The 190444-nt window shown below is 58.6% G+C and carries 193 protein-coding genes, 1 other RNA gene and 1 riboswitch; of the genes, 119 read left to right on the top strand and 75 right to left on the bottom strand.

From position 1 onward, the window contains the following. Positions 1-323: 323 nt before the first annotated feature. From AB1A64_RS17860 to AB1A64_RS17850, 3 genes are all read left to right on the top strand, one after another. Positions 324-1478, top strand: a complete 1155-nt coding sequence (locus AB1A64_RS17860) for a phosphoserine transaminase (protein WP_366552791.1) — start codon at positions 324-326, stop codon at positions 1476-1478. Between the two features lie 58 nt (positions 1479-1536). After that, positions 1537-3132 carry a phosphoglycerate dehydrogenase gene (gene serA, locus AB1A64_RS17855; protein WP_366552789.1) on the top strand — a complete coding sequence of 532 codons (1596 nt, stop codon included), beginning with the start codon at positions 1537-1539 and terminating at the stop codon, positions 3130-3132. 115 nt (positions 3133-3247) lie between these two features. After that, positions 3248-3976: a metallophosphoesterase family protein gene (locus tag AB1A64_RS17850; protein WP_366552787.1), complete on the top strand. Its 729-nt coding sequence runs from the start codon at positions 3248-3250 to the stop codon at positions 3974-3976. Here the strand turns inward: AB1A64_RS17850 and AB1A64_RS17845 are convergent. The 3 genes from AB1A64_RS17845 to AB1A64_RS17835 all read right to left on the bottom strand — a co-directional run bounded on the left by AB1A64_RS17845 (position 3973) and on the right by AB1A64_RS17835 (position 7646). After that, the gene (locus tag AB1A64_RS17845) at positions 3973-5490 is read right to left on the bottom strand and encodes a malonyl-CoA synthase (RefSeq protein ID WP_366552785.1); all 1518 of its coding nucleotides are present in this window, start codon (positions 5488-5490) and stop codon (positions 3973-3975) included. The genes AB1A64_RS17850 and AB1A64_RS17845 overlap by 4 nt on opposite strands. A gap of 82 nt (positions 5491-5572) precedes the next feature. Further along, the gene (locus tag AB1A64_RS17840; protein WP_366552783.1) at positions 5573-6277 is read right to left on the bottom strand and encodes a GntR family transcriptional regulator; all 705 of its coding nucleotides are present in this window, start codon (positions 6275-6277) and stop codon (positions 5573-5575) included. Positions 6278-6290: 13 nt separating this feature from the next. Then, complete coding sequence (locus AB1A64_RS17835) at positions 6291-7646, bottom strand: formimidoylglutamate deiminase (RefSeq protein WP_366552781.1); 1356 nt, start codon at positions 7644-7646, stop codon at positions 6291-6293. Positions 7647-7728: 82 nt separating this feature from the next. Here AB1A64_RS17835 and hutI point away from each other — a divergent pair, with 82 nt between their 5' ends. The 8 genes from hutI to AB1A64_RS17795 all read left to right on the top strand — a co-directional run bounded on the left by hutI (position 7729) and on the right by AB1A64_RS17795 (position 15025). Next, entirely contained in the window at positions 7729-8937 is a 1209-nt protein-coding gene (hutI, locus tag AB1A64_RS17830) for an imidazolonepropionase (RefSeq protein WP_366552779.1), read from the top strand. After that, entirely contained in the window at positions 8934-10463 is a 1530-nt protein-coding gene (gene hutH, locus AB1A64_RS17825; protein ID WP_366552777.1) for a histidine ammonia-lyase, read from the top strand. Before hutI ends, hutH begins: the two co-directional genes overlap by 4 nt. Beyond that, complete coding sequence (gene hutG, locus AB1A64_RS17820) at positions 10463-11260, top strand: N-formylglutamate deformylase (protein ID WP_366552775.1); 798 nt, start codon at positions 10463-10465, stop codon at positions 11258-11260. Before hutH ends, hutG begins: the two co-directional genes overlap by 1 nt. After that, complete coding sequence (hutU, locus tag AB1A64_RS17815) at positions 11257-12942, top strand: urocanate hydratase (RefSeq protein WP_366552774.1); 1686 nt, start codon at positions 11257-11259, stop codon at positions 12940-12942. The genes hutG and hutU overlap by 4 nt, the downstream gene beginning before the upstream one ends. 70 nt (positions 12943-13012) lie before the next feature. After that, positions 13013-13891 (top strand): phosphoserine phosphatase SerB, encoded by an 879-nt coding sequence (gene serB / locus AB1A64_RS17810; protein WP_366552772.1) that lies wholly within the window; start codon positions 13013-13015, stop codon positions 13889-13891. Between the two features lie 46 nt (positions 13892-13937). Beyond that, positions 13938-14267, top strand: coding sequence for a metalloregulator ArsR/SmtB family transcription factor (locus AB1A64_RS17805; RefSeq protein ID WP_366552770.1), 330 nt, complete (start codon positions 13938-13940; stop codon positions 14265-14267). Further along, positions 14255-14680 carry an SRPBCC domain-containing protein gene (locus AB1A64_RS17800; RefSeq protein WP_366552768.1) on the top strand — a complete coding sequence of 142 codons (426 nt, stop codon included), beginning with the start codon at positions 14255-14257 and terminating at the stop codon, positions 14678-14680. The genes AB1A64_RS17805 and AB1A64_RS17800 overlap by 13 nt, the downstream gene beginning before the upstream one ends. A 24-nt stretch (positions 14681-14704) precedes the next feature. Then, entirely contained in the window at positions 14705-15025 is a 321-nt protein-coding gene (locus AB1A64_RS17795; RefSeq protein ID WP_366552766.1) for a hypothetical protein, read from the top strand. A 4-nt stretch (positions 15026-15029) separates the two neighbouring features. Here AB1A64_RS17795 and AB1A64_RS17790 read toward each other — a convergent pair whose 3' ends face one another. Continuing rightward, positions 15030-16028: an asparaginase gene (locus AB1A64_RS17790; protein ID WP_366552764.1), complete on the bottom strand. Its 999-nt coding sequence runs from the start codon at positions 16026-16028 to the stop codon at positions 15030-15032. Positions 16029-16206: 178 nt separating this feature from the next. Between AB1A64_RS17790 and AB1A64_RS17785 the strand changes: the two genes are divergently transcribed. The 5 genes from AB1A64_RS17785 to AB1A64_RS17765 all read left to right on the top strand — a co-directional run bounded on the left by AB1A64_RS17785 (position 16207) and on the right by AB1A64_RS17765 (position 19700). After that, positions 16207-16740: an invasion associated locus B family protein gene (locus AB1A64_RS17785; RefSeq protein ID WP_366552762.1), complete on the top strand. Its 534-nt coding sequence runs from the start codon at positions 16207-16209 to the stop codon at positions 16738-16740. A gap of 162 nt (positions 16741-16902) precedes the next feature. Next, positions 16903-17070, top strand: a complete 168-nt coding sequence (locus AB1A64_RS17780) for a hypothetical protein (protein WP_366552760.1) — start codon at positions 16903-16905, stop codon at positions 17068-17070. Between the two features lie 124 nt (positions 17071-17194). Further along, positions 17195-17572: a lysozyme inhibitor LprI family protein gene (locus AB1A64_RS17775; RefSeq protein WP_366552758.1), complete on the top strand. Its 378-nt coding sequence runs from the start codon at positions 17195-17197 to the stop codon at positions 17570-17572. 79 nt (positions 17573-17651) lie between these two features. Then, a complete protein-coding gene (rlmN, locus tag AB1A64_RS17770; RefSeq protein WP_366552756.1) occupies positions 17652-18839 on the top strand; it encodes a 23S rRNA (adenine(2503)-C(2))-methyltransferase RlmN in 1188 nt (395 codons plus the stop codon). A gap of 234 nt (positions 18840-19073) precedes the next feature. Next, positions 19074-19700: a cytochrome P460 family protein gene (locus tag AB1A64_RS17765; protein WP_366552754.1), complete on the top strand. Its 627-nt coding sequence runs from the start codon at positions 19074-19076 to the stop codon at positions 19698-19700. On the opposite strand, the gene AB1A64_RS17760 is transcribed toward AB1A64_RS17765, so the two are convergent. After that, the gene (locus AB1A64_RS17760) at positions 19701-20045 is read right to left on the bottom strand and encodes a hypothetical protein (RefSeq protein ID WP_366552752.1); all 345 of its coding nucleotides are present in this window, start codon (positions 20043-20045) and stop codon (positions 19701-19703) included. After that, the gene (locus tag AB1A64_RS17755; protein WP_366552750.1) at positions 20042-20959 is read right to left on the bottom strand and encodes a J domain-containing protein; all 918 of its coding nucleotides are present in this window, start codon (positions 20957-20959) and stop codon (positions 20042-20044) included. Before AB1A64_RS17755 ends, AB1A64_RS17760 begins: the two co-directional genes overlap by 4 nt. A gap of 148 nt (positions 20960-21107) precedes the next feature. On the opposite strand from AB1A64_RS17755, the gene AB1A64_RS17750 reads away from it, so the two are divergent. Then, positions 21108-21497, top strand: coding sequence for a hypothetical protein (locus tag AB1A64_RS17750; RefSeq protein ID WP_170378199.1), 390 nt, complete (start codon positions 21108-21110; stop codon positions 21495-21497). Here the strand turns inward: AB1A64_RS17750 and AB1A64_RS17745 are convergent. Next, positions 21492-22589 (bottom strand): cystathionine gamma-lyase, encoded by a 1098-nt coding sequence (locus AB1A64_RS17745; protein ID WP_366552748.1) that lies wholly within the window; start codon positions 22587-22589, stop codon positions 21492-21494. The two genes, AB1A64_RS17750 and AB1A64_RS17745, sit on opposite strands and share 6 nt — an antisense overlap. Positions 22590-22592: 3 nt before the next feature. Then, the gene (locus AB1A64_RS17740) at positions 22593-23435 is read right to left on the bottom strand and encodes a TIGR00730 family Rossman fold protein (RefSeq protein ID WP_170351106.1); all 843 of its coding nucleotides are present in this window, start codon (positions 23433-23435) and stop codon (positions 22593-22595) included. Positions 23436-23514: 79 nt separating this feature from the next. Here AB1A64_RS17740 and AB1A64_RS17735 point away from each other — a divergent pair, with 79 nt between their 5' ends. Both AB1A64_RS17735 and dapD read left to right on the top strand, forming a co-directional pair. Next, entirely contained in the window at positions 23515-24432 is a 918-nt protein-coding gene (locus AB1A64_RS17735) for a serine/threonine dehydratase (RefSeq protein ID WP_366552746.1), read from the top strand. 108 nt (positions 24433-24540) lie between these two features. After that, positions 24541-25368: a 2,3,4,5-tetrahydropyridine-2,6-dicarboxylate N-succinyltransferase gene (gene dapD, locus AB1A64_RS17730; protein ID WP_366552744.1), complete on the top strand. Its 828-nt coding sequence runs from the start codon at positions 24541-24543 to the stop codon at positions 25366-25368. A 133-nt stretch (positions 25369-25501) separates the two neighbouring features. Here dapD and AB1A64_RS17725 read toward each other — a convergent pair whose 3' ends face one another. Then, positions 25502-26200: a hypothetical protein gene (locus AB1A64_RS17725; RefSeq protein ID WP_366552742.1), complete on the bottom strand. Its 699-nt coding sequence runs from the start codon at positions 26198-26200 to the stop codon at positions 25502-25504. 350 nt (positions 26201-26550) lie between these two features. Between AB1A64_RS17725 and AB1A64_RS17720 the strand changes: the two genes are divergently transcribed. Next, the gene (locus AB1A64_RS17720) at positions 26551-26895 is read left to right on the top strand and encodes a hypothetical protein (protein WP_366552794.1); all 345 of its coding nucleotides are present in this window, start codon (positions 26551-26553) and stop codon (positions 26893-26895) included. Here the strand turns inward: AB1A64_RS17720 and AB1A64_RS17715 are convergent. Then, positions 26892-27950, bottom strand: a complete 1059-nt coding sequence (locus AB1A64_RS17715) for a transporter substrate-binding domain-containing protein (RefSeq protein WP_170398116.1) — start codon at positions 27948-27950, stop codon at positions 26892-26894. The genes AB1A64_RS17720 and AB1A64_RS17715 overlap by 4 nt on opposite strands. A 209-nt stretch (positions 27951-28159) precedes the next feature. On the opposite strand from AB1A64_RS17715, the gene dapE reads away from it, so the two are divergent. From dapE to rnr, 3 genes are read left to right on the top strand one after another with little or no spacing between them, the layout of a single operon-like run. Further along, positions 28160-29299 carry a succinyl-diaminopimelate desuccinylase gene (gene dapE, locus AB1A64_RS17710; RefSeq protein ID WP_366552740.1) on the top strand — a complete coding sequence of 380 codons (1140 nt, stop codon included), beginning with the start codon at positions 28160-28162 and terminating at the stop codon, positions 29297-29299. A 3-nt stretch (positions 29300-29302) separates the two neighbouring features. Further along, on the top strand, positions 29303-29878 hold the full coding sequence (locus AB1A64_RS17705; protein WP_366552738.1) for a TIGR04282 family arsenosugar biosynthesis glycosyltransferase: 576 nt from the start codon (positions 29303-29305) through the stop codon (positions 29876-29878). A gap of 46 nt (positions 29879-29924) precedes the next feature. After that, positions 29925-32183, top strand: a complete 2259-nt coding sequence (gene rnr, locus AB1A64_RS17700; protein WP_366552736.1) for a ribonuclease R — start codon at positions 29925-29927, stop codon at positions 32181-32183. Here the strand turns inward: rnr and AB1A64_RS17695 are convergent. Further along, positions 32174-32560 carry a DUF1801 domain-containing protein gene (locus tag AB1A64_RS17695; protein ID WP_366552734.1) on the bottom strand — a complete coding sequence of 129 codons (387 nt, stop codon included), beginning with the start codon at positions 32558-32560 and terminating at the stop codon, positions 32174-32176. The genes rnr and AB1A64_RS17695 overlap by 10 nt on opposite strands. A gap of 111 nt (positions 32561-32671) precedes the next feature. Here AB1A64_RS17695 and AB1A64_RS17690 point away from each other — a divergent pair, with 111 nt between their 5' ends. Together AB1A64_RS17690 and AB1A64_RS17685 are read left to right on the top strand one after the other, a co-directional pair. Next, positions 32672-33970, top strand: coding sequence for a lytic murein transglycosylase (locus tag AB1A64_RS17690; protein ID WP_366552732.1), 1299 nt, complete (start codon positions 32672-32674; stop codon positions 33968-33970). Positions 33971-34546: 576 nt separating this feature from the next. Beyond that, entirely contained in the window at positions 34547-34810 is a 264-nt protein-coding gene (locus tag AB1A64_RS17685; protein ID WP_366552730.1) for a hypothetical protein, read from the top strand. A 109-nt stretch (positions 34811-34919) separates the two neighbouring features. On the opposite strand, the gene AB1A64_RS17680 is transcribed toward AB1A64_RS17685, so the two are convergent. Further along, entirely contained in the window at positions 34920-36317 is a 1398-nt protein-coding gene (locus tag AB1A64_RS17680) for an aspartate aminotransferase family protein (protein ID WP_366552728.1), read from the bottom strand. Positions 36318-36392: 75 nt separating this feature from the next. Then, positions 36393-37076, bottom strand: coding sequence for a GntR family transcriptional regulator (locus AB1A64_RS17675; protein ID WP_366552726.1), 684 nt, complete (start codon positions 37074-37076; stop codon positions 36393-36395). A gap of 140 nt (positions 37077-37216) precedes the next feature. Between AB1A64_RS17675 and AB1A64_RS17670 the strand changes: the two genes are divergently transcribed. The 5 genes from AB1A64_RS17670 (at position 37217) to AB1A64_RS17650 (ending at position 42501) form a co-directional block, all read left to right on the top strand. Further along, positions 37217-38302 carry a polyamine ABC transporter substrate-binding protein gene (locus AB1A64_RS17670; RefSeq protein WP_366552724.1) on the top strand — a complete coding sequence of 362 codons (1086 nt, stop codon included), beginning with the start codon at positions 37217-37219 and terminating at the stop codon, positions 38300-38302. A 68-nt stretch (positions 38303-38370) separates the two neighbouring features. Then, positions 38371-39498: an ABC transporter ATP-binding protein gene (locus AB1A64_RS17665; protein ID WP_366552722.1), complete on the top strand. Its 1128-nt coding sequence runs from the start codon at positions 38371-38373 to the stop codon at positions 39496-39498. After that, positions 39498-40388 (top strand): ABC transporter permease subunit, encoded by an 891-nt coding sequence (locus tag AB1A64_RS17660; protein WP_366552720.1) that lies wholly within the window; start codon positions 39498-39500, stop codon positions 40386-40388. The genes AB1A64_RS17665 and AB1A64_RS17660 overlap by 1 nt, the downstream gene beginning before the upstream one ends. Further along, a complete protein-coding gene (locus AB1A64_RS17655) occupies positions 40385-41203 on the top strand; it encodes an ABC transporter permease (protein WP_366552718.1) in 819 nt (272 codons plus the stop codon). Before AB1A64_RS17660 ends, AB1A64_RS17655 begins: the two co-directional genes overlap by 4 nt. Next, a complete protein-coding gene (locus AB1A64_RS17650) occupies positions 41200-42501 on the top strand; it encodes an FAD-binding oxidoreductase (protein ID WP_366552716.1) in 1302 nt (433 codons plus the stop codon). Before AB1A64_RS17655 ends, AB1A64_RS17650 begins: the two co-directional genes overlap by 4 nt. Here AB1A64_RS17650 and AB1A64_RS17645 read toward each other — a convergent pair. The 3 genes from AB1A64_RS17645 to AB1A64_RS17635 form a co-directional block, all read right to left on the bottom strand. Continuing rightward, entirely contained in the window at positions 42496-43338 is an 843-nt protein-coding gene (locus AB1A64_RS17645) for an aminoglycoside phosphotransferase family protein (protein ID WP_366552714.1), read from the bottom strand. The genes AB1A64_RS17650 and AB1A64_RS17645 overlap by 6 nt on opposite strands. An 85-nt stretch (positions 43339-43423) precedes the next feature. After that, positions 43424-44089 (bottom strand): flagellar hook capping FlgD N-terminal domain-containing protein, encoded by a 666-nt coding sequence (locus tag AB1A64_RS17640; protein ID WP_366552712.1) that lies wholly within the window; start codon positions 44087-44089, stop codon positions 43424-43426. Positions 44090-44091: 2 nt separating this feature from the next. After that, entirely contained in the window at positions 44092-45321 is a 1230-nt protein-coding gene (locus AB1A64_RS17635; protein WP_366552710.1) for a flagellar hook-length control protein FliK, read from the bottom strand. 111 nt (positions 45322-45432) lie between these two features. On the opposite strand from AB1A64_RS17635, the gene AB1A64_RS17630 reads away from it, so the two are divergent. From AB1A64_RS17630 to AB1A64_RS17605, 6 genes are all read left to right on the top strand, one after another. Continuing rightward, positions 45433-45714 carry a rod-binding protein gene (locus AB1A64_RS17630; protein WP_366552708.1) on the top strand — a complete coding sequence of 94 codons (282 nt, stop codon included), beginning with the start codon at positions 45433-45435 and terminating at the stop codon, positions 45712-45714. Then, positions 45698-46057 (top strand): flagellar biosynthesis protein FlgN, encoded by a 360-nt coding sequence (locus AB1A64_RS17625; RefSeq protein ID WP_366552706.1) that lies wholly within the window; start codon positions 45698-45700, stop codon positions 46055-46057. The genes AB1A64_RS17630 and AB1A64_RS17625 overlap by 17 nt, the downstream gene beginning before the upstream one ends. Positions 46058-46265: 208 nt before the next feature. Further along, positions 46266-47507 (top strand): flagellin, encoded by a 1242-nt coding sequence (locus AB1A64_RS17620; protein ID WP_366552704.1) that lies wholly within the window; start codon positions 46266-46268, stop codon positions 47505-47507. Positions 47508-47584: 77 nt separating this feature from the next. Then, on the top strand, positions 47585-47959 hold the full coding sequence (gene flaF / locus AB1A64_RS17615) for a flagellar biosynthesis regulator FlaF (RefSeq protein ID WP_366552702.1): 375 nt from the start codon (positions 47585-47587) through the stop codon (positions 47957-47959). Continuing rightward, positions 47959-48360 carry a flagellar biosynthesis repressor FlbT gene (flbT, locus tag AB1A64_RS17610; protein WP_170362374.1) on the top strand — a complete coding sequence of 134 codons (402 nt, stop codon included), beginning with the start codon at positions 47959-47961 and terminating at the stop codon, positions 48358-48360. Before flaF ends, flbT begins: the two co-directional genes overlap by 1 nt. Next, on the top strand, positions 48357-49148 hold the full coding sequence (locus tag AB1A64_RS17605) for a DUF1217 domain-containing protein (protein ID WP_366552700.1): 792 nt from the start codon (positions 48357-48359) through the stop codon (positions 49146-49148). The genes flbT and AB1A64_RS17605 overlap by 4 nt, the downstream gene beginning before the upstream one ends. Before the next feature lie 32 nt (positions 49149-49180). Here the strand turns inward: AB1A64_RS17605 and AB1A64_RS17600 are convergent, their stop codons facing one another. The 3 genes from AB1A64_RS17600 to AB1A64_RS17590 form a co-directional block, all read right to left on the bottom strand. Further along, complete coding sequence (locus AB1A64_RS17600; protein WP_366552698.1) at positions 49181-50752, bottom strand: DUF427 domain-containing protein; 1572 nt, start codon at positions 50750-50752, stop codon at positions 49181-49183. Positions 50753-50857: 105 nt separating this feature from the next. Continuing rightward, positions 50858-51559, bottom strand: a complete 702-nt coding sequence (locus AB1A64_RS17595; protein WP_170398171.1) for a helix-turn-helix domain-containing protein — start codon at positions 51557-51559, stop codon at positions 50858-50860. After that, positions 51531-51818: a hypothetical protein gene (locus AB1A64_RS17590; protein ID WP_366552696.1), complete on the bottom strand. Its 288-nt coding sequence runs from the start codon at positions 51816-51818 to the stop codon at positions 51531-51533. The genes AB1A64_RS17595 and AB1A64_RS17590 overlap by 29 nt, the downstream gene beginning before the upstream one ends. 176 nt (positions 51819-51994) lie before the next feature. Between AB1A64_RS17590 and AB1A64_RS17585 the strand changes: the two genes are divergently transcribed. The 4 genes from AB1A64_RS17585 (at position 51995) to AB1A64_RS17570 (ending at position 55953) form a co-directional block, all read left to right on the top strand. Beyond that, entirely contained in the window at positions 51995-52483 is a 489-nt protein-coding gene (locus tag AB1A64_RS17585; protein WP_366552695.1) for a hypothetical protein, read from the top strand. A 111-nt stretch (positions 52484-52594) separates the two neighbouring features. Then, positions 52595-53212: a ribonuclease HII gene (locus tag AB1A64_RS17580; RefSeq protein ID WP_366552693.1), complete on the top strand. Its 618-nt coding sequence runs from the start codon at positions 52595-52597 to the stop codon at positions 53210-53212. Between the two features lie 108 nt (positions 53213-53320). Next, positions 53321-54421, top strand: a complete 1101-nt coding sequence (locus AB1A64_RS17575) for a site-specific DNA-methyltransferase (RefSeq protein WP_366552691.1) — start codon at positions 53321-53323, stop codon at positions 54419-54421. 143 nt (positions 54422-54564) lie between these two features. Further along, positions 54565-55953, top strand: coding sequence for an adenylate/guanylate cyclase domain-containing protein (locus tag AB1A64_RS17570; protein WP_366552689.1), 1389 nt, complete (start codon positions 54565-54567; stop codon positions 55951-55953). A gap of 78 nt (positions 55954-56031) precedes the next feature. Here the strand turns inward: AB1A64_RS17570 and AB1A64_RS17565 are convergent, their stop codons facing one another. Together AB1A64_RS17565 and mutY are read right to left on the bottom strand one after the other, a co-directional pair. Beyond that, positions 56032-57168 (bottom strand): alkane 1-monooxygenase, encoded by a 1137-nt coding sequence (locus tag AB1A64_RS17565; protein WP_366552687.1) that lies wholly within the window; start codon positions 57166-57168, stop codon positions 56032-56034. 59 nt (positions 57169-57227) lie between these two features. After that, a complete protein-coding gene (gene mutY / locus AB1A64_RS17560; protein ID WP_366552685.1) occupies positions 57228-58283 on the bottom strand; it encodes an A/G-specific adenine glycosylase in 1056 nt (351 codons plus the stop codon). Between the two features lie 81 nt (positions 58284-58364). Here mutY and AB1A64_RS17555 point away from each other — a divergent pair, with 81 nt between their 5' ends. Beyond that, positions 58365-58871 (top strand): DciA family protein, encoded by a 507-nt coding sequence (locus AB1A64_RS17555; RefSeq protein WP_170351071.1) that lies wholly within the window; start codon positions 58365-58367, stop codon positions 58869-58871. 14 nt (positions 58872-58885) lie between these two features. After that, positions 58886-59542 (top strand): DsbA family protein, encoded by a 657-nt coding sequence (locus AB1A64_RS17550; RefSeq protein ID WP_170378256.1) that lies wholly within the window; start codon positions 58886-58888, stop codon positions 59540-59542. Between the two features lie 39 nt (positions 59543-59581). Here the strand turns inward: AB1A64_RS17550 and lpxK are convergent, their stop codons facing one another. The 5 genes from lpxK to AB1A64_RS17525 all read right to left on the bottom strand — a co-directional run bounded on the left by lpxK (position 59582) and on the right by AB1A64_RS17525 (position 64466). Continuing rightward, complete coding sequence (lpxK, locus tag AB1A64_RS17545) at positions 59582-60580, bottom strand: tetraacyldisaccharide 4'-kinase (RefSeq protein WP_366552682.1); 999 nt, start codon at positions 60578-60580, stop codon at positions 59582-59584. Beyond that, complete coding sequence (locus AB1A64_RS17540) at positions 60580-61803, bottom strand: glycosyltransferase N-terminal domain-containing protein (RefSeq protein ID WP_366552680.1); 1224 nt, start codon at positions 61801-61803, stop codon at positions 60580-60582. Before AB1A64_RS17540 ends, lpxK begins: the two co-directional genes overlap by 1 nt. Then, positions 61800-62600: a 3'(2'),5'-bisphosphate nucleotidase CysQ gene (locus AB1A64_RS17535; RefSeq protein WP_366552678.1), complete on the bottom strand. Its 801-nt coding sequence runs from the start codon at positions 62598-62600 to the stop codon at positions 61800-61802. The genes AB1A64_RS17540 and AB1A64_RS17535 overlap by 4 nt, the downstream gene beginning before the upstream one ends. Next, complete coding sequence (locus tag AB1A64_RS17530) at positions 62587-63933, bottom strand: TldD/PmbA family protein (protein WP_366552676.1); 1347 nt, start codon at positions 63931-63933, stop codon at positions 62587-62589. The genes AB1A64_RS17535 and AB1A64_RS17530 overlap by 14 nt, the downstream gene beginning before the upstream one ends. A gap of 125 nt (positions 63934-64058) precedes the next feature. Next, positions 64059-64466: a hypothetical protein gene (locus AB1A64_RS17525; protein WP_366552674.1), complete on the bottom strand. Its 408-nt coding sequence runs from the start codon at positions 64464-64466 to the stop codon at positions 64059-64061. Between the two features lie 60 nt (positions 64467-64526). Between AB1A64_RS17525 and AB1A64_RS17520 the strand changes: the two genes are divergently transcribed. Beyond that, positions 64527-65099: a hypothetical protein gene (locus AB1A64_RS17520; RefSeq protein WP_366552672.1), complete on the top strand. Its 573-nt coding sequence runs from the start codon at positions 64527-64529 to the stop codon at positions 65097-65099. A gap of 50 nt (positions 65100-65149) precedes the next feature. On the opposite strand, the gene AB1A64_RS17515 is transcribed toward AB1A64_RS17520, so the two are convergent. Then, a complete protein-coding gene (locus tag AB1A64_RS17515) occupies positions 65150-66673 on the bottom strand; it encodes a DUF2125 domain-containing protein (RefSeq protein ID WP_366552671.1) in 1524 nt (507 codons plus the stop codon). Between the two features lie 139 nt (positions 66674-66812). Here AB1A64_RS17515 and AB1A64_RS17510 point away from each other — a divergent pair, with 139 nt between their 5' ends. The 3 genes from AB1A64_RS17510 to AB1A64_RS17500 are packed head-to-tail and all read left to right on the top strand — an operon-like array spanning position 66813 to position 68895. After that, positions 66813-67556 carry an SDR family oxidoreductase gene (locus tag AB1A64_RS17510; RefSeq protein WP_366552669.1) on the top strand — a complete coding sequence of 248 codons (744 nt, stop codon included), beginning with the start codon at positions 66813-66815 and terminating at the stop codon, positions 67554-67556. Beyond that, on the top strand, positions 67553-68161 hold the full coding sequence (locus AB1A64_RS17505; protein WP_366552667.1) for an enoyl-CoA hydratase/isomerase family protein: 609 nt from the start codon (positions 67553-67555) through the stop codon (positions 68159-68161). Before AB1A64_RS17510 ends, AB1A64_RS17505 begins: the two co-directional genes overlap by 4 nt. Then, entirely contained in the window at positions 68158-68895 is a 738-nt protein-coding gene (locus AB1A64_RS17500) for a VOC family protein (protein WP_366552665.1), read from the top strand. The genes AB1A64_RS17505 and AB1A64_RS17500 overlap by 4 nt, the downstream gene beginning before the upstream one ends. Here AB1A64_RS17500 and AB1A64_RS17495 read toward each other — a convergent pair whose 3' ends face one another. After that, positions 68896-69192, bottom strand: a complete 297-nt coding sequence (locus AB1A64_RS17495; RefSeq protein WP_366552663.1) for an HNH endonuclease — start codon at positions 69190-69192, stop codon at positions 68896-68898. It lies immediately after the preceding gene. 48 nt (positions 69193-69240) lie between these two features. Between AB1A64_RS17495 and AB1A64_RS17490 the strand changes: the two genes are divergently transcribed. Continuing rightward, entirely contained in the window at positions 69241-70422 is a 1182-nt protein-coding gene (locus tag AB1A64_RS17490) for a TIGR03862 family flavoprotein (protein WP_366552661.1), read from the top strand. On the opposite strand, the gene holA is transcribed toward AB1A64_RS17490, so the two are convergent. The 4 genes from holA to AB1A64_RS17470 form a co-directional block, all read right to left on the bottom strand. Continuing rightward, complete coding sequence (gene holA / locus AB1A64_RS17485; RefSeq protein WP_366552659.1) at positions 70419-71447, bottom strand: DNA polymerase III subunit delta; 1029 nt, start codon at positions 71445-71447, stop codon at positions 70419-70421. The two genes, AB1A64_RS17490 and holA, sit on opposite strands and share 4 nt — an antisense overlap. Then, entirely contained in the window at positions 71444-71935 is a 492-nt protein-coding gene (gene lptE, locus AB1A64_RS17480) for an LPS assembly lipoprotein LptE (protein ID WP_366552657.1), read from the bottom strand. The genes holA and lptE overlap by 4 nt, the downstream gene beginning before the upstream one ends. After that, positions 71922-74456, bottom strand: a complete 2535-nt coding sequence (gene leuS / locus AB1A64_RS17475) for a leucine--tRNA ligase (RefSeq protein ID WP_366552655.1) — start codon at positions 74454-74456, stop codon at positions 71922-71924. Before leuS ends, lptE begins: the two co-directional genes overlap by 14 nt. Positions 74457-74528: 72 nt before the next feature. Continuing rightward, on the bottom strand, positions 74529-75014 hold the full coding sequence (locus AB1A64_RS17470) for a DUF3576 domain-containing protein (protein WP_366552653.1): 486 nt from the start codon (positions 75012-75014) through the stop codon (positions 74529-74531). Positions 75015-75297: 283 nt separating this feature from the next. Between AB1A64_RS17470 and AB1A64_RS17465 the strand changes: the two genes are divergently transcribed. After that, positions 75298-76374 (top strand): porin, encoded by a 1077-nt coding sequence (locus AB1A64_RS17465; protein ID WP_366552651.1) that lies wholly within the window; start codon positions 75298-75300, stop codon positions 76372-76374. 102 nt (positions 76375-76476) lie between these two features. Further along, positions 76477-77136: a YggS family pyridoxal phosphate-dependent enzyme gene (locus AB1A64_RS17460; protein ID WP_366552649.1), complete on the top strand. Its 660-nt coding sequence runs from the start codon at positions 76477-76479 to the stop codon at positions 77134-77136. Here the strand turns inward: AB1A64_RS17460 and AB1A64_RS17455 are convergent. Together AB1A64_RS17455 and ribA are read right to left on the bottom strand one after the other, a co-directional pair. Then, complete coding sequence (locus AB1A64_RS17455; RefSeq protein ID WP_366552647.1) at positions 77120-77620, bottom strand: L,D-transpeptidase family protein; 501 nt, start codon at positions 77618-77620, stop codon at positions 77120-77122. The genes AB1A64_RS17460 and AB1A64_RS17455 overlap by 17 nt on opposite strands. Then, positions 77617-78711 (bottom strand): GTP cyclohydrolase II, encoded by a 1095-nt coding sequence (gene ribA / locus AB1A64_RS17450; protein ID WP_366552645.1) that lies wholly within the window; start codon positions 78709-78711, stop codon positions 77617-77619. Before ribA ends, AB1A64_RS17455 begins: the two co-directional genes overlap by 4 nt. 161 nt (positions 78712-78872) lie before the next feature. Between ribA and AB1A64_RS17445 the strand changes: the two genes are divergently transcribed. Then, on the top strand, positions 78873-79559 hold the full coding sequence (locus AB1A64_RS17445; protein ID WP_058283107.1) for a response regulator transcription factor: 687 nt from the start codon (positions 78873-78875) through the stop codon (positions 79557-79559). Positions 79560-79749: 190 nt separating this feature from the next. Here AB1A64_RS17445 and AB1A64_RS17440 read toward each other — a convergent pair whose 3' ends face one another. Then, positions 79750-80205: a hypothetical protein gene (locus AB1A64_RS17440; RefSeq protein ID WP_366552643.1), complete on the bottom strand. Its 456-nt coding sequence runs from the start codon at positions 80203-80205 to the stop codon at positions 79750-79752. A 224-nt stretch (positions 80206-80429) separates the two neighbouring features. Here AB1A64_RS17440 and AB1A64_RS17435 point away from each other — a divergent pair, with 224 nt between their 5' ends. The 4 genes from AB1A64_RS17435 (at position 80430) to AB1A64_RS17420 (ending at position 83063) form a co-directional block, all read left to right on the top strand. Beyond that, positions 80430-81218 (top strand): exodeoxyribonuclease III, encoded by a 789-nt coding sequence (locus AB1A64_RS17435; RefSeq protein WP_366552641.1) that lies wholly within the window; start codon positions 80430-80432, stop codon positions 81216-81218. A 76-nt stretch (positions 81219-81294) separates the two neighbouring features. Continuing rightward, entirely contained in the window at positions 81295-82212 is a 918-nt protein-coding gene (gene trxA, locus AB1A64_RS17430; protein WP_366552639.1) for a thioredoxin, read from the top strand. A gap of 27 nt (positions 82213-82239) precedes the next feature. Beyond that, entirely contained in the window at positions 82240-82881 is a 642-nt protein-coding gene (locus AB1A64_RS17425) for an LON peptidase substrate-binding domain-containing protein (protein WP_366552637.1), read from the top strand. Further along, positions 82878-83063, top strand: a complete 186-nt coding sequence (locus AB1A64_RS17420) for a Trm112 family protein (RefSeq protein ID WP_366552635.1) — start codon at positions 82878-82880, stop codon at positions 83061-83063. Before AB1A64_RS17425 ends, AB1A64_RS17420 begins: the two co-directional genes overlap by 4 nt. On the opposite strand, the gene AB1A64_RS17415 is transcribed toward AB1A64_RS17420, so the two are convergent. After that, positions 83060-84322: an FAD-dependent monooxygenase gene (locus AB1A64_RS17415; protein WP_366552633.1), complete on the bottom strand. Its 1263-nt coding sequence runs from the start codon at positions 84320-84322 to the stop codon at positions 83060-83062. The two genes, AB1A64_RS17420 and AB1A64_RS17415, sit on opposite strands and share 4 nt — an antisense overlap. Before the next feature lie 54 nt (positions 84323-84376). On the opposite strand from AB1A64_RS17415, the gene AB1A64_RS17410 reads away from it, so the two are divergent. From AB1A64_RS17410 to AB1A64_RS17395, 4 genes are all read left to right on the top strand, one after another. Then, positions 84377-85705, top strand: coding sequence for an amidase family protein (locus AB1A64_RS17410; RefSeq protein WP_366552631.1), 1329 nt, complete (start codon positions 84377-84379; stop codon positions 85703-85705). Positions 85706-85814: 109 nt separating this feature from the next. Further along, entirely contained in the window at positions 85815-86996 is a 1182-nt protein-coding gene (locus AB1A64_RS17405; RefSeq protein WP_366552629.1) for an aminotransferase class I/II-fold pyridoxal phosphate-dependent enzyme, read from the top strand. Between the two features lie 14 nt (positions 86997-87010). Next, a complete protein-coding gene (locus AB1A64_RS17400) occupies positions 87011-89914 on the top strand; it encodes a DNA translocase FtsK (RefSeq protein WP_366552627.1) in 2904 nt (967 codons plus the stop codon). A gap of 39 nt (positions 89915-89953) precedes the next feature. Next, complete coding sequence (locus AB1A64_RS17395) at positions 89954-90550, top strand: outer membrane lipoprotein carrier protein LolA (protein ID WP_366552625.1); 597 nt, start codon at positions 89954-89956, stop codon at positions 90548-90550. 12 nt (positions 90551-90562) lie between these two features. On the opposite strand, the gene AB1A64_RS17390 is transcribed toward AB1A64_RS17395, so the two are convergent. After that, positions 90563-91144, bottom strand: coding sequence for a lytic transglycosylase (locus tag AB1A64_RS17390; RefSeq protein WP_366552623.1), 582 nt, complete (start codon positions 91142-91144; stop codon positions 90563-90565). Positions 91145-91204: 60 nt separating this feature from the next. Continuing rightward, complete coding sequence (locus tag AB1A64_RS17385; protein ID WP_366552621.1) at positions 91205-92086, bottom strand: AEC family transporter; 882 nt, start codon at positions 92084-92086, stop codon at positions 91205-91207. 80 nt (positions 92087-92166) lie between these two features. Here AB1A64_RS17385 and hspQ point away from each other — a divergent pair, with 80 nt between their 5' ends. Next, positions 92167-92493 carry a heat shock protein HspQ gene (gene hspQ / locus AB1A64_RS17380; protein ID WP_170398253.1) on the top strand — a complete coding sequence of 109 codons (327 nt, stop codon included), beginning with the start codon at positions 92167-92169 and terminating at the stop codon, positions 92491-92493. A gap of 25 nt (positions 92494-92518) precedes the next feature. On the opposite strand, the gene AB1A64_RS17375 is transcribed toward hspQ, so the two are convergent. The 3 genes from AB1A64_RS17375 to AB1A64_RS17365 all read right to left on the bottom strand — a co-directional run bounded on the left by AB1A64_RS17375 (position 92519) and on the right by AB1A64_RS17365 (position 95119). Next, the gene (locus AB1A64_RS17375; protein WP_366552619.1) at positions 92519-94096 is read right to left on the bottom strand and encodes a gamma-glutamyltransferase family protein; all 1578 of its coding nucleotides are present in this window, start codon (positions 94094-94096) and stop codon (positions 92519-92521) included. A 211-nt stretch (positions 94097-94307) separates the two neighbouring features. Continuing rightward, on the bottom strand, positions 94308-94748 hold the full coding sequence (locus AB1A64_RS17370) for an ATP-binding protein (protein WP_366552617.1): 441 nt from the start codon (positions 94746-94748) through the stop codon (positions 94308-94310). A 32-nt stretch (positions 94749-94780) separates the two neighbouring features. Then, positions 94781-95119, bottom strand: a complete 339-nt coding sequence (locus tag AB1A64_RS17365) for an STAS domain-containing protein (protein WP_170362337.1) — start codon at positions 95117-95119, stop codon at positions 94781-94783. A 101-nt stretch (positions 95120-95220) separates the two neighbouring features. Here AB1A64_RS17365 and AB1A64_RS17360 point away from each other — a divergent pair, with 101 nt between their 5' ends. After that, complete coding sequence (locus AB1A64_RS17360; protein WP_366552615.1) at positions 95221-96393, top strand: acetyl-CoA C-acyltransferase; 1173 nt, start codon at positions 95221-95223, stop codon at positions 96391-96393. Between the two features lie 54 nt (positions 96394-96447). Continuing rightward, positions 96448-96900, top strand: a complete 453-nt coding sequence (locus tag AB1A64_RS17355) for a GAF domain-containing protein (protein ID WP_366552613.1) — start codon at positions 96448-96450, stop codon at positions 96898-96900. 53 nt (positions 96901-96953) lie between these two features. Here AB1A64_RS17355 and AB1A64_RS17350 read toward each other — a convergent pair whose 3' ends face one another. Together AB1A64_RS17350 and AB1A64_RS17345 are read right to left on the bottom strand one after the other, a co-directional pair. After that, positions 96954-97343 (bottom strand): SHOCT domain-containing protein, encoded by a 390-nt coding sequence (locus AB1A64_RS17350; protein ID WP_366552611.1) that lies wholly within the window; start codon positions 97341-97343, stop codon positions 96954-96956. Positions 97344-97457: 114 nt separating this feature from the next. Then, a complete protein-coding gene (locus tag AB1A64_RS17345; RefSeq protein WP_366552609.1) occupies positions 97458-97727 on the bottom strand; it encodes a DUF1294 domain-containing protein in 270 nt (89 codons plus the stop codon). Between the two features lie 129 nt (positions 97728-97856). On the opposite strand from AB1A64_RS17345, the gene AB1A64_RS17340 reads away from it, so the two are divergent. The 10 genes from AB1A64_RS17340 (at position 97857) to rarD (ending at position 108953) form a co-directional block, all read left to right on the top strand. Continuing rightward, a complete protein-coding gene (locus tag AB1A64_RS17340; protein ID WP_366552607.1) occupies positions 97857-98426 on the top strand; it encodes an XRE family transcriptional regulator in 570 nt (189 codons plus the stop codon). Beyond that, positions 98426-99049 (top strand): LysE family transporter, encoded by a 624-nt coding sequence (locus AB1A64_RS17335; RefSeq protein ID WP_366552605.1) that lies wholly within the window; start codon positions 98426-98428, stop codon positions 99047-99049. The genes AB1A64_RS17340 and AB1A64_RS17335 overlap by 1 nt, the downstream gene beginning before the upstream one ends. A 4-nt stretch (positions 99050-99053) precedes the next feature. After that, the gene (locus tag AB1A64_RS17330; protein WP_366552603.1) at positions 99054-99434 is read left to right on the top strand and encodes a GFA family protein; all 381 of its coding nucleotides are present in this window, start codon (positions 99054-99056) and stop codon (positions 99432-99434) included. Positions 99435-99449: 15 nt separating this feature from the next. Then, entirely contained in the window at positions 99450-101897 is a 2448-nt protein-coding gene (locus AB1A64_RS17325) for an FAD-dependent oxidoreductase (RefSeq protein WP_170398273.1), read from the top strand. Positions 101898-101914: 17 nt separating this feature from the next. Further along, positions 101915-102391 carry a cupin domain-containing protein gene (locus tag AB1A64_RS17320; protein ID WP_366552601.1) on the top strand — a complete coding sequence of 159 codons (477 nt, stop codon included), beginning with the start codon at positions 101915-101917 and terminating at the stop codon, positions 102389-102391. Between the two features lie 12 nt (positions 102392-102403). After that, positions 102404-103456 (top strand): zinc-binding dehydrogenase, encoded by a 1053-nt coding sequence (locus AB1A64_RS17315; RefSeq protein WP_366552599.1) that lies wholly within the window; start codon positions 102404-102406, stop codon positions 103454-103456. A gap of 12 nt (positions 103457-103468) precedes the next feature. Beyond that, positions 103469-104362, top strand: a complete 894-nt coding sequence (locus AB1A64_RS17310; RefSeq protein WP_366552597.1) for a homocysteine S-methyltransferase family protein — start codon at positions 103469-103471, stop codon at positions 104360-104362. Positions 104363-104372: 10 nt separating this feature from the next. After that, positions 104373-105344: a helix-turn-helix domain-containing protein gene (locus AB1A64_RS17305; protein WP_366552595.1), complete on the top strand. Its 972-nt coding sequence runs from the start codon at positions 104373-104375 to the stop codon at positions 105342-105344. A gap of 90 nt (positions 105345-105434) precedes the next feature. Beyond that, complete coding sequence (locus AB1A64_RS17300) at positions 105435-107888, top strand: FAD-dependent oxidoreductase (protein ID WP_366552593.1); 2454 nt, start codon at positions 105435-105437, stop codon at positions 107886-107888. A 159-nt stretch (positions 107889-108047) separates the two neighbouring features. After that, the gene (rarD, locus tag AB1A64_RS17295) at positions 108048-108953 is read left to right on the top strand and encodes an EamA family transporter RarD (RefSeq protein WP_366552591.1); all 906 of its coding nucleotides are present in this window, start codon (positions 108048-108050) and stop codon (positions 108951-108953) included. Here rarD and AB1A64_RS17290 read toward each other — a convergent pair. Together AB1A64_RS17290 and AB1A64_RS17285 are read right to left on the bottom strand one after the other, a co-directional pair. Beyond that, positions 108944-109648, bottom strand: a complete 705-nt coding sequence (locus AB1A64_RS17290; protein ID WP_366552589.1) for an SGNH/GDSL hydrolase family protein — start codon at positions 109646-109648, stop codon at positions 108944-108946. The two genes, rarD and AB1A64_RS17290, sit on opposite strands and share 10 nt — an antisense overlap. Before the next feature lie 2 nt (positions 109649-109650). Further along, positions 109651-110061: a nuclear transport factor 2 family protein gene (locus AB1A64_RS17285; RefSeq protein WP_366552587.1), complete on the bottom strand. Its 411-nt coding sequence runs from the start codon at positions 110059-110061 to the stop codon at positions 109651-109653. Between the two features lie 97 nt (positions 110062-110158). On the opposite strand from AB1A64_RS17285, the gene AB1A64_RS17280 reads away from it, so the two are divergent. Further along, complete coding sequence (locus AB1A64_RS17280; RefSeq protein WP_366552585.1) at positions 110159-110806, top strand: RluA family pseudouridine synthase; 648 nt, start codon at positions 110159-110161, stop codon at positions 110804-110806. 2 nt (positions 110807-110808) lie between these two features. Here the strand turns inward: AB1A64_RS17280 and AB1A64_RS17275 are convergent, their stop codons facing one another. Continuing rightward, positions 110809-110994: a hypothetical protein gene (locus AB1A64_RS17275; RefSeq protein WP_058283078.1), complete on the bottom strand. Its 186-nt coding sequence runs from the start codon at positions 110992-110994 to the stop codon at positions 110809-110811. A 102-nt stretch (positions 110995-111096) separates the two neighbouring features. Between AB1A64_RS17275 and AB1A64_RS17270 the strand changes: the two genes are divergently transcribed. The 4 genes from AB1A64_RS17270 (at position 111097) to AB1A64_RS17255 (ending at position 114072) form a co-directional block, all read left to right on the top strand. Further along, a complete protein-coding gene (locus AB1A64_RS17270) occupies positions 111097-111789 on the top strand; it encodes a YafY family protein (RefSeq protein WP_366552583.1) in 693 nt (230 codons plus the stop codon). 118 nt (positions 111790-111907) lie between these two features. Next, positions 111908-112579, top strand: coding sequence for an OmpA family protein (locus AB1A64_RS17265; RefSeq protein WP_366552581.1), 672 nt, complete (start codon positions 111908-111910; stop codon positions 112577-112579). Positions 112580-112693: 114 nt separating this feature from the next. Next, entirely contained in the window at positions 112694-113236 is a 543-nt protein-coding gene (locus AB1A64_RS17260) for an NAD(P)H-dependent oxidoreductase (RefSeq protein ID WP_366552579.1), read from the top strand. 38 nt (positions 113237-113274) lie between these two features. Beyond that, positions 113275-114072 (top strand): acyl dehydratase, encoded by a 798-nt coding sequence (locus AB1A64_RS17255; RefSeq protein ID WP_366552578.1) that lies wholly within the window; start codon positions 113275-113277, stop codon positions 114070-114072. Here the strand turns inward: AB1A64_RS17255 and AB1A64_RS17250 are convergent. Then, the gene (locus tag AB1A64_RS17250; protein WP_366552576.1) at positions 114064-115104 is read right to left on the bottom strand and encodes an FAD-dependent oxidoreductase; all 1041 of its coding nucleotides are present in this window, start codon (positions 115102-115104) and stop codon (positions 114064-114066) included. The genes AB1A64_RS17255 and AB1A64_RS17250 overlap by 9 nt on opposite strands. 49 nt (positions 115105-115153) lie before the next feature. On the opposite strand from AB1A64_RS17250, the gene mnmD reads away from it, so the two are divergent. Together mnmD and AB1A64_RS17240 are read left to right on the top strand one after the other, a co-directional pair. Further along, on the top strand, positions 115154-115819 hold the full coding sequence (mnmD, locus tag AB1A64_RS17245) for a tRNA (5-methylaminomethyl-2-thiouridine)(34)-methyltransferase MnmD (protein WP_366552574.1): 666 nt from the start codon (positions 115154-115156) through the stop codon (positions 115817-115819). Further along, the gene (locus tag AB1A64_RS17240) at positions 115816-116685 is read left to right on the top strand and encodes a DMT family transporter (RefSeq protein ID WP_366552572.1); all 870 of its coding nucleotides are present in this window, start codon (positions 115816-115818) and stop codon (positions 116683-116685) included. The genes mnmD and AB1A64_RS17240 overlap by 4 nt, the downstream gene beginning before the upstream one ends. Here AB1A64_RS17240 and AB1A64_RS17235 read toward each other — a convergent pair. Next, positions 116659-118623, bottom strand: a complete 1965-nt coding sequence (locus tag AB1A64_RS17235) for a lytic transglycosylase domain-containing protein (protein ID WP_366552570.1) — start codon at positions 118621-118623, stop codon at positions 116659-116661. The two genes, AB1A64_RS17240 and AB1A64_RS17235, sit on opposite strands and share 27 nt — an antisense overlap. Before the next feature lie 134 nt (positions 118624-118757). Here AB1A64_RS17235 and dapA point away from each other — a divergent pair, with 134 nt between their 5' ends. Beyond that, positions 118758-119630 carry a 4-hydroxy-tetrahydrodipicolinate synthase gene (gene dapA / locus AB1A64_RS17230; protein WP_366552568.1) on the top strand — a complete coding sequence of 291 codons (873 nt, stop codon included), beginning with the start codon at positions 118758-118760 and terminating at the stop codon, positions 119628-119630. A gap of 100 nt (positions 119631-119730) precedes the next feature. Here the strand turns inward: dapA and AB1A64_RS17225 are convergent, their stop codons facing one another. The 7 genes from AB1A64_RS17225 to AB1A64_RS17195 all read right to left on the bottom strand — a co-directional run bounded on the left by AB1A64_RS17225 (position 119731) and on the right by AB1A64_RS17195 (position 129684). After that, the gene (locus AB1A64_RS17225) at positions 119731-120603 is read right to left on the bottom strand and encodes a DmsC/YnfH family molybdoenzyme membrane anchor subunit (protein ID WP_366552567.1); all 873 of its coding nucleotides are present in this window, start codon (positions 120601-120603) and stop codon (positions 119731-119733) included. Next, entirely contained in the window at positions 120603-121352 is a 750-nt protein-coding gene (locus AB1A64_RS17220) for a 4Fe-4S dicluster domain-containing protein (RefSeq protein ID WP_366552565.1), read from the bottom strand. The genes AB1A64_RS17225 and AB1A64_RS17220 overlap by 1 nt, the downstream gene beginning before the upstream one ends. Continuing rightward, entirely contained in the window at positions 121349-124168 is a 2820-nt protein-coding gene (locus AB1A64_RS17215; RefSeq protein ID WP_366552563.1) for a molybdopterin oxidoreductase family protein, read from the bottom strand. The genes AB1A64_RS17220 and AB1A64_RS17215 overlap by 4 nt, the downstream gene beginning before the upstream one ends. Positions 124169-124192: 24 nt before the next feature. Then, entirely contained in the window at positions 124193-125215 is a 1023-nt protein-coding gene (locus AB1A64_RS17210) for a putative sulfate exporter family transporter (RefSeq protein ID WP_366552561.1), read from the bottom strand. 80 nt (positions 125216-125295) lie between these two features. Beyond that, positions 125296-126318 (bottom strand): phosphate acetyltransferase, encoded by a 1023-nt coding sequence (gene pta, locus AB1A64_RS17205; protein ID WP_366552560.1) that lies wholly within the window; start codon positions 126316-126318, stop codon positions 125296-125298. 4 nt (positions 126319-126322) lie between these two features. Then, positions 126323-128098: a sulfoacetaldehyde acetyltransferase gene (gene xsc, locus AB1A64_RS17200; protein ID WP_366552558.1), complete on the bottom strand. Its 1776-nt coding sequence runs from the start codon at positions 128096-128098 to the stop codon at positions 126323-126325. 125 nt (positions 128099-128223) lie between these two features. Continuing rightward, positions 128224-129684: a PLP-dependent aminotransferase family protein gene (locus tag AB1A64_RS17195; RefSeq protein ID WP_366552556.1), complete on the bottom strand. Its 1461-nt coding sequence runs from the start codon at positions 129682-129684 to the stop codon at positions 128224-128226. Positions 129685-129820: 136 nt separating this feature from the next. Here AB1A64_RS17195 and AB1A64_RS17190 point away from each other — a divergent pair, with 136 nt between their 5' ends. Both AB1A64_RS17190 and AB1A64_RS17185 read left to right on the top strand, forming a co-directional pair. Then, positions 129821-130129, top strand: a complete 309-nt coding sequence (locus AB1A64_RS17190) for a metalloregulator ArsR/SmtB family transcription factor (protein ID WP_366552554.1) — start codon at positions 129821-129823, stop codon at positions 130127-130129. Continuing rightward, entirely contained in the window at positions 130122-131153 is a 1032-nt protein-coding gene (locus AB1A64_RS17185) for a permease (RefSeq protein WP_366552552.1), read from the top strand. Before AB1A64_RS17190 ends, AB1A64_RS17185 begins: the two co-directional genes overlap by 8 nt. A gap of 38 nt (positions 131154-131191) precedes the next feature. Here AB1A64_RS17185 and AB1A64_RS17180 read toward each other — a convergent pair whose 3' ends face one another. Both AB1A64_RS17180 and AB1A64_RS17175 read right to left on the bottom strand, forming a co-directional pair. Continuing rightward, entirely contained in the window at positions 131192-131584 is a 393-nt protein-coding gene (locus tag AB1A64_RS17180) for a hypothetical protein (RefSeq protein ID WP_366552550.1), read from the bottom strand. Positions 131585-131638: 54 nt separating this feature from the next. Beyond that, positions 131639-132400, bottom strand: a complete 762-nt coding sequence (locus AB1A64_RS17175) for a cell cycle transcriptional regulator TrcR (protein ID WP_366552548.1) — start codon at positions 132398-132400, stop codon at positions 131639-131641. A 130-nt stretch (positions 132401-132530) separates the two neighbouring features. Between AB1A64_RS17175 and AB1A64_RS17170 the strand changes: the two genes are divergently transcribed. Then, a complete protein-coding gene (locus AB1A64_RS17170; protein ID WP_366552546.1) occupies positions 132531-133160 on the top strand; it encodes a ribonuclease T2 in 630 nt (209 codons plus the stop codon). Here the strand turns inward: AB1A64_RS17170 and AB1A64_RS17165 are convergent. Beyond that, positions 133157-133645, bottom strand: a complete 489-nt coding sequence (locus AB1A64_RS17165) for a hypothetical protein (RefSeq protein ID WP_366552544.1) — start codon at positions 133643-133645, stop codon at positions 133157-133159. The two genes, AB1A64_RS17170 and AB1A64_RS17165, sit on opposite strands and share 4 nt — an antisense overlap. A 214-nt stretch (positions 133646-133859) precedes the next feature. Here AB1A64_RS17165 and AB1A64_RS17160 point away from each other — a divergent pair, with 214 nt between their 5' ends. Further along, entirely contained in the window at positions 133860-134297 is a 438-nt protein-coding gene (locus tag AB1A64_RS17160) for a hypothetical protein (protein WP_366552542.1), read from the top strand. Positions 134298-134372: 75 nt separating this feature from the next. Here AB1A64_RS17160 and recR read toward each other — a convergent pair whose 3' ends face one another. From recR to AB1A64_RS17145, 3 genes are all read right to left on the bottom strand, one after another. Next, positions 134373-134966 carry a recombination mediator RecR gene (gene recR, locus AB1A64_RS17155; protein ID WP_366552540.1) on the bottom strand — a complete coding sequence of 198 codons (594 nt, stop codon included), beginning with the start codon at positions 134964-134966 and terminating at the stop codon, positions 134373-134375. Between the two features lie 64 nt (positions 134967-135030). Next, the gene (locus AB1A64_RS17150; protein WP_366552538.1) at positions 135031-135375 is read right to left on the bottom strand and encodes a YbaB/EbfC family nucleoid-associated protein; all 345 of its coding nucleotides are present in this window, start codon (positions 135373-135375) and stop codon (positions 135031-135033) included. 148 nt (positions 135376-135523) lie between these two features. Further along, complete coding sequence (locus tag AB1A64_RS17145; RefSeq protein WP_366552536.1) at positions 135524-137344, bottom strand: DNA polymerase III subunit gamma/tau; 1821 nt, start codon at positions 137342-137344, stop codon at positions 135524-135526. 73 nt (positions 137345-137417) lie between these two features. On the opposite strand from AB1A64_RS17145, the gene AB1A64_RS17140 reads away from it, so the two are divergent. Beyond that, positions 137418-137912: a dual specificity protein phosphatase family protein gene (locus tag AB1A64_RS17140; protein WP_366552534.1), complete on the top strand. Its 495-nt coding sequence runs from the start codon at positions 137418-137420 to the stop codon at positions 137910-137912. Between the two features lies 1 nt (position 137913). On the opposite strand, the gene AB1A64_RS17135 is transcribed toward AB1A64_RS17140, so the two are convergent. Beyond that, the gene (locus AB1A64_RS17135) at positions 137914-138321 is read right to left on the bottom strand and encodes a hypothetical protein (RefSeq protein ID WP_366552532.1); all 408 of its coding nucleotides are present in this window, start codon (positions 138319-138321) and stop codon (positions 137914-137916) included. Positions 138322-138403: 82 nt separating this feature from the next. Continuing rightward, positions 138404-138625: riboswitch (cobalamin riboswitch) on the bottom strand. A gap of 134 nt (positions 138626-138759) precedes the next feature. On the opposite strand from AB1A64_RS17135, the gene AB1A64_RS17130 reads away from it, so the two are divergent. Next, positions 138760-139617 (top strand): hypothetical protein, encoded by an 858-nt coding sequence (locus tag AB1A64_RS17130; RefSeq protein WP_366552530.1) that lies wholly within the window; start codon positions 138760-138762, stop codon positions 139615-139617. Positions 139618-139649: 32 nt separating this feature from the next. Here the strand turns inward: AB1A64_RS17130 and ffs are convergent. Then, an RNA gene (ffs, locus tag AB1A64_RS17125) (signal recognition particle sRNA small type) lies at positions 139650-139748 on the bottom strand. A 39-nt stretch (positions 139749-139787) separates the two neighbouring features. Beyond that, positions 139788-141668 (bottom strand): bifunctional 2',3'-cyclic-nucleotide 2'-phosphodiesterase/3'-nucleotidase, encoded by a 1881-nt coding sequence (locus AB1A64_RS17120; protein WP_366552528.1) that lies wholly within the window; start codon positions 141666-141668, stop codon positions 139788-139790. A gap of 189 nt (positions 141669-141857) precedes the next feature. Here AB1A64_RS17120 and nudC point away from each other — a divergent pair, with 189 nt between their 5' ends. From nudC to AB1A64_RS17100, 4 genes are read left to right on the top strand one after another with little or no spacing between them, the layout of a single operon-like run. Further along, positions 141858-142838 (top strand): NAD(+) diphosphatase, encoded by a 981-nt coding sequence (nudC, locus tag AB1A64_RS17115; RefSeq protein WP_366552526.1) that lies wholly within the window; start codon positions 141858-141860, stop codon positions 142836-142838. A 40-nt stretch (positions 142839-142878) separates the two neighbouring features. Then, positions 142879-143346, top strand: a complete 468-nt coding sequence (locus AB1A64_RS17110; RefSeq protein WP_366552524.1) for an SRPBCC family protein — start codon at positions 142879-142881, stop codon at positions 143344-143346. Between the two features lie 10 nt (positions 143347-143356). Further along, positions 143357-143530 (top strand): hypothetical protein, encoded by a 174-nt coding sequence (locus AB1A64_RS17105; RefSeq protein WP_366552522.1) that lies wholly within the window; start codon positions 143357-143359, stop codon positions 143528-143530. Positions 143531-143554: 24 nt separating this feature from the next. Continuing rightward, on the top strand, positions 143555-143824 hold the full coding sequence (locus AB1A64_RS17100; protein WP_366552520.1) for a GNAT family N-acetyltransferase: 270 nt from the start codon (positions 143555-143557) through the stop codon (positions 143822-143824). 10 nt (positions 143825-143834) lie between these two features. On the opposite strand, the gene AB1A64_RS17095 is transcribed toward AB1A64_RS17100, so the two are convergent. Next, a complete protein-coding gene (locus AB1A64_RS17095) occupies positions 143835-144668 on the bottom strand; it encodes a prephenate dehydratase (protein WP_366552518.1) in 834 nt (277 codons plus the stop codon). A gap of 119 nt (positions 144669-144787) precedes the next feature. On the opposite strand from AB1A64_RS17095, the gene AB1A64_RS17090 reads away from it, so the two are divergent. From AB1A64_RS17090 to AB1A64_RS17070, 5 genes are all read left to right on the top strand, one after another. After that, positions 144788-145297 (top strand): cytochrome c family protein, encoded by a 510-nt coding sequence (locus AB1A64_RS17090; RefSeq protein WP_366552792.1) that lies wholly within the window; start codon positions 144788-144790, stop codon positions 145295-145297. Positions 145298-145467: 170 nt separating this feature from the next. After that, positions 145468-147372, top strand: coding sequence for an extracellular solute-binding protein (locus AB1A64_RS17085; RefSeq protein WP_366552516.1), 1905 nt, complete (start codon positions 145468-145470; stop codon positions 147370-147372). A 9-nt stretch (positions 147373-147381) separates the two neighbouring features. Then, entirely contained in the window at positions 147382-148467 is a 1086-nt protein-coding gene (locus AB1A64_RS17080) for a microcin C ABC transporter permease YejB (RefSeq protein ID WP_366552514.1), read from the top strand. After that, entirely contained in the window at positions 148468-149574 is a 1107-nt protein-coding gene (locus AB1A64_RS17075; RefSeq protein ID WP_366552512.1) for an ABC transporter permease, read from the top strand. It begins immediately after the preceding gene. Next, positions 149571-151148: an ABC transporter ATP-binding protein gene (locus AB1A64_RS17070; protein ID WP_366552510.1), complete on the top strand. Its 1578-nt coding sequence runs from the start codon at positions 149571-149573 to the stop codon at positions 151146-151148. Before AB1A64_RS17075 ends, AB1A64_RS17070 begins: the two co-directional genes overlap by 4 nt. Before the next feature lie 28 nt (positions 151149-151176). Here the strand turns inward: AB1A64_RS17070 and AB1A64_RS17065 are convergent, their stop codons facing one another. The 3 genes from AB1A64_RS17065 to hemN form a co-directional block, all read right to left on the bottom strand. Further along, positions 151177-151656: a DUF995 domain-containing protein gene (locus tag AB1A64_RS17065; protein ID WP_366552509.1), complete on the bottom strand. Its 480-nt coding sequence runs from the start codon at positions 151654-151656 to the stop codon at positions 151177-151179. Between the two features lie 96 nt (positions 151657-151752). Beyond that, positions 151753-153684 (bottom strand): elongation factor G, encoded by a 1932-nt coding sequence (locus AB1A64_RS17060; protein WP_366552507.1) that lies wholly within the window; start codon positions 153682-153684, stop codon positions 151753-151755. Between the two features lie 175 nt (positions 153685-153859). Further along, positions 153860-155215, bottom strand: a complete 1356-nt coding sequence (hemN, locus tag AB1A64_RS17055; protein ID WP_366552505.1) for an oxygen-independent coproporphyrinogen III oxidase — start codon at positions 155213-155215, stop codon at positions 153860-153862. A 61-nt stretch (positions 155216-155276) separates the two neighbouring features. Here hemN and fnrL point away from each other — a divergent pair, with 61 nt between their 5' ends. Both fnrL and AB1A64_RS17045 read left to right on the top strand, forming a co-directional pair. Further along, positions 155277-156020, top strand: coding sequence for a transcriptional regulator FnrL (gene fnrL / locus AB1A64_RS17050; RefSeq protein ID WP_366552504.1), 744 nt, complete (start codon positions 155277-155279; stop codon positions 156018-156020). A 74-nt stretch (positions 156021-156094) separates the two neighbouring features. Continuing rightward, the gene (locus AB1A64_RS17045; RefSeq protein WP_058283041.1) at positions 156095-156346 is read left to right on the top strand and encodes a GlsB/YeaQ/YmgE family stress response membrane protein; all 252 of its coding nucleotides are present in this window, start codon (positions 156095-156097) and stop codon (positions 156344-156346) included. A gap of 39 nt (positions 156347-156385) precedes the next feature. On the opposite strand, the gene AB1A64_RS17040 is transcribed toward AB1A64_RS17045, so the two are convergent. Then, positions 156386-157225: a universal stress protein gene (locus AB1A64_RS17040; RefSeq protein ID WP_366552503.1), complete on the bottom strand. Its 840-nt coding sequence runs from the start codon at positions 157223-157225 to the stop codon at positions 156386-156388. Positions 157226-157420: 195 nt separating this feature from the next. On the opposite strand from AB1A64_RS17040, the gene ccoN reads away from it, so the two are divergent. The 11 genes from ccoN (at position 157421) to nusG (ending at position 167429) form a co-directional block, all read left to right on the top strand. Then, positions 157421-159028 carry a cytochrome-c oxidase, cbb3-type subunit I gene (gene ccoN / locus AB1A64_RS17035; protein WP_366552502.1) on the top strand — a complete coding sequence of 536 codons (1608 nt, stop codon included), beginning with the start codon at positions 157421-157423 and terminating at the stop codon, positions 159026-159028. Between the two features lie 16 nt (positions 159029-159044). Next, complete coding sequence (gene ccoO / locus AB1A64_RS17030) at positions 159045-159773, top strand: cytochrome-c oxidase, cbb3-type subunit II (RefSeq protein ID WP_366552501.1); 729 nt, start codon at positions 159045-159047, stop codon at positions 159771-159773. Between the two features lie 12 nt (positions 159774-159785). Beyond that, a complete protein-coding gene (locus tag AB1A64_RS17025; RefSeq protein WP_170350977.1) occupies positions 159786-159971 on the top strand; it encodes a cbb3-type cytochrome c oxidase subunit 3 in 186 nt (61 codons plus the stop codon). After that, the gene (gene ccoP / locus AB1A64_RS17020; protein WP_170517019.1) at positions 159968-160831 is read left to right on the top strand and encodes a cytochrome-c oxidase, cbb3-type subunit III; all 864 of its coding nucleotides are present in this window, start codon (positions 159968-159970) and stop codon (positions 160829-160831) included. The genes AB1A64_RS17025 and ccoP overlap by 4 nt, the downstream gene beginning before the upstream one ends. A gap of 374 nt (positions 160832-161205) precedes the next feature. Further along, positions 161206-162081 (top strand): LysR family transcriptional regulator, encoded by an 876-nt coding sequence (locus tag AB1A64_RS17015; RefSeq protein ID WP_366552500.1) that lies wholly within the window; start codon positions 161206-161208, stop codon positions 162079-162081. Positions 162082-162182: 101 nt separating this feature from the next. Continuing rightward, on the top strand, positions 162183-163610 hold the full coding sequence (ccoG, locus tag AB1A64_RS17010) for a cytochrome c oxidase accessory protein CcoG (RefSeq protein WP_366552499.1): 1428 nt from the start codon (positions 162183-162185) through the stop codon (positions 163608-163610). A gap of 1 nt (position 163611) precedes the next feature. Then, on the top strand, positions 163612-164070 hold the full coding sequence (locus AB1A64_RS17005; RefSeq protein WP_170517017.1) for a FixH family protein: 459 nt from the start codon (positions 163612-163614) through the stop codon (positions 164068-164070). Positions 164071-164074: 4 nt separating this feature from the next. Next, positions 164075-166252, top strand: coding sequence for a cation-translocating P-type ATPase (locus AB1A64_RS17000; protein WP_366552498.1), 2178 nt, complete (start codon positions 164075-164077; stop codon positions 166250-166252). Positions 166253-166257: 5 nt separating this feature from the next. Next, positions 166258-166416 carry a cbb3-type cytochrome oxidase assembly protein CcoS gene (gene ccoS, locus AB1A64_RS16995; RefSeq protein WP_170350970.1) on the top strand — a complete coding sequence of 53 codons (159 nt, stop codon included), beginning with the start codon at positions 166258-166260 and terminating at the stop codon, positions 166414-166416. Between the two features lie 82 nt (positions 166417-166498). Further along, the gene (gene secE / locus AB1A64_RS16990; protein ID WP_170350969.1) at positions 166499-166696 is read left to right on the top strand and encodes a preprotein translocase subunit SecE; all 198 of its coding nucleotides are present in this window, start codon (positions 166499-166501) and stop codon (positions 166694-166696) included. Positions 166697-166895: 199 nt separating this feature from the next. After that, positions 166896-167429 carry a transcription termination/antitermination protein NusG gene (gene nusG / locus AB1A64_RS16985; protein ID WP_010440977.1) on the top strand — a complete coding sequence of 178 codons (534 nt, stop codon included), beginning with the start codon at positions 166896-166898 and terminating at the stop codon, positions 167427-167429. Between the two features lie 123 nt (positions 167430-167552). On the opposite strand, the gene AB1A64_RS16980 is transcribed toward nusG, so the two are convergent. From AB1A64_RS16980 to AB1A64_RS16970, 3 genes are all read right to left on the bottom strand, one after another. After that, on the bottom strand, positions 167553-168317 hold the full coding sequence (locus AB1A64_RS16980; protein ID WP_366552497.1) for a hypothetical protein: 765 nt from the start codon (positions 168315-168317) through the stop codon (positions 167553-167555). Then, on the bottom strand, positions 168314-169165 hold the full coding sequence (locus AB1A64_RS16975) for a hypothetical protein (RefSeq protein ID WP_366552496.1): 852 nt from the start codon (positions 169163-169165) through the stop codon (positions 168314-168316). The genes AB1A64_RS16980 and AB1A64_RS16975 overlap by 4 nt, the downstream gene beginning before the upstream one ends. A 230-nt stretch (positions 169166-169395) precedes the next feature. Further along, positions 169396-170292 (bottom strand): sulfotransferase domain-containing protein, encoded by an 897-nt coding sequence (locus AB1A64_RS16970; RefSeq protein ID WP_366552495.1) that lies wholly within the window; start codon positions 170290-170292, stop codon positions 169396-169398. Between the two features lie 313 nt (positions 170293-170605). On the opposite strand from AB1A64_RS16970, the gene rplK reads away from it, so the two are divergent. Further along, positions 170606-171055, top strand: coding sequence for a 50S ribosomal protein L11 (rplK, locus tag AB1A64_RS16965; RefSeq protein WP_037314971.1), 450 nt, complete (start codon positions 170606-170608; stop codon positions 171053-171055). Between the two features lies 1 nt (position 171056). After that, positions 171057-171755, top strand: a complete 699-nt coding sequence (gene rplA / locus AB1A64_RS16960; protein WP_008758243.1) for a 50S ribosomal protein L1 — start codon at positions 171057-171059, stop codon at positions 171753-171755. Positions 171756-171831: 76 nt separating this feature from the next. On the opposite strand, the gene AB1A64_RS16955 is transcribed toward rplA, so the two are convergent. Both AB1A64_RS16955 and AB1A64_RS16950 read right to left on the bottom strand, forming a co-directional pair. Further along, complete coding sequence (locus AB1A64_RS16955; RefSeq protein WP_366552494.1) at positions 171832-172872, bottom strand: Hint domain-containing protein; 1041 nt, start codon at positions 172870-172872, stop codon at positions 171832-171834. Between the two features lie 167 nt (positions 172873-173039). Further along, on the bottom strand, positions 173040-174002 hold the full coding sequence (locus AB1A64_RS16950; protein WP_366552493.1) for a phosphotransferase: 963 nt from the start codon (positions 174000-174002) through the stop codon (positions 173040-173042). Between the two features lie 415 nt (positions 174003-174417). On the opposite strand from AB1A64_RS16950, the gene rplJ reads away from it, so the two are divergent. The 6 genes from rplJ (at position 174418) to AB1A64_RS16920 (ending at position 186069) form a co-directional block, all read left to right on the top strand. Then, a complete protein-coding gene (gene rplJ, locus AB1A64_RS16945; protein ID WP_058283024.1) occupies positions 174418-174936 on the top strand; it encodes a 50S ribosomal protein L10 in 519 nt (172 codons plus the stop codon). Positions 174937-175015: 79 nt separating this feature from the next. Then, on the top strand, positions 175016-175390 hold the full coding sequence (gene rplL, locus AB1A64_RS16940; protein ID WP_170350962.1) for a 50S ribosomal protein L7/L12: 375 nt from the start codon (positions 175016-175018) through the stop codon (positions 175388-175390). Positions 175391-175640: 250 nt separating this feature from the next. Then, positions 175641-179774 (top strand): DNA-directed RNA polymerase subunit beta, encoded by a 4134-nt coding sequence (gene rpoB / locus AB1A64_RS16935; RefSeq protein WP_366552492.1) that lies wholly within the window; start codon positions 175641-175643, stop codon positions 179772-179774. 49 nt (positions 179775-179823) lie between these two features. Next, positions 179824-184065, top strand: coding sequence for a DNA-directed RNA polymerase subunit beta' (gene rpoC / locus AB1A64_RS16930; protein ID WP_366552491.1), 4242 nt, complete (start codon positions 179824-179826; stop codon positions 184063-184065). Between the two features lie 230 nt (positions 184066-184295). Further along, positions 184296-185075 carry a hypothetical protein gene (locus AB1A64_RS16925; RefSeq protein ID WP_366552490.1) on the top strand — a complete coding sequence of 260 codons (780 nt, stop codon included), beginning with the start codon at positions 184296-184298 and terminating at the stop codon, positions 185073-185075. A 124-nt stretch (positions 185076-185199) separates the two neighbouring features. Next, a complete protein-coding gene (locus AB1A64_RS16920) occupies positions 185200-186069 on the top strand; it encodes a DMT family transporter (protein WP_366552489.1) in 870 nt (289 codons plus the stop codon). Here the strand turns inward: AB1A64_RS16920 and AB1A64_RS16915 are convergent. Continuing rightward, positions 186048-186869 carry a putative rhamnosyl transferase gene (locus AB1A64_RS16915; protein ID WP_366552488.1) on the bottom strand — a complete coding sequence of 274 codons (822 nt, stop codon included), beginning with the start codon at positions 186867-186869 and terminating at the stop codon, positions 186048-186050. The genes AB1A64_RS16920 and AB1A64_RS16915 overlap by 22 nt on opposite strands. Before the next feature lie 394 nt (positions 186870-187263). Between AB1A64_RS16915 and rpsL the strand changes: the two genes are divergently transcribed. The 4 genes from rpsL to AB1A64_RS16895 all read left to right on the top strand — a co-directional run. Beyond that, the gene (gene rpsL, locus AB1A64_RS16910; protein ID WP_005621086.1) at positions 187264-187635 is read left to right on the top strand and encodes a 30S ribosomal protein S12; all 372 of its coding nucleotides are present in this window, start codon (positions 187264-187266) and stop codon (positions 187633-187635) included. Positions 187636-187650: 15 nt separating this feature from the next. Then, positions 187651-188121, top strand: coding sequence for a 30S ribosomal protein S7 (gene rpsG, locus AB1A64_RS16905; RefSeq protein ID WP_058283017.1), 471 nt, complete (start codon positions 187651-187653; stop codon positions 188119-188121). An 18-nt stretch (positions 188122-188139) separates the two neighbouring features. Beyond that, positions 188140-190257: an elongation factor G gene (gene fusA / locus AB1A64_RS16900; protein ID WP_366552487.1), complete on the top strand. Its 2118-nt coding sequence runs from the start codon at positions 188140-188142 to the stop codon at positions 190255-190257. Between the two features lie 60 nt (positions 190258-190317). Further along, on the top strand, positions 190318-190444 hold a 127-nt coding region (locus AB1A64_RS16895; RefSeq protein ID WP_231739787.1), incomplete at its 3' end, for a GTP-binding protein.

Here is a 190444-nt window from a genome sequence, read left to right as displayed (position 1 = left end):
CCGCCGGGATCGATGGGCGTCGACAAATACTGGTCCCCCGTCAACCGCGTCGACAACGCATACGGCGACCGAAACCTCGTCTGCACATGCCCCCCAATGGACGCATACGCAGACGCAGCCGAGTAAATCTCCAAAACCTCGCCGAAGATTTTGGCGGGGTTTTTCGCCAATAGGAAACCTGTGTTCCAAATTGCGCACCCTTCCTGTGTCGTTTTCTACGGATGAACGGTCTTTTTTGCTTGCTGCATCTGCGAAGGCCTCATACCCCTGTCCGTGGGACACCCCTCCCCAACGAGGGGCGTGTATCTGGAAGGGTAATACACATGACTATAGAACAACCGGTCACGCGGCCGGCGAATCCGCGTTTTTCCTCGGGCCCCTGCGCCAAACCTCCTACATTTGATCTGTCCAAACTGGCCGATGCCGCGCTGGGTCGGTCGCACCGTGCCGCCGTTGGCAAGGACAAGCTGAAGGCGGCCATTGAAGGCACGCGTGAAGTGCTGGGCATTCCGGCGGATTACAAGATCGGCATTGTTCCCGCCTCGGACACCGGCGCGGTTGAGATGGCACTGTGGTCATTGCTGGGCGAACGCAAGGTCGAAATGCTGGCGTGGGAAAGCTTTGGGTCCGGCTGGGTGACCGACGTGGTCAAACAGCTGAAGATTGATGCCGAAGTGATAACCGCCGACTACGGAAAGATCGTTGATCTGGCTTCGATCGATTTTGCCAATGACGTTGTGTTTACGTGGAATGGCACCACGTCGGGCGTGCGGGTTCCCAATGGCGACTGGATCGCGGATGACCGTCAGGGCTTGACGATCTGTGACGCAACCAGCGCAGCTTTTGCGATGGACCTGCCCTGGGACAAGCTGGATGTCACCACCTTCAGCTGGCAGAAGGTGCTGGGCGGTGAAGCGGCCCATGGGATGCTGATCCTGTCGCCCCGAGCGGTTGAGCGGTTGGAGAGTTACACCCCCGCATGGCCGCTGCCGAAGATCTTCCGCCTGACCAAAGGCGGTAAACTGATCGACGGGATCTTTACCGGCGCCACGATCAACACGCCTTCGATGCTGGCGGTCGAAGATTACCTTTTCGCGCTGGATTGGGCGCGCTCGGTTGGTGGTCTGCAGGGTTTGATTGCCCGAGCTGATGCCAATGCCGGTGCGGTGCATGCATTCTGTGACCAGAACGACTGGATCGCCAATCTGGCCGAGGATGCCGCGACGCAGTCGAACACTTCGGTTTGCTTGAAGTTCACCGATGACCGCATTCAAGATGGTGCTCTCTTTGCCAAGGCTGTGGCGAAACGGCTGGAGGCCGAGAATATCGCATTGGATATCGGCGCCTATCGCGACGCGCCTGCGGGCCTGCGCATCTGGTGCGGCGGCACGGTCGAAACCTCGGATATCGAGGCGATGCTGCCCTGGCTGGTCTGGGCTTTTGAGGCCGAGATCGCGGCGCAAACCGAAGCCGCCTGACCTTTTTCACCGGGCCCCATCAGGCCCGGACCTTCCCTACAATTCAAGGACCAGAGATATGGCCCCCAAAGTACTCGTATCTGACAAGCTCAGCGAAACCGCCGTTCAGATTTTCCGAGATCGCGGCATCGATGTGGATTTCATGCCCGATCTGGGTAAGGACAAAGACAAGCTGGCCGAGGTGATCGGCCAATATGACGGACTCGCCATCCGTTCGGCCACCAAAGTGACACCCACCCTGCTGGAGAACGCCGAGAACCTGAAAGTGATCGGTCGCGCCGGCATCGGCACCGACAATGTCGATAAGGAAGCGGCCTCGAAAAAAGGTGTGATCGTGATGAACACGCCTTTTGGCAACATGATCACCACGGCCGAACACGCGATTGCGATGATGTTCGCCGTTGCGCGGCAAATCCCCGAGGCCAGCACCTCGACCCATGCGGGCAAGTGGGAAAAGTCCAAGTTCATGGGGATTGAGCTGACCAACAAGACCCTTGGTGTCATCGGCGCGGGTAATATCGGCGGTATCGTCTGTGAACGTGCCCTGGGCCTGAAGATGAAGGTCATCGCCTATGATCCCTATCTGGGCGAAGAGAAAGCCGCCAAGATGGGCGTGGAAAAGGTCGAACTGGACGAACTGCTGTCGCGGGCCGATTTCATCACCCTGCACGTGCCGCTGACCGACCAGACCCGTAACATCCTGAGCCGCGAAAACCTGGCCAAGACCAAGCCGGGCGTGCGCATCGTCAACTGTGCCCGTGGTGGTCTGGTCGACGAAGAGGCGCTGGCCGAACTGCTGCAATCCGGTCACATTGCTGGCGCCGCCTTTGATGTGTTCAGCGAAGAGCCCGCCAAGGAAAACGCCCTGTTCAACCTGCCCAACGTCGTCTGCACGCCGCACCTGGGTGCGGCCACGACCGAAGCGCAGGAAAACGTGGCGCTGCAGGTGGCCGAGCAGATCTCGAACTATCTGCTGACAGGAGCGGTGGAAAACGCGCTGAACATGCCCAGTGTCACTGCCGAAGAAGCCAAGATCATGGGACCGTGGATCAAGCTGGCCGGCCATCTGGGCAGCTTCATCGGCCAGATGACGGATGAGCCGATCAAGGCGATCAACATCCTCTATGACGGTGTTGCGTCCGAGATGAACCTGGCGGCTCTGAACTGCTCGGTCGTGGCGGGGATCATGAAAAAGTTCAACCCCGAGGTGAACATGGTCTCGGCCCCGGTCGTCGCCAAAGAGCGCGGCATTCAGATTTCGACCACCAATCAGGACAAGTCCGGTGCGTTCGAAGGCTATATCAAAGTGACCGTGGTGACCGAAAAGCGCGAACGCTCGATCGGGGGCACGGTCTTCAGCGACGGCAAGCCGCGTTTCATCCAGATCAAGGGTATCAATATCGAGGCCGAGGTGGGTGCGCACATGCTCTACACCACCAACGAGGACGTGCCGGGCATCATTGGTGCGCTGGGTCAGACCATGGGTGAGAATGATGTCAACATCGCCAACTTTACCCTTGGCCGGGCCGAAGCGGGCGGCGAAGCCATCGCGTTGCTTTACGTGGACGAGCCGGTTCCGGCCGAGGCCCGTGCGAAGTTGGCGGAAACCGGTCTGTTCACCCAGATCAAACCGCTGGAGTTCGACGTCGCCTAAGCAGTGTTGAATTTCTGGAACAATTCTTGCCCGCGCCTGCCAAGGCGCGGGTATTTTCTTTTCCTGACCCGCATTCCGCGCCAAAAGCCAAGTAAACGTTTACCTGAGAGTTTTTATGACATCCCCCATCTATGCCATTGGTGATATCCACGGTCAGTTAGTGATGTTGGAAAATGCGCTGCGCCTTGTCGAACGAGACGGCGGGCGGGATGCGCGGGTCGTGTTCCTGGGCGATTATGTGGATCGCGGGCCGGATAGCCGCGGGGTTCTGGACCTTTTGATCGCGGGGCAAAAGGCCGGGCGGAACTGGATATTTCTGTTGGGCAATCACGACCGGATGTTCGCCAGATTCATGCACGATGGTTCCACCGCTGAGGCCAAATTGCGGATCGGAGAACACTGGCTCCATGCGCGATTGGGCGGGACCGAGACGTTGGCGTCATACGGGGTGACGTACACCGAAGAGGAACGCGTTTACAAAATTCTCGACCGCGCAAGGGCAGCGGTACCGTTGGACCATGTCGACTTTCTGAATCGACTGGTGACGTATCATCAACAAGATGAGGTTCTGCTCGTCCATGCCGGGATTCGCCCTGGAGTGACGCTGAGCGATCAAACCGAAGAAGACCTGATTTGGATACGGCGCGAGTTTCTGGATGATCCGCGACCGCACCCGTGGCTAGTAGTCCATGGGCACACACCTGCGGAACAGGCTGAGCATCGCGGCAACCGGATCAATCTGGACGGAGGCGCCGGGATGGGTCGACCGTTGGTTCCGGCGGTGTTCGAGGGCCGGGATTGCTGGCTGCTCACCAACGATGGCCGTGTGCCGCTGATCCCTTAACCTTTGGTGAACAGGTCCTTGTAGTCTTCACGCAGGATATTCTTTTGCACCTTGCCCATCGTGTTGCGGGGCAACTCGTCCAGCACGATCAGTTTACGTGGATTTTTGAACCGGGCCAGTGAGTTCTGCACATTGGACAGTATGCCGTCGGGGTCCAGCGTCTGCCCCGGCTCGGGTACCAAAATGCCCACGGGTGTTTCGCCGAAATCCGGGTGCGGCACGCCGATCACGGCGCTTTCCAACACGCCCGGCTGGTCATCCAGAACCAGCTCGACCTCTTTGGGGTAAATGTTGTACCCGCCCGAGATGATCAAGTCCTTGCCACGCCCGACGATGTGGACATAACCATCCTCATCCAATCGCCCCAGATCGCCGGTGATGAAAAACCCGTCTTCTCGCAGCTCGGCGGCGGTTTTCTCGGGCATTTGCCAATAGCCTTGAAACACATTGGGGCCGCGCACCTCAAGCATGCCGATCTCACCCTGCGGCAGGTCTGCACCGGTTTCAGGGTCGGTCACCTTCAGTTCGACACCGGGCAAGGGAAAGCCCACCGTGCCCGGGCGACGTTCACCTCCATGGGGGTTCGAAGTGCTCATGTTGGTTTCGGTCATACCGTACCGCTCAAGGATACGGTGGCCAGTGCGCGCCTCGAACCGCTCATGGGTTTCCGCCAGCAACGGCGCCGAACCAGAGATGAATAAACGCATGTGTCGGGTCAGATCGCCCGTGAACCGCTCATCGCCCAGCAAGCGGGTGTAAAAGGTTGGAACCCCCATCATCGTCGTGGCCTGCGGCATCAGCCGCAACATGTCCTCAAGATCGAATTTAGGCAAAAAGATCATCGACCCGCCCGAGGACAGCACCACATTCGTCGCCACGAAAAGCCCGTGCGTATGAAAGATCGGCAGCGCATGCAGCAGCACGTCATCTGCCGTGAAACGCCACTCCTGCACCAGCGTTTCAGCGTTTGACAGCAGATTGGCCTGTGTCAGCATCGCGCCCTTCGATCGCCCTGTTGTGCCCGAGGTATAAAGGAATGCTGCCAGATCATCCTCGGACCGCTGGACCGGCTCAAACGCGGGCAACATCCCCAGCGCCCGTCGCATAAGGCTGCCCGAACCATCGGCGTTGAGCGTCTCTAACCGGGCATCTTGGGCGGCGGCGATGGGAGCCAGCCCCTGTTCTTTTGCGGCGTCACAGACAACCAGTTTCGCACCGCTGTTTTCGATGAAATATTGCAACTCAGCCGTGGTGTATCCGGTGTTCAGCGGCAGAAAGATCAATCCGGTCTGCACGCAGGCAGCATAGAGCGCCAGCGCCTGGGGCGATTTTTCCACCTGCACGGCCACGCGTTCACCGGGCTCAAGTTCGTATCCGCTCAGGGCATTGGCGATCTGCGCGGCCATGTCCAAGAAATCGGCGTGGGTCAGGATCTGACCATCAGGAAGATGAAGGAATGGTGTGTGTTTGCCCGCGTGAATGCCAAACAGCTGGTCGTACAGCGGGTTACCCATTTTGTCTTTCCTTTGCGCCTGCTCAATCTTGGGTGAATCTGTATCGGATTGAGCAGAGGGTAAAGAGAAATCCGGGTGCGGCTTAGAATTGCGTGGTCATGCGATACCCGGCGGCAAAGAACATCTTGGCAAAGGTGACGGGCTGACCCTGCAACCAGGTGATGCGCTCTCCGGTAAAGACCGGTTCCCCTTCGGGGACGTCCAGAAACCCGGCGATTGTTGCATCGGCACGGCTGGCCAGAAAACTCAGTTCGACATTGGTGAAGGGCAGGGTATGGATCAGCCACTCATTCGGTCCGATCTGCGAGAAATCTGCCTGCTCCACCTGCGGGACCGAGGCCGTGACAATCCAGCGATCCTCAAACTGAAACGGCGTGTTGCCGTTGAAATGCATGCAGCGCACATGCATCACGCTTTGCCCCGCAGACAGAGCCAATCGGGCGCTTAGCCATTCCGGAGCAGTCTCTAACTTGGACGATACCAGCGCATAGCGATACGTGCCGCCCATTGCCTCAACCTCGTCCCGGACCATGGGAATGGTGAACCGGGCCTGTCGCTGCGGTGCGCTCAGCACCCGGGTACCAGCCTTGCGCCGGCGTTCCAGATAGCCCTCATCCGCTAACTCCCGCAGGGCGCGGTTCACGGTTGTGCGGGTACAGGAAAACTCGACCGCAAGATCCTGTTCGTTGGGCAGCAGCGAGTCGGGCTGCCACTCGCCCGACCGAATGCGGGACAGAACGGTTTTCTTGATGTCTTTATAGCTGGTGGTGTCGCTGGATTGGGGCATGATGACCGTTCCTTTAGACCGAGGCCAACAGACCCGCAATCGCGGATCTATAGGCGGGAATGATCTGATCACGCGCAATGTGGCGGCCCTGTTTCACCGTATGGCGTCCGGCAGACCACAGATCGGTAACCAACCCATCAGGGGTGGCAAAACACAGCCCATCCAGCAATTGATCATCCGTCAATGCACAGAGCGTCGGGTGGGTCCGGTCGATTGCCATCAGATCAGCCAACTTGTCTTCGGCAATCTCGCCGGCGTCGCGTCCTAGTGCCTGCGCACCACCTTGCGCGGCACCGGTATAAAGCGCGTGCCCGACCGAGCCTTCGTCCGGTACTAGGATCGCACGTTGATGATCGCGCAGTCGTTGGGAGTATTCCAGGGTGCGCAGTTCCTCGGGCAGAGATATCCTAATATTAGAGTCTGATCCGATCCCAAATCGTCCGTTTTCTGCGACGTAGGTCGCGCCGTTGAAAATACCATCGCCCAGATTTGCCTCGGTGATCGGGCACAGCCCCGCCACAGCACCGGACTGGGCCAGCGCGCGGGTTTCGGCATCGGTCATATGGGTGGCATGGATCAGACACCACCGCGCGTTCACGTCTGCATTGTCCAACAGCCAGGCCACCGGACGCTGGCCCAACGCGGATTGTACGTCGGCGACTTCCTGAACCTGTTCGGCGATATGGATATGGACCGGACCTTTGGGTGTGTTTTGCAGCAGCTCGCGCAGGTCTGTCGGTGAAGTTGCGCGCAAGGAATGTGGCGCAACCCCCAATATAGAGTCTGTATGTGGCAGTTTATTGCGGCAATCATCCACCAATTTCAAAAACCGGTACACATCATTGCTAAACCGTAATTGCCCACCGGACAGCGGGTCCTGCGCAACGCCGCCATAGGTGTAGAGGACCGGTAAATGCGTCAAGCCGATCCCCGTCTGGTGCGCGGCATAGAAGATACGCTGGCTCAGTTCCGAGAGTTGATCATAGGGCGCACCGCCGGGTCGGTGATGGACATAATGGAATTCACCGACCGAGGCATACCCGGCCTCCTGCATCTCCATGAAAACCAGTGCGGCGATGGCTTCGATCTGGTCGGGCGTCAACCGATCCAGAAACCGATACATCAGGTTGCGCCATGTCCAGAAACTCTCGCGTCCGGCCATGCGGGTTTCCGTCATGCCCGCCATGGCTCGCTGAAAAGCGTGGCTGTGCAGGTTCGCCAAAGCGGGCAAAAGAACGTCAACGCGCGTATCATCGGGCAATGCCGACGCCTGATACTGCACCCGACTGATACGCCCATGGTCGATTTCTACTCGCACATCGTGAATCCAGTCAGAGCCTAATAAGGCTGTCTTGGCGTGAATCTGCATTTTGATTTCCGTAATGTGTAGACTTCATACTTTTACACATATACATAAAAATCAAACAAGAGGGGAGCCGAAAAGAATCGCCATGTCCAGAAAAGCGGTCTTACTCAGCGCCAGGATGGCCACGATGTCAGAAGGCGACACGCCCTATGGGCTATGTCAGGATGCAGCGATCGCCGTTGACGGGGCAAAGATTGTCTGGGTCGGCGAACATCAGGACCTGCCGCCGGAATATACCGATTGGCCGGTCGAGGATTTCGGTGAACGGCTGATCACTCCGGCGCTGATTGACGCGCATACCCATGTGGTGTTCGGCGGCAACCGCGCAGCCGAGTTCGAAATGCGGCTGAACGGCGCCTCATACGAGGACATCGCCCGTGCCGGGGGCGGTATCCTCTCCACGGTCAACGCCACGCGGTCCGCCAGCGCTAAGACGCTTTTGGCAGATGCTCTGACCCGCGTGGATGCCCTGATTGCCGAGGGTGTCAGCACCCTCGAGGTCAAGTCGGGCTACGGGCTGGATTCCGTGACCGAGTTGAAGATGCTGCGCGTTGCCCGCCGGATCGGCGAAACCCGCCCTATCCGCGTCAAAACCAGTTTTCTTGGCGCACATGCGGTGCCGCCGGATTATGCCGAATGTCCCGACGACTATATTCGCGATGTCTGCATCCCAACCCTGCGCGTCGCCTATGTCGAGGGTCTGGTGGACGCGGTGGATGGGTTCTGCGAAGGGATCGCCTTTAACCCTGCGCAAATCGCGCTGGTTTTTGATGTCGCGCAAGAGCTGGGCCTGCCGGTGAAACTGCATGCCGAGCAGTTGTCCAATCTGGGGGGCGCGCAATTGGCGGCTTCGTACGGGGCTTTGTCGGCGGATCACATCGAATACCTGGATGCCGGTGGTGTATCAGCCATGGCGAAGGCCGGAACCACGGCTGTGCTGTTGCCGGGCGCGTTCTACACCCTGCGGGAAACGCAGGTGCCGCCCGTTGATCTGCTGCGCCAGCATCATGTGCCAATGGCTTTGGCGACTGACTGCAATCCCGGCTCCTCGCCGCTGACCTCGCTGCTGCTGACCATGAACATGGGCTGCACACTGTTTCGTTTGACACCTGAAGAGGCGCTGGCTGGCACCACCCGCAACGCCGCGCGCGCGCTGGGGATCAAAGATGCGGGCAGCATCGCGCCGGGGCAGAGGGCGGATCTGGCGATCTGGAATGTCACTCACCCGGCCGAGTTGGCCTATCGCGTTGGCTTCAACCCACTGCACAAACGTCTTTTCGGAGGGATTGAATGACGTCTCTGATTTTGCAGCCCGGTCAGGTTTCTTTGGCGCAACTGGCCGAGATCTATTGGGATCAAACGGCTGTTTCGCTGGATTCTGACTGCAAGCCCGCTGTCGATGCGGCGGCGCAACGTATTCAGGCGGCGGCTCAGGGCGATGATCCCGTCTATGGCGTCAATACCGGTTTTGGGAAACTGGCCAGCCTCAAGATCGCGCCGCAGGACACCTCGACCCTGCAGCGCAACCTGATCCTCAGCCATTGTTGCGGTGTTGGTCCCGCCATACCGCGGCGGCTGACCCGGCTGATGATGACACTCAAGCTGTTGTCCTTCGGTCGCGGCGCGTCAGGCGTCCGGTGGGAGTTGATCGAGCTGTTGCAGCAGATGCTCGCCAAAGGGGTCACACCGGTGATCCCGGCACAGGGTTCGGTCGGGGCATCAGGCGACCTGGCGCCGCTGGCCCACATGACGGCGGTGATCATTGGCGCGGGAGAGGCGGAGGTGAACGGCACCGTTCTGCCGGGGGCTGAAGCACTGAAAATCGCCGGTTTAGAACCTATTCAACTGGGTCCCAAGGAAGGATTGGCCTTTATCAACGGCACGCAGTTTTCAACTGCCTTTGCCTTGGCTGGATTGTTCGAGGCTTGGCGCGCGGCGCAAAGCGCGTTGGTTGTTTCGGCCTTGTCGACCGATGCGATCATGGGGTCCACCGCACCCCTGCGGCCTGAAATTCACACTTTGCGCGGTCATCGGGGCCAGACCGAAGCCGCCAGCGCCATGCGCGCCGTGCTGGACGGGTCGGAAATTCGGGAAAGTCATCGTGAGGGCGACACCCGCGTTCAGGATCCTTATTGCATCCGCTGTCAGCCACAGGTCACGGGCGCGGCGATGGATGTTTTGCGTCAGGCCGCCGCCACGCTTGAGGTTGAGGCCAATGCAGCCACCGACAATCCGCTGGTTCTGGCCGACGGGATCGTCTCGGGCGGGAATTTCCATGCTGAACCTGTGGGGTTCGCCGCTGATATGATCGCGCTGGCCGTGTCCGAGATCGGTGCCATTGCGCAGCGTCGCATTGCCTTGATGGTGGACCCGACGCTCAGCTTTGATCTGCCGCCTTTCCTGACCCCTGATCCGGGGTTGAATTCTGGCCTGATGATTGCCGAGGTCACCACCGCCGCATTGATGAGCGAGAACAAGCACCTCGCTAATCCGTGCGTTACGGACAGCACCCCCACTTCGGCCAACCAGGAGGATCACGTGTCCATGGCGGCCCATGGTGCGCGGCGTCTGATCCGAATGGTCGAGAATTTGAACTACATTTTGGGCGTCGAACTGCTCTGCGCGGCTCAAGGGGTAGAATTTCGCGCACCACTGGTCACCAGCGGTCCTTTGCAGCGGGTCATCATTCGGCTGAGGGCTGACATTCCGGCCCTGACCGAGGATCGTTATCTGGCCCCTGAGTTGGAGGCCGCGAAACAATTGGTGGCCGGGGCGTCGATCCTACGGGCCGTTGGCACCCCAATGCCGGAGGTGGTGTGATGCAGGTGGTCAGCGTGCATCGCGGGGATGGCCCTATCGTATTGGGACAACCGCATGGCGGGACTTATGTGCCGGATGATATCGCGACTCGTTTCAATGACACCGGACGCGCGTTGGCGGACACAGATTGGCAAATAAACAGGCTCTATGAAAAGCTTTTGAGTGGCATGACGGTGGTTCAGTCGCATGTTCACCGCTATGTCATCGACGCCAATCGCGACCCAGAAGGTGTTTCGCTTTATCCGGGACAGAATACTACTACGCTGGTGCCATTGACTGATTTCGATGGGCAACCGATCTGGCGCGACGGGCAGGAACCATCAGAGGATGAGATCGGTCAGAGGCGCGAAACCTTCCATGCCCCCTATCATACCGAGCTTGCCGAAGAGTTGGAGCGCGTGCGGGCAAAGCACGGCGTGGCTGTTCTGTTCGATTGCCACTCGATCCGCAGCCGCATTCCATTTCTGTTTGATGGCATGTTGCCCGACATGAATATTGGGACGGATGGGGGTGTGACGTGTGCGCCAGAAGTAGAGTCTATTGCCTATGAGTTTGCCGCATCATCGCCCTACAGCACCGTTTTGAACGGGCGGTTCCGGGGGGGCTGGACGACCCGCCACTATGGCCGTCCGGCCGACGGTCTGCACGCCATACAGATGGAACTGGCGCAATCCACTTATCTGACGGCCGAGGCCGCCCCGTGGAGTTATGACGCAGCCAAGGCCGACCGCCTGCGTCGTTGGCTGCGCGATATTCTGGAAGCCATCCAAGACACTGCATTGGAGACGATCCCATGACCGACCCTCGCAAGAACACGCGCGATATCTATCCGCCGACGGGCACCGAGCTGAACGCCAAAAGCTGGCTGACTGAGGCTCCGCTGCGGATGCTGATGAACAACCTGCACCCGGATGTGGCTGAAAACCCGCATGAGCTCGTGGTCTATGGCGGTATCGGTCGTGCCGCGCGCACGTGGAAGGATTTCGACACTATCGTTGCCGGTTTGAAGGATTTAGAAGAGGATGAGACTCTGATCGTCCAATCCGGCAAGCCCGTGGCGATCGTCCGCACGCATAAGGATGCGCCGCGGGTGCTGATTGCCAATTCCAACCTCGTGCCCCATTGGGCGACCTGGGATCACTTCAACGAGCTCGATAAGAAGGGTCTGATGATGTACGGCCAGATGACGGCCGGTTCGTGGATCTATATCGGTACGCAGGGCATCGTTCAGGGCACGTACGAGACTTTTGCCGAGGCTGGACGTCAACATTATGGCGGCGATTTGACCGGCAAGTGGATTCTGACCGGCGGCCTGGGCGGTATGGGTGGCGCGCAACCGCTGGCTGCCGTTTTTGCCGGTGCCTGCTGCCTAGCGGTCGAGTGTAACCCGGACAGTATCGATTTCCGCCTGCGCACCAAATACCTAGATGAAAAAGCCGACACTCTGGACGAAGCGCTGGAGATGATCGATCGCTGGACCAAAGCGGGCGAGGCAAAATCCGTGGGCCTGTTGGGTAACGCGGCCGAGGTGTTCCCAGAAATCTTCAAAAGAGGGAACGAAGGCGTCCGCCCGTATCCCGATATCGTCACCGACCAGACCAGCGCCCATGATCCGATCAACGGCTACTTGCCAATTGGTTGGTCCATGGCGCAGTGGCGTGAAATGCGTGAAACAGACCCTAAAGCAGTTGAAAAGGCTGCGCGGGCGTCGATGAAACTACACGTTGCCGCGATGGTTGATTTCTGGAACGCGGGCGTGCCGACGCTGGATTACGGCAACAATATCCGACAAGTGGCGCAGGATGAGGGGTTGGAGAACGCCTTTGCCTTCCCCGGTTTCGTCCCCGCCTATATCCGCCCGCTGTTTTGCAAAGGGATTGGGCCATTCCGCTGGTGTGCGTTGTCAGGCGACCCCGAGGATATCTATAAAACCGACGCCAAGATGAAAGAGTTGTTCCCCGAGAACGAACATCTGCACCGCTGGCTCGACATGGCGCAAGAACGGATTGCGTTTCAGGGCCTGCCCGCGCGGATTTGCTGGATCGGGCTCGGCGACCGGCACCGCGCCGGGTTGGCGTTCAATGAGATGGTCGCCAATGGTGAGCTAAAAGCGCCGGTCGTGATCGGCCGAGATCACTTGGACAGTGGATCTGTCGCCAGTCCTAACCGCGAAACCGAAGCAATGTTGGACGGGTCTGACGCCGTAAGCGACTGGCCACTGCTGAATGCTCTGATCAACACCGCCAGCGGCGCGACCTGGGTCTCGCTGCATCACGGCGGCGGGGTCGGCATGGGGTTCTCTCAGCATGCAGGCGTGGTGATCTGTGCCGATGGTACTGAGGACGCTGCCAGACGGTTGGAGCGGGTGCTGTGGAACGATCCGGCCTCGGGCGTGTGGCGGCATGCGGATGCGGGGTATGACATTGCAAAGGACTGCGCCCGCGCCCATGGGCTGCGGTTGCCTGGCATTCTGGGGTAAACATATCAACTGTCTCTGGTGAATTGGCGGCCCCTGCGTTATGCGCGGGGGAGCCTGCAGGAGACCGATGATGTACGTAGCCACTTTGTTGACGAACCCGAATATGCCGAAGCTCGAGCAGGCTTTGGTCGAGTCGTTGTGCAACGCGTGGGGCGGGGGCGATCTGGTTTGGCTCAGCGAAGATGAGGCGGCACAATTCACGTTTCCCGAGCTGCCTGACAATCAGTGGGACGTTTGGGCAGAACTGCAGTTGTTAGAGGTCGACCTGATCGTGCAGCCGTTCGGGAACCGCCGCAAGCTGATGCTGCTGGCCGATATGGACAGCACCATGATCCAGCAGGAATGCATTGATGAACTGGCCGATGAGGCGGGCGTGGGCGATCGCGTCAAAGACATCACCGCACGGGCCATGAATGGTGAGCTTGATTTCGAAGGTGCGCTGATTGAACGTGTCGGCCTGCTGAAGGGCCTGGATGAGGCGGTGATCGACAAGGTTCTGAATGAACGCATTACATTGATGCCGGGCGGTAAGGAACTGGTTGCAACGATGCGTCTGAACGGGGGCTATGCGGCGCTGGTGTCGGGCGGGTTTACGGCCTTCACCGCGAGGGTGGCTGATCTGCTTGGCTTTGATGAAAACCGCGCCAATACATTGCTGGCCGAAAACGGCAAGCTGACCGGCGATGTACAGCGCCCGATTCTGGGCAAACAGGCCAAGGTGGATGCGCTGGCGCAGATTACCAAGCGGCTGGGCCTGTCTGAGTTTGACGTGATCGCCGTGGGAGATGGCGCCAATGATCTGGGTATGCTGAGCCGGGCCGGAACCGGGGTGGCGCTGCATGCCAAACCTTCCGTCGCCGCAAAATGCGATATTCGGATCAACTACGGGGATCTGACCGCGCTGCTGTACCTGCAGGGCTATTCCCGTGCCGCCTTTACCGAGGTCTGATCGCAAGGGGCTTCCCTTTATTTAACAAAAATGTTAAACAGAGGTCATGAACACGCTTCTGACCGCATTTTCGGCATTGTCCGATGCCACCCGATTCTCGATCGTCGAGCAGTTGATGCAGGACGGTGAACTGCCCGCTGGTGACCTGATCGAAGGGCGCGGCATATCCGGGGCCGCGATCTCGCGCCATCTAAAGGTGTTGCGCGCCGCCGGGCTGGTGCAGCAGCGGGTGCAGGGCAGTCAACGCATGTATTCCATCCAGCCCGAGGGGCTGCGGGCCATCGCGGAATGGACCATCTCAAAACGGCAATTCTGGGAAAGCAGCCTCGAGCGTTTGAACGATTTAATTGAAAGGGAGAATTCATGGCCGACCTGAAACTGGAACGCGCGTTTCCCACATCCCAGGAAAACCTGTTTGCCTGGATCAGCGATGGCGCAAAGCTGTTGCAGTGGTGGGGGCCCGAAGGGATGCATGTGCCCGAACATGATTTGGATTTCTCGCGGCTTGGGCCGTGGCACTCGGTCATGGTGAATGCCGAAGGGCAGCGATACAAAGTGTCCGGGCAGGTGACTCATGTCGACCCACCGAATTCAGTGGGCTTTACCTGGGCTTGGCATGACGACCAAGATCAGCGCGGTGCGGAAAGCCACGTGATGCTGACCGTTTCTGCGACAGAAAATGGTGCAAAGTTGGTTCTTGATCACCGCGAATTGGCGGATGCCGAGGTCGCGGCCAACCACAACCAGGGCTGGACCTCGTCACTGCGCAAGCTGGAAGCTCAGTTTTAAGAATTCCATTAGGGAGGAAGAAAAATGCCTCAGTTCTTGTTTGTCTATCACGGTGGTCACACCCCGTCCGACCCCGCCGAAATCGAAGCGACCATGGCCGCCTGGGGCGCATGGTTCCAGAATATGGGCGATGCGCTGGACATTCCCGGCAACCCGGTGGGCCAGTCCTATACCGTCAGCAACAGCGGCGTTGTCGACAATGGCGGTGCAAACCCGGCCTCGGGGTTCACAGTCGTCAGGGCCGACAGCATCGACGCCGCCAACGAGATGGCCAAGGGCTGCCCCATGGTCGTCAACGGATCAGGCTCGGTCGAAGTGGCAGAGATTCATCCGATCGAGATGTAATGTCTTAGCCGAGGAAACCCGACGCAGGCTTGATGATGCCGCATTCCAGCCCGCGGCGGCTGTATTGAATGGCGTTCATGAATGTGCGGGTGGCCGGGTGTTCGGCCTCCAGCACACCCAGATGGACCAGAATGGATGCGATGGCACATTCAGCGGCACGCGTGGTGCCGTCTGTGATCTTCAGTGCCACGCCCATGCGTTTTTCCGGAATGATGGCGATGAAAACGGCCTCGGCCCCAGTCTTGATTGCGGCCCGGCCCTCCATCGCGCGCATCAGTTCGGTACAGGCGCGGCTTTCTCCAGCGACCAGTTCGGGATGCTTGATCATCGCAGCGGTCAGTTGCTGCGCCGCATCGCTGGCCCGGTCCGACCGGTCGGCGGCCGAGGCAAACCACGCCATCGACCGCGCCAACCCCACCAGCGAGGTGGCAAAGTTCGGCGCTGAACAGCCGTCTATCCCATAGGCGGGGCTGGCCTCACCGGTTGTTTCTTCGATGGCTGACAGACACGCCTGCTGAACTGGGTGGTCGATTTCAAGATACTCCGGCCCGGCCCCCATATGCTGGGCCACGGTCAGGAACCCGCAATGCTTGCCCGAGCAGTTGTTGTGAATCTGGCAAGGCGTGTCATCAGCCAGAATCAACCCATCCCGCGCGGCCATATCCTGCGGCTCTTGCGGGCCGCAGCGCAGATCATGCTCGGACAGGTTCAGATGGTCCAACCAGGCGGTCACGCGGTCAGTGTGGATATGTGCGCCGCTGTGTGAAGCGCAGGCCAGTGCCAGATGCTCGCTGTTCAGCCCGTATTTCGCCGCGGCGCCTGAGGTTATCAGCGGCAGACCTTGGATCATCTTGGCCGAAGATCGTGGGTAGATAATCGCATTTGGATCACCCCAGCTTTGTACGATCTGGCCACTGTCATCGCAGATTACTGCATGGCCCAGATGCAGGCTTTCCAACAAGGGGCCGCGCCATAGTTCTGTCATTGGTACCGGCTGCGTCATCAGGCTTCTCCGTAATATGCGCAAAATTCTGCCAATCGCCCTTTCGCCTGTGGCGAAACCTGCGTTAGTGTGTGTATGTCGACAATCATCGGAATACGCAACTTACAGACGAACCGGCAGGGTGCGCAGGCTTTTCCGATGGGTATGAGGTAATAGGTCGAGCTAGGAGGCTGGACAGATGGGATCGAAACTCGTCCGTGTAATCGCGGGCCTGTGCATGGCAGGGATGGCCACAACGGCAACCGCTCAGCAGGCGTCAAGCACCAACCGCGTGGCAGCCAAAACCGATTGGAGCGTGTTCGTCGAAGACGATCCCACGGAATGCTGGAGCGTGTCTGCTCCCAAGGAAACCGTCAACACACGCGGTGGCCGTGTGGTCTCGGTCCGCCGCAGCGATATCCTGCTTTTCGTGTTCTATCGTCCCAACGCCGAGGTGAAGGGGCAGGTGACCTTTACCGGCGGCTATCCGTTCGCGGCAGGCTCGACAGTCAATCTTGAGATCGACGGAACCGAGTTCGAGCTGATCACCGAAGGCGAATGGGCCTGGCCCGCTACCGAAGGCGAAGACCTAAAGGTGGTCGCTGCGATGAAACGCGGCACCGAGGCTGTTCTGACCGCCCGGTCCGAACGTGGGACGCAGACCAAGGACACATTCTCGTTGCTGGGTTTCACGGCAGCGATCGAAGACGCCGAGAAACGCTGCACGAACTGATACGTATCTGAAGACACACGAAACCCCGTCATTTGGCGGGGTTTTCTTTTTGGTGCGTCTTGCATCTGGTTGACGCCACGTCTGCCTCCACATTTGATTCGCATCAATGCGAGTCTCTGAATTTTCTGAACTCATTAGTTCAGCTATAAAAGGAGCTTGCGAATGCTGAATAGGTCCATTGTCGCGTGTATGATGGCAGCCGCCATGTTGTTGAGCGCGTGTGAAAAAGACACCGAAACCTACCCTGTATCCGGTGAACAGTGCGGGCCAGAGGATCCGGTGAAAACTCTGGATGCGGCAGATTGTGATATCCTGCCTGCGGGCATCTGAAGAGGTTAATGAATAACATTGAATTCGGTCGCATCGGCATTGGCGGTGCGGCCCAACCGCATTTGGGGTGAGGTCCTGTGCGTGCTACTGTCGATCGGCAGGACGTCACTGACAGGAACAGAACATGCGTTACGTATTGATTACACTGTTGTTTTCCTCTGCGGCTCTGGCAGACCCCACGCTGGAATGTTCCGACGCCAGCTCTCAGGTGGAAATCGGGACCTGTGTGGGTGAGATGGAGGAGCGGGTCAACATGGCGGTCGAAGCGAGTTATGGGTTTGCCCTGCAAGCCGCCAAAGAGTTGGACGAAGTCACCGGGCGGGTTGTGGCGCAGCCCGCCTTGGAAGCTTCGCAATCAGCCTGGGCAAGCTACCGCGATGCGCAGTGCGAAGCGGTGGGCGCTTCATATGGCGGAGGGTCCGGTACTGGCATCGCCATCACCGCGTGCCGGGTCGATCTGGGGCGCGCGCGTGTGGACGAACTGCTGCGCTTTGCGAATTGATTGATACGATTCCTTTTGATCTTTGCCAGCGATCCTATATAGAGGCGCATCCCAAGCCAGAATCCGTTGAGATAGCCACATGTCGCCCAAAGCGCCGATAACTCAAGACGTCATGACCATCCCCCGCAAATTGCCCGAGGGGAAGATTAACCTTGTCGGCCTGACCCGCGACCAGTTGCGCGAGGTGCTAATCGAAAACGGCACGCCGGAAAAGCAGGCCAAGATGCGCACCGGTCAAATCTGGCAGTGGATTTATCAATGGGGTGTGCGCGACTTTGCCGAGATGACCAATCTGGCCAAAGCCTATCGCGCACAACTGGCCGAAAACTTCGTGATCGAAATCCCTGAGGTTGTAACGCGTCAGGTGTCCGAGGACGGCACCCGCAAGTACCTGTGCCGCATCGCTGGCGGGCATGAGGTTGAGGTGGTCTACATCCCCGAAGAGGATCGTGGCACGCTGTGTATTTCGTCTCAGGTCGGGTGCACGCTGACCTGTTCCTTCTGCCATACGGGCACGCAGAAACTGGTGCGTAACTTGACCGCGGCCGAGATTGTTGGTCAGGTGATGATGGCGCGCGACGATCTTGAGGAATGGCCGGTTCCAGGCGCGCCCAAGGACGAAACCCGTCTGCTGTCGAACATCGTTCTGATGGGCATGGGTGAGCCGCTGTATAATTTCGAAAACGTACGCGACGCGATGAAGATCGCCATGGACCCCGAGGGGATTTCCCTGTCGCGCCGTCGGATCACCCTGTCGACCTCGGGTGTGGTGCCTGAAATCGCGCGCACGGCTGAGGAAATCGGCTGTCTGCTGGCGATCTCGTTCCATGCCACCACCGATGAAACCCGTGACGTGTTGGTGCCGATCAACAAGCGCTGGAATATCGAGGAACTGCTGGGTGCGCTGGCCAGCTATCCGAACGTGTCGAATTCCGAACGGATCACCTTTGAATATGTGATGCTGGATGGCGTGAACGACAGAGACGAGGATGCGCATCGCCTGATCGACCATATCAAACGTCATAACATCCCGGCCAAGATCAACCTGATCCCGTTCAATGAATGGCCCGGCGCGCCGTACAAGCGCAGCTCGAACAATCGCATCCGGGCCTTTGCGAATATCATTTACCAGGCGGGATATGCCTCACCCATCCGCAAGACGCGGGGCGAGGATATAATGGCGGCCTGCGGCCAGTTGAAATCGGCCACGGAACGCGCCCGAAAATCGCGCAAACAGATCGAGGCCGAAGCCGGGGTTAAAAGCTGAGGCGTGTTATTGTCGCCAAGTGGTCGACAATAAATAAATTCTCGCCTTGCTGTTCTTTGCATGCGAAATTTGGTATGTTTTAAGCGTCGGGGCTGGATCGGCGCATGTCACTCTTGCGCACAAAGCGGTGAAAGCCGTGGTCTGGTCGTGGCGCGTTTGTTCAGGGCCGCTATCTTATTTCAAACATGATAGGCGGCGTTCAGGCGAACCTTAAAAAACAGGTAGGCCATCCATATGTTTTTACGATTTACACGTGTGTTTTCAATATTACTGACCGTGCTGTCAATTTCGGGGTTGTCCGCAACCGACGGGTTTGCGCAATCAACTGGTGAAGACGCGCATATTGCTATCGAGAATCCAGCGGATTTGTCCAAGGACGAAGCATTGCGCATCTATGAATCCCTGCAGCGGCGCATGGCGCGGGGTTATGGTGCCGCGCAGCTGGATTTGCTGCTGAACTATCAGAACTGGCCCTTGTTCAACGATGCGCCCTATATCTCGGCCACCCATGGCCAGCGGTATGTGAACAGCTATGCCAATCGTATGGCGCATAACTACGGAACGCTGGCCGAGGGGGAAAAGCTGCCCAAGGGCTCGGTTTTGGCCAAGGACAGCGTGACCGTCACGGATGAAGGCAATATCCATCCCGGCGCTTTGTTCGTAATGGAAAAGCTGGCCCAAGGCGAAAGCCCGGACACAGGTGACTGGCGTTATATCATGGTAATGCCGGACGGATCGCTGTTCGGGGACACCATGGGCGCGCGCGCAAACGCGGTCGTCTATTGCCATGATTGTCACGAGGCAGTCGCGGACCGGGACTACACCTTTTTCGTGCCCGAAGGATACATCGTCGGCAACTGATCAACTGTGTTTGAAACGGGCGGCTCCGATCACCTCGATCAGGGTCTGACGCACCGGTTCGGGCTGCGCCTCAACCGCGTTCAGCACCTCGCGCAGTTCCGCGCGCAGGCCGTGCATCTGGTCGATCAGCGAAATCATCATCGACAGCGCGTCGGGTTCCATCTCGTATTGTTCGTGCAATTCGCAGGCCAGTTCCAGACGGGCGACGTCGAGGCTGTGATAAACCAGCCCCTGATCTGTCTGTTCGGGGATGACGATCTCGGCGGCCAAGTATTCGGTCAACCGGGTCGAGGTCAGGCGGGTGACGGTTGCGATCAGCTGTTCTTCGGTCAGGGTGCGGGTCATGACGGCATTCCTTTGCGCGGATCATAGCTGTGGCTTTCGCGCCAAGTCTCCATGAATTGTTTTAGCTCGTCGTCGATCTGATCCGGCATCGAAACGGTCAGTTCGATCAACTGATCGCCACGCTCGGATGAGCCGCGTTTCTTGACCCCCTTGCCACGCAGGCGCAGGGTCTTGCCACTGCTGGTGCCCGCTGGGACACTGACATTGACACCGCCGTCGATGGTGGGTGCGGGGACCTTGCCGCCCAGAATGGCCTCATCAATTGTGATCGGCAGGGTGATGTGGATATCGTCACCCTGACGGTGGAATACCGGGTGTTTGGCCACCGAAACGGTCACAAGGGCGTCACCCGGCGGCCCCTCGCCAAAGCCCGGATCGCCCTTGCCACGCAGACGGATGGTTTGGCCGTCGGTGATGCCGGCGGGTATCTTGACCTCGATCCGGTCGCCATCGGGCAGGGTCAGTTTCTGGCTGGCCCCGAACACGGCATCCAGAAAACTGATCTGCAGGCTGTAGCCGCGATTGCGCCCCGGCGCGTGGAATTCTTGCGTACGCTGACCGTACCCACCGCGTCCGCGCATGAATTCGGCAAAAATGTCCGACATGTCATCCGGATCTGCGGCCTGTCCGCGATAGGGGTTCCCAGCGGCCTCGGCGTAGTCGCGATAGTATTGCTGTTGCGGGCGTTCCTGACCCGAGGCGTCAATCTCACCATTATCAAATTGCGCCCGCTTTTCGGGGTCTTTCAGCAAATCATAGGCGGCAGCAGCGGCCTTGAACTTGGCTTCGGCTTCGGTGTCACCGGGTTTCAGGTCCGGGTGGCATTCCTTGGCGATACGCCGATAGGCCTTTTTGATCTCGGCGGCGCTGGCGTCTTTGGCGACACCAAGGGCGGAATAGGGATCGTCGCTCATCTCACTTCTCGCGGGTCGGGCTGAACAGGATGGGTTTTATCATGCGTTTTCAACGACCCAAAAGGAAGAGGCTTTTGAAACCGCTCGCAAATCCCCGCAGGTCTGTTAACATATGCATGTTTCGAATTGTTTTCTGACGGAGACGCCCATGACGCGCAGAATCAAATCCGCCTTGGCCCTGTTGGCCGGCAATGCCATCGGCTTGCTACTGGCCACGCTGCTGCTGTCGGGATTTGCCATCAAGCCGATCTCGTTCATCGTTGTGGTGATCGTCTTTACCCTGGTGCAGGTGGTGGCCGAGCCGCTGATCCTGAAGCTGGGCGAGAAAAAAGCGCCCGCGCTGAAAGGCGGCATCGCGCTGATTGTGACCTTTGTGGGCCTGCTGATAACCGATCTGGTCACCGCCGGGCTTACGGTTGGGGGTATCTCGAACCTGTTGGCGGCCACGCTTCTGGTCTGGTTGGGGGCGTTGATCGCCAGCATTGTGCTGCCGATCTACGTGTTCACCGAACTGCGTGAGCCCAAGAAGAAATCATAGCGCGTTCAGGCTGGTTTCAATCGCCTGCCACAGTTCCTCGATCGGTTCACAGCCGACAGATAACCGAATGAAGGCGGGGTCGACATCGTCGCCCCAGCGCGCGCGGCGCTCGGCTGAACTGTGGACGCCACCGAAGGATGTCGCCGGGCGCAACATCGGGCAGGCGTTGATAAAGGTTTCGGCCTTTTCTTCCGAATCCAAAGTGATCGACAACAGGAACCCGAACCGTGCCGTCTGTGCCGTGGCCAGCGCATGCGATGGGTCGCTCGGCAGGCCGGGATAGCGGATTTGCCGGACCGCCGGGTGGACGGCCAACCGTTTGGCCAACACGTGAGCCGAGGAACACATACGGTCAAAGCGCACATCCAGCGTTTCCAGCCCTCGATGCAACAGCCACGCCTCATGCGGGCCGGGGATCGCACCAGAAACGCGGCGCCATTCTCCTACCCGTTCCATAATCTGCGCTTTGCGGCTAGCCACATGACCCATCAACAGGTCGGAATGCCCGCCCATGGCTTTCGTATCCGAGGCCACAACCACGTCGATGCCCATATCCAGCGGGCGCTGGCCCAGCGGGGTCAGGGTTGTGTTGTCGGCAATCGTGATCCCGTCCGCTGCACGTACAGCAGCGGCGATGGCAGGCAGGTCCAGCATGTCCAGCCCGGGGTTCGAGGGGCTCTCGACAAAGACCACATCGAAGGCGTCAAACCCGCCCTCTGTAAAGGTGGTCGTCGGGCGTTCGGTGACCGTTACACCCAGCCCGGACAGGAACCGGTCAGCCAGTACCCGCGTGACGTAATACCCATCGGATGGGATCAGCAGGTGCGACCCGGCCTTCAGGGTTGCAAACAATGCAGCTGAAATTGCCCCCATGCCAGACGGAAAAGTCAAGCAGGGCGCACCTTCAAGATGGGCCAGCACATGCTCCAGATGCGCCCAAGTGGGGTTGTCGACGCGGCCATAGGTGGGCAGGCCGTCCGTCACGCCCGGCAGGTGATACATACTGCTTTGGGTCAGCGGCAGGGTTACCGGGTCACCCGCGTTCAGCGCATTGCCGCGCAGGTGCAGCATCTCTCCGGTCTTCGGGGCCATGATTCAGCGCCCCGGAATTTCGTCACGGGGCGGGGCGGGTTCCCAATTCTCGATGATCTCGACCGCCTCTTGCGCGGTGTCGACGAAACGGAACAGGTCCAGATCTTCGTCCGAGATGGTACCCGCATCGGCCAGCGCCTCCCAGTTGATGACCTTTTCCCAGAATTCGCGGCCAAACAGCAGGAAGGGCACGCGTTCCATCCGGCCGGTCTGGATCAGGGTCAGGGATTCAAACAGCTCATCCATCGTTCCAAACCCACCGGGAAAGATGGTGATGGCGCGGGCGCGCATCAGGAAATGCATCTTGCGGATGGCGAAATAGTGGAAGTTGAAGCTGAGCTCGGGGGTCACGTATTCGTTCGGTGCCTGTTCATGCGGCAGCACGATGTTCAGGCCGATGGAACAGCCGCCCGCATCCTGTGCGCCACGGTTGCCGGCCTCCATCACGCCGGGGCCACCGCCGGTAACGATGACGTTCTCGCGGCAGCCGGTTTCATTGGATTTCTCGGTCATCAGCCGGGCAAATTCGCGGGCCTCGTCATAGTACTCTGACAGGTTGGCCAGCGTCTGAGTCCGGGCGGTGTGTTTCTGCGACGGCTCGGGAATACGCGCACCGCCGAACATGACGATGGTTGAGGTGATCTCGCGCTCGGTCATGAGCATCTCGGGCTTCAGCAGTTCCAGTTGCAGGCGCACCGGACGCAGTTCATCGCGGCACAGGAAATCGTCATCGGCAAAGGCAAGGCGATACGCGGGTGAGCGTGTTTGCGGCGTGTCCGGCACCTCGCTTGCGGTTGAGCGGTCGGTCTGCGCGTCGCGGAAAGGGCTGAGGCGGTCTTCTCTCATGGATTAATGTTCCCTGCTTGCGTGTTCATAAAACAGCTATAGGGTTCGCGGGCAGAGTGCCAGTCACGGAAGAACAAGAATGAATTGGAAGAGTGAAATATTGGCGGCCGCCGACCGGATCAACGGCTATGCGCAGGTGACGCCGGTGATGGAAAGCCGGGCCTTGGGGTTGGGTTACCCGGTTGAGATGAAGCTGGAACACCTGCAGCATACCGGCAGTTTCAAGGCGCGCGGGGCGTTCAATACATTGCTGAGCCAGGATGTGCCCAAGGCGGGTATCGTTGCAGCGTCTGGCGGCAATCATGGTGCGGCGGCGGCCTTTGCAGCGCGCGCATTGGGGTATCCGGCAAAGATTTTCGTGCCTGAAATGGCGGGGCCGTCCAAGATCGCGCTGATCGAACGAACCGGTGCGGATCTGAGCGTGGTGCCGGGCGAATATGCCAACGCGCTGACCGGGGCACAGGCGCATGAGGGCGCAACAGGCGCGATGCAGATCCATGCCTATGACGCGCCCGCAACCGTAGCCGGGCAGGGCACCTGTTTCGCCGAGTGGGCGGCGCAGGGCCTTCAGGCCGATACGGTTTTGATTGCCGTCGGCGGCGGTGGCTTGATCGCTGGGGCGTTGAGCTGGTTGCAGGGCGCGCGCAAGGTTGTGGCGGTCGAGCCCGAAACCTCATGCGCGTTGAACGCGGCCCTTCAGGCCGGAGAGCCTGTGGATGTTACCGTTTCGGGTATTGCCGCCAACGCGCTGGGCGCGCGGCGGATCGGGTCGATCTGTTTCGGGTTGGCGCAGGGGCTGACATCGGTTCTGGTCAATGACGAGGCCATCGCCGAAGCCCAGCAGATTCTGTGGCGCGCGCATCGGATTCTGGTGGAACCAGCGGGCGCGACCGCATTGGCTGCGCTGCTGTCTGGTGCCTATCAGCCGGAACCCAATGAGCGTGTGGCGGTGCTGGTTTGCGGTGGGAACCTCTCGCCAGATCCGCTGAACGGCTGAACCCGCAGCAATCAGCCGCAAAGCGCGCGTTCTGCGTCGCATTGCGGCCAGTCCCCTGCTTGCGTATAGGCAACACCAACGTGAACAGATTCTGCAGGGAGCCGCCAAATGTCCAACGCGCAACTGGAAGCCGCTATCGAAGCCGCCTGGGAGGCACGCGATACCATCACCCCCGCCACCTCTGGCGAACAACGCGAGGCGATCGAAGATACGCTGAACGCGCTGGACAGCGGTTCGCTGCGTGTTGCCGAAAAGCTGGACAGCGGCGACTGGCACGTAAACCAGTGGGCCAAAAAGGCGGTTCTGCTGGGCTTCCGTATCAAGGACATGGAGATTCAGTCGGGCGGTCCGCAGGCCGGTGGCTGGTGGGATAAGGTGGACAGCAAGTTCGCGGGTTGGGGTGAGGATCAGTGGCGCACCGCCGGATTCCGCGCCGTGCCGAACTGCGTGGTTCGCAAGTCCGCCTATGTCGCGCCGGGTGTGGTGCTGATGCCGTCTTTCGTGAACCTGGGCGCTTATGTCGACGAGGGCACCATGGTTGACACCTGGGCCACCGTGGGGTCCTGCGCACAGATCGGCAAGAACGTACACCTGTCGGGCGGCGTTGGCATCGGTGGCGTATTGGAACCGATGCAGGCCGGCCCCACCATCATCGAAGACAACTGCTTTATCGGCGCGCGCTCTGAGGTGGTCGAGGGCTGCATCGTGCGCGAAGGCTCGGTTCTGGGCATGGGTGTGTTCATCGGCAAATCGACTAAAATCGTCGACCGCGAAACCGGCGAGGTCACATATGGCGAAGTGCCGCCCTATTCGGTGGTTGTTGCCGGGTCAATGCCGTCGAAGAACAATATCAGCCTTTACTGCGCGGTGATCGTGAAACGAGTGGATGAAAAGACCCGCTCGAAAACCGGCATCAATGAATTGTTGCGGGACTGATAGGTCAGAATAATGGAAATGCCCGAACAACGTTCGGGCATTTCAACTGTTTTAAGTTCGGTCATTGAGCGATCTGAGTTTTGGGCTGCACAAGCTGTGATCTCGTTGCTTGGCCAACACCAGATAAGCTCAGTTAGCGATCTTCGCCCGGACGGTCGACTGCGCTGCCGCCTTCTTCGCCGCTAGAGTAGCTACCGCCGTCGGAACCACCGTCGTCTTCGCTGCCGTCGGAACCACCGTCGTCTTCGCCGCCACCGGAGCTGTCGCCTTCATCATCGCCACCGGAGCTGTCGCCTTCATCGCCGCCGCCGGAGCTGTCGCCTTCATCGCCGCCGCCGGAGCTGTCGCCTTCATCGCCGCCGCCGGAGCTGTCGCCTTCATCGCCGCCGCCGGAGCTGTCGCCTTCATCGCCGCCGCCGGAGCTGTCGCCTTCATCGCCGCCGCCGGAGCTGTCGCCTTCATCGCCGCCGCCGGAGCTGTCGCCTTCATCGCCGCCGCCGGAGCTGTCGCCTTCATCGCCGCCGCCGGAGCTGTCGCCTTCATCGCCGCCGCCGGAGCTGTCGCCTTCATCGCCGCCGCCGGAGCTATCGCCTTCGTCGCCGCCACCGGAGCTGTCGCCTTCGTCGCCACCACCGGAGTCGCCGCCTTCTTCACCGCCACCGGAATCGCCGCCCTCTTCACCGCCGCCGGAACCGCCGCCTTCTTCGCCACCGTCACTGGCTTCAGCTTGCACAGAGTTGGTGGAAGCGATTGTCACAACAAAAGCTGCAGGAGCGAGAGCCAGAACGGACACGCTTGCCGCGGTTGTTAGGAGTTTAGACAAAGTACTCATTGAACTTTCCTTTGTTAAAAAATTGCGATCAATAGTGTGGGGTATTCTAAATTTCGCGTGCCATACCTCGTATCGACCCAAAGGTGCGGTGCTGCCGTAAGCTAATTTCCGCGCAAATAAACTTAATTTATCGGCGAAATTGCACCGATTTCAACTATGCAGAATCTCAATAATTTTTCTGTCAATCCTGTGGAGAAATTTTTGCAGTCACTGTGTGTCAATTTTGCATGAAGGCGGAAGCCTGTTGGCTTTGATGTAAGGTCCTCTCTTCCCTGCAAGTCGAATCAGGCCCTGCTGCCGGATCGCTCTATGAGTTGACCATGTCTTGTTCCGCCCGTAAGGCAGGCGCTATGGAAAAGCAAAAGAAACCCTCGCGTCAGCAAGTCTATACCTTGCTTGTACAAATCGGTCGCAAGGATGGCGATGGCTTGCCCGAAGGCGCGACCGGTGCGGCGCTGATGTGTTTCGCCAGCGGCGTGGATGAGGCCGAAGCCGTGCGCGAGACCGTGGCGATCCTGAAACAGGCAGACACCGCGCCGCTGGACGTCACCGGCTATGGCACATTGGCCGAGCGAGAAGCACAGGGCCATGACATTGACGCCGACGAGCGCGCGCTGATGCAGCGGGCATTGGATGAAAACGCGGTCATAGTCGCGCAGATGACGCCGTTTTTCGGCGATGAGGAGCAGGGTTAGTTTCGAACCCCGAACCATTTCCGGTAAATCTCGTCATAGGTGCCGTCTTCACGCAGCGACAGCAGCGCCTGATTGACGTCCTCGACCAGGGGTGATCCCGTCGGGAAGGCAATCCCATAATTCTCTCGCAAGAACACCCCGCCGGTCACCGATGCGATCCGTCGCCCTTCGTGCGAGGCATAGTAAGACAGGATCGGCGCATCAAATACAACCGCGTCCAGCTCTTTGTCTTGGAAGGCGGTCAGCATCTCATCCAGACCGGAATATCCGGTAAACTCGATCTCGCGCCGGTTCAGGAAATTGGCGGCGGTTGAGTTCGAAATCGTGCCCACCTGTTTGCCATACAGATCGTTGACCGAATTCACGTTGCCGCTGATCGCATCCACCGTCATGACCGAGGTGATGCGCGCGGTAAAAACCGACACGATGAACAGGGATGACACCACGAGAACGACGCCCAGCACACGGCCAAACGGGGTGCGCGGCATGCGTTCTTCGAAACCGCCATTGACCACCAGGTTCAGTGCCCACCAGAAGGATGGGAACCAAGCCTCATTCAATTTGCGGTCGAAATAGGGCTGCGAGCGGCGCTCGAACCCCCACATCAGCATGCCGCCGCCCAACAGGATGGCAAAGGCCAGGCCAATGGCGATGAACAATTCGGTCGACAGCAAAGCATGCAGCAGCGATGGCCGGCGCGCGGCCTCGGACGGGACCATGATCTGCAAACCGGCCTCAAAGATCGGCTGACTGAAATCCATCTGTGTTTCGCGCGCCGCAGTGATCGAGATATTGGCGATGGCCAAATCGGCGGTGCCGTCCTGCACCGCGCCCAGCATGTCGCTGAACGCCTCGACCCGGTTGACCGAATAGTCCCAATCCAGCGACTGGGCCAGCGCCGCCAGCAGATCCATGGAAAAACCGGTCTGTGCCCCGTCTTCGACATAGGAAAACGGAGGGCGGGTCACGGTGGTGACGTCCAGAGTCTGCGCCTGGGCTTGTTGTGCAAGCGTGGCGAAGGTCAGGCAGATCAGTGCGAATAGGGCGCGTATCATTGTCAGTTTACCTGTTTGGCGCGGCTCTAACGCAATTTTGAAGGGCGCAGCAAGGTGGTCGCGGGGTCAAGGCCCGTGTTTTATTGGGGTATCGGCGCGATACAAACAGAAAAAAGCCCGTGGAAACGGGCGTGCGGGGGTTGGCAATTGGCCCAATTCGTTGAATCTGTGCGCGAACCAGCGCACGAATGAAGCAAAGAGGTCCCACCATGACAGATCCGGTAGAATTGACGGCGGACCTAATCCGTTGCCCATCGGTCACACCCGAAGAAGGCGGCGCGCTAGTGTTATTGGAAAAGCTTTTGTCGGATGCGGGATTCGATTGCACACGGGTTGATCGTGGTGGCGTCAGCAACCTGTTTGCCCGCTGGGGTGAAAAGGGCCATGCGCGCACTTTTGGATTCAACGGTCATACCGATGTTGTTCCGGTCGGGGACGAGGCCGCCTGGACCATGCCACCTTTCGGCGCGGAAATTCGCGATGGGGTGATGTACGGGCGGGGGACAACCGACATGAAATCCGGCGTGGCGGCCTTTGCGGCAGCGGCGGTGGATTTCGTGCAGGACACGCCACCGGACGGAGCCGTCATTCTGGCCATCACCGGGGATGAAGAAGGTGACGCCGTGGACGGCACGACCGCGTTGTTGGATCATATGGACCGCGCCGATGAATGGATGTCGGTCTGTCTGGTCGGCGAGCCGACCTGCCCGAACACGATGGGTGAGATGATGAAGATCGGGCGTCGCGGTTCGATGACGGCGTGGTTCACGGTGACCGGCGTGCAGGGACATTCCGCCTATCCGCATCGCGCCAAGAACCCGCTGCCTGCGATGGCGCGGCTGATGCACGATTTGGCCAGTCATGAGCTGGATCAGGGTACAGACCATTTTGATGCATCGACACTGGCGGTTGTGAATATCGACACCGGGAACACAGCGACAAACGTGATCCCGGCGCAATGCCGTGGGGCAGTGAATATCCGGTTCAACGATCTGCATTCGGGTACAAGCCTAAGCGACTGGTTGCAGGCCGAGGCGCAGCGTGTGGCTAAGGCCAATGACGTCGAGGTCGATATCAAGATCAAAATCTCAGGCGAAAGCTTTCTGACCCCGCCCGGCCCGCTCTCGGATCTGGTTGCGCAAGCGGTCGAGGCGGAAACGGGCGTGCGGCCTCAGATGTCGACAACGGGTGGCACTTCGGATGCGCGTTTTGTGAAAAACCACTGTCCGGTGGTCGAATTCGGTTTGGTCGGCCGTACGATGCATCAGGTGGATGAATGTGTCGAGGTGGCGCAGATCGACCAACTCAAGGCTATCTACACGCGCATCCTGCGGGATTATTTCGCCTGATCCATGCAGCGTACTTTGGTTATCATGGTCAAGGAACCACACCCGGGGCGGGTCAAGACCCGTCTGGGGCGCGATATCGGAATGGTCGGCGCGGCCTGGTGGTTTCGGCACCAGACCCGGTCGCTAATCCGGCGACTGCGCGATCCGCGCTGGCAGATCGTGTTGGCGGTCTCCCCAGACCGCGAGGGGCTGACCAGCCGTATCTGGCCGGTTGATCTGGCCCGCGCACCGCAAGCAGGAGGTGATCTTGGTCGCCGCATGGGGCGGATGCTGCGGGGAATGCCGAAAGGAGCTGTCTGTCTGATCGGCGCGGATATTCCCGGCATCACGCGGGGGCATATTGCGCGGGCGTTCAAGGCGCTGGGCTCGGCGCAAATGGTGTTCGGACCTGCACCGGATGGGGGGTATTGGCTGGTCGGTGCGCAACGCTATGGGGCTTTGCCCACGACCCTGTTTCGCGATGTCCGCTGGTCGACGGAACACGCGCTGGCCGACACGCTTGCTTCAATCCCCGGAACGCGGGTGGCCTTTCTGGATCATCTGCGTGACGTGGACACCGTTGCCGATCTGAAACCCTGATCTTTTTAGTCATGACGCCGTCGCATCCACGTGATACGCCGGACTTATGACTCGCATACCTACCAAGCAAGAGGTCCTCGACTGGATCTCGGCGAACCCCACCCTCACTTCGAAACGCGATATCGCCAAAGCCTTTGGCATCAAGGGTGCAGATCGGATTGATCTGAAGCGTATCCTCAAAGAGCTTGAGGCCGAAGGGCATCTGGAAAAGCGCAAGCGCAGCTATCGTGACCCGGACCGGTTGCCGCCGGTCAGCGTGTTGCAGGTAAAGGCTCCGAATGCCGATGGCGACCTGTTCGCGCGCCCGCTGGAATGGCATGGTGAAGGCGTTGAACCCATCGTTCTGATCGTTGCGCGTGCCAGTGATCCGGCGCTGGGCGAGGGTGACCGCATTCTGGCTCGCCTGACGGTGGTGCATGAAGAAGACCACAATTACGAAGCCCGCCTGATCCGGCGTATCGGAACCAATCCGCGCAGGATCGTCGGTATCTTCCGCAAAAGCGCCGAAGGTGGACGGATCGTGCCCATCGACAAGGCCGGCTCGACCGAATGGCTGGTGCATGACGGTGCGGTGCTGGGCGCCAAGGATGGCGAACTGGTCGAGGCCGAACAGGCAGGCCCGAAGAACCGCATGGGCTTGCCCCGCGCGCGTATCGTCGAACGGCTGGGTGACCCGTCGGCGCCCAAGGCCGTCTCGCTGATCGCGATCCACCAGCACGGTATCCCCGACGATTTCCCCGATAAGGTAATAGCCGAGGCTGACAAGGCCAAACCCGTCGGCCTAAAAGGGCGTGAAGACCTGCGGGACATGCCGCTGCTGACCATCGACCCCTCGGATGCGCGGGACCATGACGACGCCTGCTATGCGCATGCCGACGACGACCCGAAAAACCCCGGCGGCCACGTGATCTGGGTCGCCATCGCGGATGTCGCTACCTATGTGCAGCCAGGCACCGCGCTGGATCGCGAAGCGCGCAAGCGCGGCAATTCCAGCTATTTCCCGGATCGTGTGGTGCCGATGTTGCCGGATCGGTTGTCTGGTGATCTGTGTTCCTTGCACGAAGGCGTTCCGCGCGCCTGCATCGCCGTGCGGATGCAGATCGACGCTGACGGCAACAAGATCGGACACCAGTTTGTGCGGGGCCTGATGCGCTCTGCCGCCTCGCTGCATTATGCCGAGGTGCAGGAGGCCATCGACGGCAACCCGAATGACCGCACGGGGCCTTTGCTGGAACCTGTTCTGAAACCGCTCTACGCGGCATATGCGGCCCTGAAGAAGGCGCGCGCCGAACGGCAACCGCTGGAGCTGGACTTGCCGGAACGCAAGATCGTCCTCAGCGATGAGGGAGAAGTGACCAGCGTGGCGTTTCGCGACCGGTTGGATGCGCATAAGTTGATCGAGGAGTTCATGATCCTCGCCAATGTCGCCGCCGCCGAGACCCTGATTGCAAAGCGCCGCCCGCTGCTGTTCCGCGTGCATGAAGAGCCGGCACCGGAGAAACTGGAAAGCCTACGGGAAACGGCACAAGCGGCCGGCCTCAACTTGGCCAAGGGGCAGGTGTTGCAGACCCGACACCTGAATGCGCTTTTGAACGCCGCCGCTGGGACCGAGGATGCCGAGTTGATCAACCTCAGCACGCTGCGGTCTATGGCGCAGGCGTATTACAACCCCGAAAACTTCGGTCATTTTGGTCTGGCGCTGCGGAACTATGCGCATTTCACCTCGCCCATCCGGCGCTATGCCGACCTGATCGTGCATCGGGCACTGATCACGGCCCATGGCTGGGGTGACGACGGGCTGACCGAGGATGAAATTGCCCGGCTGGACGAGACCGCCACGCATATCTCGGACACCGAGCGACGTTCGATGATGGCCGAGCGCGACACGACAGACCGCTACCTGGCGGCTTATCTCAGCGAACGGGTGGGCAATGAATTCACCGGTCGCATCAGCGGTATTGCCCGGTTCGGGGCTTTTGTGAAGATGGACGAAACCGGCGCGGATGGTCTGGTGCCTGTCCGATCGCTGGGGCGCGAGTTTTTCCACTTTGATCGTGAGGCCGGGACGTTGATGGGATCAGACACCGGGCTGATCATCGCCATCGGGCAGCGTGTCACGGTACGCCTTGCAGCAGCGACGCCTGTGACCGGTGGTCTGGAACTGGAATTGCTGTCCATCGACGATCAGGCCCTGCCTCGTGGCCGTGGTCCGAAAGGGCGGCCAACCCGACGCAAAGCGGTCAGCGCCAAGCGCAAGAAAGACAAGATTAAACGCAAGGTCGAGCGCAAACGCCGTCAGAGGTGATAGGTCAGCGCCCGCGCAATCAGCCAGCCATGGCGCGTCGGGTCGATCTGCGCGGGATCGTCAAATAACACGGCCCTGTTGCCATCCAGCCGATCCTCGCTGGGAAAGGCTGAGGTAAAATCGCCCATCAACCGGCTTTGGCAATGCACAAACAGCGCAAATCGCGCGGCCTTATGCGTGCCGATCCGGATTGTTGAACCCTTCGGTGCCAGATAGGCGGGCTGACCCCAGCGCAGCGATTCCTGCAAAGGCTGCGCGCCGGGCAAGGACGCGGCGGTGTCAAAGATCAGGTCACGCAGGGCAAGCGCTCCGGCACGAGCATCACTTGGCAGCGCGTCAAACGCGGCGGCGATTTTGGGATCGTCAAATGGTGTCATCCCAGCAGCTTATTCGGTTTGGCCGAGCGCGTCAGGCATTTTGATCTGAGCGCTTTGTGAATTCCTCACTTTGCGCTATTCTGAGGGCGAGCAGTAATCAGGAATTTCGGAATGCGTAAATGCGTAAGTGGCATCATAGCCGCTGCATTATGGGCATCCATTGTGCAGGCGGAATCCAACAATTCAGCGGATGGGTCACAGACCTTTCAGCTGGCCTCGGCTGATATGACCGTGTCTCTCCGACCGGTCGTGCGGCCTTCAGCTAAGGAGTATCGGGTGTCAACCGAAGGAAACGCGCGGTTCCAGGCGTGGCTGGGGGCGTTCCGCGAACGGGCAGAACAACAGGGCATCTCAGCCGCGACACTGAACCGGGCGCTGGCGGGCCTGAGCTATGACAAGAAGATCATCGAACGGGATCGCAATCAGGCCGAGTTTTCAAAACCGATCTGGGAGTATCTGGATGCAGCCGTCTCGGACACGCGGATCAGCAACGGCCGCGCCGGGCTGGAACGCCATCACGCGACCCTGACCCGGATCGAGGCGCAATTTGGCGTCGAGAAAGAGGTTGTGACGGCGATCTGGGGGCTCGAGACCTCGTTCGGGACGTTTAGGGGCAGTGATCAGACCATCCGCTCTCTGGCAACTCTGGCTTTTGATGCGCGGCGGGCGCAGTTCTTTGAAACTCAATTGATTGCGGCCTTACGGATTGTTCAGGCCGGGGATGTCAGTGCCGGGAATATGGTCGGCAGTTGGGCGGGCGCGATGGGTCATACGCAGTTCATGCCGACCTCATACTTGGATCACGCGGTGGATTTCGACGGGGACGGGCGGCGCGATATCTGGTCCGAAGACCCGACCGATGCGCTGGCCTCTGCCGCCGCCTATCTGGCGCGGCATGGCTGGACAAAGGGTCAGCCTTGGGGTGTCGAAGTGCGCTTACCCGGAGGGTTCGACTATGCCTTGGCCAAGCGCGACCACACATTGATGCCCTCTGACTGGGCCGCGCGCGGGGTGGTTGGGCGCGATGGTAAACCGGTGCCGGACCACGGAGAGGCCGCCATTCTATTGCCGGCCGGAGGGCAGGGCGTGGCGCTGATGATCTTCGATAATTTCGGAGTGATCGAGAAATACAACGGTGCCGACGCCTATGTGATCGGGATAGGCCACCTGTCAGACCGTCTGGCCGGTCACGCACCGTTTCAAGCCAACTGGCCGCGCGGAGATCGGGTGCTGAGTTTCACCGAAAAAAAGGAACTGCAATCCCGCCTGACCGAAGCTGGCTTTGATACGCAGGGCATCGACGGGCGCACCGGACCAAACACGACCGACGCTGTCCGCGCGTATCAGTTGGCGCAGGGGCTGCTCCCGGATGGATATGCGAGTTTGAAGCTATTAGAACGGTTGCGGTGATACTGAACGGGTCCTGTATAGTGTTTATGTGCGTGGTGCGGACATTCTCTCAGTTTTCGGCTTTATGGCATGAGCAACCTCCCGACTACCGGCACTCACTACGATAGACGGGAGGTGGACCCAGCAGTTTAGCGGGTCGCGACGCCAGTAGAGGTAATAAAAAACCGGATCGCATTCATATATTTGAATCCAAGATGTATAAAATCAAGTTTTTTATCGCGAGACAATTTTTATATTCCCGCGCGATGCGGTTGCAATGCTCCTGTGCTGAGCTTTGCTTAGCGCTGAAAACTGCTAGCAAGCCTGACAGAGGCTGGGACTGATACACAGGGTACAGACACAGGCGAACCGAGCCAAACACGACCGGCGTCGTGCGAACGTACCAACTGTGCCGAAGTTTTTGCCGGATGGTTTCACCAGCTTGAATATGCAAGCGCGGCTTCAAACACTAACGTCGATGAGGTGCCTTAGTCTGAATCTTATGGTCTCGGCCGCCAGTTTGTTGTGACTACCCGCCACGTATATTGCCGGTAGCTTCATCAATCCCAAGTGTGCCTCAAATGATGAGGCCGCACTATGACCGAAGACACACCACAACCAGCGCAGTACTATGACAAACACGACATCTGGACGTTGGATCCAACGTCCACGGACAAAGAGGTCCATGATGTCTTTGCTGCAGAAGTCGCCAAACTTGTTCAGTTGCTGGATGAAAACGAGCCACTCATGTCGCGGGATTTTTACGCACGACTTTTTGTGTCACTATTGGGGTTGTCCCGAGTTTTGGGAGAGTACGATGATAGCTGGAGCCGGAGTGGCTTTTCTCCGGACGAAATTTAGCTCTGTCACATTTAACCTCATGAGGCAGAGCAACACTCGGATCTTCAAAACTAAGGGCGGTTGTTAAGCCAACCGCCCCTTGCGTTTCGTAGTTACTCTGAACGCCGACCTATGCCGCCACCTTCATCAGTCCCTGCGCGATGATTTCGGCATGTGCCTCATCCAGCGACTTGTAAATCCGCACGAACATCTCGTCGATATCCGCAGGGGTCAGGATCAGCGGCGGTGAGATGATCATCCGGTCGCCCACATGGCGCATGATCAGGTTGTTGGCAAAGCAGCAGTCGCGGCAAATATAGCCGACCGTGCCGGGGTCCGAAGCAAACTTGGCGCGGCTGGCCTTGTCCGGTGTCAGCGCGATCGAGGCCATCATGCCGACGATTTTGGCCTCACCGACCAGCGGGTGATCGGCCAGCGCCTCCCATTTCTTTTTCAGATAGGGCGCGGCCACGTCGCGGACGTGTTCGACGATCTTCTCCTCTTCGAGGATGCGCAGGTTTTCCAGCGCAACGGCCGCCGCGACCGGGTGACCGGAATAGGTGTACCCGTGGTTGAACTCGGTGCCGCCGATGACTTTGGCGATCTCATCACTGACGATCGACCCGCCGATAGGCGCATAGCCCGAACTGAGCCCCTTGGCGATGGTCATGATATCTGGCCGAATGCCCACAGTTTCCGAGCCGAACCAGTTTCCGGTGCGGCCGAACCCGCAAATCACCTCATCCGCGATCAGCAGGATATCGTATTTGTCGCAGATCCGCTGAACCTCGGGCCAGTAGCTGTCGGGCGCCACGATTACGCCGCCCGCACCCTGCACGGGTTCGGCGATAAAGGCGGCGACGCGATCTTCGCCCAGCTCCAGAATGGCGTCTTCAAGCTCGCGCGCACGGGCAAGCCCGAATTCCTCGGGAGCCATGGTGCCACCTTCGGCCCACCAATTCGGTTGGTTGATGTGATGGATGTTGGGGATCGGGATGCCGCCTTGCGCGTGCATCCCTGCCATGCCACCCAGCGATGCGGACCCTACGGATGACCCGTGATAGGCATTGTGGCGGCTGATGATGATATTTTTATCGGGTTGGCCTTTCTCGGCCCAATAGGTGCGCACCAGGCGGATGTTGGTGTCATTCGCCTCGGATCCGCCACCGGCAAAGAAGACGTGATTCAGATCGCCCGGCGCCAGTTCTGCCAGCTTCGCGGCAAGCGCGATGACAGGCACATGGGTCGTCTTGAAGAACGTGTTGTAATACGGCAGCTCACGCATCTGGCGGGCGGCGGCATCGGCCAGCTCATCGCGGCCATAGCCGATATTGACGCACCACAGACCGGCCATGGCGTCCAGAATCTCTTCGCCTTCACTGTCGGTCAGATAGACCCCATTGGCACGGGTAATAACGCGCGCACCTTCCTGACCTAGCGAACCATTGGCCGAGAACGGGTGCATGTGGTGGGCAGCATCCAGCGCCTGCAATTCAGCGGTGGGCATGTGATTGGTGATGGTGGACATCCGGACATCTCCTGCAAAAGCGGTTGGCATTTACAATATGATCAAATTTTTTCCTGTCAATCGAATCGCCGATTTCTAGCCGTCGGTCAGGGCGTCGGCCATCAGTTCCATCCCCTGTTCGATATCCTGAGCCGTGGCTTTTGCTGCCATTTTCGCATCTTTTGAGCGCAGCGCGGTGATAATGTCCTTATGCCGGTCCGGCAGGCTCTGCGTGCCGAAACGGCCACAGACCACACGCAGAGATGGCCCGAATCTCAGCCAGAGCCGCTCGGTCAGATCAAGCAGAATTGGGGCGTCAGCGTAGGAATAGAGGGTTTCGTGAAACGTGTGGTTCAGATGCAGATAACCGCTGACGTCGCCATCCGCGATTGTGCGGTCAAGCCGCTGATCGATCCGTTCAAGATTATCGATATCCGCGCTGTTCATATTCGCAGCTGCGCGGCTTGAAAGCTCTGATTCTATTGAAATTCTGGCAAATATCATCTGTTCAACATCTCCCGCCGACAACAGCGGTACGCTGACCCTGCGGTTGCCCTGAAACACCAGCGCGCCATCCGAGATCAAGCGGCGAATCGCCTCACGCACGGGGGTCATTCCCACCCCCAGCGAATCAGTCAGCCCCTGTATCGTGACGGGCTGTCCCGGCACCAAGTCACCGAACATGATCTGCGCTTTGAGGGTTTGATAGACCTGTTCGTGCGCGGGTCGTTTTTCGGTCTCTACCTTCGCGCTGGATGCCTTATTTTTGATCAAATCCAATTGGTTTGCCCCGTTTCCAGTGATGATGTCTTGCCAGGTTTCATGCCTCGTGAAACCATACGCGGGATCGGGGGAAAACGCAAAACTTGATCAAATCCAAAAAAACGGGATTATACCCGTACACTTTCAGGGAGAAGAAAATGACAATCAAAACGCTGACCATGACAGCGGTCATCGCGCTGGGGACTTCGGCGGCCTTTGCCGAAGAAGTGCGCGTATACAACTGGTCCGACTATATCGACGAGGAACTGCTGAAGAAATTCGAAGAAGAAACCGGCCTGACGCTGATCTATGATGTGTTCGACAGCAATGAGGTTCTGGAAACCAAGATGCTGGCCGGGGGGTCGGGGTATGACGTTGTGGTGCCGTCCGGAACATTCCTTCAACGCCAGATTCAGGCTGGTGCATTTCAGGAGTTGGATTCGTCCAAACTGTCTAACACTGGAAATCTGTGGGACGTGATTCAGGAACGCACTGCGGGTTATGATCCCAAAAATGCGTATTCGATAAACTACATGTGGGGCACCACTGGGATCGGCGTAAATGTCGACAAAGTCAAAGAAGCGCTGGGTGATGACGTTGCCCTCAATAGCATGGATCTGGTGCTGAAGCCTGAGAACATGGAAAAGCTGGCCTCATGTGGTGTGCACTTTCTGGACGCGCCGGCCGAGATGATACCAATGACTTTGCAGTACATAGGCGAAGATCCTGATAGCCACGATCCTGACGTTATCAAGAAAGTCGAAGAGGTTCTGACTAGCGTCCGCCCTCACATCCAAAAGTTCCATAGTTCGGAATACATCAACGCATTGGCCAATGGGGATATATGCGTAGCCGTCGGCTGGTCGGGCGATATTCTTCAGGCACGCGATCGCGCAGCAGAGGCGGACAATGGTGTCAACATTGAATACCACCCATTCGCCGAAGGCTCACTGATGTGGTTCGACCAGATGGCAATTCCGGCGGATGCTCCGAACCCGGAAGGTGCACACAAGTTCCTGGATTTCATTCTGGATGCAAATAACATGGCCGCTGCATCGAACTACGTTTACTATGCCAACGGCAACAAGGCGTCTCAGGAGTTTCTTGCTGAAGACGTGATTGGTGATCCGGCGATCTATCCTGATGATGCTACCATGCAGAATCTCTACATCACGACGCCATACCCTTCGAAAACACAACGGGTGGTGACCCGTCTGTGGACCAAGATCAAATCGGGCACCTGACCGTTTATCTGTACAGGGCGGATTGGTCCGCCCTGTGCCATTTCCCAGATTGATGCACGGGGGCCGTTTTGAACTCTGACGTCTTTGAGCCGTGGAATGATCCACAGGCGAAACCTTTGATCCAGTTCCGGAATGTCACCAAACGGTTTGGTGAATTCACGGCCATCGACAACCTGTCTCTGGATATCTTCGAGAAAGAATTCTTTGCCTTGCTGGGGCCTTCGGGCTGCGGCAAGACCACCATGATGCGGATGCTGGCGGGATTCGAAACCCCGACCGAAGGGCACATCATGCTGGGCGGGCAGGACATCGACCCGATCCCACCGAACAAGCGGGCGGTGAACATGATGTTCCAGTCCTATGCCCTGTTCCCGCATCTCAGTATCTGGGAAAATATTGCCTTCGGCCTGCGCCGGGACAACATGCCCAAGCATGACCTGGAAGAGCGCGTCGAGGAGATGCTGCGCCTGACCCGGTTGGAACAATTCGCCCGCCGCAAGCCGCATCAGATCTCGGGCGGGCAACGACAGCGCGTGGCGCTGGCGCGGTCGCTGGCCAAGGCGCCAAAGCTGTTGTTGTTGGACGAACCGCTGGGCGCGCTGGACAAGAAACTGCGGCAGGACACGCAGTTTGAACTGATGGATATTCAGGAAAAGACCGGCACCACCTTTGTGATCGTGACCCATGACCAAGAAGAGGCGATGACCGTCGCCAGCCGTGTCGCCGTGATGGATCAGGGCAGGCTGATGCAGGTGGAAACACCGGACCGCATCTATGAAAACCCGAACTCGGTCTATGTTGCGGATTTTATTGGGGATGTGAACATCATCGAGGGCCGGGCGTCGGCCAACGGCGAAGACACTTATCAGATCGATTGGGCCGACGGGCAGGGGCCGTTGACGGCAACTTCGGCCAATGGGTTTTCAAGCGGCCAGGCCTGCCATCTGGCGATCCGGCCCGAAAAAGTGACGATCTCGGCGGATCGCCCGGCAGATGCGATCAACGCAGTGCAGGGCAAGGTTCATGACATCGCCTATCTGGGCAACCTGTCCACCTATTATGTCGAGCTTGCAAACGGCACGATCATCAAGGCGCAGACGGCCAATACCCGCCGTATCTCGCGTCGGTCCTTCACTTGGGAAGACCCGGTCTGGCTGTCCTGGACAGCAACGGCCGCGGTTTTGCTGGCCAGCTGATGCGTCGCGCCTTTCTGATTGCCGTTCCCTATGTCTGGTTGCTGGCGCTGTTTCTGGTGCCGTTCTTCATCGTTCTGAAGATCTCGTTGTCGGACACCGAACTGGCCATTCCGCCCTACACGCCAACGCTGGACCTGTCGCAGGGCTGGGCCGGGATCAAAGAGTTCTTCAGCCAACTGGATTTCGAAAACTTCGTCTGGCTGACCGAGGATGACCTGTATTGGAAAGCCTACCTTTCCAGCGTCAAGATCGCGGTGATCTCGACCTTTCTGACGCTTTTGGTGGGCTACCCGATTGCTTATGGCATGGCTCGTGCGCCGGTCGAATGGCGGCCGACGCTGATGATGCTGGTGATCTTGCCGTTCTGGACCTCTTTCCTGATCCGCGTTTATGCGTGGATGGGGATTTTGTCGAACGAAGGCTATCTCAACCAACTGCTATTGTGGTTGGGTATCATCTCGACCCCGCTGACCATTCTGAACACGCAATGGGCGGTCTATATCGGCATCGTCTACACGTATCTGCCGTTCATGATCTTGCCGGTTTATTCGTCACTGGAGCGTATGGACGGGTCCCTGATCGAAGCGGCCGAGGATCTGGGCTGCTCGCGTCTACAGGCCTTTTGGCTGGTGACTGTTCCGCTGTCCCGGCCGGGCATCATCGCGGGGTGTTTCCTGGTGATGATCCCGGTGATTGGTGAGTTCGTCATCCCGTCACTGCTAGGCGGCTCGGGCACATTGATGATCGGCAAGGTGCTATGGGAAGAGTTCTTCTCGAACCGCGACTGGCCGGTGGCCAGCGCCGTGGCGGTGGTTCTGCTGCTGATCCTTGTGATCCCGATTGTGCTGTTCCAGCGCAACCAGCAAAAACAGACGGAGGCCGAGCAATGAACAGGCTAAGCTGGTTCAACGCGGTGTCCCTGACGCTGGGATTTGCGTTCCTCTATATCCCGATGATCATCCTGATCATCTTCAGCTTCAATGAAAGCAAGCTGGTGACGGTGTGGGCCGGGTTCTCGACCAAATGGTATGGCGAGGTTTTCCAGAACCAGCAGCTTCTGGATGCCGCCTGGGTGACAGTGCGCGTTGCCGTATTCTCGTCGACAATTGCAACCATTCTGGGCACTGCCGCGGCCTATGTTCTGGTGCGGGGTGGGCGGTTCTTTGGCCGCACCCTATTCTCTGGCATGATCTATGCGCCGCTGGTCATGCCTGAGGTCATCACAGGCCTGTCACTGTTGTTGCTGTTCATCGGTATCGGATTGGATCGAGGCATCCTGACCATCGTTCTGGCTCATACGACTTTTTCGATGTGCTTCGTTTCGGTTGTAGTCTCCTCGCGCCTTGTGACTTTCGATCAGTCGCTGGAAGAAGCTGCGCTGGATTTGGGCTGTTCACCGGCGCAAGCGTTTCGTTTGGTGACTCTGCCGATTATTGCACCTGCGGTGATTTCAGGTTGGTTGTTGGCCTTCACCCTGTCGCTGGATGATCTGGTGATCGCCTCATTTACCTCAGGACCGTCAGCGACGACCTTACCGATGCGGATATTCTCAGCCGTTCGATTGGGCGTCAGCCCCGAGATCAACGCCTTGTCGACAATCATGATCGCGATAGTGACGGTGGGTGTTATCACCGCATCGCTGGTCACAAAACGTGCGATGGTGCGGCAAAAGCGGGATGAAATGGCTGCTGCGCGGACCGAATGAAGCGGCTGTTTCCGGATTACACCTATGGGCCCGGCCCTCGGACCAACTGCTGGTGGGACGAAACGATTGCCAGCCCCGATTGGCCGGTCCTTAGCGGTGAACGGAAGGTGGACGTTGCCATTGTTGGTGGCGGGTTCACCGGGCTGTCAGCGGCGCTGCATCTGGCAAGCGCGGGTGTTTCGGTTGCGGTGCTTGAGGCCCGGACACCCGGTTGGGGCGCCTCGGGGCGCAATGGCGGCTTTTGCTGTCTGGGTGGATCAAAGCTGAGCCACAGTGCAATGGCCCGCCAATTCGGTGAGGCCGCCGCGCGCAGTTATGATCAAGCTGAAATAGACGCGGTTCACCTTGTTGCGGATCTGTTGAAAACCCACGCTATCGATGCGGATGTGCATTCACGGGGGGAAACCCAACTTGCCCACACCCCCCGGGCGATGGAAAAACTGCGCAAATGGGCCGATGAGGGGGGAACATTGCACACCCCTGATGATCTGCCCGGGCTTGGGTTTGGCGGTCGGTTTTATGGCGGGTACACCAACCCGGTCGGGTTTGCGTTGAACCCCAGAAAATACCTGTTCGGTTTAGCGCGTAAGGCCCAGACGTTGGGTGCCAAGCTGTTTCACAGTAGTACGGTGCGGACAATTCGGAAGACGCAATCTGGCTTTGACTTTGAGGCAGCCTCGGGTCGGATCAGCGCCGAAAATGTGCTGATCTGCACCAATGGTTACTCAAGCGAGGACGTGCCGCCCTGGCTGGCAGGCCGGTATATGCCCGTCCAATCCACGGTTCTGGTGACGCGCCCCTTGTCCGACGCTGACTTGCAAGCTCAGGGTTGGACTTCTGACCAGATGTCTTACGATACCCGCCATTTGCTGCATTACTTTCGCCTGATGCCCGACCGACGGTTTTTGTTCGGAATGCGCGGCGGGTTGCGCGCGTCTCCGCAGGCTGAGGCTTCCATTCGCCGGAAGGCCGTGAACGATTTCAGGCAGATGTTCCCGCAATGGGCGTCGGTCGATGTCACTCATATGTGGTCCGGTATGGTCTGCCTGTCGCGAGGGTTAACGCCGTTTGTGGGTCCCGTGACGGATCAACCGGGCATGTTCGCTGGGTTTGCCTATCACGGTAACGGGGTGGCGATGGGTACCTATTGCGGACGGGCGCTGGCCCGGATGGTTTTGCAGCAAGAGACCGGGCTACCTGAACCCATAACACGTGTCCCGGCGCGGTTTCCGCTGGGACGCTGGCGGCGCGCATTGATGCCGCCGGCCTATGCCATGATGGGGCTATTGGACTTATGACCGCTCTAGCACCGCGCGTTCCAGCTCCAACCCCGTGGCATAATCCGGTGACCCGTTTTCGATCCGCCACAAGCAATAAGCGGCCATTCGCCAGGCATACCAACGACGCAGCGATTTGAACCGGGTCACGATGTCTGCGCGTCTGTACGAGGACAGAAACTGATATTCTTCCACAGGTGTCAAAGCTGACCCCCGGTACAGGTGCTGCATGGCGGGCGACACAAACAGTGCAATGTCTTCGCACGGATCGCCCTGCGCCGGGCATTGCCAGTCGATCAGGGTCAGCCCGGATGGCGCAACCAGAATGTTCCCCGCGACCGGGTCGCCGTGAATCAGGCAAGTCTGTTGGGTCGGTTGTACCTGTTCGTCAGGTTTTAGCTGTTCCAATTGGTGCCGCATGGCCGAGGTGCACCCGTCAAGGATGCTCTGCCCGTGTCGCGCCAGATCCGCACTGCCATTGCATCCGCGAGGCGCAGGAACCGACACATCCAGCCCATGTAGTTGGCCGAGCAATAGAGCAACGTCGGTCGTGTCCTCACGCCAGGGCGTACCTGGCGCGTGATCGTAAAACACCCATCGACCGTATTGATGCTGACCCGCCGCGCGCAGGCGGGGGACAAATCCGGTCGGCTCCAACGCGGTCAGGCATTGCGCTTCCAACTCGGCATCGTTGCGAAACAACGGGTTGCGCAACCCCGTCCGGTACAGTTTCAAAACCTTGCCGCCGTTCTCTTCTAGCACTTTCCAGACCTGATTGGTCCGTCCGCCATACAGGGTCTGAAACTGTGCATCAGGTGCGATCAGCCCCCGGTGACGCAGGTCATCAACAAGATCCAAAGGGGGGAGTGTCGAGGCAGGCAGTGGGATCACCGATAAAAACGAGTCGCAGGTTGCACTGGTTTGGCCTGTCCCGCCCTGCAGATCAAGTTCCGGTTCGGACCCCGGTCACCATCCCTGCGGGAACCACCTGCCCGCTTTCCAGCGTCAGCACGACCGCATCCTCGCCAACCTGTGCCTCGACCACCTGACTGTAGGTTGAGACCGGCTGGACCGAAAGCAACTCTTCCCCGTCATAGCTTTCCAGCGTGGCTGAATAGCTGCCCGTTGGCAAAGGGCTGCCATCGCTTGCTGTCCCGGCCCAGTCAAACTCGGTCTGGGTCACCGGTACGGAAATTCTTTCGATCTCGGTGCCGTCGCTGTCCCGGATCACCATCACCGCACTGTCTGCCGCCGGTTCAGCCTGCGCGGACAGGGTCACAGGTTCGCCATCAAAGTGGAACGCCGCGGTGGTCTGGACATCCATACCGACCCAATTCGCAAGATCCTCTAACTTTATACCTCCCAGAGACAGTGCCAGTTCGGACAACAGCTCATTGCTCTGAACCTGTTGTTCGACCATCGAAAATTGCGCCAATTGCGAGGCGTACTCGGTCGAATCCATCGGTTCAAGCGGGTCCTGATTTTGTGCCTGGGTCGTCATCAGCAACAGGAAAGTGTCGAAATCCGACGCAATCGAGGTTGCCTGTGATTGTGACGCAGATTGGGCCTGGGTGTTGGCTTGTGTCGTCGATTGGGTTGGGGTGATCATGCTCAAAGCCTCATGTCGATCCGGCCGTCGGGGCCTAGTTTCGGAACGGTGGGGCCCGCCTCGGTGACAGGCTCGTCCTGCGTTTCCGCAAACCGGGTGCCGTCGCCCGAGTCAGGCCCATCCTGCTGTGCGTCTGCTGACGTGCCCAGATCAATGGACAGGTCGCCCAGCCCAAAGTTCTGGAATTCGGCCTCCAGCACCGAAAGATGACGGCGCATCATATCCAGAGTTTCCGGGCGTTCCGCCGAGATTGTCATGTGCAGGCCATCCTCGCGGCCATTCAAGACAATCGAAACGCGTCCCAGTTCTTCGGGGTTTAGCGCGACCTCAATTGTGCCGGGCTGTCCACGCGCGGAAACAACGGTTGCCATTTGATTGGCAACCGCGCGTGCCGTTTCAGCGCGCGCCGTTGTTGTCATGGTCTGTGTTATAGGTGCCGAATCGCGGGCAGAGGACAACGTCGGGGTTTCTCTAATGGTCGATATCTCTTCGATTTCGGGAAAGGTCTGAACCTCGGTCTGCGTGTTGGTTTGATCCGTGGCCAAAAGCTGCATTTGTACAAGTGTTGGCGCCCGATCAGGCACCACCGGTTGCGATTGCGCCACCTGTGGCGTCGCGGGGCCACTTGGCCCGCCCAGGTCGGGTCGGATGATGGGTGAATGATCTAACATCTCTTTCGGGAGCATGTTCGGTGTTACCAACCCGGCGGGAAAGCTTGGCGAACTGGTGGTGGCCTGGGGCGTTCTTCTTGGCGAAACTGTTCCGAAAAGCATGGCTTGAACGGCTGGGGATACCGCGCGCTCAGCAGGGCCCGTCGCGGGTTCCAACCTGTCGGCTTTTTGAGGGGGCAGGTGCGTCTCGTCTACCGTTTCAGTCTCCGCCTCAACAGTCGATGACGTCACGGTCGGATTTTCAACCAAGGTCTTGGCGACCAGAGCCTGAACAGCTTCCGGCACAGCCGCGCGCAGTTCGGCAGGCGGCTGATCCTCGGGCGCAACGGTGAAATCCTTGATTTCAACGTCTGCAGCGATGTCGTCCACCTCTGACGCCGTGTCTGGGTCCTGAACCAAAAGGTCGGTGAGATCGGGCTCGGCTGACTGGGGATCGGCCTCTTGATCCATGACTATTTGAAAGGACGCGGCCCCTTTGGACGCAAGAGGTTCTTGCGGTGTTGCATCGGGTTTCGCAGCGGTGCCCGACGAAGACAACAGTGCTGAAAGTGGGTTGGGCATTTTGCTCCGACTCCGTTTGTGTGAACGGAAATCTGCCCGCAGGAGGTTACGTTTATTTTAACCGCTTTCGCCTTTGATCAAGAAAGTTCGATGCAAATTTCGGAGAAAGTGATGAAGATTTCCACAACGCTTCCCACCGCGCAACCGTCCACCACGGCCGAGAAATTGCAGGCTGCGGCGGTCGAGTTGGAGGCCGCGTTTCTGGCTGAAATGCTCAAATCTTCTGGGTTGGGCAAGGCCAGCGAATCTTTTGGAGGCGGTGCGGGCGAAGATCAGTTTTCGTCCTTCCTCGTGCAACATCAGGCGCGTGCGTTGGCCGCATCCGGCGGCATTGGCCTGTCCGAAATTTTGTTCCAGTCCATGATGGAGAAAACCGATGCCGACCAAATCTGAAACCGACCTGATCCGATCCCTTGAGGAAGTGCTGGATCTTGAGCGAACCGCGCTTGTCGACGGGGATCTGGACCGGCTGAGCCATATGGCACCGGAAAAGGAAAAGCTGATCGGCGCGATCAATGAACTGCAGGTTTTTGACAGCGCCGAATTGATTCGCCTGCAGCAGAAAGTCGAGCGGAACCAGGCGCTGTTGAACAGTGCCGCCGAAGGGATTCGGGCCGTTGCCAGCCGCATGGCCGAATTGCGGCGCGTTCGGCAGGAGTTCAGCACTTACGGAGCGGACGGGCAGCGCAGCGGATACGCCGTGCGTCGCAATGCGAAACTGGAAAAACGGGCATAGGAGCGGGTTTGATTCAAATCCGAATTTTCTGAGTGAGGGGCTTTAGCATTCCGTTAGGGGATCAGGGGCAAAGGTGGCCGGGCATCTGAAAAACAGGTGGCGCGAACAGCCCGACGGCGGATCGCACTGATCAGAAAGACGTCAAAGCCCGTACGTGGTGCGGGGTAAGCATGGGCGCAAAGGGCCCGAACGGAAAAGGAAGAAAGCTATGTCCAGCATTCTGACAAACAATGGCGCAATGGTGGCGCTGCAAACCCTGAAATCGGTCAACAAGAACCTGGAAATGACCCAGAACGCGATCTCGACCGGTAAGGACGTCGCGACCGCCAAGGACAACTCGGCCGTCTGGGCAATCTCCAAAGTCATGGAGTCGGACGTACAGGGCTTCAACGCGATCAAAGACAGCCTGGCGCTGGGTGAATCGACGGTTGCGGTCGCGCGGAACGCATCGGAAACGGTGACTGATCTGCTGACCCAGATGAAAGAGAAGATCGTCGCCGCGCAGGAAGACAACGTTGACCGCGACAAAATCAATACGGATGTGTCCGCTTTGCGAGACCAGATCGCTTCGGTGGTTGGTGCGGCCCAGTTTAACGGGCTTAACCTTGTGGATGGTTCGGCAGGAACGGCTTCAATCCTGTCTTCGCTGGATCGCGATAGCACTGGTGCCGTCACGTCGTCGTCGATTTCGGTTGCCAGCCAGGACCTGTCAACTGGCGGCTACACTGCCAAAGCCGTACTTGCCGGTTCTGACAACACAGCCACCGACAACGACGCTGCCGGTTTCACTATGGACAAGGACAGTGGCACTGGAACGATTGTAATTGATAGCTCCACTGACAACTTTGCTGTGGGTGACAAAATCTCAATCAACGTGGGTGATCAATCTGTCTCTTACACGGTTCAGGATTCTGACCTTGATCCATCTGGAACCTATGACGCTGCGAACACCGATGCCAACGTCGCAATTGGCCTGAAAAACCAAATCGACGCTTTGGGTGTCCAAGGGTTGTCGATCGACTATGACCCAAGCGCAGAAGGCACTCTGTCTTTTGTGACTGGTACGGGCGCTGATGCTGCAGATCGGGACGTGTCCGTTTCGGCGCAGTTCACAAACGCAGGTTCCGGCGGGCTCGGTGCATTGAGCTCGATTGACGTTTCGACTGCTGGCGGTGCATCGGCTGCGTTGGGCACCATTGAGACGCTGATCGACACGTCGATTGACGCGGCGGCGGCCTTTGGTTCGGCGCAGGGTCGTATCGAAACACAGCAGGATTTCGTGTCCAAGCTGACCGACTCGTTCAAATCCGGCATCGGGTCGATGGTTGACGCCGATATGGAAGAGACCTCGGCCCGCCTGCAGGCCCTGCAGGTACAGCAGCAGCTGGCCACCCAATCGCTGTCGATCGCCAACCAGGCACCGCAGTCGATCCTGTCGCTGTTCCGTTAATTTCCAGAACCTGGTCGGGGCGCCCAGACGCGCCCCGTTTCTGACCGCCAAAAGACGGCCCATTGGAAGGATTTCAAGTGACACCGCAAACTCTTGCACAACGTGCCTACGCGCAGACCGCCGCCCCGACACGCACCCCGCGCGATACCGAGTACGAGGCGATTTCGAAGATCACGCATCGGCTCAAGGCCGCCGCAGCCCGACGCAAAACCGATTTCGGGGGCTTCGTTCACGCGCTGCACGAAAATCGTCGCTTGTGGACCGTTCTGGCAACCGGGGTGTCAGACTCCGACAACGCGCTGCCCAATGAACTGCGTGCGCGGATCTTCTACCTGGCAGAATTTACCGAGCAACACAGCAGTCAGGTTCTGGGCAACAAGGCGACCGTTGAGCCGCTGCTTGAGATCAATATGGCCGTCCTGCGTGGCCTGCGTCAGATGGGTGCTACCTGATGGGGGGGCTGGTTCTAAAATTGGCACCGAAAGAGAGGGTGCTGATCAATGGCGTGGTTGTCGAAAACGGAGATCGCCGCAGCCGCTTTTCAATCATGACGCCTGATGCAAATGTTCTGCGATTGCGCGATGCCATTCACCCGGATGAGGTGACTACCCCGGTGCGGCGAGTGTGTTATGCCGCCCAGCTTGTATTGTCCGGCGATATGGAACCCGAGCGAGCGCGGCAACAGCTTTTGCGGCGGGTTGAGGAGCTGAGCCAGGTCTTCACAGACGCCGACAGTCGTCGTGTACTGTCCGAAGCTACTGAGGCTTTGCTGGCCGAACAGTATTACAAATGCCTGAAATCCCTGCGGGCACTGCTGCCGCGTGAAGAACGGTTGATGGCGTATCAGCAATGACATTCCGGCCTGTCATCCCCTCTGACGGTATTGTCGGCTGGCGGTTTTTGCAGCGTACCTATGATACGCAGCTCGAGAGCTTTTCGGCCTCGCCAGTCAATGAACGAGAGACGGAGTACTTTCTGGACAATATCGGCAAGGTGCAGACGGCCGAGGATTTGGTTTCGGACCGGCGATTGCTGCAAGTGGCGCTGGGCGCCTTCCGGCTAGAGGATGACATCAACAATCGCTATTTCATCCAGAAAATCCTGTCCGATGGAACAAGCGCCGATGATGCATTGTCCAACCGTTTGGCCGACAAGCGGTATCGGGAATTTTCCGAAGCCTTCGGCCTGGGTCCGGGCGAGGTGCGCAAAACGGGTTTGACCACCTTTATGGAAGCAATCGCGCAGGACAACGTCTTGTCTCGGTTCGAAATCGCGGTCGGTGAGAGCGATGAGACGATGCGCATATCGCTTTATACACAACATACCTTGGCGGATCTGGCCGCGCAGGACAGCAGTTCGGACACAAAGTGGTTCGACCTGATGGGGCAACCGCCGTTGCGCAGCATGATGGAGACAGCGTTAGGGCTGCCATCAAGTTTCGCGCAGTTGGATATCGACAGGCAACTGGAGGTTTTCAAGGACAGGTTGTCGGGTCTCACTGGATCAGACGATCTGGCCCAGTTCACCAACGAGGCGTCGGTAGCCCGGCTGACGGACCAATATCTTGCACGCAGCCAGATCGCCCAGCTGCAAAACACGATTTCTCCTGCTCAAACGGCGCTGATATTGCTGGGGGCGTAGCCCAGACCCGGCACAGGTAACAAGGTGAATGCTCAGGCGTTCAACACGGCATCCGCCGATGTTCTAAGTGCAAAAGACGTCACTGGCTGGGACACATTGTGCAGTTTGACCTCGCCCAATGACAAAGCATCCGCGCATGCAGGTTGAATATCGGCCGAGACGACAATCCGCTGCCCGATCGTTTTGCTGTATTCCCCAAGCCGGGCCGCGATATTTGCGGCCTGTCCGATGACGGTGAAATCCAACCGTTCGCGTGATCCAACATTGCCATATGTGACGCGACCGTAGGCAACACCGATCGAACAGTCACAATGGATGTCAGAACCAGACTGGCGCAGCTCACCCAGTTTTTCGACGATTCTAACGGCCGAGTGCTGCGCGTTTCTACGCGCGACCATAGAATCTTCCCCCTCGGGAAAGACTGCCAGCACAGCGTCGCCGATGAACTTCAATACTTCGCCGCCATTGTCATGCACGATATCGGACACGGTTTCAAAAAAGTCGTTCAGCACGTTGATATAGGCGGTACGGCCAAGCTGCTCTTCCAGGCTGGTCGAATTGCGCAGGTCGCAGAACATGATCGCCGCATCAATCTCATCCCCGTCGCCTCGCCGGATTTCACCGCCCAGCACCCGCGCGCCCGAGCGTTTGCCGACATAAGTCTCAAGCAAGACCTGCGCGTTCTCGCGCTGCATGAAAACTTCGTAAAAGCGGGCAATGACTGACGAACACTCGAACACAAGCCCAAGGTTTTCCGTGGTGAACCCGTCAGGATGATCACAGGTCAGGGTCAGGACATTTGTCCGCCCGTCCGAAAACGGCAATGGCATGGCGACATAGTCGGTAGCGCCCTTCGCCCGCAGGTCCTCCATAATCGGGAAGCTGTTTTGAGGGTTTTCATCGTTCAACCGCTGGCGCACGCCGCCCAGACCGTTCGAAACGTGACGCAGGGGGCTGTTGATATAGGCCGGGTGATCGTGGATTTCATACGTCGGCACGTTGGTCGAAATCTCGGCCTCGCCCTTTTCCCAGATATAATGCTTGCCCGCGATCAGCGGATGCAAAGACCAGGCCAGAATGCTGAGCCGTTGAATGGCGATGCCGTGTTCCAGCATCTTTTCGGCCAATGCCTTGGTGAAGGCTTCCGGCGTGCTGAGGTTGGATGCACCACGCATCAGCCAATCAATCAGAGGGCCGCTGATGCTGCCATCCTCAGTTTCGCGCAGGTGGTTTTCGCCCAACTCGACCTGTGTGTAAGCCGAGGGCATAAAGCCGACATAGCCCTGAATGGCAGCACTTTCAGGTAGGGCTTCTTCATAGGCCCAGACAGAGTTGGTCAGCCGTTGCCCATCCAGAATGACGTCGTGATAGGTCGCGGTCCCTTTGAAGGGGCAAAACGTCTGCAATTCGGTTTCGGCGCCAAGATCCACACAGACATCCGCGCGCGGGACGTAAATTGTGGCCGGCAGCCGCGTTTCATACATGACTTTTGCGTCGGTGCTTTCGGCCAGCAGCGTGTCATCCCTATAGATCGCGATCCGACCCTTCAATGGTTCGACCGATATCCCATAGCCATTGGTCGACGGTGTGGTGTGGACGTTCATCATCAGCCTCCGTGACTCGCTAGGTAATAGGATGGGTCTTTGATCGAAGCATTCCAAGGGGTGTGACGGGCATTTATCACACACATTATGCGCGACTATGCGAGGTCAGACCATCTGAATCACATCTTTTTCGATCGACAGCATATAGCCTTTTTTGGCGATATTCTTGACTAACAACTCGCTGACCATCTGATTGCCCAGCGCATCACGCAGCCGTTTGATCCGTGTGGCGCCAGCGGCCTCGTCACAATCGGCGGTGTCTTTGCCCGAGATCATCGATTCGATCTGGACGCCGGACAGGACCTCATCGTCCAGCCGGGATTCGGCCAGAACTGACAAGGTTTCCATCGCCGCCGGAGTCAGTTTGAAATCCATATTGTTCAGATAGACGGTGTTTTCCTCGCGGCTGATCAGCAGCGAAGTGACCTGAATGCCGGTGCGTTCGATCTGTGCCATCCGCCGGTTTAACAGCACCAGCATCACCAGAAACACCAGCGCCGTGATCAACATGGCGGTGGCGAAAACCAACAACACGAAAATCACCATGCGATAGCTGGATAGGGTATCGGCAAAGGCGGTGCCTGATTGCGCCAATACCTCAAGCAGGCGAATCTCGGTTTGCGAGGTCAGATCGCTTTCGATGAACAACCGTTCGACCCGGGCGTTGAAGGCATTCGCATCGGGCAGGGTCCAGAATAAAAAGATGGCCGCTGTTACCAGAATCACCACGATCGCCGCGATGCCCGCGCCGACCAGTCTGACACCGGATCGGCGGGCCTCAGTAACGGAGATAGAATTTTCCGGCATTGGCCTTCCTTTTATCCAACCCTTCGGGCCCGAACACGGACATGACGTTCAGCAGGGTCCAGCCCGACCCCTTGAGGCGTTGGGCGACTTCTTTTTTAGCCTGCCCCTTGCCGCAGGCCGAAACCTGCATGACGCCATAGTGTAAGCGCAGCGGATTGTCCCGCTTGGCCTTGTAGTCGGCATAGCAATCGGCCGCTGAAGCGGTGGTGCCAAGCGATATCAGGGCCAACAGGACCAGAGAAGAGAGGATCTGTTTCATAGGCCGCATCCTGCGCATGTGTTGGCACGATATTCAATAACCTAAGGGGTTTCGCGGGCCTGATATCGGATAACGCCGGCCCGTTATTGCCTGTCTGAACGAGGCGCGTCCAGTGTCGGGTCATCAGCACACGGCCCGCCATCGGGTCACCTCAAGACTACTGAAGGACAAGCACCATGCATAAGAAATTTATTGCCCTGATCGTGGCCTCGGCAGTTGCCATCACTGGCATTTCGGCGTCTCAGGCGCGGGCTGCGGATGTTCAGGATATTCTTGGCGGGCTTGCAGCCATTGCGCTGATTGGCGCCGCTGTGAAGCATTTCGACGACAAGAGCAAAAAGAACAACGTGACGCACAACTACAATCACATATATAAGGCGCCCCAGAAACACGTACACACCCGGCCAAAGCACAGGCCGCATCACGTACGCCCGCTGCCTCCGCGTGTTGCGCGTTACAGCCTGCCGCAACGATGCTTGCGCACGTTCAAAGGGTATTCGCCCAATCAACGACTGTTGGGCCAGACCTGTCTGGGCAAGCATTACAAATACAGCAATAGCCTGCCCAACCAGTGCAAGGTCAGGTTCTGGAATGGCAAAAAGGTCAAGCGGGCCTATCACCCCGGTTGCCTGCACCAGAAAGGATACCGCGTAGGTTACAAGTAACGGTTTTCGAGCAGGAGCGGGGCCACAGAAGCACCGTGCGGGAGAGGGTGGCGCAAGCTGCTCTCTCCTTTTTTTCTTGCGGTGGGTGGCAAAACGCGATTTTCCGGGGGTATGACGACTCCGGATTATGAAATTGAGAAAGCAGCAACGGTGCGCGGATATCTGCGGATTGCGGGTGTCGACGAAGTAGGGCGCGGACCGCTGGCCGGACCGGTGGTTGCTGCGGCCGTGATTCTGAACCCCGATGATATTCCCGACGGGCTGAACGATTCCAAAAAGCTGACAGCGAAACGGCGTGCCGGGTTAGAGTCGGCGCTGCGCGAGCGGGCCGAGATCGCAATTGCCGAGGCATCGGTGGCCGAGATTGACGAACACAACATCTTGCGGGCCTCACATCTGGCGATGGAGCGCGCGGTGGCGGCGTTAGACCCGCCGCCCGACTATCTGCTGATCGACGGGAACATGATTCCTCGTGGCCTTACCATCCCATCGCAGGCGGTGATCAAAGGCGATGCCCATTCGGTGTCGATTGCGGCGGCTTCGATCGTCGCCAAAAACTGGCGCGATCAACTGATGGTGGATTTGGCGCAACAGCATCCGGGCTATGGATGGGAGACAAACGCCGGTTATCCGTCGAAACAACACAAGAACGCGCTGCAAAATCTTGGTGTGACCCCACACCATAGACGTTCGTTCAAGCCGGTACACAATATCTTGTATCAAGAGTAAATCGTAAGTCGCTGATTCAAAAAAGAAATTGACGGCGAATCGACTTTGACTCATCCTTGTCTCAACCAAATGAGCGCAAAAGCGCCGTGGATACTTGAGGCAGTACAAATGACAACAACCACTAAAAAGGGCGCAAAAGCGCTCCCTTTAAACACGATTCTATCCGGGGACTGCATCGACGTGATGAACAGTCTGCCCGAGGCGTCGGTTGACCTGATTTTCGCGGATCCGCCCTATAACCTGCAACTGAAAGGCCAGTTGCACCGCCCCGATAACAGCCAGGTAGATGCGGTTGACGATCACTGGGATCAGTTCTCCAGCTTTGCCGTTTATGACCAATTCACCCGCGAATGGCTGAAGGCGGCGCATCGCCTGCTTAAGCCAAATGGCGCGATTTGGGTGATCGGTTCTTACCACAACATCTTCCGTGTGGGCTCAGCCCTGCAGGACGCGGGCTATTGGATTTTGAACGATGTTGTGTGGCGTAAATCCAATCCGATGCCAAACTTCCGCGGCAAACGCTTTACCAACGCGCATGAGACGATGATCTGGGCGTCAAAACGCGAAGGGGCGAAATACACGTTCAACTACGAGGCCCTAAAGGCGCTTAACGAGGGCGTTCAGATGCGCAGTGACTGGGTGCTGCCGATCTGCACCGGGCATGAACGCTTGAAGGATGAAAACGGCGACAAGGCGCATCCGACGCAAAAACCGGAATCGCTGTTGCACCGTGTTCTGATCGGCTCGACCAATCCGGGCGACGTGATCCTTGATCCGTTCTTTGGTACAGGCACAACCGGCGCCGTTGCCAAGATGCTGGGTCGCGAATTCATCGGCATCGAGCGCGAGGAAAGCTATCGCAAGGTGGCTGAAAAGCGCATCTCCAAGGTCCGTAAGTTCGACCGTGAGGCGCTGGAGGTCAGCGCCAGCAAACGTGCCGAGCCGCGCGTGCCCTTCGGCCAACTGGTCGAACGTGGGATGCTGCGCCCGGGTGAAGAACTGTATTCCATGAACCAGCGTCACAAGGCCAAGGTCCGCGCCGATGGCACGCTGGTGGGTGACAACGTCAAGGGCTCGATCCATCAGGTGGGCGCGCATCTGGAGAATGCACCGTCCTGTAACGGCTGGACTTACTGGTGCTTTAAGCGTGACGGCAAGACCGTGCCGATTGACGTATTGCGTCAGCAGATCCGGGCCGAGATGAACTGATTTTACCAACACCGCCGGTGCCTGTGGCCTGACACTAGGCACTACGCCTTGCCCCGCCGATTTCGGCGGGGTCTTTTGTTTTTCAACATCTGGTTTCGAAACGGGCCTTCTGTATCCTGCGGTGCAGTGAAGGAGCTTGTGCAATGTCGGATACCACAGCCAGCGAGTCCCGCTTTGACCGGTTCTTTGTAACCCGCCCGGACAATTTCGATTTGGACAACAAATACACAGAAGCCGCGATGGAGCGGCATAAGCGCGAGGGACTGGAGCTTGCTGTTCGTGCCCGCTGGATCGCGATGGCGTTGACCGGTGTGCTGCTGATTTATCTGAACCCGCAATGGGAGGTGATGTGGTATCACTTCATCCTGCTGCTGATCTGCGCCAATGGCTGGTTTATCCGGCGCGCTGGGCGCGTGGGCCAATCGCGGACCGAGCTGCTTTTGATCTTTGTGGACCTGCTGATCATGACGCTGGGGATGATCGTGCCCAACCCGTTCAGCGACGATGTCCGACCGTTGGCGATGCAGTATCGGTTCGATAATTTCCAGTATTTCTTCATCATCCTGGCAGCTGGTACGTTGGCCTATTCCTGGCGTACGGTGATTGCGATCGGGTCATGGACGGCCGGGGTTTGGACGGCTGGATGGATCATCGCCTGGTGGGTCGCAACCCCGATGCCTGGTCTCAGTGAGCGCGTGGCTGAGGCATTGGCTGGCTATCCCGATGTGGCAGAATTGCTGGACGCCAACAGCTTTATGCCTGCGCAGCGTATTCAACAGGTGATCGTGTTCATGATGGTGGCAGTGACGTTGGGTGTGTCGATGCGGCGGCTCAATCGGTTGCTGATGACAAATGCGGGGCTAGAGCGCGAAAGGGCAAACCTGTCGCGGTATTTCTCACCGAACGTGGTGGATGAGCTGAGCCAGAATGATGAGCCGCTGAAGCAGGTGCGCAAAGAGGATATAGCCGTTCTGTTCATCGATATCGTTGGGTTCACCAGATATGCTGCCGGGCGCGATCCTTACGAAGTGATCGAGGTTCTGCGCGGCTTTCACGCCCGGATGGAGGCTGAGGTGTTCCGCCATCAAGGGACGTTGGATAAGTATCTGGGCGATGGGTTGATGGCTACGTTTGGGACGCCGGTGCCGACACCGCAGGATGCGAGTAATGCGGTGGCCTGCGCGCGCGGGATGATCGAGGTGATTGACCGTTGGAACGTGGAACGCCACCGTACGGGCGAGCCTGAGATACGGGTGGGGATCGGGGTCCATTTCGGGGCGGTCGTTCTGGGGGATATCGGCGCCAACCGGTTGGAATTTGCGGTGATAGGAGATGCGGTGAATGTGGCCGCCAAGCTTGAGGCGCAGACCCGCGAGTTTCAGGCAAATGTCATCCTTAGCGACGCAGTTCGGAGCCGTTTGGAGGAAGAAGGTCGCAACGCATCCGAATTGATGGCCGGGTTTGCGAAATATGAAAACCACGCGGTCCGGGGGGTAGAGGTCCCGATGGATGTATGGGTGATGACCGGGTGAGGGCTCCCGCCGATCAACCATGCATCGAAGATGCAAGGCGGATCGTTGGGCCGGGCAGCACGCTGACGCGTGCTGCGGTCAGGCACGTGGCAGCGGGTTTTGCGATTTGTTGTAGGGTGTCCAGTCTGTAACTTCGGGATAGTATTGGCGTCGCCAGGCACGGACGCGTGGGTTCATGATGCGACGCCACAGCGGGGGGATCATCGCTGCGACTGTCATCACTGGATAACCATAGGGCAATTGCGGGGCCGCGTCCTCGGGGTGGTGTTGCAACAGTGGAAAGCGGCGGTTGGGTTTGTAGTGGTGGTCCGAGTGGCGTTGCAGGTTGATGAGCAGCCAGTTCGACGCTTTTTGTGACGCATTCCATGAATGACGCGGTTGGACATGCTCATACTTGCCTGCGCCCAGATGTTTGCGCGTCAGGCCGTAATGTTCGACATAGTTGACCAATTCTAGCTGCCAGATGGCGACGCCCGCCTGGATCAGGAGCAGGGCGAGTCCCGAGAGACCCCCGATCACGAAGGCCAATACCAGCATTGCGCCTTGTAATGCCCAGTAGCGCCAGAACGGGTTGGCGTAATCAGTCCAGGGGCGGTCCTTGCGGGCCAGTTTTTCGCGTTCAGCACGGAAGGCCGAGAACAGGCATTGCTTCAGCACGCGCGGGTAGAAGCGGTGAAACCCTTCGTTATAACGAGCGGTCACCGGGTCGCGGGGCGTGCCGACATAGCGGTGATGCACCAGCAGATGTTCGGAGCGGAAATGCGAATAAAGCACCATCGCCAGAAGGATATCGCCTAGCCAGCGTTCAAACCGGCCTTTTTGGTGCATCAACTCGTGGCTGTAGTTGATGCCGATCGTGCCCGAGATTACTCCCATGCCGAAGAACAGCCCAACCTTAGCCAAGGTTGACAGGTGGTCGGTATGCGTGGCGTGCCAGATCAGCCCGTAAAGGGTCAGGAATTGTACCGGAACCCAAGCTTTTGTCAGCAGGATATACCAGTGCAACACCGAGTCGGGGGTATCGGGGTTGGCATTGGCCAGATCCAGCCCGGTGAGGCGGTCGAGCAACGCAAAGGCCCACCATGTGGAAAGTGGCACTAGCAGGACCCACCAGCCGCCGGCCATTGCGGTGAACCAGATCAGCGGGATCAGCAGGAATGAGATCCAGAACGGCAGGGCCGATTGCCAACGGGGCAAGATATCTGTTGCGGTCATTGGGTGGCTCCGGATGACTGCGCGCACATTAGCCACAGTCCGGCAGAACAGACAATGGGTTACCGGTTGCGCCAAAGGTCATGCGCTTTGCGCATCACGGTCGGCAGATCGCTGGGTCGGAATGCGTGTTTTTCCATCACAATCAGGTCGTCGAAGGTCGTTTCCGTCGGTAATGGGGCTGTCCAGATGCAAAGGATCAGGTAAAAATGGGTGAAGGTGTGGCGCACCTCTCCTGCTAAAGCTTGCCAGTCAGCGGAAAAGGGGGGTGAGTCTGTTGGCGCGTCTGACCAATCTGACCCCGGCCAGCCCAGCATTCCGCCAAGCAATCCTTTTTCAGGGCGCCGCTCAAGCAGCAGGGCGCCGTCAGTGCGTTGGGCGATATAGATATGGCCATACCGTGTGGGTTTTGGCTTTTTCGGTGTCTTGCGCGGCAGGTCGATATGGGTTCCGGCCGCACGGGCCTGACAAGGGTCGCGCAAGGGGCAGATGCCACAGGCCGGAGATTTCGGGGTACAGATCGTGGCCCCCAGATCCATCACGGCCTGCGCATAATCTCCGGGTCGGAGGCCGGGCGTCAGCGCAGCGGCTTTGTCTTTCAACAGGGGTTTGGAACCCGGCAGAGGGTCGTGAACGTCATACAGACGAGCCATGACCCGCTCGACATTACCATCCAGAACAGCCTCGGGCCGGTCAAAAGCGATGGCCGAGATGGCGGCGGCCGTATAGGGGCCGATGCCGGGCAGTTTCAGCAGGGCCTCATAGGTATTAGGAAAAACGCCGCCATGTTCCTCGGCAACCACGCGCGCGCATTTCAGCAGGTTGCGGGCACGGGCGTAATAGCCCAGCCCGGCCCATTCGCCCATGACCTGATCATCCGGTGCAGCGGCCAGCGCCTGAACCGTTGGCCAGCGTGTAGTGAATCGCGTGAAATAGTCTCGGACAGCGGCGACAGTGGTCTGTTGCAGCATCACTTCGGACAACCAAACTCGATAGGGGTCAGGTATCACGCCCGCCGCTCGGTCGGCCGGGCCTACACGCCAGGGCATCGTGCGCGCGTGGCGGTCGTACCAGGCCAGTAACGCACCGCTCAGGTCATGTTGAATAGTGTCACGCAAGTTTTATCTATCTCTCTGTCGGGTTTCGCTGGCGTCCGATATCATGCCCTTTACAATAGCGGCGCAGGAGTTGGAAACCAGATGCAGCGCAGACGTTCTTCGACCCGCGGGTTCAAACGCACCGCGACATTGCTGAACGGCCAGATCAGGCGCGCCGGTGAAAGCCGGGGCTTTGCCGTTTCACGCCTGCTGACTCATTGGGCCGAGATCGTGGGCCAGGATATGGCCGCCATCGCGCGACCGGTGAATGTGGGCTATGGCAAGGGCGGGATCGGCGCGACGCTGACGGTGCTGACCACAGGCCCGCAGGCCCCGATGCTTGAAATGCAAAAGGAACAACTGCGCGGCAAGGTGAACGCGGTCTACGGCTATAATGCCATCAGCCGGGTGCGCATTACCCAGACCGCGCCGACAGGATTTGCCGAGGGGCAGGCTAGCTTCGACCACAAACCGAAAGCGGCGAAACCCAAAATCGATCCCGAAATCGTAGCCGAGGCGGACCGGACCGCGCGCGACGTCAATGACGGTGATCTGCGCGCGGCCCTTGAACGTCTGGGCCGCAACGTATTATCCAAGCAAAAACGCTGAGAAAGGGCTGAGAAATGAGCCGTATTGCAACCGGAATCTGCGCGGCCGTCGCTATCGCCGCTGGCGGCTATTGGCTGTCGAATTCCTCTACTTCGTATCCGATGATTGGCAGTGCCGAGGCGCAAGAGGCCGATATTGACACCTCGACCATCGTCGAGATGGTACAAGGGGCCGAAGATGCGCCAGTCGAGATCATCGAATATGCGTCTTATACATGCCCGCATTGTGCGAACTTCCATACGGGTGCTTACAAGCAGCTGAAGAAGGATTTCATCGATACCGGCAAGGTCAAGTTCATCTATCGCGAGGTGTATTTTGACAAATATGGCCTGTGGGCTTCGATGGTCGCGCGCTGTGACGGCCCCGATAAGTTCTTTGGCATTTCCGACCTGATCTATGAAGGTCAGTCCGAATGGACCCGCGCAGGTGGTCCAGCTGAAATCGTGGACGAGCTGCGCAAGATCGGGCGTCTGGCTGGTATTGACAATGACCAGCTTGAAGCCTGCCTGCAGGATGGCACCCGCGCGCAGACACTGGTGGCCTGGTATCAGGAAAACGCCGAGCGCGACGGCGTTCAGTCCACGCCTTCGTTCGTTGTGAACGGCAAGAAGGTCGACAACCAGTCTTATGCTGATTTCAAGAAACTAATCGAAGAAGAATTGGGCAGCTGATTGCCTGTTGCGACCGGTTCTGAAAGGGCCGGTCGCACCTTACGGCGAAGGTGCGATTTGCATCAGCATCTGCCGGACCTTGTCGGCCTCATTCACTTTCAGACGCACAGGTAGGGTGATGACCTTGCTGCGAAACGCAGGTGGCAGGCGCACGGCGTCTTTTTCCGTTGTCACCATTTGCGCGCCCAGCAGGCGGGCCTCGTTTTCCAGCCGGGTCATAAGGGCAGGGGTCAGCGGTTGGTGATCGTCCAGTGCCTCTGACCGCAAGAGTGTCGCGCCCTGTTGGCGCAAGGTGGCAAAGAACTTTTCAGGATGGCCGATCCCTGCAAAGGCCAGAACCGGCGTGTCTGCCCAGTCCATACCGGTTTGCAGCGGCTCAACCGCGCCGGTGGCATGGGGCGCGGTCAGTTTTGCCCCCCAGAGATCGGCAAATTGGGATTGTGCGTCGGCGTCACCCAGCGAAAGTACCAGATCGGCGCGTTGCAATCCGGTTGTGACGGGCTCCCGCAAAGGCCCAGCGGGCAGACACAGCCCATTTCCGAACCCGCGCGCCGCATCGACCACGATGACCGAGAAATCCTTGACGACCGAGGGGTTCTGAAACCCGTCATCCAGTAGGATGACACTGGCCCCGGCTTCGGCCGCCGCGCGTGCACCGGCGGCGCGGTCCTTGGCCACCCAGACCTCGGCAAAGGCGGCCAACAACAAGGGTTCATCTCCGACCTGCGCGGCGGTGTGTTTGGATGGATCAACCTGCACGGGCCCTTCTAACGAGCCTCCATGGCCGCGCGTCACCACATGCGTTTCGTGCCAGGCGTCGCGCAATTGCTCGATCATCCAGATCACGGTTGGGGTCTTGCCGGTGCCACCCGCGTTCAGGTTGCCGATGCAGATGACCGGGACGCCAGTTTTAACCCCCGGTTCGGACGCAACCCGCCGGGCGGTTGCGGCGGCATAAATACGGCCAAGCGGTGCCAGCAATTTGGCACGAAAATCCAGCCGGTCGGGGGCGGTGTTCCAGAAATCAGGTGCTCGCATCAATCCGCACTCCGCTGATCCAGGCAATCCTGCACCATATCGATCAGTTGATCCGCTTGTGGTGCACCCTCGGATACGATCTGCCACCCGGCCAGCGCCATATCGGCAGCCCGGTCTGGCGATAGCAGCTCGACCACAGCGTCGCCCAGTTCGGTTGCGGATCTGACCATGCGGGCAGCCCCGGCCCGATCCAGTTGATCGTACATCTGCTGATGACGACGCACAAACGGGCCATGGATGACGGACGACCCAAGGGCAACGGCAACAAGCGGATCGCGCCCACCCGCGTCGCGCTCTAGCGAACTGCCCATGAATGTGACTGGCGAGACCCGGTGCCACAGGCCCAGATCTTCGGAGTGGGCGGACAGGATAACCTGCGTGTTGTCTTCGATCTGACCGCTGGTGTCCCAATTGGTACAACGCAGATCCATGGTTTCAAGGCGGTTTTGCAGCGGTTCGGCCTCGGCGGTGTCTGCCACATGCAGCACCAGTGTCAGCCGGGGCAGCATCCGCAATGCCTGGCGATGGGCGCTGAGAATCGAGATGAATTCTTTGTCCCGCACGCTTGCTGCCAACCAGACCGGACGCCCCGCCAGTGCGTGATTGGTTTCGATCAGTTCATCCTCGGGCCAGGGCCGCGGGTTCGGGCTGACATACAATGGTGGAGAGTCGGTGACTTTGCCCGAGGTGATGCCAAGGCGACGGATTGTCCGTGTGGTTTCCGAATTCGTAGTTAGGATGGTTTTGAAACAGTCCAACGTAAAACGAGTGATGTCCGGCAGCCACCGGGCACCGCGCGCGATCTTTATATCGACCTGCGCTTCGATCAGGATCAGGGGAATACCGCGTTCTTCGGCGCGCGTGATAACATTGGGCATCAGCCCGCCCCCGACCCACAGGCCGATTTCGGGGTGCCAATGGTCCAGAAACGCGCGTGCTGCCCCAGCTTGTTCCGAGGGCAGGTTCACCAGCGGGTAGTCTCCTGGCTCCCAAAGGCTCAGGTCGGCTTCGGCGGGCACTGTCAGCAGCACATGCAAAGTGGGTCGGACCTGCTGCAGCCTGTGACAGAAATCTACGACCGCGCGCTGACGATCCTGCGTGTTGATATGGACCCATAGCAACTCGCCCTCAGGGCGCTGGATCTCGGGCTGGCTGGTCGGGTTGGACACGCCCCAGGACAGAACCCGATAGGCTGCCAGGCTGAGGGATCGCGGTCGGCTCATGGGCGGATTCCGGTGCTGCCCGGGTCAAGCTGCGCGTGCAGGGTGTCATGAATGGGCGTGCCGGCCGCGATCACGCCGTTTAGGCGCGGATGGGCGTTGTTGAACCGCAGGGGTTGCGCCAACCGGTCAGAACAGCTGCCGCCAGCCTCGCGAATAAGTAGGTCGCCCGCGGCGATATCCCATTCCCAACTGGGCCGCAGCGTCAGCATCCCATCGAAACGCCCTTGCCCGACCAGCGCCATACGATAGGCCAGTGACGGGCGATAGACCCGTTCAAAGATAGGCACCTGACCCTGCCGCCAATGGTGTGGCTTCATATTGGGTTTGGCCGCCAGTATCTGCGCCGTGTCCAGCGCCGTGACGCCCGAGACATGGATCGCGGCCCCGTTTAGAAACGCGCCTTGTCCTTTGGCCGCAGTATACAGCAGATCGCGCAGAGGCAGGTAAATCACGGCCGCAATCACTTCGCCCTGTTCTGCAATGGCCAGGGAGTGTGCCCAGGTGCGCGACCCTTCGGCAAAGCTGCGGGTGCCGTCGATCGGGTCGATGATGAACACCCAGTCCTTCATCAGCCGGTCGGTGGAATCCTCGGTTTCTTCGCTCAGCCAGCCATAGCCTGGCCGGGCGGCAGGCAGGCGCTGTTCCAGCATGGCGTTGACGGCCAGATCGGCCTCGGTCACCGGTCCGGCGCCGTCGGGTTTGTCCCAGCGCTGCGCCGTTGTGCCCGAGTATCGGGTGGCGATCTTTCCGGCCTCTAATGCGGCGTCGATCAGAAGTTGCAGGTCAGCTGCCGGCAAGAGTCATTCCTTCGATCAGCACCGATGGTACCACGCGCGACAGGTAGGGGCGCGCATCGTTTGCCGGGATGATCCGTTGCAGCATATCGCGCAGGTTGCCTGCGATGGTGCATTCGTTGACCGGATGCGTGATCTCTCCGTTCTCGACCCAGAACCCAGAAGCACCGCGTGAATAGTCACCCGTGTTTGGGTTGATGGTCGAGCCGATCATCGATGTCACTAACAGCCCGGTGCCCATGTCACGCAGCAGGTCTTCGCGGCTGTGTGTGCCTTGAGTCAGGCTCAGGTTCCAGTTGCTGGGCGAGGGTGGCCCCGACACGCCGCGCGTGGCGTTCCCGGTCGAGGTCATGTCCAGTTTACGCGCACTGGACAGGTCAAGTGTCCAGCCCATCAGAATGCCGTTTTCGACAATGGCGCGCCGCCTCGTTGCCAGTCCTTCGGCATCGAAGGGGCGCGAGCCCGCGATGCGCGGGCGGTGCGGGTCTTCGATCAGCGACAGGTGGTCAGGTAACACCTGTTCGCCCAGACAGTCCTTAAGCCAGGATGCGCCCCGCGCGATGGCCGCACCATTGCTGGCCCCCAGCAGATGACCGATCAGCGAGGATGAGATGCGTTCGTCAAACAGCACAGGAAATGTACCGGTGGCGGGCTTCTGAGCCCCGACCAGCTCCACGGCACGTTCACCTGCGGTGCGACCGATTTCCTCGGGGCTGCGCAGGTCGCTTTGAAAGGTGCGGCTATCGCCGTCATAGTCGCGCTCCATCCCGGTGCCTGCGCCCGAGATCGCCACGCATGAGGTTGAGCGACTGCTGCGGGCATAACCACCGGAAAAACCGTTGGTTGCCGCCAGATGTACGCGGTGAGTGCCATAAGCCGCCGCCGCGTCGGAAACTTGCGATACGCCGTGAACCGCCAGCGCCGCAGCCTCGGCGGCCAGCGCGTCACGCAGCAGATCTTCGGCCGCTGGTTCCGGGGAGGGGTCGAACAATTCCAATGCGGGCAGATCCCAATCCGTAGCCAACTGGGCCGCATCGGCCAGCCCGGTGAACGGATCCTCAGGAGCTTCGCGGGCCATGGCCACGGCGCGCTCGGCCATCGCGGTCAAGGTTTCCGGGCGGCTGTCAGAGCTGGACACAATCGCCTGCCGCTGCCCCAGGAACACCCGCAGGCCAAGATCGGTACCTTCGGACCTTTCGGCATGTTCCAGCGCCCCGCTCCGCACTTCGACTGAAACCGAAGAGCCATCGATCACAATAGCATCCGCCGCGTCGGCCCCGGCATTGCGGGCCGCGTCCAGCAAGGATTGGCTGATGTCTTCTGGTGTAAGGGTCATGCGGCCTCCGGTTGTATTGCATTGGACCTAGCCTTGGACCGCCCGTCCCGCAAGACCTCTGGGCAGATAGATCACAGGTCAGACCCCTTAGTTTGGCCCAAATTCAGATGGGGCAGCCGAAGGGTTTACATTTCCGTATAAACTTTCATTAGTTGGGACGCATTACAGATTTCAGGGTGACGATCACAACAGATTGAAACTTTCACCCGGGCAAGTGAAGGCAAATAGGAGAGCTTGGTTTGGCTCAGTTTTTTGTTGTCGATTTTGACGAGCCGCATGTCGTTGCCGCGGGCAAAGGGTCGAGCAATATCATCAGCCATTTCACAAGGGTTCTTACCAAGCTGCAAGTCCCTGCTGAAGTTTTGCCTTTCCGGGAACTGATTGAGCGCGGCCCGACAACAGATCCGAAAAGCTATGTTTTGCTGCATTACAACGAGCTTTTCGTCGTTCAGCATCAAAAAGTAGACTGGCTGCGCGCGCGTGAGGCAGAGCTTGTGGCTCTGGGTCACAAAGTCCTGCATTCCGTTGAACATGGGCGTGTCATTGGCCACAAAGTCCGCCAGAACAAGGTTCTGACGGCCGCGGGCGTACCCATGCCCAGATTGATTGAAGCGGGTGACAGTTTCGACACTGTTTTTTCAAACGAAGTGTCAAACGCGCATGTTCCGGTCCAACTTGTCCGTGACAACAAGGATCTGGATTCCACACGGTACAATACCGACTATGTCAATTGCCGCCATGAGTACAAAGGTAAGCCCTGGCACATATCCATTCGTGCCATGGCGGTAGGCGAACAGGTCCTGTTTTCGTGGATAAGAGCCGGAGAAGGACTCAATGTCCGAACTCGGGGGACGCCGGTTGATGCTGAAATGCTAACACATTTTCACGACCTACTGATCAAACCCAATGTTGACCAAATCCGCGACATCGCGAAAAGCGTCAAGAATGCTGTGGGCGTCGGGCTTTACGCGCATGACATTCTTCCATGCGTACAAACCGGGCAATTTTTCCTGTGTGAGACCAACTTCAAATTTTATGAGGGGATGTACCGGTTCCACATGCAGAGCATTGCTAAGGATCTGCCGACGCCCGCGTATTTTAATGGTCGAGCCGCCGGGCGGCGTATCGCACGAGCTCTAGTCCGCGAGTTGGATTTGCAGACCTGAGTCAGTTAGCGGGCGAAGCTCTGGTAGTACTAAGCTTCGCCCGACCAACATCACTTGATGCGCTGACCATTGGCCAGGATCTGGCCATCTTTTGTGAACTCGATTTTCGAATTCAGCGTATCCGGCTCGTCACCGGGTACGGCCATCAGGCCCATCATCATACGCGCACCCATCGCGTCGCTTTCCCCGATCACGCCCATGGTGATCAGCGTGTCGATCAATGCATTGGCGCCCGCCAGCTGAAGGTTCGCCACACCCGCAGGGGCTGGCAGCCCGTCGAACTCTTCGGTGCTGGAATTGTCGAAAGTAAAGTCCGCGTCACCCGTCAGTTTCGCTCCGACCATTGAGACCAGCAATTCGTTGATCTTCAGCGAGTTCAGCTCACCTGGTGCTTCGCCAGATGTTTCCAGAGCCTCGATGGCGGCCGGATCGAAGAAGTTCGTCAGGATTTTTGCGGTTCCGGTGGCGTCCAGCGCGATGGTCGCCGGGTCGCGCGGCAGCGCGCCTGCGGGGTCGAAGATGCTCCACAACACGTCAGACATGGTGAAATCGGTTACGTTGACCGACAGCCCAAAGGGTTGCTCTTCTTCGGATTGCTGCACCGGGAACTCGAACCCCAACCCTGTCTTGGCCATTGCCATCTCGATTGGGAATGGCAGCTCGGCCGTTGTCACGGCAAGGTTTGCGCTGTTCTGTTCAACATCATAAGCCAGGCGCTGATCATCCAGGCTGGCGCCGAACCGGCCACCTTCGGATTGGGTGGCCATCGAAAATGCCTGACCTTCGCTCGTCCCTTCAATCGCGGCCTGACCCGAGGCATAGGTGAACAGACCCGAGAATGAGACCCCGCCGTTGAAGAAGGATTGCGGGTCGGTGCCGTCGAAATCTTCGGGGATCACGTTGGTGCCTTCGAAGGTCAATTGGTTCATCGACCCGTTGATCTTGCCATCATCTGATCCTTCGGGATCGGTGAATGCCAGATCATAGGTCAGCCCGGCTGCGGTCATTTTCTGGTCCACAGTGCGGGTTTCGCCGATTTTCATCCGCGAATCTCCGGACAAGTCGGTCAGTTTGAAATCCATGGCCAGCATGTCTTTGGGCAGGGTCTCATCCTCGACCTGAACGCCACCCAGTTTCATGCCAAGCGTGGGTGCGGAATAGTCATAGGTCATGTCGTCCGGCTGGCCCGAGACAACCATATCAAGCCCGGTGTGGTAATATTCAATATCGACAGAAAACGCCTCGCCCTCTTCCTCGCCGGATAGGGTCATGGGAAAGCTTTCGGGCAAGCCGATGCTGACGGTGCCATCGCCGTTTTCGGTCAGGGTCATCTGCGGAACGGTCATCTTGAACGATCCGTCCGTGTCCGGCGCGGACAACGCAACATTCATATCGGTGATCGTGGTCACCCCGCCCGAGATGGATTGTTCCGCCGAAACCGTATAGCCCATCTGGGACAGGTAGGCCTGCCAATCATCCCAGACCTGCTGGGCGGTGACATCTGCGAACGCGCCCTGAGTGACAACGGCATAGGCCAGAACTGCGCCGCTGCAGCGGCGGAGGAAAGCGGACATTTGAGAACCCTTCTTGATCAAATTTGGCGGCATCGTCGTGCCTGAGGCCCCGGGCGTCAAGGGGCAAGGGCTGGACCCTTTCCCCGTTGGCACGGTAAAGATTCACACAATCTAAAAACAACGGAGGTACAGGGTCCATATGCAGGGTAAAACCGTACTGATAACAGGGGCCAGTCGTGGCATCGGGGCCGAGGCGGGGCGCGTATTTGCCGCAGCGGGGGTAAATGTCGCGCTGGTGGCCCGTAACCACGACCAGATTGATGCGCTGGCTGCTGCATTGGGCGACAATGCCATCGCGCTGCAATGCGATGTCAGCGATTTTGCGCAGGTCGAACAGGCCGTCGCGGATTGTGTCGACCGATTTGGCGGGCTGGACGTTTTGATCGGCAACGCGGGTGTCATTGATCCGATCTTTCACTTGTCCAACGCCGATGTCGCCGCATGGAGTCAGGCAATCGACATCAACCTCAAAGGTGTCTTCTACGGAATGCGCGCCGCGTTGCCGGTTATGCGCGCGGCGGGCGGGGGCACGGTGATCACGGTCTCTTCGGGCGCGGCGACAAATCCGATCGAGGCGTGGAGCCACTATTGCGCCTCGAAAGCCGGGGCCAAGATGCTGACCGAATGCCTGCATCTTGAAAATTCGATGCACGGCATTCGCGCCATGGGCCTGTCACCGGGCACCGTGGCCACGGATATGCAGCGGGTTATAAAGGCCAGCGGCATTAATGCCGTTAGCCAGCTGGATTGGGATGATCACATTCCCGCCGACTGGCCCGCGCGGGCAATGTTGTGGATGTGTTCGACGGATGCGGATGAGTTTCTAGGCACTGAAATCTCGCTGCGACGCGAAGATATCCGGCAAAGGGTAGGGTTGACGTGATCAAACTGACCAAGGCGGACGGGTTGTGGACTGTCACGCTCAACAACCCGCAAAAGGCCAATGCGCTGACCAAGGCGATGCTGAGTGAGCTGGTTGAGATCGCCGAAGCTGCTAATGAGGCGCGAGCCCTGATCCTGACTGGCGCGGGCAAGGTGTTCAGCGCTGGGGCCGATCTGGATGAGGTCCGTGCGGGACTGGCGACCTCGGATATGTGGGAGAGGTTGTCAGGCGCCATCGCTGCCTTGCCGTGTCTGACGGTGGCTGCTTTGAACGGGACGCTGGCGGGCGGTGCCAACGGGATGGTGCTGGCCTGTGACCTTCGTATCGCGGTGCCGCAGGCCAAGTTCTTTTATCCGGTGATGAAGTTGGGGTTTCTGCCGCAACCCTCGGACCCGGTGCGCATGGCCGCCCTGATCGGGCCCTCACGCACCAAGATGATTCTGATGGCCGGTCAAAAAATCACGGCAGAGGAAGCGTACGGTTTCGGTCTGGTCGACCGGGTTGTCGACCCTGATCAACTGTTGCCAACGGCGCATGAGCTGGTGGCAGACAGCCTGGCTGCCGATCCTCGAATTGCCGCTGCAATCGCAAGGATGTGCCAATGAAATTGTCCGCCGTGCTGCTGCGTGTTGCCGACCCCAAGCAACTGACTGATTTCTATACGGATGTTCTGGGCATGACGGCGCGTGCGCAGGGGGCGAATTATCGTCTTGGCTATGGTGGGCAGGACGCGGACCTGCTGCTGATGCCGGGTGGGGGCGGATATGCCCATGATGGTGGTCAGCGGTATTGGAAGATCGGTATTACCGTGCCCGATGTTGACCTAGCCGTTTCTCATCTGCGTGAAAAAGACGTCGAGGTTTCGGAGCCGAAACAGTTCCTCGACATCGGCTATATGTGCCACCTGAAAGACCCCGAAGGGTTTGTGATCGAGCTGCTGCAACACGACTTTCAGGGCAACCGTCCTGACAACGCAGCCAACCCCGCCGCACCATTCGCCAAAGCCTGCATCGGCCAGATCACCTTGCGGACAGGGGACATAGCCGCCGAGGATGCGTTCTGTCGGGCGCAAGGCATGCAACTGCTTTCAGTGCAGGATGTGGCCCAATACGGGTTCGACCTGCATTTTTATGCCTTCACCGATGATGTGCCGCCTAATCCGGACCTTTGGTCCGTTGAGAACCGCGAATGGCTTTGGAAACGTCCTTATACCACGCTGGAATTCCAGCACGTCGCCGGGGCGCAGTTTGCGCCGGCGCCGGATTACAGGGGGTTAGAGGTTCAGGGGCTGTCGACGTCCCTGAGGGATGCTTTTGGTGACCCGGTGCGGCCTGGCTGATCAGCGCCCACGTCGCTTTCCCGGAACTTTCGACCGAAATCCGGGTGGGCGTTTGCGTACCCATCTCAGGAATTTCTCAAGACGCGGGTGGGTGCGCAGGGCCTCGATTGTATTAAACGCGCGGGCCAATTCGCCCTCGGTCAGGGTGGCGTGAATCTCTTTGTGACAAATCACGTGCAGCAAAACCGTGGGTCCGCCCTTGCCCCCTTTGAGTTTTGGGATCAGATGGTGCAGGCTGCCGCCCCCCTCCGGGATGGGGCGGTCACAGAGCGGGCAGATCGGATCGCTGTCTGACATGGCAGGTACAGATTTGCGCTGGATGGCGTGAAAGACAAGGGGACAGACATGGCGCAGGCAGTGGTGATCGGGGCCGGACCCGCAGGCCTGATGACGGCAGAGGAGTTGGCTGCAGCGGGCCATGATGTGCTGGTGGCCGAAGCCAAACCCTCGGTCGCGCGTAAATTCCTGATGGCGGGCAAGTCGGGTTTGAACCTTACCAAGGACGAACCTTTTGAAACCCTGCTGCAATCCTACGGAGAGGCGGCGGAGTGGCTGCGTCCGATGATTGCGGAATTTGATGCCGCCGGGGTGCAGGATTGGGCGCGGGGTTTGGGGCAGGAGCTTTTCACCGGCTCGACCGGGCGGGTGTTTCCGACCGCAATGAAAGCCTCGCCGCTGTTGCGCGCATGGCTGCGGCGGCTTGAGGGTGCGGGTGTTCAGATCAGAACCCGCTGGCGTTGGTTGGGATGGGACAGCGATGCGCTGATTTTCGACACGTCTGAGGGCACGCAGAGCTTGAAGCCGGATGTGACCATTCTGGCGCTGGGCGGGGCCAGTTGGGCGCGGTTGGGGTCAGACGGTCAATGGGCGGATATCTTGCAACAGAAAGGCGTCGCGCTTGCGCCCTTCGCCCCGGCGAATTCCGCCTTGTCCATTGACTGGAGCCCCCACATGACCCCGCATTTCGGCGCGGCGCTGAAATCGGTGCGTTGGATGGTCGGAGAGATGGACAGCCGCGGAGAAGCCACGATATCGGCAACGGGGCTTGAGGGCGGCGGGTTGTATTCTTTGACCTCGGCTTTGCGCGCCGGTGCGGACCTGTTCGTCGATCTAGTGCCCGATCTAGACGCAGCGGCGCTACAGTCGCGGTTGGCTGCAAAGAAATCCAAGACCACACTGTCACAATGGCTGAAGAAGTCATTAAAGCTGCCGCCGCAAAAAATTGCGTTGTTCCATGAGATGTCGAAACATTGTGGATTGCCGCAATCCTCTGGGGCCATGGCACTCAAACAACTTCCTGTTTTCAGGGCTGCCCTGCGCCCGATGGATGAAGCCATTTCAACGGCCGGAGGGGTCAATCGCACCGCACTGGATGATGGGCTTATGCTGACTGCTTTGCCCGGCGTGTTCTGCGCCGGAGAGATGTTGGATTGGGAAGCTCCGACCGGGGGCTATCTGCTGACCGCTTGCATGGCGACTGGGCGATGGGCCGGGCGTTCGGCTGTGGATTGGCTGCGCACCGGTTAGCGGGATCGGGCCAGCATCGCCAAACGGATCATTGCGCGTTCCACCAGTGCCATGGCAGGTGCAGTCTGCCCAGCTGAGCGCAGCGACAGGTCAGTGTCAGTCAGCACTGTCAGGGCTGTTTGCAACTTCGTTGCCCCCCAGCCCTGGGCTTGTCGCAAAATCCGGTCGCGGCGCTTGCCATAGACCGGTGGCCGCAGCTTGCCGATCCCTTGTGCCGCCCCGCCGGGGTCCGAGGCACAGGTATACAATGTGCGAAAATGCCGGGTTGCGCCGATACACAGGCTGACCGCATTGGTGCCCTGTGATTGCAGCCGTCGGATCAGCGGGCCGATCTCTCCGGCGCGGCCTTCAGCGACCACATTCAGAACGTCATCCAACGCGGCCTCGGTCGAGCGGGGTGCGCATGCTTCGATATCTTCGATGGCCAGTTCGGAGCTGTCGCCGCGTTTATAGAGCGACAGTTTTTCAATAGTTTGTGTGAAATCACCGGGGCTGATGCCGGTGGCCAGTTCAGCAAGGGCCGACATCGAATCGCGGGGGATGTTCTGCAATCCGGCCTGGGTCAGAATTCGTTCGATCTCGGCGCGCGAGGGTGGATCGTCATAGATGCCTACCGCATATGCAGACGGATGCGCCTCGAACGCTTTGCGGATTTTTGAGCTGGGTTTCAGCTGCCCGGCGGTGACGATGATCTGGGCATCACCGGGGGCCCAATCCTCGAACGCGGTAATGATCGCGGAGGCAGCAGTGTCGGTGGTGTCTTCGACGAATACGGCGCGGGGGCCGGGGAAGAACCCCACGGCCTTGACCGCATCCAATAGCAGAGCAGGGTCGCCGCGCAAATCAGTGCCGGGAATGCGGGTCAGGCGCATTTCCTCTTCGGCATTGGCGCCCAGAAGTGCCGCCAGAACCTGCTGGCGTTTCAGTGTCACCCTCATGGCATCCGCACCGTAAATCAAAAGCCCGGCCTTGTCGGCGTCGGGCCGTGCGAAATACCCCTCAGCCTCGCGCGGGCTGAGCTTCATGAACCAAGGCCCGGCGCAGCATAGAGTTCGCTTACGATCTGGTCCGATAGGATCGCCATCAGCCGCTTTCGGGCGTCGCGTTCATCTGCCAGCGTGGATACCGTCGATCCGGCGGCTGAATAACTGACGAAGTTCTCGACCGTTCCGGACGCAATGACCTGACCGGTCTGGTTTGACCTGAGCGCGTAGTTCGACTTGCCTTCGATGGTATATCGGTTGGTTTCGTTTGTCGTGGTGATCGCCGATGACCGGAAAGCGGTCGAGACGTTCACATTCAATTCGTATTCGTTGCCAGAAGTGGCACTGCGCCCCAGCCGCTGCTCCAGATTTTGAACCAGCATGTAGGTGTCGACCGAATTCGGCGCGGAAACGGCGACCTTGCCATTCAGGGCCGCGCCTGATCCACCGGGTGCATAGACCGGTTCAAAGCCGCAGGCAGCCAGCGCCAGCGGTATCATCAACAGAGTTCTACGACTAAACAACGACATTTACGATCCGGCCCGGAACAACGATTACCTTCTTCGGCGCATTGCCATCCAGCGCCTTTTGCACAGCTTCGGTGCTGAGCGCGATTTTTTCAACCTCGTCCTTTGCCATATCCTTGGCCACGCTGATTTCCGCGCGACGCTTGCCGTTGATCTGAATCGGCAGGGTCACCGTGTCGTCGACAAGCATTGTCTGATCGGCGACGGGCCAGGGGGCGGTGGCAACCAGCCCTTCACCACCCAACAGTTGCCACATCTCTTCCGACAGGTGCGGGGTCATGGGTGACATCAGTTGTGCCAGCGTTTTGGCCGCTTCGCGCTTGGCGGATGTGCCAGCCTTGGATTTGGCCAGCGTGTTGGTGAAAGCATAAAGCTTGGCGATTGAAGCATTGAAGCCGAAAGATTCCACACCGCCGGTTACATCATGGATGGCTTTGTGCATCTCGCGCAGCAGGGTTTCGTCGTCGCCATTTGCCGGATTGTCAGAGTCCGCGATCTCCGAAGCGATCCGGTGTACACGGCTGAGGTGCTTAAACGCGGCCTCGGCCCCCGATGCGGTCCATTCCACGTCGCGCTCGGGCGGCGAATCGGACAAAACGAACCAACGCGCTGTATCGGCACCAAAGGCCGAGATGATGCTGACCGGGTCGACCACGTTCTTCTTGGATTTTGACATCTTGGCCGAGGGGATGATCTCGACCACAGTGCCGTCAGCTAGTTTGCCGTCGGTCACGTCCTCGGGCAAGTGATAGACCGGGCGGCCATTGGCGTCTCGGGTCTGATAGATTTCGTGTGTCACCATGCCTTGGGTGAACAAGGCATCGAACGGTTCGATGGCCTTTTTCGGCAGGTGGCCGGTGATGTTCATCGCCCGCGCAAAGAAGCGGGAATAAAGCAGGTGAAGAATCGCATGCTCGATACCGCCGATATACTGGTCGACATTCATCCAGTATTCGGCCTCGGCCAGATCGGTGGGTGTTTCGGAGCGTGGGGCGGTGAAACGGGCGAAATACCACGACGAATCGACAAACGTATCCATCGTGTCGGTTTCGCGCTTGGCTGGTGCACCGCAGGACGGGCACGCGCAATCGCGCCAGGTCGGATGGCGGTCCAGCGGGTTGCCGGGTTTGTCGAAGGTTACATCGTCAGGCAGGCGGACCGGCAAGTTTTCTTTCTTCTCTGGCACGACGCCGCAGGATTCGCAATGCACCACGGGAATTGGACAACCCCAATAGCGTTGACGTGACAGGCCCCAATCGCGCAAGCGGTATTTGGTGACGCCTTCGCCCCAGCCGGCCTTTTCAGCGAAGTCGACGGTGGCGTTGATGGCCTCATCACCCGTGGCCTCGGTGAGGCCCGCGAAATGGTTCACCCAACGGACTTTCTCGGTCTTGGGCGGAACGAACGCGATCTTGTCGACCGGAGTATCGTCATCCAGCGCAAAGAACGTATCGACCACAGGCAGGCCGTATTTGCGGCAGAAATCCAAGTCGCGCTGGTCATGCGCGGGGCAAGCAAAGATCGCGCCCGTGCCATAATCCATCAGGATGAAGTTGGCGATCCAGACCGGCAGTTCCCAATTGGGGTCCAGCGGGTGTTTGACGCGGATACCGGTATCATAACCCAGCTTTTCGGCGGTTTCGATAGCCTCTTCCGTGGTGCCGCCCTTACGGCATTCCGCCACGAATTCAGTAACTTCGGGGTTTTCGGCCTCCAACTGCTTGGCAATCGGGTGGTCCGGCGAGATGCCCACGAAAGACGCACCCAGCAGTGTATCGGGGCGGGTCGTATAGACGGTGATCGGTTCGCCTCCGTCCGTGCGCTCGAACCCGAATTGCAGACCGCGCGACTTGCCGATCCAGTTTTCCTGCATCAAGCGGACCTTTGCGGGCCAATTGTCCAGCGTGTCGAGCGCATCGAGCAATTCTTCGGAATAGTCCGAGATCTTGAAGAACCATTGGGTCAACTCGCGGCGTTCAACCAACGCGCCCGAGCGCCAGCCGCGCCCTTGTTCCACCTGTTCATTGGCCAGAACGGTCATGTCGACCGGGTCCCAATTCACAACGGCGTTCTTGCGGTAGACCAACCCGGCGTCGAGCATATCCAGGAACAGCGCCTGTTGTTGGCCGTAATATTCCGGATCACAGGTGGCAAACTCACGCGACCAGTCGATCGACAGACCCAGAGGCTTCATTTGCCCGCGCATGTCGGCGATATTGCCATAGGTCCAGTCTTTGGGGTGGCCCCCAATGGCCATCGCGGCATTTTCCGCAGGCATTCCAAAGGCATCCCAACCCATTGGATGCAATACATTGTGGCCGGTCGCCAGCTTGTGGCGCGCGATCACGTCACCCATCGTATAATTGCGCACATGTCCCATATGGATTCGGCCCGACGGGTAGGGGAACATCTCAAGCACATAGTATTTCGGCTTGTCCGCCTTGTGGTTGGCGGTGAAGATTCCGGCCTTGTCCCAGGCCTCTTGCCATTTTGCTTCGATTTCGTTGGCCGAGTAGCGAGACATCGTACGGTCCTTCGTGAATGAAAACGCCGGGTAGGAACCCGGCGTGGTATTAGTGTGATTTTCGACGAGTTGCTAGAACTTGTTGTCCGCAATGCGCAACTGACGGGCGCGGGACAGGATTGCATCTTCGACCGCACGGGTCGTGGCCGCACTGACCGGGGCGCCACCGCTGGTCTGCAGCGAGACCGACAGAGACCGGGCCGCCAGGGCCGGATCGCTGATGTGAACCGTCGCGCGATATTGCCGCCCCCCACCCGGAGGTGTGCCGTACCCGGTCACGATTACCCCGGTGAAAGGATCAACTTCCTGAACCGGCAGGAAATTCAACACATCCAGCGATGCCGTCCAAAGATAGCGATTCACATTCGTGATCTGTTCGGCATTGGCCGTGTTGAACACATCCCAGATTGTCGAACGATTTGGATCGTTAAGCTGGCGCTCATCGGTTTTGCCCGCATCAAGATTCGGCGTGTACTCGGTTGGTGCAGCCCGATTCTGTCCGCAGGCGGACGCGGCAGCAGTCACTATGATCAAACCGATTATCGTCTGCAGGCGCATTATCAACTGGTCCTGTTTACTCTGATCTACGTTGTCAGTTGTTACTCCTAGACAAGGACCCGTTCAGCAACAACCCTATTATTGTCACATATCAGTGGACGTGGGGCTTCCCGATGCCCAAAAACAGACTGTGGCATCCTTGCACCAATTTTCCCTCAATGCAGCCGAGTCATTTATGCCAAGCTTGCGTGTTGGGGGCAAAAAGAGCGAAACGGTTCCCGTGCTGAGACATGTGCTGAGGCATGTGTCGAGTAGAAAAACTTTTGAAACCGAGGGAAACAAGATGAAAAAAGTTCTCTTCGCATCGACAGCTCTGATTGCAACCGCAGGTGTTGCAGCGGCTGATTCCGGTGTAAACTTGAGCGGTTACGGCCGTTTTGGTATTGGCTACGTTGAAGATCGCGCCAATGCGACCGGCGTAACTTCTGCCACTCTGACCACCGTGAACGGCGGAACCATAGCAGGTGTCATCCCGACCTTTGCTGATTCCGACGACGCGATCCTGGTATCGCGCTTCCGTCTGAACATCGACGGTTTCACTGAAACCGACGGTGGCGTTCGCTTTGAAGCTCGTGTTCGTCTGCAAGCCGACGAAAACTCGTCGACCGGCGAAGCAAACAACGCTCAGCTGAACGGCGCGCGTTTCTCGGTTATCTACGGTGGTCTGCGTGTTGACGCCGGCAACGTTGCCGGTTCGTTCGACAACCTGGCAAACTACTACGGTAACGAAGTTGGTCTGGAACTGTTCGCAGGTCAGTACTCGGGTGTTGACTATAGCTTCCTGAGCTATGTTTCGGGCAGCAACCCTGGCTCGAACGCTGTGTTCTTCCAGTACGCAGTTGGCGACTTCGCCTTTGGCGCGTCGTATGACCAGCGCACCATCTTCCTGAACGACGGCCTGGGCGGCACCATCGACGCCGACCGTTGGGACGTGAGCGCGACCTACACCTTCAACAACATCACCGCAGCTATTGCCTATGGTCAAACTGACGCTGGTGTTTCCGGTGTTTCCGACCCAGAACTGCTGGTTCTGACCCTGGGCGCCGAATTCGGCGACTTCTCGGGTACCCTGTTCCTGGCTGACGAAGACAATACAGCTCCTGCGCTGATCGGTACTCGTTTCTATGAAACCGATGGCACCGCTTGGGGTCTGTCGGCTGCCTATAACCTGGGCGCAGCAACCACCCTGCTGTTCACCTACGGTGACGGTAGCGCGGACGCCGACCTTCAGCAGATTGCTATCGGCGCAAGCTACGACCTGGGCGGCGGTGCGTCGCTGGTCGGTGGTATCGGTCGCAACGACTGTTCGGTTTGCGAAGATGCCATCCAGGCTGACTTCGGTGCGATCTTCAACTTCTAAGTTGGGTTGAACCGCAAGGTTTGAGGGCAGGTCTTCGGACCTGCCCTTTTCTTTTTTGCCGACATGGTGTTTTTCTGCGCTGATAGCAGATTGAGGAATCTTATGTCGCTGCAAGATATCACCGCCCGTATTGCCAAAGCCGAAACTGCCGCCGGGCGGCCTGCCGGTACTGTCAAACTGATCGCCGTATCAAAAGTGCAGCCGAACGAACGTGTGCAAGCTGTTCTTGAGCAGGGCCATCGGTGTTTTGGTGAAAATCGGGTTCAGGAAGCTGCAGGAAAATGGCCGGGTTTCATGGAGCAGTTCGCCGACATTGATCTGCATCTGATCGGCCCGCTGCAAACCAACAAGGCCCGTCAAGCGATTGAACTGGTCAACTCTATCCACTCGGTCGACCGGCCCAAGCTGGCCAAAACGCTGGCGCGGCTGGCACAAGAGGTCGGCACTTGCCCGGATTTGTTCATTCAGGTCAATACCGGGGAAGAGGATCAAAAGGCCGGTATCCTGCCTGCCGAGGCGGATGCGTTCATTGCAGAATGCCGGGGGCTGGACCTGCCGATCCAGGGATTGATGTGTATCCCACCCGTCAATGAGGAACCCTCACTGCATTTCGCACTGCTGGCGAAAATCGCCGAGCGCAACGGGCTGACTGGACTGTCGATGGGTATGAGCGGGGATTTCGAACAAGCCATTGCGCTGGGGGCAACCCATGTGCGCGTGGGCTCGGCCATTTTTGGTGCGCGGGTCAGGCCGCAGGAATAATAAGGCGCGTGCCCGGCGATATCTGGCGCGCAATCCAATGCAGGTGGTCCCGGCGGAAGGCTACGCAGCCCTCGGTCGGGTATCCGGGGCGGCGCCATTGGTGAACAAAGATCGCCGATCCGAGACCCGGTATCGCATTGGGCCAGTTCCAGTCGGTGATCAACACCAGATCATACAGTGGATCAGCGCGGCGCAGCTTTTCATGGCTAAAGGCATAGGGCGCGCTGACCAGATTATTGTACTGGTCGTCCCGCCCGTCATCCGACCAAAGATCGCGCGGACCGATGGGAATCGCCCAAGGGGCCGGTTTGGCCATGCGATCTGGCCGGTACAGCATCCCCACGATGTGATGTACGCCCGTGGGCGTGGCGCCATCCCCTTCGCGTTTTACGTCGCTCAGCCCGCCTTTGCCGATTGTGCAGGGAAAGACACGCCCGGCAAATCGTACCCCGCGCGGTGTCAGGACCAGATCATTCGGCATCACAGCAAGTGCCCGGACTTGGCCGCCTTGGTTGCAAGATATCCGCGGTTATGGGCGGTTTCGCCAACCTTCAACGGCACACGCTCGGTCACGGCTATCCCGGTTTTCTCCATCATCGCGATTTTCGCCGGGTTGTTGGTCAGCAATCGGACCGAGTTGAACCCCAGAGACTTCAAAATGTCCGAACCTAGCCGAAAATCCCGCTCATCATCTTCGAAGCCCAGACGATGATTGGCTTCGACCGTATCGAACCCCTGATCCTGCAGGAAATAGGCGCGCATCTTGTTGGCTAGGCCAATGCCGCGCCCTTCCTGGTTCAGATACAGCAGCACCCCAGCCCCTTCCGAGCCCATCTGCGCCAGCGCACCCCGCAATTGCGGACCGCAGTCGCATTTCAGACTGCCCATAAGGTCTCCGGTAAAACAGGCCGAATGCAAACGGGCTAAAACCGGTTTATCCCGATCCGGGCGGCCGATCTCGACCGCGTAATGTTCCTCGCCACCATCTTCGGGGCGGAATACGTGCAATCGACCGGCTTCGGATACTTCCATCGGCAGGCGGGCGGCAACCACCGCATGTAACTCGCTGCGATCGGCCAGATGTGGCGCGGCACGGGTGTGGTCAATGCATGTCAGGCCATGTGCGGATGCAAAGCCGCGCCCATCCTCAATGGGCATTACGACGGCTGCAGGCAGCAATCGCGCCGACTTGGTGAGGGCGATTGCGATGCGGTGCAGGTTGGCGTTGCCCTGACGTTCAGTCATCAGGGGCCCTTTCATCGGAGCGTTCAGGTCGTCTGACGGATCCGCAACCGCTTGCACCCAGGTTATATCCGCATCGGCAGGGATAATCACACGCGCCAGATCACCATCATATGACCGGGCCTTCAGCGTTTCGGCCCGCCGCACTGTGACGGCAACCACCGGGTCGCCACCAAGCCCGCGCAGATCCGCGAGCCGTTGCGCGCTCAGGGTCTCAGCCGCGATGGCCAGTATGCTGAATCCGCTGTCGTCGATCAATGCGACGGGAACCCCCATGCGCAGATCGGCGCGGGCCCGCGCCAGCAATTCTGAAATATCCGGGATCAGACTCATCTATGTTACCCTGTAACGTTCTGGCCTTCCTGTAGCCTGATAAGACGGAAATGTGAAACATTTCCTCTGCTTCGGACACGAGGGCGTGAAACGATTGCAGCAAACCTTGTTGATTGCATCTTCCGCGCGCAAGTGGTGGAAAAGGCTTAGGAGGACCGGACATGGCTCAGCTCAAGAAAATCCTGCTGGTGGATGACGATGAAGACCTGCGCGAGGCGCTTAGCGAGCAACTCGTAATGACCGAGGATTTCGACGTGTTCGAAGCTCATGACGGTCAGTCCGCGATGGAGCGGGCGCGCGAAGCGATTTACGATCTGGTCATTCTGGACGTTGGCCTGCCGGATACTGACGGGCGCGAGCTGTGCCGCCTGATGCGCAAGCAAGGTGTAAAAAGCCCGATTCTGATGCTGACCGGCCATGACAGCGACGCAGATACAATCCTGGGTCTGGATGCCGGTGCGAACGACTATGTCTCGAAACCGTTCAAGTTTCCGGTGCTGCTGGCCCGTATTCGTGCCCAGTTGCGCCAGCATGAACAATCCGAGGATGCGGTGTTCGTTCTGGGACCGTACACGTTCAAGCCGGCGATGAAGATGCTGATCACCGAAGAAGATCGCAAAATCCGGCTGACCGAGAAAGAAACCAATATTCTCAAGTTCTTGTACCGTTCGACCGACGGCGTGGTTGCCCGCGACGTTCTGCTGCATGAGGTCTGGGGCTATAACGCCGGTGTCACCACCCACACGTTGGAGACGCATATCTATCGCCTGCGCCAGAAAATCGAGCCTGATCCGTCAAATGCGCGCCTTTTGGTCACAGAATCGGGTGGATATCGCTTGGTCTCTTAACTCGTTGTGGATTGACGTGGATCAAAGTGATACTCTGGATACGTAATTAGATTACTCCCAACCCGCGCATGTCCGGGTTATGACATGCACCTCCCTGTTGGACTGCCGGGCCTGATGGCCCGGCCTTTTTTTAAATAAGCTGGGTCGAAGATACAAATCCGATTGCCAGATTTGTTTTCTCGATCACAGTTTAGCTGGTGCCGTCGTTTTCCAGAACGGTACCGTAGGTAATGCCGCTGCGCAGGCTGCGGAAATCAGCATAAATCTTGCCATCTTCAAAGGTGGCATCGATCAACCCGTTGATCTGGCGGTCTTCTCCGACCCGGGTTTCAACCATGGCGATTGAACCAGTGCCATCGCGGCTGATTGTTCCGGTAACCTGACCTTCGTTCCACCGGTCCGAGCCGGTCCGGCTCCATTTGCTGGTTCCCCAGAATGCATTGTCCTGCTGTTCTTTGATCTCAAGAACCCATTCGGATTGATTAAAACGCGGGGCTCCGTCGCTGTGTTCGTTGGGCAGGGCCGCAACGGTGTGGGTGCCGCTCCAGACGCCGCGCAAATCAGGTGTGTTTTCCGCAACTGCATGGGTGGCAAAGGCAAGGGTGCTGGCCAGCGCGGCGGCGCCAAGTGTCTTGAATTTGGTCATGGTTTCCTCCGTTTTCTAGTCATAAATGTTGGAAACAGATGATCTGATTTCCATGTTGGCGACGAAACATAAACTGGATTTAACCTGCGCTTTATGTTGCGAACGGTGTGGTGGATTGAGCCCGTTTGCCCTCAAAACCAAAAACTGGCTCAGGACAATTTTTTCTCGTGGCACCGGCGGAAACGCCACGCTAACCTGCGCCAATTGCGACAGAGGAATCCCCCATGCCCTTTACCCTTGCCACCTGGAACATCAACTCGGTCCGCCTGCGCGAGCCTATCGTGCTGAAATTGCTGCAGGAGGAAGCGCCGGATGTACTGTGTCTACAGGAGTGCAAGTCGCCGGTCGAAAAGATCCCGACCGAAGGGTTTGCGGAACTGGGCTATACCCACATGGTTGCACGTGGACAAAAGGGCTATAACGGCGTTGCCATCCTGTCTCGGCTGCCAATTGAAGAAGTAGGTGATAAGGATTTCGCGGGTCTCGGTCATGCGCGACACATTGCCGGACGGTTGGAGAATGGGGTCACCATCCACAACTTCTATGTCCCCGCAGGTGGCGACGTGCCGGATCGTGAAAAGAACGAGAAGTTCGGGCAGAAGCTCGACTACCTCAGCGAAATGCGCGATTGGTTCCATGCGGAAAAGCCGGAAAAATCCATTCTGGTGGGGGATCTGAACATCGCCCCGCGCGAGGATGACGTCTGGTCGCACAAACAATTGCTCAAGGTCGTCTCACACACTCCGATCGAGGTCGAAGCACTGGCTGAAACCCAGGATGCGGGCGCTTGGGTCGATATCACCCGCCAGGATATTCCCGAGGGGCAATTGTACAGTTGGTGGTCCTATCGCGCGCGCGATTGGGATGCGGCCGATAAGGGGCGGCGGCTGGATCACGTCTGGGCCACGCCCGATATCTCGAACGCGGGCCATTCCAGCCGCGTCTTGCGTGATGCACGCGGATGGGAAAAACCCAGCGACCACGCACCCGTTTTTGCCAGTTTCGACCTGTAATTGCGCAACTCTGCCCTTGGTTTCCGCTGCCAGCGGTTGCATATAGGGCGCAAGTTCGAACCGGAGAGTGAAAACCATGGATCTTCTGAACGCCGCAGCCAGCCCCGAGGCCACCGATCTGATCAAGGACGGGTCCGAGGCGACCTTTATGGCCGACGTGGTCGAGGCGTCTCAGGAAACGCCTGTCATCGTTGATTTCTGGGCGCCTTGGTGCGGGCCATGCAAGACGCTGGGGCCCGCCCTGGAAGAAGCTGTAACCGCTGCCAAGGGTGCGGTGAAGATGGTCAAGATCAACGTGGATGAGGCGCAGATGATCGCGTCGCAAATGCGTATTCAGTCGATCCCGACCGTTTATGCCTTTTTCAAAGGTCAGCCCATCGACGGGTTTCAGGGCGCTCAGCCGGGTTCGGAAATCAAGGCTTTTGTTGATCGCGTGATCGAAGCCGCGGGCGGCGAAAGCCCCGGTGGGCAGTTGGATGACGCGGTCGAAGCTGCCGAAGATATGCTGGCCGATGGCGCCGCTGTTGATGCGGCCCAAACCTTTGCTGCGATTTTGGGCGAAGATCCGAACCATGCCGGGGCTTACGGCGGGCTGGTTCGTGCGCATATTGCATCCGGTGATCTGGAACAGGCCGAAGCCATTCTGAACGGCGCACCTGCCGAGATTTCCACCTCGGCCGAGGTGGAGGCGGCGCATGCGCAGTTGGAACTGGCCAAGCAGGCCGCTGATGCCGGTCCGGTGGCCGAATTGACCGCTGCGGTCGAGGCTGATCCCGACAATCTTCAGGCCCGTTTCGATCTGGCACAGGCACTACACGCCAACGGCAATGTCGAGGAGGCCGTGGCGCAGTTGCTGGACCTGTTCCGCCGTGATCGCGAATGGAATGACGGTGCCGCCAAGACGCAGCTGTTCACCATCTTCGACGCGCTCAAGCCCAATGATCCGATTGTTCTGAACGGGCGGCGCAAGCTCAGCTCGATGATATTTGCCTAATTCGGGATCAGAGCTACACTCGGATACATGATGCATCCCGCTGATCTGCCGGAAACGGTATCCGTTTTTCCATTGCCGGGGGCGCTGTTGTTGCCCCGTTCGCGCCTGCCGCTGCATATTTTCGAGCCGCGCTATCTGCAGATGCTGGACGACGCCCTGAAAACACAGGAGCGGCTGATCGGTATGGTGCAGCCGAACCCGTGTCAGACCAACGAAGACAATCTGCACCAAATCGGTTGCGCCGGGCGGGTCACACAGTTTTCGGAAACCGAAGATGGCCGGTATCTGATTACTCTGACCGGAATTTCCCGGTTTCGAGTCCAGTCCGAGTTGGACGCCTTTACCCCGTACCGGCGCTGTGCCGTGTCGTGGGGTGGCTTTGATCGCGATCTGGGCAGGGCTGAGATCGACGATGGGTTTGACCGCCGCTCGTTTTTGGGATTGCTGGAGCGGTTTTTTGCCTCGCGCCAGCTTTCGACCGATTGGGATACGTTGAAAGACGCAGATGATGAGTTGCTGGTGAATTCACTGTCGATGCTGCTGGATTTTGATCCCGAGGAAAAACAGGCGCTGCTTGAGGCCCCCTGTCTGCGCACCCGGCGCGAGACCCTAACGACACTGATAGAATTCGCCATGCGCGGCGGCACGAATGAGGAAAAACTGCAATGACTGAGCCCCAACACCCTTTCGACCGGCATATGCTTGAGGCACTGATTTGTCCGCAGACACACACGACCTTGCATTATGATGCCGAAAAGCAGGAACTGGTGTCCAAGGCGGCCAATCTGGCCTTTCCGATCCGAAATGGGATTCCGGTGATGTTGGTCGATGAAGCGCGCGAACTGGACTAGATCGCGCGACCCTGCAGCAGTTTTGGCAGGTCTCCGGTCAGCCCGGCGGCCTCACGCACAAAGCCACGGCGCAGGCCGGGCAACGAGCCCACAATTCCCATCCCAATGTCGCGTCCGATCCGCAGCAGCGGGTTGTCGTTGGAAAACAGTTTGTTGAACACATCTGTCGCCATGGCCAGCGCCGCCGTGTCGAACCGCCGCCATTCCTGATAGCGTTCCAGTACCAGAACCGATCCGATATCCTCGCCGCGCCGTCCGGCAAGCGTCAGCACCTCGGCCAAGGCTCCGACGTCGCGCAGACCTGCGTTCAGGCCTTGCCCGGCGATGGGGTGCATGCCGTGGGCGGCGTCTCCGACCAGGGCCATGCGATCGCCGATGAAAGAATTGGCGATGGTCAGGTTCAGCGGATAGGTGAACCGGTCGCCTTGCAGGCGGATATCACCCAGAAAATCGCCGAACCGGGGCCGCAGGACCTGCAGGTATTCGTCCTCGGGCAGGGCGTTGACGTGCCGGGCCGTCTCGGTCCGCTCACTCCAGACGATCGAGCTGCGATTGCCGGTCAGGGGAAGAATGGCAAGCGGGCCGGGTGGCATGAAAAACTGATGGGCCACGCCGTCGTGGGGCAGGTCATGTTCGATGGCGCAGACCAGTGCGGTCTGGCCGTAATCCCAGCCAGTACGCTTGATGCCTGCCCGCGTGGCGGTGCCGCTGCGGCGACCGTCGCAACCGACCAGCATTGAACCGGTCAGGGTGGTGCCGTCATCCAAGGACAGCGTCACGCCGTTCGCATCAGACTCCTGTGCAACAACGGTTCTGCCACTGATTTCGGTGATGCCTTTTTCCTCGGCAATGGCGTCCATAAAGGCGCGGCGCAGGTGGCGATCTTCGACCATATAGCCCATCGGGCCTTCTTCGATCTCGGCGTGGTCGAAATGCATGAAGAACGGGGATGGCCCAACGCCTGCATGCCCATCGGTCACCTTGATTTCCAACATCGGCTGGGCGTGTTCGGCCACGCGATCCCAGACCCCGATCGCATCCAGCAACCTTTGCGAGGCTAGCGCCAGCGCATAGGCACGCCCATCAAAGGCTGCGTTCTTGCGCACTTTTTCCGCCAGCGCGTCAATCACGGTGACCGAGTGGCCGGTCTGCGTCAGTGCCAAAGCCAATGCCGGGCCGTTCAGGCCGCCGCCCACGATCAGGATATCCGAGGTTTGTTCCATGCCCCGCAATATGCGCGCCCATTCGGGATTGTCCATGTGCGGTCCTGTCGCTACCGTCCGTCAAAGCGCAATTTTTTCGAGGGGGCGATGATGCAGGATTGGCTGACCATGACGGCGTGTGATCTGGGTCGGGGCATCGGTATGGGGCGGATTGACCCGGTTGAATTGACCGAAACCTACCTGTCGGCCATCGACGACCATCCCCACAGCGACCGAATCTATGCCCGTGTCACCCATGACCGCGCCCGATCTGAGGCCGCAGCGGCGCAAGCCCGCGCCAAGCTGGGGCAGCGCCTGTCGCTTTTGGACGGGGTGCCGATAAGCTGGAAAGACCTGTTCGACACCGCTGGTATCGGAACCGAGTCCGGGTCTGCCCTGCTAAAAGGTCGGGTGCCGGAAAGTGACGCGGTCGTGGTCCGCAACGCCACCGCATTGGGGGCGGTCTGTTTGGGTAAAACTCATATGAGCGAGCTGGCCTTTTCCGGCCTTGGCCTGAATCCGATCACCGGAACGCCGCCCTGCGTCGATGATGTAGATGCGGTGCCGGGCGGATCCTCGTCTGGTGCCGGGGCATCGGTAGCTTGGGGGTTGGCGGCTGGGGGGATCGGCTCAGACACCGGCGGATCGGTGCGTATACCGGCGGCCTGGAACAATCTGGTGGGGCTGAAAACCACCGCCGGGCGGATCAGCCTGGAAGGGGTAGTGCCCTTGTGCCTGCGCTTCGATACCGCCGGTCCGCTGACCCGCTCAGTTGAGGATGCCGCGCATATGCTGGCGCTGTTGGAAGGGGGCCCCCCGGCGGACCAGCGGGGGGCCAGCCTGAAAGGTCGGCGCTTTGCTGATTTGCAAAACGTGGCCAAGGATGACCTGCGCGATGCGCCCCGCAAAGCTTTTGACGACGCTGTTGACCGGTTGCGCGATGCTGGCGCGGAAATCGTGCCATTGGAAGTGCCCGAACTGGATGAGGCGATGGGGCTTTCGGGCCTTCTCTACACCACCGAAGCATATGGATTGTGGCGCGACGTGATCGAGGCCAACCCTGACGCGATGTATCCTGAGATTTTGGCTCGGTTCCGTGCAGGCAAGGATACCTCTGGTCCCGATTACGTCGCCGCATGGTCCAAGCTGAAAGCCTGCCGTGCCGCGTGGGATGCGGCCACGTCTGGCTTTGACGCCGTTCTGGCCCCTACAGCCCCGATTCTGCCACCGAATCTGGACCGGTTGATGAACGATCATGATTATTACGTCACCGAAAACCTGCTGGCGTTGCGTAATACGCGGATTGGCAACCTGATGGGGCTTGCGGCCCTGACCCTGCCCACCGGCACCCCCGGTTGCGGGCTGATGATGTTGGGTTATCCGGGCTCGGAAGAAGTGCTTTTGCGACTTGGATCAGCAGCCGAAGCAGCATTGGCCTGAATGCCACAATCCCCTGATTCGGCACCTCTTTGTCTGGACGAAGCGGGGTGCGGCCTGTAATCTGCCAAAAAAACGGGGCGAAAATGATCCCGATATTGAGGAAGCAGTTATGAATTTCCCCGAGCGGTTTTCGAACCTACCGGAATACGCATTTCCGCGTTTACGCACCCTGTTGGACCACCATCAGCCGGGTGGAGACGTGATTCACATGACCATCGGCGCGCCGATGCATGACTTCCCGGCTTGGGTGACGGATGTGATCATGGAAAATGCCGCGGGTTTTCAGGGCTATCCGCCAAATGAAGGTTCGCCCGAGCTGCGCGGCGCGATCACCGACTGGATCAAGCGCCGCTATGGCGTGGCGATGGACCCCGAAACCAACGTGATGGCCCTGAACGGCACGCGCGAGGGGTTGTATAACGCAGCCATGGCGCTGTGCCCGGAACAGAAGAACGGCCAGAAGCCGGTCGTCTTGTGCCCGAACCCGTTTTATCAGGTTTATATGGTCGCCTCGATCTCGGTTGCGGCCGAGCCGGTCTTTGTGCCTGCGACCGCCGCAACGGGTCATCTGCCGGATTACGCAGGGCTGCCCGAGGATGTGCTGAACCGCACCGCCGTGGCCTATATCTGCTCACCCGCCAACCCGCAGGGGGCCGTTGCCTCGCGCGATTACTGGGCCGAGCTGATCCAATTGGCCGAAAAATACGATTTCCGCATCTTCGCGGATGAATGTTATTCCGAGATTTACCGCAATAATGCCCCAGCCGGGGCCTTGACCGTAGCGCAGGAACTGGGCGCCGATCCTGAACGGGTCACCTTGTTCAACTCACTGTCGAAACGGTCGAACCTGGCGGGGCTGCGGTCCGGCCTGATTGCGGGCGGGCCTGAAACGATCAAACGGGTCAAGCAGTTGCGCAGTTACGCGGGCGCGCCATTGCCAGCCCCCTTGCAGGCCGCAGCGGCACGGGTTTGGGCGGATGAGGCGCATGTGGCCGAGAACCGCGCGCTGTATCAGGAAAAATACGCGATCGCCGACGAGGTTTTCGCCAATGTTCAGGGCTATATGCCGCCCGAGGCCGGGTTTTTCCTGTGGCTTCCGGTCGAAAACGGCGAAGAAACCGCATTGAGGCTGTGGCAGCAGACCGGGGTACGGGTGCTGCCGGGCGCATATCTTTCTCAAGGTGATCCGGGGCAAAACCCGGGCGAACAATTTATCCGGGTCGCGATGGTGGCCCCAAAAACAGAGATGAAGCGCGGGCTGATCACGCTCCGCGACTGCATCTATTCGTGAGGTACGAGGGCAAAATGGCATCATATAACGCGCGTAACCGCGATCCATTGCTGGACAGCACGACTCAGGCCGCGATTGAGCGGCGCAGCAAAGAGCTGATCGGGATCGCCCTGATCCTGCTGGGGCTGGCCGCTGCGGCAATGATCTGGTCCTACACGCCGGATGACCCGAACTGGATGGTGTCTACGGACGCGCCGGTGCAGAACTGGATGGGGCGGATCGGGGCCTCGATCGCCGCACCGTTGTTCATGATCGTGGGCTGGGGCAGCTGGAGCATCGCGCTGGTGTTGATCGGCTGGGGCGTTCGCTTTGCCGGGCATTTCGGCGAAGAACGTGCGGTTGGCCGCCTGATCTTTGCGCCGATCTGGATCGCCATTGTCTCGGTCTATGCTGCAACGCTGGTGCCGGGTGAAGCCTGGCGCGCGACCCACAGCTTTGGTTTGGGTGGTCTGTTCGGTGATACCGTAATGGGTGCGCTTCTGACGCTGCTGCCGATTTCCTCGCATTTCATGGTCAAGCTGATGTCACTGGCGATGGCTGCCGGGATGCTGGCGTTGGGTGTCTTTGTGCTGGGCTTTACCAAGGCGGATGTGCGCAAAGGTTTCCGCGCCTTCCTGCTTGGTCTGGTCATGGCCTATGACATGTTGATGAACATGCTGGGTCGCGGGGCCACTGCGACCGCGCAGGCCGCGCGCGAGCGCCGCACGCAGTGGGAGGAACGCAAAGCCGCCCGTACAGAAGCGGCGGACGCCGTGTTTGAGGATGATCTGGCCTATGCCGATCCGGTGTTCGAAGAGCCGGAGTTTGATGACCCCGTGCCCGCCAAACCGGGCCTGTTGGCCCGGATGCCCAGCCTGATCCGCCGTCCCGAGCCGATGATCGAGCCTGAGTTGGTCGAGCCCGAACCCGTTGCGGGGTTTGACGAAATGCCGGGTGAGGACCGTATCCGGTCCAAGATCTCTGCCGCCGTGCGCAATCGCAAGGTCGCGATCGGCGAAATGACCCCCGAGCCTGATCCGAACCTACCGCTGACCAAAGGACGTGGCCGGGGGCCCGATCCGCTGATCCTGAACCCCAGAAGTGGTGACGAGCTACCGCCTGAGCCACCGATGACCTCGGCTGGCCTGCCGCCGGAACCGATGCTGACAGCGGAACCTGCGCCCGAATGGCAGCAAGAACCGCTGCATCAGGATTTTGCGTCCGAGCCGGATTTCGAAGACGAAGCCGTGTTCGAGGACGCACCCGCGCCCGAACCCGTACCGCAGCAGCACCCCGCGATGAAGATTCCGGTGGCCGAGCCGCGCAAACCGGTTGTTGCGCAGCCTGTGCGCCGGACCCCGCCGCCCTCGCGCCGCGCTCAGGCTGAGGCACAGCCGACCTTGTCCTTCGAGGAACGGCATTCCGATTTCGAATTGCCGCCGCTGAGCCTGTTGTCCAACCCCGCTAGCATTCAGCGCCATCACCTTAGCGACGAGGCGTTGGAAGAAAACGCGCGGATGCTGGAAAACGTGCTGGATGACTATGGCGTCAAGGGTGAGATCACCAGCGTCCGCCCCGGCCCGGTTGTCACCATGTACGAACTGGAACCGGCGCCGGGCCTGAAAGCCAGCCGTGTGATCGGTCTGGCCGACGACATCGCACGTTCGATGTCGGCGTTGTCGGCACGGGTTTCGACTCTGCCGGGTCGCTCGGTAATCGGGATCGAACTGCCGAATGAAAACCGTGAGATGGTGGTTCTGCGCGAAATTCTGGCCAGCCGAGATTTTGGCGACGGTAATCATGCGCTGCCTCTGGCATTGGGCAAGGATATCGGCGGCGAATCCATGGTCGCAAACCTGGCCAAGATGCCCCACTTGCTGATCGCGGGGACCACCGGGTCCGGTAAGTCTGTGGCGATCAACACCATGATCCTGTCGCTGCTGTACAAGCTGTCACCGGACGAATGCCGCTTGATCATGATCGATCCGAAGATGTTGGAACTGTCGGTCTATGACGGGATCCCGCATCTGCTGTCGCCCGTTGTAACCGACCCGAAAAAGGCGGTTGTGGCCCTGAAATGGGTCGTGGGTGAGATGGAGGACCGCTATCGCAAGATGTCCAAGATGGGCGTGCGTAATATCGCGGGCTACAACGGCCGTGTGAAGGACGCGATGGCCAAGGGCGAGTTGTTCAGCCGCACGGTCCAGACCGGGTTCGATGACGAAACCGGTGAACCGATGTTCGAGACCGAAGAATTCGCCCCCGAATCGATGCCTTACATCGTTGTCATCGTCGACGAGATGGCCGACCTGATGATGGTCGCGGGCAAGGAAATCGAAGCCTGCATTCAGCGTCTGGCGCAGATGGCGCGGGCCTCGGGCATTCACCTGATCATGGCCACGCAGCGCCCCTCGGTCGATGTGATCACCGGGACGATCAAGGCGAACTTCCCGACCCGAATTTCGTTCCAGGTGACTTCGAAAGTCGACAGCCGCACCATTCTGGGCGAAATGGGGGCTGAACAGCTGCTGGGGCAGGGTGACATGCTGTATATGGCAGGCGGTGCCAAGATCACACGCTGCCACGGTCCCTTTGTCTCGGACGAAGAAGTCGAAGAAATCGTCAACCACCTGAAACAGTTCGGCCCACCGGATTACATGAGCGGTGTTGTCGATGGACCGGCAGAAGAGAAGGCTGACAATATCGACGCCGTTCTGGGCCTGAATACAGGTGGCAACACCAACGGTGAAGATGCCCTCTATGATCAGGCCGTGGCGATTGTGATCAAGGATCGCAAATGTTCGACTTCGTACATCCAGCGGAAACTTGCCATTGGCTATAACAAGGCCGCGCGACTTGTTGAGCAAATGGAAGACGAAGGCGTTGTTTCTTCGGCGAATCACGTCGGTAAGCGGGAAATCCTCGTCCCCGAGCAGTAGGATATTTAATAACAAGGGCAAAGCGCTTATCTGGGTTTCATGAAACAGATTGCTTTTGCCCTTGCTCTGACCCTGGCCGCACCTGCCGCCTGGGCGGCCGACAAACTGCCATTGTCGCAGATATCCAATTATCTGAACGGTTTGAATACCGTTGAGACGACATTCACTCAGGTCAATGATGACGGCTCGTTGAGCACTGGTAAGCTGTGGATGCAGCGGCCGGGCAAGATGCGGTTCGAATATGATCCGCCCAACAGTGCCGTTGTTCTGGCCAACACGGGCACGGTGCAAATCTTTGACCCCAAGTCGAACCAGCCGCCCGAGCAATACCCGCTGAATCGGACACCGCTGTCACTGGTGCTGGCGCGCAATGTGAATCTGGGGCAGGCAAATATGGTCGTGGCGCATGACTTCGACGGCACCGCCACAGTTGTCACCGCTCAGGACCCAAAAAACCCCGATAGCGGACGGATCGAGCTGATGTTCACCGACAACCCGGTTGAGCTGCGCAAATGGGTGATCCATGACAATGCGGGCACGAAAACAACCGTGCTGCTTGGTCAGCTGGATACAGGTAGCAGCCTAAGCCGGGATCTGTTTACCAAAGCGAAAAGAAGCGGGTCAGGCAATCGCTGACCCGCGTTCGATTCAGTGGCGGCAGCCTGACAGCTGCGCCTGATACAGTTTGGCGCGCGCATCCACATCATTGGCGACATTCAGCAACCAGGTCTTGCTATAGTGGCTGCCCCGGGCATAGCCGGTGTGGCCCTCATGATAGGCAAGATACTGGTTGCGGGTGTCACTGGGGTGAATGCCGTTCCGCTGATGACTTTTGTTCATGTACCAGCCGATAAAATCCGACGCATCGCGGATACGGTCGCGCTTGGCCCGGCGCTTGCCGGTCTCGCGCTGGTATTCATCCCAGGTGCCATCCAACGCCTGGCTGAAGCCATAGGCGCTGCTCTGCCGGCCCATCGGGATTACACCCAGAACGTATTTATGCGGTGTGCGCGCATCATGCTTATAGCGGCTTTCCTGATAGATCGTCGCCATTTGAACGTGAACCGGGACGCCCCATTTCCGCTCGGTGCTTTTGAAGGCCTTCATATAATCGGGCCGTTCGCGCGCAATGCTGCACGCGTCATTCAGTTTGCTGGGCGGCTGTTTGGAACCACCCCCACAGGATGCCAAAAGCAGCACCCCGAAGAGTACGATAAGAATTCTGCTCATGTGCCTCGTGCCTTTTTTCTTTATTCTAGCGCAGATTGAGCGTTTAGGGAATCACAATCGCTACAGAATAATCGCGAGAATTATAGGTAATGCGCCCACGGACAACGCTGTTGAGACCATGACCATCCCGGCAACCGCGTCGGAATCGGCATCGAACCGCTCGGCCAGTAGGTATGAAGTTACTGCCACCGGAGTACACATCTGCAGCACTAGAACGCCAAAGGCCACGGCTTCGAGTTTGAAGATCAGCGCAACAGACCATCCCAGTGCGAAACACACAGCCAGTTTAAGAAATGAAAGCCAGACCGCCTGACCCAGCCGGTGCGTTGTCAGCCGCGCGACCGCCACGCCCAGCGTTATCAGCATCAGGGGCACTGCCATCTGGCCCAACAATTCCAATGTGTTAGTCAGAAATAGGGGCGTCTGCCATCCGCGCCACAAAAACAGCGCCCCCAATAGGGTGGCCCAGACCATCGGTTCGCGCACGACTTTGCCGAACGCGCCTTTTCCGGCCACAAGGTAGATGCCGTAAGTAAACGAAAACAATGCTGTTACTGACAGGAAAATGACCGCATAGCCCAACCCGGCCTGGCCAAAGGCGAAAATGCACAAAGGAAGACCCAAATTTCCGGTATTTCCGAATATCAGCGGCGAAAGATAGGTGCGCTGTTCAAGTTTCAGCCCCCGGACGATCAGCCAGAAGACCGCTGCCATCACCAGATTGGCAACGATTGTCGCAACGGTAAAACGGGAAAGATCGCCGCCCGGAATGTCGGTTTGCATCAGCGCCACAAAGATCAGGCTGGGCACAGCAAGGGTCATGGCAAAGCGGGTGACGAACTGCAGGCGATACTCGAATCCCAGCTTGACCCAGGCAAAACCGATCGCCGCCAGAATAAAGACCGGGGCCACGATTTCGAATACTGTCAGCAAGAGGTTCACAGACTGTTTCCCTTATTTACGGATCAATGATTGGCATTTCGGCCCGGAAAGAGGTAGTAAGTTCAATGGGGGCATAAACTATGCTGAAGACACACGCCAAGTACGGCCTGGGACAGGTCGTCCGTCATAAAAAACATCCCTTCCGAGGGGTGATTTTTGACGTGGACCCCGAGTTTGCGAACACGGAAGAATGGTATCAGGCCATCCCCGAAGACAGCCGCCCGATCAAGGACCAACCGTTTTACCACTTGTTGGCGGAAAACGATCAATCCTTCTATGTGGCTTATGTTTCTGAACAAAATCTGGTCGCCGACCAATCGGGTGAGCCGGTTGAACACCCCGATATTCCCGATATGTTCGGTCCGTTCGAAAACGGCGCCTATCCGCTCCACTTCCATCTGAACTAAGGGTGCTTGGCCGGGTGTCGGCCCGTCAGTACCCAAGGGCGCACCCGTCTTTTCGCGGGTCGCTTGCGCCTTGTAGAACGCCATCCTCACAGATTCGAATTGCTTGTGCACCACCCAATGGCGTTTCTGGTATCTCTACAGTGTGGCCCAAATCACGTAATTGTTGGGCAGTGCTGGGCGAAATTCCGCGTTCCAGCTTCAATACGTCATTGTCAGCAAAGGCGCGTGGTGCCTCGATGTTGGCTTGAAGGCCCAACCCGTGGTCCGTCAAATTTGACACAAACCGGGCGTGGCCGGTGGGTTGATAGGCGCCACCCATCACGCCGAAAGGCATCAGTACACGACCATTTTGCTTCAACAGCCCCGGAATGATTGTGTGCATGGGTCGTTTGGCGCTGCCCAGTTCATTTGGATGACCCGATTGTAAGGTAAAGCCCGCGCCTCGGTTCTGAAGCAAAATGCCGTATTTTTCGGAAGCGATCCCCGAGCCGAAGCTGTGAAAGATGGAATAGATCAGCGAAACCGCCATTCTGTCCCGATCCACAACGGTGATATAGACGGTGTCCTTGTGAATCGCCTCGGTCAGCGGGGCGGCGGCGGGCATGGCGCGTTTTGGGTCGATCAGCGCGGCCAGCCTGTCGGCCACATCCTGATTCGTGAACCGATCCGCATGTGTTGTATGATCGGGATCGGCGATAAAGCGGTTGCGGGCGTCATAGGCGAGTTTCGAAGCCTCCGCCTCAATATGCAGACGCTGCGCCCCGAACGGGTCCATGCTGGCTAGGTCGAAGTTCTTGAGGATATTCAGCAGAAGAATGGCCGTGGCACCTTGGCCGTTCGGCGGATGTTCAACCAATTCCAACCCATTGTAATCACCGCTGACCGGCTGTGTTTCAGTGCAAGCGGTGGCCAGAAAATCCTCCATCGTATGAACGCCGCCCAGTTGGGTGAGTGCAGCGACCATGTCCTCGGCAATGTCACCAGAGTAAAACGCGTCCCGCCCGGTACGAGCAATTTGGCGCAAGACTTCTGCTTGCCCCCGAGAGCGAAACACCTGCCCAGCTTTAGGAGCGCTGTCATTGATCAGGTATTGCGTCCGCGCGGCCCCCTGTAGGGTGGCGGCCCCCGTTTCCCAGTCAAACGCCACCCTTGGGGCAACCGGCACCCCGGTTTCGGCATAGTGAATCGCGGGTTGCAGAATGGCCTCAAGCCCCAGCTTGCCTTCGGTTTGCGCCAGATGACAGAACGCATCGACGGCGCCGGGGATGGTTACAGCGTCTGCTGTGTTCAAAGGCACTCTTGTCAGCCCTTGGGCTCGCAGTTTTTCTGCGTTAGCTGCTGCAGGCGCACGGCCCGACCCATTCAGGGCGCGTATCTGATCCTCACCCGCCCGATTGAACAGCACGAAACAATCACCGCCCAGCCCGGTCATCTGAGGTTCGCAAATTCCCAGCAGCACCGCCCCGGCAATGGCGGCATCCATTGCGTTGCCGCCCTGGGTAAGAATGTCCACAGCTACTTTTGCGGCCAAGGGATGCGACGTGGCGCACATCCCTTCGGTTGCCAGAACTTCGGATCGGCCCGGTGAGTGAAAATCCCGCATGACATTTTTCCCCGATTGAACGCGCCGAAGGTATCGCGCGGTCCGGGGTTGTCCAGTCAAATCAAAGGGAAGTTCCTCGGCGCCGTTCACTGGGTGGGGGCTGTGACACGTGGCGCCGAGGGAAGCTATCTGAGCTACAGGTATTGTTTTGCCCTTTGTTTGCGGCATCACAATGGTTCGATCTGGGCCTTATTGTGACGTTTTCTTGCCGTCAGGCGGGCTCTGGAAAGTCAAAGCGTAGCGACAGCCGGTTGCATCCATTGCTTCGTTCATAGCGGATATCGCTGGTCAGTTCATGGATTAGAAACCAGCCGAACCCACCTTCGGGCAGGTCTTCAACCGTCGATCCCAATGATGCCGGGATGCCCTCGGGTACCCGAAATCCGGGTAACGGGTTGCCGGTGTCCGAGATCAGAATCTCAAGCCAGTTCTGATGCAGGCGGCACCGAACCTTCACCTTGGCCGGAGTTATGTCGGCATAGGCGTGTTCGACCACATTATTGATCGCTTCGGCCAGCGCGATTTTCACATCACCCGCTTTGTGTGCCGGAAGCCCATGCGCCGCCAACCCCCGGCTGAGTTGCGCGATCCCGGCGCTGGCCTCAGTCTCAGTTGCTGTGAAGCTCAGATCTAAACACTTGCCGTTGTGCATGGGCATCGCGCCTATTCAGATAGTCAATTAGGTCAATCCGCGGAGGTCGACAGGGCATCATCCAGGGTTGGATACAGTTTGAACACCGTGTCCATACGGGTCAGGCGGAATACCTTTTCAACAAAAGGGTGCAGCCCAGCCAGGTCCAGCCTGCGCTCATTTCCAAGCTGTTTCATCGAGGCGACGATGGCACCCAAGCCACTTGAATCGATGAACTCGACACTGGTCAGGTCCAGCACCACGCGCGTGGCCCCGCCTTCGGCCTGATTGCGCATGTCCTCCTTGAACTGGATGGCCATGGCCGCATCAATCCGGTCGGAGTGCACTTTGATAATCTGGGTTGCGTCGGTCGTTGTGCTGGTCAAGGCCATGCGCGACGGTCCTCTAATATGAAACTCGCTAGTAGAAATACGCTAGACGACAATTCTTACCATTCGGTATCCATCAAAGTTGAAAGAGGAGGATCATCGCGATGAAACAAGTTGTTATCGCGGGCGCGGCGCGGACGCCCATGGGCGGGTTTCAGGGAATGTTCGACGGTATCACCGCTGCTGAATTGGGCGGGACTGCCATTCGTGCTGCGCTGCGCGGCGCGGGCGCTGATACGGTCGACGAAGTGCTGATGGGCTGTGTTCTGCCCGCCGGCCAGGGCCAGGCCCCGGCGCGACAGGCCGGATTTGCGGCGGGATTGGGTGAAGAAGTGCCCGCGACAACCCTGAACAAGATGTGCGGGTCGGGAATGAAGGCTGCCATGATCGCCTTTGACCAGATTGCTCTGGGTCACGCTGATACGATGATCGCGGGTGGCATGGAGAGCATGACCAACGCCCCTTACCTGCTGCCGAAAATGCGCGGCGGTGCGCGCATCGGGCATGGTCAGGTCGTTGATCACATGTTTCTGGACGGGCTCGAGGACGCCTATGACAAAGGCCGCCTGATGGGCACCTTCGCCGAGGATTGTGCCGAAGCCTATCAATTCACGCGTGAGGCGCAGGACGAATACGCGCTGCAATCTCTCTCGAACGCCCTGTCCGCACAGGAAAGCGGTGCCTTCGAAGGGGAGATCACGCCTGTTACCTCCAAAACCCGCAAGGGTGAGGTCACTTTTGCCCAAGATGAACAGCCGCAATCCGCACGCCCAGATAAAATCCCGACGCTGAATCCCGCCTTTCGCAAGGATGGCACGGTTACGGCGGCCAATTCATCATCGATTTCTGACGGGGCGGCAGCGCTGGTTCTAGCTTCGGCTGAGGTAGCCGAAGCGCAGGGCCTGACTGTGCGTGCCCGGATTGTTGGTCATGCCAGCCACGCGCAGGCTCCGGGTCTGTTCACAACCGCGCCGGTTCCGGCGGCGCAGAAACTGCTGTCGAATATCGGCTGGTCCAAAGATGACGTCGACCTGTGGGAGGTGAACGAGGCCTTTGCCGTCGTACCCATGGCTTTCATGCACGAAATGGGCCTGCCGCGCGATCAGGTAAACGTAAATGGCGGGGCCTGCGCATTGGGGCATCCCATCGGCGCCTCGGGCGCGCGGATCATGGTCACTCTGCTCAACGCGCTGGAAAAGCGGAACCTCAAACGCGGCGTGGCTGCCATCTGCATCGGTGGCGGTGAAGGCACAGCCATCGCCATCGAACGCGTTTGACGCTTGGGTTTATTCCACATACTGCGGGATAAACCCTTTCCAAAGAGCTCAACCATGACCGCCGATTACGACACGCTTGCTAAAACCATCGCTGCCCTGACCGAAGGTGAAACGGATCAGGTTTCCCTGATGGCAACAATCGCTTGCGAGGTGCATCACGCCGATGACCGGTTTGACTGGACTGGCTTTTACCGCGTGACCCAGCCCGGTTTGTTAAAGATCGGTCCCTATCAGGGCGGGCACGGCTGTTTGGTCATCCCGTTCGACCGGGGCGTCTGTGGTGCCGCCGCGCGGACTGGCGAAGTGCAGCTTGTGCCGGATGTCGAAGCCTTTCCGGGTCACATCGCCTGTGCAACGTCCACCCGGTCAGAATTGGTGCTGCCAGTGTGGGATGCATCGGGAAAGGTGATTGCGGTGTTCGACATCGACAGCGATCAGCCGGACGCATTTACCGATCAGGACGCCACAGCGCTTGGCGCCATTCTGGCCGACGTCTTTGCAAAATGAAATCAGCCGGGACACGTCCCGGCTGATTGATGTTCAAAAAGGGTCGCGATTGGTCAGCTCGCCAGGATCTTGGCCTTTTGCGCGGTGAATTCCTCTTCCGTCAGGTGGCCGTTTTCCTTGAGCTTTGCGAGCCGTTCCAATTCATCCGCGGCGGATACGCTCGCGACCGAGCGGATGTAATCTTTCTGCGCCTCTTCTATTTGATTCATGGTCTCGACACTGTGCTGGTGCATCTTATCCCCGCGCACAATGAGATAGCACAGCACGCCCAGCCAGGGGATCAGGATCACAAAGGCGATCCACAACGCTTTGCCACCACCGCTCAGGTCCTTTGAGCGGAAGACATCGGCAACAACCGAAATCATCACCCAGAACCAGGCAACCATCAGGAACAACCAGAAGATTGACCAGACTATATCGAAAAAACCGATCCCATTATCCATGTTCGTCCAACCTTTTGCTTATCTGTAAAAAAATCCCTGGGTTCAGGGATCGCGTGATTGTAACAGACAGTTGGCGTCTTGGTTAGAGTATTGTTTAGACGGTAAAATTCCGCATCACATGAGATTGGGAACGTCGCCCCAAAGCCAGAGATAAATCAGGCTTGTCTGAAGCCCGAAAATTCCGAACAGCCAGGCCGAAAACCCGCGTTTGCGGGTCTTGTGTCTGAAAATCCAGCGCCCGACCACTGCGCCGGGACTGCCGCCAAGCGCGGCCAGCCATAATAGGCGGCGTTCCGACACCCGGTTTTTGCGCCGTCGTGCGCGGGCCTTGTCCCAGCCAAAGGCCAGTAATGTCAGGGTGTTGATCCCCCAAAGATAGATCACTGCAATCCACATGCGAAATGCATATCAAGCAAACTGATCGGGTGAAATGAAAAAACTCTTGGAAATTTCATGATTCTCAGTCATCGTGAAAAAGGAGAAGAAATTTTCACAAGAATCGGAACGGCCCCGGTGAACACCCAAGCCCCCCACAGCGCGACACTCGGTGCGGATATCCGCGCGCTGCGCAAGGCGCGCGGGTTGACGTTGACCGAGATTGCAGCGCGGCTGAACCGGTCGGTCGGATGGCTCAGTCAGGTTGAGCGCGACATGTCCGACCCCTCGATCTCGGACCTGCGCCAGATTGCTGAGTGTCTGGGTGTGCCGATGTCGATGCTGTTTGCGCATTCCTCGGTGCCGGTGGGCGAACAGGGTTATGTGGTGCGCGCCGGATCGCGCCGTCCGATGGGCTCGGGTGAGGAAGGGTTGATCGAAGAACTGCTGTCGCCCGATCTGACCGATGATTTCGAAATGGTGCATTCCACCTTTGAACCCCGCTCCAGAATGCAGAAACCGGCCAACCGGCCGACGCAAGAGGTCGGCTACATGATCTCTGGCCGGTTGGATCTGACCATCGGGTCCAGTAAGTTTAAGGTAGGGCCAGGTGACAGCTTCCGCATCAGACATGAACCTTATCAATGGGCCAACCCCTATGATGAGCCCGCCGTGGCCATCTGGGTCATCGCCCCGCCGGTGTACTGATGAGCCTTGAGGTCTGGACCATATTCGCGCTGTTCTGGGTTGTGTTCGTGACCACTCCGGGGCCGAATGCGGTCAATTGTATTTCGAATGGGATGAGCCTGTCGTTTTCAAAGGCGATGCTGGGGGTTTTGGCGATCCTGACGCAGGCCAGCGCGTTTTTGATCCTGTCGGCATTGGGTGTGACCGCGCTGATCGCGGCCTCCCCAACCGGGTTCTTCATTGCCAAGCTGGTGGGCGCGGGGTTCCTGATCTGGTTGGGTATTCGTGGCTGGATGAATGCAACGAAACCTGCGCCAGCTTCGGAACGGCCTGCGCGCCATGTCTATCTGCACGCGCTGGCAGTGGCGACGATCAACCCCAAAAGCGTGGCTGGGTATCTGGCGGCCTTTTCGCAATTCGTGCAACCCGATGTGCCGATCTGGCAGCAAATGGGAGTGATCATGCCCACCGCGCTGGTTATCACCACGCTCAGCTATACCGGGTTCACCTTGCTGGGCGCGCTGATGGGCAAGGCAGCGCTGGGGGCGGTGTTCAACATCTGGGTGCGTCGGGTCATAGCGACCTGTTTCATCATCTATGGCGTGTTGCTGGGGGCCAGCTCCACGTCCACAGCAAGGGGGTAGTCACATGCAAACCGGTTCCTGCCTGTGCGGCGCGGTCGCGTTCACGATTGATGGAGAGCTGTCACCACCCTCGGCTTGCCATTGCGGACAATGCCGCAAGCAATCGGGGCACTATTGGTCTTCAACTTCGACCCGTCAGGACAACCTGAATTTCACCGCCAGCGACACGCTGCGTTGGTTCCGCGCTTCGGACATTGCTAGGCGTGGATTCTGCAGTGATTGCGGCGCGTTCCTTTTTTGGCAGCACAATGACGAAGACACGATTTCGATTTCCATGGGGGCACTGGATGAGCCCACCGGATTGCACCTCGCCCGGCACATCTTTGTCGCTGACAAGGGCGATTACTACGACATCACAGACGATCTGCCCCAACGGGCACAGTAACAAGGATCAAAACACATGAGCGATTTTCCGACGAAAGCCCGCGTAGTCATCATTGGTGGCGGTGTGGTGGGAACCTCGTCCCTTTTCCATCTGGCCAAGAGAGGCTGGACCGATTGCGTTCTGCTGGAAAAGAACGAACTGACAGCCGGCTCGACTTGGCACGCGGCTGGTAACGTCCCCACGTTTTCGAACTCTTGGGCGATCATGAACATGCAGCGCTATTCAACCGAGCTGTATTCAGGCCTGGCCGAAGAGGTCGACTACCCGATGAACTATCACGTCTCGGGTTCGATCCGTTTGGCGCATAGCAAAGAGCGGATGCAGGAATTCGAACACGCCATGGCAATGGGCAAGTATCAGGGCATTCCAATGGAAATGTGGACCCCGGAACAGGCCAAGGAACGCTATCCGTTCCTGGAAACCCATGACCTTGAAGGTGTGCTGTATGATCCCACAGATGGTGATATCGACCCGGCGCAGCTGACTCAGGCGCTGGCGAAAGGTGCTCGCGATATGGGCGCCAAGATCATTCGGTTCTGCCCGGCAACAAACGTGACTCAGCATGACGACGGCACATGGACCGTGCACACCGATCAGGGTGACATTGCCTGTGACTACGTGGTGAACGCCGCCGGTTACTATGCGCAGCGTGTGGGTGAATGGTTCAAGCCCTTTGGCGGTCGCACCGTGCCTGCAATGGTCATGAGCCACCAGTATCTGCTGACAGATGAGGTGCCCGAGGTTGAAGCGTGGTCAAAAGAGCATGGCGGCAAGCTACCGCTGCTGCGTGATGTCGATATCTCGTATTACCTGCGGCAGGAAAAGAACGGCTTTAACCTCGGCCCCTATGAGCCCAACTGCAAGGGGCACTGGATGACCGAGGATGACCCGATGCCCGAAGATTTCTCATTCCAGCTTTGGAATGACGATCTGGACCGCATCGAAGACATCATGATGGATGCAATGGAGCGGGTGCCGCTGATGGCGACCTCGGGCGTTGGTCGCGTGATCAATGGCCCGATTCCCTATGCGCCGGATGGCCTGCCGCTGATCGGTCCGATGCCAGGTGTGAAAAACGCCTTTGAGGCGCACAGCTTTACCTTTGGCATTGCGCAGGGCGGAGGTGCAGGCAAGGTACTGGCAGAGTGGATCGTCGATGGTCACACCGAATGGGACATGTGGGCCGTCGATCCGCGCCGCTATACCGATTACACCGATCAGGATTACTGTAACCAGAAGGGCATGGAAGTTTACGGCAACGAATACGCCATGCACTTCCCGCATCACGAATGGCCCGCAGCACGTGACAAAAAGCTGTCGCCGGTCCACGCCAAGGTACGGGAACTGGGCGGAGTCATGGGGGTCTACAACGGCTGGGAACGCGCCAACTGGTTTGCACAACCGGGTGACGACACCTCGCTAGAAGCCACTCATACCTGGGGCCGCTCGGGCCCGTGGGAGCAGCGGATCAAAGAAGAATGCGAGGCCGTGCGCGACAATTGCGGTGTGCTGGATCTGCCGGGCTTCTCGCGCTTTATGGTCAAAGGCGAGGGCGCGGCCGAGGCCCTGCGCGGGCTGGTGGCAGGTGGTCTGCCCAAGGTCGGACGCATCAATCTTGTCTATATCTCGGATGACCGCGGTCGCATCCTGACTGAGATGTCCTGCCTGCGTCTGGGCGAGGATGAGTTTGTCATGATCACCGCCGCCACGGCGCAATGGCACGATCGCGATATTCTGGTGAATGCGATGCCTGCTGGCGTTTCGGTCGAGGATGTCACCACCACACGCGACACGCTGATCGTCACCGGCCCGAAATCGCGGGATATCCTGTCGGGTTTGTCGGATGCCGATCTGACCACCGGGTGGCTGACCCACCAAGCGGCCACCGTCGCCGGGCAGCCTGCTTATCTGATCCGCGTGTCCTTTGCCGGTGAGCTGGGCTGGGAAGTGCATGCCCTGAACGAGCATATGCCTGCCATCTATGACGCGATCATTGATGCGGGGGCCAAGCCGTTTGGGATGTATGCGTTGAACTCGCTGCGGATTGAAAAGGGATATCGCGCCTGGAAAGGCGACCTGTCGACCGACTATTCGCTGCTGGAAGGTGGACTGGGTCGCTTCGTCAAACTGGACAAGCCGCAGGATTTCCCCGGCAAGGCTGCGATCCAGAACGAAAAGCAGCAGGGCGTGAAGAAATCCTTTGTCACCCTGACCGTGGACGCAGGCGATTGCGACGCGCCGTACATGTCCTGCATCTGGCAGAATGGCGAGATCGTCGGCGAAACTACCTCGGGCGCATGGGGCTACCGCGTTGGCAAATCCATCGCGCTGGGCATGATCAAGGCCGAGCTTGCCAACCCCGGCACCGAGCTTGAGGTGGAAATCTACGGCCGGAAATGCCGCGCCGTGGTAGAAGAGGACCAACCGCTGTGGGATCCTCAGAACGAGCGGCTGCGCGCATAACCCCTGTCGGAGGAGCCATGAGCAAGCGATATTCCAAATTGGGGCCCGGTGAGGGTCCCAACTATGACTGGGAAAACGACCATACGTTCGTAAAGGTTTCGGCCCGAGATACGAATGGTGCCTATACGCTCATGGAAGACAATTTGAAGGCCAGCTTCGCGCTTGGCCTTCATCGCCACGATACCCATGCCGAAACCTTCTATTTCTTGGAAGGCGCGGTGGATTTCTACGTTGACGGTGATTGGCATCGATGCGGTCCGGGTACCACGATGCATGTCCCGCCAGGGGTTCCGCATGCTTGTCGCGTGGCCGATGAGGCACCGGCGCGCATGCTGATGATCTTTCAGCCTTCGGGGTTTGACGGTTTCCTTGCGGAAATTTCGACAATGACCAACGCCGATTTCGCTGACGAGGACAAAATGGCAGCACTAAACGCCCGCTATGACATCATCCCGATGGGTCCCGTTCCTTCGCATCCAAACGATCAGGCATAAAGGCAGCATCCGATGACGATACCCAAAGTCATGTCCGGCGTTTATCTGACCCAGCACGGCGGACCCGAGGCGTTGGAATGGCGCGACGACATCCCGGTACCGCAGCCGGGTCCGGGGGAGGTGCTGGTTCGGGTGCTGGCCGCTGGGGTGAACAACACGGATATCAATACGCGGGTTGGCTGGTATTCCTCGGATGTGACTGGCGCGACGGATTCTGTTGATCAGGACGTCGATGCCGGAGGTTGGGGTGGAGCGCTCCAGTTTCCGCGCATTCAGGGCGGTGATCTGTGCGGCATCGTCGAGGCTGTAGGGGCAGGGGCAGCCTTCCAACCGGGCCAGCGCGTGACCTGCCCGATCAACTTGCCCCGCCCTAGACCCGGCCAGCCGACCGGTTTCGTTGCGCTGGGCTCGGAGTTGGACGGAGCCTTTGCGCAATACTGTCTGGTTGAGGCGGATGATCTGTATGACGTCAGCGCCTCGCCCCTGTCTGACGTGGAAATCGCTGCCATCCCCTGCGCCTTTGGCACGGCCGAGAACTTGCTGGCCCGCGCGGGTGTGACCTCGGGACAAAAAGTGCTGATCACCGGCGCGTCCGGCGGCGTCGGTCTCGCGGCCGTACAGCTGGCGGTGTTGCGGGGAGCAACCGTCTGGGGCGTGACCAGCCCGTCCAAGGCCGAAGTGGTCAAATTACAGGGCGCCGTGGATACGTTCGATCGTGATGCCGCGCTACCAGCAGATATGTTCGATGTGGTGATAGACGTTGTGGGCGGCCCGGCATGGCCCGGCCTGATCTTGGCGTTGAAGCCGGGTGGCCACTACGCGGTTTCTGGTGCCATCGCCGGCCCGATCGTACAGGCCGATCTGCGAGATATCTATTTGCGCGACATCACCATTCACGGCTGTACGCATCAGGCGTTCGAGGTATTCGGACGGCTGGTTGAGATGATCAATGGCGGACGCATCATGCCCTTGATCGCAAAGACTTATCCGCTAAGGGACATCGCAACCACGCAGGCCGATTTTCAATCCAAGGCGTTTGCGGGCAAACTTGTGCTGATTCCCTGAATAGGATGAGATATGGCGGATATCACTCTTCTGGATGGCTCAATCGGACAGGAACTGGTCAAGCGCAGCGGGGACCGGGCCACGCCACTGTGGTCGACGCGGGTGATGATGGACTATCCCGATCTGGTAGGTGACGTACATGCCGATTACTTTCGCCGTGGTGCGACTGTCGCCACCACAAACACCTATGCTGTCCACCGTTCGCGTCTGGTGCGTGTGGGGATGGAGGATCAGGTCGCAAACCTGATCGACACCGCCCTGACGCAGGCAGAACGAGCATGTACAGGAACCAGAGGGCGGATTGCGGGATCGCTAGGGCCGCTATTGGCTTCGTACAGGCCCGACCTGAACCCTGACCCGACAGATGCGGCGAATAAGTTTAGGGAGCTGGTATCGCTGATGGCCTCGCGCGTTGATCTGTTCCTGATCGAAACGGTGTGCTCGGTGCAGGAAGCCCAAGGTGCCCTGCGGGGCACCGACGGCTGCGGCAAACCTGTTTGGCTTGGCCTGTCGGTGATGGATGAGGACGGAACCCGCCTACGCTCAGGCGAACCGCTGTCGGATATCGAACCAGTGGTGGCGCGCTTTGCGCCCGACGCCGTCTTGATCAACTGTTCGCGTCCCGAGGCGATTCCGGCCGCGCTGCCGATCATTGCGCAGATGGGCCGCCCGTTCGGGGCCTATGCCAACGGGTTCACCGGAATATCCGAAGGATTTCTGAAAGACGCACCCACAGTCGATGCATTGGAACAACGTCAGGATCTTGGACCTGATGCCTATGCAGATTACGCCATGGCCTGGGTGGCGCAGGGGGCGACGATTGTTGGTGGCTGTTGCGAAGTTGGCCCGGATCACATCGAAACACTGGCCGACCGGTTGCGCGCAGCCGGTCACCGGATTGTCTGAGGAAAAGGCGATGCGGACACGCTCGGACAATTCACCGCAAACTCAGCAGCATTTCGATATCCTTGTGGCGCCCGGCTATGTGTTGTTGGAGTTGGCCTCACTGGTCGAGGTTCTGCGGCTGGCCAACCGCGTCTGTCCGACCCCTCCGTTTACCTATGCCTATCGTTCATTGAAAGGCGGTCCGATTTCCAGCAGCAGCGAGGCGATGGTCCAAACTGATCCAGTCCCGGCGCAGCCAAAGGCGGATTACCTGTTCGTGATTGGCAATTCTGACCCGGATCACCCGGACCTTTCGCTGGGACGTGTTGTGTCGAGTTATACATTCCGCGGGGCCAAGGTGTTCCTTCTGGCCGAGGCCGCCAGCCGTTATATCAACGAACACGGCACGGGTGACATGGCAACCCATTGGGAGAACGCCTCGTTCCTGCGTGAGCGCGGCGCCCGGTTCGAGGCAAAGTTGTCCATTGCCACCGAACAGGGCGCGGTGGTGACCTGTGCCGGGATGGAGGCGACAACAGATGTGGCGCTGGCGGTGATCGGTCGCCATATTTCGGGGCCCGCCAAGATGACGGTGGCCGATATCATGCTGCATGAAAACATCCGCGACTTTTCGTCGATGCAGCCATTTTCCGGGGCGAAACTGACCGCGACGGGGGATGCCAGGCTGGACCAGTGCATCAAGCTGATGCAGGCCAATATCGAAGACCCCTTGCCGATCCATGAAATTGTCGACTCTCTGCACCTGTCGAACCGGTCGCTTGAGCGGAAGTTCAAAACATTTTTTGGCACTACGCCCAACGGGTTCTATCGCGAAATGCGGCTGGCCAAGGCCAATAACCTACTGCTGAACACCACAATGAGCGTTCGTGAAATCGGGCTTGCCTGCGGCTTTCCCAACGGTTTTTCCTCGGTCTACAAAAGCTTTTTCGGCGTTACTCCCTTTGTTGTAAGGCGGGAAAAGAGGGCGGCGATACAACGGTGAAAATCGCCAATACAGTGACGGTTTTGACGCATTTATTGTCGATCTTCCGTGGCATTTTGGCGCAAACCTGACACATCGGAGATTCTCAGGATGGTTGATCTTCCCAGCAAGGCCAAAGTGGTCATCATCGGCGGCGGCGTCATCGGATGCTCGGTCGCGTATCATTTGACCAAGAAAGGATGGAATGACGTTGTGCTGCTGGAGCGCAAGCAACTGACCAGCGGCACAACATGGCATGCCGCCGGCCTGATCGCGCAGCTGCGCGCCACGGCGAACATGACCAAGCTGGCGAAATACAGTCAGGAGCTTTACGGCTCGCTTGAGGAAGAGACTGGCGTGGCAACCGGTTTCAAACGCTGTGGGTCGATCACCGTGGCGCTGACCGAAGAGCGTAAGGAAGAGATCTATCGCCAGGCCGCCATGGCCCGCGCTTTTGGGGTGGAAGTCGAAGAGATCTCGAATGAGCGTGTTCAGGACCTGTATCCGCATATCAACCTCGAAGGTGTGACAGGCGCGGTTTACCTGCCGCTGGACGGGCAGGGCGATCCGGCGAATATTGCACTGGCGTTGGCCAAGGGCGCACGCCAACGCGGTGCGGTTGTCAAAGAGCGGGTGAAGGTTGCCGATATCGTCAAGCAGGGCCGCAAGGTGACCGGTGTCGATTGGGTTGCGGATGATGGCAGTGCCTCGGGTCATATCGAATGCGATATGGTGGTGAACTGTGCGGGAATGTGGGGGCATGAGGTTGGCCGCATGGCGGGCGTCAATGTCCCGCTGCACGCGTGCGAACACTTCTATATCGTCACCGAGAGTATTGACGGGTTGACCCAGTTGCCGGTGCTGCGGGTGCCGGATGAATGCGCCTATTACAAGGAAGACGCAGGGAAAATCCTGTTGGGGGCCTTTGAGCCCAACGCTAAGCCCTGGGCGATGAACGGCATCCCTGACACGTTCGAATTCGACCAGCTGCCCGAAGATTTCGATCATTTCGAACCGATCCTCGAAGCTGCCTGTGAACGGATGCCAATGTTGGCCGAGGCCGGTATTCACACCTTCTTTAACGGACCGGAGTCTTTCACACCCGACGACGCATACCATCTGGGCCTCGCACCCGAGATGGACAATGTCTGGGTCGCCGCGGGCTTCAACTCGATCGGTATTCAGTCTGCCGGTGGTGCGGGTATGGCTTTGGCCGAATGGATGGATACGGGCGAGAAGCCGTTTGATCTGGGCGATGTGGACATCAGCCGGATGCAGCCTTTCCAGGGCAACAAACAGTATCTGTTTGAACGCTCCAAGGAAACGCTGGGCTTGCTTTATGCCGACCACTATCCGTATCGCCAGAAGGCTACAGCGCGGGGCGTTCGGCGGACGCCATTCCACCATCAACTGCTGGAACAGGGCGCCGTGATGGGCGAACTGGCGGGTTGGGAACGTGCCAACTGGTTTGCAAGCGAGGGGCAGGAGCGCGAATACCAGTACAGCTGGAAGCGCCAGAACTGGTTCGAAAACTCGGCCGCCGAACACCACGCCGTGCGTGAGAATGTGGGGATGTACGATATGTCCTCGTTCGGTAAAATCCGCGTTGAAGGACCAGATGCTGAGAAGTTCATGAACTATGTCGGTGGCGGCGATTATTCGGTGCCAAATGGCAAGATCGTCTACACGCAGTTTTTGAACCGCACCGGTGGGATCGAGGCCGACGTGACCGTCACCCGCCTGACGGAAACCGCCTATCTTGTGGTCACTCCGGCAGCGACCCGACTGGCGGACCAAACCTGGATGATGCGCCACGCGGGTAATTTCAACGTGGTCATTACCGATGTTACCGCGGGCGAGGGCGTTCTGGCCGTCATGGGCCCGAATTCGCGCGCGTTGCTTGAAAAGGTCTCACCCAGCGATTTCTCGAACGCAATCAACCCGTTTGGCACTGCGCAAGAGATCGAGATCGGGATGGGTCTGGCCCGCGCGCATCGCGTGACCTATGTGGGTGAGCTTGGTTGGGAAATCTATGTTTCATCCGACATGGCCGGGCACGTGTTTGAAACCCTGCATGAGGCCGGGCAGGACGTGGGTCTGAAGCTGTGCGGCATGCACATGATGGACAGCTGCCGGATCGAGAAGGGCTTCCGCCATTTCGGTCATGACATCACCTGTGAGGATCATGTGGTCGACGCGGGCTTGGGCTTTGCCGTGAAGGTCGATAAGGGCAGCGACTTTATCGGCCGCGAGGCGGTGATTGCGCGCAAGGAAAGCGGGCCCAAAAACCGTCTGGTCCAGTTCAAGCTGACCGATGCTGAACCGCTGTTGTTCCACAACGAACCGATCATCCGGGATGGCGAATACGTGGGTTATCTGAGTTCGGGCAACTATGGCCACACTTTGGGGGGTGCCATCGGTTTGGGCTATGTCCCGTGTGAGGGTGAGAAGGCAGCTGACGTTCTAGCCTCGACTTACGAGATTGACGTGTGTGGTGTGAAGGTTAAGGCAGAGGCATCGCTGAAGCCGATGTACGATCCGAAATCCGAACGCGTTAAGGTGTAATCAAAATGTCGGGGCGCTGTGGCGCCCCGGCTCGATTCTGGGGCCTGCCTGTACTGGCGCGACGTATCAGATTTCCTGATGACCCTCTTCACAGTTTTCGCGGTTTCCAAGTCCGTCTGATTTGCCGTAGAGAAACACGGTATCAGTCGGAGACCCGCCGTGGCAGACGCCCCCCTACCACCGAACAATGCAGACACGCCCAAAGGGCTTGCGCTGGCTGTGACGGCCTATGTGCTGTGGGGCTTTCTGCCTTTGTACATGAAGGCGCTGTCGCATGTCGGACCGATTGAGATCGTATCTCATCGTATCATTTGGTCGGTGCCAGTGGCCGGTTTGCTGCTGGTGGCGCTGGGGCGTACACGGGATCTGAAAGCGGCCTTGGTAAACCCGAAGATGTTGGCGATGGCTTGCCTGACGGCGGCGCTGATCTCGGTGAACTGGGCGATTTATGTCTGGGCGATTGCCAATGACCGGGCATTGGACGCGGCGCTGGGGTATTACATCAACCCGCTGTTCAGCATTGCGCTGGGCGCGGTTCTGCTGCGCGAGCCGTTGACGAAAACGCAGCTGGTGGCGGTGGCGATTGCGGCGCTGGGCGTGCTGGCATTGATCATCGAGGCGGGTAGCCTGCCGTGGCCAGCACTGGGGTTGATGGTGACGTGGGGATTTTATGCCTTTTTCAAGCGGTCACTGCCCATTGGCCCCAACCAAGGTTTTTTGCTTGAGGTCCTGATCCTGCTGATCCCGGCGTTGATGTACGTCACGTGGTTGGGTGTGCAAGGCACCGGTAATTTCGGTGTGGGTGCCTCGGACACCTTGCTGCTGGCCGCGGCCGGGGTGGTGACGGCGGTGCCTCTGCTGGTTTATGCCAATGGGGCCAAGCTGGTACGGCTGTCGACCATGGGTATTTTGCAATACATCGCTCCGACCATGATTTTCATCACCGCCATTACCGTGTTCGGTGAACAGATTGACCGAGGACGCATGATTGCATTTCCTCTGATCTGGACGGCTCTGGTGGTGTATTCGATTCCGATGATCCGGCAGATGCGCGCTCAGGCCTGATGTAGAAGGCGGGCGGCCTCATCGGCCCAGATGGCGTAGGTTTTCGGGCTTGGGTGATACCCGTCCGGCGCGACCAGGGCCGGATCGTCGGGCAGGTCCAACGTCAGATGCTGCGCGTGCGGAAAACGTGCTGCGACCTGCCTTAGACCCTGATCCAGCCGTCTTGCCTGATGACCGAGAACCCAGGCCAGCGGCTGCGGCAAGGCCGGGAACCGGTTCATCTGCGGTACGCCTGTAACAACCAGTCTCCGCACGCCCAGAGGGCCGGTCAAAAGCTTCAACAATTGGGTCTGGCGGTCCACGAAGCGCTTGCACGTCACGCCGCGTGTCACATCATTCACTCCGAGTGCGGTGACGGCCATATCGAACTGGCCGCTCAGGCCGCGCAATCGGTCAATCGTATCCTGAGTTGTGTGTCCCGTGGTGGCCTCAAGCCGCCATTCGACTGTGTAGTGACTGGCCAATCGGGACACGAGATGCCCGGACAACGCCTGCGCCTGTGTCCCCGCACCGACCCCGGCTGCCGAGCTGTCACCTGCGATCAGCAACCGCAGTCGGGGCCCACGCCCGTCGCGCCCTTGGCGCGGGCCAATTGGTTCTGACAACAATTGGGCGTTGCGTCGCACCGACAGGCCCTGCACCGCCAGAACCGGCAGCAAGGGAACGCGCAATAGTTGATCCGGGGCAACAGGCATGGTCAGCTGAGCGCGTTCTTGAATTCAAGAAACCGCGCATCGGTCATGATCCGCGCCATCATCGCCTCGCGCAGGGCACCGATGGTTTTGTGGGGGCGCATGACGACCTCGAACTCCTGGATCAACCCTTCATCGTTGAGGGTGATCAGATCAACCCCCACCGCATCCAGGTCACCGACCTTGCATTGAAACTCCAACGCCCAGTCTTTGCCCTCACCCATCACACGGCGATAGCGGAAGTCCGAGAACACCTGCCCCACATGCCCCAATACCGCCGCCACCGGCGCGCGCCCGGTCCAGTTGCTGTAATAGGTGGGCGGTGAAAACCGCACATCCTCGGCCAGCAACTCGCGGATCAGGCTTTCATCGCCCTTGGCCACCACTTCTTGCATGTGTTTGATCGTGGGGTGCATGGTCTCTCCTTCCGTATTGGAGTGAGAGTTGCTGAACCGTTTCGTTCAGGCAAGCGCGACGTTGCGGGAGTTCGCGCGCTGCGATAGGCAGGCGCGCATGAGCGAGACTTATGATCCCCCGATGACCCCCTTGGACGTGTTGCACGAGGATGCGCAGCTAATTGTGGTGAACAAACCCTCGGGCTTATTGTCCGTGCCGGGGCGGGGCGAGCATTTGGCAGACTGCTTGCTGACGCGGGTTCAGGCGACGTTTCCGCAGGCGCTGTTGGTGCATCGGCTGGATCGGGACACTTCCGGCGTCATGGTCTTTGCTCAGACACCCCACGCTCAGCGGCATCTGAGCATGCAGTTCGAAAATCGTCAGACCCGCAAGATCTATGTGGCGCGCGTCTGGGGGCGGGTCGAAGACAAGACCGGAACCGTCGATCTGCCGCTGATTGTGGACTGGCCCAACCGCCCGCTTCAGATGGTGTGTCATGAGACCGGCAAAGCCGCTGTCACCGACTGGCGCGTGGTAAAACACGAAGGCGAAACAACCCGCATGCGGCTGTTTCCAAAGACCGGCCGGTCGCATCAGCTGCGGGTGCATATGCAGGCGCTGGGCCACCCGATCCTGGGTGACCCGTTCTATGCCGACGGTGCGGCGCAGCAATTCCCGCGCCTGATGCTGCATTCCGAAGAGCTGCGCCTGAAGAACCCCGAAGGCGGGGTTGCCATGAAATTCCGCGCTAAGGCGGATTTCTGATCCTAGGCTGTGCTGGTCCAGAACAGTTTCAGATTGCCCAGTGAAAACCGTTTTGCTCGCTTCTTAGGGGCACAGGGCCGACGCGCGGCCATGATCTCGCGTTCGATTTCAAAGGCGCGCAGGGTGTGATCCTGCGCCCAGCGGTCCAGTTTCAGGGTCATCATCACGTGATTGTCGCGGCTTGGCATGGAATTTCTCCTTTCAACTGATCCCAAGTCTGGCCCATCACTGCTGACACCACCCTGTCAGTGGGGTGTGCTAGAGTGTCAGCAGATCAATCGGAGACCCCCATGCGCCGTTCCACACGTCTGTTTGAAATCATCCAGATTTTGCGTTCCGCCGAAACGCCGGTGACGGCAGAGATGTTGGCAGAAAAGCTGGAGGTGTCCGCGCGTACCGTCTATCGCGACATTGCGGCCCTTCAGGCGCAGCGCACCCCGATTGAGGGTGAGGCCGGCGTCGGCTATCTGATGCGGCGCGGCTATGACTTGCCGCCGCTGAATTTCGATGCCGAAGAGGTCGAGGCCCTGTGGGTCGGCCTGTCGATGCTGGCACGGACCGGTGATAGCACGCTACAGCAGGCCGCCGACCGTGTGTGCCGCAAAATCGAGGCGTTGCGCGTGCCGACAGACTGGTTGCAGGTTGCCCCATGGGGCGCGCCGATGGACGATCCTGAAAAGGGCTGCGTGCCGGTTGTGAACTACCGCGAGGCCATACGGAACGAACGTAAAATCCGCATCACCTATGTCAACGCCAACGAAGATCGGACCGAACGGATCGTCCGCCCCGTTGCGCTGATCTATCACATCGAATGCACTATGCTGGCTGCGTGGTGCGAGTTGCGGAACGGGTTCCGCCATTTCCGTACCGACCGCATCTGGGCCTGCGAACTGACCGACGATCACTTTTGCGGGCAGGGTGAGCCGTTGCGCGCGATCTGGCAGGAACAGAACCACTGGGACGTGCCCGCGGGCCTGTCATAGGTGGCAAGTATTTGCCGATTTCACTTGATTGTTGCTTGAGCCCACCTGCGGGCAACGCGATATACTGCACCAAACAATACGCGCCCGAAGAACGGGCGCCGGAGCAGAAGGTGATATCATGACGATTTCCAAATTTGTTTTGTCCGCCGGGCTGTGCTCGGCCTTGGTTCTGGGGGCCTGTACGGACCCCGGCACGCTGAACCTGCCATCCGACCCCAACCAGAACACCAGACAAGGTGCTATTCTGGGCGGTCTGGTCGGGGCCGGGGTTGGCGCCATTGCGAATGACTCGGATCCGTTGTTGGGCGCGCTGGCGGGTGGTGCCATCGGTGCCGCCGGTGGTGGTCTGGTCGGCAACCAACTGGACAAGCAGGCAGCGGAACTGCGCCAGCAGCTGGCCAATCAGGGCATCACCGTCACCAATGCCGGGGATCGCCTGATCGTCACCGTGCCGAACGATATCAGCTTTGACACCGACAGCGCGACCGTGCGCCCGGCATTGCGTGCCGATCTGGTACGGGTTGGACAGAACCTGACGCGGTACCCGAACTCGAACATTCAGGTCATCGGCCATACCGACAGCGACGGCGAGGCGTCCTATAATCAGGCCCTGTCCGAACGCCGTGCCCGGTCTGTGGCGGATATCCTGCAAGCCAATGGGGTGAGCAGCGCGCGGATTTCGACCATCGGTCTTGGGGAAAATCGCCCAGCTGCGTCGAACCTGACGCCCGAGGGTAAGGCCCGCAACCGCCGGGTTGATATTGAGATCGTTCCCAGCGGCCAAACGTAACGAAGCAGGGCACCTTCGGGTGCCCTTTTTTCGCACATTGACTGCGCGTCACAGGGGCTTTGGTGCGCGCGGGCTTTGGGCTAGCTATTAGGAAACCCAACTCGGAGTTCCCTGATGTCCGCCCCGATCCTTCTGAGCCTGTCCGGTTCGCTGCGCCAAAGCGCAACCAACCGCAAACTGTTACGCGAGGCAGCGCGGCTGTTCGATCCCGGCACCCATATCGAAGCCGACCTGAACCTGCCGCTCTATGATGGTGATCTGGAGGATGGCGAGGGCATTCCCGCGGCTGTTCAAACTCTGGCCGATCAGATCGCACAGGCGCATGCGGTGATCATTTCCACACCCGAATACAACAAAGGCCCGTCAGGCGTGCTGAAGAACGCGCTGGACTGGGTCAGCCGGACCGAGGGCCGCCCCTGGGCCGACAAGCCGGTTGCGGTAATGTCGGCGGCGGCGGGCCGTGCCGGGGGTGAGCGGGCGCAGATGGTGTTGCGCGGCTATATGGTGCCGTTCCAGCCGCGCATCCTGCAGGGGCCGGAGATTCATCTGGCCAACAGCTCCAACGAGTTTGATGAAGATGGAAAACTGACCAGCGACCGTTATGAAAGCAGCCTGCGAACCCTGATGGAGAAGCTTCGGGCCGAGGCGGGGTTCTAAGGCTTGTTCGCTAAGGTCGAGCTGCCTAATCTGCGGCCATGGCAGAGGAAATTCAGACCGATGTGATTGACCCGGCCCGCGCCGCCGCGTTTCAGGTGGCGCTGGGGCAGGAGGGGACGGTGATCGACGGAACGCCGCTGCCACCTTTTTTCCATCAGCTCTATTTCTGGTCGCCGCGCCCGCCGTCCCAATTGGGTCGGGATGGTCACTCCAAGGTTGGCGGGCTGATCCCCGATATGGGGCTGCCACGCCGGATGTGGGCCGGAGGGAGACTGGAATTCAACGCGCCATTTATTGCGGGCCGTAGTGCCAAACGTCGGTCGATCTGCGATAGTGCAACCTCAAAAAACGGGCGCAGCGGGCCGCTGGGATTTGTGACATTACGGCATGAAATCTGGCAGGGGGATACCCATTGTCTGACCGAATGGCAGGATCTGGTGTACCGTCAGGACCCTTCGCCAGATCAGGTCAAACCCACCCCACCCACGGCGCGCACCGATGAAACCGACCGGCACGAGGTCACTTTCGATTCCACCTTGCTGTTTCGCTATTCGGCGCTGACCTTCAATGGCCACCGTATCCATTACGATCTGGATTATGCCCGCGATGTCGAAGGTTATGCCGGACTGGTCGTGCATGGCCCGCTGCTGGCGCAGCTGCTGATGTTGTTTGCCGAAGAATTGATGGGGCCTTTGGCGCGGTTCTCGTTCCGTGCAACCGCGCCGTTGATGCATTTCGAAACCGCGACCTTGTGCCGTGAAAGGCAAACCCTGTGGGTGCGTGGCCCCGATGGGCGGCAATGTATGATCGCCGAAGCTGTTGCCCGGTCAGAGTGAGGCTTCGGGACGGAAATCGTCGGGAATGTTATCGCGGCCGTCCAGAACCAGATCGGCCATGACCTCGGCCACTTTGGGTGCCATGCCAAAGCCGATCTTGAAGCCTCCGTTGGCGATGAACTGCCCCTGATGCAGCGGGTGTTCCCCTAGCATAGGTGCACGGCTTTTGCTGCGGGGGCGCACGCCGGCCCAGCGGTCGATGACCTCCGCCCCATGCAATACAGGCACCGCGCGGGTGGCGCGGTCCAGCACATCATCCAGCGCGGCATCCGTGCTGGTCGGGTCATCAAAATCGCGTTCCGAGGTCGATCCGATCGCCAGCATGCCATCTGCGTGGGGGACGAAATGGATCGCATCCGCAAACAGCTGCGGCACTTCGCCAGCATCGAACCGCAACAGCGCAGCCTGTCCCTTGACGCCATTGCCGACGGTTTTGCCGAAGGCTTGGCTCAACTCCTCCAATCCGGCCAGACCGGTGGCATGGACAACCTGCCCCTTGTCTGGCGCGTCTTTCACCACGTCTACACCCATCACCGCAAGCGCAGAAACCAGCGCAGCACAGGCGCGGCGGGGGTGCATCCGAGCGCTTAGCGTGTCGTGGATCACGAACCCGGTTGGGCTGGGCGGGGACCATGACCCAAGCGTATCGGTCGCAACAACACGCCATTCAGCGCGGCCTTGCCACAGCTTGTCCGCCGTTACAGCGCGGGCATGGGCCAGCTCCAATGTGCGGGCGTCGGTGACGGGCTGCAACCGACCCAGACGCGCATACCCGGCTGACACCCCGCCGGTGGCTTCGACCTGTTTCCAGAAGGGCTCGGCCATAATCAGGCTGTCGAATTGAAAGGCCTTCTTGGCGTTCCAGTTTTCGGGCACATGCGGGGCCAACGCGCCAACCAAACCTCCGCTGGAGCCTGATCCGGGACCGAACGGATCGACAACCTGCACCTTGGCGCCGCGCCGGGCGCAGGTCCAGGCAATGGACAGGCCAAAGACGCCCGCGCCGCGCACCGTTACATCGACCATTGCCATTCCCCTTATCCTTGTTCAGTGTCGCGCCGCTTAGCTACAGGATTCCCCGATGGCAGACCAGCGCGCCGAACTGACATGGACCGAGGATCAGATCCCGGTCTCGGACCGCTTCGACGATCCCTATTATTCGTTACAGAACGGGTTGGAGGAAACGCGGCATGTCTTTCTGGCGGGCAATGATCTACCCGCGCGCTTTGCGCCGGGGTTCCGCATTGCCGAGCTGGGTTTTGGAACGGGCCTGAACATGCTGACCGTGTGGTCCGAATGGGAGAAATCCGGCCAAACCACGCCCCTGTTCTTCACCAGTTTCGAGGCCTTCCCGATGGCGCCCGAGGACATGTCCCGCGCGCTGGCATCGTTCCCCGAATTGACACTATGGAGCGACCGTTTTCTGGCGCAGTGGCAGGGTGGTGGGTGCGATCTGGGAACCCTGCGCCTTGAGGTGATCGTAGGCGACGCGCGTCAGACATTGTCCGGCTGGGCTGGTCGGGCAGATGCGTGGTTTCTGGACGGGTTTTCCCCGGCAAAGAACCCTGAATTGTGGGGGGCTGACCTGATGCAGCAGGTGGCGGATCATACGGCAGCCGGCGGTACCGCCGCCACCTATACCGCCGCCGGATTTGTGCGGCGCGGGTTGGAAGAGGCGGGCTTTACCGTCACCCGAACGCCCGGCTATGGCCGCAAGCGTCATATGACCCGGGCGCGCAAGCCATGACGCAGCAAAACAATGTGCGGGCCGGAATTGGCCTGATGATCGCGGCCACCATCGTGTTTGCCTTGCAGGACGGTATCTCGCGCCATCTGGCCGGGACCTACAACACCTACATGGTCGTGATGATCCGCTATTGGTTTTTTGCCGCGTTCGTCATTGCGCTGGCAGCGCGCGCGCCTGGCGGGCTAAGGGCCGCGGCGCAGACGAGCCAGCTGGGGCTGCAGGTGTTTCGTGGCATCTTGCTGGCGGCAGAGATTTGCGTGGCCGTGTTTGCGTTCACCATTCTTGGCCTGATCGACACGATGGCTGTGTTTATCTGTTATCCATTGCTGGTTGCCGCGTTAAGCGGCCCGGTACTTGGTGAGAAAGTAGGTTGGAGACGCTGGTCCGCTATTGGTGTCGGTTGCATCGGGGTTCTGATCATCCTGCAACCCGGGGTCGGGGTGTTCAATCCGTGGGCCATCGTTCCGCTCATATCCGCGCTGATGTTTGCACTCTATGGTCTACTGACCCGGTTCGCTGCCCGTAAGGACAGCGCGGCCACCAGTTTTTTCTGGACCGGAATCGCGGGTGCTGTGGCGATGACTTTGGTGGGAATGTGGTTCTGGGAACCGATGGCCCGCCCGGACTGGGCGTGGATGGCAGTACTGTGTGTCAGCGGCGTGTTGGGCCATTGGCTGCTGATAAAGTGTTATGAGATGGCCGAAGCTAGCGCGGTGCAGCCTTTTGCCTATTTCCATCTGGTCTGGAGCGCAATTTTGGGAATCACGGTATTCGGCGAAATGCTGCGGCCAGAGGTCGTGCTGGGCGCAGCCTTGGTCGTAGCGGCGGGTCTGTTCACCCTATGGCGCGAACGCCGCCAGGGTTGAGCCGACCAACTCCTGCGAGAAGGGGATCGGCAGCGCGGGCTGACCCAGGCGCGCACGATAAACCGGCAGGCTTTCAGCCACACGCATCACGTAGTTGCGGGTCTCGCTGAACGGGATCGTCTCGATCCAGTCGACCACGTCAATCTCACCGGCGCGGGGATCCCCATACCGATCCATCCACGATATCGGACGGCGCGGCCCGGCATTATAGCCTGCGGCCATCATCACCACATTGCCGTTGAAATCCTCTGCCAGCCCGGACAGGTAATTGGCGCCCAGCTTGGCGTTGTATTGCCAGTCCGAGGTCAGCTTGATTGTCTTGTGGCCGCTGAGAATGCCCAGCTCCTTAGCTACCAGCTGTGCTGTGGCGGGCATCACCTGCATCAGCCCGCGCGCACCCGCGCCGCTGATCACAACCGGGTCAAACTCGCTTTCGCGGCGGGCGATGGCCAGCGTCATCTCTTTCGCCATGGGCAGGCCCATATCGGCCACCGGATGCACCGGGTAATAGGCGGCGGGTAGAACAACGCCCGTTTTCGCCGCCCGTTTGGCGATCATCACCGCCAGATGCGGTTCCTTGAGTTCGATCACTAGATCGCCCAACTGCGTCGCCTGCACCTGATCCAGTTCTTCTACCAGATGGGTTAGGAAGCGTTCGGACAAGTTGTCTTCACCCGCACGCAACAACAGCAGCCCGGCTTCCAACACGCTGGAGTCGGCAAACTCGGCCTGTTTCCAATGCGGCGCGCGGCGGGGGTTGGCCAATTCGCTGTCAAACGGTCGTCCAATGCGTTCAGCCGCCAGCAGGCCATAGAACGAGGTCTGGTAATCCGCGCCCATTGCATAAGCCTCATAGGCTTGGTCGGCATCGCCTTGCGCGCTATAGGCCCGGCCCAGCCAGTATCCGCCTCGTCCTTTCGAGATCGGAGACTGCACCGCGCCAGAAAAGTTCTGGAAATGCCGTACGGCCGTGGCCGGATCATTCAGCTTGCGCAAGGCCAAGAACCCCGCCAGCCATTCCAGATCGGCATAGGCATAGCCCATTTCCGGTGTCATGTGATGGTTTGCGGCAATCTGATAAGCACGGTTCACATCACCATTGCGCATCTCAAGCCGGGCCAGACGGCGACGGCCCTCAGCCCATTTGTCAGGTTCCCCCAGCGCCTGGGGCCCGGTCGAGCGTGCCAGCATCAGGTCAATTGCGCTGTCGTCCAGCTCTTTCCGGTCGCGCCAGACAAAACGGTCAAAGGCCAGCCCAGGTGCGTCGGCCAGGGATTTTGGAACCGCAGCGACCTTGCCATCGACGCCGGGTTGGCGTTTTTGCAAGGCAATCCGTGCCTCAGCCAGCTTGCGCTGATCGGCACTGACCAAGGGCAGCATCTGCCCCGCGCTGACCAAATGGTTGTCCCACAACATCCGATCTAATCGCGCCGCGTGGTGGGGTTTCAGCAGCTTGCTGAAATTCTCAAGATAGTTCTTCTGCAGACCTTTCCCCATCGGCATAGTGCGCCATGCGGCCACGATGTCAGCCTCGGCATCGCCTTCACGCCCCTTGGCCATCAAAGCCACGGCAAAGTTCAGCGCCCCTTCGGCGGTTTGTGGCGGTACATCAGCGTAGAATTTCAACACCCGATCGGGATCAGCTCCGGTAAACACCGGCTCGCTTTTGCGACGCAGCCAAGCCAGACCTGGCCAATCCGGTCGGCGCTCCAGAAACACCAACACATCGCCGGAACTGCCAAAGCCTTCGCGCAGCCAGTGCCAGACGATGATATCGCGGCTAACGGACCCCCGATTGCCCGACACCCGCAGGGCGGCATTCCAGTCGCCCTTGCGCATTTCGTTCATCCCGGCGCGCAGATCACCGACCGAGTCGGCCTGCGCCTGCCCCATTGACCCAAGAATCATTGCTATCAAAAGCGCTAGAACGCGTGTCATGCCTTGCATTTCCCAACCAACCAAGGATAGAGCCATTCAGGATAAACCTTGTGCCGACGGTATCAACTCACATCGCCATGATTGTGACGATCCTTGGGCACAAAAAACACAAACTGCACACTAAGGAGCGTGTCATGTTCAAAGGCTCAATGCCAGCCCTCGTCACACCGTTTTCAAACGGCGAGTTGGACCTGAAGACGCTCAAACACTTGGTGGAATGGCAGATTCAGGAAGGCTCGACCGGGCTGGTTCCTGTGGGCACCACCGGTGAAAGCCCGACGCTTAGTCATGAAGAGCATGAAACCGTTGTGGAAGAGGTGGTCAAAGCCGCCGCTGGTCGTGTTCCGGTTATCGCGGGCGCCGGTTCAAACAACACGGTTGAGGCGATCCGCTTTGTGCGATTCGCGGAACGGATCGGTGCTGATGCAGCGCTGGTTGTGACGCCCTATTATAACAAGCCGACCCAAAAAGGGTTGGTGGCGCATTTCCGTGCGCTGCATGATTGCGCCGATATTCCAATCGTCATCTATAACATCCCCGGTCGGTCGGTGGTCGACATGACCCCCGCAACCATGGGTGAACTGGCTGAACTGCCGCGCATCGTCGGCGTCAAGGACGCAACCGGTGATCTGGCGCGCGTCAGCCAGCAGCGTGCGGCCTGTGGGCCCGAGTTCTGCCAGCTGTCCGGCGAAGACGCGACTGCGCTGGGCTTTAACGCGCATGGCGGTGTTGGCTGTATCTCAGTGACCGCGAACGTTGCACCGAAGCTTTGCGCCGAGTTCCAGCAAGCGACGTTGGCAGGCGACTATGCCAAAGCGCTGGAGTATCAGGATCGCCTGATGCCCCTGCACGAGGCGATTTTCATCGAGCCGGGTCTGGTCGGGGCAAAATACGCGCTTAGCAAACTGGGCCTATGCAGTGACGAGGTCCGGTCGCCCCTGACACCGCTTGAAAACAGCACCAAGACCGCAATTGATGCCGCAATGGCCCATGCTGGTCTGATTTGATCCCAGTCTGGCCGGGTGGTTTCACCCGGTTGGCACTTCATTTGAAAAGATGGATTGGCCTGTCAGGCCAAAAAAGAAGGGGGCTGAGAGCCCCCTTTTATTATCGTTTTCCGTAGTACAGTCCGACGACATGTTCGGCCTGTGCAAAGAATAGCCATCGGGAAATTGCGACGCCGGTCAGATGGGATAGGACGGCGAGCAATGCGAATATGTGATGGAAAGGCAGCATCAACAGGATCAGCGGTACGAAAATGGCCAACGTGAACGAGATGATCCGCAGCTTTTCGGCGTGTTTGCGCCCGACCACGTGGACGAATTCGCGCAGCAGATAGTTGGTGCCGGTATGGGGCGGTTCAAACGCCCGAACCGAACCGCGCCCGCCTAGGCCTGTAGCGGTGCCGAGATCGGTACCGGATTGGGCAAAGGCCTTGTCCCCTTGCCGCCAATACATCAGCTGCACCGCGCCGGCGATCAACAACAATAGCATCGCCCAAGCAAGTTGCCCGGACAGAAGCGCCCCGCCCGCCAGGCTGAAGCTGAGGAACATGGCGGGTGTCAGCTTCATATTCCAGCGCGGGATGGTCTTGAGCTGGGTATAGATCATCGATGTCGTGAACACTGTTGCCAGTGAGAACAAGGAACCGAGAACGCCCAGAACACCCCAGCGTTGGCCAAAAAACACCGCACCGATGGCGTAAAGCCCCATCAGGATCAGGGCGATGACCGCGCACCAGCCCTCACGGCTGAGCCAGCTTGAGCGCCATTGCGTGAACGCCTTCACCGCGCGTTCCGGATGGCCCAGGTGGAAGGTCGAGGCCAGCAAGCCGCCAACGGAAAGACCAAAGCCGATGGCAAAAAGCGCAAAGGCGACCCAGCCGGTGACGACGGGCAAGCCGAGGCCGAGGAAAAACAGCAGGCCAAAACCCAGGCCCGAGAGGGTGGTGAAGACGATGACGGAAGGTGCGGGATGCATCAGAACTTCTCCAGCGTTTTGTCGAGCCAGCCAAGGAAGCCTTTGGGCTCTTCGGCGACCGGGGCCAGCAGCGGGGCCAGGATGTCGATCTGGTCCTCGATCTGATCCTTGGGCCGGGGCGGCAGGTATTTGTTGACGGGTTTGGTGCCCATTTCGGGCATCAGGTCCATGCCCTCACGCTCGGCCACCAGCTTGCTGACGTCGCTGTCAGGATCGCCAAGATCACCGAAATGCCGGGCCCCGGCGGGGCAGGTGCGCACGCAGGAGGGGACACGATCCACCTCGGGCAGGTTCTCGTTGTAGATGCGATCAACGCACAGGGTGCATTTCTTCATCACACCTTCCGCCTGATCCAGCTCGCGCGCGCCATAGGGGCAGGACCACGCGCATAGGCCACACCCGATGCAGTCGCTTTCATTGACCAGAACGATGCCATCCTCGACCCGCTTATAGCTGGCCCCGGTGGGGCAAACGGTGACGCAGGGCGCATCCTCGCAATGCAGGCAGGATTTGGGGAAATGGATCAGCTGTGCGTGACCCTCATCCGGTGTCACTTCGTAGGAATGCACTCGGTTCAGGAAGGTGCCCGACGGATTGGCGCCATAGGCATCTTGATCCGACAGCGGCGCGCCATAGTTTTCGGTGTTCCAGCCTTTGCAGGAAATCACGCAGGCATGGCAGCCAACGCAGGTGTCAAGGTCGATAACCAGACCCATCTTACGTTCGGTGGATTGGGGGAGTTGGGTCATTTGCCTACCTTCCACGCCAGATCTTTCGGGCCGGTTCCCACCGGCGATTTTATAGGGTCGAATTCCGGTTGGCTTTCGGCGTCACCCGGGGCTTCGGCTTTTTCGATTTTGACCTTCAGGTCGAACCAGGCGGCCTGACCGGTAATGGGGTCGGAGTTGGCCCACCGCATGCCGTCGCCTTTCGGCGGCATCAGCTCGTGAATCAGATGATTCAACAGGAAGCCCTTGGTGGCCTCGGGCGCGTCCTCTTGCAGGGCCCAGGCGCCTTTGCGTTTGCCGATGGCGTTCCAGGTCCAGACGGTGTTTTCATTCAGCGCCGCCATTTCCATGACCGGCACCGTGATGGCGCCGTGCGGCGAGCTGACCTTGGCCCAGTCACCATCCTGCAGCCCGTGTTCACGCATCAGTTTGGTCGGCACATAAAGCGGGTTGCGCCCGTGCAACTGGCGCAGCCAGGCGTTCTGGGTGCCCCAGCTGTGATACATCGCCATTGGGCGTTGGGTCAGGGCGTTGACGGTATAGCCTTCGTTGCCCTGTTGGTCGGTCTCGTACCAGATCGGCAGCGGGTCCATCGTGTCCTTGATGCGCTGGCGCAGGTGTTCGGGCGGTTGCCTTTCACCATGGCCTTCGGCCGCCAGTTGGAATTTGCGCATCGGTTCCGAGTAAAGCTGGAACAGGTAAGGTTGCGGGCTGTCATAGATACCCATGCCCACGGCCCAATCCTGATAGGCTGCGTTCCAAGGTTTGTAGTAATCCGCACCTTCGGGAATATGCGCGACATAGAAGCCGCCGTTGTCGATATAGCGGTTCAGCTGTTCCGGGTTGACCTCGCCACGGCCTTCCTTGTCGCCGTCGGGGCCACGGAACCCGGCCAGCGGGCCAATGCCCGGGCGGCGTTCGTGGTTGACGATATAGTCGGCATAGTCCTTCCACTTGGCGCTGCCGTCTTCGTTGGTAAAGCCCGGCAGGTTCATGCGGTTGGCCAGTTCGATCAGCACCGACTGGAACCCCCGCACATCGCGGTCGGGTTCGATCACCGGCCAGCGGATTGCATCGGCGGCGGCGTCGGCCTCGCAGATCGGACGGTCCAGCAGCGAGATACAGTCGTGCCGCTCAAGATATGTCGTGTCGGGCAGAACCAGATCGGCATAGGCCACCATTTCCGAGGAATAGGCATCGGAATAGATGATGTTCGGAATGACGTAATTGCCGTCATCATCCTTGGCGGTCAGCATCTCCATCACGCCCTTGGTGTTCATGGACGAGTTCCACGACATGTTCGCCATGTACATGAACAGGGTGTCGATCTTGTAAGGATCACCGGCGGCTGCGTTCGAAATCACCATATGCATCAGCCCGTGGGCCGACATCGGGTTTTCCCAGGTGAACGCTTTGTCGATGCGAATGGGGTTGCCGTCATCGTCCAGCAGCAGATCGTCGGGACCGCGTGGAAAGCCCAGATGCGGCCCGTTCAGTGGGCGGCCCGGACGGCGGTCGCCATGCGGTGTCGGGTGCGCCTCGACCGGTTTGGGATAGGGCGGTTTGAAACGGAAACCTCCGGGCACTTCGACAGTGCCCAGCAGGATTTGCAGCACGTGCAGCGCGCGGCAGGTCTGGAACCCATTGGCATGGGCCGAAACCCCGCGCATCGAGTGGAAGCTGACCGGACGACCGATCATCTTGCTGTGTGTTTCGCCCCGGAAATCGGTCCATTCGTGGTCCAGCTCGATCGCTTCGTCAAAGGCAACGCGGGCGATTTCGGCCGCGATGGCACGAATGCGGCTGGCGGGGATACCACAGCGTTCGGCCACGGCCTCGGGCGCGTTGTCGTCGCTGAGGTATTTGTCCGCCATCAGGTGGAAGACCGGGCGGTGGGTGACGCCATCTTTTTCGTAGGTCGCAGACAGGTTAGGGCGCACGCCCGGCTTGTCAAAAGCGGTTGGCTCGCCAGTTGTACGGTCGATCACCAGCGGTTTGCCATCGGCGTCGCGCAGGAACAGGCCTTTTTCCGGGCCTTCGGCCTCATTCACCAGAACCGGCGCATTGGTGTAGCGGCTGAGATAATCGAGGTCGATCTTGCCCGCTTTCATCAGCACGTGAATCAGCGACAGGATGAACAGCCCATCGGTGCCAGGCGTGATCCCGACCCAGTCGTCGGCCACCGCGTTATAGCCCGAACGGATCGGGTTGACCCCGATCACCCGCGCGCCCCGTGCCTTGATCTTGCCAAGGCCCATCTTGATCGGGTTGCTGTCATGGTCCTCGGCCACGCCGAACAGCATGAACAGCTTGGTGTGATCCCAGTCAGGCTGACCGAATTCCCAGAACGCGCCACCCATCGTATAGATGCCACCCGCCGCCATGTTGACCGAGCAGAAACCGCCATGGGCCGCATAGTTTGGGGTGCCGAAATTCTGTGCCCAGAAGCTGGTGAAGCTCTGGCTTTGATCGCGACCGGTGAAGAAGGCCAGTTTTTGTGGCGCGGTTTCGTGCAACTCGTTCAGCCAACCGACGGCAGTGCTGATCGCTTCGTCCCATTCGATCTCGCGAAACTCACCCGAGCCGCGCGGACCAACCCGGCGCAGCGGCTTGCGCAGCCGCGACGGCGCGTTGACCTGCATGATCCCCGCCGAGCCCTTGGCGCACAAAACGCCCTTGTTAACCGGGTGATCACGGTTGCCTTCGATATAGGCGACCTTGCCGTCTTTCATGTGAACGTTGATGCCACAGCGGCAGGCACACATGTAACAGGTGGTGCGCCGAACCTCGTCCGAGACTTTAGGGCTGGTGTCTATCTTCGGTTGCTGGATGGTCATCTGGCGTCCTTCTGTCGGGGCGGATCAGGTCAGGAATGTTATTCCGGCTAGGATAATCCCTGCAATGAAAAGAGTTTCTATGACGATCAGAGCGATGGCAGCGCCGCCGACCGACAGGATTTGTTTAAGGTTTGTCTTCATGCCCACCGCCGCGATGGCGATCAGCAGCAGCCACCGCGATGTCTGGCTAAGCAGATCGGTAATAAATGGCGGGATCAGGCTGAAAGAGCTGGCGGCGGCCAGAACAAGAAAGCCAAGGACAAAGCCCGGCAGGATCGGGGGGCGTTTGCCGGTTTCGTCCATTTCAGCGACGCCGCGGATGATCAGCGAGGCGACCAGAACCACCGGGGCCAACATCGCCACACGGATGAGTTTCACCAGTGTCGCGGTATCCCCGGTTTGTTCCGAGATCGAAAAGCCCGCGCCGACCACCTGTGCCACATCGTGGATCGTTCCACCCAGAAACACACCGCCCGCGATGTCATTCATGCCCAGCATGCGTACCAGGATCGGATAGGCGATCATGGCAATGGTCGACAGAACGGTGACGCCCAGAACGGTAAAGATCAGCCGTTCCTCGGACCGTTCATCTTTGGGCAGGATGGCACTGATGGCCATTGCGGCAGAGGCGCCGCAAATCGCGACCGAACCTGCAGTCAGAAAGGCAAAACGCCATTTGTGGCCAAAGAACCGGGCAACCAACAGACCAAATCCGATTGTTGCCAGAACCCCGCCCACGACCAACGCAATCAGATCCCAGCCCAGCCCCATCATCAGTGTCATCGACACCCGAACGCCCAACAGCGCCACACCCAGACGCAGTAGCGATTTTGCGGCAAAGCCGATACCTGGGACGGTTTTACCCTCTTCCCCCAGAAAGCTGAGCGCGATGCCCAAAAGCAGCGCCATCAGCATCGCCGGCGTCGCGTAATGCTCGGACAGGAATTTGGCAGATACGGCAACAATGATGGCCACCATAATCCCCGGAAACAGGGTACGGGCCTTTTGGGTTGCTTCTGCACCGACAAGGTTTGAAATCTGGGTCATGGCCAGCATCTAATCGACGGTCCTTCTTGACGCTCTGGCGTCATCGGCGGGGACGCCGCCGGGGTTATGTATGGAGCGGATCAACAGGTCTCGGGCTCGGCGTCGGCGTGCTGGGCCTGAACGGCCGTCACGGCGATCATGTGCAGAACGTCATCAGCTGAACAGCCACGCGACAGGTCGTTTGCCGGTTTGGCCAGACCTTGCAGTACAGGTCCCACAGCCTCGGCCCCGCCAATGCGCTGGGCGATTTTGTAGCCAAGGTTCCCGGCATCAAGGTTCGGGAAGACAAACACATTGGCTTGCCCTTCCAAGGGTGAATCCTTGGCCTTTTTGCTGGCGACCTCGGGAACATAGGCGGCGTCGAATTGCAGCTCGCCGTCGATCAGAAGATGCGGGCTTGCGGCTTTGGCGATCCGGGTGGCTTCGACCACCTTGGAAACTTTGGGATGGTTGGCGCTGCCGCCTGTGGAAAAGGACAGCATGGCAACACGGGGTTCCTGGCCGGTCAGGGCGTGGTACGACGCAGCCGATGCCTGCGCGATTTCGGCCAGTTCCCGTTCGTCGGGATCAACAACCAGGCCGCAATCTGCAAAGATGTGAACACCTTGAACCGCGTGGTGGTCGCGGTCATAAATCATCAAAAAGAAGCTGGACACCATATGGGCGTCGGGCGCTTTGCCAATGATCTGCAAAGCGGCGCGCACAGTGTCCGAGGTGGTTTCAACGGCACCGCCGACAGTGCCATCAGCCAGTCCCAGATGGACCAGCATCGCGGCATAGTTCAGGCGGTTTTTGATCAGTTTCTGCGCGTTTTCGGGCGTCATGCCCTTGTGTTTGCGCAGCTCATGATAGGTCGTGGCGAACCGATCCGTGTGGGGGGATGTCGCTGGGTCGTGAATGTCGATCCCGTCTACATCGGATCCGCCTTTTTCCGCCAGCAAGGCGGTGATCTTGGCGTGATCTCCCACAAGGATGATATCGGCCGCATTCTCGGCACGCGCTTTCAGCGCACCTTCTACGACGCGTGGATCATCGCCCTCAGCAAGGGCGATGATCTTTTTGGAACTGGTGGCAGCCCCAAGAATTTGGCGTAGGGGCTTCACGTAATTATGCTCCGGCCTGGGACTTCATGTCCGCAGCGTCGATACCAGCGACCTCGACGGGCTTCTTCATCGCATCGCGGCGGAACGGATCACCCAATTCCTGGTTGATCATCGCTTCGATCAGCGTGGTGATGCCGTTTTTCTGATCGATGATCGCCTGATTCAGCGCCGCAGTCAGCTCGTCCTGTGTGCGCGCCTGAACGCCCTTCAGTCCACAAGCCTGCGCGATGCCCGCATACGACACTTTGGTGTCCAGCTCGGTGCCGACAAAGTTGTCGTCGAACCACAGGGTCGAGTTACGCTTTTCCGCACCCCACTGGTAGTTGCGGAAAACGATCTGCGTGACCGCTGGCCATTCGTCACGACCAATCGCCGTCAGCTCGTTCACGGCGATGCCGAATGCGCCGTCACCCGAGAAGCCGACAACCGGAACATCGGGGCAGCCAATCTTGGCACCGATAACCGCTGGCAGGCCATAGCCGCAGGGACCGAACAGACCCGGAGCCAGATACTTGCGGCCTTCTTCGAACGAAGGGTAGGCGTTGCCGATTGCGCAGTTGTTGCCGATATCGGACGAGATGATCGCCTCTGTGGGCAGCGCTGACTGAATTGCGCGCCATGCCATGCGTGGGCTCATCCAGTCAGGCTTGGCTGCACGCGCGCGCTCGTTCCAGGTGGTGCCCGGATCGTCGTTTTCGTGAGTCAGCGAGCTCAGTTCCTGTGCCCAGGCCGATTTGGTCGTTGCGATGGTGTTTTTGCGATCTTCGCGACCTGCGTCACCGGCGCTGTCACCCAGACGGGCCAGCAGACCTTCGGCAACCTTCTTGGCGTCGCCGACGATACCAACGGTCACGTCCTTGGTCAGACCGATCCGATCCGGGTTCAGGTCAACCTGAATGATCTTCGCATCTGTTGGCCAGTAGTTGATGCCATAGCCGGGCAGCGTCGAGAATGGGTTCAGGCGTGTGCCAAGGGCAAGGACCACATCCGCCTTGCTGATCAGCTCCATCCCGGCTTTCGAGCCGTTGTAACCCAGAGGGCCGGCAAACAGGGGGTGCGAGCCGGGGAAGGCGTCGTTGTGCTGATAGCCAACACAAACCGGCGCGGTCAGACGCTCAGCCAGTTCGGCCGAGGCCGGGATCGCATCCGCCAGAACAACACCGGCACCGTTCAAGATGACAGGGAATTTGGCTTCCGACAGAATGTCGGCTGCTTCCTGCAGTGCCTCGTCACCGCCTGCGGTGCGGGCAAACTCAACAATCTTCGGCAGCTCGATGTCGACAACCTGGGTCCACATGTCACGCGGGATGTTCATCTGGGCCGGTGCCGAGGCACGCTTGGCCTGTAGGATTACCCGGTTCAGAACTTCGGCAACACGCGACGGGTCACGCAGTTCTTCCTGGTAGGCAACGCAGTCCGAGAACATGCGCATTTGCTCCATCTCCTGGAATCCGCCCTGACCGATGGTCTTGTTGGCGGCCTGCGGCGTGATCAGCAGTACTGGGGTGTGGTTCCAGTAAGCGGTTTTAACAGCCGTTACAAAGTTGGTGATGCCAGGGCCGTTCTGCGCGATCATCATCGACATCTTGCCGGTCGCTCGGGTGTAACCGTCGGCCATCATGCCGCCCGACCCTTCGTGGGCGCAGTCCCAGAACGAAATTCCAGCCTTCGGGAATATATCCGAGATCGGCATCATGGCCGAGCCGATGATTCCGAACGCATGTTCGATCCCGTGCATCTGCAACGTCTTAACGAATGCTTCTTCAGTCGTCATTTTCATATGAATGATCTCCGCGCATGTGTGGAATGGCCGGGCACGGCGCCCCGCCTTTGCATACGGTTTTGACCTATGGGGCAGGGCTGCGTTAGGGCCAGATGGATTTGCGAAATAGGTCCAGCGTGCCTCTAACTGGCACGAATGGCTTCAGCGATCAGTTTCACACCCGGTTCAATGCGGTCCTGCCGGATCGAGGAATAGCCAATACGGTAGAAATTTTGCGGCTGATCCGGCCCCGAAAAGAATGGCGCGCCGGGTTCGATATGAACGCTCTGGCCCTGCAGCGTGTGGGCCAGTTGCGTTGTGTCGACGTGTTCAGGGGCAGACATCCACAGGGATGATCCGCCCATGATGCCACGCCCGGCCACTGTCAGCCCGTGTTCGTCGATCGCCTTGTCTAAGGCCTCGCGCCTGCGCGCCAAAGCTTTGGACATGCGCCTGATCTGCGCGTCGTAATGGCCCAATGACAGGAAATAGGCGGCGGTGCGCTGGATGTGTCCCGGCGGGTGGCGCAACACCAACGAGCGCAGCGCGCGCGCCTCGCGGATAAACGGTTCCGAGCCGACCATGTATCCCAGACGCAATCCAGGAAACAGCGATTTTGAAAAACTGCCAACATAGATCACGCGGCCATCGCGGTCCATCGACTTCAGCGCCGGCGAGGGCGCGCCCAGAAAGGCCATTTCGAATTCATAATCGTCTTCGACCACCATTGCGTCCAGGTCGTGCGCGCGTTCCAGCAATTTGTGCCTGCGTTCAACGGGCATGGTTGCGGTGGTCGGGCTTTGGTGACTGGGCGTCGTAAAGATAACGTCGGCGGAGTCAGGCAACGTCTCAGGGGGCAGCCCGTCGCGGTCGACCGGTATCGGAGTCACGTCGCAATCCCAATGCTCTAGCAGGCTGCGCAGAGAGTAATAGCATGGGTCTTCGATCACCGCGGTGCGGTTGTGGGTCAGCAAAATGCGTGAGGCCAGCCACAGCGCGTTCTGTGCGCCCATGGTGATCAGAATCTCTTCGGGGCGGGCGGCGATGCCGCGACGGGGCAGGGTGTGACGGGCGATGAATTCGACCAGCAGCGGATCATCCTGATCCACGTAATCTGTCGTGAGGGATTCGAAATCCTTGTGCCCAAGGGCGCGTACGGCACACAGGCGCCAGTTGGCGTGGTCAAAAAGATTGCGATCCGCCTGCCCGTAAATGAATGGATAGCGATAGCTGCGCCAGTCCCGAGGTTTCGACAGCATGTCCCCGCCCGAGAATTTGCGAGCCAGCGCAGCGTCCCAATCCACGGTTTCTGCACCGCGCTGAAGGGGCGTGTATTTCGGCGGCACCGGTGCGTTTTGAGAAACGAAATAGCCCGAACGCCCCTTTGCCGTCAGATAATCATTGGCCAGCAGTTCGGTATAGGCCAGCGTTACCGTAATCCGGCTGACGCCCAGATGGGCGGCCAGTTTGCGTGACGAGGGCAGCTTTTCCCCCACATGAAACCTGCCGGACAGTATGCCTTCGGCAATCATCTGCTGGATCTGCGCCTGCAGCGTGCCTTGCCCGTTCAGCTCAAGAAAGAATGTGTCGACCGATATTGCCATGAGGTCTTATAGGGTGGACCTAAAAGATGAGCAATCTGGACTTATGACTTTTCCAAAATTTCCCGCGTTACCGTGCTTGACCGTTGGATTCAATTCACCTAAATAACTAGAAATCTAGTTTAATGGAGAATCGAATATGTGGGAAACTGCTGCAGCAGGATTTTCGGCCATGGGGTCCGAGGCCCGGTTGAAGGTTCTAAGAACTTTGGTTCGCGCCGGGCAGGCGGGCCTGACGGTTGGTGATATTCAAGAACGGACGGGCATCGCACCGTCAACCCTGGCGCATCACCTTCGGTTTTTGGCCGCGGGCGGTGTCGTGGAACAAGAGAAAGTCGGGCGCAGTACGATCAACCGTGCCTGCTATGACGAGTTGAGAAATCTGGCGCAGTTCATCCTTGCCGAATGCTGCGCGGACGAAGTGGGAAAGGCCGCGAACGATGGCTGAACTGACGCAAAACCCCAAAGTGCCCGTGAAGGCGCTTGATCTGATTAAAACCCCTTGGGCATTGATCGTTGCAATCCTGGTCGCCGTGGCTGTTTTGGACCCTGGTAACTGGGGTGAGGTCGTGACCTTCGCCGGCAAGGCGCTGGTCCATACCGGCCAGTATATCCTGTTCGCCGTTTTGTTGCTGTCCTACCTCAAGGCGACCGGGGCCGAGGTGATGGTCGCGCGCGCCTTTGAAGGGCGCGAGACGCGGATGATCCTGCTGGCCGCTCTGTTTGGAGGGCTGGCGCCGTTCTGTTCCTGTGAGGTCATTCCCTTCATTGCCGGATTGTTGGCTTTGGGGGCGCCCCTGTCTGCGGTGATGGCGTTCTGGCTGAGCTCTCCGCTGATCGACCCGCCCACTCTGTTGATCACCGCCGGTGCTTTGGGATGGCCGTTTGCGATTGGCAAGGCGGTTGCTGCGGTGGCGTTGGGTCTGTTCGGCGGTTTCGTTGTGCGCGGCCTGATGCGCTCGGGCGCCTTTGCCCAACCGTTGCGCGAATACAAACCAGCCGGTTGCAGCGCTTGTGGTGGTCCAAAACAGGATGACAAACCGGTCTGGCGGTTCTGGCAGGTGCCTGAGCGTCGTCAGCGGTTCCGGTCGGAATTTGTTCATAACGGGCTGTTCCTGCTGAAATGGTTGGCGCTGGCCTATGTGCTAGAGGCGCTGCTGGTCAGCTATGTCCCGGCCGATCTGATCGCCCGCGTGGTGGGGGGTGAGGGCATCGTACCCATCGTGATCGCGGCGCTGGTCGGGATGCCTGCCTACCTGAACTCCTACGTCGCACCGCCACTGTTGGCGGGGCTGACGGAGCAGGGGATGAGCGCGGGGGCCGCGATGTCGTTCATGATCGCGGGCGCGGTCAGCTCGATCCCGGCGATGGCAGCCGTCTGGTCACTGGTCAAACCACGGGTCTTTGCCACCTATCTGGGGCTTGGGATTACCGGGGCGATCATTGCCGGTATTCTGTTTCAGATGATCTAAAGGAAAAACCGCCCGGTGGGTCCAACGGGCGGTTTTGCTTATTCGTTGGCCTCGCACAGGCTCGGCAGTTTGAACCTGTACCGTGCCTCTCCGCTGTTTACGTAGACACGTTTTTCGACACAGGCTGTGGTGCCCACTGTTCGTGCGACATGCTCTTTGGGTTCGTTGATGGACGTGGCCGACCCATCCGGCAATTGAACCGAGGCTATGATACCGTTCTTCAAGTCCCCGTTCACGGGTGTTGCCGACAGAACCGAAACGGTCAGGTACGAGTCATGCTCGTGCGAGCCGTCGTCGTTAAGCACCAGCAGTGCGGTCGCAATCGAGATGGTGCCGACGATTGCAATCGCCAACAAACCCCATGTCTTCAGAAAGGCGTAGATCGATACGGCGCGGTGCGGGCCAAAAATTTTGGACAGGATGGTCAGCATGGAATCCCTGCGGGAAAAAAGCCCCGGCCTGTTCGGACTGGGGCCATCTGTGCCTTAGGGGCGCAGATCGTCTTCGTCTTCATCCTCGGCCCCGCCTTTGGGCAGGTTGAAGAAGCTGTCGGCGTCGATGACCGGCTCTTCTTCTTTCTCTTCCACAGGGTCGTCAGACAGCGAGAAGGTTTCCAGACCTTCGATGGCGGTCGGGATCTTCGGTGCTGCGTCCATTTCCAGTGACTGTTCGGTCGACACCAGCTTGCGGCGTTCATCATCGCTCATGACGCCACCTTCGGCGGCTTTCTTGGCCGCGGCCTTCTGCACGATCGCGTCCAGCTCAGACTGTTTGCACAGACCCAGCGCAACCGGGTCGATCGGCTGCATGTTCGAGATGTTCCAGTGGGTGCGCTCGCGGATCGACTGAATGGTCGGCTTGGTGGTGCCCACCAGCTTGGCGATCTGACCGTCGCTAAGCTCGGGGTGGAATTTGACCAGCCAAAGGATCGAGTTCGGACGGTCCTGCCGTTTGGACAGCGGGGTATAGCGCGGACCACGACGTTTTTCTTCACCGCTAGCAGCGGGGTTGAACTTGAGCTTCAGCTTATGCAGCGGGTTGCCCTGCGCCGAGTCGATCTCATCCTGGGTCAACTGGTTGTTGGCGATGGGGTCGAACCCTTTCACGCCCGCGGCCACGTCGCCATCGGCGATGCCTTGCACTTCCAACTCGTGCATGCCCACGAAATCCGCGATCTGCTTGAAGCTGATCGTGGTGTTGTCCACCAGCCATACGGCTGTTGCCTTGGCCATAAGCGGTTTTGCCATCAGCCCGTCTCCTATAAATACATCTGTCCCGTCGCCGGAATTCGGCGGCCCCTTGGTCTTGGGGCAGGTTTCCGTTGTCGGGGAACTTGGGGCCTATATAGTCGCGGCAAGGCAAGAAGGGAAGAGGCGAATGCGCTGGGTGATTTTGTGGGTCTTGAGCGCGGTCGCTGCACTGGCGGACGGAGAGAAGGCCGGTGAGTTTGACTATTATGTCCTGTCGCTGAGCTGGTCGCCCAACTGGTGCGCCCGCGAAGGTGATGCGCGCGGGTCGGACCAATGCGATGCGCGCCATGATCACGGATGGATATTGCACGGGCTCTGGCCGCAATATCATCAGGGCTGGCCTGCATATTGCCGTACGTCCGAGGCGCCGCCGACGCGTCGCATGACCCGGGAAATGACGGATATTCAGGGCAGTTCGGGGCTGGCCTGGCATCAATGGAAAAAGCACGGCACTTGTTCGGGCCTGAGCGCCCCGGACTATTTCGCGCTGTCTCGACAGGCCTATGAGGGCGTTCAACGCCCCGAGGTGTTCCGTAAATTGGATGCAACAGTCAAGCTGCCTGCGTCGGTGGTCGAAGAGGCGTTCCTGAAAGCGAACCCTGCGTTGCAGCCAGACATGATCACCGTCACCTGCAAACAGGGTTACATCGAAGAGGTGCGCCTATGCCTGTCCCGCGACCTTGACCCGGTGCCCTGTGGCCGCGACGTGATCCGTGATTGCACGGCCAAAGACGCTCAGTTCGATCCGATTCGTTAAAGTTTCCGGTTCTGGCAATCGCGGGCATAGTCCAGCGCTTTGGCGGTGCCTTTGAGATCAATCGCCATCACCACCTCACCGGCCGGGTTATAGACGGTCATAGTTTTGTTCTGCGCGATGGCGTTGACGAAACTGCGGTCGGTGAAGAACACCGTCGCGCCGGGCACGTCGCGCTGATTGAAGCCGATGGCGTTGGCGTCAAAGCTCTTGCCGTCCAGCTCGAACCGGATCGGATAGCTTTTACCCTGCTCGATATCGCCCCAGGCCTTGTTGTAGACGGCGAAATACCCGCGATTTTCGAGCGCGTCATAGCCGATACGCACCACCGAGAGGTCCTGATAGATCGTCTGGATCAGGCACCCATTTCCAAGCGCAGGGTCCATCATGATGTTCCAGCCTTCGACAAAACCCTTGTCGATGAGCTCCTGAGACCACGCAACGGTTGCTGTGAAGACGGCGAAGGTTAGGGCGAGAAGGCGGGTCATAGGAAGCTCCCGTAAGTTGATCGGTTTAATGAACAGTATATTGGAGAAAGAAGTGAGTTGAACCGGTTCTGGCTGTCCGAGTGATTTATCTTGGACCTATTCGGGCGTTGCCGAGCATTTTGAATATGGAGGCCTCAATTGGGCCATAGTTACACGTTTTTAATCGCGAAAAATTTGTGGAGAAAGAACAATAATGCACTCTCGAAATTCATTTATGGCCGCCCTAATTGCGTTACTGGTTTGTGCCGTTCCTGGGATTGCTGAAAGCAACGGTGGATCGGGTTTACGGGCAACGCCCAGCGGTATTCCATGGTATGTGTCCGATCGCACCTCAAACTATCCGGGTGCGGAAGCAGCCATGCGTATCGCGTCGTCAAAATGGCGCGCGCCTTGGGCAATGAAAATCAAATCGGGCAAAGTCAGTGGAAAATTCCGATTGGTTACGGTGAATGGCTCCACATATGTGGTGCTGGCCAAGATGAGAGGACCCTTCACGCTGAATTTTGAAGCAATTAAGGATGCCAGAATGGACTTATTGCGCAAAGCCGCAGCTCAGTCCGGATGCACAACGCAGGGCCGCACACTCGCAAAATACACCCCGCAAAAAGACATTGAGAAACTTGCAGCTCAGGTTCAATGCAATTTTCAATGAGTGAAGGTTTGAATTAGCGACATGGTACCGTCTTGAGTTTTGGGCGCGATGTATGTGATTGCTTAAAGACTGGCGTTACAGCTCCTTCCGCGCCCTCAATGCCGCTGTAATCGTCCCGTCATCCAGATAATCCAGCTCTCCGCCAATCGGCACGCCTTGCGCCAGCGAGGTCAGGCGGACCTGTCCCTCCAACTGATCGGCGATGTAGTGGGCGGTGGTCTGGCCGTCGACGGTGGCGTTCAGGGCGAGGATGATCTCGGTGATCCCCTCAGCTGTCACGCGGTCCTTGAGGCGGGGGATGCGCAGTTCGTCCGGCCCGACCCCGTCCAGCGCCGACAACGTGCCGCCCAGAACGTGATAGCGGCCTTTGAACACACCTGCGCGCTCCATCGCCCACAGATCGGCGACGTCTTCGACAACGCACAGCTCTCCGGTGGCGCGGTCCTCGTTGTCGCAGATGTCACAGATATCGGTGGTGCCCACATTGCCGCAGTTCAGGCATTCGCGGGCGGTGATGGCCACTTGCTGCATGGCGTCCGACAGAGGTGTCAACAGCAGGGCGCGTTTGCGGATCAGGTGCAACACCGCGCGACGGGCCGAGCGGGGGCCGAGGCCAGGCAGCTTGGCCATCAGATCGATCAGGTTGTCGATATCGCTGTTCGAACTCACCGGGCGCGCTCCTGCAAATGGGCCGGGCAGGGTTGCCCGGCCAATGATCCGTCAGGAGGGTGTATCAGAACGGCAGCTTGATGTCTGCGGGCAGGCCCATGCTTTCGGTCAGTTTCGCCATCTCGGCCTGCGCGCGTTCAGCCGCTTTGGTCTGGGCGTCCTTGATGGCGGCCAGGATCAGATCCTCGACCACTTCCTTGTCGTCGCCGTTAAAGATCGACGGGTCGATGTCCAGCCCTTTCAACTCACCTTTTGCGGTGGCGGTGGCCTTGACCAGCCCGGCACCGGATTCGCCGACAACCATCATGTTGTTCAGCTCTTCCTGCATGTCCGTCATCTTGGCCTGCAAGTCCTGCGCGGATTTCATCATCTTGGCCATGTCGCCCAGACCGCCGAGTCCTTTGAGCATCGGTATTCTCCTGTGTATCGCTTTTGTCGCCTAAATACGGGCGGTACCCGTGTGGCACAAGGGGGGGTGCTCCCGCCCGTTTGAAAGACCTTTCCTCCCGTTGGGCCCGGCAGCGCGGGAGGATTTCAGGGGTGTGTGTTGAAGTGGCTCAGTCTTCCTCGAACGGGTCCCATTCGTCTTCGACTTCGGGCAGGGCCTCGGTTTCTACCTTGGCGGCACGTTGTTCCGGCGTTTCAATGCTTTTGATCCGCGCCTTCGGGAACTGGGCCAGAACCGCCTGCACCAGCGGGTGTTCGCGGGCTTCTGCCTTCAGTGCTTCCTCAGCCGCGTTTTCCTTTTCATAGATCGTCTCGCCGCCGCCTTCGTTGACGACAGTGACTGCCCAGCGGTTACCGGTCCATCGCTGCAGGGCGGTCCCCAGACGTTGCGCCAACTGGGCCGAGGCACGCTGGGTCGGTTGGAATTCGATGCGTCCAGGCTGATAAGCCGCTAATCGCAACGAGCGCTTGACCTCATCCAGAAGCACGCCGTCCCGGTTTGCGCGGATCAGTTCCACCACGTGATCAAAGGTCGGATAGCGTGCCAGGGCGGCCTGCACATCCTGCGCCAACGCCGCGCTGGGTGCGCCGCCGCCCCCACCATGGGCGGGAGCTGCGTAAGAAGATGCCACCGGCGCTTGCGTCTGAACCGCGGCATGCGATGGCGCCGGTATCCCGCCACCGGGTCCGCCATTTGGCGGTGCGGGCGTGTCTTGCAGACGTTTGATCAGTTCTTCCGGGCTGGGCAGATCGGCCACGTGGGTCAGGCGGATCACCGCCATCTCAGCAGTCATCATGGCATTTGGGGCGGCTGAGACCTCTTCAAGGGCTTTTAGCAACATCTGCCACATCCGGGTCAGGACTCGCATCGGCAGGGCCTCGGCCATTTGTTGACCACGCGCGCGTTCGTCCTGGGATACGGTGGGGTCATTGGCTGCGTCTGGCGTGATTTTAACAACAGAGATCCAATGGGTGATCTCTGCCAGGTCACGCAGGACGGCCAGCGGATCGGCACCTTCGGCATATTGCCCGCCCAACTCGGTCAGCGCGCCCGCGGCATCCCCGCGAAGGATCATGCCCATCAGGTCCAGTACCCGGCCACGATCAGCCAGGCCCAGCATCGCGCGGACCTGATCGGCGCTGGTTTCACCCGCCCCGTGCGAGATCGCCTGATCCAGCAGTGAGGTCGCATCCCGGGCCGAGCCTTCAGCCGCACGGGTAATCAGCGCCAGCGCGTCATCCGCGATCTGGGCATTTTCCGCCGATGCGATCTTGCTGAGCAGGTCGATCATGTCCTCGGGTTCGATCCGGCGCAGGTCGAACCGCTGACAGCGTGACAACACTGTCACCGGCACCTTGCGAATCTCGGTGGTGGCAAAGATGAACTTCACATGCTCGGGCGGTTCCTCAAGCGTCTTGAGCAGCGCGTTGAACGCGCTGGTCGACAGCATGTGGACCTCGTCGATGATATAGATCTTGTAGCGTGCGCTGGCAGCGCGATAGCGGACGCTGTCGATGATCTCTCGGATGTCATTCACACCGGTGCGGCTGGCGGCATCCATCTCCATCACGTCGACATGGCGGCCTTCCATAATGGCCACGCAATGTTCGCACTGGCCGCAGGGCTCAGTCGTTGGCTTGCCTTCACCATCCGGACCGATGCAGTTCATGCCCTTGGCGATGATCCGCGCCGTGGTGGTTTTGCCGGTGCCGCGGATGCCGGTCATGATGAAGGCCTGCGCGATCCGGTCGGCCTCGAACGCGTTTTTCAGCGTGCGCACCATTGCGTCCTGACCGACGAGATCGGCAAAGGTTTCCGGGCGGTATTTGCGGGCAAGAACCTGATAGGCGGGGCTGGGCGTGTCGTTCATGTCTGCTCTGTCGGATTCGGGTTCCGATGCAGCGTAGAGACCCCTGCCGCCCGCGTCCACAGCAGGCTTGGGAGAATTTGGGTTTGCAGCGCAGTTTGCGCATCTTACAAGCGAGCATCAGGGAGGGTTCGTAGTGAGCCAGTTCGCAATTCACTCCGTTCAGCTTGGAAACGGCACCGTTGCCTTGTCGCCCCTTCCGGGGCGCGGTGGCGCGTATACGCGGGATTTGGGAGCGATCCGCAACTGGCAGCCGGATCTTGTGATCTCGATGACCACCGAGATCGAAATGCTGCAAGAGGGCGCAGGTGGGCTGGGTGACGACCTGCGGGCACTCAATATCGAATGGGCGCACCTGCCAGTCGCGGATTTCGGCACGCCGCCCACTGAGGTTGACGCGGCGTGGGGCAGTGTCAGCCCTGCGGCGACTGATATCCTGTCCCGCGGAGGGCGGGTGCTGGTGCATTGCCGGGGCGGCTGTGGCCGGTCCGGGATGATCGTGCTGCGCCTTATGGTCGAGCATGGCGAAGACCCCGAGACAGCGTTGACCCGTTTGCGTGCGGTGCGGCCCTGCGCCGTCGAGACCGACGGCCAGATGGAATGGGCCGCCCTTGGGCGGACGCGCGACTAGATCAGAGCGCCACCTGCCGTTCTGCCTGTGCTACCGGGTTGGGCGGGATCGCTGTGACCTCAAGCATGGCGCAGGGTGGAGTGGTTAGCATGCCTGCAGGGCGTATAGTCACATCCGGGCCGAACATCATATCTGCGTAATCATCCAGCGACTCGAGGGGCACATCCTCGCTTGTTCCACAAAAGACGCGGATCAAGTCTTTTTGCGCGCGAAACCGAGCGCTGCAGCCTTGCGTGCAATAGGCCAGCTCAGTGCTGCCGTCGAACTCAAAATCAGGCGTGGTTGCCGGAACGGCAGCGTCCATCGCCTGTACGATCGCGCGCGCCATCTGTGCCAATGCCGGACAGGTTTTGCCTGTGCGTTGACAGACAGTTGCGGAATATTTGTGTGTCCTTGTCTTCCAGATCATATTGCGCCCTCCGCGCGCGGGACAGGGGCAAGGATCAGGTGTGGCAGCGTACTGACGACCTGCCCGGACGCCCCGCCCGAGTTTCGGTTTCTTGTTCGATGGCAGGTCTCCTGACTTGCGGGTCGTTGCGTTGCCGACCTTCCCAGCCTTACGGCCAGTGGTGTTTCGGCATTGCTCACCGCTTACAGTTGCGGGGGCAGTCGCGGCTTTGGTTCGTTCCGGTTTCCCGGGCAGAACCGCACCGTGTTCCCTTTTCATCCCGCCCCGGCGACCGGGGACGAGAACCATCACCCAATCGCTAGCGGGTAGGGGTGACCTGAGTCAAGCCACCTTTTGGTGGGGCAAAGTGGACGCGTGGTCATGCTGAAACAGGATTGACTTAGGGTGGCAAACGATAACGTTTGGGTGGTGAACTAATCGGTTCAGATTGAGGGCGCCATGCTGGATACCGCACAAGCTGTTTTGACCGAGGATTTTCAGTTTCCTTCGGGTTCGACCCAACTGTCGGCTAGGCTGTACCTGCCGGTGGCCGAACCCCGGACCGCTGTGGTGATTCACAGTGCCACCGGGGTGCCGCGCGACTATTACCAGCACTTTGCGCGCTGGTTGGCTGCGGAACATGGCATGGCCTGTCTGACCTATGATTACAGCGATTTTGGTCATTCGCTGAGCAGACCATTGAAGTCAGCTCAGGCCACGATGGCGGATTGGGCGCTGATCGACATGCCTGCGGCACGGGCCGAGATGCGCAGGCGATACCCCGACGCGCAGCACTGGAGCATCGGCCATTCCGTCGGCGGTATGCTGGGGCCGATTCAGCCCGATATTGATCAGATCGACCGCATGATCTGCGTCTGTGCCGGGCCGGTGACTGTGTCGGACCATCCCTGGCCTTATCGAGCGTTGGCTTTGTTGTTTTGGTACGGGCATGCGCCTCTGGCCGTGAAAGCGCTGGGTTATCTGCCGGGCAAGGCACTGGGATTCGGGTCGGACCTGCCTGCCAGCGTGTATTGGCAGTGGCGCCGCTGGTGTACTGCGCCGCGCAACTATCTGCCCGAAATTGGCGTGACCCTGCCCGAGGCCCGCTGGGCGCAGTCAGACACACCCGTGGATCTGTTCAGCTTTGAGGATGACGATCTGGTGCCAAAGAACGCGGTCTGGCGGCTGGCTGATCTGTACGGACCCAACGCACGCCGCCATTTGTTGTCTCCGGGCGAGTTCGGCCTGTCCAAGGTTGGCCATATCGGTGCATTTGCCCGGCGCAGCGCGGCGGTCTGGCCACGGCTGATTGCCTAGGCCTGTTCGCAACAATTCAATGTCGGGAGTTTAAGTGAGAGGTTGGACATCGACCCAAGCGGGGCTCGTTGTGGCTGCTTCCTTCCGGACCTGACCAGGTTGGCGAGGCGCTCGCCCGCGCCAACCTCTCGGGGTTTGATATAGGCAACGGGCGCAGGAAACACAACCCGTCAGAGCGTCAAACGGATCAGCAAAAAGCCCTCATCGTCTTCTCCGACGACGAGGGGGTCATATTCTTCAAGCTCGGCAATGTGGGTTTGTGCCTTCGGGCCGGTTCTTAACAGCACAGTCGTGCCCTGCATCGGGGCAAAGCCAAAAGGATAGGGCGCATACTGCAAGGGATCCTGCGGCAGTGCGCTGGACAGATAGTCCTGCAAGACGCGCTGAACAGGCAGATTCGGCAGCGCGATGGGTTCGGCCTGATCAACAAAGGGAAAGTGACCCCCGCCATTGGCGCGGTAATTGTTCAGTGCGACGACGAACCGTTGATCGGCGGCCATTGGTTGGCCGTCAAAGCGAATGTTGCGAATGCGCCGGTTGACGGGGTCGATCAAGTGGCCGCCAGCGTCGAACCGAGCCGGCTGAGAGAGATCAAACTGGTAAGTAAGTCCCTGTATAATATCATAATTATGTCCCGCCCTGTTGATGTCGACCAATGTGGTCTGATGTCCCGGTGTAATCTGGTTGAATACGCCTGCAGACATCTCAAGCCAGTCGCTGATCTGCTCTCCAGTGACAGCTACCGCCTGCAGCTCATTGGGAAACGCGTACATGTCGTTGACATGGCGCAGGCATATCTGGCCGGGCGGGACGTCGGTGAAAAACCGGGGGCCAGCACGCCCACCGAACTTTGAAGGCGCGGTTGCGGACAGAACAGGAAAATCCGCAAATGGCGTGTCCTGCAGGTAGGGCCGCAGGGCTGCTGCCTGGGCCGCGGCGGTCAGGACCAAACCTCTGTCAGGGGCGCAAAAGCTGAAATAGCTGTGCAAATGCTGATCGGTCTGGCCAACGGGTTGCGCCGTGCGCCGCTGGGTTTCCGAATGGCCCCGGGCGAAAAGGCGCGCCAAAACAGGGTCTTCCTGGATAGGCTCGGTTGAGCCGTCGGGTTTGGTTGGGCATATCGACCGCAGACTGACGCGATGATTCTGAACGGTCCAACGGCCATTTCCCGCCCTGTCCAATGTTAGGTCGATCACCCCCAGAAATGACCCGGACGCACCGGGCATGACCACCGGCTTTCTTTGAACCAGACCCCGATTTGCATCGACGTGCTCAATCCCGTCATGTGCGTTGCCGGGCAGTGTCAGATGTGAATGCCCGGCAATCAGCGCATCAATTCCTTCGATACCGGCCAGCGGAATGACGGCATTTTCCAAACCCGTTTCCGGTTCGGCCGACCCTATCCCTGTATGCGCCAACGCAAGGATCAAATCGCAACCCTGCGCTTTCAGATCCGTCACTTTTTGTGCGGCGCAGGTCAGGATATCTTCGATGACGACCTTGCCTTGCAGCAGGTGTGCTTCCCATTTGACTGTCTGCGGCGGAAGGACTGAGAACACACCGATTTTCAGCGTAACTTTTTGATCATAATACTTTATTTCTCGATTCAAAATCGCATGATCTTGCCAACACGAGGAGGCGTCTTGTCGGTGCGCATTGCTGCAAATCACCGGGCACGCAGCATCTGCAATCACACGGTCCAGCGTTTCCAGTCCAAAGCCGAAATCATGATTTCCAAGCCCGATTGCGTCATAACTCAGCTCGGAAAATGCCTGCATCAGGATGTGCGGCGCATTTTCTGATTGAACCGCCCATTCCCCTAGCGGCGTGCCTTGCAGTGAATCTCCGTTGTCGCACAAAACCACCAGGGCACCCTGCGCTTCGGCCTCAGACCTGGCTGCGCGGATCAGGCTGGCGGTGCGGGTAAAGCCGATTGAGGGGTCGGGGCTGTCCGAATAATAGTCGAAGCCGCATAGATTCATGTGCAGATCGGATGTTGCCAGAACCCGTATCTTTAGTGGCGCGCGGGACGGGGGAGGGGGATGTGTCAAATTTCTACTTCTGGAGGTTATATGTTAATCATTTTCTCCAAGAAGTATAATAATTGCAACTTGCATGGCGTGCTTTTAGTCAATTGACGACTTCAAGTTTTCGGGTGGTTTGAATAGGCATTGCAACATTGGCATTGCAACAAAAGGGCAGCCGTGGCAGCCCTGTGCCGACGACCCAAGGGAATTCCTATGAAACACGCGGAACTGGTGACATTTGGCAGCTCGGGCCTTGATCGCGCGGCGCATATTCGAGGGAATTCAGACCATTTGGCGCAGGTGCGCGCGCATCCGCAAGCGACCTGCCTGTTGTTGTGGCGTGGCAAGCCGCTGGTTCAGGGGGAAGCACTGGACCGCCTGGGGTTGATTCCCATGACCCACGAATTGGTGGAAAACGGCCCGGGCGGCAGTATTGAAGAACCTGTATTTCTGGGACTTTCAGACGGTGATCCGGTTTTTGCGCTGGATATCTCGGGCTGGTCCCCCGAGGGGCTGGACATGTCGCAGGTCGGTGCCTTTATCGACCCGTCGGAACAGCAGCACCCGGACCTGCCCACAGGCTATGTCTTTGCTGAGTTGCGCCGGATCATGACCCGTCTGTCTGCCCGCGATGCGGAGTTGGCTGCGGCCGCCAAGGCCGTTATTGGCTGGCACGAAACGCATCGGTTCTGTGCCCGTTGCGGCGCACCCAGCGAAGTATCCCAGGCAGGATGGCAGCGCAGTTGCCCCGAATGCGGCGGGCAGCATTTTCCGCGCACCGATCCGGTGGTCATCATGCTGATCACGCATGGGGATTCGGTTCTGATGGGGCGGTCACCGGGCTGGCCCGAGGGGATGTATTCCCTGTTGGCTGGATTTGTTGAGCCCGGTGAAACGCTTGAGGCCGCGGTTCGGCGTGAGGTGATGGAAGAGGCAGGCGTGCCAGTTGGCTCGGTCAGCTACCTGTCCAGCCAGCCTTGGCCATTCCCAGCCTCGCTGATGTTTGGGTGCGCGGGTGAGGCGCTGTCACGCGAGATCACCATTGATCCGGTGGAAATCGAAGATGCAATGTGGGTCAGTAAGCCCGAGATGATGCAGGCTTTTGCCGGGGAACACCCGGTCCTGCTGCCCGCACGCAAGGGGGCCATTGCGCATTTCCTGCTGCAAAACTGGCTTGCGGATACGCTGGACTGACAAAATACTAGGCCAATAAACAAGAGACCCACGAACCACCATGCAGTTTACAGCGCGCGAAGATATCGAAGCCCCGATCAATGCGGTGTTCGAAATGGTCGCTGATTTTGAGCGGTTCGAACGCATGGCCATGCGCCGGGGGATCGAAGTAAGGCGCATGTCGGGTCATATGGGTGTTGTGCCCGGTACACAGTGGGAAACCGAGTTCAATCTGCGCGGCAAGCCCCGCCATGTTGCGATTGAGATGGCTGAATGCGACCCGCCTGCCTTGATGCGGTTTCAGGCGGCAAGCAAGGGCATGAACGGAACAACGACTGTTGAATTTCTGGCCTTGTCGCAACGCCGAACCCGCTTGAGCGTTGAAATGGCGCTGGCGGCGAAAACTCTGCCGGCGCGGTTGTTGCTGCAGTCACTGAGACTGGGCCAGTCGCGGTTCCGTCGGCAATTCCAACTGCGGCTCAGCGAGTTCGCGCGCGAGATGGAAGAACGCCATATGCACGGTTCCTGACAGGGGGCAAATGGGCAATCTGATCATCCGACAGGCCGGTTTGGACGACGTCGAAGGCATTTCAGACGTGTTGCAGGAAATAACGGCTGCCGGGAAACGCAAAAGACCGAGTGACCCGGGCTTTGTACTGACGAACTATGTTGGGCACCCGGATCAGTTGACATGTGTCTTGGCACTCAGCTAAACCCGAATTTTGGGGTCCCAGTCCATGAAACGGGCGGTCGCAGCCAATCCTTACGGAGTACAGGCCGGCTGGGGAATCATCGGTACCCACATTCGACCCTCGGCCGCGCGTTGCGGTGTCGGGCGGGCCTTGTTTCAGGCGACATTGAAGGTTGCAAAAGAGCAAGGCATTCCCCCCATCGACGCCACCATTGCGGCAACCAATGTCCAAGGTCTGGCCTATTATACCGCTATGAGCTTTGCCGATTACAGATCCCACGAAGGGGCCGTGTGCAAAGCCTACACAGTCGGATGAAACCAGGCCCTTACCCGCGCGAATGCGCTGCGGGGTAAACGCCCAGCACTTCGACATTGGTTGTGAAATGCTCCAGCTCTTCCATAGCCAGCCGCACGTTGCGGTCTTCGGGGTGCCCGACGATATCGGCATAAAACTGGGTCGCGGTAAATGACCCGTCGACCATATAGCTTTCCAGCTTTGTCATGTTGATACCGTTGGTGGCAAAGCCGCCCATCGCTTTGTACAGCGCCGCCGGAATGTTGCGCACCTGAAACACGAAGCTGGTAATCATACCGTGCGGGCCGCGCCGAGACATGTCCGCCTGCCGCGACATCACCAGGAACCGCGTGGTGTTGTTGTCCTGATCTTCGATGTGACGGGCCAGCATGTTCAGCCCGTAGATTTCGCCCGCCAACTCGCTCGCCAGCGCCGCAGAATGCAAATCACCTTGCTCCGAGACCTCACGCGCGGCGCGCGCGTTGTCGGGGCTGACGCGGCCGCGAATGTTGTGTTCTTTCAGAAAGCCTGCGCATTGCGGCAGTAGAACCAAATGCGAATGCGCCTCGGTGATATCCTCAAGCGTTGCACCTGGGACGGCCAGCAAATTGATATGTACGCGTACGAAGGCCTCATCAATGATGTGCAGTCCGCTGTGGGGCAGCAGGCGGTGAATATCGGCCACCCGGCCATAGGTGGTGTTTTCGACCGGCAGCATTGCCAGATCAGCCGCGCCTGACCGAACCGATTCGATCACATCTTCGAAAGTACGGCAGGGCAGGGCCTCCATATCGGGGCGTGCATTGCGGCAGGCCTCGTGGCTATAGGCGCCTGGTTCTCCCTGAAATGCGATACGATTGCTCATTTGGTCGATTCCGTGCAACAAGTTCTAGAATTGGGCGTTTAGTCGCGGTGTCTATACCTTGCCTCTTGCAAGGGGAAGCCTTAGACACCCCGCAGACAGCTGAAATGGACTCGCGATCAATGTTCGACACGATGACAGTTACCAAGGCCGCCGCAGGCCTGTTTGGCACCTTCCTGGTGCTTCTTCTGGCCAAATGGGGTGCCGAAGTTCTTTACCATGCGGATGGGCATGGTGAGACAGCCTCTTACATTATCGAAACCGAAAGCGCTGGTGAAAGCGCTGACGGTGAAGAGGTGGTCTTCGAAGATATGCTGGCCGCCGCCGATCCGGAAAAAGGCGCCCGTGTCTTCCGTAAATGCACCGCCTGCCACAAGCTGGAAGACGGCGCAAATGGCACCGGCCCCTATTTGTACGCAATTGTAGATCGCCCGGTTGCATCGGCCAAAGGCTTCACTGGCTATTCGGCCTCGATGCAGGCGCATGGCGGCAACTGGACGCCCGAAGCGCTGGATGCGTTCCTCGAGCGCCCAAGTGCTTACATCTCGGGTACTTCGATGAGCTTTGCTGGTCTGAAAAAACCACAAGAGCGCGCCGATCTGATCGCGTATCTGCAGACCATCGGCAACTGATCCTTTGATCAACGCATGATTTTCTAAGCCGCTGCCTCGCGCAGCGGCTTTTTTTTGCCTAAGAAAAACTTCACAAAGTGTTCACGCATTCTAAACTTGAACCTGACAGTGCTGGTCATTTAGCTGGCGCGAACAAGATAAAAGACACAACGACCCAGAGGATGAGCCAAATGATATCCAATCGACTTACTGCACAGGCGCGCTCGGTGGATATTAAGGGTTGGTCGCACGCTTTGATGTTCGGGTTGATTGTGGTCATGCTGACCTCGGCTCAGCTTTTTGCGGAAGAAAAGATAATCAAAAGCCACGGATTCTCGGAATTCGGTGATTTGAAGTACCCCGAAGGTTTCACTCATTTCGACTATGTGAACCCCGACGCCCCGCGCGGGGGAGAGCTGTCTTATGCCGCGCAAGGCACGTTCTCTAGCTTGAACCCGTTTACGCGGAAAGGGCGCGCAGGCGCGCGGTCTGCTGACCAATATGAAACCCTGCTGGTTCCATCCTATGACGAGCCCGCGGCCTATTACGGGTTGCTGGCCGAAAGCCTGGAATACCCCGAAAGTCAGGATTGGGTTATTTTCAACATGCGGCCCGAGGCCCGATTTTCCGACGGCAGCCCCGTGACCGCCGAGGATGTTGTGTTTTCCCACAATCTGCTGCTGGATCAGGGGCTGAAATCTTATGCGGATGCGGTGCGCAAGCGTATCCCACGCGCCGAAGCATTGGATGAACACAGGGTCAAATTCTATTTCGCACCGGATATCTCGCGCCGGGCACTGATTTCGCAGGTGGGCGGAACGCCGGTGTTTTCCAAAGCTTGGTTCGAAGCAGACCCGGAAAACCGGCGTCTGGACGAACCGCGTTTGGTTCAGGGGGTTGGATCGGCCCCATATGTTTTGGACAGCTATGACATCAATCGGCGTATCATTTACAAGCGCAACCCCGACTATTGGGGCGACCACGTCAACGTAAACGTGGGTCGCAACAACTATGACACTATCCGGATCGAGTATTTCAGTGACTCGATTGCTGCGATGGAGGGGTTCAAGGCAGGCACGTTCACGTTGCGGCAGGAAAACAACTCGAAAAGCTGGGCGACCGCCTATGATTTTCCGGCCATTGCGAATGGCTCGGTCATTCGGGACGAGTTGGCGAATGGAAACGTGCCGTCGGCGTCGGGTTTCATCATGAACCTTGATCGCCCACAGTTGCAGGATCCGCGCGTCCGCGAAGCCATCCAGCTTGGCTATAACTTCGAATGGACCAACGAAAGCCTGCAATACGGGTTGTTCCAACAGCGCAGTTCGTTCTGGGAAGGCACGCACCTTGAGGCGACGGGCCTGCCCGAAGGGCGTGAATTGGAGGTGCTGCAAAGCCTCGGCGATGCGTTGAACCCGGACGTTCTGACCGAGGAACCGGTCAGCGCCCATGAATCGCGCCCGGCGCGTCAGAACGACCGTCGCAACCTGCGCGCGGCCATGAAGCTGCTGGATGAGGCCGGTTGGCTGGTTGGTGATGACGGCATTCGCCGGAACGACAAGGGTGAAGTTTTGTCGATCGAGTTTTTGTCGGACCAGCCGACGCTGGACCGCATTGTTCAGCCCTTTGTCGACAACCTGCGGGCAATGGGTATCGACGCGCTGTATAACCGGGTGGACAATGCCCAGTTCACGCTGCGCCGCCGGGATCGGGATTTTGACATGATCGTCGGCGGGTATCCGAAATCGCTGCAGCCTTCGACTGGCCTGTATCAGCAATTCGGGACCGAGGCCGCCTCGTATTCCGTATTCAACCCGTCGGGTGCGCATGGCCCCGATATTGAACCATTGATCGACAACATCGTCGCCGCCACCGAAAGCGAGGAGCTTTTCGCCAATGTCCGCGCGTTGGACCGTGTTCTGCGGGCCAAGCGGATCATGGTTCCGACATGGTATCTGGGCAAATATTGGGTCGCCTATTGGGACATGTACGAATACCCGGAAAACCTGCCACCCTATGCGTTGGGCGTGGAAGACCTGTGGTGGATCAACGTCGAGAAAGAAGCCGAGTTGAAATCCTCGGGCGCGTTGAGGTAATCCGCCCCCATGGGAGCATATATTCTAAGACGCCTGTTGCTGGTCATCCCTACATTGCTTGGGATCATGATCGTCAATTTCACGCTGGTTCAGTTTGTCCCCGGTGGTCCGGTTGAACAGATGATCGCCCAGATGCAAGGGGGCGGTGACGTGTTCGAAGGCATCGCAGGCGGCGGCAGCGATATCGAGCAGCAAACCAGCAGTGTGAATGACCGCTATATCGGTGCGCGCGGATTGCCGCCCGAGTTTATCGAGGAGTTGGAAAAGGAATTTGGATTCGACAAACCTCCGGTCGAACGGTTCCTTGACATGTTGGGCAACTACATGACGTTGGATTTCGGCGAGAGTTATTTTCGCTCGATCAGCGTGATTGATTTGGTGCTGGAAAAGATGCCCGTTTCGATCTCGCTGGGCCTGTGGTCCACATTGATTGCCTATCTGGTGTCGATCCCGCTGGGCATTCGCAAGGCGGTCAAGGATGGTTCAAAATTCGATACCTGGACCAGTGGCACCATCATTGTGGCTTATGCCATCCCCGGCTTCCTGTTTGCGATCCTGCTGCTGGTGCTGTTTGCCGGTGGGTCCTACTGGCAAATCTTCCCGCTGCGGGGGCTGACATCTGACAATTGGGACAGCCTCAGCGTGATTGGCAAGATCGCGGACTATTTCTGGCACATCACACTGCCGGTCATTGCCCTGACGATTTCTGCCTTTGCGACGCTGACGCTGCTGACCAAGAACTCGTTTCTGGATGAGATCAAAAAGCAATACGTCATGACCGCCCGGGCCAAGGGCCTAAGCGAGGGCCGGGTGCTGTATGGCCACGTGTTCCGCAATGCCATGCTGATCGTGATCGCAGGCTTCCCGGCGGTGTTTATCGGTGTCTTCTTTGGAAGTTCGATTATCATTGAGACGATCTTCTCACTCGACGGTCTGGGCCGTTTGGGGTTCGAGGCGGCTGTGGCGCGCGACTATCCGGTGATCTTTGGCACGCTGTTCATCTTTGGCTTGATGGGTCTTGTCGTCGGTATCGTCAGCGATCTGATGTATGTGCTGGTAGACCCGCGCATCGATTTCGAAAAGCGGGAGGGGTAAATGGCGCTTTCCCCCCTCAATCAGCGCCGGTGGCGTAATTTCCGGCGCAACGGCCGGGCTTTTTGGTCGCTGATCATCTTTTCGGTGCTGTTCGGTATCTCGCTGTTTGCCGAATTCATCGCGAACGACAAGCCGATCCTGGTGAAGTACCGGGGAGAGTTTTACACGCCGATCTTCAACTTTTATGCAGAAACCCAGTTCGGCGGCGACTTCCAGACCGAAGCGATCTATCGCGACCCCGAGGTTCAGTGCCTGATCGACAGCGGCGGGCTTGAACAATGTTTCGACGATCCCGAAGGCATCATTGATGAGATCAAGGCCGGTACCTATCAGGCCGAAGGGTTTGAACGTGGCTGGTCGATCTGGCCGCTGATTCCATATTCCTTTAACACCAGTGTAGATCGTCCGGGGGCCGCACCGCTGCCGCCCAATGGGCAGAACCTGTTGGGGACCGATGACACCAAGCGCGATGTGTTGGCTCGGGTCATCTATGGCTTCCGCTTGTCGATCCTATTCACATTGATGGTCACAGGGGCCGCCAGCCTGATTGGTATTTTTGCCGGTGCCATTCAGGGCTTTTTCGGCGGCTGGCTGGACCTCGTGTTCCAGCGCATCATCGAAATCTGGTCGGCCACGCCATCGCTGTACGTGATCATCATCATGTTCGCCATTCTGGGCCGAAGTTTCTGGTTGCTGGTGGCGCTGATGATCCTGTTCAGTTGGACCGGATTGGTGGGCGTTGTCCGGGCCGAATTCCTGCGCGCGCGCAATCTGGAATATGTCCGCGCGGCACGGGCGTTGGGCGTGGGCAACATGACGATCATGTTCCGCCATATGCTGCCCAACGCGATGGTTGCGACGTTGACCTTTATGCCCTTCATCGTGACTGGCACCATTGGCGGATTGGCCTCGCTGGATTTCCTTGGCTTCGGCTTGCCGTCTTCGGCGCCGTCGCTGGGGGAATTGACCTTGCAGGCGAAACAAAACCTGCAGGCGCCGTGGCTGGCTTTCACTGCGTTCTTCACCTTTGCCATCATGCTATCGCTACTGGTCTTCATCTTTGAAGGTGTTCGCGATGCGTTTGATCCCAGAAAGACCTTCTCATGAGCCTTTTGGATGTGAACAACCTCAAGGTCTCGTTCAAGCAGGACGGGCAGGTCAGCGCGGCGGTCAAAGGTGTTTCCTTCACAGTGGACCGGGGGGAAACCGTCGCACTTGTGGGGGAATCCGGGTCGGGCAAATCGGTGACGGCTTTGTCCACTGTGTCCCTGCTGGGGGACAGTGCGATCGTCGAAGGCTCGGTCACTTACGACGGGGATGAGATGATCGGTGCCTCGCAAGACAAGCTGATGGATGTGCGCGGCAATGATATCAGCTTTATCTTTCAAGAGCCGATGACTTCGCTGAACCCGCTGCACACAATCCAAAAGCAGATGGCGGAATCGCTGGCCTTGCACCAGGGACTGAGCGGAGATGCGGCACGCACACGTATTGTCGAACTGCTGACCAAAGTGGGGATTCGTGATCCGCAAGATCGGTTGGACAGCTATCCGCACCAGTTGTCCGGTGGGCAGCGGCAGCGGGTCATGATCGCCATGGCGCTGGCCAACAAGCCCGACATTCTGATCGCGGATGAACCGACGACTGCCTTGGACGTGACCATTCAGGCGCAGATTCTGGAGCTGTTGGCCGAACTGCAAAAGTCCGAGAATATGGGGATGCTGTTCATCACCCACGATCTGGGCATTGTGCGGCGCATCGCCGACCGGGTTTGCGTGATGAAGGACGGCGAGATCGTCGAGACCGGCGCCACTTCCGAGATCTTCAACAACCCGCAACACTCCTACACGCAGAAACTGCTGGGGGCCGAGCCCTCGGGCCATCCCGACCCCGTTGCCCCCGAGGCCGAAGAGGTTGCCCGTACCGATCACCTCAAGGTCTGGTTCCCGATCCAACGCGGGTTTTTGAAACGGACCGTGGGCCATGTGAAGGCGGTGAACGACGCCACGCTTAGCGTACGCGCGGGCGAGACGGTGGGTATTGTCGGTGAAAGCGGGTCAGGCAAGACGACTTTGGCACTGGCGATCATGCGCCTTATTGCGTCCGAAGGCGCCATCACTTTTCGCGACAAGGATGTGCGCCGCTGGTCCACACGAGAGTTGCGGCGCCTGCGCAAAGACATGCAGATCGTGTTCCAGGACCCGTTCGGCAGCCTTAGCCCGCGGATGACCTGCATGCAGATCATTGCCGAAGGGTTGGCGATCCATAAGGTCGACCCCCACCGTGCCCCGCGCGAACTGGTGGCCGAGGTGATGACCGAAGTGGGGTTGGACCCGACGGCAATGGACCGATACCCGCATGAATTCTCGGGTGGACAACGTCAGCGCATCGCTATTGCGCGCGCTATGGTGTTGCGGCCCAAGTTGCTGGTGCTGGACGAGCCGACCAGCGCGCTGGACATGACGGTGCAGGTGCAGATCGTCGACCTTTTGCGCAATCTTCAGCGGAAATACGGGCTGGCCTATCTGTTCATCAGCCACGACCTGAAGGTGGTCCGGGCGATGTCTCACAAGGTGATCGTCATGCGGAACGGAGATGTCATCGAAATGGGTGCGGCTGAGGATTTGTTCGAAAATGCTCAGACAGATTATACCCGCGAACTGATTGCCGCAGCGGGGTAGGGTGAGTATCGACCCGCGCGGCAAAGGGTTATAGACCCAGATCGTTCTTCAATTTGTTGAACTTTCTCTGGTGCGGGTTGCCCCTGACCTGCGAACGGATACTGTGGCGATACCAGTTTGACTTCTCGGGGAGGAACCTCTCCCAGATTGTTCCGTCCGGGGCGGTCACAAACTCCCAACATTCTTCAAAGCGTTTGTATTGCCTCGCCCCGTTTTCGAACCAGTACCAGTCGGTCTCGTTACACAATTTACCCCTGTTGGTGACGTACCATCGCCCAATGCCAACAGCGCCTTCTTTTTGTCCGATCCCCTGTAAGGTGCCGTTCGGCGCCCAATAGAACGACCCTCCGAGCCTCCAATTTGTTGTTTTGCCGGAATAGAGCTGAGCTATCGTTTGTGGGTCAGTGCGTTTTGCGCCTTTGGGTTTCCCCTTGGCAAGGCTTTCACCAGCAGCCAGAAAAATGGCCGCGACTACAAATGTCGTCAGGACGGTTGTTGAATACGCCATAACTGCGGCTCCTCTTTAAATAACAAACCTGAAATGCGGGGCAGCCCTCCTGTGTATTCTCTGACCGGGGTGCCGGTCAGAGGTTTTCTGAGAATTTCACTGTGCGTTGGCGATCTCGCGCGCTGCACTTTTCGGAAGTGGTCCGCGCAGCTCTTCATAGTGATCAAAGCTCAGTTTAACCCAACCGGTACCGCGCGTGGCGCTGGCGAGTGTACGGTGCAGCTCATCCTCGGCCACGGCAGGCAGTTGGGCGTTGAAGATCTCCCAGCCTGAGGCGTTGGGATTGCCTTCAAAGCCCAGAACCTGGCCTTGCAGAGAACTTATGGTCGGAACCAGATCGCCGACAAAATCCGACGGCAGGTGGATTTCGGCACTCAGGATCGGCTGCAGGACCACCGGTTTGGCCTGTGGCAGGGCCTCACGCACAGCATTCTTGCCTGCGGTACGGAAGGCATAGTCCGAGCTGTCCACGTTGTGGTGCTTGCCATCGCTAAGCGTGACTTTTACATCCACCACCGGAAAGCCCTCGGGCCCCTGCACCAACGCATCCTTGGCGCCGTGTTCGACCGATGGAATATAGTTTTTGGGCACCGCGCCCCCCTTTACGATTTCCTCGAACTGGAACCCCGAACCCCGCGGCATTGGCGCAACCGAGATTACTACGTCTGCGAACTGTCCAGCCCCACCAGATTGCTTGCGGTGGCGGTGGCGGTGTTCAACGGGCGCGCGGATGGTTTCGCGATAGGCGGTCTCGACCGCGTCGGCAGTAATCTCGATCCCGAAATCCTCATCCAGTTTGGCGGTGACACGACGCATGTGTTGCGGGCCTTGTGAACTCAGAATTGCATGACCGCTAAGTTCGTCTTGTTCCAAATGCAGGCCGGGGTCGATCTCGACCAGACGGGTCAGTGCGTTAGACAGGCGCACGTCGTCCCGTTCATGAGTGGGCGACACGATCTGCCGATGTGCGGCCGGGTGCGATGCTGCCCATTCGGGCAGGGGGGTCGCCGAAGAACTGTCATAGAGGTTGCCGGGATTCAGGTGATCGGATTTCACGGCGAGTCCGATTTGCCCGGCTGGCAGCTCGGCAATCTGCGTCTTGGCGTCCAGCGCAGTCAAGTTGCCGACAGTTTCGCCGCCCAGATTCTCATGCGCTTTCACACCTGCGCCCAGCCCGCGCAGAACAACGATCTTGCCGATATGTTTTTTTACATCCGCGAAGCCGGCAATGGCGCGGGCGTTCTCCGCCGCTTCGTCGCGCCCGGCGGCTATGTCAAACTCCGGGGCCTCGTGCCGCAGGGCTTTCATCAAACGAGTCAGCCCGTTTCCATGGCTGGCCGCGCCCAAACAAGCGGGTATCAGTTGGTGGTTTTGCAGCACTTGCGCGGCCAGGTCGTAAACCTCGGCGCTGGGCGGTTGCTTGTCCTCGATCAGTTGCTCAAGCAGGTTGTCATCGAAATCAGACAGGGTCTCGAGTAATTCCGTGCGCGCTTCTTGCTCGCGATCCTCGACCGATTGCGGCAGTTCGATCAGGGCCGAGGGCTGGCCTTCTTGATATTTCCACGCCCGTTCCGAGATCAGATCGACCGCGCCGACGATCGTGTCGCCCTCACGGATAGGGACCTGACGCAGCGCGATGTGGTGGGTGCAATAGGTCTGCAACGCCGCGATGATGTCGCGAATCCGGCCATTGGGGTTGTCCATACGGTTGATGAACAGAAAGCAGGGGATGCCTGCCTCTTCGACCAGTCGCAGGTACGGGGCGCAGAGAACGGCGGCCAGCGGGTCGGGTGGGACGACAACCACGGCGGCGTCCGAGATCGCCATGGCCGGGCCAACATAGGCCAGATTGTCGCCGCCGCCATCGACGTCAATTGCGCACCAGGGTTCGTCTAAATAAGAAAAACCGTGCAAATGCACGGTTCCGGATACGTCGAATGTGGTGGACCGGCCGTCGAGGCGGCTGATGGCCTCGACCAGAGTGGTTTTGCCCGATTGGCTGGGGCCGAGGACGGTGAAAACGCGCATGGGTGCTGTCCCTCTTTCAAATTGCAGATCGGCTGCACGAAAGGGATAGCCTTACGCAAATGCGTTGGCGCGAACTGTCTGGTATTGGGCCTGCCTCAGGCGCGGGCGGGTTCCGCCCGCCCTGCAAGTGTGGAAAAAACCGACCCATCGCGTCAAGCCCTGACCTGCCTTGATTTCAGATTGCCGAACTGTGGCCGGCCAAGCTCAGGTCATAGGCGTCAAAGCTGCGCGCAATCATTCGGGTCAGCGGACGGGCCTCGGGCGGGATGAACAAGCCATCTTCGGTGATCCGTAGCAGGCCGTCAAAGGCTGTATTGGCAGCCTGATACATAGCCTGCAACTCGGGGGCGGTGACGTCGTGATCTAGTAGAATCTCGGCTGTGTTGATCTGGAAATCGCACATCAGCCCTTCGATCAGCCGGGCGCGCAGAACGTCCTGCCCTTTGAACAAGTGCCCGCGTGAGGTCGAGAACCGCCCTTCGCGAATCGCCTTGGTATGGGCAGATGTTGCGGGCGCATTCTGGGCATAGCCTTGCGGAAAGCGCGAGATAGAGCTGGCACCAACCCCGATTAGAACCTCGGCCTGATCGTCGGTATAGCCCTGGAAGTTCCGCTTTAGCCGCCCGGCCTTGAGCGCATGGGTCAGGCCGTCATCCTGCGTGGCGAAATGGTCAATGCCGATCTCGGCATAGTCATCCCACATGAACAAGCGGCGGGCGGTGTCGAACAGATCAAGACGTTCTTCGGGGGTCGGCAGGGCATCTGAGGGGATCAGTTGCTGCCGCTTGGCCATCCATGGCACATGGGCATAACCGTATAGCGCGACACGATCCGGGTTGAGCGACAGAAGTTTCTGCACGCTTTCCGTCATCCGCGATTTGGTCTGGTGCGGCAGGCCATACAGGATATCCGCATTCAGGCTGCTGATCCCACGGGCGCGGATCATGTCCACGGCTTTGCGTGTGACGTCATAGCTTTGGATACGCCCGATGGTCTTCTGAATTTCGTCGTCGAAATCCTGCACACCGATCGAAGCGCGGTTCATCCCGGCCTTGGCCAATGCGTCCAGACGAGCCTCATCAATCTCGTTCGGGTCGATCTCGACCGAAAACTCGGCATTCGAGCCCAGCGGCACAACATCCAGAATCCGCGCGGCCAGATCCCGCATCAGATCCGGGTTCAACAGGGTTGGCGTGCCGCCACCCCAATGCAGGCGCGACAGGGTGATGCCGTGGGGAAGGCGTTCGGCCAGCAGGTCCAGTTCGGCCTTCAGAACGTCCACATAGGCTATCACCGGGTTGTCGGTTTGTGTTCCTTGCGTGCGGCAGGCGCAGAACCAGCACAGTCTGCGACAGAACGGGACGTGGATATACAACGACACTTCGCTGCCGGGTTCGAGCCCGGAAATCCAGTCAGCATAAAGACTTGACCCCACGTCGTTACTGAAGTGGGGGGCGGTGGGATAGCTTGTATAACGCGGGACTTTCGCGTCAAATAGTCCAAGCTTGGCCAATTGTGGTTTAACTATCATGGCGATAGCTTTAAGGGACGGACGGTCCAGATGCTTTGACCGAGATCAAGTGGAAACGTGCATGACACCGATACCCAAATTCGACCATACAAACTGCGGAGACTGCCCCATTCGGCACCGCGCGGTATGCGCCCACTGTGATGTAAATGAGCTGGAAGAGCTTGAAGGCATTAAATACTATCGCAGTTTTGAGGCGGGCCAAACGATCATCTGGTCGGGGGATCAGATGAATTTTGTGGGCTCTGTCGTGTCAGGCATCGCCTCGTTGACCCAGACAATGGAAGACGGTCGCACCCAGATGGTCGGCCTTTTGCTGCCCAGTGATTTCGTCGGGCGACCAGGCCGCGATTCTGCGCCATATGATGTGCTGGCAACAACCGATCTGGTCATGTGCTGCTTTCGCAAGAAGCCGTTCGAAGATTTGATGAGCAATACCCCGCATATTGCCCACCGGCTGCTGCAAATGACGCTGGATGAGCTGGACGCCGCGCGTGAGTGGATGCTGGTGCTGGGGCGCAAGACTGCGCGAGAAAAGATTGCCAGCCTGCTGTCGATCATTGCTCGGCGCGATGCGTCGATCAATCAAAAGGGAAACACGGGGCCGATCGTGTTTGACCTGCCGCTAACCCGCGAGGCGATGGCGGACTACCTTGGGCTTACGCTGGAAACGGTCAGCCGGCAGATCTCGGCCCTGAAGAAGGATCAGGTCATCACGCTGGAAGGCAAACGCCACGTGACGATTCCGGATATGGGCCGCCTGATGGAAGAGGCAGGCGACGACTCGGATGGAGGTTTTCTGGTCTGACACGCTTGCAGCGTGACTGGATCGGCTGGCCGTGCTTAACTGAGGTCGTTTGAAGCAGACCGCAGGAGTAAGTCATGGGATTCAGTAGCATTTTGGCGATGCTGTTCATCGGCGCGATCGCTGGGTGGCTGTCAGGCAAGATCATGGAAGGTCGCGGCTTTGGCCTGATTGGCAATATCATTGTCGGCATTGTCGGCGCGTTTCTGGCCGGTCTGATCTTTCCCGCGCTGGGCTTTGCTGTGGGCGGCGGTGTCTTTTCATCTATTTTCTTTGCCACCATCGGCGCGATCATCCTGCTGTTCCTGATCGGTCTGGTGAAAAAGTAAAAAACCGCCCGGGGGGACGGTTTTCTGTAACCGCCTACGTTAATGCGCCAGGAACACAGGAACTGCGGCTTGTTCCAACATGTTCCTTGTTGCACCGCCCAATATGGCCTCGCGGAACCGCGAGTGCCCGTAGGCCCCCATCACGATCATGTCTGCCTCGGAATCTGCGGCGTGACGGTTCAGAATATCTGATACCCGCGTCATGGTCTTGCTCAGCACGTCGATTTCGCATTTCACGCCGTGGCGGGCCAGCATCTGTGACAGCATCCCACCTGGGTCCGAGCGGTCGGGGCCATGGCGCGGCGGGTCAATCACGACGATGCGCACCAGATCGGCTTGCGTCAGAAACGGCAGGGCGCGGCGGATGGCCCGCATGGCCTCGACGCTCTCGTTCCAGCCGATCAGGATGTTGCCTGGTCGCGCAAACGGGGTTGCATCGTCGGGAACGACCAGAACAGGCGCGTGACCTTCGAACATGGCAGCTTCGACAATGGGTTCGGCCTCGGCGTCTCGGTCAGGTCCGTAAGGTTGCGGGAGAATGACAAGATCGGAAAACCGCGCGCGATGTGCCACGTGGCGTCCGATATCCGCAATCTGGGCTACGCCGCTTTCCGCGGACCAGCGGATACCGGTCTTGCCCAGATAGTCTTTGGCATAGGCCAGCACCTCTTCGGCTTCGGCATTGGCGCGGTTCAATGTTTCCTGAAGAATCAGAGCGTTTGCGCCCGCGTAGTAATAGCCCGTCTGACTGCGGTCGACGCCCAGACACAAAGCCTCGGCATGCGCGTCCTGCGAAGCTGTCAGAGCAGCCATCTGGGCCAGAGGCGCGTCACTGTGGTTCGTGTCCGTCATAACCGTGAGAAGAGATTTGTAAGCCATTTTGACCTCTTGTCTTTCGGGCTCATGTACCTGCGGCCCTATGGCCCAGTTGTCAGTTTACGATTGTCACAGAAATCAGTGTATTGTCTTGACACAGATCAAAGTAATTCTGGCCGCTGTTCGACAAAACGGCAACCAGTCAAAAGGGTCCTGCGATATACAAGAATCACGTGGGGCATGGCAAAGGGACGCAATATGTCAAATTACATCAAGCTGATCGTGCTTGGTCTGGTTGTGGTGTTCACTGCGATCGGGTCCAACTATGCACGCGATTTGGCGTATCAGGTGCATTCGATTCTGGTGATGCTGATCGCCGGTGGTTTGTTCATCTGGACGCTTAGAAACACCGACGAGCCAGATATTCTTGTAGACCGTTCGGGTGAATACATGGATGGTGTGATCCGCTATGGCGTGATCGCAACTGCCCTTTGGGGCGTGGTCGGGTTCCTTGCAGGGACCTTCATCGCGTTTCAGCTGGCCTTTCCGGCACTGAACTTCGAATGGGCGCAAGGCTATCTGAACTTTGGTCGTTTGCGTCCGCTGCACACATCGGCGGTGATCTTTGCCTTTGGCGGTAACGCCTTGATCGCAACCTCATTCTATGTGGTGCAGCGCACCAGCGCCGCGCGCCTTTGGGGCGGCAATCTGGCGTGGTTTGTGTTCTGGGGCTATCAGCTGTTCATTGTACTGGCCGCGACCGGCTACGTTCTGGGTGGTACTCAGTCCAAGGAATATGCCGAGCCTGAATGGTATGTAGACCTTTGGCTGACCGTCGTGTGGGTTGCTTATCTGGCCGTTTTCCTTGGAACGATCGTCAGGCGGAAAGAACCCCACATTTACGTGGCGAACTGGTTCTACCTGGCCTTTATCGTCACCGTTGCGATGCTGCACTTGGTCAACAACATGACCATCCCGGTCAGCATCTGGGGTTCGAAATCGGTTATCGTCTGGTCTGGTGTGCAGGATGCCATGATCCAGTGGTGGTACGGCCACAATGCTGTGGGCTTCTTCCTGACTGCGGGTTTCCTGGGAATGATGTATTACTTCATCCCGAAACAGGCTGAGCGTCCGGTGTTCAGCTATAAACTGTCGATCATCCACTTCTGGGCTCTGATCTTCCTGTATATCTGGGCCGGTCCGCACCACCTGCATTATACCGCGTTGCCTGACTGGGCCTCGACGCTGGGCATGGTGTTCTCGATCGTGCTGTGGATGCCGTCCTGGGGTGGTATGATCAACGGTCTGATGACCCTGTCGGGCGCATGGGACAAGCTGCGCACTGACCCGGTTATTCGGATGATGGTCATCTCGGTCGGCTTCTACGGCATGTCTACCTTTGAAGGCCCGATGATGTCGATCCGTGCGGTGAACTCGCTGTCGCACTACACCGACTGGACCATCGGTCACGTGCATTCGGGCGCGCTGGGCTGGAATGGCATGATCACCTTTGGTGCTCTGTACTTCCTGGTTCCAGTCCTTTGGAAGCGTGAGCGTCTGTATTCGCTGCAGATGGTCAGTTGGCACTTCTGGCTCGCCACCATCGGCATCGTTCTGTACGCCGCTTCGATGTGGGTCACCGGCATCATGGAAGGTTTGATGTGGCGTGAAGTGGATGCCAACGGCTTCCTGGTGAACTCGTTTGCCGACACCGTGGCTGCCAAGTTCCCGATGTATGTGGTGCGTGCTTTGGGTGGCGTGATGTTCGTCGCTGGCTCGCTGATCATGTGCTACAACCTGTGGATGACTGTGCGGAAAGCGCCGGCCAAAGAGGCCAGCCTGTCCGTCGCGGTCCCGGCTGAATAAAGGGAGGGCCGGAGCAATGGCAATTCTCGACAAACATAAAATCCTCGAGACCAACGCGACCCTCCTGCTGATCTTCAGCTTTCTGGTCGTGACCATCGGTGGCATCGTTCAGATCACTCCGCTGTTCTATCTTGAGAACACTATCGAGAAGGTGGAGGGCATGCGTCCTTACACCCCCCTCGAATTGGCCGGGCGTGATATCTACATCCGCGAAGGGTGCTATGTCTGCCACAGTCAGATGATCCGTCCTATGCGGGACGAGGTCGAGCGCTATGGCCACTATTCACTGGCGGCTGAATCGATGTATGACCACCCGTTCCAATGGGGTTCCAAACGTACTGGGCCAGATATCGCCCGTGTCGGCGGCCGTTATTCGGACCAGTGGCATGTGGACCATCTGCGCGATCCGCAATCGGTGGTGCCTGAATCGGTGATGCCTAAATATGGCTTCCTCGAGCACCGGAAGATTGACGGGAAGTATATCGGCGATGTTATGGCCGCTAACTCTGCGGTTGGCACGCCGTATACAGACGAGATGCTCGAACAGGCACAGGCGGATTTTCGGGCGCAGGCCGATCCGGACAGCGACTATGACGGATTGCTGGAACGCTATGGCGACAAGGTCAATGTCCGCAATTTCGATGGTCAGCCTGAGTTGACTGAGATGGATGCGCTGGTTGCTTACCTTCAGATGCTGGGCACGTTGGTTGATTTCTCGACCTTCACCCCGGACGCAAGCCGATAACAGGAGGGTGTGATGGAAGAATATACTCTCTTACGGCAGTTCGCGGATAGCTGGATGTTGCTTGTCCTGTTTGCCTTCTTTGTCGGCATCGTGATCTGGGTTTTCCGCCCCGGTGCCAGCAAAGAATACAAGGATACCGCCAACATCCCTTTCCGGCATCAAGATAAACCCGCCGAAGTCAAGGAGGCGAGGAAATGAGCAAAACACCTGAAAAACAGCCGGGTGATCCGAATACCACCGGCCACAGCTGGGACGGAATTGAGGAATTTGACAATCCGATGCCCCGCTGGTGGCTGTGGGTCTTGTACGCAACCATTGTTTGGGGCGTGATCTATACGATCATGTATCCGGCTTGGCCGTTGGTTCGGTCTGCAACGGCTGGTGTCATGGGATGGTCTTCCCGAGCACTTGTGCAGGAAGAGATGATCTCGTTCGAGGAAGCCAATGCGCCGTGGAACACCAAGCTGGTTGAAACGCCGCTTGAGGATATCTCGAAAGATGCCGAGTTGCAGCAATACGCAGTCAACGCAGGCGGCGCGGTGTTCCGAACCTGGTGTGCGCAGTGCCACGGCTCGGGTGCGCAGGGTGCGCCTGGTTTCCCGAACTTGCTGGACGATGCTTGGCTGTGGGGAGGGTCGCTTGAGGATATCGAGATGACCGTTGCCTATGGTATTCGCAACGAAGAAAGCGACGATGCGCGCTATTCCGAGATGCCGGCATTTGGCGAGATTCTGGAACAGGACGAAATCACTCAGGTAGTGCAGTACGTCATGTCGCTGACCAATGCTCAGACTGATGATGCGGCAGCGCAGGCCGGCAAAGTTGTTTTCGAGGACAACTGCGCAGCTTGTCATGGCGAAGATGGCACCGGTGATATCACTCAGGGCGCACCTAACCTGACCGATGCTATCTGGCTTTACGGCGGCAGCGAAGAGGCCCTGACCGAGACGGTTACCAACAGCCGCTTTGGCGTGATGCCATCCTGGGAAAACCGTCTGACCGACGCGCAGATTCGTGCTGTAACGGCTTATGTTCACCAGTTAGGTGGCGGTCAGTAACGGCAAAAGAATACCTTCGGACGGTTCGCCGCCCGAAGGTTAGGCACCGGCTGTTCCATCTGTTCGCGCGTTTCCTGAACAGCCGGTGCTACAAGATCAGATTAGTTCTCTGTTTTGATCGGGTCCAGAGGGCCCGTCATTTCGCACGTGAACGTGTGACGCGCGTTGTTTTCCTCCACCAATTGCCCTCGGGGCGGTATTCGCGGTTTTGCGTTGTCATGGGCCCATCCGTATGGGTGGCGACCATGAATGTACGTGCAAGAATCGATAGCATTTGATCTCTCCTTAAGTTGGGTCTGATTGCACTCAGGATTGATGTTTTGCGATGAATATGCGACTCAATTGCCATTGGATCATGTAATCTAGGCTTACATATGAACTGGATGAAAATGCCGCCCCTTGCATCGCTGAAGGCTTTTCATGCCTTTGCCGAAACAGGAAATGTGGTGCAGGCCGGGGTTCTGTTAAATGTCAGCCACGCTGCCATCAGCCAGCAATTGCGCGCGTTGGAAAAACACCTGGGGGTCGCCCTGCTGGACCGCAGCGGCAAGTCCATGACGCTGACGGTCGAGGGTGAAAAGCTGGCCCGCGCCTTACATTTGGGTTTTGGCGCGATCGGGGCCGCCGTGGCTGATCTGACGCATATCGCCGAGGATCGCCCGGTTCATGTGTCCTTGACGGCATCCTTTGCCGCGTCCTGGCTGATGCCCCGCTTGCCCGCGTTTCAGGCCGAGTATTCTGATATACCCCTGGCGTTGGACCCTTCGCCTGACCTTGCCAGCCTGCGTCCCGGTGGTGTGGATGTGGCCATCCGATATGGCGACGGAAATTGGCCGGGGGTGAGTGCCGAGCCTTTGCTGCAAAGTCCGATCGTTATTGTTGCTGCGCCGTCACTGCTGGGGGGGCGGGAAACCATGACGCCGGATGAGCTTAGCCAACTGCCCTGGCTGGAAGAGCTTGGGACCACCGAAGCTACCTCTTGGTTGGCGCGGCAGGGCGTTGAACATGGTCCCCGGGCCGGGCGTATCTTGTTGCCCGGCAACCTGGTGCTTGAAGGGCTGCGCGCCGGTCAGGGCGTGACTGTCACAGCGCGACATTTTGTCGAAGCTGATATTCGGGCAGGCCGCATCACCGAGTTGTTTCGCGAGCCCGGCGCGCTTGGATACTACATAGTGACAGGCGATGCGCCGCTGCGCCCGGCTGTCAAAATTTTTGTTAGCTGGCTCAGGCGGCAAGCTGATATGGTGTGACAAAAGGTGTCTGCGTGATGCGCTTTTGACCCATGTCAAAGTGACTGCTTTTGTGATCTGGAAAAAGACGCCTAAAAGACAGCCACATCTGGAGCCTGCTTGTGAGCGATTCCGACCCTGCCCCCAGCCTTTACGCTGCAAGGGAGCCGATCTTTCCCCGGCGCGTGTCCGGGCCATTTCGAAACCTGAAATGGATCATCCTCGCGGTTACGCTTGGCATCTATTATGTAACGCCCTGGATCAGATGGGACCGCGGCCCCAGCCTGCCGGATCAGGCGGTGCTGCTGGATCTGGCGAACCGGCGTTTTTATTTTTTCTGGATCGAAATCTGGCCGCATGAGTTTTATTTCGTGGCTGGTCTATTGATCATGGCCGGTCTGGGCCTGTTTCTGTTTACCTCGGCGCTGGGGCGCGTGTGGTGCGGCTATGCCTGCCCGCAAACGGTGTGGACGGACCTGTTCATTCTGGTCGAGCGCTGGATCGAAGGCGACCGCAACGCCCGTTTGCGACTGCACCGGCAGGAAAAGCTGGATTTCCACAAGGCGCGCCTGCGTATCACGAAATGGGCGGCGTGGTTTCTGATCGGTCTGGCAACCGGCGGGGCCTGGGTGTTCTATTTTGCCGACGCCCCAACACTGATGCGGGATCTGGTTACCGGAAACGCCCATCCGGTTGCCTATACAACCGTTCTGATCCTGACCGGCACCACGTTCCTGTTCGGCGGTTTCGCTCGCGAACAGATTTGTATTTATGCCTGCCCGTGGCCGCGTATTCAGGCCGCAATGATGGACGAGGACACTCTGGTCGTCGGGTATCGCGAATGGCGGGGTGAACCGCGCGGCAAGGGTAAGCGTACTGCCGATTCCGAGCTGGGCGACTGCATCGACTGCATGGCCTGCGTGAATGTTTGCCCGGTTGGGATCGACATTCGCGACGGGCAGCAGATGGAATGCATCACCTGCGCGCTGTGCATCGACGCTTGCGATGACATGATGGCCAAGATCGGCAAGCCGCGTGGCCTGATCGACTATATGGCGCTGAGCGATGAAGCTCATGAACGGGCAGGCGAGCAACCCATCAACGTCTGGAAACACATCCTGCGTCCGCGGACGATCCTGTATACGGCTTTGTGGGCCCTGGTTGGCCTTGCGCTGTTGTTTGCGCTGTTTATCCGGTCCGATATTGATCTGACCGTGGCGCCCGTGCGCAACCCGACATTTGTCACTTTGTCCGACGGAACAATCCGCAATACCTATGATGTGCGCCTGCGTAACAAGCATGGCGAGGACCGGGCGTTCCAATTGTCCCTCGCGGGTGATCCGGCCTTGCAGATCCAGATCGAGGGCGTCGAAGGTGAGATTGTCAATGTCACGGCAGATACGGCACAATTGACCCGCGTCTACATCGTTTCTGCGGGCGAAGCCGGGCCGGCGGCTGCGGATGCAACCTCGGTGCGCATCTGGGTCGAGGATCTGGAAAGCGGTGAACGCGCCTATAAAGACACCACTTTCAACGGACGAGGGAACTAGTATGGCCGAGCGTCAATTCACCGGTAAGCACGCTCTGGCTATTTTCGTCGCCGCGTTTGGTGTGATTATCGCCGTAAACCTCGTACTGGCCTATAGCGCGGTTAAAACCTTTCCGGGGCTTGAGGTCAAAAACTCTTATGTAGCCAGTCAGGAGTTCAACGACCGTCTGAAGGAACATCAGGCGCTGGGTTGGAACATTCGTGCCGAAATGTCTGGCGGCTTATTGATCCTGCATATCACCGACAAAACCGGAGCTCCGGTCGAAGTGGCCGAGTTGCAGGCGGTTGTGGGTCGCGCCACCCATGTCGAAGATGATTTCTCGCCCGAATTTATCTTTGACGGTCAGGCCTATGCAACGCCGGTATCGTTGGGCAAAGGCAACTGGAACATTCGGCTGGTTGCCAAGGATAGCGCGGGTGCAGAGTTTGCCCAGCGTGTGCCGTTGTACGTAAAAGGGTGATGGGATGACGACGCAGTTCACATCCGGCACTGCGGCCTGCCCCGGTTGTATCGCCAGCCCGGCGGAACCGGCACGGCCCATCCCGCAGGATGCTCAGATTGCGTTGTCGCTGCCGGGCATTCATTGCTCGGCCTGTATTTCTACGGTCGAACGGGAACTGAACGCCTATCCGGGGGTCGAGGACGCGCGGGTGAACCTGACACTCAAGCGGGCGATGATCAAAGCGTCGCCTGATCTGCGTGCGGCCGATCTGATTCCGGTGTTGGAACGGGCGGGCTATGAGGCGCACGAGCTGGACCCCGGTTCGTTGTCAGCGACGCAGGCGAATAAGGCCGGTCGCGATCTGCTGATGCGGCTGGCGGTGGCCGGTTTCGCTTCGATGAACGTGATGCTGCTGTCGGTGTCGGTCTGGTCGGGCGCATCGGATGCCACGCGCGATATGTTCCACTGGATTTCCGCGGCCATTGCGTTGCCAGCCATAGCCTTTTCGGCGCAGCCTTTCTTTACCAACGCCTGGAGCGCCCTGCGGGTCAAGCGCCTGAACATGGATGTTCCGATTGTTTTGGCCATCCTGTTGGCGTTGATCACATCGCTTTGGGAAACCGCGCTCAGCGGCAAGCACGCTTATTTCGATGCGGCGCTGACGCTGACCTTTTTCCTGCTGGCGGGGCGGTATCTGGATTACCGCACCCGCGATGCCGCCCGATCTGCGGCCGAAGAGCTGACCGCACTTGAAGTCCCGCGTGCCATCCGGCTGGTCGACGGTGCTGAAGAAGAAGTGGCTGTAGCCACCCTTGCAGTTGGCGATCTGATCCTTGTCCGGCCCGGTGGGCGTATGCCGGTGGACGGCGAAATTGTGTTGGGGCAGTCGGAGCTTGATCGGTCCCTGTTGACCGGGGAAACCCTGCCTGTTTTTGCGCAAGCGGGCATGGCAGTCAGCGCTGGTGAGGTTAATCTGACTGGCCCCCTTACCATTCGGGCGACAGCGGTGGGTGAGGATACGTCGCTGCACCGTATGGCCGATCTGGTCGCCATCGCTGAATCGGGCCGGTCGCGCTATACCTCGTTGGCGGACAAGGCGGCCAAGCTTTACGCACCGGGTGTACACATCCTTGCGGCGCTCAGTTTTCTGGGTTGGTACATCTATTCCGGCGATATCCGCACCGCGTTGAACATTGCAGCTGCGGTGCTTATCATCACCTGCCCCTGTGCGTTGGGGCTGGCGGTGCCTGCGGTGACGACGGCAGCCTCGGGTCGGTTGTTCCGAAAGGGGATGCTGATCAAGCATTCCACAGCGCTGGAACGTCTGGCCGAGGTGGATACGGTGGTGTTTGACAAAACTGGTACGCTGACCTCGGGCACGCCCGAACTGATCAACCTGGGCGACCATGCCCGCACTGATCTTGAAGTGGCCTTGGCCTTGGCCGAGGCATCCTCGCACCCGCTGTCCGTTGCATTGACCACGGCGGCACGCAATGCGGGGATCAAACCGGCCCGTCTGAAAGATATCACCGAAGTTCCGGGTTACGGCACCGAAGGCACCTATCGAGATCAGCGCGTGCGTCTGGGTCGGGCACCGTGGACCGGTGCGCAAGAGGGTGATCAGACCGCAGTCTGGTTGTCTGTCGCGGGGCAGTCACCTGTGTGCTTCCAGTATTCGGACAGTCTGCGCCCCGGCGCGGCCGAGGCGGTTCAGGCCTTCCGCGATACAGGCAAAGAGGTCATCCTGATTTCGGGTGACACAGAAGGCGCGGTTCAGGCGCTGGCTGAAAAGCTGGGGATCGAACACTGGGTCGCGCAGGCTTTGCCGCAAGAAAAAGCCGTCCGCGTTCAGGAGCTGAGCGATCAGGGCCGACATGTTTTGATGGTTGGCGACGGTTTGAACGACACCGCTGCGTTAACCGCAGCACATGTCTCGATTTCGCCCGCATCGGCGCTGGATGCGGCGCGGGTGGCCTCGGACATCGTTCTGTTGGGCAATGATCTGGCCCCGATTGCCGATGCCTGTGATACGGCCGTAAAGGCGACCAAACGGATTCGCGAGAACTTTCGTATTGCCACCGTTTACAATATCATCGCGGTGCCGCTGGCCGTGGCTGGTCTGGCCACGCCCTTGATTGCGGCGCTGGCGATGTCGACCTCGTCCATCACCGTGTCCCTGAACGCCTTGCGTCTGAGGTAGCTGCTATGGAAGTTTTGGCCTATCTGATACCGATTTCCCTGTTTTTGGGCGGGGTTGGACTTGTGGCCTTTGTGTATACCGTCCGTTCGAACCAGTATGACGACCCCGAGGGTGACTCGCGGCGCATCCTAAGTGATGAATGGGACGACAAGCCCAAGCCCTGACACATGGCAATCAAGCGCTCTTGAAATTGCCGCAATGCCCGGTTATGTCCGGCTCATCCGCTAGCAGAGAGAACCAAGCCAAATGGCAACTATGAATCCGATCCAGTTCATTCAGCAAGTCCGCGCCGAAGTTGCAAAGGTCGTTTGGCCGACCCGGCGTGAGGTGCTGCTGACCACGGTCATGGTTTTCATCATGGCGGCGCTGACTGCCGTGTTCTTTGCGTTGGTTGATCTGGGCATTCGCGGCGGATTGCAACTGATCCTGGGTGCATTCAGTTAAACCGGTTTGGGCTGGCTGAAACGCCACTGCCCCCTTGCACAGCGCGCAATGTCAGAGTAGGTGACGCGGTACTATTCGGAATGGGCGTGCGGCGATTCGGGCTGCGCGCCGCTTTTTATTCCGGGTGACGTGACAGAATTTCAATGACGGTGCTTGCGGCATTGCCAGCGCACCGAAGGCAAACAAGGACGACAGGTTCATGGCGAAACGGTGGTACTCGGTCAGCGTTCTTTCGAATTTCGAAAAGAAGATCGCAGAGCAGATCCGCACGTCGGTGGCCGAGCAGGGCCTTGAGGACGATATCGACGAAGTTCTGGTGCCTACCGAAGAGGTGATCGAAGTGCGCCGGGGCAAGAAGGTCACGACCGAACGCCGCTTTATGCCCGGCTATGTGCTGGTACATATGGAAATGTCCGATCAGGGTTATCACCTTGTGAACTCGATCAACCGCGTCACTGGCTTTCTGGGCCCACAAGGCCGCCCGATGCCGATGCGTGATGCTGAAGTGAACCAGATCCTCAACCGCGTTCAGGAAGGTGAAGAAGCGCCCAAGCTGATGATCACCTTCGAAGTGGGCGAGAAGGTCAAAGTCAACGACGGCCCGTTCGAGGATTTCGACGGTATGGTCGAGGGTGTCGACGACGAAGCCCAGAAGCTGAAGGTTTCGGTCTCGATCTTCGGTCGGGAAACCCCGGTCGAGCTGGACTTCACGCAGGTTACAAAGCAGAGCTGATAGCTACTTCAGCAAGATTTTAGCGCCGCGATGCCACGAGCACCGCGGCGTTTTGTTTTGGCGAACCAGTTGTCAGTTCAGAAGTCCAAGGTGGTTTTCTCAACGACAAGGATCACCTTGCAGTTACGGCGGGCCGGGGATCAGTTCTTGCCGTTGAAGGACCGTCAGAATATCGAGAATGGTCGAAGGGCTGACATCCACCGATCCCTCAAGGAAGACACCAAGCCCACCTTTTCCGATCTCTTTGGGTCCGCCATTGTCATAAACCGGGTCAAGTGACGCGAGTTCTGCCGGTAACTTCGGACACAAAGGGGTATCGTTCAATACAAGGTCTACAGCGGCCAGCATCAGTTCCTTTACAGAGTCCAGCGTATCATCCTCCAGAAGTTGCTCTCGCTGTTCTTCGGGGGCCGTCAGTGTAAGATCAATGAGTTTGAAATAGGCGCAATTGTCACGCAGTTCGACTGTCGCTTCGGTGGACATGTTCGCCAGGATAGCCTTTTTTTGCTCACCCCGTTGAAAATTGCGCTCACTGGTTCGGCTGCATTCAAAGATCGTGATGGTTACATCCCCATCCAGATCAATCGCATCGCCTTGGGCCCCAAAACTCAAGTCATCCAGCCGGACTTGCAGGCCGCAATTGTCGACTATTGCGTTGTCAGCCAGTCGCTCAGGCACAGTCTTCTGTATTTCACGCAGATCAAGAAGCGCGCCCACCCCGATCCGTGTCGGCGCAACAGCGGCGAGGTTCAGATCAAGCGTATAGGGCAGCTCTGTATCACGAACTGGCAATGTCGCGTCGACGACAAAGTCCACTTGTTGCGCGCTTGGTGCCCGGGCGTCCAGAACGGCTGCCATTAAGACCGGGAAAATCAACCAGTGTCTCATTCAGCAAACTCCAATACGCCAAGTTCCTTCAGCCCACCGAGGACTTTGACGATTGTCCCGGCGCTGACATCGGCAGATCCGACAACAGCCGCCCCCATCCCGCCCGGAGCGATTTCGCGGGTGCCTCCTGATTCGTAGATCGGTTCGAGAACAGAGAATTCGTCGGGCAGTGGCGGGCAAACCGGATGGGCTGCCAGAAACTCACCACCCTTTTCCAGAACTGCGTCGTTGATGCGGTTGGTCAAACCAAAGAGGTTGGAAACAGCGCCGATGAACCCGCGCGGGCTGAGGTCGGCGCTTTCGATGCTGAATGTTAGGCATTGGCCTTTCACCTCGGCCTTGGCGACAGCGACCGCGTCCACGGTTGCTCCAAAATAACGAAAGCCCGGTTCTTCACGCCGGTTGCACCTTGTAAACTGCGCGCGGGCGGAACCTTCGACCTTTACGGTGTCACCTATGGCGGTAACGTCTCGGATCTCAAGGTAAATCTGACGTTTACAGGTTTCTTCCAAAGGGCCAGTCAGGATTTGAGGGGCCTTTTCCTGTAATCCACGCAAATCCATGAAGGCTCGCAACCGCAAACGGGTCGGGCTGGCTTCTTCGAGGCCACTGTAAACAGTGAAGGGAACCGGTATGTCGCGCAGTGAAACTTCTTTGGTCAGCTTGATTTGAAAGCGACCGGCATGGGTGGCTGGATCAATCCCAGTCGTTGCGGATGAATTGGCCTTGCTGACCGCGTTGGTTTCGGCATCCGGAGCTTTTTGGTCTTCGGCCTTGCTGCCACAACCCGGCAGCATAGCGACCAGTACACAGATCAGCAGTCCTTTGTTAAGTCGAGATGACCCCATCCCTGACCACCTCATTTGTGTCCAAGTTGCACCAAGATACCCGCCTTCGTTTCTTAAGCAACTCAAGTATTAGGATTAATTGATTTGTTCCGCAAATCTCGACCTTCGCTGAGGCGTTATTGGGCCTCAACCAGGTAATTGGGAACATAGGGGCAATCGTTTGTCTTCTCGGGACCTCCGTCAATGATGGCCCTTTCGTGGGTTTCGACGAGGTGGTGCCAGTGATGCTCTTATTTTCCGAAGGCTAGCCAACTGCTGCATTCCGGCCCGAGCTCCGCCAAGGCTCTAGCCTCATAGCGGGCTTTGTCCTCTTCAGGGAGAATCTCACGCCAACGACCGTTCACGCCGCGGTGGATGAATGTCTCTGCGCCGCCATTCCAAAAAATACCGCCTCCAGGGACGGATTTGCTTGCATGTGCTTTCATGTAGTCAAAGGAACAGTGCGTGAGGATCGCATCCCAACGACTTTCGTCAATCTCGATGTCCAGGAAATTTGCGATGCGGCGAATTTCTCCCGGCATGTCGCGTTTGAGCGCTTCGAAATGGATAAGTTGCACGTTGGGCTGATCGCGAATCTCCCACCAGGTTCGAATATTTTCCCAGAAAGGCCACATCGGGTAACCATCATTCTCCAGCCATTCCCTGAAGTATTGAACGATATCTCGTGTTGGTCGTTCGATCGGTGGGCCTACCCGGCCGGGCGTATCATTCAGAGTTTCATACCAAGTGTCATTCGCGTTCGAATGATGGTTGTGAAAGCTCCATACTACGTCACGCCCATCGCGCCCAATGTATATGTATTTGGCTTGTTCTGAGAAAACGAGCGCATCCACCGGTAAATGCGTTTTCAAGAAACGTCGGTGCGTTTGCGACGCGACTGCTGGTAACTTGACCTCTTTGGGTGGGACCCGAAGGTCAAGCCACGGCGACATCTCGGCGACGTCGAGGTCTTCAGCGCCGTTGAATATCAGCTGAGCGACGATTTGCTGAACCCAAGTCGTTCCAGACTTTGCATAGGTAGCGATGATGATATCGTCATTACGAAATTCGAAATCGTTCCACATAGAGGAGTCAAAGTGGTGGTTGTGAAACTCCCGTGTTTTCTTCGGCGACCCAAACCCGTTCATTTTCCGATCCCTCCTGCGCCTTGAAAGTGCCAGTCTGCCACAGAACGCCAGTCCGAGGAAGAATTTGTGGCACTAATAGGTCTTGCAGTTGAGGAGACAGGCAGAGATGAGTACGCTGGTTTCGGGCCCAAAGCGGTGATGCCAAACTGTAACGCCAACCTCTTGCCAACCCCACCATTCCCCTATACATGCCGCCTCTATCGTCTTCGGGCGAGATTCTCTCGTGGGAGGTTGCTGGGATCGCGATCCCGGGTCGGACCACGCAACATAAACCGGGTGGGACGCGTCCTGCCTACGTTGAAAGGAAAACCAAATGGCCAAGAAGCTTGCTGGTACAATGAAACTGCAGGTTCCTGCAGGTCAGGCGAACCCGTCGCCGCCAGTTGGTCCGGCGCTGGGTCAGCGCGGCATCAACATCATGGAATTCTGCAAGGCGTTCAACGCCAAGACCGCAGATATGGAGCAGGGCGCACCTTGCCCGACCGTGATCACCTATTATCAGGACAAGTCCTTCACCATGGACATCAAGACGCCGCCCGCGTCTTACTACCTGAAAAAAGCAGCTGGCCTGAAGCCGGTCGGCAAGCGTAACCGCCCTCGTGGCGCGGAAAACCCAGGTCGTGAGACCGTGGCAACCGTGACCTCGAAGCAGGTTCGCGAAATCGCCGAAGCCAAAATGAAAGATCTGAACGCCAACGACGTCGAAGGCGCAATGCAGATCATCCTGGGCTCGGCCCGCTCTATGGGCATCGAGGTGAAGTAAGATGGCAAAACTCGGTAAACGTACCCGCGCTGCGCGCGAAGCTGTCGCCGGCAAGGAAAACCTGTCGGTGGACGAAGCAGTTGCCCTGGTCAAAGCCAACGCAACTTCGAAATTCGACGAGACCATCGAAATCGCTCTGAACCTGGGCGTTGACACCCGTCACGCAGACCAAATGGTTCGCGGCGTTGTTGGCCTGCCGAACGGCACCGGTAAAGCGATGCGCGTTGCTGTATTTGCTCGTGGCCCCAAGGCTGACGAAGCAAAAGAAGCAGGTGCAGATATCGTTGGCGCAGAGGACCTGATGGAAACCATTCAGGGCGGCACCATCGAATTCGATCGCTGCATTGCAACCCCTGACATGATGCCGATCGTTGGCCGTCTGGGTAAAGTTCTGGGCCCGCGCAACCTGATGCCGAACCCCAAAGTTGGCACCGTGACCATGGACGTGAAAGCGGCCGTGGAAGCAGCCAAAGGTGGTGAAGTTCAGTTCAAGGCGGAAAAAGGCGGCGTTGTACACGCTGGCGTTGGCAAAGCGTCATTCGACGAAGCCAAGCTGGTCGAAAACGTCCGTGCCTTCATCTCGGCCGTGGCCAAGGCCAAACCGTCGGGTGCCAAAGGCACCTACATGAAGAAAATCGCACTGAGCTCGACCATGGGCCCAGGTGTGACTCTGGACGTAGCAGCTGCTGCGGGCGAATAAGCCCCGGCTAAACGCTTAGAAAAAGAACCCGGGTCGCGCTAACGACCCGGGTTTTTATTTTTAGCCGCATGTTTTGTCAGAGGTACGCGCGTAGCACGCTGGCTTCCTGTGCGCCAATCGTTGCGACTGCTGTGTGCTGGAAAGCAGTGTTGATGTCCTCGACCGACGGGAACAGCGCTAGGATTTCCGCCCTTTGCGGCGATGACAGAGCGTTTTTCGCAATATCACCGTAATAATAGCTTTCCGTCAGCGCGCCGTTTGATCGCACAATGTGGTGCCGGTCAAACATGAAATGTGTATAGGTGATGCGGTCTGTCTCGCGGATCGAAACACCGGGCAGGCCGCACAGGTGCTTGGCAGCCACGAACACTTCGGAGGAACCAAACAGCATGTCGGTTGCTGGAGATTGAATCAGAATCCGGTGCTGTTGCGAAACTACAAGCTCGTGCGTGTTCCCGATGGCGCCGGCTTCGATCACGACCGGGGCAAACGGGCCATAGCCGTGGACCTCAGTCGTTCCGATCCACAGGATCGGTTGCAACCCGCCATCCCGGGTCCAGACGCGCTGGCCTTTTGCGAGGTTCTGTACATCGACATCGCCATCAACGGTGTCGATCCGAGTTCCGGGTCCAAAGCAGGTGATGTAATCCGTATAGGGCGATGACCCCGCGTTTGAGCCGCTAATTTTGACATAAGAGGTTCCCGGCACCAGGGGAGCCGACGTGCTATAGCCCCAAACGTCCTGCGTGACCCCGTTCTGGGAAAACACGTAGATGTCAATCTGGGGTCCGGTTGGGTTTCCGTTAATGTCCAGAGCGCGCACGGTGATGACGGACTCAGATTCAACCTGAGTGCCATTTGTGACGATGCCACCGCCATCGGTAATGACGTGGCCCGTTTCCTGATCGTCGTCGAATGTATCCGGGCTGCCGCTGGTGTCGTCCAGCGTGACAGTGGTGCCAAATCCACCCGAATAGGCAAAAATGGTGCCGTCCGGTGTGTCTGAGTTGTTGATGATCGATCCACCGACGACAATGTCGTTGGCATCGCCCCCGGCCGGAACGAATGTGGCGATTAGGCTGGCACTGTCCTGAGCGAAAAAACTGCGGAGAACCATCTGCGCGATTATTCCTCTTTTGTACTTGTTACGGCGGGCTAAAGGCGACGAAAGCCGCGCGAAATTATGCTGAAAGATAAGAAATTGGTTGGATGGATGCGTCAACCGGGTTCTTCAAAATACCGCACAAATAATTGTTAACTGCGACGGTTACCGCAACAGTCTCATTATCCTTGAAACACAACTTTCAAGCGATTGCCCAACCGCTGTCGTTTGTCTTCCTCAAATGGGCTGCAGTCGTGGTTGGGTTGCCACAACGCCAGCCAGTCCTTCAACAACCGGCCCCGGATGCAGTAATCCAGAATTTCCATGTTGATGGGATGTCGATAGCGGCGAAAGAACATGTCCTTGTTTTTTCTGAGAATACCGCTGCGATCCACATCGGGTCCGTCCCCGTCGCGAAAAATATCTGCCTTTAGAAAGTCGACGATATCGTACACGGCCAGCTTTTCGCGGGATTCAGTAAAGTCCAGGCCAATCGTTTTTCCCTGCCCGACAATCAGGTTTTGCCCGTGAAAATCACCATGCGAAAAGACACGGATATCCTGAATGCCCTTCAGGCGAGCAGCTTCGGCCAGCATGACGTTCACCATCTTCCGACTCGTGCCCGCGATATCATAGGGCACCGTGGTTGAAAGGTCGCGAATGCTGTTTGTCATCCATTTGGGCCGAAACGCATAGTTTACCGGGGGGTGGCGGTCATGAAGATCATTCAACCATGATCCAGCACGGCGAAAAATCTGGGCAACCTGATCTTCGTTCTTGCTGTTATAGATCAGGTCTACCGCGGTTGGCCGGTTGATGAATTCGGTGACGAAGAAGGTTTCAGACGGAGACAGGTAAATCGGGCGGATGACCTGCGATGATGGGTTGTTTTCAAAACGCTGGTGAAGATCGGTTAGAAGGCTGAACTCATCCCGCAGCCTTCCGGTGGTGGGAGAGTTGCTGTCGATTTTCAGTGCAAAGCTTTCAGTTCCGGTTGTGATTTTCAAAACCAGACGCGAATCCGGAAACGCGTGCGAGCGATAGACGCATTCGACTTTCTTCACAGGCCCGACAGGATTGCGCCGTGAAAACTCGGCCACACGCTCTGAAGCGAGTGTCTGTTCAGTATCGGAAAGATCCAGCATTCAGGCGTCGTTCATTGTGGCTTTTCACTGTGCGGATTGAATGGACCTCAGGGCTGGTGCCATGTCAATGCCGCGATGGCAGGCTTTGGGCTTTGCGCGATTGATCTGGGCAGGGATGCAAACCTGTAGGAACGGTCAATTTACCCCTTGGAAACCCCTGTCATCTGGCCTAAATAGAGCTGCGGAATAAAGCGTGCGATTCGTCGTGCGCTTTATTTTGTTTCGTCCAAGACGGTGGGTGGGTCCATTCGGCCCCTTAATTCCCTGCCTGAGACGGGTAAGACCAAAGAATTCTGAGGGTCACGATCCTCGGGCGAATTTTGGCCAATCCCGTAACAACGGACCTGAACGCCGGGGTTAACCCTTCGGCAAATATGAGCCGGGGTGAGGTATCACCCCTAACTTGGAGAGAACTGTGGATAGAGCCCAGAAAGAGAAAGTGGTCGAGGAACTCGGCCAAATCTTCGAAAGCTCTGGCGTCGTAGTGGTTTCGCACTACGCCGGTCTGACAGTTGCCGAGATGCAGGACCTTCGCGCACGTGCTCGTGACGCGGGTGGCGCCGTGCGTGTTGCCAAGAACAGGCTCGCCAAAATCGCCCTTGAGGGTAAGCCGTGTGCAAGCATGGCCGACCTGCTGACAGGGATGACCGTTCTGACCTATTCCGAGGACCCCGTGGCAGCAGCCAAGGTGGCCGAGGACTTCGCCAAGGATAACAAGAATTTTGAAATTCTTGGTGGTGCAATGGGTGAGAACGCTCTGGACCGCAAAGGCGTCGAAACAGTTTCGAAAATGCCGTCTCGCGAGGAGCTTATTGCTTCGATCGTGGGCTGCATTGGCGCACCTGCTTCGAACATCGCCGGCGCGATTGGCGCACCTGCAAGCAACATCGCAAGCATCCTTTCCACCATCGAAGAGAAGGCGGAAGCTGCGTAAGCGGTTGGCACTGAATGATCTGCGTAGGGTAATCACCCTGACGTTGGAACACACACTGTAAACGGAAAGAGCTGATAAAATGGCTGATCTGAAAGCACTCGCAGAAAGCATCGTGGGTCTGACCCTGCTGGAAGCACAAGAACTGAAAACCATCCTCAAAGACGAATACGGCATCGAGCCCGCAGCTGGCGGTGCCGTAATGGTCGCAGCTGGTGGCGACGCCGGTGGCGCAGCTGAGGAAGAAAAAACCGAATTCGACGTCGTTCTGAAGAACGCCGGCGCTTCGAAAATCAACGTGATCAAAGAAGTTCGCGGCATCACCGGTCTGGGCCTGAAAGAAGCCAAAGAGCTGGTCGAAGCTGGCGGCAAGATCAAAGAAGCTGTGTCGAAAGACGAAGCCGAAGAGATCAAAGGCAAGCTGGAAGCAGCTGGCGCCGAGGTCGAACTGGCCTAAGCCCGTTGTCTGGCGCATCGCTGATGCGCCGCAATATTTGGCTGGGCCCGGAGAAATCCGGGTCCAGCCGAACCTGTCTTAGAAAGGGCCTCATGAATGGGGGCGTTTTCTAAGACGCGGTTTTCGGATCGGGAGGCTGCCTTCGGGACGGTGGCCACGAATTGATCCGGACGTGTCGTCTCGAATGTGCAAGGCGCCGGGGCCCGACGGTGTCTTTGCCCGCTGAGAACATCGAAAGGTGACATCTGACATGGCTCAAACGTTCCTTGGCCAGAAACGTCTTCGGAAATATTACGGCAAAATCCGCGAAGTGCTGGAGATGCCGAACCTCATTGAGGTCCAGAAATCTTCTTATGATCTTTTCCTGCGCTCCGGCGATGCAGAGCAGCCCACTGACGGCGAAGGCATCAAAGGTGTGTTCCAGTCGGTTTTCCCGATCAAGGATTTCAACGAAACCTCTGTTCTGGAGTTCGTGAAATACGATCTGGAAAAACCCAAATACGACGTCGAAGAGTGCATGCAGCGCGACATGACCTACAGCGCGCCGCTGAAGGTCACACTGCGTCTGATCGTGTTTGATGTCGACGAAGATACCGGCGCGAAATCGGTTAAAGACATCAAGGAACAGGACGTGTTCATGGGCGACATGCCCCTGATGACGCCGAACGGGACCTTCATCGTGAATGGTACCGAGCGTGTGATCGTGTCCCAGATGCACCGTTCGCCCGGTGTGTTCTTTGATCACGACAAGGGCAAGACCCACTCTTCAGGTAAACTGCTCTTTGCTTGCCGCATCATCCCGTATCGCGGCAGCTGGCTGGACTTTGAGTTCGACGCCAAGGACATCGTTTTCGCCCGTATCGACCGTCGCCGCAAACTGCCTGTGACAACCCTGCTGTATGCGCTGGGCCTGGATCAGGAAGCGATCATGGACGCGTATTACGACACCGTGTCCTACAAGCTGGACAAGAAAAAGGGCTGGATCGCGCCGTTCTTCCCCGAGCGTGTGCGCGGCACCCGCCCGACCTATGATCTGGTCGACGCGAAATCCGGTGAAGTGATTGCCGAAGCGGGCAAGAAAGTCACCCCGCGCGCGGTCAAGAAGCTGATCGAAGAAGGCGTCGTCACCAACCTGCTGGTTCCTTTCGATCACATCGTCGGCAAGTTCGTCGCCAAGGACATCATCAACGAAGAAAACGGCGCGATCTATGTCGAAGCCGGTGATGAGCTGACCCTGGAGTACGACAAGGACGGCGAGCTGATCGGTGGTACCGTCAAAGAACTGATCGATGCGGGTATCACCGACATCCCGGTTCTGGACATCGACAACGTCAATGTCGGCCCCTACATGCGCAACACCATGGCCGCAGATAAGAACATGGGTCGTGACACCGCACTGATGGACATCTACCGCGTCATGCGCCCGGGCGAGCCGCCCACCGTCGAGGCCGCGTCGGCCCTGTTCGACACGCTGTTCTTCGACAGCGAGCGCTATGACCTGTCTGCCGTTGGTCGTGTGAAGATGAACATGCGTCTGGCCCTGGATGCGCCGGACACCCTGCGCACCCTGCGCCGCGAAGACATCGTGGCCTGCATCAAGGCGCTGGTGGAACTGCGCGACGGCAAAGGTGACATCGACGATATCGACCACCTCGGCAACCGCCGTGTCCGTTCGGTCGGCGAATTGATGGAAAACCAGTACCGCGTCGGTCTGCTGCGCATGGAGCGCGCGATCAAAGAGCGTATGTCGTCGGTCGAGATCGACACAGTCATGCCGCAGGACCTGATCAACGCGAAACCGGCTGCTGCTGCTGTTCGCGAATTCTTCGGCTCGTCGCAGCTGTCGCAGTTCATGGATCAGACCAACCCGCTGTCGGAAGTCACCCACAAACGCCGTCTCTCGGCGCTTGGCCCCGGTGGTCTGACGCGTGAGCGCGCGGGCTTTGAGGTGCGTGACGTCCACCCGACTCACTATGGCCGGATGTGCCCGATTGAAACGCCGGAAGGTCCGAACATCGGTCTGATCAACTCGCTGGCGACCTTTGCCCGCGTGAACAAGTATGGCTTTATCGAAACACCGTATCGCGTCGTCAAAGACGCCGAGGTGACGGATGAGGTCCACTACATGTCCGCGACCGAGGAAATGCGTCACACCGTGGCGCAGGCGAACGCGACGCTGGATCAGAACGGCAAGTTCATCAACGATCTGGTTTCGACCCGTCAGGCTGGTGACTACACCCTCGCCCCGCGCGAGAACGTGGACCTGATCGACGTATCGCCGAAACAGTTGGTTTCGGTTGCGGCATCGCTGATCCCGTTCCTTGAAAATGACGACGCCAACCGCGCTCTGATGGGCTCGAACATGCAACGTCAGGCGGTTCCGCTGCTGCGGGCCGAGGCGCCGCTGGTCGGTACCGGGATCGAGGAAAAGGTTGCGATCGACTCGGGCGCTGCGATCCAGGCGAAACGCGCCGGTATCATCGACCAGGTCGATGCCCAGCGTATCGTAATCCGTGCCACCGAAGATCTGGAACTGGGCGACGCTGGCGTTGACATCTATCGTCTGCGCAAGTTCCAGCGTTCGAACCAGAACACCTGCATCAACCAGCGTCCGCTGGTGAAAGTGGGCGACACGGTCGGCAAAGGTGAAGTGATTGCCGATGGCCCGTCCACCGATATCGGTGAACTGGCCCTGGGTAAGAACGTGGTCGTCGCGTTCATGCCTTGGAACGGTTACAACTACGAAGACTCGATCCTGATCTCGGAACGTATCGCGCGTGATGACGTCTTTACCTCGGTCCATATCGAGGAATTCGAAGTCGCCGCACGTGACACCAAGCTGGGCCCGGAAGAGATCACCCGTGACATCCCGAACGTCGGTGAAGAAGCGCTGCGCAACCTCGACGAGGCGGGCATCGTTTACATCGGAGCGGATGTTGAGCCGGGCGATATTCTGGTCGGCAAGATCACTCCGAAGGGCGAAAGCCCGATGACCCCGGAAGAAAAGCTGCTGCGCGCCATCTTTGGTGAAAAAGCATCTGACGTGCGCGACACCTCGCTGCGCGTGAAGCCGGGCGATTACGGTACGGTCGTTGAGGTTCGCGTCTTCAACCGTCACGGCGTCGAGAAAGACGAGCGTGCGCTGCAGATCGAGCGTGAGGAAGTCGAACGTCTGGCCCGTGACCGGGACGACGAGCTGGCAATCCTGGACCGCAACATCTATGCGCGTCTGCAGGGCCTGATCCTGGGTAAAACCGCTGTCAAAGGCCCGAAAGGCGTCAAGGCAGGCTCAGCAATCACCGAGGATCTGTTGGAAACCCTGACCCGTGGTCAGTGGTGGCAGTTGGCGCTGGAAGACGAGAAGGACGCACAGATCGTCGAAGCGCTGAACGAGCAGTACGAAGTGCTCAAGCGCGCTTTGGACGCCCGTTTCGAAGACAAGGTCGAGAAGGTCCGTCGTGGCGACGACCTGCCGCCGGGTGTGATGAAGATGGTCAAAGTCTTTATCGCCGTGAAGCGGAAGCTGCAGCCGGGCGACAAGATGGCCGGTCGTCACGGGAACAAAGGTGTGATCTCCAAGGTTGTTCCGATGGAAGACATGCCGTTCCTGGCCGATGGTACTCCGGTTGACTTCTGTCTGAACCCGCTGGGTGTGCCGTCGCGTATGAACGTTGGTCAGATCCTTGAAACCCATATGGGTTGGGCCGCGCGCGGTCTAGGTCTGAACATCGACGACGCATTGGGTGATTATCGCCGCTCTGGCGATCTGACCCCAGTCCGCGAAGCGATGAAACTGGCCTATGGCGAGAATGTCTATGAAGAAGGCATTGCCGACATGGACGAGGGTCACCTGATCGAGGCTGCGGGCAACGTGACCCGCGGTGTTCCGATCGCGACCCCGGTCTTTGACGGTGCCAAGGAAGCAGACGTCAACGACGCGCTGGTGCGTGCAGGCTTCTCGGAAAGCGGTCAGTCGGTTCTGTTCGACGGTCGTACCGGCGAGCAATTCGCACGTCCAGTGACCGTGGGCATCAAGTACCTGCTGAAACTGCATCACCTTGTGGATGACAAGATCCACGCGCGTTCGACCGGGCCGTACAGCCTGGTTACCCAGCAGCCGCTGGGTGGTAAGGCGCAGTTCGGTGGTCAGCGCTTTGGTGAGATGGAAGTCTGGGCTCTGGAAGCTTATGGCGCCGCCTACACCCTGCAGGAGATGCTCACCGTGAAATCGGATGACGTCGCCGGCCGGACCAAGGTCTATGAGTCGATCGTCAAGGGCGAGGATAACTTTGAAGCGGGCGTACCGGAATCGTTCAACGTTCTGGTTAAAGAAGTCCGTGGCCTCGGCCTGAATATGGAACTCCTGGATGCGGAGGAAGAGTAGGGGCGGCAACGCCCCACACTCATCCCATCCCAATTTGTAAGGACGCAAAATGAACCAGGAAATCACCAATAACCCGTTCAACCCGCTGACGCCGCCGAAAGTCTTTGACGAAATCAAAGTCTCATTGGCGTCGCCCGAGCGGATTCTGTCTTGGTCCTATGGCGAGATCAAGAAACCCGAAACCATCAACTACCGGACGTTCAAGCCCGAACGCGACGGTCTGTTCTGCGCGCGTATCTTTGGCCCGATCAAAGATTACGAATGTCTGTGTGGCAAATATAAGCGGATGAAGTATCGCGGCGTTGTCTGCGAGAAGTGCGGTGTGGAAGTCACCCTGCAGAAAGTCCGCCGCGAGCGTATGGGCCATATCGAACTGGCCGCGCCCGTCGCACATATCTGGTTCCTGAAATCGCTGCCGTCCCGCATCGGTCTGATGCTGGACATGACGCTGCGCGATCTGGAACGCGTTCTGTACTTTGAAAACTATGTCGTCATTGAGCCCGGTCTGACCGACCTGTCCTATGGCCAGATGCTGACCGAAGAAGAGTACATGGACGCGCAGGATGCCTATGGCATGGACGCGTTCACCGCGAACATCGGTGCCGAAGCCATCCGTGAGATGCTGGCCCAGATCGATCTGGAAGCCGAAGCCGAGCAGCTGCGCGCTGATCTGGCCGAAGCAACCGGCGAACTGAAGCCCAAGAAGATCATCAAGCGTTTGAAGGTTGTCGAATCCTTCCTCGAGTCGGGCAACCGACCCGAGTGGATGGTAATGACCGTGATCCCGGTCATTCCGCCGGAACTGCGTCCGCTGGTTCCGCTGGATGGCGGCCGTTTCGCGACTTCGGATCTGAACGATCTGTATCGCCGTGTCATCAACCGGAACAACCGTCTGAAGCGTCTGATCGAGCTGCGCGCGCCTGACATCATCGTCCGCAACGAAAAGCGGATGCTGCAGGAATCCGTGGACGCTCTGTTCGACAACGGCCGTCGTGGCCGCGTGATCACCGGCGCCAACAAGCGCCCGCTGAAATCGCTGTCGGACATGCTGAAAGGTAAGCAGGGTCGTTTCCGTCAGAACCTTCTGGGTAAGCGCGTCGACTTCTCGGGCCGTTCGGTCATCGTGACCGGTCCGGAGCTGAAGCTGCACCAGTGTGGTCTGCCCAAGAAGATGGCGCTTGAGCTGTTCAAGCCGTTCATCTACTCGCGCCTTGAAGCCAAGGGTCTGTCTTCGACCGTGAAACAGGCGAAGAAACTGGTCGAGAAAGAGCGTCCCGAAGTGTGGGATATCCTCGACGAGGTGATCCGCGAACACCCTGTAATGCTGAACCGTGCGCCGACGCTGCACCGTCTTGGCATTCAGGCGTTCGAACCGGTCCTGATCGAAGGTAAAGCCATACAGTTGCACCCGCTGGTCTGTTCGGCCTTTAACGCCGACTTCGACGGTGACCAGATGGCCGTTCACGTCCCGCTGAGCCTTGAGGCCCAGTTGGAAGCCCGTGTTCTGATGATGTCGACGAACAACGTTCTGTCGCCTGCGAACGGTGCACCGATCATTGTTCCGTCGCAGGACATGATCCTGGGTCTGTACTATGTGACCCTGGAACGCGAAGGCATGCCGGGCGAAGGCAAGGTCTTTGGGTCGATCGAAGAAGTTCAGCACGCGCTGGACGCCGGTGAAGTGCATCTGCACACCAAGATCACCGCGCGGATCACGCAGATCGACGACGAAGGCAACGAAGTTCAGAAGCGTTTTGAAACCACCCCGGGCCGTCTGCGTCTGGGTGCGTTGCTGCCGATGAACAACAAAGCGCCGTTTGAACTGGTCAATCGTCTGCTGCGGAAGAAAGAAGTGCAGCAGGTGATCGACACCGTCTACCGTTACTGCGGTCAGAAAGAGTCGGTCATCTTCTGTGACCAGATCATGTCGATGGGCTTCAAAGAAGCGTTCAAGGCGGGCATCTCGTTCGGTAAGGACGACATGGTCATCCCGAACGACAAGTGGGGCATCGTTGATGACACCCGCGGTCAGGTGAAGGACTTTGAACAGCAGTACATGGACGGCCTGATCACTCAGGGCGAAAAGTACAACAAAGTTGTCGATGCCTGGTCGAAGTGTAACGACCGCGTCACCGAAGCGATGATGAGCACTATCTCATCTTCGGACCGGGCAGAGGACGGATCCGAGCAGGAACCGAACTCGGTCTACATGATGGCCCACTCGGGTGCGCGTGGCTCGGTCACTCAGATGAAACAGCTGGGCGGTATGCGCGGCCTGATGGCCAAGCCGAACGGTGACATCATCGAGACGCCGATCATCTCGAACTTCAAGGAAGGTCTGACCGTTCTTGAATACTTTAACTCGACCCACGGTGCCCGTAAGGGTCTGTCGGATACCGCTCTGAAGACGGCAAACTCGGGTTATCTGACCCGTCGTCTGGTGGACGTGGCGCAGGATTGCATCGTTCGTGAGATCGACTGTGGCACCGAGCGTGCGATCACCGCCGAAGCTGCGGTGAACGACGGTGAGGTTGTTGCCTCGCTGGCCGAACGTGTGCTGGGCCGAGTCTCTGCCGATGACGTTTTGCGTCCGGGTACGGATGAGGTGATCGTGGCCGCTGGTCAGCTGATCGACGAGCGTATGGCCGACACCATTGACGAAGCGGGTGTTGCGTCCATGCGCATCCGCTCGCCTCTGACCTGTGAGTCCGAGGAAGGCGTATGTGCGACCTGCTACGGACGTGACTTGGCACGCGGTACCATGGTGAACACGGGTGAAGCTGTCGGCATCATCGCCGCCCAGTCCATCGGTGAGCCCGGTACACAGCTGACGATGCGGACCTTCCACATTGGTGGCGTTGCGCAAGGTGGTCAGCAGTCGTTCCAAGAAGCCAGCCAGGACGGTGTCGTGTCCTTCGAGAACCCACAGATCCTGGTCAATGCCGCAGGCGAAAGCCTGGTCATGGGCCGGAACATGAAGCTGGTGATCAAGGACGAACACGGCGAAGAGCGTGCCAGCCACAAGCTGGGCTACGGTTCCAAGCTGTTCGTCAAGGATGGCACCAAAGTGACCCGTGGCGACAAGCTGTTCGAGTGGGATCCCTACACCCTGCCGATCATCGCCGAGAAAGCCGGTACTGCGAAATACGTTGACCTCGTTTCGGGCATCGCTGTCCGCGATGAGACCGACGATGCAACCGGCATGACTCAGAAGATCGTGATCGACTGGCGTGCAGCCCCGAAAGGCAGCGACCTGAAGCCCGAAATCATTCTTGTCGGTGAAGATGGCGAACCGGTCCGCAACGATGCGGGCAACCCGGTTCACTATCCGATGTCGGTGGATGCGATCCTGTCGGTCGAAGATGGCCAGTCCATCGAAGCCGGTGACGTTGTAGCGCGTATCCCGCGTGAAGGTGCCAAGACCAAGGACATCACCGGTGGTCTGCCGCGTGTGGCCGAATTGTTCGAAGCCCGTCGTCCGAAAGATCACGCGATCATCGCAGAAGCCGATGGTTACGTGCGCTTTGGCCGCGACTACAAGAACAAGCGCCGCATCAGCATCGAACCGGCGGATGAGTCGATGGAAACGATCGAGTATATGGTGCCCAAGGGCAAGCATATCCCGGTCGCGGAAGGTGACTTTATCCAAAAGGGTGAATACCTGATGGATGGTAACCCGGCTCCGCATGACATCCTGTCCATCATGGGTGTCGAAGCGCTGGCGGATTACATGATCGACGAGGTGCAGGACGTCTATCGTCTGCAGGGCGTGAAGATCAACGACAAGCACATCGAGGTCATCGTGCGCCAGATGCTGCAGAAGTGGGAGATCCTGGATTCAGGCGACACCACCCTTTTGAAAGGCGAACATGTCGACAAGCAGGAGTTTGACGCAGCCAACGAGAAGACCCTCTCGCGCGGTGGCCGTCCGGCTCAGGGCGAACCGATCCTCTTGGGGATCACCAAAGCCTCGCTGCAGACGCGTTCGTTCATCTCGGCGGCGTCGTTCCAAGAAACCACCCGCGTGCTGACCGAAGCGTCAGTACAGGGCAAAAAGGACAAGCTGGTTGGCCTGAAAGAGAACGTCATCGTCGGTCGTCTGATCCCTGCTGGTACCGGTGGTGCGACCCAGGCTGTGCGTCAGGTTGCACAAAGCCGTGACAATGTCGTGATCGAAGCCCGCCGGGAAGAGGCCGAAGCGGCCGCTGCCTTGGCTGCCCCGATTGTCGAAGACGATTTGGTTGGAGACGAGCTGGACGTTCTGGTGGAAACCCCGGAAAGCCGCGAGTAAGCGACTACTAAAATCCAAAGATCAGGCCCCGCGATTTCGCGGGGCCTTTTTCTTTGGGTGGCCGCCTGTGCCCTTTGCCTTGATTGAAGCGCTGACAATAGTAAGGGATGGGTCGCAGATTGTGCGGCTCGGTTCGGCGTAAATTAATATGAGCAGTATTGTTTTTGAAAAACCCTTTTCATGTTATGGTTTTTTACGTCTCACGCGCAAATCCACTGGAGATTTGAATTATGAGAGCTGTATTGAAATTGTCTCGTGCATTATCGGTTTTGGGGATTGGCCTGCTGGCGGCATGCAGTGATTACGCCTATGTCGGGATGCCGCAGGGGCAGCCGTCTCGGGAAGTAAAAATTCCCGATGGCAGCACGCGGCTCATTCCAGTTTCTGCGTCGATAGTGGGTCTTGCCTATGACCAGCCGCGGCGGCGGATTTTCCTGCGCAATCTTCCCGGTACACAGTTGCAGGAACTTGACCGAAATGGCCGCGTTCTACGCACCTTTTCGGCGCAGCGCGTACCGGCCGGTTGCGGAGGGGTTACTCCTGACGACTTCCCGATCAAGGAATGTGGGCTCGCTATTCGGGGTGCAGACGGACACCTCTTCTTGGATCATCCAAACGGTCTGATGATTTCAGAATTGACGCGCGACGGGCAGTTCGTGCGCCATATCAGGCTTGCGCAGCCGCAAGGACCGATAGGCGGGCTGGCCTTCGACAAAAATACCGGCACCCTTTACCTGTTGTTTATTCGGAATCGTCTGATTGCCGAGATTGATCTGAACGGCACCACCAAAAGGGTCATTCGCCCAACCAACCCCTCGGTCGGTGCGGCATTGCAGATTGAGCGCTTTGGCCTCGGGATCAACGCTGAACGCCGTGAGCTTTATGTTGCGCTTCAAAACGGCAACCGGCTAGGGGTTTTAAACATGTCCGGAGGGCTGATCGCGACGCATAACCTAAGCGCCGGGGTTACCGTCGAAGGTATCGGCGGCGGGCGCGTCTTTGGATTTTGATGGCGATTAGACTGTGCCCGGTAAATTGAGACGTAATTTCCCTGTTCGTCTACTAAGTTGCGTTGACAATAAGTCGATCGATTGAGCCAATGCAGCAATCGACTTTCGACCGGATTATTTAGCCATGACCCCAAACGTGAAAGGCGCGCTGCTGATGATGGGCAGCATGGCCGCCTTTACCATCAACGATGCTCTGATCAAGGCGGCAGGCGCCGAGGTGCCGTTGTTTCAGATGGTAGCAATGCGCGGATTTTTGGCGACGGTTTTGGTGTTTCTGCTGGCGCGTCATCTGGGGGCGTTGCATCTGAATTTCCCGCGCCACGACAAATGGCTGGTGGTGATCCGGTGCCTGGCCGAGCTGTCGGCCACGTTCTTTTTTCTGACCGCCTTGCTGCATATGCCGCTGGCCAACGTGACCGCAGTGCTGCAGGCCCTGCCGTTGACGGTTACGTTGGGCGCAGTGCTGTTTTTCCGCGAACAGATCGGGTGGCGGCGGGTACTGGCGATTGTGTTGGGCTTTGCAGGGATGCTGATGATTGTGCGGCCCGGCCCCGAGGGGTTCAGCATCTACGCGATTTACGCTTTGATTGCGGTGGCCTCGGTCACGGCGCGAGATTTGATCACGCGGCGGATGTCGGTGCATGTACCCTCGCTGGCGGTTACCTTGGCAACGTCCTTGACGATTACCGTGTCGGCGGGGATTGCCACGGTGGCGACGGGTTGGGAACCGGTGCCGGTCGGGGCCGGTTTGATGGTGGCATCGGCCGCGGTGTTCGTACTGGGTGGCTATCTCTTCAGCGTCATGGTTATGCGGGTGGGCGAAGTCGGTTTCGTCGCGCCCTTCCGATACTCCAGCCTGATCTGGGCACTGGGGCTGGGTTGGCTCATTTTCGGGGATTGGCCGGACACGATTACCATGTTCGGCGCAACACTGGTCGTTGGGGCAGGGCTGTTCACATTGTTCCGCGAACGTCAGGTGCAGCCCGCCGAGTGAACCTGACGCACTAGGTTCTGATCTATCGCAAAGCGCGCGATGAATTCACCTTCTTGTTCGGGGCTTAGTGGTGACAGATCTTCGGTGTTGTTACGGGCACCCCATGAATCGTTGGATGCATGCAATGAGCGCACCCACATTGGCGCATCCGGATAGCTGACGACCGGCATGAATCGACCAATGCGATGGTGGGCGAAACTGAAGATTGTGTGCTTGCACCCGCCAGCGACATACATGCCAAGACCCACGCCTATCAAAGACTTGAATGCCTCTGCCGCTTTGATCCCATCTGCATTCAAACGGGCGACAAACCCTTTGTTGAAATCTATTCCAACCGTGCGATTCCTGCTCATGAGTGCTTTGCTGTCTTCGGTGGCTTCGCGGAGGCGCTCAACAAAGTCGACGGAAACAGCGTCGTCGTCGTCATGGCGGAACTGCAGGCAGGGCTGATCAAGGTCATCGCGGGCCGTATTTAGAATCCCCTTCATGATTTGACGGTGTTTTTCACCGGATTCGGCTGATTTCTGAACGATCCGAACCTGCTTGATGCCCGCTGTCAGATCCTTCAGCCTGTCAAATGCTGCTTTGGGCAGGCATTCTCCCACAGCCACCAACAACAGGAAATCCTCATCTGTATGTTCGCGAAAACAGGGCAGGGTTGAGGTTTCAAATAGTCGGAACCTCTCTTCCAGCCGCTCCGGGCTGTACAGATAGCGGCGTCGATCTTCCAATGTTTCATGTTCGATCTGAAAACTGCCAAGGGCCGGGAAAGAAAAACGGCAAAGGCCAATTACTTGCATGGTGCGTCCACTATCAGAATACCAAAATCACTATGCCGGGGGCCGCGACCGCTCGCAACGGCAGACGGTTCTGGCAGTCTTGGAAAGCTCTTGATAAACTAGGGTGAACGGGCCGGCCGGGTGCACCGGGCTTGGGCTGTTGACACCCGGGCCGACTCCCCCTATTACGCGCTTCATCTCGGTGCGGGGGCCGCCCCATAACCGATTCCAGTAATGAACTGGTCAAGGCCCGGACAATTTTGCCGTTCGCGCCCTCTGATAATCAACCGCGACGTTCACCTCGGAATGGGAACGCTCGCGGGTTTTGCGCTTGTGGACGCATAAGTGCAGCAAGTTTAACCGCACGCAACCCGCGTGCATGTCATGTGTGTTGCAAAACGGGGAAGAAACCGGAATGCCAACTATTCAACAGCTGATCCGCAAACCGCGGCAGCCTAAAGTAAAACGCTCGAAGTCCATGCACCTGGAGCAGTGCCCGCAGAAACGCGGCGTCTGCACCCGCGTGTACACCACCACACCGAAAAAGCCGAACTCGGCTATGCGTAAGGTTGCCAAGGTGCGCCTGACCAACGGGTTCGAGGTCATCTCGTACATCCCCGGTGAAAGCCACAACCTGCAGGAACACTCGGTTGTTCTGATCCGTGGCGGCCGTGTAAAAGACCTTCCCGGTGTTCGTTACCACATCCTGCGCGGTGTTCTGGATACTCAGGGCGTCAAAGACCGTAAGCAGCGTCGTTCGAAATACGGCGCGAAGCGTCCCAAGTAAGAAGGAGAGGCTGATATGTCACGTCGTCACGCCGCCGAAAAACGCGAAGTCCTGCCTGACGCCAAATTTGGCGACAAGGTACTGACCAAATTCATGAACAACCTGATGATCGACGGCAAAAAGTCGGTCGCAGAGCGCATCGTCTACAACGCGTTTGACCGCGTTGAAGGCAAGATCAAGCGCGCACCGGTCGAAGTGTTCCACGAAGCGCTCGACAACATCAAACCGTCGGTCGAGGTTCGCTCGCGCCGGGTTGGTGGTGCAACCTACCAGGTTCCGGTCGAAGTACGCCCCGAGCGTCGCGAAGCCCTGGCCATCCGCTGGCTGATCTCGGCTGCGCGCGCGCGCAACGAAAACACCATGGAAGAACGCCTTGCCGGTGAACTGCTGGACGCTGTACAGTCCCGCGGTACTGCCGTGAAAAAGCGTGAAGACACCCACAAGATGGCCGAGGCGAACAAAGCCTTCAGCCATTACCGTTGGTAATTCCAGAGGCTTATCAAAATGGCACGCGAATATACACTCGAACATTACCGTAACTTCGGTATCATGGCGCACATCGACGCAGGTAAGACCACCTGCTCGGAGCGTATCCTGTTTTACACTGGCAAATCCCACAACATCGGTGAGGTGCACGATGGTGCAGCCACCATGGACTGGATGGAGCAGGAGCAGGAACGCGGCATCACCATCACATCGGCCGCGACCACTACTTTCTGGGAACGCACTGAAGACGGTGAAACTGCTGACTCGCCCAAGCACCGCCTGAACATCATCGACACCCCCGGCCACGTCGACTTCACCATCGAAGTTGAACGTTCGCTGGCGGTTCTCGACGGTGCCGTCTGCGTTCTGGACGCAAACGCCGGTGTTGAGCCTCAGACCGAAACCGTATGGCGTCAGGCTGACCGCTACAAAGTTCCGCGAATGGTGTTCGTCAACAAGATGGACAAGATCGGCGCCGACTTCTTCAACTGCGTTGCAATGATTGAAGACCGTACCGGTGCACGTGCTGTTCCGGTTGGTATCCCGATCGGCGCAGAGACTGAGCTGGAAGGCCTGATCGACCTGGTCACCATGGAAGAATGGCTGTGGCAGGGCGAAGACCTGGGCGCAAGCTGGGTCAAAGCACCGATCCGTGACAGCCTGAAAGACATGGCTGACGAATGGCGCGGTAAGATGATCGAAGCGGCCGTCGAAATGGACGACGACGCGATGATGGAATACCTGGAAGGCAATGAGCCCGACGTTCCGACCCTGCGCGCCCTGCTGCGCAAAGGTACTCTGGAAATCGCGTTCGTTCCGGTTCTGGGTGGTTCGGCGTTCAAGAACAAAGGCGTTCAGCCGCTGCTCAACGCTGTGATCGACTATCTGCCCAGCCCACTGGACGTTGTTGATTACATGGGCTTCAAACCCGGCGACGAAGAAGAAGTTCGCGACATCGCCCGTCGTGCAGACGACAACATGGCCTTCTCGGGCCTGGCGTTCAAAATCATGAACGACCCCTTCGTTGGCTCGCTGACCTTTACCCGGATCTACTCGGGCACCATGAACAAGGGTGACTCGATCCTGAACTCGACCAAAGGTAAGAAAGAGCGCATCGGTCGTATGATGATGATGCACTCGAACAACCGGGAAGAGATCGAAGAAGCGTTTGCAGGCGACATCATCGCGCTGGCGGGTCTGAAAGACACCACCACCGGTGACACGCTGTGTGATGCGAAGGATCCGGTGGTTCTGGAAACCATGACCTTCCCCGACCCGGTGATCGAGATCGCGGTTGAGCCCAAAACCAAGGGCGACCAAGAGAAGATGTCCCAGGGTCTGGCCCGTCTGGCCGCCGAAGACCCGTCCTTCCGCGTGGAAACCGACCTGGAATCGGGTCAGACCATCATGAAGGGCATGGGCGAACTTCACCTGGACATCCTGGTTGACCGCCTGAAGCGTGAGTTCAAAGTCGAGGCGAACATCGGTGCACCGCAGGTGGCATACCGTGAAACCATCTCGATGCCGGTTGAGCACACCTACACCCACAAGAAACAGTCGGGTGGTTCGGGTCAGTTCGCTGAAGTCAAGCTTGAGATCCAGCCCACCGAGCCGGGCGAAGGCTATTCGTTCGAAAGCCGCATCGTTGGTGGTGCCGTTCCGAAGGAATATATCCCCGGTGTTGAAAAAGGCATCAACTCGGTCATGGATAGCGGCCCGCTGGCTGGCTTCCCTGTGATCGATTTCAAAGTTGCCCTGCTGGACGGTAAGTTCCACGACGTTGACTCGAGCGTTCTGGCGTTCGAAATCGCATCGCGGATGTGTATGCGTGAAGGCATGCGCAAAGCCGGCGCGAAACTGCTGGAACCGATCATGAAGGTCGAAGTGATCACCCCGGAAGAATACACTGGCGGTATCATCGGCGACCTGACCTCGCGTCGAGGTCAGGTGTCTGGACAAGAGCCGCGCGGCAACGCGATCGCAATCGATGCGTTTGTGCCGCTGGCCAACATGTTCGGCTACATCAACACTCTGCGTTCGATGTCGTCGGGCCGTGCCCAGTTCACCATGCAGTTCGACCACTACGATCCGGTTCCGCAGAACATCTCGGACGAGATTCAGGCGAAATACGCATAAGCGACGATTTGAGGGAGCGCGGCTAACGCGCTCTCTTCATTACCGAAAAAGGAGGCCATCATGGCAAAGGAAAAGTTTGAGCGTACAAAACCGCACGTCAACATCGGCACGATTGGGCATGTTGACCACGGTAAAACCACGCTGACCGCAGCAATCACCAAGTATTTCGGTGACTTCAAAGCGTATG

This window comes from Ruegeria sp. ANG10 (assembly GCF_040705255.1).
Lineage (GTDB): Bacteria > Pseudomonadota > Alphaproteobacteria > Rhodobacterales > Rhodobacteraceae > Ruegeria.
This window is presented reverse-complemented; position numbering and strand designations above follow the sequence as displayed.

Coding starts and splice junctions, on each gene's coding strand:
- AB1A64_RS17860 (WP_366552791.1), top strand. CDS start 324: ATGACTATAGAACAACCGGTCACGCGGCCGGCGAATCCGCGTTTTTCC.
- serA (WP_366552789.1), top strand. CDS start 1,537: ATGGCCCCCAAAGTACTCGTATCTGACAAGCTCAGCGAAACCGCCGTT.
- AB1A64_RS17850 (WP_366552787.1), top strand. CDS start 3,248: ATGACATCCCCCATCTATGCCATTGGTGATATCCACGGTCAGTTAGTG.
- AB1A64_RS17845 (WP_366552785.1), bottom strand. CDS start 5,490: ATGGGTAACCCGCTGTACGACCAGCTGTTTGGCATTCACGCGGGCAAA.
- AB1A64_RS17840 (WP_366552783.1), bottom strand. CDS start 6,277: ATGCCCCAATCCAGCGACACCACCAGCTATAAAGACATCAAGAAAACC.
- AB1A64_RS17835 (WP_366552781.1), bottom strand. CDS start 7,646: ATGCAGATTCACGCCAAGACAGCCTTATTAGGCTCTGACTGGATTCAC.
- hutI (WP_366552779.1), top strand. CDS start 7,729: ATGTCCAGAAAAGCGGTCTTACTCAGCGCCAGGATGGCCACGATGTCA.
- hutH (WP_366552777.1), top strand. CDS start 8,934: ATGACGTCTCTGATTTTGCAGCCCGGTCAGGTTTCTTTGGCGCAACTG.
- hutG (WP_366552775.1), top strand. CDS start 10,463: ATGCAGGTGGTCAGCGTGCATCGCGGGGATGGCCCTATCGTATTGGGA.
- hutU (WP_366552774.1), top strand. CDS start 11,257: ATGACCGACCCTCGCAAGAACACGCGCGATATCTATCCGCCGACGGGC.
- serB (WP_366552772.1), top strand. CDS start 13,013: ATGTACGTAGCCACTTTGTTGACGAACCCGAATATGCCGAAGCTCGAG.
- AB1A64_RS17805 (WP_366552770.1), top strand. CDS start 13,938: ATGAACACGCTTCTGACCGCATTTTCGGCATTGTCCGATGCCACCCGA.
- AB1A64_RS17800 (WP_366552768.1), top strand. CDS start 14,255: ATGGCCGACCTGAAACTGGAACGCGCGTTTCCCACATCCCAGGAAAAC.
- AB1A64_RS17795 (WP_366552766.1), top strand. CDS start 14,705: ATGCCTCAGTTCTTGTTTGTCTATCACGGTGGTCACACCCCGTCCGAC.
- AB1A64_RS17790 (WP_366552764.1), bottom strand. CDS start 16,028: ATGACGCAGCCGGTACCAATGACAGAACTATGGCGCGGCCCCTTGTTG.
- AB1A64_RS17785 (WP_366552762.1), top strand. CDS start 16,207: ATGGGATCGAAACTCGTCCGTGTAATCGCGGGCCTGTGCATGGCAGGG.
- AB1A64_RS17780 (WP_366552760.1), top strand. CDS start 16,903: ATGCTGAATAGGTCCATTGTCGCGTGTATGATGGCAGCCGCCATGTTG.
- AB1A64_RS17775 (WP_366552758.1), top strand. CDS start 17,195: ATGCGTTACGTATTGATTACACTGTTGTTTTCCTCTGCGGCTCTGGCA.
- rlmN (WP_366552756.1), top strand. CDS start 17,652: ATGTCGCCCAAAGCGCCGATAACTCAAGACGTCATGACCATCCCCCGC.
- AB1A64_RS17765 (WP_366552754.1), top strand. CDS start 19,074: ATGTTTTTACGATTTACACGTGTGTTTTCAATATTACTGACCGTGCTG.
- AB1A64_RS17760 (WP_366552752.1), bottom strand. CDS start 20,045: ATGACCCGCACCCTGACCGAAGAACAGCTGATCGCAACCGTCACCCGC.
- AB1A64_RS17755 (WP_366552750.1), bottom strand. CDS start 20,959: ATGAGCGACGATCCCTATTCCGCCCTTGGTGTCGCCAAAGACGCCAGC.
- AB1A64_RS17750 (WP_170378199.1), top strand. CDS start 21,108: ATGACGCGCAGAATCAAATCCGCCTTGGCCCTGTTGGCCGGCAATGCC.
- AB1A64_RS17745 (WP_366552748.1), bottom strand. CDS start 22,589: ATGGCCCCGAAGACCGGAGAGATGCTGCACCTGCGCGGCAATGCGCTG.
- AB1A64_RS17740 (WP_170351106.1), bottom strand. CDS start 23,435: ATGAGAGAAGACCGCCTCAGCCCTTTCCGCGACGCGCAGACCGACCGC.
- AB1A64_RS17735 (WP_366552746.1), top strand. CDS start 23,515: ATGAATTGGAAGAGTGAAATATTGGCGGCCGCCGACCGGATCAACGGC.
- dapD (WP_366552744.1), top strand. CDS start 24,541: ATGTCCAACGCGCAACTGGAAGCCGCTATCGAAGCCGCCTGGGAGGCA.
- AB1A64_RS17725 (WP_366552742.1), bottom strand. CDS start 26,200: ATGAGTACTTTGTCTAAACTCCTAACAACCGCGGCAAGCGTGTCCGTT.
- AB1A64_RS17720 (WP_366552794.1), top strand. CDS start 26,551: ATGGAAAAGCAAAAGAAACCCTCGCGTCAGCAAGTCTATACCTTGCTT.
- AB1A64_RS17715 (WP_170398116.1), bottom strand. CDS start 27,950: ATGATACGCGCCCTATTCGCACTGATCTGCCTGACCTTCGCCACGCTT.
- dapE (WP_366552740.1), top strand. CDS start 28,160: ATGACAGATCCGGTAGAATTGACGGCGGACCTAATCCGTTGCCCATCG.
- AB1A64_RS17705 (WP_366552738.1), top strand. CDS start 29,303: ATGCAGCGTACTTTGGTTATCATGGTCAAGGAACCACACCCGGGGCGG.
- rnr (WP_366552736.1), top strand. CDS start 29,925: ATGACTCGCATACCTACCAAGCAAGAGGTCCTCGACTGGATCTCGGCG.
- AB1A64_RS17695 (WP_366552734.1), bottom strand. CDS start 32,560: ATGACACCATTTGACGATCCCAAAATCGCCGCCGCGTTTGACGCGCTG.
- AB1A64_RS17690 (WP_366552732.1), top strand. CDS start 32,672: ATGCGTAAATGCGTAAGTGGCATCATAGCCGCTGCATTATGGGCATCC.
- AB1A64_RS17685 (WP_366552730.1), top strand. CDS start 34,547: ATGACCGAAGACACACCACAACCAGCGCAGTACTATGACAAACACGAC.
- AB1A64_RS17680 (WP_366552728.1), bottom strand. CDS start 36,317: ATGTCCACCATCACCAATCACATGCCCACCGCTGAATTGCAGGCGCTG.
- AB1A64_RS17670 (WP_366552724.1), top strand. CDS start 37,217: ATGACAATCAAAACGCTGACCATGACAGCGGTCATCGCGCTGGGGACT.
- AB1A64_RS17660 (WP_366552720.1), top strand. CDS start 39,498: ATGCGTCGCGCCTTTCTGATTGCCGTTCCCTATGTCTGGTTGCTGGCG.
- AB1A64_RS17655 (WP_366552718.1), top strand. CDS start 40,385: ATGAACAGGCTAAGCTGGTTCAACGCGGTGTCCCTGACGCTGGGATTT.
- AB1A64_RS17650 (WP_366552716.1), top strand. CDS start 41,200: ATGAAGCGGCTGTTTCCGGATTACACCTATGGGCCCGGCCCTCGGACC.
- AB1A64_RS17640 (WP_366552712.1), bottom strand. CDS start 44,089: ATGATCACCCCAACCCAATCGACGACACAAGCCAACACCCAGGCCCAA.
- AB1A64_RS17635 (WP_366552710.1), bottom strand. CDS start 45,321: ATGCCCAACCCACTTTCAGCACTGTTGTCTTCGTCGGGCACCGCTGCG.
- AB1A64_RS17630 (WP_366552708.1), top strand. CDS start 45,433: ATGAAGATTTCCACAACGCTTCCCACCGCGCAACCGTCCACCACGGCC.
- AB1A64_RS17625 (WP_366552706.1), top strand. CDS start 45,698: ATGCCGACCAAATCTGAAACCGACCTGATCCGATCCCTTGAGGAAGTG.
- AB1A64_RS17620 (WP_366552704.1), top strand. CDS start 46,266: ATGTCCAGCATTCTGACAAACAATGGCGCAATGGTGGCGCTGCAAACC.
- flbT (WP_170362374.1), top strand. CDS start 47,959: ATGGGGGGGCTGGTTCTAAAATTGGCACCGAAAGAGAGGGTGCTGATC.
- AB1A64_RS17605 (WP_366552700.1), top strand. CDS start 48,357: ATGACATTCCGGCCTGTCATCCCCTCTGACGGTATTGTCGGCTGGCGG.
- AB1A64_RS17600 (WP_366552698.1), bottom strand. CDS start 50,752: ATGAACGTCCACACCACACCGTCGACCAATGGCTATGGGATATCGGTC.
- AB1A64_RS17595 (WP_170398171.1), bottom strand. CDS start 51,559: ATGCCGGAAAATTCTATCTCCGTTACTGAGGCCCGCCGATCCGGTGTC.
- AB1A64_RS17590 (WP_366552696.1), bottom strand. CDS start 51,818: ATGAAACAGATCCTCTCTTCTCTGGTCCTGTTGGCCCTGATATCGCTT.
- AB1A64_RS17585 (WP_366552695.1), top strand. CDS start 51,995: ATGCATAAGAAATTTATTGCCCTGATCGTGGCCTCGGCAGTTGCCATC.
- AB1A64_RS17580 (WP_366552693.1), top strand. CDS start 52,595: ATGACGACTCCGGATTATGAAATTGAGAAAGCAGCAACGGTGCGCGGA.
- AB1A64_RS17575 (WP_366552691.1), top strand. CDS start 53,321: ATGACAACAACCACTAAAAAGGGCGCAAAAGCGCTCCCTTTAAACACG.
- AB1A64_RS17570 (WP_366552689.1), top strand. CDS start 54,565: ATGTCGGATACCACAGCCAGCGAGTCCCGCTTTGACCGGTTCTTTGTA.
- AB1A64_RS17565 (WP_366552687.1), bottom strand. CDS start 57,168: ATGACCGCAACAGATATCTTGCCCCGTTGGCAATCGGCCCTGCCGTTC.
- AB1A64_RS17555 (WP_170351071.1), top strand. CDS start 58,365: ATGCAGCGCAGACGTTCTTCGACCCGCGGGTTCAAACGCACCGCGACA.
- AB1A64_RS17550 (WP_170378256.1), top strand. CDS start 58,886: ATGAGCCGTATTGCAACCGGAATCTGCGCGGCCGTCGCTATCGCCGCT.
- lpxK (WP_366552682.1), bottom strand. CDS start 60,580: ATGCGAGCACCTGATTTCTGGAACACCGCCCCCGACCGGCTGGATTTT.
- AB1A64_RS17540 (WP_366552680.1), bottom strand. CDS start 61,803: ATGAGCCGACCGCGATCCCTCAGCCTGGCAGCCTATCGGGTTCTGTCC.
- AB1A64_RS17530 (WP_366552676.1), bottom strand. CDS start 63,933: ATGACCCTTACACCAGAAGACATCAGCCAATCCTTGCTGGACGCGGCC.
- AB1A64_RS17525 (WP_366552674.1), bottom strand. CDS start 64,466: ATGTTCAACGGAATGCAGGACTTTGTGACCCAGAGCCACAAGCTCTGC.
- AB1A64_RS17520 (WP_366552672.1), top strand. CDS start 64,527: ATGCCCAGATTGATTGAAGCGGGTGACAGTTTCGACACTGTTTTTTCA.
- AB1A64_RS17515 (WP_366552671.1), bottom strand. CDS start 66,673: ATGTCCGCTTTCCTCCGCCGCTGCAGCGGCGCAGTTCTGGCCTATGCC.
- AB1A64_RS17510 (WP_366552669.1), top strand. CDS start 66,813: ATGCAGGGTAAAACCGTACTGATAACAGGGGCCAGTCGTGGCATCGGG.
- AB1A64_RS17500 (WP_366552665.1), top strand. CDS start 68,158: ATGAAATTGTCCGCCGTGCTGCTGCGTGTTGCCGACCCCAAGCAACTG.
- AB1A64_RS17495 (WP_366552663.1), bottom strand. CDS start 69,192: ATGTCAGACAGCGATCCGATCTGCCCGCTCTGTGACCGCCCCATCCCG.
- AB1A64_RS17490 (WP_366552661.1), top strand. CDS start 69,241: ATGGCGCAGGCAGTGGTGATCGGGGCCGGACCCGCAGGCCTGATGACG.
- holA (WP_366552659.1), bottom strand. CDS start 71,447: ATGAAGCTCAGCCCGCGCGAGGCTGAGGGGTATTTCGCACGGCCCGAC.
- lptE (WP_366552657.1), bottom strand. CDS start 71,935: ATGTCGTTGTTTAGTCGTAGAACTCTGTTGATGATACCGCTGGCGCTG.
- leuS (WP_366552655.1), bottom strand. CDS start 74,456: ATGTCTCGCTACTCGGCCAACGAAATCGAAGCAAAATGGCAAGAGGCC.
- AB1A64_RS17470 (WP_366552653.1), bottom strand. CDS start 75,014: ATGCGCCTGCAGACGATAATCGGTTTGATCATAGTGACTGCTGCCGCG.
- AB1A64_RS17465 (WP_366552651.1), top strand. CDS start 75,298: ATGAAAAAAGTTCTCTTCGCATCGACAGCTCTGATTGCAACCGCAGGT.
- AB1A64_RS17460 (WP_366552649.1), top strand. CDS start 76,477: ATGTCGCTGCAAGATATCACCGCCCGTATTGCCAAAGCCGAAACTGCC.
- ribA (WP_366552645.1), bottom strand. CDS start 78,711: ATGAGTCTGATCCCGGATATTTCAGAATTGCTGGCGCGGGCCCGCGCC.
- AB1A64_RS17445 (WP_058283107.1), top strand. CDS start 78,873: ATGGCTCAGCTCAAGAAAATCCTGCTGGTGGATGACGATGAAGACCTG.
- AB1A64_RS17440 (WP_366552643.1), bottom strand. CDS start 80,205: ATGACCAAATTCAAGACACTTGGCGCCGCCGCGCTGGCCAGCACCCTT.
- AB1A64_RS17435 (WP_366552641.1), top strand. CDS start 80,430: ATGCCCTTTACCCTTGCCACCTGGAACATCAACTCGGTCCGCCTGCGC.
- trxA (WP_366552639.1), top strand. CDS start 81,295: ATGGATCTTCTGAACGCCGCAGCCAGCCCCGAGGCCACCGATCTGATC.
- AB1A64_RS17425 (WP_366552637.1), top strand. CDS start 82,240: ATGATGCATCCCGCTGATCTGCCGGAAACGGTATCCGTTTTTCCATTG.
- AB1A64_RS17420 (WP_366552635.1), top strand. CDS start 82,878: ATGACTGAGCCCCAACACCCTTTCGACCGGCATATGCTTGAGGCACTG.
- AB1A64_RS17415 (WP_366552633.1), bottom strand. CDS start 84,322: ATGGACAATCCCGAATGGGCGCGCATATTGCGGGGCATGGAACAAACC.
- AB1A64_RS17410 (WP_366552631.1), top strand. CDS start 84,377: ATGCAGGATTGGCTGACCATGACGGCGTGTGATCTGGGTCGGGGCATC.
- AB1A64_RS17405 (WP_366552629.1), top strand. CDS start 85,815: ATGAATTTCCCCGAGCGGTTTTCGAACCTACCGGAATACGCATTTCCG.
- AB1A64_RS17400 (WP_366552627.1), top strand. CDS start 87,011: ATGGCATCATATAACGCGCGTAACCGCGATCCATTGCTGGACAGCACG.
- AB1A64_RS17395 (WP_366552625.1), top strand. CDS start 89,954: ATGAAACAGATTGCTTTTGCCCTTGCTCTGACCCTGGCCGCACCTGCC.
- AB1A64_RS17390 (WP_366552623.1), bottom strand. CDS start 91,144: ATGAGCAGAATTCTTATCGTACTCTTCGGGGTGCTGCTTTTGGCATCC.
- hspQ (WP_170398253.1), top strand. CDS start 92,167: ATGCTGAAGACACACGCCAAGTACGGCCTGGGACAGGTCGTCCGTCAT.
- AB1A64_RS17375 (WP_366552619.1), bottom strand. CDS start 94,096: ATGCGGGATTTTCACTCACCGGGCCGATCCGAAGTTCTGGCAACCGAA.
- AB1A64_RS17370 (WP_366552617.1), bottom strand. CDS start 94,748: ATGCACAACGGCAAGTGTTTAGATCTGAGCTTCACAGCAACTGAGACT.
- AB1A64_RS17365 (WP_170362337.1), bottom strand. CDS start 95,119: ATGGCCTTGACCAGCACAACGACCGACGCAACCCAGATTATCAAAGTG.
- AB1A64_RS17360 (WP_366552615.1), top strand. CDS start 95,221: ATGAAACAAGTTGTTATCGCGGGCGCGGCGCGGACGCCCATGGGCGGG.
- AB1A64_RS17355 (WP_366552613.1), top strand. CDS start 96,448: ATGACCGCCGATTACGACACGCTTGCTAAAACCATCGCTGCCCTGACC.
- AB1A64_RS17350 (WP_366552611.1), bottom strand. CDS start 97,343: ATGGATAATGGGATCGGTTTTTTCGATATAGTCTGGTCAATCTTCTGG.
- AB1A64_RS17335 (WP_366552605.1), top strand. CDS start 98,426: ATGAGCCTTGAGGTCTGGACCATATTCGCGCTGTTCTGGGTTGTGTTC.
- AB1A64_RS17330 (WP_366552603.1), top strand. CDS start 99,054: ATGCAAACCGGTTCCTGCCTGTGCGGCGCGGTCGCGTTCACGATTGAT.
- AB1A64_RS17325 (WP_170398273.1), top strand. CDS start 99,450: ATGAGCGATTTTCCGACGAAAGCCCGCGTAGTCATCATTGGTGGCGGT.
- AB1A64_RS17320 (WP_366552601.1), top strand. CDS start 101,915: ATGAGCAAGCGATATTCCAAATTGGGGCCCGGTGAGGGTCCCAACTAT.
- AB1A64_RS17315 (WP_366552599.1), top strand. CDS start 102,404: ATGACGATACCCAAAGTCATGTCCGGCGTTTATCTGACCCAGCACGGC.
- AB1A64_RS17310 (WP_366552597.1), top strand. CDS start 103,469: ATGGCGGATATCACTCTTCTGGATGGCTCAATCGGACAGGAACTGGTC.
- AB1A64_RS17305 (WP_366552595.1), top strand. CDS start 104,373: ATGCGGACACGCTCGGACAATTCACCGCAAACTCAGCAGCATTTCGAT.
- AB1A64_RS17300 (WP_366552593.1), top strand. CDS start 105,435: ATGGTTGATCTTCCCAGCAAGGCCAAAGTGGTCATCATCGGCGGCGGC.
- AB1A64_RS17290 (WP_366552589.1), bottom strand. CDS start 109,648: ATGCCTGTTGCCCCGGATCAACTATTGCGCGTTCCCTTGCTGCCGGTT.
- AB1A64_RS17285 (WP_366552587.1), bottom strand. CDS start 110,061: ATGCACCCCACGATCAAACACATGCAAGAAGTGGTGGCCAAGGGCGAT.
- AB1A64_RS17280 (WP_366552585.1), top strand. CDS start 110,159: ATGAGCGAGACTTATGATCCCCCGATGACCCCCTTGGACGTGTTGCAC.
- AB1A64_RS17275 (WP_058283078.1), bottom strand. CDS start 110,994: ATGCCAAGCCGCGACAATCACGTGATGATGACCCTGAAACTGGACCGC.
- AB1A64_RS17270 (WP_366552583.1), top strand. CDS start 111,097: ATGCGCCGTTCCACACGTCTGTTTGAAATCATCCAGATTTTGCGTTCC.
- AB1A64_RS17265 (WP_366552581.1), top strand. CDS start 111,908: ATGACGATTTCCAAATTTGTTTTGTCCGCCGGGCTGTGCTCGGCCTTG.
- AB1A64_RS17260 (WP_366552579.1), top strand. CDS start 112,694: ATGTCCGCCCCGATCCTTCTGAGCCTGTCCGGTTCGCTGCGCCAAAGC.
- AB1A64_RS17255 (WP_366552578.1), top strand. CDS start 113,275: ATGGCAGAGGAAATTCAGACCGATGTGATTGACCCGGCCCGCGCCGCC.
- AB1A64_RS17250 (WP_366552576.1), bottom strand. CDS start 115,104: ATGGCAATGGTCGATGTAACGGTGCGCGGCGCGGGCGTCTTTGGCCTG.
- mnmD (WP_366552574.1), top strand. CDS start 115,154: ATGGCAGACCAGCGCGCCGAACTGACATGGACCGAGGATCAGATCCCG.
- AB1A64_RS17240 (WP_366552572.1), top strand. CDS start 115,816: ATGACGCAGCAAAACAATGTGCGGGCCGGAATTGGCCTGATGATCGCG.
- AB1A64_RS17235 (WP_366552570.1), bottom strand. CDS start 118,623: ATGACACGCGTTCTAGCGCTTTTGATAGCAATGATTCTTGGGTCAATG.
- dapA (WP_366552568.1), top strand. CDS start 118,758: ATGTTCAAAGGCTCAATGCCAGCCCTCGTCACACCGTTTTCAAACGGC.
- AB1A64_RS17225 (WP_366552567.1), bottom strand. CDS start 120,603: ATGCATCCCGCACCTTCCGTCATCGTCTTCACCACCCTCTCGGGCCTG.
- AB1A64_RS17220 (WP_366552565.1), bottom strand. CDS start 121,352: ATGACCCAACTCCCCCAATCCACCGAACGTAAGATGGGTCTGGTTATC.
- AB1A64_RS17215 (WP_366552563.1), bottom strand. CDS start 124,168: ATGACCATCCAGCAACCGAAGATAGACACCAGCCCTAAAGTCTCGGAC.
- AB1A64_RS17210 (WP_366552561.1), bottom strand. CDS start 125,215: ATGACCCAGATTTCAAACCTTGTCGGTGCAGAAGCAACCCAAAAGGCC.
- xsc (WP_366552558.1), bottom strand. CDS start 128,098: ATGAAAATGACGACTGAAGAAGCATTCGTTAAGACGTTGCAGATGCAC.
- AB1A64_RS17195 (WP_366552556.1), bottom strand. CDS start 129,684: ATGGCAATATCGGTCGACACATTCTTTCTTGAGCTGAACGGGCAAGGC.
- AB1A64_RS17190 (WP_366552554.1), top strand. CDS start 129,821: ATGTGGGAAACTGCTGCAGCAGGATTTTCGGCCATGGGGTCCGAGGCC.
- AB1A64_RS17185 (WP_366552552.1), top strand. CDS start 130,122: ATGGCTGAACTGACGCAAAACCCCAAAGTGCCCGTGAAGGCGCTTGAT.
- AB1A64_RS17180 (WP_366552550.1), bottom strand. CDS start 131,584: ATGCTGACCATCCTGTCCAAAATTTTTGGCCCGCACCGCGCCGTATCG.
- AB1A64_RS17175 (WP_366552548.1), bottom strand. CDS start 132,400: ATGGCAAAACCGCTTATGGCCAAGGCAACAGCCGTATGGCTGGTGGAC.
- AB1A64_RS17170 (WP_366552546.1), top strand. CDS start 132,531: ATGCGCTGGGTGATTTTGTGGGTCTTGAGCGCGGTCGCTGCACTGGCG.
- AB1A64_RS17165 (WP_366552544.1), bottom strand. CDS start 133,645: ATGACCCGCCTTCTCGCCCTAACCTTCGCCGTCTTCACAGCAACCGTT.
- AB1A64_RS17160 (WP_366552542.1), top strand. CDS start 133,860: ATGGCCGCCCTAATTGCGTTACTGGTTTGTGCCGTTCCTGGGATTGCT.
- AB1A64_RS17150 (WP_366552538.1), bottom strand. CDS start 135,375: ATGCTCAAAGGACTCGGCGGTCTGGGCGACATGGCCAAGATGATGAAA.
- AB1A64_RS17135 (WP_366552532.1), bottom strand. CDS start 138,321: ATGATCTGGAAGACAAGGACACACAAATATTCCGCAACTGTCTGTCAA.
- AB1A64_RS17130 (WP_366552530.1), top strand. CDS start 138,760: ATGCTGGATACCGCACAAGCTGTTTTGACCGAGGATTTTCAGTTTCCT.
- nudC (WP_366552526.1), top strand. CDS start 141,858: ATGAAACACGCGGAACTGGTGACATTTGGCAGCTCGGGCCTTGATCGC.
- AB1A64_RS17110 (WP_366552524.1), top strand. CDS start 142,879: ATGCAGTTTACAGCGCGCGAAGATATCGAAGCCCCGATCAATGCGGTG.
- AB1A64_RS17105 (WP_366552522.1), top strand. CDS start 143,357: ATGGGCAATCTGATCATCCGACAGGCCGGTTTGGACGACGTCGAAGGC.
- AB1A64_RS17100 (WP_366552520.1), top strand. CDS start 143,555: ATGAAACGGGCGGTCGCAGCCAATCCTTACGGAGTACAGGCCGGCTGG.
- AB1A64_RS17095 (WP_366552518.1), bottom strand. CDS start 144,668: ATGAGCAATCGTATCGCATTTCAGGGAGAACCAGGCGCCTATAGCCAC.
- AB1A64_RS17090 (WP_366552792.1), top strand. CDS start 144,788: ATGTTCGACACGATGACAGTTACCAAGGCCGCCGCAGGCCTGTTTGGC.
- AB1A64_RS17085 (WP_366552516.1), top strand. CDS start 145,468: ATGATATCCAATCGACTTACTGCACAGGCGCGCTCGGTGGATATTAAG.
- AB1A64_RS17080 (WP_366552514.1), top strand. CDS start 147,382: ATGGGAGCATATATTCTAAGACGCCTGTTGCTGGTCATCCCTACATTG.
- AB1A64_RS17075 (WP_366552512.1), top strand. CDS start 148,468: ATGGCGCTTTCCCCCCTCAATCAGCGCCGGTGGCGTAATTTCCGGCGC.
- AB1A64_RS17070 (WP_366552510.1), top strand. CDS start 149,571: ATGAGCCTTTTGGATGTGAACAACCTCAAGGTCTCGTTCAAGCAGGAC.
- AB1A64_RS17065 (WP_366552509.1), bottom strand. CDS start 151,656: ATGGCGTATTCAACAACCGTCCTGACGACATTTGTAGTCGCGGCCATT.
- AB1A64_RS17060 (WP_366552507.1), bottom strand. CDS start 153,684: ATGCGCGTTTTCACCGTCCTCGGCCCCAGCCAATCGGGCAAAACCACT.
- hemN (WP_366552505.1), bottom strand. CDS start 155,215: ATGATAGTTAAACCACAATTGGCCAAGCTTGGACTATTTGACGCGAAA.
- fnrL (WP_366552504.1), top strand. CDS start 155,277: ATGACACCGATACCCAAATTCGACCATACAAACTGCGGAGACTGCCCC.
- AB1A64_RS17045 (WP_058283041.1), top strand. CDS start 156,095: ATGGGATTCAGTAGCATTTTGGCGATGCTGTTCATCGGCGCGATCGCT.
- AB1A64_RS17040 (WP_366552503.1), bottom strand. CDS start 157,225: ATGGCTTACAAATCTCTTCTCACGGTTATGACGGACACGAACCACAGT.
- ccoN (WP_366552502.1), top strand. CDS start 157,421: ATGTCAAATTACATCAAGCTGATCGTGCTTGGTCTGGTTGTGGTGTTC.
- ccoO (WP_366552501.1), top strand. CDS start 159,045: ATGGCAATTCTCGACAAACATAAAATCCTCGAGACCAACGCGACCCTC.
- AB1A64_RS17025 (WP_170350977.1), top strand. CDS start 159,786: ATGGAAGAATATACTCTCTTACGGCAGTTCGCGGATAGCTGGATGTTG.
- ccoP (WP_170517019.1), top strand. CDS start 159,968: ATGAGCAAAACACCTGAAAAACAGCCGGGTGATCCGAATACCACCGGC.
- AB1A64_RS17015 (WP_366552500.1), top strand. CDS start 161,206: ATGAACTGGATGAAAATGCCGCCCCTTGCATCGCTGAAGGCTTTTCAT.
- AB1A64_RS17005 (WP_170517017.1), top strand. CDS start 163,612: ATGGCCGAGCGTCAATTCACCGGTAAGCACGCTCTGGCTATTTTCGTC.
- AB1A64_RS17000 (WP_366552498.1), top strand. CDS start 164,075: ATGACGACGCAGTTCACATCCGGCACTGCGGCCTGCCCCGGTTGTATC.
- ccoS (WP_170350970.1), top strand. CDS start 166,258: ATGGAAGTTTTGGCCTATCTGATACCGATTTCCCTGTTTTTGGGCGGG.
- secE (WP_170350969.1), top strand. CDS start 166,499: ATGGCAACTATGAATCCGATCCAGTTCATTCAGCAAGTCCGCGCCGAA.
- nusG (WP_010440977.1), top strand. CDS start 166,896: ATGGCGAAACGGTGGTACTCGGTCAGCGTTCTTTCGAATTTCGAAAAG.
- AB1A64_RS16980 (WP_366552497.1), bottom strand. CDS start 168,317: ATGAGACACTGGTTGATTTTCCCGGTCTTAATGGCAGCCGTTCTGGAC.
- AB1A64_RS16975 (WP_366552496.1), bottom strand. CDS start 169,165: ATGGGGTCATCTCGACTTAACAAAGGACTGCTGATCTGTGTACTGGTC.
- AB1A64_RS16970 (WP_366552495.1), bottom strand. CDS start 170,292: ATGAACGGGTTTGGGTCGCCGAAGAAAACACGGGAGTTTCACAACCAC.
- rplK (WP_037314971.1), top strand. CDS start 170,606: ATGGCCAAGAAGCTTGCTGGTACAATGAAACTGCAGGTTCCTGCAGGT.
- rplA (WP_008758243.1), top strand. CDS start 171,057: ATGGCAAAACTCGGTAAACGTACCCGCGCTGCGCGCGAAGCTGTCGCC.
- AB1A64_RS16955 (WP_366552494.1), bottom strand. CDS start 172,872: ATGGTTCTCCGCAGTTTTTTCGCTCAGGACAGTGCCAGCCTAATCGCC.
- AB1A64_RS16950 (WP_366552493.1), bottom strand. CDS start 174,002: ATGCTGGATCTTTCCGATACTGAACAGACACTCGCTTCAGAGCGTGTG.
- rplL (WP_170350962.1), top strand. CDS start 175,016: ATGGCTGATCTGAAAGCACTCGCAGAAAGCATCGTGGGTCTGACCCTG.
- rpoB (WP_366552492.1), top strand. CDS start 175,641: ATGGCTCAAACGTTCCTTGGCCAGAAACGTCTTCGGAAATATTACGGC.
- rpoC (WP_366552491.1), top strand. CDS start 179,824: ATGAACCAGGAAATCACCAATAACCCGTTCAACCCGCTGACGCCGCCG.
- AB1A64_RS16925 (WP_366552490.1), top strand. CDS start 184,296: ATGAGAGCTGTATTGAAATTGTCTCGTGCATTATCGGTTTTGGGGATT.
- AB1A64_RS16920 (WP_366552489.1), top strand. CDS start 185,200: ATGACCCCAAACGTGAAAGGCGCGCTGCTGATGATGGGCAGCATGGCC.
- AB1A64_RS16915 (WP_366552488.1), bottom strand. CDS start 186,869: ATGCAAGTAATTGGCCTTTGCCGTTTTTCTTTCCCGGCCCTTGGCAGT.
- rpsL (WP_005621086.1), top strand. CDS start 187,264: ATGCCAACTATTCAACAGCTGATCCGCAAACCGCGGCAGCCTAAAGTA.
- rpsG (WP_058283017.1), top strand. CDS start 187,651: ATGTCACGTCGTCACGCCGCCGAAAAACGCGAAGTCCTGCCTGACGCC.
- fusA (WP_366552487.1), top strand. CDS start 188,140: ATGGCACGCGAATATACACTCGAACATTACCGTAACTTCGGTATCATG.